The organism is Streptomyces sp. NPDC022552 (assembly GCF_055561875.1).
In genome coordinates this window covers 222,324-446,200 of sequence record NZ_JBVHGJ010000001.1, presented here as the reverse complement: position 1 = coordinate 446,200, position 223,877 = coordinate 222,324, and the positions used below count along the sequence as shown (strand labels likewise).

Annotated in this window: 205 protein-coding genes, 2 tRNA genes, 5 pseudogenes and 1 riboswitch (2 of these 213 cut by a window edge); of the genes and pseudogenes, 82 read left to right on the top strand and 130 right to left on the bottom strand. The window is 72.3% G+C overall.

All coding sequences use genetic code 11. The features are described 5' to 3' along the window. Window positions 1–169, top strand: partial view of a type 1 glutamine amidotransferase domain-containing protein gene (locus tag ACZ3OF_RS02130; protein WP_361666753.1) — the end only. The gene continues 527 nt to the left of window position 1, outside the view; only the last 169 of its 696 coding nucleotides appear in the window; its start codon lies off the left edge, out of view; it ends in the stop codon at window positions 167–169. Window positions 170–242: 73 nt separating this feature from the next. Further along, window positions 243–1,205, top strand: coding sequence for a LysR family transcriptional regulator (locus tag ACZ3OF_RS02125; protein ID WP_361666754.1), 963 nt, complete (start codon window positions 243–245; stop codon window positions 1,203–1,205). A 6-nt stretch (window positions 1,206–1,211) separates the two neighbouring features. Here ACZ3OF_RS02125 and ACZ3OF_RS02120 read toward each other — a convergent pair whose 3' ends face one another. Beyond that, the gene (locus ACZ3OF_RS02120; RefSeq protein WP_361666755.1) at window positions 1,212–1,604 is read right to left on the bottom strand and encodes a nuclear transport factor 2 family protein; all 393 of its coding nucleotides are present in this window, start codon (window positions 1,602–1,604) and stop codon (window positions 1,212–1,214) included. Between the two features lie 205 nt (window positions 1,605–1,809). After that, window positions 1,810–2,577 carry an SDR family NAD(P)-dependent oxidoreductase gene (locus ACZ3OF_RS02115; RefSeq protein WP_361666757.1) on the bottom strand — a complete coding sequence of 256 codons (768 nt, stop codon included), beginning with the start codon at window positions 2,575–2,577 and terminating at the stop codon, window positions 1,810–1,812. A gap of 335 nt (window positions 2,578–2,912) precedes the next feature. Here ACZ3OF_RS02115 and ACZ3OF_RS02110 point away from each other — a divergent pair, with 335 nt between their 5' ends. Further along, a complete protein-coding gene (locus ACZ3OF_RS02110) occupies window positions 2,913–5,039 on the top strand; it encodes a SpoIIE family protein phosphatase (protein WP_361666758.1) in 2,127 nt (708 codons plus the stop codon). Next, entirely contained in the window at window positions 5,036–7,717 is a 2,682-nt protein-coding gene (locus ACZ3OF_RS02105; protein WP_467302163.1) for a SpoIIE family protein phosphatase, read from the top strand. The genes ACZ3OF_RS02110 and ACZ3OF_RS02105 overlap by 4 nt, the downstream gene beginning before the upstream one ends. 60 nt (window positions 7,718–7,777) lie before the next feature. Here the strand turns inward: ACZ3OF_RS02105 and ACZ3OF_RS02100 are convergent, their stop codons facing one another. Beyond that, entirely contained in the window at window positions 7,778–8,575 is a 798-nt protein-coding gene (locus ACZ3OF_RS02100) for a VOC family protein (protein ID WP_467302161.1), read from the bottom strand. Here ACZ3OF_RS02100 and ACZ3OF_RS02095 point away from each other — a divergent pair. Both ACZ3OF_RS02095 and ACZ3OF_RS02090 read left to right on the top strand, forming a co-directional pair. Next, window positions 8,574–8,726, top strand: a complete 153-nt coding sequence (locus ACZ3OF_RS02095; RefSeq protein ID WP_467302159.1) for a hypothetical protein — start codon at window positions 8,574–8,576, stop codon at window positions 8,724–8,726. The genes ACZ3OF_RS02100 and ACZ3OF_RS02095 overlap by 2 nt on opposite strands. A 117-nt stretch (window positions 8,727–8,843) precedes the next feature. Beyond that, complete coding sequence (locus ACZ3OF_RS02090) at window positions 8,844–9,659, top strand: DUF899 domain-containing protein (protein WP_467302157.1); 816 nt, start codon at window positions 8,844–8,846, stop codon at window positions 9,657–9,659. 71 nt (window positions 9,660–9,730) lie between these two features. On the opposite strand, the gene ACZ3OF_RS02085 is transcribed toward ACZ3OF_RS02090, so the two are convergent. Beyond that, window positions 9,731–10,288 carry a DUF3291 domain-containing protein gene (locus ACZ3OF_RS02085; protein ID WP_467302155.1) on the bottom strand — a complete coding sequence of 186 codons (558 nt, stop codon included), beginning with the start codon at window positions 10,286–10,288 and terminating at the stop codon, window positions 9,731–9,733. Window positions 10,289–10,320: 32 nt separating this feature from the next. Then, the gene (locus ACZ3OF_RS02080; RefSeq protein WP_467302152.1) at window positions 10,321–11,049 is read right to left on the bottom strand and encodes a helix-turn-helix transcriptional regulator; all 729 of its coding nucleotides are present in this window, start codon (window positions 11,047–11,049) and stop codon (window positions 10,321–10,323) included. Window positions 11,050–11,272: 223 nt separating this feature from the next. On the opposite strand from ACZ3OF_RS02080, the gene ACZ3OF_RS02075 reads away from it, so the two are divergent. Both ACZ3OF_RS02075 and ACZ3OF_RS02070 read left to right on the top strand, forming a co-directional pair. Then, a complete protein-coding gene (locus ACZ3OF_RS02075) occupies window positions 11,273–15,289 on the top strand; it encodes a Pls/PosA family non-ribosomal peptide synthetase (protein ID WP_467302151.1) in 4,017 nt (1,338 codons plus the stop codon). A gap of 49 nt (window positions 15,290–15,338) precedes the next feature. Beyond that, window positions 15,339–16,745 (top strand): M1 family metallopeptidase, encoded by a 1,407-nt coding sequence (locus ACZ3OF_RS02070; protein WP_361666769.1) that lies wholly within the window; start codon window positions 15,339–15,341, stop codon window positions 16,743–16,745. 4 nt (window positions 16,746–16,749) lie between these two features. Here the strand turns inward: ACZ3OF_RS02070 and ACZ3OF_RS02065 are convergent. Continuing rightward, window positions 16,750–17,090, bottom strand: a pseudogene (locus ACZ3OF_RS02065) (LysR family transcriptional regulator); the annotation flags it as partial. On the opposite strand from ACZ3OF_RS02065, the gene ACZ3OF_RS02060 reads away from it, so the two are divergent. Both ACZ3OF_RS02060 and ACZ3OF_RS02055 read left to right on the top strand, forming a co-directional pair. Next, window positions 17,028–17,279 (top strand): TetR family transcriptional regulator C-terminal domain-containing protein, encoded by a 252-nt coding sequence (locus ACZ3OF_RS02060; RefSeq protein ID WP_467302805.1) that lies wholly within the window; start codon window positions 17,028–17,030, stop codon window positions 17,277–17,279. The pseudogene ACZ3OF_RS02065 and the gene ACZ3OF_RS02060 overlap by 63 nt on opposite strands. Before the next feature lie 48 nt (window positions 17,280–17,327). Further along, entirely contained in the window at window positions 17,328–17,762 is a 435-nt protein-coding gene (locus tag ACZ3OF_RS02055) for a VOC family protein (protein WP_467302149.1), read from the top strand. Window positions 17,763–17,866: 104 nt separating this feature from the next. On the opposite strand, the gene ACZ3OF_RS02050 is transcribed toward ACZ3OF_RS02055, so the two are convergent. Next, entirely contained in the window at window positions 17,867–18,325 is a 459-nt protein-coding gene (locus ACZ3OF_RS02050; RefSeq protein WP_361666773.1) for an RICIN domain-containing protein, read from the bottom strand. A gap of 420 nt (window positions 18,326–18,745) precedes the next feature. Here ACZ3OF_RS02050 and ACZ3OF_RS02045 point away from each other — a divergent pair, with 420 nt between their 5' ends. Further along, window positions 18,746–21,322: a SpoIIE family protein phosphatase gene (locus ACZ3OF_RS02045; RefSeq protein ID WP_467302146.1), complete on the top strand. Its 2,577-nt coding sequence runs from the start codon at window positions 18,746–18,748 to the stop codon at window positions 21,320–21,322. A 131-nt stretch (window positions 21,323–21,453) separates the two neighbouring features. On the opposite strand, the gene ACZ3OF_RS02040 is transcribed toward ACZ3OF_RS02045, so the two are convergent. Next, window positions 21,454–21,527: transfer RNA gene (locus tag ACZ3OF_RS02040), tRNA-Pro, on the bottom strand. Between the two features lie 127 nt (window positions 21,528–21,654). Between ACZ3OF_RS02040 and ACZ3OF_RS02035 the strand changes: the two genes are divergently transcribed. After that, window positions 21,655–22,353, top strand: a complete 699-nt coding sequence (locus ACZ3OF_RS02035) for a transketolase (protein ID WP_361666776.1) — start codon at window positions 21,655–21,657, stop codon at window positions 22,351–22,353. Window positions 22,354–22,375: 22 nt separating this feature from the next. Continuing rightward, complete coding sequence (locus ACZ3OF_RS02030) at window positions 22,376–23,269, top strand: transketolase family protein (RefSeq protein WP_361666778.1); 894 nt, start codon at window positions 22,376–22,378, stop codon at window positions 23,267–23,269. Between the two features lies 1 nt (window position 23,270). Here the strand turns inward: ACZ3OF_RS02030 and ACZ3OF_RS02025 are convergent, their stop codons facing one another. Beyond that, complete coding sequence (locus ACZ3OF_RS02025) at window positions 23,271–23,642, bottom strand: MmcQ/YjbR family DNA-binding protein (RefSeq protein WP_361666779.1); 372 nt, start codon at window positions 23,640–23,642, stop codon at window positions 23,271–23,273. Between the two features lie 509 nt (window positions 23,643–24,151). On the opposite strand from ACZ3OF_RS02025, the gene ACZ3OF_RS02020 reads away from it, so the two are divergent. Beyond that, window positions 24,152–25,351, top strand: coding sequence for an acyl-CoA dehydrogenase family protein (locus ACZ3OF_RS02020; RefSeq protein WP_467302143.1), 1,200 nt, complete (start codon window positions 24,152–24,154; stop codon window positions 25,349–25,351). Between the two features lie 130 nt (window positions 25,352–25,481). Here ACZ3OF_RS02020 and ACZ3OF_RS02015 read toward each other — a convergent pair whose 3' ends face one another. The 6 genes from ACZ3OF_RS02015 to ACZ3OF_RS01990 form a co-directional block, all read right to left on the bottom strand. Continuing rightward, entirely contained in the window at window positions 25,482–26,051 is a 570-nt protein-coding gene (locus ACZ3OF_RS02015) for a GAF domain-containing protein (protein ID WP_361594920.1), read from the bottom strand. Beyond that, window positions 26,048–26,671 carry a GTP-binding protein gene (locus tag ACZ3OF_RS02010; protein ID WP_361666781.1) on the bottom strand — a complete coding sequence of 208 codons (624 nt, stop codon included), beginning with the start codon at window positions 26,669–26,671 and terminating at the stop codon, window positions 26,048–26,050. Before ACZ3OF_RS02010 ends, ACZ3OF_RS02015 begins: the two co-directional genes overlap by 4 nt. Further along, the gene (locus ACZ3OF_RS02005; protein ID WP_361594916.1) at window positions 26,649–27,020 is read right to left on the bottom strand and encodes a DUF742 domain-containing protein; all 372 of its coding nucleotides are present in this window, start codon (window positions 27,018–27,020) and stop codon (window positions 26,649–26,651) included. Before ACZ3OF_RS02005 ends, ACZ3OF_RS02010 begins: the two co-directional genes overlap by 23 nt. Window positions 27,021–27,022: 2 nt before the next feature. Further along, the gene (locus tag ACZ3OF_RS02000; RefSeq protein WP_260226892.1) at window positions 27,023–27,457 is read right to left on the bottom strand and encodes a roadblock/LC7 domain-containing protein; all 435 of its coding nucleotides are present in this window, start codon (window positions 27,455–27,457) and stop codon (window positions 27,023–27,025) included. A gap of 7 nt (window positions 27,458–27,464) precedes the next feature. After that, window positions 27,465–29,345: a sensor histidine kinase gene (locus ACZ3OF_RS01995; protein ID WP_467302138.1), complete on the bottom strand. Its 1,881-nt coding sequence runs from the start codon at window positions 29,343–29,345 to the stop codon at window positions 27,465–27,467. 1,219 nt (window positions 29,346–30,564) lie between these two features. Continuing rightward, window positions 30,565–31,791, bottom strand: coding sequence for an MBL fold metallo-hydrolase (locus tag ACZ3OF_RS01990; RefSeq protein WP_467302137.1), 1,227 nt, complete (start codon window positions 31,789–31,791; stop codon window positions 30,565–30,567). A gap of 92 nt (window positions 31,792–31,883) precedes the next feature. On the opposite strand from ACZ3OF_RS01990, the gene ACZ3OF_RS01985 reads away from it, so the two are divergent. Together ACZ3OF_RS01985 and ACZ3OF_RS01980 are read left to right on the top strand one after the other, a co-directional pair. After that, complete coding sequence (locus ACZ3OF_RS01985; RefSeq protein ID WP_467302135.1) at window positions 31,884–33,080, top strand: glutamate dehydrogenase; 1,197 nt, start codon at window positions 31,884–31,886, stop codon at window positions 33,078–33,080. 104 nt (window positions 33,081–33,184) lie between these two features. Beyond that, window positions 33,185–33,823 carry a TetR/AcrR family transcriptional regulator gene (locus tag ACZ3OF_RS01980; protein WP_467302133.1) on the top strand — a complete coding sequence of 213 codons (639 nt, stop codon included), beginning with the start codon at window positions 33,185–33,187 and terminating at the stop codon, window positions 33,821–33,823. A 152-nt stretch (window positions 33,824–33,975) separates the two neighbouring features. Here ACZ3OF_RS01980 and ACZ3OF_RS01975 read toward each other — a convergent pair whose 3' ends face one another. From ACZ3OF_RS01975 to ACZ3OF_RS01965, 3 genes are all read right to left on the bottom strand, one after another. Further along, window positions 33,976–34,779: an SIMPL domain-containing protein gene (locus ACZ3OF_RS01975; RefSeq protein ID WP_361666786.1), complete on the bottom strand. Its 804-nt coding sequence runs from the start codon at window positions 34,777–34,779 to the stop codon at window positions 33,976–33,978. Window positions 34,780–34,898: 119 nt separating this feature from the next. Beyond that, window positions 34,899–35,993: a DUF6745 domain-containing protein gene (locus ACZ3OF_RS01970; RefSeq protein WP_467302131.1), complete on the bottom strand. Its 1,095-nt coding sequence runs from the start codon at window positions 35,991–35,993 to the stop codon at window positions 34,899–34,901. Between the two features lie 87 nt (window positions 35,994–36,080). Beyond that, entirely contained in the window at window positions 36,081–36,407 is a 327-nt protein-coding gene (locus ACZ3OF_RS01965) for a hypothetical protein (protein ID WP_361666789.1), read from the bottom strand. A gap of 166 nt (window positions 36,408–36,573) precedes the next feature. On the opposite strand from ACZ3OF_RS01965, the gene ACZ3OF_RS01960 reads away from it, so the two are divergent. Genes ACZ3OF_RS01960 through ACZ3OF_RS01940 form a run of 5 tightly spaced genes read left to right on the top strand, consistent with a single transcriptional unit; the run spans window position 36,574 to window position 41,853 of the window. Then, complete coding sequence (locus ACZ3OF_RS01960; protein ID WP_361666790.1) at window positions 36,574–37,536, top strand: STM4015 family protein; 963 nt, start codon at window positions 36,574–36,576, stop codon at window positions 37,534–37,536. Continuing rightward, window positions 37,533–38,804, top strand: coding sequence for an STM4014 family protein (locus ACZ3OF_RS01955; protein WP_467302129.1), 1,272 nt, complete (start codon window positions 37,533–37,535; stop codon window positions 38,802–38,804). The genes ACZ3OF_RS01960 and ACZ3OF_RS01955 overlap by 4 nt, the downstream gene beginning before the upstream one ends. A gap of 20 nt (window positions 38,805–38,824) precedes the next feature. Then, entirely contained in the window at window positions 38,825–39,646 is an 822-nt protein-coding gene (locus ACZ3OF_RS01950; protein WP_467302803.1) for an STM4013/SEN3800 family hydrolase, read from the top strand. Continuing rightward, the gene (locus ACZ3OF_RS01945; RefSeq protein ID WP_467302127.1) at window positions 39,643–40,983 is read left to right on the top strand and encodes an STM4012 family radical SAM protein; all 1,341 of its coding nucleotides are present in this window, start codon (window positions 39,643–39,645) and stop codon (window positions 40,981–40,983) included. Before ACZ3OF_RS01950 ends, ACZ3OF_RS01945 begins: the two co-directional genes overlap by 4 nt. Window positions 40,984–40,992: 9 nt before the next feature. Then, window positions 40,993–41,853 carry an STM4011 family radical SAM protein gene (locus ACZ3OF_RS01940; protein WP_361666796.1) on the top strand — a complete coding sequence of 287 codons (861 nt, stop codon included), beginning with the start codon at window positions 40,993–40,995 and terminating at the stop codon, window positions 41,851–41,853. Here ACZ3OF_RS01940 and ACZ3OF_RS01935 read toward each other — a convergent pair. Continuing rightward, a complete protein-coding gene (locus ACZ3OF_RS01935) occupies window positions 41,840–42,652 on the bottom strand; it encodes an SGNH/GDSL hydrolase family protein (protein WP_361666798.1) in 813 nt (270 codons plus the stop codon). The two genes, ACZ3OF_RS01940 and ACZ3OF_RS01935, sit on opposite strands and share 14 nt — an antisense overlap. Window positions 42,653–42,823: 171 nt before the next feature. Continuing rightward, the gene (locus ACZ3OF_RS01930; protein WP_361666799.1) at window positions 42,824–43,780 is read right to left on the bottom strand and encodes a M23 family metallopeptidase; all 957 of its coding nucleotides are present in this window, start codon (window positions 43,778–43,780) and stop codon (window positions 42,824–42,826) included. A gap of 2 nt (window positions 43,781–43,782) precedes the next feature. Continuing rightward, window positions 43,783–43,939: riboswitch (cyclic di-AMP (ydaO/yuaA leader) on the bottom strand. Window positions 43,940–44,333: 394 nt separating this feature from the next. Between ACZ3OF_RS01930 and ACZ3OF_RS01925 the strand changes: the two genes are divergently transcribed. Continuing rightward, on the top strand, window positions 44,334–45,146 hold the full coding sequence (locus ACZ3OF_RS01925) for a tyrosine-protein phosphatase (RefSeq protein WP_467302123.1): 813 nt from the start codon (window positions 44,334–44,336) through the stop codon (window positions 45,144–45,146). 15 nt (window positions 45,147–45,161) lie between these two features. On the opposite strand, the gene ACZ3OF_RS01920 is transcribed toward ACZ3OF_RS01925, so the two are convergent. The 19 genes from ACZ3OF_RS01920 to ACZ3OF_RS01830 all read right to left on the bottom strand — a co-directional run bounded on the left by ACZ3OF_RS01920 (window position 45,162) and on the right by ACZ3OF_RS01830 (window position 65,924). Then, entirely contained in the window at window positions 45,162–45,314 is a 153-nt protein-coding gene (locus ACZ3OF_RS01920; protein WP_361666802.1) for a DUF6126 family protein, read from the bottom strand. Between the two features lie 20 nt (window positions 45,315–45,334). After that, complete coding sequence (locus ACZ3OF_RS01915) at window positions 45,335–46,003, bottom strand: helix-turn-helix domain-containing protein (RefSeq protein WP_467302121.1); 669 nt, start codon at window positions 46,001–46,003, stop codon at window positions 45,335–45,337. Window positions 46,004–46,078: 75 nt separating this feature from the next. Then, the gene (locus ACZ3OF_RS01910) at window positions 46,079–47,464 is read right to left on the bottom strand and encodes an aspartate aminotransferase family protein (RefSeq protein ID WP_467302118.1); all 1,386 of its coding nucleotides are present in this window, start codon (window positions 47,462–47,464) and stop codon (window positions 46,079–46,081) included. Next, window positions 47,461–49,344 (bottom strand): 1-deoxy-D-xylulose-5-phosphate synthase, encoded by a 1,884-nt coding sequence (dxs, locus tag ACZ3OF_RS01905; protein ID WP_467302117.1) that lies wholly within the window; start codon window positions 49,342–49,344, stop codon window positions 47,461–47,463. Before dxs ends, ACZ3OF_RS01910 begins: the two co-directional genes overlap by 4 nt. 147 nt (window positions 49,345–49,491) lie before the next feature. Continuing rightward, window positions 49,492–50,514: an adenosyl-hopene transferase HpnH gene (gene hpnH, locus ACZ3OF_RS01900; protein WP_361440256.1), complete on the bottom strand. Its 1,023-nt coding sequence runs from the start codon at window positions 50,512–50,514 to the stop codon at window positions 49,492–49,494. Window positions 50,515–50,521: 7 nt separating this feature from the next. Then, window positions 50,522–51,229, bottom strand: coding sequence for a phosphorylase family protein (locus ACZ3OF_RS01895; RefSeq protein WP_467302113.1), 708 nt, complete (start codon window positions 51,227–51,229; stop codon window positions 50,522–50,524). Continuing rightward, entirely contained in the window at window positions 51,229–53,211 is a 1,983-nt protein-coding gene (gene shc, locus ACZ3OF_RS01890; protein ID WP_467302111.1) for a squalene--hopene cyclase, read from the bottom strand. The genes ACZ3OF_RS01895 and shc overlap by 1 nt, the downstream gene beginning before the upstream one ends. 107 nt (window positions 53,212–53,318) lie before the next feature. After that, window positions 53,319–54,419: a polyprenyl synthetase family protein gene (locus tag ACZ3OF_RS01885; protein WP_361666810.1), complete on the bottom strand. Its 1,101-nt coding sequence runs from the start codon at window positions 54,417–54,419 to the stop codon at window positions 53,319–53,321. After that, window positions 54,416–55,825, bottom strand: coding sequence for a hydroxysqualene dehydroxylase HpnE (gene hpnE, locus ACZ3OF_RS01880; RefSeq protein WP_467302108.1), 1,410 nt, complete (start codon window positions 55,823–55,825; stop codon window positions 54,416–54,418). The genes ACZ3OF_RS01885 and hpnE overlap by 4 nt, the downstream gene beginning before the upstream one ends. 82 nt (window positions 55,826–55,907) lie before the next feature. Next, window positions 55,908–56,858: a presqualene diphosphate synthase HpnD gene (gene hpnD / locus ACZ3OF_RS01875; protein ID WP_467302107.1), complete on the bottom strand. Its 951-nt coding sequence runs from the start codon at window positions 56,856–56,858 to the stop codon at window positions 55,908–55,910. After that, window positions 56,855–57,772 (bottom strand): squalene synthase HpnC, encoded by a 918-nt coding sequence (hpnC, locus tag ACZ3OF_RS01870; protein ID WP_361666815.1) that lies wholly within the window; start codon window positions 57,770–57,772, stop codon window positions 56,855–56,857. The genes hpnD and hpnC overlap by 4 nt, the downstream gene beginning before the upstream one ends. Window positions 57,773–58,087: 315 nt before the next feature. Further along, window positions 58,088–58,741: a TetR/AcrR family transcriptional regulator gene (locus tag ACZ3OF_RS01865; RefSeq protein ID WP_361666816.1), complete on the bottom strand. Its 654-nt coding sequence runs from the start codon at window positions 58,739–58,741 to the stop codon at window positions 58,088–58,090. A gap of 119 nt (window positions 58,742–58,860) precedes the next feature. Then, window positions 58,861–59,646 carry an ABC transporter ATP-binding protein gene (locus tag ACZ3OF_RS01860; protein WP_361666817.1) on the bottom strand — a complete coding sequence of 262 codons (786 nt, stop codon included), beginning with the start codon at window positions 59,644–59,646 and terminating at the stop codon, window positions 58,861–58,863. After that, entirely contained in the window at window positions 59,639–60,568 is a 930-nt protein-coding gene (locus ACZ3OF_RS01855; protein WP_361666818.1) for an ABC transporter permease, read from the bottom strand. Before ACZ3OF_RS01855 ends, ACZ3OF_RS01860 begins: the two co-directional genes overlap by 8 nt. Window positions 60,569–60,616: 48 nt before the next feature. After that, entirely contained in the window at window positions 60,617–61,495 is an 879-nt protein-coding gene (locus ACZ3OF_RS01850; RefSeq protein ID WP_361667323.1) for a glycosyltransferase family 2 protein, read from the bottom strand. Window positions 61,496–61,572: 77 nt separating this feature from the next. Next, on the bottom strand, window positions 61,573–62,352 hold the full coding sequence (locus ACZ3OF_RS01845; protein WP_467302104.1) for a CDP-alcohol phosphatidyltransferase family protein: 780 nt from the start codon (window positions 62,350–62,352) through the stop codon (window positions 61,573–61,575). Further along, window positions 62,330–63,391, bottom strand: coding sequence for an iron-containing alcohol dehydrogenase family protein (locus ACZ3OF_RS01840; protein WP_361666820.1), 1,062 nt, complete (start codon window positions 63,389–63,391; stop codon window positions 62,330–62,332). The genes ACZ3OF_RS01845 and ACZ3OF_RS01840 overlap by 23 nt, the downstream gene beginning before the upstream one ends. Beyond that, the gene (locus ACZ3OF_RS01835) at window positions 63,379–64,116 is read right to left on the bottom strand and encodes a phosphocholine cytidylyltransferase family protein (RefSeq protein ID WP_467302101.1); all 738 of its coding nucleotides are present in this window, start codon (window positions 64,114–64,116) and stop codon (window positions 63,379–63,381) included. Before ACZ3OF_RS01835 ends, ACZ3OF_RS01840 begins: the two co-directional genes overlap by 13 nt. Beyond that, entirely contained in the window at window positions 64,113–65,924 is a 1,812-nt protein-coding gene (locus tag ACZ3OF_RS01830; RefSeq protein ID WP_361667325.1) for a DUF5941 domain-containing protein, read from the bottom strand. The genes ACZ3OF_RS01835 and ACZ3OF_RS01830 overlap by 4 nt, the downstream gene beginning before the upstream one ends. A gap of 405 nt (window positions 65,925–66,329) precedes the next feature. On the opposite strand from ACZ3OF_RS01830, the gene ACZ3OF_RS01825 reads away from it, so the two are divergent. From ACZ3OF_RS01825 to idi, 3 genes are all read left to right on the top strand, one after another. Then, window positions 66,330–67,271, top strand: coding sequence for a cation diffusion facilitator family transporter (locus tag ACZ3OF_RS01825; RefSeq protein ID WP_361666822.1), 942 nt, complete (start codon window positions 66,330–66,332; stop codon window positions 67,269–67,271). Between the two features lie 183 nt (window positions 67,272–67,454). Continuing rightward, window positions 67,455–68,702, top strand: coding sequence for a GNAT family N-acetyltransferase (locus ACZ3OF_RS01820; protein ID WP_467302098.1), 1,248 nt, complete (start codon window positions 67,455–67,457; stop codon window positions 68,700–68,702). A 142-nt stretch (window positions 68,703–68,844) separates the two neighbouring features. Continuing rightward, a complete protein-coding gene (idi, locus tag ACZ3OF_RS01815) occupies window positions 68,845–69,453 on the top strand; it encodes an isopentenyl-diphosphate Delta-isomerase (RefSeq protein WP_361666825.1) in 609 nt (202 codons plus the stop codon). Here idi and ACZ3OF_RS01810 read toward each other — a convergent pair. Together ACZ3OF_RS01810 and ACZ3OF_RS01805 are read right to left on the bottom strand one after the other, a co-directional pair. After that, window positions 69,419–69,955 (bottom strand): ATP-binding protein, encoded by a 537-nt coding sequence (locus ACZ3OF_RS01810; protein WP_467302096.1) that lies wholly within the window; start codon window positions 69,953–69,955, stop codon window positions 69,419–69,421. The two genes, idi and ACZ3OF_RS01810, sit on opposite strands and share 35 nt — an antisense overlap. Window positions 69,956–70,085: 130 nt before the next feature. Beyond that, the gene (locus ACZ3OF_RS01805) at window positions 70,086–70,775 is read right to left on the bottom strand and encodes an HdeD family acid-resistance protein (RefSeq protein ID WP_361666827.1); all 690 of its coding nucleotides are present in this window, start codon (window positions 70,773–70,775) and stop codon (window positions 70,086–70,088) included. A 65-nt stretch (window positions 70,776–70,840) separates the two neighbouring features. Between ACZ3OF_RS01805 and ACZ3OF_RS01800 the strand changes: the two genes are divergently transcribed. Beyond that, a complete protein-coding gene (locus tag ACZ3OF_RS01800; protein ID WP_361666829.1) occupies window positions 70,841–71,593 on the top strand; it encodes an enoyl-CoA hydratase/isomerase family protein in 753 nt (250 codons plus the stop codon). A gap of 34 nt (window positions 71,594–71,627) precedes the next feature. Here ACZ3OF_RS01800 and ACZ3OF_RS01795 read toward each other — a convergent pair whose 3' ends face one another. Together ACZ3OF_RS01795 and ACZ3OF_RS01790 are read right to left on the bottom strand one after the other, a co-directional pair. Beyond that, complete coding sequence (locus ACZ3OF_RS01795; protein ID WP_361666830.1) at window positions 71,628–72,269, bottom strand: DJ-1/PfpI family protein; 642 nt, start codon at window positions 72,267–72,269, stop codon at window positions 71,628–71,630. 13 nt (window positions 72,270–72,282) lie between these two features. Next, window positions 72,283–73,296, bottom strand: a complete 1,014-nt coding sequence (locus ACZ3OF_RS01790; protein WP_467302092.1) for a GlxA family transcriptional regulator — start codon at window positions 73,294–73,296, stop codon at window positions 72,283–72,285. A gap of 125 nt (window positions 73,297–73,421) precedes the next feature. Here ACZ3OF_RS01790 and ACZ3OF_RS01785 point away from each other — a divergent pair, with 125 nt between their 5' ends. Beyond that, complete coding sequence (locus ACZ3OF_RS01785; protein ID WP_361666832.1) at window positions 73,422–74,285, top strand: SCO6745 family protein; 864 nt, start codon at window positions 73,422–73,424, stop codon at window positions 74,283–74,285. A 93-nt stretch (window positions 74,286–74,378) separates the two neighbouring features. Next, the gene (locus ACZ3OF_RS01780; protein WP_361666833.1) at window positions 74,379–76,772 is read left to right on the top strand and encodes a Tex family protein; all 2,394 of its coding nucleotides are present in this window, start codon (window positions 74,379–74,381) and stop codon (window positions 76,770–76,772) included. 169 nt (window positions 76,773–76,941) lie between these two features. Here ACZ3OF_RS01780 and ACZ3OF_RS01775 read toward each other — a convergent pair whose 3' ends face one another. Genes ACZ3OF_RS01775 through ACZ3OF_RS01765 form a run of 3 tightly spaced genes read right to left on the bottom strand, consistent with a single transcriptional unit; the run spans window position 76,942 to window position 79,711 of the window. Further along, complete coding sequence (locus ACZ3OF_RS01775; protein WP_361666834.1) at window positions 76,942–77,349, bottom strand: hypothetical protein; 408 nt, start codon at window positions 77,347–77,349, stop codon at window positions 76,942–76,944. Then, window positions 77,346–78,074, bottom strand: coding sequence for a 2-phosphosulfolactate phosphatase (locus ACZ3OF_RS01770; protein ID WP_361666835.1), 729 nt, complete (start codon window positions 78,072–78,074; stop codon window positions 77,346–77,348). Before ACZ3OF_RS01770 ends, ACZ3OF_RS01775 begins: the two co-directional genes overlap by 4 nt. Next, on the bottom strand, window positions 78,074–79,711 hold the full coding sequence (locus ACZ3OF_RS01765) for an ABC-F family ATP-binding cassette domain-containing protein (protein WP_361666836.1): 1,638 nt from the start codon (window positions 79,709–79,711) through the stop codon (window positions 78,074–78,076). Before ACZ3OF_RS01765 ends, ACZ3OF_RS01770 begins: the two co-directional genes overlap by 1 nt. Window positions 79,712–79,895: 184 nt before the next feature. Here ACZ3OF_RS01765 and ACZ3OF_RS01760 point away from each other — a divergent pair, with 184 nt between their 5' ends. After that, on the top strand, window positions 79,896–80,852 hold the full coding sequence (locus ACZ3OF_RS01760; protein ID WP_467302088.1) for an NAD(P)/FAD-dependent oxidoreductase: 957 nt from the start codon (window positions 79,896–79,898) through the stop codon (window positions 80,850–80,852). Window positions 80,853–80,891: 39 nt separating this feature from the next. Here ACZ3OF_RS01760 and ACZ3OF_RS01755 read toward each other — a convergent pair whose 3' ends face one another. From ACZ3OF_RS01755 to ACZ3OF_RS01745, 3 genes are all read right to left on the bottom strand, one after another. Then, entirely contained in the window at window positions 80,892–82,556 is a 1,665-nt protein-coding gene (locus ACZ3OF_RS01755; protein ID WP_361666840.1) for a BCCT family transporter, read from the bottom strand. 176 nt (window positions 82,557–82,732) lie between these two features. After that, a complete protein-coding gene (locus ACZ3OF_RS01750; protein ID WP_467302086.1) occupies window positions 82,733–84,052 on the bottom strand; it encodes a M14 family metallopeptidase in 1,320 nt (439 codons plus the stop codon). After that, window positions 84,049–86,049 (bottom strand): Xaa-Pro dipeptidyl-peptidase, encoded by a 2,001-nt coding sequence (locus tag ACZ3OF_RS01745; RefSeq protein WP_467302084.1) that lies wholly within the window; start codon window positions 86,047–86,049, stop codon window positions 84,049–84,051. Before ACZ3OF_RS01745 ends, ACZ3OF_RS01750 begins: the two co-directional genes overlap by 4 nt. Window positions 86,050–86,264: 215 nt before the next feature. On the opposite strand from ACZ3OF_RS01745, the gene ACZ3OF_RS01740 reads away from it, so the two are divergent. The 7 genes from ACZ3OF_RS01740 (at window position 86,265) to ACZ3OF_RS01710 (ending at window position 95,048) form a co-directional block, all read left to right on the top strand. Beyond that, entirely contained in the window at window positions 86,265–87,800 is a 1,536-nt protein-coding gene (locus ACZ3OF_RS01740; protein ID WP_467302082.1) for a M1 family metallopeptidase, read from the top strand. Window positions 87,801–87,905: 105 nt separating this feature from the next. Next, complete coding sequence (locus ACZ3OF_RS01735) at window positions 87,906–88,892, top strand: hypothetical protein (RefSeq protein WP_361666846.1); 987 nt, start codon at window positions 87,906–87,908, stop codon at window positions 88,890–88,892. Between the two features lie 151 nt (window positions 88,893–89,043). Then, a complete protein-coding gene (locus ACZ3OF_RS01730; RefSeq protein WP_361666848.1) occupies window positions 89,044–90,072 on the top strand; it encodes a LacI family DNA-binding transcriptional regulator in 1,029 nt (342 codons plus the stop codon). Between the two features lie 159 nt (window positions 90,073–90,231). Then, window positions 90,232–91,539 (top strand): ABC transporter substrate-binding protein, encoded by a 1,308-nt coding sequence (locus ACZ3OF_RS01725; RefSeq protein WP_361666849.1) that lies wholly within the window; start codon window positions 90,232–90,234, stop codon window positions 91,537–91,539. A gap of 233 nt (window positions 91,540–91,772) precedes the next feature. Beyond that, window positions 91,773–92,741, top strand: a complete 969-nt coding sequence (locus ACZ3OF_RS01720; RefSeq protein WP_467302079.1) for a carbohydrate ABC transporter permease — start codon at window positions 91,773–91,775, stop codon at window positions 92,739–92,741. Further along, the gene (locus ACZ3OF_RS01715) at window positions 92,738–93,577 is read left to right on the top strand and encodes a carbohydrate ABC transporter permease (protein ID WP_352186210.1); all 840 of its coding nucleotides are present in this window, start codon (window positions 92,738–92,740) and stop codon (window positions 93,575–93,577) included. Before ACZ3OF_RS01720 ends, ACZ3OF_RS01715 begins: the two co-directional genes overlap by 4 nt. A gap of 103 nt (window positions 93,578–93,680) precedes the next feature. Continuing rightward, on the top strand, window positions 93,681–95,048 hold the full coding sequence (locus tag ACZ3OF_RS01710; protein ID WP_467302075.1) for a GH1 family beta-glucosidase: 1,368 nt from the start codon (window positions 93,681–93,683) through the stop codon (window positions 95,046–95,048). On the opposite strand, the gene ACZ3OF_RS01705 is transcribed toward ACZ3OF_RS01710, so the two are convergent. Next, complete coding sequence (locus ACZ3OF_RS01705; protein WP_467302073.1) at window positions 95,023–96,087, bottom strand: oxygenase MpaB family protein; 1,065 nt, start codon at window positions 96,085–96,087, stop codon at window positions 95,023–95,025. The two genes, ACZ3OF_RS01710 and ACZ3OF_RS01705, sit on opposite strands and share 26 nt — an antisense overlap. A gap of 133 nt (window positions 96,088–96,220) precedes the next feature. Then, entirely contained in the window at window positions 96,221–96,709 is a 489-nt protein-coding gene (locus ACZ3OF_RS01700) for a F0F1 ATP synthase subunit B family protein (RefSeq protein ID WP_361666853.1), read from the bottom strand. A gap of 186 nt (window positions 96,710–96,895) precedes the next feature. Here ACZ3OF_RS01700 and sph point away from each other — a divergent pair, with 186 nt between their 5' ends. Further along, window positions 96,896–97,873 (top strand): sphingomyelin phosphodiesterase, encoded by a 978-nt coding sequence (gene sph / locus ACZ3OF_RS01695; protein ID WP_467302071.1) that lies wholly within the window; start codon window positions 96,896–96,898, stop codon window positions 97,871–97,873. A 66-nt stretch (window positions 97,874–97,939) separates the two neighbouring features. On the opposite strand, the gene ACZ3OF_RS01690 is transcribed toward sph, so the two are convergent. Together ACZ3OF_RS01690 and ACZ3OF_RS01685 are read right to left on the bottom strand one after the other, a co-directional pair. Then, window positions 97,940–98,410, bottom strand: coding sequence for a hypothetical protein (locus tag ACZ3OF_RS01690; protein WP_361666855.1), 471 nt, complete (start codon window positions 98,408–98,410; stop codon window positions 97,940–97,942). Window positions 98,411–98,515: 105 nt separating this feature from the next. Further along, window positions 98,516–98,998, bottom strand: a complete 483-nt coding sequence (locus ACZ3OF_RS01685) for a macro domain-containing protein (protein ID WP_467302068.1) — start codon at window positions 98,996–98,998, stop codon at window positions 98,516–98,518. A 123-nt stretch (window positions 98,999–99,121) separates the two neighbouring features. On the opposite strand from ACZ3OF_RS01685, the gene ACZ3OF_RS01680 reads away from it, so the two are divergent. After that, on the top strand, window positions 99,122–99,892 hold the full coding sequence (locus tag ACZ3OF_RS01680) for a MerR family transcriptional regulator (RefSeq protein WP_361666858.1): 771 nt from the start codon (window positions 99,122–99,124) through the stop codon (window positions 99,890–99,892). Here the strand turns inward: ACZ3OF_RS01680 and ACZ3OF_RS01675 are convergent. The 6 genes from ACZ3OF_RS01675 to ACZ3OF_RS01650 form a co-directional block, all read right to left on the bottom strand. Further along, window positions 99,889–100,767 (bottom strand): hypothetical protein, encoded by an 879-nt coding sequence (locus ACZ3OF_RS01675; protein ID WP_361666859.1) that lies wholly within the window; start codon window positions 100,765–100,767, stop codon window positions 99,889–99,891. The genes ACZ3OF_RS01680 and ACZ3OF_RS01675 overlap by 4 nt on opposite strands. After that, the gene (locus tag ACZ3OF_RS01670; RefSeq protein ID WP_467302067.1) at window positions 100,764–101,123 is read right to left on the bottom strand and encodes a hypothetical protein; all 360 of its coding nucleotides are present in this window, start codon (window positions 101,121–101,123) and stop codon (window positions 100,764–100,766) included. The genes ACZ3OF_RS01675 and ACZ3OF_RS01670 overlap by 4 nt, the downstream gene beginning before the upstream one ends. A gap of 136 nt (window positions 101,124–101,259) precedes the next feature. After that, entirely contained in the window at window positions 101,260–103,434 is a 2,175-nt protein-coding gene (locus ACZ3OF_RS01665) for a 3-hydroxyacyl-CoA dehydrogenase NAD-binding domain-containing protein (RefSeq protein WP_467302065.1), read from the bottom strand. A 48-nt stretch (window positions 103,435–103,482) separates the two neighbouring features. Continuing rightward, a complete protein-coding gene (locus ACZ3OF_RS01660; RefSeq protein ID WP_361594797.1) occupies window positions 103,483–104,700 on the bottom strand; it encodes an acetyl-CoA C-acetyltransferase in 1,218 nt (405 codons plus the stop codon). Window positions 104,701–104,745: 45 nt separating this feature from the next. Then, window positions 104,746–105,888: an acyl-CoA dehydrogenase family protein gene (locus ACZ3OF_RS01655; protein ID WP_361666865.1), complete on the bottom strand. Its 1,143-nt coding sequence runs from the start codon at window positions 105,886–105,888 to the stop codon at window positions 104,746–104,748. Then, window positions 105,885–107,042 (bottom strand): CaiB/BaiF CoA transferase family protein, encoded by a 1,158-nt coding sequence (locus tag ACZ3OF_RS01650; protein ID WP_467302062.1) that lies wholly within the window; start codon window positions 107,040–107,042, stop codon window positions 105,885–105,887. The genes ACZ3OF_RS01655 and ACZ3OF_RS01650 overlap by 4 nt, the downstream gene beginning before the upstream one ends. Window positions 107,043–107,252: 210 nt before the next feature. Here ACZ3OF_RS01650 and ACZ3OF_RS01645 point away from each other — a divergent pair, with 210 nt between their 5' ends. Next, window positions 107,253–108,458: a saccharopine dehydrogenase family protein gene (locus tag ACZ3OF_RS01645; RefSeq protein ID WP_361666867.1), complete on the top strand. Its 1,206-nt coding sequence runs from the start codon at window positions 107,253–107,255 to the stop codon at window positions 108,456–108,458. Window positions 108,459–108,534: 76 nt separating this feature from the next. On the opposite strand, the gene ACZ3OF_RS01640 is transcribed toward ACZ3OF_RS01645, so the two are convergent. From ACZ3OF_RS01640 to ACZ3OF_RS01630, 3 genes are read right to left on the bottom strand one after another with little or no spacing between them, the layout of a single operon-like run. Continuing rightward, entirely contained in the window at window positions 108,535–108,909 is a 375-nt protein-coding gene (locus ACZ3OF_RS01640) for a VOC family protein (protein WP_361667327.1), read from the bottom strand. Further along, entirely contained in the window at window positions 108,906–109,040 is a 135-nt protein-coding gene (gene mmpA, locus ACZ3OF_RS01635) for a morphogenic membrane protein MmpA (protein WP_361666869.1), read from the bottom strand. Before mmpA ends, ACZ3OF_RS01640 begins: the two co-directional genes overlap by 4 nt. 58 nt (window positions 109,041–109,098) lie before the next feature. Continuing rightward, on the bottom strand, window positions 109,099–109,794 hold the full coding sequence (locus ACZ3OF_RS01630) for an endonuclease V (protein ID WP_361666871.1): 696 nt from the start codon (window positions 109,792–109,794) through the stop codon (window positions 109,099–109,101). A gap of 103 nt (window positions 109,795–109,897) precedes the next feature. Between ACZ3OF_RS01630 and ACZ3OF_RS01625 the strand changes: the two genes are divergently transcribed. After that, the gene (locus ACZ3OF_RS01625; protein ID WP_361666872.1) at window positions 109,898–110,197 is read left to right on the top strand and encodes a YciI family protein; all 300 of its coding nucleotides are present in this window, start codon (window positions 109,898–109,900) and stop codon (window positions 110,195–110,197) included. A gap of 7 nt (window positions 110,198–110,204) precedes the next feature. Here ACZ3OF_RS01625 and ACZ3OF_RS01620 read toward each other — a convergent pair whose 3' ends face one another. Further along, a complete protein-coding gene (locus tag ACZ3OF_RS01620; protein WP_467302057.1) occupies window positions 110,205–111,314 on the bottom strand; it encodes a WD40/YVTN/BNR-like repeat-containing protein in 1,110 nt (369 codons plus the stop codon). A 167-nt stretch (window positions 111,315–111,481) separates the two neighbouring features. On the opposite strand from ACZ3OF_RS01620, the gene ssgD reads away from it, so the two are divergent. From ssgD to ACZ3OF_RS01605, 3 genes are all read left to right on the top strand, one after another. After that, window positions 111,482–111,892: a spore wall synthesis regulator SsgD gene (gene ssgD / locus ACZ3OF_RS01615; RefSeq protein ID WP_361666873.1), complete on the top strand. Its 411-nt coding sequence runs from the start codon at window positions 111,482–111,484 to the stop codon at window positions 111,890–111,892. A 279-nt stretch (window positions 111,893–112,171) separates the two neighbouring features. After that, window positions 112,172–113,806, top strand: coding sequence for an ABC-F family ATP-binding cassette domain-containing protein (locus ACZ3OF_RS01610; RefSeq protein WP_361666874.1), 1,635 nt, complete (start codon window positions 112,172–112,174; stop codon window positions 113,804–113,806). 300 nt (window positions 113,807–114,106) lie between these two features. After that, the gene (locus ACZ3OF_RS01605) at window positions 114,107–115,081 is read left to right on the top strand and encodes an acyl-ACP desaturase (RefSeq protein WP_361666875.1); all 975 of its coding nucleotides are present in this window, start codon (window positions 114,107–114,109) and stop codon (window positions 115,079–115,081) included. Between the two features lie 46 nt (window positions 115,082–115,127). Here the strand turns inward: ACZ3OF_RS01605 and ACZ3OF_RS01600 are convergent, their stop codons facing one another. From ACZ3OF_RS01600 to ligD, 4 genes are all read right to left on the bottom strand, one after another. Continuing rightward, window positions 115,128–115,409, bottom strand: a complete 282-nt coding sequence (locus tag ACZ3OF_RS01600) for a WhiB family transcriptional regulator (RefSeq protein WP_361440420.1) — start codon at window positions 115,407–115,409, stop codon at window positions 115,128–115,130. 81 nt (window positions 115,410–115,490) lie between these two features. Then, window positions 115,491–116,297: a VOC family protein gene (locus tag ACZ3OF_RS01595; protein WP_361666877.1), complete on the bottom strand. Its 807-nt coding sequence runs from the start codon at window positions 116,295–116,297 to the stop codon at window positions 115,491–115,493. 76 nt (window positions 116,298–116,373) lie between these two features. Next, entirely contained in the window at window positions 116,374–117,123 is a 750-nt protein-coding gene (locus tag ACZ3OF_RS01590) for a class I SAM-dependent methyltransferase (RefSeq protein WP_361666879.1), read from the bottom strand. 218 nt (window positions 117,124–117,341) lie between these two features. Continuing rightward, a complete protein-coding gene (gene ligD / locus ACZ3OF_RS01585; protein ID WP_467302052.1) occupies window positions 117,342–118,361 on the bottom strand; it encodes a non-homologous end-joining DNA ligase in 1,020 nt (339 codons plus the stop codon). Between the two features lie 52 nt (window positions 118,362–118,413). Here ligD and ACZ3OF_RS01580 point away from each other — a divergent pair, with 52 nt between their 5' ends. Next, window positions 118,414–119,472 carry an ATP-dependent DNA ligase gene (locus tag ACZ3OF_RS01580; RefSeq protein WP_361666881.1) on the top strand — a complete coding sequence of 353 codons (1,059 nt, stop codon included), beginning with the start codon at window positions 118,414–118,416 and terminating at the stop codon, window positions 119,470–119,472. Window positions 119,473–119,475: 3 nt separating this feature from the next. Here the strand turns inward: ACZ3OF_RS01580 and ACZ3OF_RS01575 are convergent, their stop codons facing one another. Continuing rightward, window positions 119,476–121,398: an AMP-dependent synthetase/ligase gene (locus ACZ3OF_RS01575; protein ID WP_467302049.1), complete on the bottom strand. Its 1,923-nt coding sequence runs from the start codon at window positions 121,396–121,398 to the stop codon at window positions 119,476–119,478. Between the two features lie 506 nt (window positions 121,399–121,904). Here ACZ3OF_RS01575 and ACZ3OF_RS01570 point away from each other — a divergent pair. Both ACZ3OF_RS01570 and ACZ3OF_RS01565 read left to right on the top strand, forming a co-directional pair. Beyond that, window positions 121,905–122,102, top strand: coding sequence for a hypothetical protein (locus tag ACZ3OF_RS01570; protein ID WP_389566149.1), 198 nt, complete (start codon window positions 121,905–121,907; stop codon window positions 122,100–122,102). 84 nt (window positions 122,103–122,186) lie between these two features. Further along, window positions 122,187–124,274, top strand: a complete 2,088-nt coding sequence (locus ACZ3OF_RS01565) for an MDR family MFS transporter (protein ID WP_467302048.1) — start codon at window positions 122,187–122,189, stop codon at window positions 124,272–124,274. Window positions 124,275–124,325: 51 nt separating this feature from the next. Here the strand turns inward: ACZ3OF_RS01565 and ACZ3OF_RS01560 are convergent, their stop codons facing one another. Continuing rightward, a complete protein-coding gene (locus ACZ3OF_RS01560) occupies window positions 124,326–124,787 on the bottom strand; it encodes a YchJ family protein (RefSeq protein ID WP_467302047.1) in 462 nt (153 codons plus the stop codon). A gap of 144 nt (window positions 124,788–124,931) precedes the next feature. Between ACZ3OF_RS01560 and ACZ3OF_RS01555 the strand changes: the two genes are divergently transcribed. Continuing rightward, entirely contained in the window at window positions 124,932–126,728 is a 1,797-nt protein-coding gene (locus ACZ3OF_RS01555; RefSeq protein WP_467302045.1) for a hydroxysqualene dehydroxylase, read from the top strand. Window positions 126,729–126,741: 13 nt separating this feature from the next. Here ACZ3OF_RS01555 and ACZ3OF_RS01550 read toward each other — a convergent pair whose 3' ends face one another. Then, window positions 126,742–127,128, bottom strand: a complete 387-nt coding sequence (locus ACZ3OF_RS01550) for a VOC family protein (protein WP_467302043.1) — start codon at window positions 127,126–127,128, stop codon at window positions 126,742–126,744. Between the two features lie 17 nt (window positions 127,129–127,145). Between ACZ3OF_RS01550 and ACZ3OF_RS01545 the strand changes: the two genes are divergently transcribed. Together ACZ3OF_RS01545 and ACZ3OF_RS01540 are read left to right on the top strand one after the other, a co-directional pair. Then, window positions 127,146–128,489 carry a 6-phospho-beta-glucosidase gene (locus ACZ3OF_RS01545; protein ID WP_361666888.1) on the top strand — a complete coding sequence of 448 codons (1,344 nt, stop codon included), beginning with the start codon at window positions 127,146–127,148 and terminating at the stop codon, window positions 128,487–128,489. A gap of 69 nt (window positions 128,490–128,558) precedes the next feature. Continuing rightward, the gene (locus tag ACZ3OF_RS01540; protein WP_467302041.1) at window positions 128,559–130,463 is read left to right on the top strand and encodes a M64 family metallopeptidase; all 1,905 of its coding nucleotides are present in this window, start codon (window positions 128,559–128,561) and stop codon (window positions 130,461–130,463) included. Window positions 130,464–130,537: 74 nt separating this feature from the next. Here ACZ3OF_RS01540 and ACZ3OF_RS01535 read toward each other — a convergent pair whose 3' ends face one another. The 3 genes from ACZ3OF_RS01535 to ACZ3OF_RS01525 form a co-directional block, all read right to left on the bottom strand. Continuing rightward, the gene (locus ACZ3OF_RS01535; protein ID WP_467302039.1) at window positions 130,538–131,344 is read right to left on the bottom strand and encodes an SAM-dependent methyltransferase; all 807 of its coding nucleotides are present in this window, start codon (window positions 131,342–131,344) and stop codon (window positions 130,538–130,540) included. A gap of 77 nt (window positions 131,345–131,421) precedes the next feature. Then, complete coding sequence (locus ACZ3OF_RS01530) at window positions 131,422–131,658, bottom strand: DUF397 domain-containing protein (RefSeq protein WP_137992288.1); 237 nt, start codon at window positions 131,656–131,658, stop codon at window positions 131,422–131,424. Continuing rightward, the gene (locus tag ACZ3OF_RS01525) at window positions 131,659–132,522 is read right to left on the bottom strand and encodes a helix-turn-helix domain-containing protein (protein ID WP_361440456.1); all 864 of its coding nucleotides are present in this window, start codon (window positions 132,520–132,522) and stop codon (window positions 131,659–131,661) included. Window positions 132,523–132,777: 255 nt separating this feature from the next. Between ACZ3OF_RS01525 and ACZ3OF_RS01520 the strand changes: the two genes are divergently transcribed. From ACZ3OF_RS01520 to ACZ3OF_RS01510, 3 genes are read left to right on the top strand one after another with little or no spacing between them, the layout of a single operon-like run. After that, window positions 132,778–133,215 (top strand): ATP-binding protein, encoded by a 438-nt coding sequence (locus ACZ3OF_RS01520; RefSeq protein WP_361666891.1) that lies wholly within the window; start codon window positions 132,778–132,780, stop codon window positions 133,213–133,215. Between the two features lie 5 nt (window positions 133,216–133,220). Next, entirely contained in the window at window positions 133,221–133,703 is a 483-nt protein-coding gene (locus ACZ3OF_RS01515; protein WP_467302034.1) for a hypothetical protein, read from the top strand. Beyond that, on the top strand, window positions 133,672–134,385 hold the full coding sequence (locus ACZ3OF_RS01510) for a class I SAM-dependent methyltransferase (protein ID WP_467302032.1): 714 nt from the start codon (window positions 133,672–133,674) through the stop codon (window positions 134,383–134,385). The genes ACZ3OF_RS01515 and ACZ3OF_RS01510 overlap by 32 nt, the downstream gene beginning before the upstream one ends. Before the next feature lie 193 nt (window positions 134,386–134,578). On the opposite strand, the gene ACZ3OF_RS01505 is transcribed toward ACZ3OF_RS01510, so the two are convergent. After that, a tRNA-Leu gene (locus tag ACZ3OF_RS01505) sits at window positions 134,579–134,663 on the bottom strand. Window positions 134,664–134,934: 271 nt separating this feature from the next. Between ACZ3OF_RS01505 and ACZ3OF_RS01500 the strand changes: the two genes are divergently transcribed. Both ACZ3OF_RS01500 and ACZ3OF_RS01495 read left to right on the top strand, forming a co-directional pair. Further along, window positions 134,935–136,203 (top strand): DUF2254 domain-containing protein, encoded by a 1,269-nt coding sequence (locus tag ACZ3OF_RS01500; RefSeq protein WP_361667330.1) that lies wholly within the window; start codon window positions 134,935–134,937, stop codon window positions 136,201–136,203. Between the two features lie 33 nt (window positions 136,204–136,236). Beyond that, window positions 136,237–136,464: pseudogene (locus tag ACZ3OF_RS01495) on the top strand (MFS transporter); the annotation flags it as partial. Window positions 136,465–136,482: 18 nt separating this feature from the next. Here ACZ3OF_RS01495 and ACZ3OF_RS01490 read toward each other — a convergent pair. From ACZ3OF_RS01490 to ACZ3OF_RS01400, 19 genes are all read right to left on the bottom strand, one after another. Then, window positions 136,483–137,556 (bottom strand): sugar phosphate isomerase/epimerase family protein, encoded by a 1,074-nt coding sequence (locus ACZ3OF_RS01490; RefSeq protein ID WP_467302030.1) that lies wholly within the window; start codon window positions 137,554–137,556, stop codon window positions 136,483–136,485. Between the two features lie 49 nt (window positions 137,557–137,605). Continuing rightward, window positions 137,606–139,003 carry an alkaline phosphatase family protein gene (locus ACZ3OF_RS01485; protein WP_361666898.1) on the bottom strand — a complete coding sequence of 466 codons (1,398 nt, stop codon included), beginning with the start codon at window positions 139,001–139,003 and terminating at the stop codon, window positions 137,606–137,608. Continuing rightward, window positions 139,000–140,169: a metabolite traffic protein EboE gene (eboE, locus tag ACZ3OF_RS01480; protein ID WP_467302027.1), complete on the bottom strand. Its 1,170-nt coding sequence runs from the start codon at window positions 140,167–140,169 to the stop codon at window positions 139,000–139,002. The genes ACZ3OF_RS01485 and eboE overlap by 4 nt, the downstream gene beginning before the upstream one ends. An 11-nt stretch (window positions 140,170–140,180) precedes the next feature. Continuing rightward, the gene (locus ACZ3OF_RS01475) at window positions 140,181–141,029 is read right to left on the bottom strand and encodes a TatD family hydrolase (protein WP_361666901.1); all 849 of its coding nucleotides are present in this window, start codon (window positions 141,027–141,029) and stop codon (window positions 140,181–140,183) included. After that, window positions 141,029–141,583 carry an EboA domain-containing protein gene (locus ACZ3OF_RS01470; protein WP_361666903.1) on the bottom strand — a complete coding sequence of 185 codons (555 nt, stop codon included), beginning with the start codon at window positions 141,581–141,583 and terminating at the stop codon, window positions 141,029–141,031. The genes ACZ3OF_RS01475 and ACZ3OF_RS01470 overlap by 1 nt, the downstream gene beginning before the upstream one ends. After that, window positions 141,577–142,467 carry a sugar phosphate isomerase/epimerase family protein gene (locus ACZ3OF_RS01465; protein WP_361666904.1) on the bottom strand — a complete coding sequence of 297 codons (891 nt, stop codon included), beginning with the start codon at window positions 142,465–142,467 and terminating at the stop codon, window positions 141,577–141,579. Before ACZ3OF_RS01465 ends, ACZ3OF_RS01470 begins: the two co-directional genes overlap by 7 nt. Continuing rightward, window positions 142,464–143,411, bottom strand: coding sequence for an SCO3242 family prenyltransferase (locus tag ACZ3OF_RS01460; protein WP_467302023.1), 948 nt, complete (start codon window positions 143,409–143,411; stop codon window positions 142,464–142,466). The genes ACZ3OF_RS01465 and ACZ3OF_RS01460 overlap by 4 nt, the downstream gene beginning before the upstream one ends. Beyond that, window positions 143,408–144,520, bottom strand: coding sequence for an inositol-3-phosphate synthase (locus tag ACZ3OF_RS01455; protein ID WP_467302022.1), 1,113 nt, complete (start codon window positions 144,518–144,520; stop codon window positions 143,408–143,410). The genes ACZ3OF_RS01460 and ACZ3OF_RS01455 overlap by 4 nt, the downstream gene beginning before the upstream one ends. An 82-nt stretch (window positions 144,521–144,602) precedes the next feature. Next, window positions 144,603–148,286, bottom strand: coding sequence for a ThuA domain-containing protein (locus ACZ3OF_RS01450; protein WP_467302020.1), 3,684 nt, complete (start codon window positions 148,284–148,286; stop codon window positions 144,603–144,605). A 276-nt stretch (window positions 148,287–148,562) separates the two neighbouring features. Continuing rightward, window positions 148,563–149,567 carry a sugar phosphate isomerase/epimerase family protein gene (locus ACZ3OF_RS01445; protein ID WP_467302019.1) on the bottom strand — a complete coding sequence of 335 codons (1,005 nt, stop codon included), beginning with the start codon at window positions 149,565–149,567 and terminating at the stop codon, window positions 148,563–148,565. Between the two features lie 13 nt (window positions 149,568–149,580). Continuing rightward, window positions 149,581–150,807, bottom strand: coding sequence for a Gfo/Idh/MocA family protein (locus ACZ3OF_RS01440; protein ID WP_467302017.1), 1,227 nt, complete (start codon window positions 150,805–150,807; stop codon window positions 149,581–149,583). 88 nt (window positions 150,808–150,895) lie between these two features. Beyond that, window positions 150,896–151,933 (bottom strand): substrate-binding domain-containing protein, encoded by a 1,038-nt coding sequence (locus ACZ3OF_RS01435; protein WP_361666913.1) that lies wholly within the window; start codon window positions 151,931–151,933, stop codon window positions 150,896–150,898. 74 nt (window positions 151,934–152,007) lie between these two features. Then, window positions 152,008–153,015, bottom strand: coding sequence for an ABC transporter permease (locus tag ACZ3OF_RS01430; RefSeq protein WP_361666915.1), 1,008 nt, complete (start codon window positions 153,013–153,015; stop codon window positions 152,008–152,010). After that, window positions 153,012–154,502, bottom strand: coding sequence for a sugar ABC transporter ATP-binding protein (locus ACZ3OF_RS01425; RefSeq protein WP_467302014.1), 1,491 nt, complete (start codon window positions 154,500–154,502; stop codon window positions 153,012–153,014). Before ACZ3OF_RS01425 ends, ACZ3OF_RS01430 begins: the two co-directional genes overlap by 4 nt. 177 nt (window positions 154,503–154,679) lie before the next feature. Then, window positions 154,680–155,861, bottom strand: a complete 1,182-nt coding sequence (locus tag ACZ3OF_RS01420) for an ROK family transcriptional regulator (protein ID WP_361666919.1) — start codon at window positions 155,859–155,861, stop codon at window positions 154,680–154,682. A gap of 165 nt (window positions 155,862–156,026) precedes the next feature. Beyond that, window positions 156,027–156,671, bottom strand: coding sequence for a class F sortase (locus ACZ3OF_RS01415; RefSeq protein WP_467302012.1), 645 nt, complete (start codon window positions 156,669–156,671; stop codon window positions 156,027–156,029). 74 nt (window positions 156,672–156,745) lie between these two features. Further along, on the bottom strand, window positions 156,746–157,555 hold the full coding sequence (locus ACZ3OF_RS01410; RefSeq protein WP_361666923.1) for a hypothetical protein: 810 nt from the start codon (window positions 157,553–157,555) through the stop codon (window positions 156,746–156,748). A gap of 142 nt (window positions 157,556–157,697) precedes the next feature. Further along, a complete protein-coding gene (locus tag ACZ3OF_RS01405) occupies window positions 157,698–158,375 on the bottom strand; it encodes a GntR family transcriptional regulator (RefSeq protein WP_361666925.1) in 678 nt (225 codons plus the stop codon). Between the two features lie 139 nt (window positions 158,376–158,514). Next, entirely contained in the window at window positions 158,515–159,462 is a 948-nt protein-coding gene (locus tag ACZ3OF_RS01400; protein WP_361666927.1) for a beta-ketoacyl-ACP synthase III, read from the bottom strand. A 269-nt stretch (window positions 159,463–159,731) separates the two neighbouring features. On the opposite strand from ACZ3OF_RS01400, the pseudogene ACZ3OF_RS01395 reads away from it, so the two are divergent. The 5 genes and pseudogenes from ACZ3OF_RS01395 to fdhD all read left to right on the top strand — a co-directional run. After that, window positions 159,732–160,694 (top strand): annotated as a pseudogene (locus tag ACZ3OF_RS01395) (2-dehydropantoate 2-reductase); the annotation flags it as partial. A 14-nt stretch (window positions 160,695–160,708) separates the two neighbouring features. After that, a pseudogene (locus ACZ3OF_RS01390) lies at window positions 160,709–160,963 on the top strand (molybdopterin-dependent oxidoreductase); the annotation flags it as partial. A gap of 157 nt (window positions 160,964–161,120) precedes the next feature. Next, a pseudogene (locus ACZ3OF_RS01385) lies at window positions 161,121–162,497 on the top strand (complex I 51 kDa subunit family protein); the annotation flags it as partial. Beyond that, window positions 162,494–163,351, top strand: coding sequence for a 2Fe-2S iron-sulfur cluster-binding protein (locus ACZ3OF_RS01380; protein WP_467302009.1), 858 nt, complete (start codon window positions 162,494–162,496; stop codon window positions 163,349–163,351). The pseudogene ACZ3OF_RS01385 and the gene ACZ3OF_RS01380, both read left to right, overlap by 4 nt. Window positions 163,352–163,355: 4 nt before the next feature. Beyond that, on the top strand, window positions 163,356–164,204 hold the full coding sequence (gene fdhD, locus ACZ3OF_RS01375; protein WP_361666931.1) for a formate dehydrogenase accessory sulfurtransferase FdhD: 849 nt from the start codon (window positions 163,356–163,358) through the stop codon (window positions 164,202–164,204). 189 nt (window positions 164,205–164,393) lie between these two features. On the opposite strand, the gene ACZ3OF_RS01370 is transcribed toward fdhD, so the two are convergent. The 3 genes from ACZ3OF_RS01370 to ACZ3OF_RS01360 all read right to left on the bottom strand — a co-directional run bounded on the left by ACZ3OF_RS01370 (window position 164,394) and on the right by ACZ3OF_RS01360 (window position 166,484). Further along, window positions 164,394–164,810, bottom strand: coding sequence for a thioredoxin domain-containing protein (locus tag ACZ3OF_RS01370; protein WP_467302007.1), 417 nt, complete (start codon window positions 164,808–164,810; stop codon window positions 164,394–164,396). Beyond that, a complete protein-coding gene (locus ACZ3OF_RS01365) occupies window positions 164,807–165,328 on the bottom strand; it encodes an isochorismatase family protein (protein WP_361666934.1) in 522 nt (173 codons plus the stop codon). The genes ACZ3OF_RS01370 and ACZ3OF_RS01365 overlap by 4 nt, the downstream gene beginning before the upstream one ends. A gap of 100 nt (window positions 165,329–165,428) precedes the next feature. After that, the gene (locus ACZ3OF_RS01360; RefSeq protein WP_467302005.1) at window positions 165,429–166,484 is read right to left on the bottom strand and encodes a bile acid:sodium symporter family protein; all 1,056 of its coding nucleotides are present in this window, start codon (window positions 166,482–166,484) and stop codon (window positions 165,429–165,431) included. Window positions 166,485–166,612: 128 nt separating this feature from the next. On the opposite strand from ACZ3OF_RS01360, the gene ACZ3OF_RS01355 reads away from it, so the two are divergent. The 6 genes from ACZ3OF_RS01355 (at window position 166,613) to ACZ3OF_RS01330 (ending at window position 175,542) form a co-directional block, all read left to right on the top strand. Next, window positions 166,613–167,503 (top strand): LysR substrate-binding domain-containing protein, encoded by an 891-nt coding sequence (locus ACZ3OF_RS01355; protein WP_361666938.1) that lies wholly within the window; start codon window positions 166,613–166,615, stop codon window positions 167,501–167,503. 270 nt (window positions 167,504–167,773) lie between these two features. Beyond that, complete coding sequence (locus ACZ3OF_RS01350; protein WP_361666939.1) at window positions 167,774–169,597, top strand: AMP-dependent synthetase/ligase; 1,824 nt, start codon at window positions 167,774–167,776, stop codon at window positions 169,595–169,597. Window positions 169,598–169,709: 112 nt separating this feature from the next. Further along, a complete protein-coding gene (locus tag ACZ3OF_RS01345) occupies window positions 169,710–170,978 on the top strand; it encodes an ABC transporter substrate-binding protein (protein ID WP_467302004.1) in 1,269 nt (422 codons plus the stop codon). A 12-nt stretch (window positions 170,979–170,990) separates the two neighbouring features. Beyond that, entirely contained in the window at window positions 170,991–173,849 is a 2,859-nt protein-coding gene (locus tag ACZ3OF_RS01340; protein WP_467302002.1) for an ABC transporter permease subunit, read from the top strand. Beyond that, window positions 173,846–174,598, top strand: a complete 753-nt coding sequence (locus tag ACZ3OF_RS01335) for an ABC transporter ATP-binding protein (protein ID WP_361666942.1) — start codon at window positions 173,846–173,848, stop codon at window positions 174,596–174,598. The genes ACZ3OF_RS01340 and ACZ3OF_RS01335 overlap by 4 nt, the downstream gene beginning before the upstream one ends. Before the next feature lie 149 nt (window positions 174,599–174,747). Further along, window positions 174,748–175,542, top strand: coding sequence for an aldo/keto reductase (locus ACZ3OF_RS01330; RefSeq protein ID WP_361667331.1), 795 nt, complete (start codon window positions 174,748–174,750; stop codon window positions 175,540–175,542). A 73-nt stretch (window positions 175,543–175,615) separates the two neighbouring features. Here ACZ3OF_RS01330 and ACZ3OF_RS01325 read toward each other — a convergent pair whose 3' ends face one another. After that, complete coding sequence (locus ACZ3OF_RS01325) at window positions 175,616–176,572, bottom strand: NADP-dependent oxidoreductase (protein WP_467301999.1); 957 nt, start codon at window positions 176,570–176,572, stop codon at window positions 175,616–175,618. A 105-nt stretch (window positions 176,573–176,677) separates the two neighbouring features. Between ACZ3OF_RS01325 and ACZ3OF_RS01320 the strand changes: the two genes are divergently transcribed. Both ACZ3OF_RS01320 and ACZ3OF_RS01315 read left to right on the top strand, forming a co-directional pair. Then, complete coding sequence (locus tag ACZ3OF_RS01320; RefSeq protein ID WP_467301997.1) at window positions 176,678–177,712, top strand: GlxA family transcriptional regulator; 1,035 nt, start codon at window positions 176,678–176,680, stop codon at window positions 177,710–177,712. Then, the gene (locus ACZ3OF_RS01315) at window positions 177,709–178,173 is read left to right on the top strand and encodes an RICIN domain-containing protein (RefSeq protein ID WP_361666947.1); all 465 of its coding nucleotides are present in this window, start codon (window positions 177,709–177,711) and stop codon (window positions 178,171–178,173) included. Before ACZ3OF_RS01320 ends, ACZ3OF_RS01315 begins: the two co-directional genes overlap by 4 nt. 15 nt (window positions 178,174–178,188) lie before the next feature. On the opposite strand, the gene ACZ3OF_RS01310 is transcribed toward ACZ3OF_RS01315, so the two are convergent. Beyond that, a complete protein-coding gene (locus ACZ3OF_RS01310; protein WP_361666949.1) occupies window positions 178,189–179,049 on the bottom strand; it encodes a class I SAM-dependent methyltransferase in 861 nt (286 codons plus the stop codon). 62 nt (window positions 179,050–179,111) lie between these two features. Next, entirely contained in the window at window positions 179,112–180,044 is a 933-nt protein-coding gene (locus ACZ3OF_RS01305) for an AraC family transcriptional regulator (RefSeq protein ID WP_361666951.1), read from the bottom strand. Window positions 180,045–180,126: 82 nt separating this feature from the next. Here ACZ3OF_RS01305 and ACZ3OF_RS01300 point away from each other — a divergent pair, with 82 nt between their 5' ends. Continuing rightward, window positions 180,127–180,969, top strand: a complete 843-nt coding sequence (locus ACZ3OF_RS01300; protein ID WP_467301993.1) for an NmrA family NAD(P)-binding protein — start codon at window positions 180,127–180,129, stop codon at window positions 180,967–180,969. Here ACZ3OF_RS01300 and ACZ3OF_RS01295 read toward each other — a convergent pair. Further along, the gene (locus ACZ3OF_RS01295) at window positions 180,917–181,918 is read right to left on the bottom strand and encodes a helix-turn-helix transcriptional regulator (RefSeq protein WP_467301991.1); all 1,002 of its coding nucleotides are present in this window, start codon (window positions 181,916–181,918) and stop codon (window positions 180,917–180,919) included. The genes ACZ3OF_RS01300 and ACZ3OF_RS01295 overlap by 53 nt on opposite strands. Before the next feature lie 39 nt (window positions 181,919–181,957). Here ACZ3OF_RS01295 and ACZ3OF_RS01290 point away from each other — a divergent pair, with 39 nt between their 5' ends. Together ACZ3OF_RS01290 and ACZ3OF_RS01285 are read left to right on the top strand one after the other, a co-directional pair. Beyond that, on the top strand, window positions 181,958–182,437 hold the full coding sequence (locus ACZ3OF_RS01290) for a hypothetical protein (RefSeq protein ID WP_361666957.1): 480 nt from the start codon (window positions 181,958–181,960) through the stop codon (window positions 182,435–182,437). Then, entirely contained in the window at window positions 182,434–182,901 is a 468-nt protein-coding gene (locus ACZ3OF_RS01285) for a hypothetical protein (RefSeq protein WP_467301989.1), read from the top strand. The genes ACZ3OF_RS01290 and ACZ3OF_RS01285 overlap by 4 nt, the downstream gene beginning before the upstream one ends. Here ACZ3OF_RS01285 and ACZ3OF_RS01280 read toward each other — a convergent pair. Next, window positions 182,888–183,631 carry a class I SAM-dependent methyltransferase gene (locus tag ACZ3OF_RS01280; protein ID WP_361667332.1) on the bottom strand — a complete coding sequence of 248 codons (744 nt, stop codon included), beginning with the start codon at window positions 183,629–183,631 and terminating at the stop codon, window positions 182,888–182,890. The genes ACZ3OF_RS01285 and ACZ3OF_RS01280 overlap by 14 nt on opposite strands. 37 nt (window positions 183,632–183,668) lie before the next feature. After that, window positions 183,669–183,974, bottom strand: a complete 306-nt coding sequence (locus ACZ3OF_RS01275) for a 4a-hydroxytetrahydrobiopterin dehydratase (RefSeq protein WP_467301987.1) — start codon at window positions 183,972–183,974, stop codon at window positions 183,669–183,671. Between the two features lie 91 nt (window positions 183,975–184,065). On the opposite strand from ACZ3OF_RS01275, the gene ACZ3OF_RS01270 reads away from it, so the two are divergent. Beyond that, window positions 184,066–184,875: a helix-turn-helix domain-containing protein gene (locus ACZ3OF_RS01270; RefSeq protein WP_361666962.1), complete on the top strand. Its 810-nt coding sequence runs from the start codon at window positions 184,066–184,068 to the stop codon at window positions 184,873–184,875. Here the strand turns inward: ACZ3OF_RS01270 and ACZ3OF_RS01265 are convergent. Next, window positions 184,865–185,281 (bottom strand): hypothetical protein, encoded by a 417-nt coding sequence (locus tag ACZ3OF_RS01265; protein ID WP_467301985.1) that lies wholly within the window; start codon window positions 185,279–185,281, stop codon window positions 184,865–184,867. The genes ACZ3OF_RS01270 and ACZ3OF_RS01265 overlap by 11 nt on opposite strands. Before the next feature lie 267 nt (window positions 185,282–185,548). On the opposite strand from ACZ3OF_RS01265, the gene ACZ3OF_RS01260 reads away from it, so the two are divergent. Then, window positions 185,549–186,223 (top strand): beta-glucanase, encoded by a 675-nt coding sequence (locus tag ACZ3OF_RS01260; RefSeq protein WP_467301983.1) that lies wholly within the window; start codon window positions 185,549–185,551, stop codon window positions 186,221–186,223. A 124-nt stretch (window positions 186,224–186,347) separates the two neighbouring features. Then, window positions 186,348–187,553: a low temperature requirement protein A gene (locus ACZ3OF_RS01255; protein WP_361666969.1), complete on the top strand. Its 1,206-nt coding sequence runs from the start codon at window positions 186,348–186,350 to the stop codon at window positions 187,551–187,553. Between the two features lie 13 nt (window positions 187,554–187,566). Here the strand turns inward: ACZ3OF_RS01255 and ACZ3OF_RS01250 are convergent, their stop codons facing one another. From ACZ3OF_RS01250 to ACZ3OF_RS01225, 6 genes are all read right to left on the bottom strand, one after another. Next, window positions 187,567–189,372, bottom strand: a complete 1,806-nt coding sequence (locus ACZ3OF_RS01250) for an alpha/beta hydrolase (RefSeq protein ID WP_467301981.1) — start codon at window positions 189,370–189,372, stop codon at window positions 187,567–187,569. A 55-nt stretch (window positions 189,373–189,427) separates the two neighbouring features. Further along, window positions 189,428–189,574: a hypothetical protein gene (locus ACZ3OF_RS01245; RefSeq protein ID WP_361666972.1), complete on the bottom strand. Its 147-nt coding sequence runs from the start codon at window positions 189,572–189,574 to the stop codon at window positions 189,428–189,430. A gap of 52 nt (window positions 189,575–189,626) precedes the next feature. Further along, on the bottom strand, window positions 189,627–189,989 hold the full coding sequence (locus ACZ3OF_RS01240) for a hypothetical protein (RefSeq protein ID WP_361666973.1): 363 nt from the start codon (window positions 189,987–189,989) through the stop codon (window positions 189,627–189,629). A gap of 107 nt (window positions 189,990–190,096) precedes the next feature. Continuing rightward, window positions 190,097–191,542: an APC family permease gene (locus ACZ3OF_RS01235; protein ID WP_467301978.1), complete on the bottom strand. Its 1,446-nt coding sequence runs from the start codon at window positions 191,540–191,542 to the stop codon at window positions 190,097–190,099. Between the two features lie 65 nt (window positions 191,543–191,607). Beyond that, window positions 191,608–193,779, bottom strand: a complete 2,172-nt coding sequence (locus ACZ3OF_RS01230; RefSeq protein ID WP_361666974.1) for a phage holin family protein — start codon at window positions 193,777–193,779, stop codon at window positions 191,608–191,610. A 117-nt stretch (window positions 193,780–193,896) separates the two neighbouring features. Then, window positions 193,897–194,301 (bottom strand): recombinase family protein, encoded by a 405-nt coding sequence (locus ACZ3OF_RS01225; protein WP_361440606.1) that lies wholly within the window; start codon window positions 194,299–194,301, stop codon window positions 193,897–193,899. A gap of 306 nt (window positions 194,302–194,607) precedes the next feature. On the opposite strand from ACZ3OF_RS01225, the gene ACZ3OF_RS01220 reads away from it, so the two are divergent. Then, a complete protein-coding gene (locus ACZ3OF_RS01220) occupies window positions 194,608–195,381 on the top strand; it encodes an MBL fold metallo-hydrolase (RefSeq protein ID WP_361667335.1) in 774 nt (257 codons plus the stop codon). After that, window positions 195,378–196,034 (top strand): DedA family protein, encoded by a 657-nt coding sequence (locus ACZ3OF_RS01215; RefSeq protein ID WP_361666975.1) that lies wholly within the window; start codon window positions 195,378–195,380, stop codon window positions 196,032–196,034. The genes ACZ3OF_RS01220 and ACZ3OF_RS01215 overlap by 4 nt, the downstream gene beginning before the upstream one ends. Here ACZ3OF_RS01215 and ACZ3OF_RS01210 read toward each other — a convergent pair. The 3 genes from ACZ3OF_RS01210 to ACZ3OF_RS01200 form a co-directional block, all read right to left on the bottom strand. Continuing rightward, complete coding sequence (locus tag ACZ3OF_RS01210; RefSeq protein WP_467301974.1) at window positions 196,014–197,180, bottom strand: MBL fold metallo-hydrolase; 1,167 nt, start codon at window positions 197,178–197,180, stop codon at window positions 196,014–196,016. The two genes, ACZ3OF_RS01215 and ACZ3OF_RS01210, sit on opposite strands and share 21 nt — an antisense overlap. Before the next feature lie 40 nt (window positions 197,181–197,220). Further along, the gene (locus ACZ3OF_RS01205; RefSeq protein WP_361666979.1) at window positions 197,221–198,453 is read right to left on the bottom strand and encodes an aminotransferase class I/II-fold pyridoxal phosphate-dependent enzyme; all 1,233 of its coding nucleotides are present in this window, start codon (window positions 198,451–198,453) and stop codon (window positions 197,221–197,223) included. 232 nt (window positions 198,454–198,685) lie between these two features. Next, entirely contained in the window at window positions 198,686–200,536 is a 1,851-nt protein-coding gene (locus tag ACZ3OF_RS01200; RefSeq protein WP_467301971.1) for a transketolase, read from the bottom strand. A 194-nt stretch (window positions 200,537–200,730) separates the two neighbouring features. Between ACZ3OF_RS01200 and ACZ3OF_RS01195 the strand changes: the two genes are divergently transcribed. The 3 genes from ACZ3OF_RS01195 (at window position 200,731) to ACZ3OF_RS01185 (ending at window position 202,560) form a co-directional block, all read left to right on the top strand. Next, on the top strand, window positions 200,731–201,249 hold the full coding sequence (locus ACZ3OF_RS01195; protein WP_467301969.1) for a GNAT family N-acetyltransferase: 519 nt from the start codon (window positions 200,731–200,733) through the stop codon (window positions 201,247–201,249). A 105-nt stretch (window positions 201,250–201,354) separates the two neighbouring features. Continuing rightward, a complete protein-coding gene (locus ACZ3OF_RS01190) occupies window positions 201,355–202,191 on the top strand; it encodes a methyltransferase domain-containing protein (protein WP_361666983.1) in 837 nt (278 codons plus the stop codon). Window positions 202,192–202,212: 21 nt separating this feature from the next. Next, entirely contained in the window at window positions 202,213–202,560 is a 348-nt protein-coding gene (locus ACZ3OF_RS01185; RefSeq protein ID WP_361666984.1) for a VOC family protein, read from the top strand. Window positions 202,561–202,587: 27 nt separating this feature from the next. On the opposite strand, the gene ACZ3OF_RS01180 is transcribed toward ACZ3OF_RS01185, so the two are convergent. Then, entirely contained in the window at window positions 202,588–203,145 is a 558-nt protein-coding gene (locus ACZ3OF_RS01180) for a Clp protease N-terminal domain-containing protein (protein ID WP_361666986.1), read from the bottom strand. Next, window positions 203,145–203,354: a helix-turn-helix domain-containing protein gene (locus tag ACZ3OF_RS01175; protein WP_315894318.1), complete on the bottom strand. Its 210-nt coding sequence runs from the start codon at window positions 203,352–203,354 to the stop codon at window positions 203,145–203,147. The genes ACZ3OF_RS01180 and ACZ3OF_RS01175 overlap by 1 nt, the downstream gene beginning before the upstream one ends. Before the next feature lie 180 nt (window positions 203,355–203,534). On the opposite strand from ACZ3OF_RS01175, the gene ACZ3OF_RS01170 reads away from it, so the two are divergent. After that, window positions 203,535–204,899 (top strand): FAD-binding protein, encoded by a 1,365-nt coding sequence (locus ACZ3OF_RS01170; protein ID WP_361666988.1) that lies wholly within the window; start codon window positions 203,535–203,537, stop codon window positions 204,897–204,899. 22 nt (window positions 204,900–204,921) lie between these two features. Here ACZ3OF_RS01170 and ACZ3OF_RS01165 read toward each other — a convergent pair whose 3' ends face one another. Continuing rightward, window positions 204,922–206,874, bottom strand: coding sequence for a DUF5107 domain-containing protein (locus ACZ3OF_RS01165; RefSeq protein WP_467301963.1), 1,953 nt, complete (start codon window positions 206,872–206,874; stop codon window positions 204,922–204,924). 41 nt (window positions 206,875–206,915) lie between these two features. Continuing rightward, window positions 206,916–207,821, bottom strand: a complete 906-nt coding sequence (locus tag ACZ3OF_RS01160) for an arginase family protein (RefSeq protein WP_467301961.1) — start codon at window positions 207,819–207,821, stop codon at window positions 206,916–206,918. 68 nt (window positions 207,822–207,889) lie between these two features. Here ACZ3OF_RS01160 and ACZ3OF_RS01155 point away from each other — a divergent pair, with 68 nt between their 5' ends. Continuing rightward, complete coding sequence (locus ACZ3OF_RS01155; RefSeq protein ID WP_361666993.1) at window positions 207,890–208,222, top strand: DUF6204 family protein; 333 nt, start codon at window positions 207,890–207,892, stop codon at window positions 208,220–208,222. Here the strand turns inward: ACZ3OF_RS01155 and ACZ3OF_RS01150 are convergent. The 3 genes from ACZ3OF_RS01150 to ACZ3OF_RS01140 all read right to left on the bottom strand — a co-directional run bounded on the left by ACZ3OF_RS01150 (window position 208,206) and on the right by ACZ3OF_RS01140 (window position 210,794). Beyond that, window positions 208,206–208,748, bottom strand: a complete 543-nt coding sequence (locus tag ACZ3OF_RS01150; protein WP_467301958.1) for a GNAT family N-acetyltransferase — start codon at window positions 208,746–208,748, stop codon at window positions 208,206–208,208. The two genes, ACZ3OF_RS01155 and ACZ3OF_RS01150, sit on opposite strands and share 17 nt — an antisense overlap. A 42-nt stretch (window positions 208,749–208,790) precedes the next feature. Beyond that, complete coding sequence (locus ACZ3OF_RS01145) at window positions 208,791–209,144, bottom strand: hypothetical protein (protein WP_361666997.1); 354 nt, start codon at window positions 209,142–209,144, stop codon at window positions 208,791–208,793. 213 nt (window positions 209,145–209,357) lie between these two features. Next, window positions 209,358–210,794 carry an MFS transporter gene (locus ACZ3OF_RS01140; protein WP_361666998.1) on the bottom strand — a complete coding sequence of 479 codons (1,437 nt, stop codon included), beginning with the start codon at window positions 210,792–210,794 and terminating at the stop codon, window positions 209,358–209,360. A 157-nt stretch (window positions 210,795–210,951) separates the two neighbouring features. On the opposite strand from ACZ3OF_RS01140, the gene ACZ3OF_RS01135 reads away from it, so the two are divergent. Next, the gene (locus ACZ3OF_RS01135; protein WP_361667000.1) at window positions 210,952–211,701 is read left to right on the top strand and encodes a GntR family transcriptional regulator; all 750 of its coding nucleotides are present in this window, start codon (window positions 210,952–210,954) and stop codon (window positions 211,699–211,701) included. A gap of 66 nt (window positions 211,702–211,767) precedes the next feature. After that, on the top strand, window positions 211,768–212,877 hold the full coding sequence (locus ACZ3OF_RS01130) for an adenosine deaminase (protein WP_361667002.1): 1,110 nt from the start codon (window positions 211,768–211,770) through the stop codon (window positions 212,875–212,877). 63 nt (window positions 212,878–212,940) lie between these two features. On the opposite strand, the gene ACZ3OF_RS01125 is transcribed toward ACZ3OF_RS01130, so the two are convergent. From ACZ3OF_RS01125 to ACZ3OF_RS01075, 11 genes are all read right to left on the bottom strand, one after another. Next, window positions 212,941–213,666, bottom strand: coding sequence for a GNAT family N-acetyltransferase (locus ACZ3OF_RS01125; RefSeq protein ID WP_361667003.1), 726 nt, complete (start codon window positions 213,664–213,666; stop codon window positions 212,941–212,943). A 153-nt stretch (window positions 213,667–213,819) separates the two neighbouring features. Continuing rightward, window positions 213,820–213,942: a hypothetical protein gene (locus ACZ3OF_RS01120; protein WP_467302861.1), complete on the bottom strand. Its 123-nt coding sequence runs from the start codon at window positions 213,940–213,942 to the stop codon at window positions 213,820–213,822. A gap of 35 nt (window positions 213,943–213,977) precedes the next feature. Further along, window positions 213,978–214,910, bottom strand: a complete 933-nt coding sequence (locus ACZ3OF_RS01115; protein WP_467301953.1) for a S66 peptidase family protein — start codon at window positions 214,908–214,910, stop codon at window positions 213,978–213,980. Then, entirely contained in the window at window positions 214,907–216,898 is a 1,992-nt protein-coding gene (locus ACZ3OF_RS01110; protein ID WP_467301950.1) for a S9 family peptidase, read from the bottom strand. Before ACZ3OF_RS01110 ends, ACZ3OF_RS01115 begins: the two co-directional genes overlap by 4 nt. A 51-nt stretch (window positions 216,899–216,949) precedes the next feature. Continuing rightward, entirely contained in the window at window positions 216,950–218,287 is a 1,338-nt protein-coding gene (locus ACZ3OF_RS01105; RefSeq protein WP_361667007.1) for a M20/M25/M40 family metallo-hydrolase, read from the bottom strand. Continuing rightward, window positions 218,280–219,113 carry a M55 family metallopeptidase gene (locus ACZ3OF_RS01100; protein ID WP_467301948.1) on the bottom strand — a complete coding sequence of 278 codons (834 nt, stop codon included), beginning with the start codon at window positions 219,111–219,113 and terminating at the stop codon, window positions 218,280–218,282. The genes ACZ3OF_RS01105 and ACZ3OF_RS01100 overlap by 8 nt, the downstream gene beginning before the upstream one ends. A gap of 87 nt (window positions 219,114–219,200) precedes the next feature. Further along, on the bottom strand, window positions 219,201–219,887 hold the full coding sequence (locus ACZ3OF_RS01095) for a GntR family transcriptional regulator (RefSeq protein WP_361667011.1): 687 nt from the start codon (window positions 219,885–219,887) through the stop codon (window positions 219,201–219,203). Window positions 219,888–219,959: 72 nt separating this feature from the next. Continuing rightward, complete coding sequence (locus ACZ3OF_RS01090; RefSeq protein ID WP_467301946.1) at window positions 219,960–221,381, bottom strand: aldehyde dehydrogenase family protein; 1,422 nt, start codon at window positions 221,379–221,381, stop codon at window positions 219,960–219,962. Further along, window positions 221,378–222,382: a proline racemase family protein gene (locus ACZ3OF_RS01085; protein WP_361667013.1), complete on the bottom strand. Its 1,005-nt coding sequence runs from the start codon at window positions 222,380–222,382 to the stop codon at window positions 221,378–221,380. The genes ACZ3OF_RS01090 and ACZ3OF_RS01085 overlap by 4 nt, the downstream gene beginning before the upstream one ends. A gap of 53 nt (window positions 222,383–222,435) precedes the next feature. Beyond that, on the bottom strand, window positions 222,436–223,344 hold the full coding sequence (locus ACZ3OF_RS01080) for a dihydrodipicolinate synthase family protein (protein WP_361667015.1): 909 nt from the start codon (window positions 223,342–223,344) through the stop codon (window positions 222,436–222,438). A 69-nt stretch (window positions 223,345–223,413) separates the two neighbouring features. After that, window positions 223,414–223,877, bottom strand: partial view of an FAD-dependent oxidoreductase gene (locus ACZ3OF_RS01075; RefSeq protein ID WP_467301942.1) — the end only. Its footprint extends 997 nt past the window's final position; the window shows 464 of its 1,461 coding nt (coding positions 998–1,461); its start codon lies beyond the right edge, outside the window — the gene reads right to left on this strand; its stop codon occupies window positions 223,414–223,416.

The window sequence follows — 223,877 nt, the reverse complement described above, 5'->3', positions numbered from 1 at the left end:
CGACAAGGCAAAGTGGCTCCTGGAGAGCCGTCTGGTCGAGGCGGGCGTCGAGTTCCGGTCCGGCGAGCCGTGGGCGCCGTTCGTCGTCGTCGACCGCAACCTGGTCACCGGCCAGAACCCTGCCTCCGCGGCCCCGCTCGCCGACGAGCTGCTGAAGAAGCTGGCCTGAGGCACAGCGGGCCGGCCACGGTTGCGACGGCCGCCACGCCCGACACTCATAGCGGAAGCTATGCTTCAAGCCCATGAGGCATAGGGATGTCCATGGCGGCCGGGGCGGCGGTCCGGGGCGCGTCGAGGGGCAGGGCGCGGCGGCCCTGGACCTGAACCTCGTACGCACCTTCCTCGCCGTGTACCGCTCCGGCTCCTTCACCTCCGCGGCCCAGCTGCTCGGCATCTCGCAGCCCACGGTGACCACTCAGGTGAAGGCGCTGGAACGGCAGTCGGGGCGGGAGCTGTTCGCCCGCCTGCCGCGCGGCGTCGCCCCCACGCCGTACGCCCAGGATCTGGCGGCGAGGATCGCGGGCCCTCTCGACGCCCTGCTGGCGGCGACCGGACACGACCCGGCGGCGGGGTCGGCTCCCGCGCCGGTCCACCTGGCGGGCCCGGCGGAGCTCCTCTGTGTACGGGTCCTGCCCGTGCTCGCCCCGCTCGTCCGGGACGGCGTACAGCTCCGTCTCACGACGGGCCTGACGGACCCTCTGCTCGACGAGCTGAGGGCCGGCCGTCATGACCTGGTCATCGCCACCGCCCGCCCCCGCGGCCGGACGCTGACCGCCGTACCGCTGTCCGACGAGGAGTTCGTCCTGGTCGCCGCCCCGGTCTGGGCCGGCCGCCTCGGCGGACGGGTCGCCGCCGAGGGACCGGGAGCCCTGCACGCCGTGCCCCTGGTGACGTACGCCGAGGATCTCCCGATCGTCCGCCGCTACTGGCGTCACGTCTTCGAGCAGCGTCTCAACCGGCGAGCCGCCGTCACCGTGCCGGACCTGCGCGGCGTCCTCGCGGCCGTCGTCGCGGGGGCCGGCTTCACGGTCCTCCCGCACTACCTCTGCCAGGACGAACTCGCTTCGGGGGCCCTCGTCGCCCTCCACGAGACCGACGACCCTCCCATCAACACGGGCTACCTGGTCCAGCGCCCCGGCACTCCCGCCAACCCCCACGTCACTCTGGTACGGGACCATCTGCTGGCTGCGGGCCCGGCCTGGTGAGGCGCTTCACTCCCCCGCCGCCTCCTGCGCGATGCGGTCGAACTGCGCGCCCATCGCCTCCGCGAGCGCCTGAGCGGCCGACAGCGGCCGGACCATGACCGTGAAGTCGTCGATCCGCCCTTCCTCGTCGACGTGGAGGAAGTCGCATCCTTGGATCCGCCGGCCGTTCACGGTCGCGGTGAAGACGAGGGCGTGATCGCGGCCGTCGGGGTTCGCGATCTCACGGACGTACTCGAAGTCCTCGAAGACACGCATCACCGCACGCAGGATCGCGGCGGTGATCGCCTTGCCCTCGTACGGCTTGAAGGCCACGGGGCTGGTGAAGACGACGTCGTCGGCGAGCAGCGCCACGATGGCGCTCTCGTCCCGGTTCTCGACCGCTGTGCGGAACGCGTGCATGAACCCTCGCAGTACTCAACTAATTGAATAGGTGGGGAGAGGCTATGGACGGGACGGGATGTTGTCCAGGCCGACCACCTCAGCCCGGGCTCCGGCCCTCGCCCTCGTCGCCGTGCTCGCCCTCGTACTCGCTCCACATCTCGGCCTCGGGCCGACCGGCCCGTCGCAGCGGGCGGTGAGCCGACGGAGGCCTGCTGACGGCAACTCAACTCCGCAGGTGGGAAGCGCCGTTGAGGTCCAGGATCGTGCCCGACGACCACTCGGCCTCGGGGGAGGCGAGCCACAGCACCGCCGCCGCGATCTCCTCGGGCGCGGCCACACGGCCGAAGGGGCTCTGGGCGCGGATCGCCGCGCCCTCCGGGCCCTCCAGGCGGGGCGAGACCCGCTCCGTGGCGAAGAAGCCGGGGGCGACCGAGGCGACTCCGATGCCGTGCGGGGCGAGGGAGACCGCCAGGGACTGGCCGAGCGCGTGGACGGCGGCCTTGGTCGCGCCGTAGGCAGGGTGGTCCGGCTCGCCCCGGAAGGCGCCCCGGGAACCGATGTTGACGATCCGGCCACCCTTGCCCTGGTCGATCATCCGCCGTGCCGCGAGATGGCTCAGATTCGCCGTGGCGAGCAGGTTCACGGACACATGCCGCTGCCAGACGGCGACCCATTCCTCGTACGAGGTCTCCGCCAGGGGATGCCGGATGTTCACCGCCGCGTTGTTCACCAGCACGTCGATCCCGCCGAGCGCCTCCACGGCCGTGTCCACCACGGCGGCGGCCCCCGCCGGATCCGTCAGGTCCCAGCCGATCAGGACATGTCCGGTGCCGGAGAGGGAGTCGAGCGTCTCGCGGGCGTCCTCGGCACGGGAACCGAAGTGGACGGCGACCCGGTCCCCGTTGGCGGCGAACGCCTGCGCCACGGCGCGGCCCAGGCCCCGCGATGCTCCGCTGACGAGGACGCGGCGGCCTGATGCGGGCAGGTTCATGGGAGTTCGCCTCTCTGACGACGACGTTCTGCGCTGCTGCGACGGTCTGTTCAGCCTTTCACGAAGATCATCGGGGCCGCAGGCGCGCCGCCCATCCGGACGAGGCCGGCGAGGCGGTCGGGGCTTCTGGAGACTCCGTCTCCGTTTCGACATGCCCGGATGCCGATGGCCGGTCCCTCACGGGACGGCCGTCGCTCCCACCGAACCGCACGGCGGACACGGCCGTGAAGCCGACGGCCGCCGTCTGACGGATGATGGAGGAGACCCGTGCGTCCGCGCCGTGAAGGGGCAGCGGTGGCGTGGTGGTCGCGGGGTGGAGGAGGGATGCGGTCTGGATGAGTGAGGCGGCGTTTCCCCCTGCCGGCCAGGACCCGGCGAACGGTGAGTTCGCCGTGGAGCCCGGCGGGCTTCTCGATGTGCTCGGGGTGGCCGCCGTCGTCGTGGACGCGAGCGGGCGGATCGTGCTGTGGAGCCCGCAGGCGGAAGCGATCTTCGGATATCCGGCGGCCGAGGCGCTGGGCCGGCCGGCCGCCCGGCTGCTGGTCGAGGAGCGCCACCGCGACCAGGCGCTGTCCCTGTTCGAGCGGGTGATGTCCGTCGGCGGGCCCTGGGCCGGGGCCCCCTGGTCCGGCATCTTCTCGGTACGCCACAAGGACGGCCGTACGATCCCGGTGGAGTTCCGCAACACCCGGCTCCAGGACGACCAGGGACATCACTACGCGCTCGGGCTGGCCACGGACGCCGGCACCTCGAGGCGCGTGGAACAGGACCTCGCCCTGTCCTCCCGGCTGGTCGCCCACTCCCCGATCGGGCTGGCCGTGCTGGACTCCGACCTCCGGTTCGTCCTGGTCAACCCGGCACTCGAACAGATCGACGGCCGGACCGCCGCCGGCCATCTGGGCCGTACGTTCCGCCAGGCCGTGACGTCGCCGGACGGCGACGCGCTGGAGGCGGCGCTCCGCGACGTGCTGGAGACGGGCGTTCCGGTCCTCTCCAGGAGCGTGCGGGGCCCCGACCGGTCCGGCGGCCGGGAGCAGATCTGGTCGTTGTCGCTGTACCGCCTGGAGACCTCGGCGCAGCGTGTCGTCGGGGTCGCCGTCTCGGTCGTGGACATCACCGACCAGCACCACGCCGCCCGGGCGGCCGCACGCGCCAGGCGGCGCCTCGCGGTGATCGCGGACGCGTCCGAGCGCGTGGGCACCACGCTCGACCTGGACCTCACCGCGCACGAGCTCGCCGATCTGGTGGTTCCGGAGTTCGCCGACATCGCGGCCGTCGACGTCCTGGAGGACATCCTGACCGGCCCGCACCCCGGTGGGACGCGGGCCTCGGGCCCTGCCGTCTTCCGCGCCCTGGCGGTCAAGGCCGCGTATCCCACCCCCGCGGAGGAGGCGGCGGACCCGGTCGGACAGCCGGCCCGCTACGGCATCGAGCGGCTGGTCACCCAGTGCGCCCGTACCGGCCGCCCGGTCCTCGTCGAGCATGTCACGGACAGTGACCTGACCCGTATCGCCCGCGCCGGCCCCGCCGCCGCGCTGCTCCGGCGGGCGGGGGTCCACTCGTACCTGGCCGTCCCCCTGCGCGCCCGTGGCGTCGTCCTCGGGGTGCTCGACCTCAAGCGGGCGCGCAACTCCGTGCCGTTCGACCAGGACGACGTCCTGCTGGCCGGGGAGCTGGCGGCCCGCGCGGCCGTGGCCATCGACAACGCCCGCTGGTACCGGCACCAGAGCCAGGCCGCCCTGGCGCTCCAGCGCCATCTGCTGCCGCACGGCCCGGCACGGCTGAACGGGCTCGACGTGTCCTACCGGTACCAGCCGGCCTCCGAGGCGGTCGAGGTCGGCGGCGACTGGTTCGACGCGATCCCGCTCCCGGACGGCAAGACGGCCCTGGTGGTGGGCGATGTGATGGGCAGCGGTATCAAGGCCGCGGCGACGATGGGGCAGGTACGGACGGCGGCGCGCACGCTCGCCGGGCTCGGCCTGTCGCCTTCCGTGGTCCTGACCCAGCTGGACCGGACGGTCATCGACCTGGATGAAATGGCCACCTGTCTGTACGCCGTGTACGACCCGGAACGGGGAACGTGCCGCCTCTCCAACGCCGGCCATCCACCGCCCGTGCACGTCCCCATGGGCCTGCCGCCCCGGCTGCTCGACCTTCCCACGGGTGCGCCCCTCGGCGTCGGCGGGGTTCCCTTCGAGACGGAGGAGATCGAGTTCGCGGCGGGCGACGAACTGGTGCTGTACACCGACGGCCTGGTCGAGACCCGTGACCAGGACATCGATGTCCGGCTCACGGCCCTCACCGACCTGCTCGGCCAGTCGTCCCTTCCTCTTGAGGAGACCTGTGACCTGCTCCTGGGCGCGCTGCGAGGCCCCGACGACCATGACGACGTCGCGCTGCTGATCGCCCGGGCCCACCCTCCGGACCACAGCGAGCACGGCCGAGAGGAGGAGGCACCGTGAACGACACGCCTTTCCCGGGTGACAGCCTCCTGCCCTTCCCCGAGGGGACGGCCGGCGCGCTGCTCGACGGCCTGGGGCGGATCACCGGCTGGTCACCGGAGGCCGGGGCGCTGCTCGGCCGGTCCCCCGCCGACGTCGTCGGCCGTCCGGCGTACGCCCTGCTCGCGGACCCCACGGCCTGGTCGGCACTGGTGGGGGCATACGCGCGGGGAGAGGCGGGCGGCGAGACGGTGCTGCGCACGGGCAGGGGCGAGGACCTGCCCGTCGTCTTCCAGGCCTTCGGCCTCGCCGACGACAGCGGCGGACACGGCGGTACGGCGGGGGTGGACGGGGCCGTGGCGACGGGCGAGGGCCCGGTGACGGGCGACGGCGAGGTGACCGGCGAGGGGTTTCTCGTCCTCGCCGCTCCCGCGGCACTGGCCACCCGCTGGCATCAGGACCGGGCGTTCGTCAGGGAACTGTTCCTCCAGGACCGCGTGGGGCTCGCCGTGTTCGACGCGGAGCTGCGGCTCCTGCGGACGAACACCCACCTCCTTCCGTACACCGGCGTGCCGACCGATCTGCGGGGCCGGCGGCTGAGCGAGTTCCTCTGGCCCGGAGACGCGGCGGCCGTCGAGAAGAAGCTGCGCGAGGTCCTGCGGACGGGCCGGCCGTCGATCGGGTCGGAGGAGGTCCTGCGGACCATCGAGGACCCCGCCGGAGGGGTGATCATCTCGATCTCGGCGTTCCGGCTGCAGGCGCCCGACGGGCAGGTCCTGGGCCTCACGGCCCTCTTCACCGACGTAACGGAGCTGCGCCGGTCGGGCGAGCGTTTGGCGCTGCTGCACCGCGCCACGGCCGGCGTCGGCGGTTCTCTGTCGGTCAGGGAGACGGGCAGAGAGTTGGCCGACGCGCTGGTCCCGGGTCTCGGCGATCACGCCGTCGTGGAGATCGCGGACGCGGTGATGCTGGGCGAAGAGCCGGTGCCCGACCCGGAGGGGCGGCTGCTGCTCCGCCGTACGGCGGTGGCGGGGCAGCCCGTGCCCGGAGCCGACGCCAAGCCCGTCGGCGCGGGGCTGGTCACCGTCGACGAGACCGTCCGTGGCGGCGGCGACCCGGGTACGGTCACGGGCTCGGGCTCGGGCTCGGCCTCGGGCTCGCGTACGGATACGGCACCTGGCGCCCGCACGGGGACGCGTGCCGACGGCATCGGCGGACACCCGATGAGCATGACGGTCCCGCTGCGCGCGCGGGGGATGGTGCTCGGCCGGGTGTCCTTGGGCCGGCACCAGGACCGCGGCGCGTACGAAGACGCCGACTGGGACCTGCTGCGCGAGATCGCCGACCGCGCGGCCCTCGCGCTCGACAACGCCCGCCGCTTCACCCGCGAGCGCCGCGCGGCGGTCGGTCTCCAGCGCAGCATGCTGCCGCCCACGCAGAGCGAGACGGCCGCGGCGTCCACGTCGGGCGTCTACCTCCCCGCCGACACCACGACCGGAGTCGGCGGAGACTGGTTCGACGTGATCCCGCTGTCGTCCGCGCGGGTCGCCCTGGTCGTGGGCGACGTCGTGGGACACGGCCTCGCGGCGACGGCCACCATGGGCAGGCTGCGTACCGCCGTCCGTACCCTCGCGGATCTCGACCTCGAACCCGACGAGTTGCTCGCACACCTCGACGACCTCGTCAGCCAACTGCTCGCCGAGCCCGAGGAGACGGACAGGGAACCCGGGGCGGACGACGGCGAGGACGGCTACGACGGCAGGGGCACGGACACCGACGACGACCGCGACGACGGCTGGCACGTCGGCCACCCCTCCTCGCCCACCGGCGCGACCTGTGTGTTCGCGATCTACGACCCGGTCTCACTGCGGTGCGCGGTGGCGTCCGCCGGCCATCCACCGCCCGCCGTGGCGGACCCGGAGGGCCATGTGTCGTACCTTCCCGTCGACCCCGGTCCCCCGCTGGGTGTCGGCGGGCTGCCCTTCGAGACGACGGAGGTCGACCTCGCCCCCGGGAGCGTCCTCGCGCTCTACAGCGACGGGCTGCTCGAGGGGCGGGACGGCGACCTGGACGCGGGCATGGCCGACCTCGCCGCCCGGCTGTCCCGACCCGGGGCCCTCGCCCGGCCGTTGCGCGAACTCGGCCGCGAGATCGTCACGGGCCGCAACGGCGGCGGGCAGGATCAGGACCGGGCCAAGGAGCAGGACCCGGCACCGGGCCACGGCCTGGCCCTCGGCATCGGCAACGGACTAGGAGACGACGTCACCCTGCTGCTCGCCCGCACCCGAGCCGTACCCGCCGAGGACGCGGTCTCCTGGCCGATCGAGGCCGATCCGGCGGCGGTCGGCACCGTACGGGAGGCCGCCACGGCGCAGTTGCAGGCATGGGGGCTCGAAGAGCTCGTCTTCACCACCGAGTTGGTGCTGAGCGAGCTGGTCACCAACGCCATCCGGTACGCCGGAGGGCCGATCGAGGTACGGCTCATCCGCGCGGGCCGGCTGATCTGCGAGGTCTCCGACCCCAGCGCCACCCACCCGCGGATGCGCCGCGCGCGCCTGACCGACGAAGGCGGACGCGGTCTCTACCTGGTGGCCCAGCTCGCCACCCGCTGGGGCAGCCGCTACAGCCGTAGCGGCAAGACCATCTGGGCGGAACAGGAGTTCCCGCCACCCGTCACGCCCGACGGAGTGAGTGGCTGACCTGACTGACCGACTGACCTGACTGACCGACTGGGCGACTGGCCGACTGGCCGACTGAGTTCAGCTCGACTCGGGGGCCAGGACCACGAAGTCGGCGTTCGACGGGTCGACACAGACGGCGAGCCGGCCGACGCCTTCCGCGTCGTCCGGTCCCATCTGCACGTTGCCGCCGTTCTCGACGATCTTGGCGACCGTGGCGTCGCAGTCGGTGACGGCGAAGACGGGGTGCCAGTACGGCCGTCCGTTCGTGAGTACGAGGTCCTTCGCGGGCATCCCCATGAGGCCGCCCTGCATGCGCTCCTCCGGGAGCCCGGCCGGGGTGATGAGGGTGTACGTGCCTCCGCCGCCGGGCATCTCCATGTCGCTGTACTGCCAGCCGAAGACCCCGCCGTAGAACTCCTTCGCGGCAGCGGCGTCGGTCGTGTACAGCTCGGTCCACGACAGTGATCCCGGCTCGTCCACCAGCTCGACGCCCTTGTTCGTGCCCGGCTGCCAGACGGCGAACTGTCCTCCGTACGGATCGCTGAACTGCGCCATCCGGCCCCACTCCTCCAGGTCCATCGGTGCGACCCGGACCGTTCCGCCCGCCCGCTCCACCGCTTGGCGCGTGTCGTCCGCGTCGACGACGGAGTAGTAGATCATCCAGGCCGAACGCGCGCCCTCCTCGGTGAGTCTGCCGAGCCCGCCGACGATCTTCCCGTCCTTACGGAACATCCCCCCTTCCATGTCCTCCCCCACGTCCATGGACTCGTACTCCCATCCGAACACAGCGCTGTAGAAGGCCGCGGCGGCCGGGACGTCGGGGGCGCCGAGGTCGAGCCAACAGGGGGAGCCGGGTACGAAATCGGTGGTGATCATGGCAGTGACCTTTCGCAGTTCCGTTTCGCCCCTCAGCCTTCCACCGGACACCGCCCATCGCCCGTCGAGCGCCCTGCCCGCCATCCGCGTCCACCTGCGCATGCCCACGCTGGAACGGCATCTGACGGTCGTCCACCTGGAGCCGCGATGAGTTTCGGCCGGGCCGCGCGTCTAATGGAGTCGAAGGACGTCGTAGGCCGCCGCCGGTCACGAGGCGCCGCCGAGCGTCGTACGAGACTGCCCGGCACGAGACACCGCGGAGGACGCCATGGCGCCCATGTCGGACGATCGGACCAGCGCGCTGCCCGGGCGCCCGCCCGTGGTCGACCTGGCCACGTGGAAGGCCGCCCGTGACGAGCTCCTGGTCCGCGAGAAGGCCCACACCCACGAGGGCGACGCCATCGCCGCGGCCCGCCGCCGACTGCCGATGGTGGAGTTCGACGGGACGGTCGAGGTCGTCGGGCCGGACGGCCCGGTCCCCTTCCTGGACCTGTTCCAGGGCCGCGACGAACTCGTGGTGTACAAGCACATGTGGTACGACGGCGCGCCGCACCAGGGCCAGTGCGAAGGCTGTACGACCACGGCCTGGCACATGAAGGACGCCGTCTACCTCAACGCGCGTGGCGTGTCGTTCGCGGTGCTGACGACCGGCCCGTGGGACGAGGTGGCCTCCTACGTCGCGTTCATGGGCTACACCCAGCCCTGGTACTCGGTGCGCGACGTGGACGAGCCGGTCGGCGGAGCCATGGGGTACGTCACCTGTTTCCTGCGCGACGGCGACCGCACGTTCCTCACGTACTCCACGACCGGCCGCGGCAACGAGCCGGTCAACGGGTCCCTGGGCCTGCTCGACATGACGCCCTACGGCCGGCGCGAGGCATGGGAGGACAACCCCGAGGGCCGGCCGGAGGCCCCTGACGCCGGTTCGCCGGTCGGTGGGCACGGAGCGCCGATCTGCTGGTACTGGCGCACGGACGCCGACGGCGTCGCCACCTGGGGCCCGACCGGCCGGCCCGTACCGCAATGGACCCGCCCGGGCGCGACCCCCGTGGAGACCCTCGGCCGGCACGGCGACCCCCACTGACGCTCAGCGCTCCACCGGCGCCGGTCGGAGCACTCCGCGGTCGTGAGCCAGGACGCTGAGCCGGCGCGCCCTCAGACCGCCGCCGCGTCCCCGGCCGGAGTCGGGCGCGTACTCCGGCCGGCCTGTTCGTGCCGCGCCGGAGGAACGGCCTGAAGGTCCTGGGCTGTCTCGGCAGCGCTGTAGGCGGAGGCGAAGGTGAAGGCTCGCGGGGACGGCCCGTGCGCCCGCAGGTCCGCCAGTCGCTCCAGCGCCTCCCCGACCGTGGGAAGGTGCCCGGCGGGGACCCACCAGAGCACCAGGTGCGCCTCGACGTGCCGTTCGAACCATTCGCGGCGCCGTCGCATCACCTCCAGGTGCCCACTGCGGTACGCGAAGTCCCACAGGGCCTCCTGGGTCTCCCACACCGACAGGTTGACGATGACGTCCTCACCCGCCGGGCGCAGGCCGGTGGCGTCGGCCGCGCCGTCCTCCACGAGCCGCCAGACGAAGCCGGGGGCGTCGTCGGCGGCGGCGTTGACCGGGTCGAGCAGCTCGACGAACGGCGCGATGCGCGGGTCGTCGAGGGGATGGCGGAGCGTGGCGACGTTGAGTTGGGCGAGGTGGGCGGCAGGAGGCGTGGATGCGGTCATGGCCTCATCCCAGCACGGTCCGCTTTTCTATGTCAATCATCGTTGTTTTTAGAACTCTCGACCACCACGCAGCACTCCCCCGGCCGGGCGTCCATGCGAGCGCGCACGGGACCGTCCGTACCGAGCAACCCCTCCAGGAGCGCGAGATTCATCCCGCAGACGAGCGGGGGGAAGCGTTCGGCGACGGCATGGAAGGGGCAGTTGCGCATGCGGACCACGGGCGCGGCCTCCCCGGCCTCCCCTTCGGCACCGGCACCGCTCTTCGCGCCACCGGTCCCCCCGACGGCACCCGCACCGCCTTCCATGTGCGGCTCGTAGCCGCGGGCGGCCAGCGTCTCCATCGCCTCCTCGAGACCTCCGCAGGGCGCCGCCGAGCCACGCAGAACCTCGCCCCGGCGGCGCGCGGCCGCGCAGAGACCGGCGTCGAGCCCGGCCTCCTCGGCCGCCTCGGCGAGCAGCTCCGCGGCGGTGCGGTAATCGCGGGCTGGCAGCGACACCGACCGCTCGGCCGCCGCCCGCGTGTACACCTTGGCGGGACGGCCCGCCCCCGGCCCCGAGCGGCCCGTCAGGCGGCGGCTCCCGCTCTCCAGGAGACCGGCCTCGGTCAACTTGTCCAGATGGTGCGCGGCGAGCGTGCGCGCCACTCCGGCCGCCTCGGCGGCCTCGTTGCGGCCCACCTCGCGCCCCTGTGCCGCCACGTACTCGTACAGTCGGCGCCGCACCGGATCCTGCAGCATCGCGATCGCGTTGATGTCCTCCACCTGGCCATTCTAGGAACAATCCAGGTTGGAGATAGAAAGGGCGGACCGCCCTTCGGATGCCGCTCCAATACCGCCCGGTACCGGCCACGCGCAAGGCGTCGGCCGGTAAATCCTTGCCGACGCACTAGACTGGCGGGCTGTTTGGCGTCGGAACGGAACAACCCGGGCAGACCCGGGCTCCGCCGACGACCCGGACGTTGCCGGGAACGAGACGCGAGGTCCGATGGCAGCCACACCCGAGCACGGTGAGATCACTCTGCTCCACGGCGGGGATGCGTGGGAGGAGGAGTCCGGCAAGTCCGCCAGGTTCTCCGCCGGCCCCGCGGCACCGGTGCGCACGCTCGTCGACATCTTCGAGGCATCCGTACGGACCCACCCCGACGAGCTCGCCCTCGACGACGGCACCACCCGGTTGACCTACCGGGCGCTGGCCACCGAGGTCGAGCGGCGGCGGCGCGCCCTGGCCGCCGCCGGAGTGGGGCTCGGCGACCGGGTCGGCGTCCGCGTGCCCTCCGGGACCAACGACCTGTACGTGGCCGTCCTCGCCGTCCTCGCCGCGGGCGCCGCCTACGTGCCGGTCGACGCCGAGGACCCGGACGAGCGGGCCGAGCTGGTCTTCGGTGAGGCCGGAGTACGCGCCGTCCTCGGCGCCGGCGGGCGCATCGACGTCACCGCCGGCGAAGCCACGGAGGGCGACGCCGCCCGCCTCGACGCCGCCCGCCTCGACGCCACCCGCCTCGAAGCCGCCCGCCTCGACGCCACCACCGCCCGCCACGTGACCGGCCGCGCGGGGACCCGCACCCCCGCCGCGCGCCCCGGCCCCGAGCACGACGCCTGGATCATCTTCACCTCCGGTTCCACGGGCAGGCCCAAGGGCGTCGCCGTCAGCCACCGCAGTGCCGCCGCGTTCGTGGACGCCGAGGCCGCGCTCTTCCTCGTCGAGGAGCCGATCGGTCCCGGCGACCGGGTCATGGCGGGACTCTCCGTGGCCTTCGACGCCTCCTGCGAGGAGATGTGGCTCGCCTGGCGCTACGGCGCCTGCCTCGTGCCCGTCCCCCGCTCCCAGGTCCGCAGCGGCGCCGACCTCGGCCCCTGGCTGGTGGAGCAGGAGATCACCGTCGTCTCGACCGTGCCGACCCTGGCCGCGCTCTGGGAGCCGGAGACCCTCGACGAGGTCCGGCTGCTGATCTTCGGCGGCGAGGCCTGCCCGCCCGAGCTGACCCAGCGTCTGGTCACCGAGGGCCGCGAGGTCTGGAACACGTACGGCCCCACCGAGGCCACCGTCGTCGCCTGCGCCTCCCTCATGACCGGCGAGGAGCCCATCCGGATCGGACTCCCGCTGAACGGCTGGGAACTCGCCGTGGTCGACGAGTCCGGCGAGCCGGTGCCGATGGGCGGCAGCGGTCAGCTGGTGATCGGCGGCGTGGGGCTCGCCCGCTACCTCGACCCCGAGAAGGACGCCGAGAAGTACGCGCCGCTGGAAGCCCTCGGCTGGGAGCGCGCCTACCGCAGCGGCGACCTCGTCCGCGCCGAGCCGGAGGGCCTGGTCTTCCTCGGCCGGGGCGACGAACAGATCAAGCTCGGCGGCCGCCGCATCGAACTGGGCGAGGTCGACTCCGCCCTCCAGGCCCTGCCCGGCGTCGCCGGTGCGGCCGCCGCCGTCCGCACCGCGCGCAGCGGCAACCAACTGCTCGTCGGGTACCTGGTCACCCAGGACGGCTGGGACCACGCGGCGGCGGTCGAGCGGCTGCGCGCCGAGCTGCCCGCCGCCCTCGTACCGCTGCTCGCGCCCGTCGCCGAGCTGCCCACCCGCACGTCGGGCAAGGTGGACCGGGACGCGCTGCCCTGGCCCCTGCCCGACCTTGAGACCACCGGCCCCACCGAGCAGCTGTACGGCACCGAGGCCTGGCTCGCCGAGCAGTGGAGCGAGACGCTCGGCGTGACCGTCACCAGCGCCGCCGACGACTTCTTCGCGATCGGCGGCAGCAGCCTCGCCGCCGCCCAGCTCACCACCCGGCTGCGCACCCGCTATCCGAGCGCGGCCGTCGTCGACATCTACCAGCAGCCCACCCTGCGCAAGCTGGCCCGGCGCCTGGAGAAGTCCGTCCAGGACGACGGCGCAGCCCGGACCGTCGCGCCGGTTCCGTTCCGGTCCCGGCTCGTCCAGACCGCCCTGCTGCTCCCGCTCTTCACCGTGGTCGGGCTCCGCTGGACGGTGGCGCTCCTTGCCCTGGGCAACGTCCTGCACCGGTTCGGGTCGTACCCGTGGGCACCGACCGCCTCGTGGTGGCTCGTCGCCGCCGGCGCGGCGCTGCTCTTCAGTCCTCCCGGACGGCTCGCGATCGCGGCGGGCGGCGCGCGCCTGCTGCTGCGCGGGGTGAAGGCGGGACGCCACCCGCGCGGCGGCAGCGTCCATCTGCGGCTGTGGACGGCCGAACGTCTCGCCGAGTGCGTCGGCGCGACCTCGCTCACGGGCTCCTGGCTCGAGCGTTACGCACGGGCTCTCGGCGCCAAGGTCGGCCCCGACGTGGACCTCCACTCGCTGCCGCCGGTCACGGGCATGCTCAAGCTCGGCCGCGGCTGCGCCGTCGAGTCCGAGGTGGACCTCTCCGGCTACTGGCTGGACGGTGACCGGCTGGAGATCGGCCCGGTCAAGGTCGGCGCGGGCGCGGTGGTCGGCACCCGCAGCCTGCTCTTCCCCGGGGCGCGGGTCGGCAAGCGGGCCGAGGTGGCCCCCGGTTCGGCCGTCGCCGGACAGATCCCGACCGGACAGCGCTGGGCCGGAGCGCCCGCGGGCAAGCTCGGCAAGGCCAAGCGGAACTGGCCCAAGGAGCGACCGGCCCGCGCGTTCCACTGGCGCGCCGTCTACGGGGCGACCGGCTTCCTCCTCACGGCTCTGCCCGTGCTCGCGGCCGTGCCCGCCCTGCTCGTGGTGAGCCGTTTCGTACCGGCCGGGGCCGGGCTCGCCGAGGCACTGCCGGGAGCGCTGCTCGCCGTGGTGCCCGGGGCGCTCGCCTACGGGTTCGCGTACGCGTCGCTGGTGCTGGTCTCGGTACGGCTGCTCAGCCTCGGGCTGCGCACCGGAAGCCATCCGACGCACAGCCGGGTCGCCTGGCAGGCGTGGACCGTCACGCAGCTGATGGACATGGCGCGGGAGACGCTCTTCCCGCTCTACGCCGGGCTGATCACCCCGGTCTGGCTGCGGCTGCTCGGGATGAAGATCGGCCGAGGCGCGGAGGTGTCCACGGTGCTCGCGCTGCCGAGCCTCACCACCGTCGGCGACGGCGCGTTCCTCGCCGACGACACCCTGACCGCGCCCTACGAGCTGGGGGGCGGCTGGGTGCGGATCGGCCACTCCGAGATCGGCCGCCGGGCGTTCCTCGGCAACTCCGGCATGACCGCGCCGGGCCGCACGGTGCCGGACGACGGTCTGGTCGGGGTGTTGTCGGCGACGCCGAAGAAGGCCAAGAAGGGCAGCTCGTACCTGGGTCTGCCCCCGGTCAGGCTGCCGCGGTCCGCCGCCGACTCGGACCGGAGCAGGACGTACGACCCTCCCGCGCACCTGCTGTGGGCGCGCGGTCTGGTGGAGCTGTGCCGGCTCCTGCCGGTGTTCTGCTCGGCCGCCCTCGCGGTCCTGACCGTGGCGGCGCTCTGCGCCCTGGCCACGGCGACGGGGACGGGGATCTGGGGCACCGCGCTGCTGTCCGGGGCGGTCCTCCTCGCCGCCGGGGCGGCCGCGTGCCTGGTCTCGGTGGCCGCCAAGTGGCTGCTGGTGGGCCGGCACCGGACGGGCGAGCACCCGCTCTGGTCCGGTTTCGTGTGGCGCAACGAACTGGCCGACACCTTCGTCGAGGTCCTGGCCGTTCCGTGGCTGATCGGATCGGTGCCGGGAACGCCGCTGACGGCCCTGTGGCTGCGCGCGCTCGGGGCACGGATCGGCCGGGGGGTGTGGTGCGAGAGCTACTGGCTCCCCGAGACGGACCTGGTCGTGCTGGGCGACGCGGTCAGCGTGAACCGCGGCTGTGTGTTGCAGACACACCTCTTCCACGACCGGATCTTGCGGACGGATACTGTGGTTCTCCGCGAGGGCGCCACCCTGGGCCCGGGTGGAATCGTCCTGCCCGGCAGTACGGTCGGGGCCCGCAGCACGCTGGGTCCCGCCTCTCTCGTGATGGCCGGGGAATCGGTCCCCGCCGACACCCGCTGGCTGGGCAATCCGATCGAGGCGTGGCGGGCCTGAACGGGCAGTACGAGCACGGCACAGCACAGGGCAGGGAGCGGGAGCGGCAGTGAGCGGCGAGCGGACATCGGCATCGGACCCGTACTTTCCCGAGCACGGCGACTCCCGCTACCGCGTACATCGGTACGAACTCGCCCTGGAGTACCGTCCCGGCCCCAACCGGCTCGCCGGGACGGCCCGGCTCAGCGCCATAGTGGGACGGGCCCCGCTCACCGAGTTCCTTCTGAACCTGTCCGAGTTCAAGGTCGGCCGGATCCTCGTGAACGGCCGGGCGCCGCACTACACCCACCGCGGCGGCAAGCTCCGGGTCCGGCCCGCCAAGCCGCTGCCCGCCGGTGCCGCCTTCACCGTGGAGGTGCACTACGCGGGCAATCCGAAGCCGGTCCGCAGCCCGTGGGGCGGGCTCGGCTGGGAGGAGCTGACCGACGGTGCGCTGGTGGCCAGCCAGCCCGTCGGCGCGCCCTCCTGGTACCCGTGCAACGACCGGCCCGCCGACAAGGCCTCGTACCAGATCTCGGTCAACACGCCCTCCGCGTACACCGTGGTGGCGGGCGGCCGGCTGCTCACCCGTACGACCAGGGCCAGCACGACCACGTGGGTGTACGAGCAGCCCGCGCCCACCTCCAGCTATCTGGTCGGTCTCTCCATCGGCATGTACCAGACGGTGCTGCTCGGGGACCCGGGGCTCGGCGGGGTGCCGCAGAGCGCCCATGTGCCGGCACACCTCCTGCCGCGCTTCTCGCGTGACTTCGCACGGCAGCCCGCCATGATGCAGCTGTTCGAGGAGCTGTTCGGTCCCTACCCGTTCGGCGAGTACGCGGTGGTCGTCGCCGACGAGGAACTGGACGTCCCCGTGGAGGCCCAGGGCCTCTCCCTCTTCGGGGCCAACCACGTCGACGGCGCGCGCGGTTCCGAGCGCCTCGTCGCCCACGAGCTGGCGCACCAGTGGTTCGGCAACAGCGTGACCATCGCCGACTGGCGGCACATCTGGCTGAACGAGGGTCTGGCGAAGTACGCCGAGTGGCTCTGGTCGGAGCGCTCCGGCGGCCGTACGGCCCACGACCTTGCGGGCGTCGCCCACCGGATGCTGACCGCGCTGCCGCAGGACCTGAAGCTCGCCGACCCCGGACGCAAGCTGATGTTCGACGACCGCCTGTACGAGCGCGGGGGTCTCACCGTGCACGCGATCCGCTGCGCCCTGGGCGACGGTGCCTTCTTCCGGATGCTGCGCGACTGGGCCACCGTGCACCGCAACGGCGTGGTGACGACCGCGTCCTTCACGGCGCACGTGGCCCGCTACGCGGACGAGCCGGTGGACGACCTGCTCACTGCCTGGCTGCACGAACCGGCCCTCCCGCCCCTGCCCTCCCCCCATGGCTCCCCGTCGATACCGGAGCGCCCCGCGTACCCGCCGACGAACGGCGGTTCGACGGGCCGGGGCAGAGCCTCCGCGTAGCGGCTCAGCGCGCGAGGGTTGTGGTCAGCCAGTCGCGGTAGTGCGTGGGGGCCAGGCGGGCACCCCGCACCGGCGGTGAGGACGTCGCCGTGGACGGCGGCGAACATGCCCGCCCGGTCGTCGGTGACGACGTGGCTGTCGTCACCGCGCGCGGCCAGGGTGATCCGGCCGATCTCGTCGAGCGGGAGCACCCTGGCCGCGCGCGGTGACGTCGAGCGTCCCGTTGAGCGGCGCCGTGGCGACGTCGTCGAGGGTGGCGGCCACGTCCGCCGACGCGATCGGCTGGAGCGGGGTGGCGGGGAGGCGGACGACGCCGTCGGCCGAGGTCCAGGAGGGCACGGCGTCCTGCGCACGTTCCTGGCGGACCGGATCCGGGCGGCCGGGGCCGGGGGCAGCTCCCCCGAACGGGCGGCGACCGCCCTGCTCGCACTCGTCGACGGCCTCGGCCTGCAACTGCTCTCGCGCCAGTTCAGCGAGGCGGAGGCCGTCGCCACCCTGGACGCCCAGCTCGAGCTGATCTTCGGCACGTCCTAGCACGCAGGGTTCGCGGGAGTCCGCTGGACCGCGTGCTAGCTTCCGATCATGGAGCAACGCGTCAGTCTGATCACCCTGGGCGTCGCCGATCTCGGACGTTCCCGGGCTTTCTACGAGAGCCTTGGCTGGCGGGGACAAGAGGTCGAGGAGACCGTATTCTTCCAGGCCGGTGGCTTCGGGCTCGTCCTGTGGAGCCGCGACAGGCTCGCACGCGACTGCGGCCTCGACAACGGTCGGGGGACGGGCTTCGGCGGCATCGTCCTGGCGCACAACACGCGCGCGCCGAAGGACGTGGACACGCTCCTGGCCGCGGCCCAGCAGGCCGGTGGCACCATCACGAAGCCGGCCGGGACGACGACGTACGGCGGCTACGCGGGGTGCTTCGCCGACCCCGACGGCCATCTGTGGGAGATCGCCCACAACCCGGGCTTCCCCCTGGCCGAAGACGGCTCACTGACCATCCCGGACTTCGGCTCCCCGTAAGGGCGTACGGGAGTCCCGGTGCCCGTTGGCGGCATCTGACGAGGCCGTTCCGGGCGCGCGAGGCGCCCCCGGGACGGCGCTGCCCGACCGGCCCTCGCCGCGGGTCAGCTGATCTCGCCGTACCACCACTGGTAGGAAGTGCCGTTGCAGGCCAGGATGCGGACACCCTGGGAGACGCTGCCATCGAGGCACCGGCCCGACTGGCGGTGCCTCAGCTCCCCGTCGATGTTCGTGTCCCACTTCTGGTAGGAGCCGCCGTCACAGACGATCAGGCGGACACCCTGGGACACGCTGGCGTCCAGGCACCTGCCGGACTGGGCGTGCACCAGAGAATCCCCGCTGTAGGTCCACCTCTGGTATGCGCCGCCGTCGCAGGTGACGAGGCGGACGCCCTGGCTGAGACTGCCGTCGAGGCACTTGCCGGACTGGCTGTGCACCACGTCACTGGACGCCGCGACCTTCGCCGCCGCCTGGGCCGGCGACGCCGTGGCGACGCCCAGAACGAGGGCCGAAGCCGCGACGGCCAGCCGTACGGCTGTTCGACCGGAGACCTGCTTGATCACGTATCTCTCGCCATCCTCGGGAAGGGGTTCGGACAGCAGGAGTCTCGATTCCCCGGTGACGAGGCGTCAATCTGCTTCGGTCTGGCCCGAATAGCCATGATCAGCATGCCGATGCGTGAGCGCCTACGGGCCGGGACGGCATATTTGAACCTGTGCCCCTCGACCCCCAGGGGAGCGAGCACCTCGACCTGGACGCCCTCGTCTCCCCGATCATGGTTCAACGCCCATCCCCCTGACCCGCAGCGGTGGAACGTTGTGTCGTGGCCCTGATGCGTACCGTGAACGCCGGGAGCCCTGGCCACGGGGAGGTGCTACAACTGGGGTTGTGAGCCCGTCTCGTCTCTCGTGCCCGGCGTACCGGTGTGGTCGAACCTAGGCAGAAGATTCGGAAGCGTCGCCGGACAGGTCTTCGTCCTCCAGGTGGCGATCGTGGTGCTGCTCGCCGCCGGGGCCCTGCTGGCCCTGGTGCTGCAGTCGCGGTACGACATCGACCGTGAAGCGCGCAACCGGTCGGTTTCCGTGGCTCAGACCTTCGCGAACTCCCTGGGCCTGCAGGAAGCGCTGAGGGCGCCGGACCCGTCCGCGATCCTGCAGCCCCTCGCCGAGGAGACACGCAAGGACGCAGGCGTGGACTTCATCGTGGTGATGGACACGAACGGCATCCGTTACAGCCACCCCCAGCCCGACCGCATCGGCGAGCGGTTCGTCGGCACGATCGAGCCCTCTCTCGCCGGCCAGGTGCACACCGAGAGCGTGGAGGGGCCGCTCGGCAAGGAGATCCAGGCGATCGTCCCGGTCACCTCGCCCCAGGGTGAGGTTGTCGCCCTGGTCTCGGCAGGTCTGACGGTGGAGAGCGTGACCGGCGTCGCCGACCGTCAGCTTCCGGTCATCCTCCTGGCCATCGCCATCGGTCTGGCTCTGGCCACCGTCGGCACGGCGCTGATCAGCCGAAGACTGCGCCGCCAGACCCACGGGCTCGGCACGCAGGAGATGACCCGCATGTACGAGCACCACGACGCGGTGCTCCACTCCGTCCGCGAAGGGGTGCTGATCACCGACGGCGAAGGACGGCTACTCCTGGCGAACGACGAGGCCGGACGGCTGCTCGGCCTGCCGGACGACGCCGAAGGACGCCCCGTCGACAAGGTCGGCATGGACCGCCGAATGGCGGAACTGCTGCTGTCCGGCCGGGTGGCCACCGACGAGGTGCTGGAGGCCGGGGACCGGCTGCTCGTGGTCAATCAGCGGCCCACGCGCCCGCAGGGCTCGGCGGTCACCATCCGCGACTCCACCGAGATGCAGCTCCTGAGCAGCCGGGTGGAGACGGCCCGCAAGCGGCTCAAGCTGCTGTACGACGCCGGGGGTGACATCGGCACCACCCTCGACGTGGTCCGCACCGCCAAGGAACTGGCCGACGTCGCCGTTCCCCAGTTCGCGGACTTCGTCACGGTCGATCTGGCCGACCCGGTACTGAAGGGCGACGAGCCCGGCCCAGGCGCCGACATGCGGCGCACGGCGGTCAGCGGCATCCGCTCCGATCACCCGCTGTATCCGCTCGGTAGCCTGATCGAATTCCTGCCGTCCACGCCGCAGGCCCGCGGATACGGCACGGGCACAGCCGAACTCGTGCCCGATCTCCATGACGCGCCGGGCTGGCACGCCCAGGACGCGCCGCGGGCATCGGCGATCGTCGACTACGGGATCCACTCGCTCATCGCGGCTCCGCTGAAGGCCAGGGGCGTCGTGCTCGGGGTGGTCAACTTCTGGCGGTCGCAGAAGCCGGAACCGTTCGACGAGGACGACCTGTCCCTGGCCGAGGAGCTTGTCGGCCGCGCCGCGGTCACCATGGACAACGCACGCCGCTACACCCGCGAACACAATCTCGCCGTGACGCTCCAGCGCAGCCTGCTGCCGCAGGATCTGCCCGAGCAGAGCGCGGTGGACGTCGCGCACTTCTACCAGCCCGCCCAGTCCGGAGTGGGCGGGGACTGGTTCGACGTGATCCCGCTGTCGGGCAGCCGCGTCGGGCTCGTCGTCGGAGACGTCGTCGGGCACGGCCTGCACGCCGCGGCCACCATGGGACGGCTGCGCACGGCCGTGCACAACTTCTCCTCCTTGGATCTGCCGCCCGACGAACTCCTCGCCCGTCTCGACAACCTCGTCCAGCGCATGGACCAGGAAGGCGACAGCGCGCCCTCGGACGGCGGTGTCCTGGGCGCGACCTGCCTGTACGCCGTCTACGACCCCGTCTCCCAGAACTGCACCATGGCGCGGGCAGGACACATGCCACCGCTTGTGGTCGCCCCGGACGGCACGACGACGATCTCGGAACTGCCGGCCGGCCCCCCGCTGGGGCTGGGAGGCATGCCGTTCGAGACCATGGAACTGCACCTGGCGGAAGGCAGTCAGCTCGTCCTGTACACCGACGGGCTGGTCGAGGAGCGGAGCCGGGACATTGCAGAGGGCTTGGAAATGCTGCGCACGGCACTGAGCCACCCCGACCGAGACCCGCAAGCCAGCCGCCGCGCCGTACTCGACGCCCTGCTCCCCGGCCGGCCGGCCGACGACATCGCGCTGCTCATCGCCCGGACACGGACTCTGGGCCCCGGCCGGGTCGCGGAGTGGGACGTACCGTTCGACCCGAGCGAGGTCGGCGCCATCCGCGGCCTCGCGGCCGAGCAACTCGAGGAGTGGGGCCTGCAGGAACTCGCCTTCACCACAGAACTGATCCTCAGCGAGCTCATCACCAACGCCATACGCTACGCCGCGGCGCCAGTTCGCGTTCGTCTGTTGCGCGATCGCGCTCTGACCTGCGAGGTGTGGGACGGCAGCAGTACCGCCCCGCATCTGCGCTACGCCGCCACCACGGACGAGGGAGGCCGCGGACTGTTCCTGGTGGCCCAGCTCAGCGAGCACTGGGGCACCCGGTACACACCGGAGGGCAAGGTCATCTGGGCCGAACAGGTCCTGCCCGCCGCAGGCAGTGCCCTCTCCTAGACCGCAGTCGTCCCGGGTCGAGGTGCGCTCAGACCGGTTGAGTGCACGGGTCCCCGAAGGGTCCCGGGGAATGTCCAAGGGGCCGTTTCAGATTGCTCTGAAACGGCCCCTTGAAATCCGACTTCGAAAAGTCGGGACGACAGGATTTGAACCTGCGACCCCTTGACCCCCAGTCAAGTGCGCTACCAAGCTGCGCCACGTCCCGATGCCCGTCTGACCTGGGGTTTCCCCCGGCCGAACGCGCATGAGAACAATACCGCACTTCGCCGGGTGGTCACGAACCGCTTTACGTGGTTGACCTCGACCCAGCTTGAGGTTGCACCGTGGGGGCCATGACGAACACGGACATCGAGCCGGACATCGACCGGCTCCACGGCCTCATGGGCCTCATGACCGGCGACGAGAAGCACTCGCCCGCCGCCACCTCCACCCTCGACGCCCTCTGGGTCCTCTACGACCGCGTGCTCCGCGTCTCGCCCGCGAGTGTCGACCGCGCCGACCGGGATCGGTTCCTGCTGTCGAAGGGGCACGGGCCGATGGCGTACTACGCCGTGCTCGCCGCCAAGGGGTTCTTCCCCGAAGCGTGGCTCACCGGCTTCGGCTCGTACGACTCACCCCTCGGGCATCACCCCGACCGGACCCTCGTGCCGGGCGCCGAGATCGGCAGCGGATCGCTGGGGCACGGGTTGCCGCTCGCCGTCGGGAGCGCGCTCGGGCTGCGGGCGCAGGGGCTCACGGACTCCCGCGTGTGGGTGCTCATCGGCGACGCCGAGCTGGACGAGGGCAGCAATCACGAGGCCATCGCCTTCGCGGGGCCCGCCGGCCTGGAGCAGCTGCACACGCTGGTGATCGACAACAGCTCCGCCACCTACGGCTGGCCCGGAGGGATCGCCTCGCGGTTCGAGGCCGCCGGGTGGTCCGCCGAGACCGTCGACGGGCGGGATCACGAGGCGCTGTACGCCGCCTTCACCGCACCCCACCCGGGACGGCCGCGCGCCGTCGTCGCCCGCGTCGAGCCCAAGAACGCCTGACCGCTTCCAGGAGAGCCACACCATGGACACGATGCGTGACCGCTTCATCTCGACCACCAGCCGGCTGCTCGACGAGGACCCGCGCCTCGCGCTCGTGCTCGCCGAGATCAGCATGGACGGGTTCCGGCCGGCGGAGCGCCGCCATCCGGACCGCGTGATCAACGTCGGCATCCGGGAGCAGCTGCTGATCGGCGCGGGCGGCGGGCTGGCGCTGACCGGGATGCGGCCGGTGCTGCACACCTTCGCGAGCTTCCTGGTCGAGCGGCCCTTCGAGCAGCTCAAGCTGGACTTCGGCCACCAGGGAGTGGGCGGCGTCCTGGTGAGCGCCGGCGCGTCGTACGACTGGCCGGCCGGCGGCCTCACCCATATGGCACCCGGCGACGTGGCCCTGCTCGACACCCTCGACGGCTGGACGGTCCACGTCCCCGGCCATCCGGACGAGGCGGAGACGCTGCTGCGCCAGGCCGTCGAGGGCGACGAGCTCGTCTACGTCCGGCTCTCGTTGCAGTCCAACGCCTCACCCCGCCCGGTCACGCCCGGCTTCAGCACCGTCCGCGAGGGGCGCGCCGGGGTCGTCGTCGCCGTCGGGCCCATGCTGGACAACGTCCTCGCGGCGACCGAGGGACTGGACGTGACCGTCCTCCACGCCACCACGGTCCGCCCCTTCGACTCCGAGACCCTGCGCCACGCGGTCGGCGCGGCCCGCCCGGACGTCGTCCTGGTCGAGCCGTACCTCGCAGGCACGTCGACCGCCGCCGCCAACGACGCCCTCGCCGCACTCCCCCACCGCGTCCTCGGGCTCGGTGTCGCCCGCCGGGAGCTGCGCAGGTACGGGACGATCGACGAGCATCTGGCGGGGCACGGTCTCGACCCGGCCGGACTGCGCGAGCGCGTCACAGGCTTCCTCGGCCGCTGACTCAGCCCTGCTCCGGGGGCGCGCCCACCTCCGGGTACTGGTCCCGGAGGCGGCGCGGAGCCACCTGACGCCAGGAATCGGCCAGGATGGCGCGGAGCTCCTCCTCGCCGTCAAGGGCACCGATCCGGACACGTACCCAGGCGTAGCCGTCGTCGTGACCCTCCCGGACGAAGAACTTGGCGGGCTCGGACGCGAGGAGCTCCGCCCGTTCCTCCTTGGGGCATTTCACCCCTATCGCCTGGTCGTCGTCGTCCAGCGAGGCGAAGATCTTGCCGCCCGGGCCCGCACGGAAGGTGGGCATGCCCCAGGCGAGCTTCTCGACCGCCCCGGGCAGCGAGAGCGCGATACGGCGAACATCGTCGGCAGTGGCCATACGTCGACCGTACGACCCACCACTGACTCCGACAGCCGGGCAGCGGTGACGCCACGGGGCGCCCCCTGGCACGCCATCCCGGCGTACACGCCGGTGCGCACGCCCCGCACGCCCCTTGACGCGCCCGGAACCTAGATTTCCACTTCGTCCGAAATCGGCTTTCCGTTCATGAGGGCGCTCCCATGGTGAACAGGTGGCACATGAGGTGATCCGACCCGCCTCACCGCCATATGACCGCCATATGACCACCCATTGTTTGCCTTTGGCATGTGGCAGAAAGATGCCCAAGCGGAATGCCCTGACGACCCTCCCGAACAGGCCAACTCCCCCCGAAACACGGTCAGATACAAACGTCAACCACCCGGGTTTCGGACAAACTCGGTGGCGATATTGATCCGCCCGAGAAAGATCAACACCATGGAGTGTCGGCCTGTTCGGGACGGGGCCACTGCCGATGCACCACCTGCTCGAACAACCGAACGAGCAGGCTTCGCAGAGGAGGGACTCGTATGGACAGCTACTTCGGCAGCCGACTCCATCATCAGCTCAGGGAAACCGTCCGGGACTTCGCCGAGCGAGAGGTCCGCCCGCGAATAGCCGAAATGGAATCCTCACGCTCGGTGCACCACGAATTGTCCCGGCTCATCTGCGATCAAGGATGGCTGGGCGCCACGATCAGTCAGGAATACGGCGGAATGGGCGCCGGCCACCTGGCCAAGACCATTATCATCGAGGAACTCTCACGGGTCAGCGGCGCGATGGGCGCCATGGTCCAGGCCTCCCAGCTAGGCACCGCCAAGATCGTCCACTTCGGCAGCGACGAGCAGCGCAAGACCTGGCTTCCCGCCATCGCCGCCGGCGAATGCCTCCCGACCATCGCGGTCACCGAAGCCGAGTCGGGCGGGCATGTCCTCGGCATGACGGCCGATGCCGTCCGTGACGGCGACGACTACCTCCTCAACGGCAGCAAGGTTTTCGTCGGCAACAGCCATGTCGGTGATCTCCACGGCGTCGTGGTCAGGACCGGCTCCGGGTCGAAGGGCCTGACGGCCTTCCTGGTCGAATCCGACCGCCCCGGCTTCCGGATCGGCCCCCAGCAGGAGGCCATGGGCCTGCACGGCTTCAGTTTCGGCGAGCTCATCTTCGAGAACTGCCGGGTGCCGGCGGCCAACCGGCTCGGTGACGAGGGCGACGGCCTGGCCGTCGCGTACTCCTCCAGCGTGCTCTACGGCAGGGCCAACCTCGCCGCCGTCTCGCTCGGCATCCACCAGGCGATCCTGGAGGAGACGACCCGCTTCTGCGCGGAGCGCCACCGCTACGGCAAGCCCCTGCACCACCTGCCCACGGTCAAACTGAAGCTCGGCCAGATGCAGTCCCGGCTGATGACGGCCCGCCTCGCCGCGTACCACGCCGTGCATCTCCTCGACCAAGGCCTCTCCTGCGACGCCGAGTTGATGAACGCCAAGCTGGTCAACGTGGAGGCCGCGATCGACTCCGGCCGCACCGCGATGGAGATCCACGCGGCCGCCGGCCTCTTCACCGACCGTCCGATCGAGCGCTACCTCCGCGACGCGCACCACATCTTCGCCCCGGCCGGCACCTCCGACATCCAGCTGCTCCGTCTGGCCGAGGTGGCACTCGGGCAGGACAAGGGCAGTTGGTCCGAGAAGCTGGCGGACCTCCTCAGGCTGGAGCCCGTGCATGCCTGAGGGTGTACACGCAGCAGCGCCCCGGCACGACCTCTGAGTCGTCCCGGGGCGCACCCGTTCAGCCTCGCCGGAGCGGGAGTTCCGTGGGAGCCGGGCATCACGTCGGAGCCCGGCGTCCCCTCGGAACGGGTCAGATCAGCCCTTCCTCGCGGCGGTGGATCTGCTCCACCAGCTCCGCCGCGAGCGACTTGATCGTCTCCAGACCGGCGCGGCCCCACGGCCGTACGTCCGTGTCGACCACGCAGATCGTGCCCAGCGCTATCCCCGTACGGTCGATCAGCGGCGCGCCCATGTACGAGCGGATGCCGATCTCGTCCACGACCGGGTTCCCGGCGAACCGCGGGTAGTCGCAGACGTCCTCCAGGACGAGTGCCTTGCGGCGCACCACCACGTGCGGGCAGTAGCCGTGGTCACGGGCCATGTACCGGCCGACGTCGCCACCGGCCGCGGCGGCGCCCAGGTCGCTGCCCGTGTGGGTGCCTGCCGGGGTGTGCAGCCCGGCGAAGAACTGCCGGTTCTCGTCGATGAAGTTGACCATCGAGTACGGGGCGCCGGTCACCTCCGCGAGCCGGTGGGCGAACTCGTCGAACGCCTGCTCCGGCCGTTCCCCGATGCCCAGCTCGCGCAGGCGGCGCACACGGGCGGGCGCTTCCTGGTCGACGGGGGTCAGCAGCAGATGACCGGTCGGGTCGTAGGTCATGACGGTGCTCCGTAGCTCGGCACGGGGGCCGGGATGGTGGTCAGCAGATGCTGGACGAGGGTGAGGAGGGTACGGATGCCGGCGCTGGAGATCCGGGCGTCGCAGAGCACGACCGGCACCTCGGGATCGAGGTCGAGCGCCGCCCGCACCTCGTCGGGCTCGTAGCGGAACGCGCCGTCGAACTCGTTGACCGCCACGACGAATCCGATGCCCCGCCGCTCGAAGAAGTCGACGGCGGAGAAGCAGTCCTGCAGGCGGCGGGTGTCGGCGAGGACGACCGCCCCCAGGGCGCCCTCGGAGAGCTCGTCCCACATGAACCAGAAGCGTTCCTGACCGGGGGTGCCGAACAGGTACAGCACGTTCCGGTCGTCGAGCGTGATGCGGCCGAAGTCCATCGCGACCGTGGTCGTGGTCTTGGACTCCACGCCCTCCAGGCTGTCGGTGGCGGCGCTGACCTGGGTCAGCAGCTCTTCGGTGCTCAGCGGTTCGATCTCGCTGACCGCGCCCACGAAGGTCGTCTTGCCGACGCCGAAGCCGCCCGCCACCAGGATCTTGAGGGCGGTGGGGAACGGGTCGGTCGCGAAACTCTCGTGGCGCTCAGAGCCGTTGTCGTAGGCCATCGAGCACTGCCTCCAGCAAGGAACGGTCGGTTGGATTGGCGTGGAAGCGGGGCGCGCGGGCGGTCAGCGCCCCGCAGTCCACGAGATCGGAGAGCAGGACCTTGGTGACGACGGCCGGCAGCCGTAGGTGCGCCGCGATCTCCGCCACCGAGGTGGGCCCGCCGCACAACCCGAGGGCCAGGCTGTGTTCGGGACCCATGTGGGGCTGAGGGGAGGAGCCCGTCGCCATCACCATGGAGAGGAGGTCCAGTGCGGTGGTGGGCTGGGTCCGGCCACCGATCACGGTGTACGGACGGATCAGCCGGCCCGCCGCGTCGTCGAGCCAGGGCCCCTCCTGGGAGGACACCACGCTCACTGTCCCGCGCGGCCCGCCGCACCCGCCGCTTGCCTGGCGGGAGTGACGAGATACGGCCGCACGCTCTTGACGAGCATCGCCATCTCGTATCCGAGGACGGCGGCGTCCGCCTCCCGCCCGGCGAGGACGGCCAGACACGTGCCCGAACCCGCGGTGGAGACGAACAGCAGCGTGGAGTCCAGCTCGACGACCACCTGCCGCACCTCGCCACCGTCGCCGAACCGCGCGCCGGCGCTGCGGCCGAGCGAGTACAGCCCGGACGCCAGCGCGGCCATGTGGTCGGCGGCGTCGGTGTCGAGGCCGTGGACCGACTTGACGAGGCCGTCGGAGGAGAGCAGTACCGCGTTCCGGGTGTACGGGACCCGCTGGACCAGACCGCTCAGCAGCCAGTCGAGATCCGAGGAATGGCCGTTCGGCACATTGCTCGCCATGGTGAATCTACTCCTTGTGCGCGTCACCGGGACGCAGCGGTTCTTGGTGGGGGGCGGGCTGGGATTCGGCGAGTCCGATACCGCGCTGGAAGGCGGCCATCAGACCCGGGTCGTGCAGGGTGTGCTCCTCGGGCTTGCGGACCGCGGGCTCGTCCCGCAGCTGCGGGACCAGGTGCTCCTGGGCGCGCCGCTTGGGGAGCAGGGGGCGGCCCGTCGACTGCGCGTGCTCGGCGGTCTCCGCCTGCTGGAACGGCATGGCGGACGCGGCGGGGGTGTACGTCGGGGGCAGGTACGGCGGTTCGGCGGCCGCGGGTTCCGGAGCGTGCGCCAGGGTGCGTACGGGCATGTGCGGGAGTGACTGTCCGGGCGTACGCACCGGAGGCTGTGCCGTGTGCACGGGAGGCGGTGCGGGGCTGTGCGCGGGAGGCTGTGCGGGGCTGTGCGCGGGTGCTTGTACGGGTGCGGTCGCCGGCGACGCCGGTACGTGGCCGGGCACGGGGGCAGGTGCGGGTGCCGCGTGGGCCGGCCGGGCCGGCACCTGGGGTGCCCGCTGGGGGACCTGCCGCACCGTGGGCGCCTGGGCGGGCGACGGGGCGGCCGCCACGGCGGCCGTCTGGCCCTCGCTGCGCGCGAGACCCTCGGGGTCGGCGCCGAGGAGGCCCTGCGGCAGTACGAGAACGGCCTGGACGCCACCGTAGATGTTGGACTGGAGGCGTACCGCGATGCCGTGGCGCCGGGCGAGCGCGGAGACGACGAAGAGCCCGATACGGCCGTCCTGGAGCAGGTGGGCCACGTTCACCTGATCGGGGTCGGCGAGGAGCGCGTTCATCTTGTTCTGCTCGGTGACCGGCATGCCCAGGCCGCGGTCCTCGACCTCGATGGCGAGGCCGGCGGTGACGTACTGGGCGCGCAGCAGCACCGTGGTGTGCGGTGCGGAGAACAGCGTGGCGTTCTCGACGAGTTCGGCCAGGAGGTGGATGACGTCGGCCACGGCATGGCCCCGCAGCGTGCCGTCGATCGGCGGCACCAGCTTCACGCGCGGGTACTGCTCGACCTCGGCGATCGAGGAGCGCAGCACCTCGGTCATGGTGACCGGGTTCGACCACTGGCGGCGGGAGATTGCGCCGCCGAGCACCGCGAGGTTCTCCGCGTGGCGGCGGATACGGGTGGCCAGGTGGTCGACGTGGAACAGGCCCTTGAGCAGCTCCGGGTCCTCGACCTCGTTCTCCAGCTCGTCCAGGAGCTGGATCTCGCGGTGCACGAGGGACTGCAGGCGCCGGGCGAGGTTGACGAAGACCTCGACCTTCTGTTCGTTGCCGGCGCTGGTGGAGAGCCGGGAGGCCTGCACCACGGCGGCCACGGCGGCCTCGTGGGAGCGGGAGAGCTCCTGGGCGAGCAGGTCGAACTCGTCGCCGGTCGCGGGGGCGGGCGGAGTGGCCGGGCGAGCGGGGGCGCCCTCGCCGCGACGTAACTGCTCGACGACCGTACGCAGCTCGCTCTGGCCGCGGGCGCTGGCCCGGCGCAGGGCGTTGCAGCGGTCGAGTACGGACTTGGCCGCCCGGTCGGCGCCGAGCGCGGCGGCGGTCACGGAGGCGACGGTGAGGGCCGCCGCGCCGGTCAGCGCGGCCCAGAGACCGGGGGTCGGGCCGGCTCCGGTGGAGCGGATGGTGAAGATGACGGCGGCCGCGCCGCCGAGTGCGACCGCGACGGCGGGAAGTACGGAGGTGCGCAGGAGTTGGGAGCGTATGCGGGCTTCCGTCGGGAGCGGCGCGGATTGCCGCGCGGGGTTGGGAGCCCCGGCGCCGGAAGCGGAACGAGCGCCTGACCGGCCGTGCCGTCCGCCTTCGCGGCGTTCGGACCGCGCGGCGGGTGCGCGAAGTTGCGACATGAGTGTCCTTGGTACGTGCCCAGAAGTCGGCGTACTACGGGGGTGCACTACGTGGGTCGAATGAGCCTACCGATGATCACCAACCACCCACTCTAGATGTCAACCGTTCATGTGCGGTGCGCAGTTGGCAAAGTTACCCGTAGAGGGGGCCCACTCTGCTATCGCTCTTCGCACGACAGGCCGAGAACATGGCCGGAACTCGACGAAGGGGCGCGGGGGCGGGGGAACGGAGCAGGCAGGGGGCGGGCGGAGGCGTGTTCGCGCCGCCACCCTCGGTGAATTCCGGCCGTGACCGGAATCTGCCCGCGCGGTCCGCCGAGCGGGCCGGAGCGCGCCCGCGCGCGGACCACGCCGGGCGACCCTCGCTCCGCGGCACGGGGCGATCCGCCACTTTCCGCATTCGCGTTCGCATCGCCGCCGTGCGTGCGAACGGCGTTCGCCTCTGTCGCCGCCCCTCCGGCGGGCGGCGATGCCGAGGCGCCCGCCGGACGGGCGCAGGAGGCGGGCTTGGTGAGACGTTCGACGCCGTCCGAGGGGAGGTGCGCGCACGGAGCGAGGGTGAGCCGGTGGCGGGCGTCGGCGGGATGGCGGCGGAAGGTGGGGCTCGTCAGCGTCTGAGAGGCGCGGGACCCCGCGGCAGCGTGGAAGCGGCAGGACGCGTACGCGTCGGCGGCTGGGCGGCGTCTTGTCTTGCGGGCCAGCGCGGAAGGGACGGAACGCCGGCAGCGTCTCCTCAGCAGCGCCACGCCGTGCGCGCCCGCGTGGAAGCGGCGAGGCGTCGAGCGACGCGTAGCCGCGCGCGACGGCGACCGAGCAGCGCGGAGCCGTGCGTTGCCAGCCTGGAGGCGGCGGGACGGCCCACCCAGCAGCGCCACAACCGCACGGTGTCAGCAGGTCAGCGCGGAAGTCGCAGAACCGCGCCCGCATCAGCGACTGGGCGGCGGGGGTGCCGCCGCGCGTCAGCGCGATGGCGGCGGGACGGCGCTTGGGCCAGCCGCTGAGCGGCGCCACTCGGCAGCGTCGAGTGGCGCCGCGCCGCTCAGCGGGGATCCCGCTCCGTGCCGCAGGCGCCGGCGGTGCGGTGCCCGCGCTCGGCTCGCGTCTGCGGCCCCGCGGCGGCGCACGTCAGCGCCCATGCGGCGGGGCCGCGTCGGCGGCGGTGCGGCGCGGTGCTCCGGGGGCAGCTGCACCGCGGCGCGGCGCGCTCCGGGGCCGCGCGTCAGCGGTCGCCGGCGAGGTCGAGGTCGGTTCCTCGCTTTTCGACCGGGGCCGGTTCGATTCGGTCCGGGCGGCGCCAGGGGTGGGCCAGGGGCTCGGAGATCGCGCGCCACCAGGGGTCCACGGGGACGGTTCCGGCCGGTTCGAAGGGCTGGCCCGGGCGCGGGGACGCGACCGTCTGCCCCAGCTCCTCGCCGGCGTCGCCCGTCCACTCCCCCGGCTCCGCCCACGCGTGCGGGGCCAGGTTGAAGGTGCCCCAGTGGATCGGCAGGAGCACGCCGTGCGGGCGGCCACCCTGGAGGTCGAGGTGGGCCTGGACGCCCTCGGCCGGGGTCATGTGGATGTCCGGCCAGTACTCGCTGTACGCGCCGATCTGGATCATGGTCGCGTCGAACGGACCGTGCGCGGCGCCGATCTCCGAGAAGCCGGGGAAGTACCCGGTGTCGCCGCTGTGGTAGATCCGGTGCTCGGGGCCCGTGACGACCCAGGACGCCCAGAGGGTGTGCTGCGTGTTGCGCAGGCCGCGGCCGCAGAAGTGACGGGCGGGCGTCGCGGTCAGCAGCAGGTCGCCGACCTCGGTGGACTCGTTCCAGTCCAGCTCACGCAGGCGCGAGGCCGGCACACCCCAGCGCTCCAGGTGGGCGCCGACGCCGAGCGGTACCGCGAAGACGGTGTCCGTGGAGGCCAGCGCCTTGATCGTGGGCAGGTCGAGGTGGTCGTAGTGGTCGTGGGAGATCACGACGACGTCGACCGGGCCGAGCGTGGCGAGCGGCACGGGCACGGGATGCAGGCGCTTGGGTCCGACGAAGGCGAAGGGCGAGCAGCGGTCGCCCCAGACGGGGTCGAAGAGGACCCGGCGGCCGTCGATCTCCGCGAGGACGCTGGAGTGCCCCATCCAGGTGATGCGGAGGCCCGAGACCGGGGGCTTGGCGAGGTCGGCCAGCGTGGTCGCGTGGACGGGGATCGTGCCGGAGGGGGCACGGCGCGTCCGCGCCTCCTTGTCGAAGTAGACCTTGGCGAATTCGACCGTCGACCCGGTGGGCCTGGTCCGCGCGGCCACGGGGTTCTGGAAGACACCGTCCGCGAAGTTCGGCGAGCGGCGGATGCGCGCGAGGCGATCCCCTGCCGGGTCGGCGCCGAAGGCCTCGGGGCGCAGGGCGCGCAGCCTGGCCCGCAGCGAATGGTCGGAGCCGGTCACGAGTCCTCCTGGTGGTCGGGGTCGTTCCATTATGGGCGGCCCGCGCGGTTCCCGGCCCGGCCGAGTACGTCATACTGAACCGCCATTCAGTAGTGCACCCCCTCTCACCTCGGAGAACGCCCATGAGCGCCGCCCCGCTGTTGTCCGTCACCTGGTCGGACCACGTCACCGGACGACGGGGGTATCTGGTCGTCGACCGGCTCGTGCGCGGTGTGGCCAGCGGGGGCCTGCGGATGCGTGAGGGCTGCACCCTGGACGAGGTGGCCGGTCTGGCGCGGGGCATGAGCATGAAGGAGGCCCTGCACTACGACCCGAGCGGCCGGTACGTTCCGCTGGGCGGCGCCAAGGGCGGCATCGACTGCGATCCGCGCTCGCCCGAGGCGTACGGCGTCCTGGTCCGGTACCTGCGGGCGATGCGCCCCCACATCGAACGCTGCTGGACCACCGGCGAGGACCTCGGCCTGACCCAGGACCTCGTCGACCGGGCCGCGGCCGAGGCCGGGCTGCTCTCCTCGATCCAGGCCGTCTATCCGCTCCTGGACGACGAGACGCAGGCCCGGCGGAGGCTCGCGGACGCGTTCGAGGCCGAGGTCGAGGGCATCGGCCTGGACGAGCTGGCGGGCGGCTGCGGGGTCGCCGAATCGGTCCTCGTGGCGCTCGACCGGGCCGGACGGCCGCACGCGGGCACCCGGGTCTCCGTGCAGGGTCTCGGGACCATGGGCGGGGCCACCGCACGCTTCCTGTCCCGAGCCGGGCTCACCGTCGTGGCGGTGGCCGACGTGAAGGGGACGATCGCCAACCCCGACGGCCTGGACGTCGAGGCGCTGCTCGCGGCACGAGACCCGTACGGCACCGTGGACCGGAGCGCGCTGCGGCCGGGCGACGCCGAGCGGCCCGGGGACACCGAGCTGCCCCGCGACGCCTGGCTCGCGGTCGACGCCGAGGTCTTGGTCCCTGCCGCCGTCTCGTACGCGATCGACAGCGAGGCGGTGGAGCGGATCCGGGCTCGCTGGATCGTGGAGGCGGCGAACATGCCGGTACTCCCGGAGGCGGAGGAGCTGCTCGCCGCGCGGGGAGTCACCGTCCTGCCCGATGTGGTCGTCAATTCCGCCACCAACGCCTGGTGGTGGTGGACCCTCTTCGGCGACATCGACGCCGACCCGGACGGAGCGTTCACACACATCCGTGCGGCCATGCGCGCCCTGGTCGGCCGGATGCTCGACCGCGCGGAGGCGGACGGCACCACCCCGCGCGCGGCGGCGCACGCGCTGGTCGAGGAGCGGCTGCCGGAGATCGCGGAACGGTACGGCTGGTACTGACCCGCCGACCCGTCCCCCGGCCGGCCGCGGCCCCTTCGTCGGGCCGCTTCGCCCACCGAGAAGATGATCATGATGGGGGGCCTGGCCTGTGTAGGCTGACCGGCGTGGCGAGAGTGCGGTTGAGCGTGGCGGAGCGGCGGGACGAGCTGCTCCGCGCTGCCGTCGAGCAGATCGAGGCGCGGGGGGTGGCCGCCGTCCGGATCGCCGATGTCGCCTCGGCCCTGGGGGTCAGCAACGCGCTCGTGCTCTACCACTTCTCCACGAAGGAAAAGCTGGTCGCGGAGGCGTTCGCGTACGCCGCGGAGGCCGACCTCGCCCATCTGCGCCGGCTCCTGGAGCGGCGCACCAGCGCCCTGCGCCGGCTCCGGGCCGCCGTGCGGTGGTACGCCCCGACGGGGCAGGCCAAGGGGTGGCGGCTCTGGATCGAGGGCTGGGCGGCGTGCCTGCGCGAACCGGCGCTGCGTGAGGTCGCCGGGGCGCTCGACCAGCAGTGGAAGGCGGCCCTGACCCGGGTGATCGGCGAGGGCGCGGCGGCCGGCGAGTTCCCCTGCCCTGACCCCGCCGCCGCGGCCTGGCGGCTGACCGCCTTCCTGGACGGGCTCGCCGTACAGATGACGTCGTACGCCGGATCGCTCTCCCGCGCCGCGATGCTGGAATGGGCGGACGCCGCACTGGCCAGGGAACTCGGCCTGCCCTCGCTCGACGCCGTGCTCGACGGCACGGAGGACCGCGCGCCCGCGTAGAGAGACCTGCCCGTCGCTCGGCTCGATGGGCCGGGCGACCGCTCGCCGGCGCAGCGCGGCGACGGCCGTCGCCGGCCCGTCGTCGCTCGGCGGGTTCGCCCCCGGGCGCGCCCGTCCTACGACTCGTCGTCCCCGGCCGCCCCGGTCCACGCTCAGAGCAGCTCGTACACGGCTGTGACCGTCACCTGTTCCTCGATCTCGCCGGGGGCCAGCGGAACCCCCGAGGCGTCGGCCGACGCCTCCGGGACGGCCCCGGCCCCCGGGCGGCCGCTGTCCGTCTCGGTGATCGACACGAGGCGGCCGAGGCGGTGACCGCTCAGCCTGGCGTGCTGGGCGGCCTTCTCGTGCGCGTCCTTGTGGGCGAGCTCGCGGGCCCTGGACCGCAGCGCGCCCGGATCCGCGACGCCGAAGGTCACTCCGTCCACCCGGCCCGCGTCCCCGGTCGCCTTGGTGACGGCCCCGACGACCACGCCCGTCCTGTCGACGTCCCGGACCGTCGCGGAGACACTCTGCGAGGCCTGGTAACCCGACACCTTGCTCTCTCCGTCGGTGGCCTGGGTGTAGACCGGGAAGAGGGAGAGGCTCTCGGTGCGGATGTCCCGGTCCGCGACGGACTGCTTCCGCAGCGCGGCGAACAGCGCCTCCGCCGCACGGCTCTGGGCCGCCATCGCCTCCTGGCCGGTCTTGGCCCGCGCCTCCACCGCGACCGAGATCACCGCGATGTCGGGCGCGGCGCCGGCACGCCCGGTACCGGTCACGGTGAGGGTCGCCGGAGCCGGGGCCCGGACAGCCGCCGCGGCGGGTCCGGTCACGGGCGCCGCGGCGAGCGCGGGCGCGACACCGGCGAGCGCGAGCGCGCCGAGCACGACACCGGCGACCGTCGTACGGCGGAGGACACGGGTGCGGGTACGGGTACGAGTACGAGTGCGGAAGCGGTGGTGTTGACCGGTCGTCACGGGCGGTCCCTTCGGCGGTGGTTGCCGGACAGCCCCGGCGCCGCCCATCCCAGCACCCTCCGCCTCCCCCGCCCGGGCGCCACTCCTGTCCGGTCACCCGCTCAGGTCTGTCAGGTCCGTCAGGTCTGCACCACCGGTTCGTACACCGCCGCGTCGAGCCCGAAGGTCCACGCGACCCCCTCGCGCGCGGTCGTCGTCCCGGGCGGCACACGCAGCCAGTAGGTACGGAACGTTCCGTCCGGCTCCGGGGTCGCGTTGACCACCTCGACCATCACCACGTCCTCGTCGTCCGTGAGCTCGATCCGCCAGAGCACTCCCGTCTCGTCCCGGCCCACAGGGCGGGCGCCCGACTCGGCGAGGTAGCGCTCGTAGCCGTAGTACTCGAGCATCACGCGCCGCAGTTCGGCGTTCTCCTCGGCCCGTATCCGCTCGGGAGTGAGCCCGCCCAGTCCGGCGAGGAACTCCGCGGGCACCGACATCCCCCGCCAGGCGTACAGCGCGAAGCCGTCGCGGAAGGCGAGCGCCGGACCGTCGCCCCGGTCCAGGCGGCCGGCCTCGTCCCGGTGCAGCTCGACCGGGCGTTCGCACACCACGGCGACCTTCTCGTACGGCCACCACCAGCCCGCGTGCGCGGCGACCGCGGCGAGCCCGGCGAGCCGTTCGCCACGGCCTTCGAAGGCGGCGAGCCAGGCCGCGTCCTGCTGGCCGAGGACCGCGTCGAGCAGCACCAGCCGCACGGCGGCCGCGTCCCAGGGCGCCCCGGAACTCCCGAGCGTCCCGGGTGTCACATGCGTCCCGGCGTCCCCGGCGTGCTTGGCCTCCCCCGGCATCTCGGCTGCGTCGAGGAGGTCCTCCACGACCGCGGACCGTAGGCGATCGGCGAGCGTCCGCGTGGTGTCCCAGAGTCGGGCGCCGGTGCTCGTCCACAGCGCGGTCCAGCCACGGGGGCCGAGCTCGTCATGAACCCTGCGGCGCTCCTCAGCCCAGGGCCGCGTTCGGACCTCGTCGCGCACCGAGCGCCCCACGTCGGCCAGTTCGCGTACGAGCGCGACGGCCGCCCGGGGCGAGTCCGCCCAGACGATCCGCTCCGGTTCCGCGAGGCCGGCCGAGCGGTACGCGAGCCGTACCCCGTCCTCCGCCGCCGCGCGGTCGGCCGCCCCGGTGGCCGCCGCGACGGCCCTCCACCTGTCCACCACCGTCGATGTCCCGTTCATCTCTCCCCCTTGTCCGTGCGCGACGACTCCTCGGTCCGCGCCGCTCTGTCCGTCCCGCGCGGCGCTTCCGTCCGCGACGCCGCTGTGTCAGTCCGCGACGATCCGGTACGCGCCCGGTGTGTACTCCCGCTGCCGCACCACCCGGTACCAGCCCTTGGGCAGCGGGATCGGGGCGTGCTCCTCGTGCACCACCCGTCCGCCCGAGGGCAGTTCGAGCACCAGGGGACCGAACGGTCCCGGCTCGGCCACCAGTCGGCCGGGGCCCGGGACCGCGTGGGCGTGCCCGGTGACCTCACCGAGGGCCAGGACCAGCCGGCCCCTGGCGTCTCTCGGCTCTCCCGCCGCGCTCTTCACATGCTCGGGCACCGCGCTCTCCGCGACGGGCACGATCAGCACGTCTCCCTGCCGGTACATGGCTCTCCCCTCCGTGGTGGACACGCCTCGTGTCGACCACGCATTCGACGCTAGAGGAAGCCACTGACAACGGCCTTCCGCAGCCCCCGGCGCGCGGAGTTGTCGGTGCGGCTTGGTACAACTGCTCGCGTCAGCCGATCAACGCCGTCCGGTGTCTGGAGCACTCATGACCATTTCGGGATACATTCAGGAGTTTCACGGCCTGCCCGTGTTCCACTTCCCGGATCGTGACACCGCCGTCGAGCTGCCGGACGCGGCCTCCGTGGCCTGGCGCGTGTCCGGACCGACGTACTGCGACTCGGACGACGAGCAGTGGGAGCGGGTCTTCGCCCGTTTCCTCGCCGCCGTCGACACGACCCGGGTCCGCGCGCTGATCGTCGGCGGCTGGGACGAGGCGTACGACACGTCGTCCGCGGCGATCGTCGCCCGGCTCGTGGAGGTGGCCGACGACCGGCTCACCGGTCTGGAGGCGCTGTTCCTGGGGGACATGAGCTTCGAGGACTGCGAGATCTCGTGGATCCAGCAGTCCGACGTCTCGCCTCTGCTCGCCGCCTACCCCCGCCTGCGCGAGTTCGGTGTGCGCGGGGGCACGGAGCTCGGGTTCCCGGCGATCCGGCACACCGCGCTGACCACGCTCGTGGTGGAGTCGGGCGGTCTGGGCGCCGAGGTCGTGCGCGGCATCGCGGGAAGTGAGCTCCCCGCGCTGGAGAAGCTGGAGCTCTGGCTCGGCACGGACGAGTACGGCGGCGACTCCTCGGTCTCGGACCTGGAGCCGCTGCTCGCCGGCACCGGGTTCCCCGCTCTGCGCCATCTCGGGCTGCGCAACAGCGTGATCCAGGACGAGATCGCCGCCGCGGTGGCCGGCGCCCCCGTCGTCGCGCGGCTCGACAGCCTCGACCTGTCGATGGGCACGCTCACCGACGAGGGCGCCCAGGCGCTGCTCGTGGGCCAGCCGCTGACGCACCTCTCCCATCTCGACCTCTCGCGCCACTACCTGTCCGAGAAGATGAGCGAGCGGGTCGTCGACGCCCTCACCCCGTACGGGGTGACGGTCGACGTGGACGACGCGCAGGAGGCGGAGGACGACGGCGACGGCGAGATCTACCGGTACGTCGCGGTCGCCGAATGACGTACTCCCCGCCCCTCGGGCACCCGCACCCTGGGCAACCGGCCCTCGCGCACCCGCGCCTCGTCGTCGTCGGCAATCCGGCCAACCGCCGGGTCGCGTTCTTCCGCGACGCGGTGCGGGCGGCCGGTCTGCCCGAAGTGCGGGTCGAGCCCTGGCTCGACGTGCTGCGGGGCGGGGCGCGGTTCCATCCGGGTGAAACGGTGCGGCTGGAGTCGCCCGGCGAGGACGCGGACGTCGACCGGCTGCTGCGCGGCACGGACGACCCGACCCGGGTCGAGGGCACGGGCCGCTGGTACGAGGCGTTCACGGCGGCGACGGCAGGGCTGGCCCGGAGCGTGGGCGACGCCGGGGCGGTCCTCGTCGACGATCCCGCCGAGCCGGCGGTGCTGTTCGACAAGCGGCTCGCCCATGCCCGGCTGGTCGAGGCCGGGGTCCCGGTGCCCGATTCGCCGACCTCCGGGGCGGCCGCTCCTCCCGTACGGGACTGGGCGGACGTCCGCTCCCTGATGGCGGCGTCCGGGCTGCGCCGGGTGTTCGTGAAACTCGCCCATGGCTCGTCCGCCTCGGGGGTCCTGGCCGTGGAGACGAACACGGCCGGGCGCGTACAGGCCACGACCTCCGTGGAACGCTCCCCCGACGGACGCCTCTTCAACTCCCTCCGGGTGCGCCGCTACACGACGGAGCGCGAGGTCGCCGCGATCGTCGACGCGCTCGCACCCGACGGGCTGCACATCGAGCGCTGGCTGCCGAAGGCGGTGCAGGGTGGGCGCGCGGCCGATCTGCGGGTGGTGGTGATCGACGGGCGCGCGACCCACGCCGTCGTACGGACCAGCCGCTCGCCCATGACCAACCTCCATCTCGGCGGTACCCGGGGCGATCTGGGTGCCGTGCGGGCGGCGGTCTCGGCCGCGGGCGGCACGTGGTCGGACGCGCTCGGGGTGTGCGAGCGGGCCGCCGACGCCTTCCCCGGGATGCGGTGCGTCGGGGTCGATCTGCTGCCGGCCGTCGGCTGGCGGCGCTTCGCCGTCGGCGAGGTCAACGCCTTCGGTGATCTCCTCCCCGGACTGACCGGTCTGCCGGGCAGCGGCGCGGAGGGCCTGGATACGTACGCCGCCCAGGTCGCCGCGCTCCTCCGCGGAAGGCCCGCCCGCACCCCCGCCCCGGCCACCGACGGGCCCCGCACCCCCGCCGCCACAAGAACCACCGAAACCACCCGCACCACCCGCACCACCCGCACCACCCGCACCACAGGATCGAGCGCCACGTGAACCAGCAGCACCCACCCGACATGAACGAGATCGTGGGCAGCCACGATCTCCTCCTGGTCACGCTCGACACCCTCCGGTACGACGTGGCCGCCGAGCTGGCCGCCGCCGGCCGCATCCCGAACCTGGCCCGGCACCTCCCCGGCGGGCGCTGGGAGCGCCGGCACGCCCCCGGCAGCTTCACGTACGCCTCCCACCAGGCGATCTTCGCGGGCTTCCTGCCGACCCCCGCCGCCCAGGGCCCGCACCCCCGTCTCTTCGCGGCGCGGTTCGCGGGCAGCGAGAGCACCGCCGGGGGCACGTTCGTCCACGACACCCCCGATCTCGTCTCCGGCCTGGCCGAGGAGGGCTACCGCACCGTGTGCGTCGGCGGCGTCGGCTTCTTCAACGGGCAGGGCCCGCTCGGCTCCGTGCTCCCGGGCCTCTTCCAGGAGAGCCACTGGGAGCCCGGCTTCGGTGTCACCTCCCCGACCTCCTTCGCCTCCCAGGTGACCAGGGCAGAGGAGATCGTCGCCGGGCTCCCGCCCGAGCAGCGCCTCTTCCTGTTCCTCAACGTCTCCGCGCTGCACCAGCCGAACTGGTTCCATCTCCCCGGCGCGACCCGGGAGTCCGGCGACACCCGCGCCTCGCACGCGGCGGCACTGGAGTACGTCGACCGGCACATCGGCCGGCTCTTCGCCGCCATGAGCAGCCGCCGCCCCTGTTTCGCGATCCTCTGCTCCGACCACGGCACCGCGTACGGGGAGGACGGCTTCACCGGTCACCGACTCGGCCACGAGGTCGTCTGGACCGTCCCGTACGCCCACTTCTTCCTGGACGGCCCGGATCGGGGGACAGCCGCGTGAACGAAGCGACCGAGACCCCGCGCCCGTACGAGAGCTACGTCTACGCCTATCCGCACAAGACGGCCTATCGGCCGCTCCCCGACCCGGCGCCCTCCCTCGCGGCGCTCTGGCGGGACGAGCCGAAGGACGCGCTCTCGCTCTACGCCCACATACCGTTCTGCGAGGTCCGATGCGGCTTCTGCAATCTCTTCACCCGGATCGGCGCGCCCGACGAGCTGACGACGCGCTATCTCGACGCGCTCGACCGCCAGGCGACCGCCGTCCGTGAGGCGCTCGGCGACAGCGCGCCGGTCCGGTTCGCCACGGCCGCCTTCGGCGGCGGCACGCCGACCTTCCTCACCGCCGACGAGCTGGAGCGGCTCTGCGACATCGCCGAGAAGCGGATGGGGGCCGATCTGCGCGCCGTCCCCCTGTCCGTCGAGACCTCTCCCTCGACGGCGACCGCCGACCGGCTCGCGGTCCTGACCGACAGGGGCGCGACCCGGCTCAGCATCGGCGTGCAGAGCTTCGTGGAGGCCGAGGCGCGCGCCGCCGTACGGCCCCAGCGCCGCGCCGATGTCGAGGCCGCGCTCGCCCGGATCCGGGACACCGGCGTCCCCGTCCTCAACATCGATCTGATCTACGGCATCGACGGCCAGACCGAGGAGTCCTGGACCCGCTCCCTCGACGCGGCACTCGCCTGGGCACCCGAGGAGCTCTACCTCTATCCCCTCTACGTCCGTCCGCTCACCGGCCTCGGCCGGCTCTCCCCGAACGCCGACCGGGAGTGGGACGCGCAGCGGCTGCGCCTGTACCGCCACGGCCGGGACCATCTGCTCGCCCGGGGCTATGCCCAGGTGTCCATGCGGATGTTCCGGCGCACCGACGCCCCGCCGCAGGGCGCCGACGACTACGCCTGCCAGACGGACGGGATGATCGGCCTGGGCTGCGGGGCCCGCTCGTACACCTCCTCCCTGCACCACTCCTTCGACTACGCGGTCGACATGAGGGAGATCCGCTCGATCGTCGACGCCTACACCGAGACGGAGGACTTCACGCGGGCGCGGGTGGGCCGGTGGGTCGACGCGGACGAGGCGCGCCGCCGCCATCTGCTCCAGTCGCTCCTCCAGGCCCGGGGCATGGCCACGGCCGACTACGAGGAGCGGTTCGGCACCTCGCCGTTCGCCGACTTCCCGGCCGAGCTGCGTCGGTTCGAGGCGCTCGGCTGGCTGGATCAGACGGCCCCCGCCGGTCTGCTGCGGCTCTCCCCGGAGGGCCTGGCCCACTCGGACGCGCTCGGACCCGCCCTCTTCTCGCCGGCCGTGCGGGCGGCGATGGCCGCCTACGAGCCGAAGTAGGGGGACGGCATGGACCTGACGATCCTCTACCGCGGCCCGCTCTCCTCCTGCGACTACGACTGTCCCTACTGCCCCTTCGCCAAGCGCCGTGACAGCCGCGATCAGCTGCGCGCCGACCGGGCGGCGCTGGAGCGGTTCTCCTCATGGGCGGCGGCGCAGACCGGTGACCGGCTGAGGATCCTCTTCACCCCGTGGGGGGAGGGACTGGTCCGGTCCTGGTACCGGCGTACGCTCGTCGAGCTGTCCCGCCTTCCGCACATCGAGCGGGTGGCGATCCAGACCAATCTGAGCTGCCGTACGGAATGGCTGGCCGAGGCCGACCCGGGGACCCTCGCGCTCTGGTGCACGTACCACCCCGGGCAGACGCCGTACGACCGCTTCCTCGCCAAGTGCCGCGAGTTGACCGCCCGGGGCACGCGGTTCAGCGTCGGGATCGTCGGCCTGCCCGAGCACCGGGAGCACGCCGGGCGGCTGCGGGACGATCTCCCGCCCGAGGTCTATCTCTGGGTGAACGCGGCCGAGGGGCACACGTACACCGACGACGAGGCCGAGGGCTGGACGGCCCTCGACCCCCTCTTCCCGTACAGCCGCCGCCCGCACCCCTCAGCCGGTCTCCCCTGCCGGACCGGTGAGTCGGTGATCTCGGTGGACGGTGACGGGACCGTGCGCCGCTGTCACTTCGTGAAGGCCGAGCTGGGCAATCTGTACGACGGTTCGTACCGCGCCGCCCTGCGCCCGCGCGCCTGCCCGCTCTCTGTCTGCGACTGTCACATCGGCTACGTCCATCTGGAGACGCTGCCGCTGTACGACGTGTTCGCGGGCGGTGTCCTGGAGCGGATCCCGGCCCCGGCCGTGCTCAGAGGGGCATGAGGTCTCCGAGCGGCATGAGGTCGGGGCGCTTGGCCGCCACGTGGTCGCCGGAGCTCTCGCCCCGCAGCCGCCGGCCGATCCACGGCACGAGGTACTCCCTTGCCCAGTTGATGTCGTCGCGGCGCACCTCGAGCGTGCCGCGCGGCGGGAGCGGGGGCCAGGGCTGGTCCGGGTCGGCCGGTACGTCCATGCCGAGGACCTGGGCGGCGCGCAGCGCGACCCTGGTGTGGCCCTCGGGCGAGAGGTGCAGCCGGTCGCCGTCCCAGGCCCGCCTGTCCTGCACCGACTTGAGCGACCACAGGTCGAGGACGGGGCAGTCGTAGCGGTCGGCGATCGACCGGACATGGGCCGTGTACGTGGCGATCTTTCCGCGCAGATGCCGGAGGACGGGAACGTCGCGGGTGTCGAATCCGGTCGTCACCATCACCGTGCCGACGGCGGATGTCAGGTCGGCGACGGCGCGCTCGAAGCGCTCGGCGACGTCGTCGGGGTCGGTGCCGGGGCGGATGATGTCGTTTCCGCCCGCGCAGAAGGTCACCAGGTCGGGGGCGAGTTCCTTCGCCCTGGGGACCTGCTCCTCCACGATCTGGTCCAGGAGGCGGCCGCGTACGGCCAGGTTGGCGTAACGGAACGCGTCGTGCTCCGGCATTCGGTCGGCGAGCAGTACCGCGAAGCGGTCCGCCCAGCCCACGTACTTCCCGTCGGGCCCGGGATCTCCCACGCCTTCGGTGAAGCTGTCCCCGATCGCCGCGTACGACCCGAATACGTGCGTGTCTCTTGATCTCGAATCGTCTGCCACGGGAGCACATCTTTCCCTTATGGATGTGACCTACGCGACCGTAAGGAGGGGTTGACGCCGGGTGAGATACGCCACCGGTCAAGATTGCACCAAGCCGGAATACGCGCGGGGGCCCGGCACTTCCCAGTGCCGGGCCTCCGCGGGTGCTGCCGGTGCGTCAGATCACGTGCGTCAGATGCTGACGCCGTGCGAGCGCAGGTAGGCCAGCGGATCGATGTCCGAGCCGTAGCTCGGGCCGGTGCGGATCTCGAAGTGCAGGTGCGGACCGGTGGAGTTGCCGGTCGAACCGGAGAGGCCGATCTCCTGGCCGCCGGTGACGGTCTGGCCGGCGGAGACGCCCAGGGAGGAGAGGTGGGCGTACTGCGAGAACGTGCCGTCGGCGTGCTGGATGACGACCTCGTTGCCGTACGAACCGCTGTTGCCCGCGGAGTAGACGGTGCCCGCGCCGACGGCCTTGACCGAGGTGCCGGAGGAGGCGATGAAGTCGACACCGGTGTGGTAGCCGGAGGACCACATGGCGCCGGAGGCCCGGTACGGGGTGGAGATGCCGCCGCTGACCGGGGAGACCCAGCCGGAGGAGGCCTGCGCGGGAGCGGACGCCGCGGCGGCGGTGCCGGTGGTGTCACGCTCGGCCGAGCGCGAGGCGCGCTCGTCGGAGGACGACTTCTCGGCCTTCGGAGCCGCCTTCTTGGGCGCGGCCTTCGGAGCGGTCTTCGGAGCGGCCTTGGGCGCCGCCTTGGCGGTCGACTTGGCGCCGAGGGTGAGCTTCATGCCGGGCAGGATCAGCGACGGGTCCTCGCCGACGACCTGGCGGTTGTCCGCGTAGAGCTTCTTCCAGCCGCCCGCGAGGTGGTGATCGGCGGCGATCTTCGACAGGTAGTCGCCACGGACGACGGAGTACGTCTTCGTCTTGGCGGTCTTCTCCGCGGCCGGGGCCTTGGCGGGGGTCGCGGCGACGGCGGTGACGGCCTGCTGGGACGTGACGGACGGGGCGGCCTTGTCGGCGGCGTGGGCTCCGGTCGCGCCGAGCAGGGGCAGGGCGACGACGGCGCCACCCGTACCGGCGGCGACGAATCCACGCGTGAGCGGGTTGGCCTTGGGACGGCGGTGCTTACCCTTTGCGGGCATGGCGAATTCCTCTCCGTCGCCTGCGAGGTGAGCTGTCGGGTTCGAACTGGAGATGTCCGGCCGCATGTCACGCGGCTTCACCCCGAGCCGTCCGGAAACGACCGGATCGGCGTACTACCTGGGTCCCCCGCTCCTGCCGTACGTGGGTGGGTGCGGATACCGGACGGTGGCAGGATTCGGCGGGTCCGACCGGATTGAGCGTGACGCTAGACCAGCGGATCGGGGCGAACAAGCCGCCTCTTTTCATTCGCAATCGGGGGCGGGATATTCACGCCGGATTCCGGTCACCCTCCGTGGATGACGGAACCTCGATTCCCTTTTCCGGCCGGGGGATTGCGTAAGACGATCAGGCACGGTCCGTCACTTCTATGACGCTGCTCACGCGCCGAATCTCATCTCCCCTGCAACCAGGGCGCGTTATACCTAATGGTCCAATTCGGACAGAACACCCATTCCCATGCCCCGGGGGTGTGCGGCGGCTCCCCGACCCGGGATGATTGGCCCAGGAATCGATCAGCAGTCGATCCCGATCCGCCAACCTTCAGGAGCACTCGTGACGCAGCAGCTGCCGCAGGTCCCGTCGACCGAACCCGAGCTCACCGGGGTACGCAACTTCCGGGACGTGGGCGGACTGCCGACCGTGGACGGCGGTTCGGTGCGATTCGGCCGTCTCTTCCGCAGCGGCCACCTGGCGCACGCCACCGAGGAGGACGCGGCATTCCTCTCCACCCTCGGGCTCCATACGATCTTCGACTTCCGCAACGCGGCCGATGTCAAGATCGAGGGACCGGACGTCGAACTCCCCGGTGTACGGAATGTGAACATACCGCTCAACGATCCGGCCGACGGCAAGGAGTTCTGGAAGCTGGTCAGGAGCGGCGGGGTGGAGCAGCTCCGCGGCATCCTGGGTGACGGCAAGGCGGCGGCCCGAATGTCCGATTCATACCGGGAGATCATCGTCGAGCGGACGGCGGAGCACAGCCGCGTCCTGCACGCGCTGGCCGAGGACAGCGTCCCCGCGCTCATGCACTGCGCGGCCGGCAAGGACCGCGCGGGTCTGTCCATCGCCGTCTCGCTGCTCGCGGTGGGCGTGGAGCGGGAGGCGATCGAGGCCGACTACGTGAAGTCGAACGAGCCGCACCGCCGCTACAAGGTGCAGCGCAGCGCCACCACCGCGGAGGCCATGGCACCCGAGGTGATGGAGCTGCTCAGCCCGCTCTTCGACGCGCGGATCGCGTACCTGCGTGCCGCGTTCGAGACGATGGAGCAGACCTGGGGGACGGTCGAGCGCTACCTCACGGACGGCCTGAAGCTCGCTCCGGAGACGCGGGCGCGGCTGCGCGAGCGCCTCGTCGTCGAGGCGTGACCCCTCTCCTGTCCGCTACCGCTGCCCGCCGAGCATGAAGAGCAGGTAGAGGAAGCCGGCGAAGAGGTGCCCGGCCACCAGATAGGCGAAGAGCCGGAGCACCAGACCCTTGGGGAACTTCCCGGCCTCGCGCTCCTCGCCGGTGACCGGCGCGGACTTCTCGGACATATCGACCCCTTTCCAAGGGCTCAGCGCAGATGCGGGGCTCCGTCACCGAGGCACAGCTCGGCGGCGGGGCTCTGCATGAGCGTGTGGACGAAGAGCAGCTCGGCCCCGCCGCGGCCGACGGCGCCGATGCGGTGCGGGGTGAGCGAGTCGAAGTGCGCGCTGTCCCCGGGATCCAGGACGTGCACGGCGTCGCCGAGCGCGAGGCGCACCTGCCCGTCGAGGACGTGCAGCCACTCCTCCCCGGGATGGACGCGCACGATGTCGGCACGGGTGGCGTACGGGACGTGGACGCGGAGCGCCTGCAGAGCGCGACCGGGTCCGCCGGCCTGGCGGTAGGTCCAGCCGTCGGCCTCGACGGGCTCGGACCGGCCCGCCCGGACGATGGGATCGCGCTCGGGCGGAACCTCGCCCAGGAGCTCGGAGACCGTCGTACCGTAGATACGGGCGAGCGCCAGCAGCATCGGGAGCGAGGGCTGCCGGTGACCCGTCTCGAGCCGGGAGAGATGGGCCGGGGAGAGCCCGGCCCGCTGGGCGGCGACCTCCAGGGTCAGCCCGCGGCGCCTGCGCAGGGCGCGCAGCTGCGGGGCGACGTGCTGCGCGTCCGGAGGGGCGGCGGACGCCTCGGGCAGGGCGTCGGACGCGTCCGGTGCGGCGGGGTCCGCGGACTGCTTCCCGGAGAGGTGTGCCATGCCTCCATTCCGCCAGGAACTTTCCTCTGAGGCAACTTTCTTGCCCCAGAGGCAAAGGCCCGTGTCGCGCAATGGTCAGCGCTGGGCCACCGCCTGCTTGACCAGCGTCTTTCCGAAGTCCCACATCAGCCCGCCGCCCGCGTGGGCGTCGTCCATCACGGCCGTGAACGCGGTCACGAAGCGGTCCACGTCCGCCTCGTCGATGATCAGCGGCGGAATCAGCTTGATCACCTCCATGTGGTCCCCCGACACCTGGGTCAGGATCCGGTGGCGCTGGAGCAGCGGCACGACGACCATCTGCGCGAAGAGGCCCTTGCGGGCGGTCTGCAGCATCGTCCACCGGCTGCGCAGTCCGAGCGAGGAGGGCCGCCCGAACTCGATCCCGATCATCAGGCCGCGCCCGCGGATCTCGTGCAGCAGCTCATAGCGCGGCACCAGCTCCCTGAGTCGCGAGGAGAGCAGCTCGCCGATCCGGCGTGCGTGCGCCACCGTCCCCTCGTTCTCCATGACCGACAGCACGGCGAGCCCGGCGGCCATGGCCTGAGCGTTCGACCCGAAGCTGGCGGAGTGGACGAGGACGCGGTCCATGGACGAGTAGACCTTCTTGAAGATCCAGTCCTTGCCGAGCGTCGCGCCGACCGGCACGTAGCCGCCGGAGAGCGCCTTGGCGACGCAGAGCAGATCCGGTTCGACGCCGTCCTCGTGCTGGTACGCGTAGAAGTCCCCGGTCCTGCCGAGCCCGGTCTGCACCTCGTCGGCGATCAGCAGCGCCCCGTGCCGGTGCAGCAGCTCCTGGGCGGCGCGCAGGAAGCCGGGCGGGGCCTCGTGCACCCCCTTGCCCTGGATGGGTTCGACGACGAACCCGGCGACGTCACCCTTGCGCAGCTCGCGCTCCAGGGCGTCGAGGTCGCCGAGCCCGATCGCGGTGTCGGGCAGCAGCGGGGCGAAGCCGTCCCGGAAGCCCTTCTCGCCGTTGACCGAGAGGGAGCCGGTGGTCAGACCGTGGAAGGCGTGGGAGCAGTAGAGGATCCTGGGCTTCCCGGTGGCGTACCGGGCGAACTTCAGCGCGGTCTCCACCGCCTCCGTACCGCTGTTGCCGAAGAAGACGCGGTCGAGGTGCGGGCTGTGGGCGAGCAGCTTCTCGGCGAGCAGCCCGGGCAGCGGCTGGCAGTCGAAGCGGGTGAGGTCGGCGAGCGAGGCGTCCAGGACGTCGTGGAGGGCCTTGCGGACGACAGGGTGGTGCCGCCCGAGGCCCATGACGCCGAAGCCGGCCAGCATGTCGAGATGGTCGCCGCCGTCGGCGTCCCAGAAGTGGGCGCCCTCGGCCCGTACGTAGACCTTGTCGAAGCCGATGGTGTGCAGCATGCGCGGGAGCTGGTGGTTGAGGTACCGGGTGTGCAGCTCGTAGCGCTCCGCGCCGCGTTCGGCGAGCAGTGCCGAGAGGTCGAACTCCTTGCTCATCGCCCCTTCTTCCGGGTCAGTGCGGCGCTGATCCGCCCGGCGATCTCCACCGGGGTCAGGCCGAGGTCGGCGAGTAGCTCACCGCGCTTGGCGTGGCCGAGGAACTGCTCGGGGATCCCGAAGGTCCGCAGCGGGACGTCGACGCCGGCGTCGCGCAGGGCCTGGCCGACGGCCGCGCCGACGCCGCCGGTGCGGATGCCGTCCTCGACGACGGCGACCAGGCGGTGGCGCTCGGCGAGCGGGGCCAGGGCGTCGTCGACGGGTTTGACCCAGCGCGGATCGACGACGGTGCAGTGGATGCCGCGTCCGGCGAGCAGATCGGCGGCCTGGAGGCAGACGTCGGCCATGACACCGACGGCGACGAGGAGCACCTCCGCGCCCGGCCCCGAGGGCTCCAGCAGGACGTCCATCCCGCCGATCCGCCCGACCGCCGGGACCGGCTCCCCCACCGTCTCCTTGGGGAAGCGCAGCAGGGTCGGGGCGTCGTCGACGTCGACGGCCTCGCGCAGCTGGGCGCGGAGCTGCTCGGCGTCGCGTGGGACGGCGATCCGGAGGCCCGGCACGACCTGGAGGACGGAGAGGTCCCACATGCCGTTGTGCGAGGCGCCGTCGGTGCCGGTGACGCCGGCCCGGTCCAGGACGAAGGTGACCCCGCACCTGTGCAGGGCGACGTCCATGAGCAGCTGGTCGAAGGCCCGGTTGAGGAAGGTCGCGTACACCGCCACGACGGGGTGGAGACCGCCGGTGGCCAGGCCCGCGGCGGAGACGACGGCGTGCTGCTCCGCGATCCCCACGTCCCAGACCCGGTCGGGGAACCGCTCGGCGAACTTCGTCAGGCCGACGGGGTGGAGCATGGCGGCGGTGATCGCCACGACGTCCGGGCGCTCGGCCCCGAGCTCGGCGACGGCCTCCCCGAAGACGGAGGTCCAGGAGGGTCCGGCCGACGGGGCGAGGGGTGCGCAGGTGAGCGGGTCCATGGCGCCGACGGCGTGGAAGCGGTCCGCCTCGTCCTCCAGGGCGGGACGGTAGCCGCGGCCCTTCTCCGTCAGGCAGTGGACCAGGACGGGACCGTGGAAGCGCTGGGCGCGGCGCAGCGCGGACTCGACAGCGCCGATGTCGTGGCCGTCGACGGGACCGACGTACTTCAGGCCCAGGTCCTCGAAGAGCCCCTGGGGCGCGAACGTGTCCTTGAACCCCTTCTTCGCGCCGTGCAGCGACCCGTAGAGCGGCTGCCCGATCACGGGTGTGTGCTGGAGGACGTCCTTGCCCCAGGCGAGGACGCGCTCGTAGCCGTCGGTGGTCCGCAGGGCGGCGAGGTGCTGGGCGAGGCCGCCGATCGTCGGGGCGTACGAACGCTCGTTGTCGTTGACGACGATGATCAGGGGCCGGTCGCGGGCGGCGGCGATGTTGTTGAGCGCCTCCCAGGCCATACCGCCGGTCAGGGCGCCGTCACCGATGACGGCGACGACGTGGTCGAGGCGGCCGGACACCTCGTTCGCCTTGGCCAGTCCGTCGGCCCAGCCGAGGACGGTCGAGGCGTGCGAGTTCTCGATGACGTCGTGCTCGGACTCCTCGCGGGAGGGATAGCCGGAGAGTCCGCCCTTGCTGCGCAGCTTGGAGAAGTCCTGGCGGCCGGTGAGGAGTTTGTGCACATAGCTCTGGTGCCCGGTGTCCCAGAGGATGCGGTCGTCGGGCGAGTCGAAGACCCGGTGCAGCGCGATGGTCAGCTCCACCACGCCGAGGTTGGGTCCCAGATGGCCACCCGTCCTGGCGACGGCGTGGATCAGGAACTGCCGGATCTCCGCGGCCAGTGCGTCGAGCTCCGCGCCGCTCAGCGGCCGGAGGTCGCGCGGCCCCCGGATGTTCTCCAGAATCGTCATGCTCGGCCCCCTTTCGTCGTTCGGCCGTACGTCCTCGGCCGTGCACCCGGGGCCGTACGCCCGGGCCGGAGACCCGGGGTCGTACGTCCTCGGCCGTGCGGGAGGCCCGCGCCCCGTGGCGTCGCGGGACCTCCCGTGCCCGTCACGTCATCCGCGGTTGCCGGAGACGGTCTCGCGGGCCGCTCTCAGGGACTCCTTCAGCGAGCCCATGGTGGCGAGGACGGCGGTCGGCTCGTAGCCGCAGTGCGCCATGCAGTTGGCGCAGCGCGGGTCCTTGCCCCGGCCGTACTTCTCCCAGTCGGTCTCCTCGATCAGCTCCTGGTACGTGGGGACGTAGCCGTCGCTCATCAGGTAGCAGGGGCGCTGCCAGCCGAAGAGCGAGTAGTTCGGGATCGCCCACGCCGTGCAGGGGAAGTCGGCCTTGCCCTCGAGGAAGTCCAGGAAGAGCGGGGAGTGGTTGAGCCGCCACCGGCCCCGGTTACCGCCGGCGAAGGCCTTCTTGAAGAGCTCCCGGGTCTGCTCGACACCGAGGAAGTGCTCCTGGTCCGGGGCCTTCTCGTAGGCGTAGGCGGGCGAGATCATCATCTCGTCGACCTGGAGGTCGTCGTTGAGGTAGTTGAGCACCTCGATGATGGTCTGCGGGGTGTCGGTGTTGAAGAAGGTCGAGTTGGTGGTGACCCGGAAGCCGCGCCGCTTGGCCTCCTTGATCGCCGCCACCGCCTCGTCGAACACGCCCTCCTTGGCGACGGATTCGTCGTGGCGCTCGCGCAGACCGTCGATGTGCACGGCGAAGGCGAAGTAGCGGGAGGGAGTGAAGTTCTCGAGCTTCTTACGCAGCAGCATCGCGTTGGTGCAGAGGAAGACGTACTTCTTCTTCGCCACCAACTGGCGCACGATCTCGTCGATCTGAGGGTGCATCAAGGGCTCGCCGCCCGCGATGGAGACCATCGGCGCCCCGGACTCCAGGACGGCGCCGACGGCCTGGGCGACCGGCATCCGCTGCTTGAGCACACCGGCCGGGTGCTGGATCTTTCCGCAGCCCTCGCACTTGAGGTTGCAGGCGAACAGGGGCTCCAGTTCGACGATGAGCGGGAACTTGTCCCGCTTGCGGAGCTTCTGTTCGATGAGATAGGTCCCGACCCGGATGGACTGACGGAGCGGCATGGCCATAACTCGCTCACCTCCTGGGGAGCAGCAAAGAACGGTGCCATTCGAAGAATGCGGGAAGGACGGCACGAAGAACACGGAAAGCAGATATTCCACCGCGTACCGTGCCGATCCGGACCAGTTCATGTTCTGGAGCGTCCACGACCACCCGTACGGCCGCAACCGGACGGGGCCCGGCGTCCAGCGCCGTGTGGAGGGTGGCAGCGGACTCCATGTCCACCGCGATGGCGCCGGTGGCCCGCAGCTCGGACCGCTCGTGGCCGCGCACGATGTGGTCGGAGCCTGCCAGCGGGCCGGTGTGGACGGTCCGCCCGGGCAGCGCCCGGGTCAGGGCCTTCACCAGGAGCTCTGTCCCGGTACAGGGCGTGGTGCCCCCGCCCGCGGCGCTCCCGGCGCTACCTGGCCTGGCGCCGTCGGGTCCTCCCGGCGCGCCCCGCGTCTCGTCGGCGACGATCAGGTCCCCGGGGTGCATTCCGGGAGCCAGCCCGGCGCAGAAGCCCGCCGCGATGACGACGGCGTCCCGCCAGGGCTCCTGGCCCAGCACACGGGCCACGGTCCTGCGGGCGTGGCCCGGGCCCATGCCCGTACGGACGACGGTGAACGCGCCGGGCGCGCCTGCGCGCTCGCCGCTGCGCAGGGCGAGCTGCTCGATGCCGAGCGCGCAGGCGATCAGCAGCGGCGCGGAGGAGCCGGCCGAGGGCCCCGGCTCTTCGCCCATCAGCCCTCCTTGGAGACAGCCGGTTCGCCGTTCACGTAGCGGCCGAGCGCCGTGAGCGGGAACACCTGCCGGTAGAGGTGGTAGTTGATGGAGAAGTCCCAGGGGAAGCCGGTCCCGGTGAAGTACGGCTCGTCCCAGGAGCCGTCCGGGCGCTGCGTCCCGGCGAGCCAGGCGACCCCCCGCTCCACGGCCTTGGAGTCACGTACGCCGGCGGCGAGCAGGGCGAGCAGCGCCCAGGCGGTCTGCGACGCGGTCGATGCGCCGTGCCCGATCCAGGCCTGCTCCTTGTACGAGCGCAGGTCCTCGCCCCAGCCGCCGTCCTCGTTCTGTACGGACTCCAGCCAGGCGACGGCCCGGCGGATCGCGGGGTGGGAGCGGGGCAGCCCGGCGGCGGTGAGCGCCGGGACCACCGAGCCCGTGCCGTACACGTAGTTGACCCCCCAGCGTCCGAACCAGGCTCCGTTCGGCTCCTGTTCGGCGAGCAGCCACTCGACTCCCCTTCGGGTACGAGGGTGCTGGGCCTTGCCCTCGTGCGCGAGCATCTCCACCACATGGGCGGTGACGTCGGCCGAGGGCGGGTCGATGACCTCGCCGAAGTCGCAGAACGGCAGCCGGTTGGGGAAGGCGCTGGTGTTGTCGGCGTCGAAGGCGGCCCACGCGCCGTTCCTCGACTGCATGCCGAGGGTCCAGCGCGCGCCCCGGGCGATGGCCGACTCGACCCGGCTGGGGTCGGGGTGCCGGACGCGGCGGAGGGCGAGGATGACCTCGGCGGTGTCGTCGATGTCCGGGTAGTTGTCGTTGTGGAACTCGAACGCCCAGCCGCCCGGGGGCAGTCCGGGCCGGCGGACGGCCCAGTCGCCGGGCCGGACGATCTCCTCGCCGAGCATCCAGTCGGCGGCCCGCACGAGGGCCGGGTGGTCGGCCGGGAGGCCCGCGTCGGCGAGGGCGATGGTGGCCAGACAGGTGTCCCAGACGGGCGACTGGCAGGCCTCGATCATGCGCGCGCCGTCCTCGCGCCACACGGCGAAGCGGTCGAGGGACTCCAGGCCGGCCCGCATGACCGGGTGGCCCAGGTCGTAGCCCAGGAGGTGCAGGGCGATCACCGAATAGACCGCGGGAGGCTGGATCCCGCCCCAGCAGCCGTCGTTCTCCTGCCGCTCGACGATCCAGCGGGCGGCCACGTTCATGGCGGCCTTGCGCAGCTTGCGCGGCGCGACCTTGTGGTACAGGTGCAGCGCCTTGTCGAGCCGCTGGAAGACACCGTCCCAACTCGCCACCGGCGCGGAGGGCTTGGCCGGGTTCGGGTGGGCCGGGTCGGTGTGCAGTTCGTCCAGCGGGAAGGGCGCGGGCCGTACCGGCCGCTTGGCGGAGACGACGGTGAGCGGCACGATGGTCTGCCGGGCCCAGCAGCCGAAGTCGTAGATGTTGAGCGGGAACCACTTCGGCAGGAAGATCAGCTCGGGTGGCAGCTCGGGCAGGTCGTCCCACTTCCACCAGCCGAAGAGGGCGAGCCAGATCCGGGTGAAGACCCGGGAGGCTGCGATCCCGCCCCGCTCGCGGACCCACGCGGCGGCGCGGGCCATGTGGGGGGCCTCGGGCAGGTCCCCGGCGAGGCGCAGCGCCACGTACGCCTCGATGGTGGCGGAGAGCTCGCCGGGTCCGCCGTAGAAGGTGGCCCAGGCGCCGTCCTCGCGCTGCTCGCCGCGGATGAACAGGGCGGCGGCCCGGGTGGTCTCCGCGTCCAGGATGCCGAGGAACTGGCGCAGAAGGAGGTCCTCGGCGTCCATGGTGACGTTGGTCTCCAGGTCGCCCTTCCACCATCCTTCGGCGTCCTGGAGGCCGAGGAGATGGTCGATGGAGCGTTCCGCGGCCCGTTTCGCGGCCTCGTCGAGGCCGGTCGCCGGCGCGGTGGTGGTGGTGTCGCAGGCCGCGGCTGCCCGGGGGCCCACGGCCCCGGCGCTTCCGTCGGTCGTCGCTGTCATGGCTTCCCCTTCGTGCAGTCGAATACTTCTGCTTCTTCGGGTCTGCCGTCGGCCGATGCCCGGTGGCACCGGCCGGCGACTGCGCACTCATATCAGGGTGATGGTGATCATCTCTTCCGTACGACGACGAAGTCGGCGAGCGCGGTGAGCTGGGCCCGGACGCGCTCGGGCATGTCCACCTCGTGCAGGGCCCGGATGGCGATGGTGTGCTGGCGGCGGGCCTCCTCGGAGGTCCACTCGCGCCCGCCGGCCTCCTCGATCAGGGCCGCGCGGGTGGCGAACTCCTCCTCGGAGAAGGAGTCGAAGTCGCTGCTCTTGGCGTCGGCGGCGAGCAGTTCACCGAGCCGCTCGGAGGCCGGGCCACCGGCCGCGAGGGCGGCGACGACGGGCAGGGACTTCTTGCGCTGGCGCAGGTCGCTCCAGGTCTGCTTGCCGGTGGCCTCCGGGTCGCCCCAGATGCCGAGCAGGTCGTCGACGGCCTGGAAGGCGAGGCCGAGGTGGTAGCCGTACTCCTCCAGCTTGTCGGCCGTGCGGTCGTCGGCGCCGCCGAGGACCGCCCCGATGGAGACGGCGCAGGCGAGCAGGGCGCCGGTCTTGTTGCCCTCCATCTCCAGGCACTCCTCGACGGTGACCCGCTCGCGGTGCTCGTAGGAGATGTCCTGGGCCTGTCCGTCGATGAGCTTGCGGGAGGCGGTGGTCAGCCGGCGGGTGGCGCGGCCGGCCTCGACGGTGCCGAGTTCGAGCAGCAGCTCGTTGGCGAGCGCGAAGAGCGCGTCGCCGACGAGGATCGCCTGCGCGGGGCCGTGCACCTTCCAGACGGTGTCGCGGTGGCGCCGCTGCTCGTCGCCGTCCATCAGGTCGTCGTGCAGCAGCGAGAAGTTGTGGACCAGCTCCACGGCGACGGCGCCGGGGACGCCGACCTCGGGGGCGACGCCCGCGGCCTCGGCCGAGAGCAGCGCGAGGGCGGGCCTGACGGCCTTGCCGCTGTCCCCCTCGGTGGGGTTGCCCTGCGCGTCGATCCAGCCGAAGTGGTAGGCGGCCACGGTGTCCATGGGCGGGGCGAGCCGGTCGACGGCCGCCCGCAGGACGGGGGTGGACAGGGTCCGCCCGCGCTCCAGCAGAGCGGTGACGTCGGCGGTGTCGACGGCCGGGTTCACCGGGGGCACAGTCGGCACGGTCTCTCCTCTTGTTCCAGTACTCACACTCATGCCGCCTCCTGCAGCGGATGTTCATGGCGGCGGCCGAGGGCGGAGAGCACGGCGCCTGCGGCGCTGAAACCGCTGCGGACGGCACCCTCCATGGTCGCGGGCCAGCCGGTGGCGGTCCAAGCGCCGGCCAGGTACAGGCCGGGGGCGTGGGTGCGGGCGGCGGGGCGGAGCCGGCCGACGCCCGGAGTGGGGGCGAACGTCGCTGTCCGCTCCCGGGTGACGAAGAAGTCCCGGATCCCGGCGCCGCGTGCGGCGGGCAGCAGGCGCTCGAGCTCGGGGAGGTAGCGCTCGCGCAGCTCGGCGACGGGCGTGTCGATCTCGTCCTGGGCGGCGGACTGGGAGACGGCCAGGTACTGTCCGGCGCCCTTGAGACCGGAGGAGTCGGTGCGGTCGAAGACCCACTGCACCGGGGAGCCGAGCGCGGTGAAGAAGGGCTGCTTGAGCACCTTGCGGTCGTAGACGACGTGCACGTTGAGGATGGGCGCGGTGCCGATGTCGAGAAGCCGGTCGGGGTCGTCGATGGCGCCCTCGGGGATCAGCTCGTGGGTCTCGCGCTGCGGCACGGCGAGGACGACGGCGTCGGCCTCGAGCGTCTCCCCCGGCACCTCGACGCTCCATCGGCCGTCCACGGTACGGGTGATCCGCTCGGCCTTGGTCCGCAGCACGGTCCGTACGCCGAGGGAGTCGAGGGCCTTGCGCGCGAGGGTGTCGTGGAGCTCGCCGAGGGGGACGTGCGCCCAGCCGATGTCGGCGGCGCCCGGGTCGGAGAGCAGGCCGGTCTTGAAGACCATGGCGGCCAGACCCATGGAGGCGTACGGCGCGGTGGCGTTGAGGGTGGCGACGCCGACCAGGTCCCACAGGGCCTCGACCGCGCGGGGGGACTGGCCGTGGCGGCCGAGCCAGGTGGCGAAGTCGATGCCGTCGAGGGCGGGGTCGGCGGGGTCCAGCCTCTTGAGCGCGAGTGCGGCGCGGCCGACGCTCGCCCGCTCGGCGAGCGAGAGGTGGGGATAGGTCGCCAGGCTCTGCGCGAGGTGCAGAGGTACGGGCAGGTTGGCGCGCCGCAGCCGTCCGAGGCGGGGGCCGCGGGGGTGGGCGACGTCGAGGACGGGCACGTCGAGCCGGTCCTGGAGGGGCGCGAGGTGGGCGCCTTCGACGCGGTCGAGGAACCACCGGTAGGCGGTGCAGCAGCGCAGGTAGACGTGCTGCCCGTTGTCGACGGTGAGTTCGCCGCGCCGGAAGGAGAAGGCGAGTCCGCCGAGCCGTGGCCGGCCTTCGAGGAGTGTGACGCGCAGTCCGGCGTCGGCCAGTTGGAGCGCGGCGGTGATCCCGGCGAGTCCGCCGCCGATGACGACGGCGGTCGCGCCGGCACCGGCCGCGCGGTGCGGGGTGATGCCGTCGGTGGTCACGAGGCCTCCCCTCGGATGGTCGCAGTCAGGGACGCCGCGAGGCGCCGCCGGGTTGCCCGGTGCCCGGGATCGTACGCGCGCATCAGGCGCGCCTCCTGACGACCCGTCGGGAGATGTGCCGGGTGTCGAGTCCGGAGAGGCCGCGCACGGCGACGTACGCCTTCTCGCGGCCGGGCAGCGACACGCGACCGCGCAGCACCGCCTCCGGGTCGCGCTCGATCCGGTCGAGGAGGCGGCGGTAGATCCCGGCCATCGCGGCGACGCAGGCGCCGCTGCGCCGGTCGAGCATGGGCAGGAGCCGGTACCCCTCGGCGAACAGGGCGCGGGCGCGGCGGACTTCGAAGTGGACGAGGCCGGTGAAGTCGGCGCCGGCGGGCGAGGTCCGGCTCGCGAACCCCTCGCCGCAGCCGAACTTGGCGAGGTCGTCGGCGGGCAGGTAGGTGCGTCCGTTGCCGGCGTCCTCGCGTACGTCCCGGAGGATGTTGGTGAGCTGGAGGGCGAGCCCGAGCGTGTCGGCGTACTCGGGGGCGCGTTCGACGCCCTGCGCGCCCGGCTGGGTGCCGAAGACGCCGAGCGAGAGCCGCCCGATGGCGCCCGCGACGCAGCGGCAGTAGACCTTGAGGTCGTCCCAGGTCTCGTAGGTCTCGCCGCGTACGTCCATCAGCACGCCGTCGATGAGCTCGTCGAGCCCGCCGAGCGGGATCGGGAAGCGCCGGGAGGCGTCGGCGAGGGCCACGGCGACGGGATCGGTGTCGTCCTCGTCGACCCCGCCCTGCCGGATCCGGTCGAGGAGCCCACGGGTCGCTTCGAGCCGGTCCCGCTTGGCCTCGGGGGCGAGCGTGCCGTCGCCGATGTCGTCGACGCGCCGTGAGAACGCGTACAGCGCGGACATGGCCTGTCGCTTCTCGGTCGGCAGGAGCCGGATCCCGTAGGCGAAGTTGCGGGCCTGCTGTCCGGTGACGGCCTCGCAGTAGCTGTACGCGGCCTGTACCGGCGCGGACGTCTCCGTCTGTTCCTCCACGGTCCGGCTCACCCCTCTCTCCGCGCTCTGAGCAAAATCGATCCCGCTTCACGCAACAGACTCGGCTTGGTGGGCCTGGGCGACCCCGCCAGGACGTCGAACCCGCCTCCGGCGGCGGCGACGGCGTCGAGCGCCGCGAGTCCACCGGCCGTGAAGCCGGCCAGCAGCAGCCGCAGCCTGCCGTGCACGCTGCCCACCAGCGGGACGCCGTCGTCGAGCAGGGCGCGGGCGCGCGCCGCCTCGAAGGCGATCAGGGCGCGTACGGACGCGTTCGCGCTCGGCCGGGCGAGGTCGTCCTCGGTGACGTGGAAGCGCTTCATGTCCTCGGCGGGCAGGTAGATCCGGTCGCGGCCGAGGTCCTCGGCGACGTCCTGGAGGTGTTCGACGATCTGCAGGGCGGTGCAGACGGCGTCGGAGCGGCGGATGCGCTCGGGGGTGGCGGTTCCGGTGATCCCGAGGACGAGCCGTCCGACGGGGTTCGCGGAGAGTTCGCAGTACGCCACGAGGTCGTCGTAGGTCTCGTAGCGGCGCACGACCTGGTCCTGGCGGTTGGCCTCGATCAGGCCGAGGAACGGCTCGGCGGTGAGGGCGCGGTCCCGCACGGTGGGCTGGAGGGCGCGGAGCAGGGGGTGGCGCGGGGTGCCGTCGAAGACCCGCAGGAGGTCGGCCTCGAAGGCGTCGAGCAGGACGAGCCGGTCCTCGGCCCGTTCGGGGGCGACGCCGAGGTGGCGGGCGTCGGCTCCGCCGGGGGCGAGGTCGCCGTCGCCGATGTCGTCGACGAGCCGGGCGTAGCCGTAGACGGCCATGAGGTCATCGCGCCAGGCGCGCGGCAGGAAGAAGGGCGCCACGGGGAAGTTCTCGTCCGCGGCCTTGTCGAGCGTGGCGCGGGAGGAGGCGTCGGGGCGTACCTGTCGGGTCGGCGTCACTGGCCGCTGCCCGACGCGGGGACGGCGACACCCTCGTGGAGCTGGAGATTTCGCGTCATGGCCGTCATATCTCCTGTTCTACACTGCCGATCCAATCCATCCTATTTCGGACACGCCACCGGTCCTCCCCGGGGGGCTCACCGCATGACGGCCGGGATGCCTAGGGGTTATCGCCCCACTTGCCACGAATCAGCACCGGTACAGCTTACGTTGTACAACGCCGAGCGCCTCGTCGGGGTGCCGGGCCCCGGGCGAAAACATCACCGGCCATGTCAACCCCCTTGCAGGGAGCGGTGGTTCACATCCTGTCGGCCGTCAGTCGGCGCGGGCGCCGGAGACCATCAGGGCGAGGGTGGACTCGACGACGTCGGCGCGGCGCTGCTCCGGGAGGCGGCCGAGCGGGCCGTCGAGCAGCAGGAGTGACAGTCCGTGCACGGCCGACCACGCGGCGGCCTCGGCGGCCGGACGGGCGCGGCGCGGGCTGCGGCCCGCCCCGGCCAGGGCGTTCAGGGCCTCCGTGAGCAGGGCGAACGCGCGGATCTCGGGTTCGGGTTCGGCCGGGCGGCCGGGGGGCGCCCAGGCGTCGCCACAGGCCGCGCGCGGGGTGCAGAAGGCCGCCCGGTAGAGGCCGGGCTGGTCCACGGCGAAGCCGACGTAGCCGCGGCCGAGGGCGGCGAGGCGGAGCTCCGCGGCAACAGTGGGGTCGTCGGCGCCCGGGACTCGGGCGGCGGCACGCTCCATGGACTCGGCGAGCGCCCGCTGGGCATGGATCTTGACGGCTCCGAGCAGCTCGCCCCGGCCCTCGAAGTGCCGATAGGCGGCGGTGGGCGAGACGCCGACCCTGCGGGCCGCCTCGCGCAGCACGACGCGCTCGGGACCGCCCTCGGTGGCGAGGTCGACGGCGGCGCAGATCAGCGCGTTGCGCAGATCGCCGTGGTGGTAGGACTTTCCCCCCGAGATCGCTGCCATGCGCTCATCCTGCCCGATGTTGACCGCATGAACATTCCAGGTGGGGGGCCGGGGCCCGGCCCGGGGCATACGAGGGCCCCCACCGGGACCGGCGGGGGCCTTCGTATGCGGTTCGGGTGCTACCTCGCGGTCTCGCGCTCGTACGCCCGCAGGACTTCCTCGGTGGGGCCGTCCATGAGGAGCTCGCCCTTCTCCAGCCACAGGACCCGGTCGCAGGTGTCCCTGATCGACTTGTTGCTGTGGCTGACCAGGAAGACCGTGCCGGCCTCCTTGCGGAGCTCCCGGATGCGCTGCTCGGAGCGGATCTGGAACTTGCGGTCACCGGTCGCGAGCGCCTCGTCGATCATGAGGACGTCGTGGTTCTTGGCGGCCGCGATGGCGAAGCGGAGCCGGGCACCCATGCCGGAGGAGTACGTCCGCATGGGCAGGCTGATGAAGTCGCCCTTCTCGTTGATGCCCGAGAAGTCGACGATCCCCTGGTAGCGCTCGCGGATCTCTTCCCTGCTCATTCCCATGGCAAGGCCGCCGAGTATCACGTTGCGCTCGCCGGTCAGGTCGTTCATGAGCGCCGCGTTGACGCCGAGGAGCGAGGGCTGACCGTCGGTGAACACCTTGCCGCTCTCGGTGGGGAGCAGGCCGGCGATGGCGCGCAGCAGGGTCGACTTGCCGGATCCGTTGCTGCCGATGAGACCGATGGCCTCGCCGCGGTACGCGGTGAAGGTGACGCCGCGCACCGCGTGCACCTTGCGGACGCCGCGGGTGACCTCGGCCTTGCCGCGGCCGAGCATCCGGCTGAGGGCCGCGGTGGCGCTGCCCTTGCCGCCGCCACCGGTGTTGACCCGGTAGACGATGTGGACGTCGTCGGCGATGACGGTGGGAACGCGTCCCAGGGTGGGGTCAGCCACGGCCGTACCTCTCCTCGGCCTTCCAGAAGTAGACGAAGCCGCCGATGCCGATCGCCAGGGCCCAGCCGAGGGCGGTCGCCCAGACGTGCGAGGGCAGGTTCTCGGAGCCGTAACCGTCGATCAGCGCGAAGCGGATCAGGTCCATGTAGACGGCGGCGGGGTTGTACATGAGCACGTCGGCGATCCAGGCCGGCTTGTCCGCGAGCATCACCGGGATCGAGAACATCACGCCGGACGCGTACATCCACGTGCGCATGACGAACGGCATGAGCTGGGCGAGGTCGGGGGTCTTGGAGCCCATCCTCGCCATGATCATGGCCAGACCGATGTTGAACACGAACTGCAGGAACAGCGCGGGGATCAGCAGCAGCCAGCTCAGCGAGGGGTAGCTGCCGAAGGCGATCGCGACCGCGGCCAGCACGATCATCGAGAAGAGCAGCTGCTGGAGCTGCTGGAGCGCGAACGAGATGGGCAGCGAGGCGCGCGGGAAGTGCAGGGCCCGGACGAGTCCGAGGTTGCCCGCGATCGCCCGTACGCCCGCCATGACCGAGCTCTGCGTGAAGGTGAACACGAAGATGCCGGTCACCAGGAAGGGGATGTAGACCTTGGTCTCCATGCCCCGGCCGGCATCCAGGATCAGGCCGAAGATCAGGAAGTAGACCAGCGCGTTGAGCAGCGGGGTCGCGACCTGCCAGAGCTGGCCGAGCTTCGCCTGGCTGTACTGCGCCGTCAGCTTCGCCGAGGAGAAGGCGAGGATGAAGTGGCGCCGTCCCCAGAGCTGGCGGATGTACTCGAAGAACCCGGGCCGGGCGCCGCTGACCGACAGACCGTATTTCGCGGCCAGCTCGGCCGGGGACAGGCCGTCGTCGGCGGATGGCGGGGCGCTGGTCGCGACCGCACCGTCGTGGGTTGTGTCACTCACAGGTCGAAACTTTCGTATTCGGATGCGCGGCAGATCGGGCACCACGTGTCAGACGACGGGCGGGCGTCCCAGTCGGGTCAGCCGCCACACCGTACGCCATTTCATGGGCCGACGCGGTCCGCAGGGGGCGGCCCAGCCTTCCCGGAAACCGCCGATCCACGCCTTGAGGGCGGGGCCGGAGGGGCGCCGCGCGAGGGTCAGCAGCAGCCAGACACCGAGGTAGACCGGAACGAGCAGAGCGGGGAGGTTGCGCCGGGCCAGCCATACCCGGTTGCGGGCCACGTTGTAGTGGTACGTCGCGTGCCGGGACGGTGGCGTGGTGGGGTGGAGCAGCACCATGTCGGAACGGTAGTCGATCATCCAGTTGGCGTCGAGCGCCCGCCAGGCGAGATCGGTTTCCTCGTGCGCGTAGAAGAACTCGTCCGGCAGTCCGCCGACTTCGGTGAGGACCTGTGTGCGCACGGCGTTCGCACCGCCGAGGAAGGTGGTCACGCGCGAGGACCGCATCGGGTCGGAGGCGCGCAGCCGCGGGACGTGCCGGCGCTGGGTGAGACCGGTCTCGGGGTCCGCGATCCGGAAGCTGATGATGCCCAGCCTCGGATCGGCGGTGAACGCCTCGCGGATCAGCTCGGCGGTGTCCGTACGGTCCAGCAGTCCGTCGTCGTCCAGGAAGAGGAGGGCGTCGACGGGCCCGCAGGGGCCGCCGGGGCCGAACGCCTCGATGCCGACGTTACGGCCGCCGGGGATGCCGAGGTTCTCGGGCAGGTCGATGGTGTGGACGCCCTCGGGCACCCCCGTGACAGGGGCGCCGTTGCCGACGACGACGACCTCGACCGGGTCACCCTCCTGCTTGGCCACTGACTCCAGCAGCGCGCGCAGGTCGTCGGGCCGGTTGCCCATCGTGATGATGACGGCACCCAGCTTCATCGCCGTGGTCACGTTCGTCCTCCCCGCGCTCGTCGTCGTCTCGTCTGTCGTCCGCACCCTCGCCATGTCCCCCGGCCTCACTTCAGCCGGCTCGACGCCAGGATCGACACCAGGTGCAGGACCGTCTGGAGGAGCGCGATGCCCGCGAGCACCGCGACACCGAGCCGGGTGTAGAACAGACCGCCCTGGACCGCGTCGATGATCGCCAGGACCAGGATCAGCAGGGACGCCTCGATACCGAGGACCAGGCGGTGGAACTGCAGCGCCGAGGCCGCCCGGCGGGCGAGGGCCATGCCGGAGGAGCGGGGCTCGCTCGCCGCCTCCTTGACGGGCGGCAGCCCGCCCTGGTGGCGCGCGACACCGACGAGGTCGGTCTCCGCCTTGATCAGGACGGCGCCGAGCGCCGCGAGCGTGCCGAGGAAGGCCCACAGCCAGTCGATACGGCCGGTGCCCCACAGGTCGGCGGCGCGCAGGCCGAAGCCGACCAGCACGGCGGCGTCGCACAGGTAGGCGCCGACGCGGTCGAGGTAGACGCCGGAGAGCGAGAACTGCTGCTTCCAGCGGGCGACCTCGCCGTCGACACAGTCGAGCAGCAGGTACATCTGGACCGCGACGACACCGAGGACGGCGCCCCAGATCCCCGGCACGAGCAGCGCCGGGGCGGCGAGCACGCCGAAGAGGGTCATGACGTACGTCAGCTGGTTCGGCGTGATCTTCGTGGTCACCAGGCGGCGGGTGATGCGCAGCGAGATCTCGCGCATGTACAGGCGGCCGCCCCAGTGCTCTCCGCTACGCCGGTCCTTCACACCCGCCGGGTGCACGACCGGGCGGAGTTCAGCTACGGATGGTCTTGGCATAGTCGGCGTACGCGTCCCTGATCTGGTCGTCGGAGAGGTCGAGGTGTTCGAGGATGGTGAAGCGGCCGGGACGCGTCTGCGGGGCGAAGGACACGGCACGGACGAACTCGTCCACGCTGAAGCCCATCTCCTCGGGCGTCACGGGCAGCCCGTGGCGGCGCAGCGTCTCGACGATGCCCAGCGAGCCCTCGGCGGCACCGCGCAGGTGCATCGCGAAGGCGGCGCCGAGGCCGCACTGCTCGCCGTGGCTGGCGGCGCGCTGGGGGAAGAGCAGGTCGAAGGCGTGGCTGATCTCGTGGCAGGCGCCCGAGGAGGGCCGGGTGTCGCCGCTGATCGACATGGCGATGCCGGACATCACGAGGCCCTCGGAGAGCGTGACGAGGAAGTCGTCGTCGCCGACGCCGCCGGGGTGGCGGAGCACCGCCTCGCCGGCGCTGCGGGCCATGGCCGCGGCGAGGCCGTCGACCGGCTCGCCGGTCTCGCGGTGGGAGAGCTCCCAGTCCGCGATGGCGGAGAGATTGGAGATCGCGTCGCCGATCCCGGAGCGGACGTAGCGCACGGGGGCGTCCCGGATCACGTCGAGGTCGATGACCAGCGCGATCGGGGTGGGCACCCCGTACGAGCCGCGCCCGTTGTCGTTGTCCAGGGTGGAGACCGGGGAGCAGATCCCGTCGTGCGACAGGTTCGTGGCGATGGCGACCAGCGGCAGGCCGACCCGGGCCGCCGCGTACTTGGTGACATCGATGATCTTGCCGCCGCCCAGGGCGACCACCGCGTCGTAGCGCTGGCCCCTTATGGCGTCGGCGAGCTTCACGGCCGCGTCGATGGTGCCGCCGTCGACGGGGTACCAGTCGGCTCCGGGCAGCTCGGGGGCGAAGTGCTCACGCAGCTTCAGGCCCGAGCCGCCGCTGATCGCGACGGCGATCCGGCCGTTGCTGGAGATCCGCTGGTCGGCCAGGAGCGTGGAGAGGTCCTCCATCGCTCCGCGGCGGATGTCGACGACGACCGGCGAGGGGATCAGCCGGGTCAGTACTGGCACGCGATCTCACGGCCCTTCGCGAGGTCGTCGTGGTTGTCGATCTCGACCCACTTGACGTCGCCGATGGGCTCCACGTCGATCATGAAGCCGTCGTCGGCGAGCTTCTGGTAGCCGTCCTCGTAGTAGAGGTCGGGGTCGCGCTCGAAGGTGGCCTTCAGCGCGTCGGCGAGCGCCTCGGCGGCCTCGGGCTCGATGAGGGTGACACCGATGTACTCGCCGGTGGCGGTGGCCGGGTCCATCAGCTTGGTGATCTTCTCGACGCCCTTGCCCTCGGCGACGACGACCTTCATCTCCTCGTCGGCGAGACGCTTGACGGTGTCGAGGGCGAGGATGATCCGCCGGCCTTCGCCGCGCGCCGCGAGCAGCGTCTTCTCGACGGAGACGGGGTGGACGGTGTCGCCGTTGGCGAGGATCACACCGCGCTTGAGGACCTCACGCGCGCACCACAGGGAGTAGGCGTTGTTCCACTCCTCGGCCTTGTCGTTGTCGATCAGGGTGATCGAGACGCCGTAGGCGGCCTCCAGGGCCTCCTTGCGCGCGTACACGGCCTCCTTGCGGTAGCCGACGACGATGGCGACCTCGGTGAGGCCGACCTCCGCGAAGTTCTTCAGCGTGAGGTCGAGGACGGTGGTGTCACCGTCGACAGGCACGAGGGCCTTCGGAAGCGTGTCGGTGTAGGGGCGCAGACGCCGTCCGGCACCGGCTGCCAGTACGAGGCCGATCATGCGGTTTCTCCTTCGTCATGTACGGCGGGTGCTCCCGAGGACACCCAGAAGCGGATGGACTCCACGAGCACCACGAGCGCGACGACGACCGCCAGAGCGGTGAGCGCCAGGGTGAAATCGGTGCCGCTGCTCGCCAGGGCGGCGAGCACGGTCACCAGGAGCGTGCGGCCCTCGTGACCGCCGACGGTGCGCACGAGCCACGCGGGCGGAGCGCCGGTGCCGCCGCGAATGCGGTACACCGTGTCGTAGTGATGGTAGGCGACGGCGGCCACGAGGCCGTAAGCCGCGGGCAGGGCGCCGTTCACCTCGGAGCGGGCGGCCAGGATCAGGATCGTGCCGTACTCGGCGGCCCGGAAGAGCGGCGGGAGCAGCCAGTCGAGCGCGCCCTTCAGCGGCTGCGCGACCACGCTGCCGCTGATCACGACGTACAGGACGGCCGCGAAGACGACGATCTTGCTGCCGAAGGGTTCGATCAGTGCCGCGGCGAGGAGGAACCCGACGCCGATCACGGCGAGGGCCAGCCGGAAGGGCTGCCGCTTCGTCGACCGGGCGACCAGCTCGCCGAGGGGCCCCGTGTCCGCCAGGTCGGCGAGCGCCTGGGCGGCCCGGTCGGTCCGCTTCGCCTTGCGGGTCAGGGAGCGGAGCACGCGCCCGGCGGTGGTGTAGCAGGCGCCGAAGGCGCAGCCGACGATCAGGGCCCAGAAGACGATCCGGGGGGTGGTGACGGCGGTGAGGACCGCGATCATGGCCCAGCGCTCGCCGATCGGCAGGATGATCATCCGGCGGGCCCAGACGGTCCAGCCGACGCTGTCGAGCCGGCTGGAGAGGGCCGCGGTGGGGCTGGTGTTCGCCGCGGCGTCGTGGTTCGCCTCGTTGAAGGAGAAGTCCACGACATGGCGGCAGGTCATCAGGACCATCGCGCCGAGCGCGAGCGCCCAGACGTCGTCGCCGTTCCGCGCGGCGCCGAGCGCGAGGCCCGCGTAGAACGCGTACTCCTTCGCGCGGTCGAAGGTGGCGTCGAGCCAGGCGCCCATCGTCGAGTACTGCAGGGAGTAACGGGCGAGCTGTCCGTCGGTGCAGTCCAGGACGAAGGAGACCAGCAGCAGCACGCCTGCGGCGATGTAGCCGCCGCGCTCGCCGGTGGCGGCGCAGCCGGCCGCGATCAGTGCGGTGAGCAGCGAGGCCGTGGTGACCTGGTTGGGGGTGAGACCGCGCCGGGCGCACCAGCGGGCGATGTAGCGCGAGTACGGGCTGACGCAGAAGGTGGTGAAGAAGCCGTCGTGGGCCTTCACCGCGGAGCGCAGTCGTACGGCCTCGTCGTCGACGGCGGCGACGGCGGAGCGGGCCTCGTGGCGGGCCTCGGCGTCGGTCGGCACGGCGGCGACGAGGGTGCCGAGCGCGGGCCGGTGCACGGCGACGCCGTCGGCGTCGAGGGCGTCGGCGAGCGCGTCGGGCAGGTTCTCGTCGGTGGCGGCGGAGGCGGGTGCCGCCGGCGCGCCGGGCACCGAGGCGTAGGCGTCGGTCAGCGCACGGGCGAGCGCCGGGCGGGCCTCGGGCTGCGCGGTGAGCGCGCCGGGCGCCGCGGCGGCGGGGAAGCGGGGGTCGGTGAGGGCCAGCCGCAGAGCGTGCAGGTGTCCGACGAAGCGAGGATCGACGACGGCGACCCGCTCACCAGCGGGTACGGCGGCGAGCAGCGCGCCGGTGTCCTGCGGGCCGGAGGCGACCCGTACGTCGAAGCCCAGCGACCGCAGATCGCCGTCGAGCGACGATCCGGGTACCGGCGGACCGGTGAGGATGGCGGTCGACAGACGAACTCACTCCTTGGAGCTGACGGGCGGGCCCGCGGGGCCCATGGCACGCCCCGGGCACGGCGGCTCCGCCCGGCATCGGGCGGCTCGCACGTCGGCTGAGGCTATCGGATGAACGAGGGCGGGAGTTCACCGAGGCTTTGCGGTGCGGACTCCCCCGGGCCCACTCGAATCCGCCCGAGTGAGCCATGCCCTACGGAGATCATCATGGGTGATCGACAGGCCGCCCCACAAACCGCGCTTCCCCGCGGCCCGTACCCACCCTCGCACGCCCTCCCACCAGGTCCGCATCACCGCAGGTCAGATGATATGACAACGGTCTTCAGTACCGTGTTGCACATACCCCCCTCCCGTAGTTGACTTGCGGCTCGGGCACCGGAAACGAGACGACGGGGAGGCCATGTCATGGGGGCTGGACACGACCACGGGCACAGTCACGGAGGACCGCCGCCCACGGGGACCGCGGCCGCGGCCTACCGGGGCCGGCTGCGGATCGCGCTCGCGATCACACTGTCCGTGATGGTGGTCGAGATCGTCGGCGGCATCGTCGCGGACTCGCTGGCCCTGATCGCCGACGCGGCCCACATGGCGACCGACGCCGTCGGCCTGGCGATGGCGCTGCTCGCGATCCACTTCGCCAACCGCCCGCCCACGCAGACCCGTACCTACGGCTTCGCCCGGGCCGAGATCCTGGCCGCGCTGGCCAACTGTCTGCTGCTGCTCGGTGTCGGCACGTACGTGCTGTACGAGGCGATCCAGCGGTTCATCGAGCCGGCCGAGACCAAGGGCGGACTGACCATCGCGTTCGCGCTGGTCGGCCTGGTCGCCAACATGGTCTCGCTCTCGCTCCTGGTCCGCGGCCAGAAGGAGAGCCTCAATGTGCGGGGCGCCTATCTGGAGGTGCTGGCGGACGCGCTCGGCTCGGTGACGGTCCTCGTCTCCGCGGGCATCATCCTCGCCACCGGCTGGCAGTACGCCGACCCGATCGCCTCGATCCTGATCGGCCTGATGATCGTGCCGCGCACGGTCAAGCTGCTCCGCGAGACCCTGGACGTCCTGCTGGAGTCCGCCCCGAAGGGCGTCGACATGGCCGAGGTACGGGCGCACATACTGGCGCTGCCGGGCGTCGAGGACGTCCACGATCTGCACGCCTGGACGATCACGTCCGGAATGCCGGTGCTCTCCGCCCATGTGGTCGTGACCCAGGCGGCACTCGACGCCGTCGGCCACGAGAAGATGCTGCACGAGCTGCAGGGCTGCCTGGGCGACCACTTCGACGTGGAGCACTGCACCTTCCAGCTGGAGCCCGCCGGGCACGCCGCCCACGAGGCGAAACTCTGCCTGTGACCCCAGTCCGTGACTGCTAGCCTTCTCGGACAGACATGCGGTGTGGAGAGGAGCTGAGGTTGATGACCGTCGCGATGGAGGCTGCCCAGTGCGGCAGCGCCCGGTCCTTCCTCAGCTTCCGGGTTTCCGGCTGACCTGACGCTCCACGTCGGCCGGGGCCCTCTCACACAAGGGTTTCCCACGTTGTCCGACAACGCTCTGTACACCGCTTTCTTCACCCTGCACCACGGACTTCCGCGACAGGGTCCAGGCTCCGACGCCACCACCCGCCGACTGCTGGCGCTCGCGGGTCCGCTCCCCGAGCGGCCGCGCGTGCTCGATCTGGGCTGCGGGCCCGGCCGTTCCGCACTGCTCCTGGCCGCCGAGGCCGGGGCCGAGGTGACGGCCGTCGATCTGCACGAGCCGTTCCTGGAGGAGCTGCGGCAGGCCGCCGAAGCCCGTGGGCTCGGCGACCGTGTCCGTACGCTCGACGCCGACATGGGCGAGCTGCCGTTCTCTGACGGATCCTTCGATCTCGTCTGGGCCGAGAGCTCGGCCTACGTCCTCGGCTTCGACACCGCCCTGCGCTCCTGGCGCCGGCTGCTCTCTCCCGGCGGCACGCTCGTGCTCACCGACTGCGAGTGGACGGTGGAGGAGCCGAGCCAGGAGGCCCGCGCCTTCTGGGACGAGCACTACACGCTCCGCACCGGGAGCGAGAACACCGCCGCGGCCGTCGAGGGCGGTTACCACGTCCTCGGCGTCGTCCCTCAGCCCGAGAGCGACTGGGACGAGTACTACGGACCGCTCTCCGAGCGGGCCGACGCCGCGGACCCGACCGCTCCCGGGATGACCGAGGCACTCGCGGCGACCCGGACGGAACTTGCCATGCGCCGTGACCACGGCGGCGAGTACGGCTACACCGGCTATGTCCTGCGGCCGGCCGACGACCGGTGGCGGACGCGGCCGGAGACCGCGGCCGACCTGCGCGCCGTGCGGGAGGTCAACGCGACGGCCTTCGAGACGAGGGCGGAGGCCGATCTGGTCGACGCCCTCCGTGCGGACGCCGGGGCGTGGCTGCCCGGTCTGTCGTTCGTGGCCGAGGCCCCGGACGGCTCGGTGGCGGCGCACGCGCTGATCACCCGGTGCCATGTCGACGGTGTTCCCGCGGCGGCCCTCGCCCCGGTCGCCGTCGCACCGGCGTACCAGCGGCAGGGGGCCGGGGAGGCCGTCGTCCGGGCCGTGCTCGACGCGGCACGGCTGCGCGGGGAGTCGCTCGTGCTCGTCCTCGGGCACCCGGAGTACTACCCCAGGTTCGGCTTCGAACGGGCGTCCGCGTATGGAATCAAGCCGTCCTTCGGCGTCCCGGACGAGGCCATGATGGCGCTCGTCCTGGCCGATTCCGGACCGGTCCCGCCGGGCACCCTGCGCTATCCGGCGGCCTTCGGCGTCTGACACGCCGCCCGCTCCCGCCGCGCCGGATGTACTCCGGTGTGGTGGGAGCGGGCCATGTCCGGCCGCCCAAGTACGGACAAGTGGCTCTTGTGCGGCAGACTGAGGGAGCCCCACCGGGCCGAGACCGAAGCGAAGGACGGTTATGCCGACCACATCAGCCAGCGTGGCTCACAGCTCGTCGAACGGCGTCCAGCCGACCGCAGCCCAGGCGTCGATCATGCTCGAACTGGTCGACGAGAACGGCATCACCATCGGTACGGCGGAGAAGCTCGCCGCCCACCAGGCGCCGGGCCAGCTGCACCGGGCGTTCTCCGTCTTCCTCTTCGACGAGTCGGGCCGACTGCTGCTACAGCGGCGCGCGCTCGGCAAGTACCACTCCCCCGGTGTCTGGTCGAACACCTGCTGCGGCCACCCGTACCCGGGCGAGGCGCCGTTCGCGGCCGCGGCCCGGCGCACGTACGAGGAGCTGGGGATCTCGCCCTCGCTGCTCGCCCAGGCGGGCACCGTCCGCTACAACCACCCGGACCCGGCGTCGGGCCTGGTGGAGCAGGAGTACAACCACCTCTTCGTCGGCATGGTCCAGGCCGAGCTGCGGCCCGACCCGGAGGAGATCGAGGACACCGCCTTCGTGACGGCGGAGGAGCTGGCGGAGCGGCACGCGGCCGCACCGTTCTCCGCCTGGTTCATGACCGTCCTGGACGCGGCGCGTCCGGCGATCAAGGAGTTGACGGGTCCGGCCGGGGGCTGGTGATCCCGGGCGCGGTCGCGGGCAGCGATTCCGGCGCCGACCCCGGCGCCGGAAGCCGCGGGACCAGGGGCAGGGCCGCCCAGATGATCTTTCCGCCGCTCGCCGTGTGCTCCACGTCGCAGGCACCGCCGGCCTCCAGGGCGGTCTCCCGCACCAGGAGCAGCCCGCGGCCGCCGGTCTGCCGGTCGTCCGCCTCCAGCGCCTTCGGGCGGTACGGATGGTTGTCCTCGACGGACACCCGGATCCACTCCGCGCCGATCGCCACCTCCACCGCCACTTCCGGGGAGAGCAGCGCCGCGTGCTTGACGGCGTTGGTGACCAGCTCCGAGACGATCAGGAGCAGGCCCTGGACCGTGTCCTCGTGTGCCGGTACACCCTGACGGATCAGCAGGTCGCGTACGGCGTGCCGGGCCTGCGGAACGGAGACGTCGACCGCGGGAGCGGTGAAGCGCCAGACCCCTTCGTAGGACGGTGGCCGTGCGGGGACGCTCCCGCGGCTCTCCATAGTCCGGCTCCCACCCTCGTGCTCGATTGTCGCCACGAGTCGAGTCTTGGTAATGCGCAGGTCCGGACCGGGCTACTGACCAGAAGTCGACACTTATCGACCGCATTCCGATCGGGTGAGTATGCCAACGTCAGTTGTTCGACTGCTCCTGACCTTCTTCTGACCTCTTCGGAGGGTTGCCCTGCGGACCGCCCGGCGCTGTGGCCTGCGGAGCGTCCGTCGCGGTGCCGGTGTCCGGTGGTGCGACCATACCGACGATCCGCCGGCCCCCGAGACCGATGGCGATCAGACCGAGGCCGTCGAAGAGCAGGGCAAGCGAGAAGAAGACACCGAGGACGTAGCGGCTGCTCTCCGGCCAGTCGAAGAGGACCAGCAGACCGAGGAGGAGCCCGAAGGCCCCCTGGATGAGGGTCCAGCCGAACTGCGGCCCGCGCACCACCACGCTCCCCACCAGCCGGAAGACCCCGCCGGTCAGGAAGAGCAGGGCGGCGAACATGGTCAGCGCCTCGGCGGTCCCCTCCGGGTGCCGGATGACGACGACACCGGCCGCGATGTTCAGCGCGGCCACCACCACCGCCAGCCAGAAGTAGCTGGTGCCGCGGGACTCGATGGCGTGCAGCAGGCCCACGGCACCGCCGATGAGCAGCAGCCAGCCGAAGAGCAGCATCGAGGTGAGGGTGGCGAGACCGGTGTAGATCAGACCGACGACTCCGGCGGCGACGAGCAGGACCCCGAGGAAGACGAGCCAGCCGAGACTGCGGCTCAGCTTCCTGCCCTCGCGCGCCGCGTCGTAGGAACCGTCCTGGGAATCCCGGGCCATGGGCGTCTCCTCCTCGCACCCCCTTCTTGATCGTACGGTCGGGATGCCCGGATAGCATCCGGCGCATGGAGCCCACCGAACCGCGGCTGAAGGTCGTCGTCGACGACGAGGTCGCCACCGTCGTCATCTCGAACCCGGCCAAGCGCAACGCGATGACGGCCGCGATGTGGCGGTCCCTGCCCGAGCTGCTCGCGCCGCTCGCCACCGACCCCGCGGTCCGTGCGCTGGTCCTCACGGGTGACGGCGAGACCTTCTGCGCCGGCGCGGACATCTCCACGCTGCGGCAGCCGGGCGACGAGCAGCAGTCGCTCGCGGTGCGTGCCGAGGAGGCGCTCGCCGCCTTCCCCAAGCCGACGCTCGCCGCCGTCCGCGGCTTCTGCATCGGCGGCGGCAGCCAGCTGGCCGCGGCCTGCGATCTGAGGTTCGCGGAGGAGGGCGCGCGGTTCGGGGTCACCCCGTCGAAGCTCGGGATCGTCTACCCCTCCCCCTCGACCCGGCGGCTGACCGCGCTGGTGGGACCCTCGACCGCCAAGTACCTCCTCTTCTCCGGCGAGTTGATCGGCACGGAGCGGGCGCTGCGCACCGGCCTGGTGGACGAGGTGCTCCCGGTCGGCGAACTGGACAAGCGGGTGGGCGAGTTCACCCGGGTCCTGGTCGGGCGCTCCCTGCTGACGCAGGCGGCGGCCAAGGAGTTCGCGGACGGACGCACGGACCGGGACGCCCACTGGGCGGAGCAGGCACGCGGCAGCGGCGACACCGCGGAGGGGGTCGCCGCCTTCCTGGAGCGCCGTGCTCCCCGCTTCACGTACGAGGTCTGAGGCTTCGCCGTACGGGCGCGCGGCATCCGACGGCTCAGCCCTGGGGGAGGTCCTCCGTGGCCGTGCCGCGCCAGCGGGCGACGATCTCGGCCGGGGCCTTCTCCGGCGAGCCCGCGTCGTAGGGCGGCTGCGGGTCGTACTCGGTCAGCAACTGGATGGTCTGCGCCGTCGCGTCGCCCGCGATCCGGCCGATGAGGTGCAGCGCCATGTCGATGCCGGACGAGACCCCGGCGGCGGTGACGTACTTGCCGTCGAAGACGACCCGCTCGCCGGTGGGCTCGACGCCGACCGCCCGCAGCTCGTCGAAGGCGAGCCAGTGGGTGGTGGCCCGGCGGCCGTCGAGCAGGCCCGCGGCGCCCAGGATCAGCGAACCGGTGCAGACCGAGGTGGTCCAGGTGCTGGTGGCATCGGCGGTACGGAGCCAGGCGAGGATCTCCGGGTCGTTCATCGCCTGCCGGGAGTCGGGGCCGCCGGGGACCAGGACGATGTCCGGGTTCGGCACGTCCGCGAGGGTCTTGTCGGCGACGAGGGCGAGGCTGCCCTGGTCGTTGCGGACCGGTCCCGCCTCCTTGGCGACGAAGACGGTCTCGGCTCCGGGGATACGGGCCAGGAGCTCGTAGGGGCCGACGGCGTCGAGGGTCGTGAAGCGGTCGTAGAGCAGCACGGCGATCTGCATGGAGGGTTCCCTTTCAGCGGGTGGTCTGCGGCTCGTTCGGGGCGGGTGCGTTCGGGACGGATGCGTTCGGTACGGGTGCGTGGAAGCGACGGCGGTAGTCCGCCGGGGCGGTGCCCATGGCTTTGACGAAGGCCCGGCGCATGGCCTCGGGGGTGCCGTAGCCGACGGCCCGGGAGACCTCGAGGACACCGTCGGCCGTCTCCTCCAGGAGCCTGCGCGCGTGTTCGAGCCGGACCTGGTCGACGTACCGGCCCGGCGTCGTGCCGGTCTCCGCCTGGAACGCGCGGGCGAAGTGGCGCGGCGACAGCCGGGCGCGGGCGGCGAGGGCCTCGACCGAGAGGTCCCCTTCGGGATGCTCGGTGATCCACTGCTGGAGGTCCCGCAGGGGTGCGCGCTGGGCGGTCTGGGCGGCGAGCTGGGCGCTGAACTGCGCCTGGTTGCCCGGGCGGCGCAGAAAGACGACCAGATGTCGGGCGACGGTCAGCGCGGTGTCGCGGCCCAGGTCCTCCTCGACGAGCGCGAGCGCCAGGTCGATGCCCGCGGTCACGCCCGCGGAGGTGGAGAGCCTGCCGTCGCGGACGAAGATGGGGTCCGCCTCCACCTCGACCTCCGGATAGCAGCGGGCGAGGTGGTCGCAGACGGCCCAGTGGGTGGTGGCCCTGCGGCCGTCGAGGAGCCCGGCCTCGGCGAGCAGCAGCGCGCCGGTGCAGACGGAGACCAGGCGCTCGGCGCCGGGAGCGTTGGCGCGCAGCCAGTCGATCAGCCGGGGGTCCGGGTGCCGGGTGCCCTCCCCTCCGGGGACGAGCAGGGTGTGCGGGCGCTCCGCGGCGGCGAGCGTCGTGTCCGGGAGCAGCCGAAGGCCGCTCTGTGTGCGGACCGGTCCGCCGTCGAGGGAGGCGGTCACGATCGGGTAGGCGCTGTCACCGCCGGCGGCGCGGGCGGCTCCGGCGAACACCTCCACCGGTCCGGTGACATCCAGGCTCTGCACGTCGTCGAAGAGGACGACGAGCACGGGTCGCTTCGTCATGTGGACCATCCTTGGCGGAGCGCCGGATGTCCGCAATGACGAGGACCCCACCTTTCCTGCCATGGCCCTCGCGTGACGGAGCCCGGCCTTCCGGTCGTACCGACCAGTCGGTAACGTTCGGTTCCATGACCTCTCTGCCGCCCCGCGCGGGCCGCCGCTGCCACCACATGCTCAACCCGATGCACTCCACGGTGTACTTCTCACCCGACCTGGACACCGAGTTCCGGGCGCTCGGGTTCGAGGACGTGACGGCCATGCGACTCGCCTCGCGCAGCGCCGCGATGGGGGCCGTGGGCGCCGGAACCGTCGCCGCGGCCTTCTCCAACTACAACGTCGAGATGCTGGCCCAGCACCTCCCTGCCGTCTGGGACATCGCCTCGCCCGCGGAGGTGGTGGCCGCGCGGCTGCGCGCCGTGGACGCCACGATGCGCCGCCTCCTCGGTGAGGACGCCCTCACGTCGGCCGAGATGGCGGAGGCCGCCGAGCTGGCCCTGCGCGCCACCGAAGCCTGTACCCGGCACTCCCGGCCGCTCTACTCGGCCCACGCCGACCTTCCCGTCCCGGACCAGCCGCACCTGCGCTACTGGCACGCCGCGACGCTCCTGCGCGAGCACCGGGGCGACGGCCACCTGGCGGCCCTCCTGAGTGCAGGCCTGGACCCGCTGGAGGCGATGGTCAGCCACACCGCCACCGGCACCGGCATGAACCCGCGCTGGGCCCTGGGCGCCCGAGGCTGGCGGCGCACCGACTGGGACGCGGCGGCGGCGCGGCTGCGGGAGCGCGGGCTGCTGGACGCGGACGGGGAGCTCACCCTGGAGGGCACGGCCCTGCGCGACGCGGTCGAGGAGCACACGGACCGCCTGGACGCGGCCCCGTACGAGCACCTGGGCGCGGCGGGGGTGGAGCGGCTGACGGAGCTGGGCAAGGCCTTCCGCAACGCGGCGCTCCTCGCCGGGGCCTTCCCGGCGGACCTCGCCGACAAGGGCTGACACGGCCGGTTCGGGGCGCGTGCGGGGTTCCGGGAAGGGACGCGGCAGAATGCACTCGCAAGCTTGAGGCACGAGAAGGCGAGTCGGGACACCGTGACGACGTCCATCGAAGGCAGGATCGCCGAGGAACTCGGCGTACGTGAGCGACAGGTGAGGGCGGCCGTCGAGCTGCTCGACGGCGGCTCGACCGTGCCGTTCATCGCGCGCTACCGCAAGGAAGCGACCGAGATGCTCGACGACGCCCAGCTGCGCACGCTCGAGGAGCGGCTGCGTTATCTGCGGGAGCTGGAGGACCGGCGGACCGCCATCCTCGACTCCGTACGCGAGCAGGGCAAGCTGACGGCCGAGGTGGAGGCCCAGCTCCGGGCCGCCGACACCAAGGCCCGGCTGGAGGACATCTACCTGCCCTTCAAGCCCAAGCGCCGCACCAAGGCGCAGATCGCCCGGGAGGCCGGGCTCGAACCGCTGGCGGACGGGCTCCTCGCGGACCCGTCCGTGGACCCCGCCGCCGCGGCGGCGGCCTTCGTGGACGCCGACAGGGGTGTCGCCGACCCCGCCGCGGCGCTGGAGGGCGCCCGCGCCATCCTCACGGAGAAGTTCTCGGAGGACGCCGACCTGATCGGCGAGCTGCGTGAGCGGATGTGGGGCCGGGGCCGGCTCGCCGCCAAGGTCCGGGAGGGCAAGGAGGAGGCGGGGGCGAAGTTCGCCGACTACTTCGACTTCGCCGAGCCGTTCACCGCGCTGCCCTCGCACCGGATCCTCGCGATGCTTCGCGGCGAGAAGGAGGACGTCCTCAGCCTGGAGCTGGAGCCGGAGGAGCCCACCGAGACCCCCGGCCCGTCCTCGTACGAGTCCATGGTCGCCTCGCGCTTCGGTGTGGCCGAGCGGGGGCGTCCGGGCGACAAGTGGCTTCTCGACACGGTCCGTTGGGCCTGGCGGACCCGGATCCTGGTCCACCTCGGGATCGACCTGCGCCTGCGCCTGCGGACGGCGGCGGAGGACGAGGCGGTACGGGTCTTCGCGACGAACCTGCGCGACCTGCTGCTCGCCGCGCCGGCCGGGACGCGGGCGACGCTGGGTCTGGACCCCGGTTTCCGTACGGGCGTGAAGGTGGCCGTCGTCGACGCGACGGGCAAGGTCGTGGCCACCGACACGATCTATCCGCACGTCCCGGCGAACAAGTGGGACGAGTCGCTGGCGAAGCTGGCGCGGCTCGCGAAGGAGCACGCGGTCGAGCTGGTCGCCATCGGCAACGGCACGGCCTCCCGCGAGACGGACAAGCTGGCCGGTGAACTCATCGCCAAGCACCCGGAGTTGACGCTCACGAAGGTGATGGTCTCCGAGGCGGGCGCCTCGGTGTACTCCGCGTCGGCCTTCGCCTCGCAGGAACTGCCGGAGCTGGACGTCTCGTTGCGCGGTGCGGTCTCGATCGCGCGGCGGCTCCAGGACCCGCTGGCCGAGCTGGTGAAGATCGACCCGAAGTCGATCGGCGTCGGACAGTACCAGCACGACCTGTCCGAGGTGAAGCTCTCGCGCTCGCTGGACGCGGTGGTCGAGGACTGTGTGAACGGCGTCGGTGTCGACGTCAACACCGCTTCCGCGCCGCTGCTTTCGCGAGTGTCGGGCATCGGCGCCGGACTCGCCGAGAACATCGTGGCGCACCGCGACGCCAACGGGCCCTTCCGGTCGCGGAGGGCGCTGAAGGACGTGGCGCGGCTCGGGCCGAAGGCGTACGAGCAGTGTGCGGGCTTCCTGCGCATCAGGGACGGGGACGACCCGCTGGACGCGTCCTCGGTCCACCCGGAGGCGTACCCGGTGGTGCGGCGGATGGTGAAGACGACGGGCGGCGAGGTCGCGTCGCTGATCGGCAACACGGGCGTGCTGCGGTCGCTGCGGGCGGACGACTTCGTCGACGAGACCTTCGGTCTGCCGACGGTCTCCGACATCCTGCGCGAGCTGGAGAAGCCGGGGCGGGACCCGCGGCCGGCGTTCAGGACGGCGACCTTCAAGGACGGCGTCGAGAAGATCGGCGACCTGGCGTCGGGGATGGTCCTGGAGGGCGTGGTCACGAACGTGGCGGCGTTCGGGGCGTTCGTGGACATCGGCGTGCATCAGGACGGGCTCGTGCATGTGTCGGCGATGTCGAAGACGTTCGTCAAGGACCCGCGGGACGTGGTGAAGCCGGGTGACGTGGTCCGGGTGAAGGTCCTGGACGTGGACATCCCGCGCAAGCGGATCTCGCTGACGCTGCGGCTGGACGACGAGGCGACGGCGGAGCCGGGCGGCGGCGGTGCGCCGAAGCGGGAGCGGGGTGAGCGGGGCGGACGCGGTGAGCGTGGTGGCCGCCCGCCGCAGCAGCGCCGCGGCCAGCCCCAGGCCCAGAGCTCGGCCCCGGCGCCCGCGAACAGCGCGATGGCGGACGCCCTGCGCAAGGCGGGCCTGCTGAACGAGGGCGGAAGCGGCGGCGGGAAGCGGCGCGGCCGCTGACGCACCCGAGGGGCCCGGCCTTGAAGGCCGGGCCCCTCGGGTCTCGTGCCGGGTGCCGTGCTCGACCGGTCCCGTGCCGGTCGAGGCGGATGATCCTCGGGGAGCGGGGCGGACTCGTCGACGTGTCGACGCCGGTCGCGCGGGCCGGCATCGCGGCCGCGATGATCCTCTAGGCGTTCGGGAGGAAGCGGAGCGCCCATTCGGCGCGGTTGGCCACCGTGAGGTCGTCGTCCTCCGTCAGGGGCTGGAGCAGGGCGCGGGAGCGGGTCGGGTCGGCCTGGACCAGGTCGACGATCTCGCCCGCCAGGGCGTCCTGGTCGTCGCCCAGGTCGACGGAGGAGGCCCGCAGGAGCGCCGGCAGCGCGTCGGGGCCGCCGATCGCGGCGAGGACGCCGCCGAGGAGCTCCCGGGCGTACGCGTTGCGCTCGACGAGGGCACGGTCCAGCTCGGCCTGGAGGCGCGGAAGCAGCGCCGCGTCGCCCGAGGCCGCGATCTCGTCCGCGAGGTCGATCGTCTCGTCGACGTCGGAGTCGAGGTCGTCCAGCATCTCGGTGAGCCGGGTCAGCAGGTCGGTCATGGTGTCTCCTGGAATGCGCCGTCCCTCAGGACGGGGACCGTCTCCGAGGTGTCGGCCTCGGCGGCCACCGCGACGTCCTGCGGATAGCCGTACTCGTACAGTTCACGCCCCGAATCGCAGCGGTGCAGCTCCGCCACGGGATCGTCCGTCGCCTCCCACAGCGTCGCCGCCGCACGCGCCTCGGGCGTGAGGGCGTACGAGCCGAGCGCGCACAGGGCCGACAGGACTCCGCCCGCGCCGAGGAGGTCCTCCAGGGCCGGGCGCAGGGAGCCGTCGGGCCACCGTTCGCCCGAGGCGACGACGGCGAGCGGCCGGGACTCGGAGCCGTAGCCGTGGCGGGCGAGCCAGCGGGCGACGGCGGTGCGGTTGCGGAACGAGGCGGCGACCACGGTCGCGTCGCCGGCCCCGGCGGAGATCGTGGAGCCGTTCGGGGACGGCAGGACCAGGCGCGGGGTCCGCGGGGCGACCCGCAGGGCTGCCGGGGAGAGGGTCCACGGCGTCTCCGGCGACGCCTCCTTCCGGCCGACGGCCAGCGCCGCGTCGAGCCCGGCCGCGTACGTCACGGCCGTCTCGTCCCTCCAGCGGTACGGAAGGACGGCGGTACCCGCCTCCACCGCCACGCCCACCGACGTCGTGAACGAGAGGACGTCGACGACGACCAGGCACGCGGCGTCCCGGGCGAGGACGGCGGCCTCCGTCGGGCCCCAGCCGAAGGTCACACCCATCAGAGTTCCGTGACCTTGCCGGCCGCGACCTCGATACGCCGGGTCGTGCGGACCGCGTCCAGCATGCGCCGGTCGTGGGTCACCAGCAGGAGCGTTCCGGTGTAGGAGTCGAGCGCGGACTCCAGCTGCTCGATGGCCGGCAGGTCCAGGTGGTTCGTCGGCTCGTCGAGGACGAGCAGGTTGACGCCCCGGCCCTGGAGGAGGGCGAGCGCGGCCCGGGTCCGCTCCCCCGGAGAGAGCGTGGTGGCGGGCCGCAGGACGTGCTCGGCCTTGAGGCCGAACTTCGCCAGCAGGGTCCGCACCTCCGCGGGCTCGGTCTCGGGGACGGCCGCGCAGAACGCGTCGAGGAGCGACTCGGAACCGTGGAAGAGCTTGCGGGCCTGGTCGACCTCGCCGACCACGACGCCCGAGCCGAGCACCGCGTCGCCCGCGTCGAGCGGAAGCCGGCCGAGGAGAGCGGCGAGCAGCGTCGACTTGCCGGCCCCGTTCGCGCCGGTGATCGCGACCCGGTCGGCCCAGTCGATCTGGAGGGTGGCGGGCCCGAAGCGGAAGTCGCCGCGCCGGACCTCGGCCTCGCGCAGGGTCGCCACGACCGAGCCGGAACGCGGCGCGGCGGCGATCTCCATCCGCAGCTCCCACTCCTTGCGGGGCTCGTCGACGACGTCGAGCCGCTCGATCATCCGCTGCGTCTGGCGGGCCTTCGCGGCCTGCTTCTCGCTCGCCTCGCCCCGGAGCTTCCGGCCGATCTTGTCGTTGTCGGTCGCCTTGCGGCGCGCGTTGCGTACGCCCTTGTCCATCCAGTTGCGCTGCATCAGGGCGCGGCCTTCGAGCGCGGACTTCTTGTCGGCGTACTCCTCGAAGTCCTCGCGGGCGTGCCGCCTGGCGGTGTCCCGCTCCTCCAGATAGGCCTCGTAGCCACCGCCGTAGAGCGTGATCTGCTGCTGGGCGAGGTCGAGTTCCAGGACCTTGGTGACGGTACGGGTGAGGAACTCGCGGTCGTGACTGATGACGACCGTGCCGGCGCGCAGCCCCTGGACGAAGGCTTCGAGCCGCTCCAGACCGTCGAGGTCGAGGTCGTTGGTGGGCTCGTCGAGCAGGAAGACGTCGTACCGGGAGAGGAGGAGGGAGGCGAGACCTGCGCGGGCGGCCTGGCCGCCGGAGAGCGAGGTCATCGGCTGGTCGAGGCCGACGGTCAGACCGAGGGAGTCGGCGACCTCCTCGGCCCGCTCGTCGAGGTCCGCGCCGCCGAGGCCGAGCCAGCGCTCCAGGCTGACGGCGTACGCGTCGTCGGCGCCGGGTACTCCGTCGACCAGGCCCTGGGTGGCCTCGTCCATGGCTGTCTGCGCGGCTGTCACTCCCGTACGGCGGGACAGGAAGTCCCGGACCGTCTCGCCCTCGCGCCGCTCGGGCTCCTGCGGGAGGTGGCCGACGGTGGCGGTGGGCGGCGAGAGCTTCAGCTCGCCGTCCTCGGGGGTGTCGAGCCCGGCGAGCAGCCGCAGCAGGGTCGACTTGCCGGCGCCGTTGACACCGACGAGGCCGATGACGTCGCCGGGGGCGACGACGAGGTCGAGGCCGGCGAAGAGGGAGCGTTCGCCGTGGCCGGCGGCGAGGTCCTTGGCGACGAGAGTGGCAGTCATCAGGAGATGAATCGTATGCCACCCCTCAGGGGAGGACCGGGACGGCCAGCGCGTCCCCCGAGGGGCGCGGGCCACCCGGGGCGTCTCCCCTTTCCCGGCTCGGTGTCGAGCGGGATCCGGCGCGTGCCAGTCGCACGGCGAACCCGCATGGTGCGCGGGACCTGGGGCTGGGTACGGTCCGCTCATGAGCGACGACGTGATCGTGGTCGGTGGCGGGGTCATCGGTCTGACGACGGCCCTGACGCTGGCGGAGCGGGGACATCGCGTACGGGTGTGGTCGCGGGACCCGGTGACGGGGACGACCTCCGCGGTGGCGGGGGCGCTGTGGTGGCCGTACCGGATCGAGCCGGCGGCCGAGGTCGCCCGCTGGTCCCTGGAGTCGCTGCGGGTGTACGAGAAGCTCGCGGGCGACGCGGGGGCGACGGGCGTACGGATCGTGGCCGGCGTCCACGCGGACACGGTCCTCGGCGACCTGGGCGACTGGACGCGGGAGGTCTCGGGACTGCGGCAGTTGGCGGCGGAGGAGGTGCCGGGGCCGTACGGAACGGGTCTCGCGGCGCGGCTGCCGCTGATCGACATGCCGGTGCACCTGGCGTGGCTGCGGGACCGGGCGGAGGCGGCGGGCGTGGTGGTGGAGCGGCGCTCGGTGACCGGTTTCGCCGAGGCGGCCCGGGCGGCGCGGGTGGTGGTGGACTGCACGGGTCTGGGTGCCAGGGAACTCGTGCCGGATGCCCGCATGCGGCCCGTGCGGGGGCAGTTGGTGCTGGTGGAGAATCCGGGGATCGAGGAGTGGTTCACGGCGGCCGACTCGGCGTCGAGCGAGACGACGTACTTCTTCCCGCAGCCGGGGCGGCTGATCCTGGGCGGGACGGCGCAGGAGGGCGACGAGCGGCCGGACCCCGATCCGGCGACGGCGGCCGCGATCGTGGCGCGGTGCGCGCGGGTGCGGCCCGAGATCGCGGGCGCCCGGGTGCTCGGGCACCGGGTGGGGCTCCGTCCGGCGCGGTCGGGTGGGGTACGGATCGCGGTGGAGCCGCTGCCGGACGGCGGCCGTCTGATCCACAACTACGGCCACGGCGGCGCGGGGGTGACCGTCGCCTGGGGCTGCGCCCGACAGGCGGCGGACCTGGCCGCCGGCTGACGCCGGGCGGCCGGGCTCCGGCGCTGCCCACCGGGCCGGTCAGGACCCGTCACCCGGCGTCCCCGTGCCCGGCCCGATGCGCAGCTCGAAGTCTCCGTCGTACTTCTCGTGGCCCGCGATGACGGCGAGTTCGATGGCCTCCTCGCCCACCTCGCCGCGGACGATGAGCGGGTCGTGCCGCAGATCCCGCATGAGCGCCACGCACATGCCGATCATCACGAGGACGAACGGCGCCGCCACGAGGATCGTGAGGTTCTGGAGGCCCGCGAGCGCGTCACCCTGACCGTCGCCGATGAGGAGCATGATGGCGGCGACGGCGCCGGTCACCACGCCCCAGAACACGACCACGGGGCGGGTCGGGTCGAAGGAGCCGCGCTGCGAGAGCGTGCCCATGACGATCGACGCGGCGTCCGCGCCCGAGACGAAGAAGATGCCCACGAGGATCATCACGAGCAGACTCATGGTCCCGGTGAGCGGGAACTCCTGGAGGAGACCGAAGAGTTGCCCCTCCGGGGTCGTCTCGTCCGACAGCTCGCCGCGTTCACTCAGCTTCATCGCGGTGCCGCCGAAGACGGCGAACCAGACGAGGCTCACCGTGCTCGGTACGAGGATGACTCCGCCGACGAACTGGCGGATCGTCCGGCCCTTGCTGATGCGGGCGATGAACATGCCGACGAAGGGCGTCCAGGAGATCCACCAGGCCCAGTAGAAGACGGTCCAGCTTCCCAGCCAGTCGTGGACGTTCTCCCCCGCGGTCACCTCGGTGCGGCCGATCAGCTGCGGCAGGTCACCGATGTAGGCGGCGATGGAGGTCGGCAGCAGGTCGAGCACGACGATGGTCGGGCCGGCCACGAAGACGAACACGGCAAGGATCAGGGCGAGCACCATGTTGGTGTTGGAGAGCCACTGGATGCCCTTCTCGACACCCGAGACGGCGGACAGCACGAACGCCACGGTCAGGACGGCGATGATGCCGACGAGCAGCCCGGTGCCGGTCGTCTCCAGCCATCCCAACTCCTCGACCCCGCTGCCGATCTGGAGCGCGCCGAGACCCAGCGAGGCGGCCGACCCGAAGAGGGTGGCGAAGATGGCCAGGATGTCAATGACCCGGCCCGGACCGCCGTTGGCCGCCTTCGTCCCGATCAGCGGCACGAAGACGGCGCTGATGGTCTGACGCCGGCGGCGCCGGAACGTGGAGTACGCGATCGCGAGCCCCACGACGGCGTAGATCGCCCAGGGGTGGAGCGTCCAGTGGAAGAGGGTGGTCGCCATCGCGACCTGCATCCGCTCCGCCGAGTCGGCGGGGCTCGTACCGGGCGGTGGGGTGCCGTAGTGGGCGAGCGGCTCGCTCACGCCGTAGAACATCAGGCCGATGCCCATGCCCGCGCTGAACATCATCGCGATCCACGACACGGTCCGGAACTCCGGTCCCTCGGTCTCGTGGCCGAGGGTGATCCGCCCGTACCGGCTGATGGCGAGCCACAGGGCGAAGACGACGAAGCCGGAGGCGGCGAGCATGAACGCCCATCCCCCGTTGCGGATCAGACCGTCGAGGAGCTTGCTGGAGACGCTCTCCAGGCTGTCCGTGGCCGTGGCGCCCCAGACCACGAAGGCGACGGTGAGGACGGCGGTGACGCCGAACACGATCCAGTCGGTCCGGGCCTTGCGGTCGTGACCGGGGCGGCCCGGGAGGGCCGCCGTCACCGGCAGCCGGCCTCCGCGTCTGCTCCCACCCCGGCCTCCGCCGCCCTGGGGCTCGCCCGCTCTCTGATCTTCCTGCGACACAGGTGGCACCTTTCACGGCATTTCGGGACAAACTCAACTCGCTCCGTAAGGCAGTACCACACGTGACGCGTCACTTCCGGGACCAACTCAGCCGATCAACAGACCTCCACCGGCACTCCGGTGGTGAGCCGGTAGGTCGCCCGGCCGTCCAGCAGCAGCGGGACGAGCGCGCGCTGCGACTGGCGCAGAGGTACGAACGCCCCGCCGTCCTCCTGCCGGACGGTGACTCCGTGCAGAGCCAGCTCGTCGCCGAACTCGGCGTACTGCGCGGCGTCCAGGCGGTAGCCGCAGGGCGGGTCCTGGATGATCTCGGCGGGCTCGGCCGGGTCGTTGTCGGCTCCGCCGAGCAGCACGGGACCCCGGTCGGCGAACCCGGTGTGACGGGCCGCGGCCGTGGCCGCGGCGAGCCGGCCGCGCCGCTCCTCGACATAGGCGAAGGCGCCCTTCAGCGCGGTGAGTTGGGTGCCCACACGGCGGCGCTGGTTGCGGGCGTTGTCGGCCTTCTCGGCCTCGGTCAGGGCCTCGATCCGGGTCTCGACGAGCAGGCCGACGGAGTGCTTGACGCCGGCCGTGTTGCGCAGGATGCGCTCCTGTCCGTCGCCCGCCACCTGTCTGACCGGCTGCCCGGTCAGGGGGTCGGTCCAGATGCCGTAGATCCCGCTGCTGTGACCGGCGAACCCGGCCGCCGGCCGGACGTAGGACTCCGACAGGGTCCGGGACTCGTCGTGCACATGGGCGTCGGCGTTGAGGTTGCGCGGCCAGAGGGCGAGCAGGTCCTTGTCGTAGTACGGCGAGGTGCCGTCGTACTCGTGCAGGTCGTAGATCAGCCCGGGGCGCCGGTCCCGGACGAGGGCGGCGAGGGCGCGTCCCTCGGCGGTCTCCAGGGCGATGTGGTCGCGGTTGACGTCGACCCCGTCGGCGTTGCCCCGGGTGTCCGCCTCGCGCCCGTCCGGGTTGGCGGTCGGGACGACGAGGACGGTCGTACGGGAGAGGAAGCGGCGGGTCTCGCCGTCCCGCGCGTACGCCAGGTCGCGCAGGATGGTCAGGCAGGCCTCCCGGCCCGACGGTTCGTCACCGTGCTGCGAGCAGACGAGCAGCACGGTGGTGCGGGCCGCGCCCGGGGCGCGCGTGCCGACCGTGGCGAGCCGGATCGGACGTCCCTGTTTCGTCGTGCCGATGGTCCGCACGGCGACTCGGTCGCTGCCCCGGTCGACGGCGGCGAGGAAGTCGGTCTCCTGGCGCTCCGTGGTCCACAGTGCCCCACTGCTCAGCTCGAAGCCGGTCCGCGGGGGCGGGGCGGGGGCGGCGCCGCCGGCCGCCTCGGCGGGCACCGCGACGAGCGGGAGGCCGAGGGCGGCGGCGGCCGCCACGAGGACGAGCGTGCGGCGGGAGCGGCGGCTCGGTGCGCGGGTCATCGGGCCTCACCCGGGACAGGGATGTCCGACCGCGCGGGCCCGACACCGGTGAGCGGCTGCCAGGCCTGCGCCGGGCGTGCGTCGACCGTACCGGCCGTGGCCCGCGCGAAGGCCGAGGCACCGCCGACGAAGGGCAGTTTCGCCCACGTACGGGTGAGGTCGACGGTGAGGGTCGGTGGGGCGGACGGAGGGTCGAGGAGGTCCCGGTCCGTACCGCCGACGATCAGGGCGAGCCGGTGCCCGGCCAAGACGACGTGGTCGGTGGCCGCCAGCTTCAGCGTGATCGGGTACGACGTGCCGGGGGTCAGCGGCCGGCCCTTCCTCGGATCGGCCCAGGTGCCCAGGTCGGCCCAGCCGCGGCTGACGACGGTGAAGTCCACGTCCGCGGTACGGGCCTCGGTCTCCTTGAAGCAGGCGCTGTCGCCGCTCGTGCTCGCACCCCAGCAGGTCCGCCGGGTGAGGGTGGTGATGCCCTCGCCCGGCGCCGCGTAGTCCCTGATGGTGTCGGGGCCGAGGTCGACGAGCACGGCGGTCAGATGCGCGGTACCGGTCGTCGGTGTGGCTGTGACTGTCACCGTGGAGGAGCCGGAGAGCCTCAGGTCGCGGGTGAGCGGCCGGGTGGTGAACCCGGCCTTGGAGGGGGTGGAGTCGTCGATCCGCGCGGCCCAGTCGGTCTCGCCCAGGGCCGGGTCGTCGGTGAAGGTCTCCGTGGAGCCGGGGGCGGCGGGCGTACGTCCGAGGGTGCCGACGCCGGGCGCCGCTCCGGTGCCGGGGCGCAGGGTGGTGGGCTCGGTGGCGCGCGGCGGCCAGACGCGATCGGTGGTCCAGCGGTCCGGCGCCCGCTCGATGTCGGCCATCGGCTCGCGGTCGATGCCGTTGTCGTGGCCGAGGAGGTAGTGGTCGAACCAGCGGTGCAGGGTGCGGACCCATTCGGCGCGCCGGAAGTCGAAGGGGTCGACATGGCCGGTCTGGGAGAGCCAGATCTTGCGCTCGACACCGCGGGCGGCGAGGGCGTCCCACCACTGACCGAACTGGTTGGCGCGGACGTTGAGGTCCTGCTGGCCGTGCACGACGAAGACGCTCGCCCGCACCTTCCCGGCGTCCGGGACGTGGTCGCGCTCGCTCCAGGCACGGGTCCAGTCGCCGCTGTACGGGGTGGTGGCGGTGATGCGGTCCTGGACCGCGCCGCAGCGGGCGTTCGCCTCGGGGCTGTTGACGTACTCGGAGAGCCAGCTGGGGTTGGCGTTGTAGAGCGGGGCGCCCTGGGAGTGGAAGTAGTCGTACCAGGAGGAGATCGCGCCGATCGGCACGATCGTCTCCAGGCCCTCCACGCCGGTGGCGGCGACGCCGTTGGCGATGGTGCCGTCCCAGCTCTTGCCGATCATGCCGACCTTGCCGGTGGACCAGGTCGTGGCGCGGGCCCGTTCGGAGCCGGTACGGGTCGTGTAGCCGCGGGCGCGGCCGTTCAGCCAGTCGACGACCGCCTTCGCGGACCGGACGTCGGAGCGGCCGCCGACGTCGTCGCAGCCGTCGGAGCGGTTGGTACCGGCGAGGTCGACGGCGACGAAGGCATAGCCGCGCGGCACGAAGTAGTTGTCGTAGAAGAGCGGGAACTGGACGGGGTTCCCGGCGGAGTCGTAGGTCTTCTTCTGGCTCTCGTTGCCCCGGCCGCAGCAGGCGTAGTACGGGCTCGCGTCCATGATGACCGGGATCTTCCGGCCGTTCGCCGCGGCCTCGCGGGGACGGACGATGTCGGCGGCGACCCGGTCGGTGCGGCCGTCGCCGTCACCGTCGAGTCCCGTGTCGACCCAGACGGACTCCCGGACGGCGTCGCCATAGGAGTACACCGGCCGGGACTCCCGTACCCCCGAGGCGGTCGCCCGGTCGGTGGCGCCGGCCGGGGAGACGAGGGCGGACATCAGGGCGGCCGTGGCGGCCACGGCCAGGGTTCTGCACGACAGACGGGCTCCGCGGGTTCTCCGCACACGTATCGCCATGGGGCGGAACGTACCCCTGTCAACTCCGGTGCAAAAGAGGGCCGTCGGGGGCCGGGAGGGGCGGGCGGCGGCGCGAGGGTTCATTTCGGCCGAATGGCGATCGCGTGAAAGGAGGTCCTCTGGACGTGACGGGGCATCGGGGACTGAATAGCGTCGCTAAGGACCGAACACCCTTCGGACGCCTTACTCATTCTCCTTACCGACTTGGAGCTCTCGTGCACCGCAGACTTGTCGTTCCGAGCGCGCTCGCGGCCTCTCTCCTGCTGGCGATCCCGGCATCGGCCGCCGACTACGTTCCCGGCGCATCGGGCATCGGCGACCCCTACTACCCGGCCAGTGGCAACGGCGGCTACGACGTCTCCCACTACGACCTACGGCTGACGTACCAGCCCGCGACCGACCTCCTGGAGGGTACGGCGACGATCGTCGCCACGACGAAGCAGAACCTCTCGCGCTTCAACCTGGACCTCGGGCTGAAGGTCAGCGAGGTGCGGGTGAACGGCAAGAAGGCGCGGTTCACCAGGAGCGGCGAGCAGGAACTGGTGGTGACTCCGGCGACGCCGCTGGAGAAGAACCGCACGGTCTCGGTCGTCGTGCGGTACGCGGGCAAGCCCTCCGAGGTGAAGATCGGCGGCTGGACCGCCTGGCACCGGACGCCCGACGGCGGGGTGGCCGCGCAGGAGCCGGATTCGGCCGCCTGGTGGTTCCCGTCCAACGACCACCCCCTGGACAAGGCGACCTTCGACGTCTCGGTCTCGGTTCCGGACGGCACACAGGCGATCAGCAACGGTGTGCTGCAGTCGCAGTCCTCGCGCCTGGGCCGGACGCGCTACAACTGGCGCTCCAACAAGCCGCAGGCGACCTATCTGGCCACGCTGGCGGTGGGGAAGTTCGACGTCACCACGGACACCACGGACAACGGGCTCCCGGTCCTCAACGCGTACAGCAAGGACCTCGGCGACAACGCGGGCGCGGCGCGCGCGTCGATCGAGCGCACGGCCGAGGTCACGGAGTGGCTCGAGGAGATCTTCGGGCCGTATCCCTTCAACGCGATCGGCGGCTATGTCCCCAACGTGACCAGCGGATACGCCCTGGAGACGCAGACCCGGCCGTTCTACAGCCCCCGGCAGTTCGCCAACGGGGCGAACGTGTCGGTGGTCGTCCACGAGCAGGCGCACCAGTGGTACGGCGACAGCGTGTCGGTCGACCACTGGAAGGACATCTGGGTCAACGAGGGCTTCGCCCGCTACAGCCAGTGGCTGTGGTCGGAGAAGGAGGGCGAGGGCACGGCCCAGGAGCTCGCCGACTACGTCTACGGGACGCGCACGGCCGAGGACCCCTTCTGGACCGTCAAGCCGGGCGACCCGGGGCCGGACAACCAGTTCCACATCGCCGTGTACGACAGGGGCGCGCTGGCGATCCAGGCGCTGCGGAACGAGATCGGCGACGAGGACTTCTTCACCGTCCTGAAGGGCTGGCCGACGGAGTTCCGGTACGGCAACGCCAAGGTCGCGGACTTCGTGTCGTACGCGGAGCGGATCTCGGGCAAGCCGCTGGCCGCGCTCTTCGACACCTGGCTGTACCAGCCGGTGAAGCCGGCGACGTCGACGGCGGGCGAGCCGGGGGCGTCCGCGCGGGTGGCGCGATCGGCCGGGGCGACGGCTTCGCATGCACCCGTGGCTTCGGCGAAGCCGGTGCAGCCGAAGTCCTGGAAGAAGATCGCGGAGACGAACACGATCCACGACCACTGAGTGCGCGGAGGCGCCCCGCCCTGCCCCGAGGGGGCCGGGGTGGGGCGCGTCCGTCCGCCGTGGATAGGCTCGCCGGCTGTACGGAGCGACAGGCGGGAGCGGACGGTGGCGGTGGAGACGGGGCGGTACGGCGATCCGGCGGTGCGGGAGGCCGTCGCGCGGCGGGTCGAGGCGGAGTGGGGGCTCGAACTGCCCGACTCCTTCTTCCGGTTCGCGGACTTCCTCGCCGCACTCGGTCCTGTCGAGCGGCGGGCGCTCGAGGACCTGGAGTTCTCGCCGTACGGAGTGACGGACCTGTTCGCCGACCCGGAGGCGCGCCCCCGGGAGGGTCTCGACATCCGGGTGCACGGGCGGTACTACCGCGATCCGCCGGAGTTCCTCACCTTCCTGCACGGCGGTTCCGGCGGTCTGCACTTCGGGCTCTGGTCCGACGACGGGCGCACCTGCGACGGCGTCGCCTCGTACTACAACGACGACGGCGAGGGGATCCAGCGGCGCCACCGCACCCCGCTGGAGGCCGTGCGGGCGAGGATCGAGGCGGTGCAGCGTGATCTCGCCGACTACGCGGCCGACGGGGACGAGGACGAGCTCGCGCGCCTGGACGATCTGGGGCACCTGCGGACGGCCCTGACCGGCTTCGAGACCGGGGAGCGCACGGAGACGGGGCAGGCGTACGCCGACGCCCACGGGTACCGGCGGAGGACGGTCGACACCGCCCGGATCACGACCATGGACGGCGCGGGAGCCCTGGTCTCCGGTGCGACGGCGCTGGACCGTCCGCCGCTGGGCGCGGCCGACGAGTACCGCTTCGGCACGTCCATGGAGGAGCTCTTCGACGACGCCGAGGCCGTACGGGCAGCCGTCGACGAGGCCCTTCGGCGGGCGGCGGCCGGCGATCCGGCGGAGGCGCTGGTGCTCGGGCGCGACCTGCACCGGGCGTCGTACGGCAGGGCGGAGCACGAGGCGTACGCGGGCGAGCTGCTGGCCGTGGCCTACCGCGAGCTGGGCCGGCCCGCGCTCGCGGGCGTCGCGGCGGCCCATCACCGCCACCGGGGGCTGCCGACCGTGGACGTCCTGCGACCCGCGCGCTGACCGGCCGCCGAGGCGTTTCCCTCTCCGCCTCCGAGCGGCTGAGGAGAGCGCTTCACAGGAGGCCTCGCGGGACACCGAACAGGACGCCGACCAGGAGTTACCCTCGACGCTGTCAGCAGTGTCGCACCACCGTGCCCGTGGGGAGCCAGCCTTGAGCGAAACGACGTCCGGGACGCGCCCGACCCTGGAAGCCGTCGCCGCGCGCGCCGGGGTGTCCCGGGCGACGGTGTCCCGAGTCGTCAACGGCGGGGCCGGGGTGCGGGACGCGCTCGCGGAGAAGGTGCGCGCGGCCGTCGAGGAGCTCGGGTACGTCCCCAACCACGCGGCGCGGACCCTGGTGACCCGGCGCAACGGCGCCGTCGCTGTGATCATCGCCGAGCCCGAGTTCCGGATCTTCTCCGACCCGTTCTTCGAGCAGCAGGTGCGCGGCATCAGCCGCGAGCTCACCGCGCACGACGCCCAGTTGGTCCTGCTCTGGGTGGAGGGGCCGGGCGACCACGAGCGGATCGCGCGCTACCTCGGCGGCGGCCATGTCGACGGGGCGCTCGCCTTCTCGCTCCACAACGACGACCAGCTCCCGGAGATCGTCCGGCGGGCGCAGGTGCCCACGGTCTTCGGCGGGCGGCCCGGCTGGACGGGGCCCGTGGGTGAGCCGCCCGTCCCGTACGTCGACTGTGACAACCGCGGGGGTGCCCGTACCGCCGTGCGTCATCTGCGGTCGCTCGGCCGCCGGAACATCGCGCACATCACCGGGCCACGGGACCAGACCTCGGCGCTCGACCGGCTCGACGGATACCGGGACGAACTGCCGGACGCCGGACCCGATCTGGTGGCCGAGGGTGCGTTCACGGAGGAGAGCGGGGCGCGTGCGATGGCCGAACTGCTGGGTCGGCGCCCGGACCTGGACGCCGTCTTCGCCGCCAACGACCTGATGGCGTCGGGTGCGCTGCGCGTGCTGCGCGAGCACGGCCTGCGGGTCCCGGAGGACGTGGCACTCGTCGGCTTCGACGACGTCCTCCCGGTGGTCGAGGCGACCGATCCTCCGCTCACGACGGTACGTCAGGACATCGAGGGAATGGGCCGGTTGATGGTGCGGCTGCTGATGCGCACCCTCGACGGCACGGGCGTCGCGGAGCCCGTGATCACCGAGACCGAGCTGGTCCGCCGGGCCTCCGCATGACCGTCCTCCGCCAGGATTCCGCCGCCTACGGCTCCTGAAGAGGACGGACAAGTTCCGGCGTACGCCGAGCTGTTACGCGTTCGACTCTTGACGGGAGCCCGGGCCGGGAGGCACGCTCCAGACGCATTCCTGAGAGCGCTCTCAAGACGGAGGCTTCCCATGCCCACTGCCCGAGCCGCCAGAACGACCGCCGCCGTACGGATCGGCGCGGTCGTCCTCACCGGGGCCCTGCTCGCCGCCTGCGGATCCGGGGGATCCGACGGCTCCTCCGACAGCGCGGGCGGAAAGGTCACGATCACCGTCGACCTCTTCGGCTCGTTCGGCTACAAGGAGGCCGGGCTCTACGCCGCGTACGAGAAGCTGCACCCGAACGTGACCATCAAGCAGACCGACACCGAGGACGAGCAGGACTACTGGAAGTCGCTCCAGACCCGGCTGGCCGGCGGGGGCGGGCTCGCGGACGTCCAGGGCATCGAGGTCGGCCGGATCGCCTCCGTCACGCAGCAGCAGTCGGACAAGTTCGAGGACCTGACCACGTACGGTGCGGACTCGCTCAAGGGCGAGTTCGCCGACGCCAAGTGGTCCGCCGCGACCACCAAGGACGGCAAGGTCCTGGGGCTCGGCACGGACGTCGGCCCCGAGGCCATGTGCTACCGCTCCGACCTGTTCAAGCAGGCCGGACTCCCCACGGACCGGGCCGAGCTGGCGCAGAAGTGGTCCACCTGGGACGGCTATCTGGAGCTCGGCCGGCAGTACAAGTCCAAGGCCCCGGCCAAGAGCGCCTGGGTGGACAGCGTCGGCAGTCTGTACGCGGTCATGATCGGCCAGGAGAAGGAGCGGTACTACGACGCGTCCGGGAAGCTGGTCTACGCCGACAGCCCGGCCGTGAAGTCCGCGTGGGACGCCTCGACGAAGGCCGCCCAGGAGGGCTTGAGCGCCAAGCTCGACCAGTGGTCGCCGCAGTGGAACCAGGCGTTCTCGACCGGCTCCTTCGCGACGCTCCCCTGCCCCGCGTGGATGCTGGGCTACATCAAGGGCCAGGCCGGTGACGCCGGCAAGGGCAAGTGGGACATCGCCAAGCTGCCCGGCGGCGCCGGGAACTGGGGCGGCTCGTACCTCTCCGTACCGCGCGCGGCCAAGCACAAGAAGGAGGCGTACGAGCTGATCAAGTGGCTCACCGCCCCGGAGCAGCAGGCCACGCTCTTCACCAAGCAGGGGAACTTCCCCTCGTCGACCGGCGCCATCGCCAAGGTCGCCACGGCGACGGACCCGTACTTCTCGGGCGCGCCGATCGGCCAGATCTTCGGTGACGCGGCCAAGGCCGCCCCGGTGCAGGTGCTCGGGATCCACGACAAGAACGTCGCCGACCAGATCACCAACGCGCTGAGCGAGGTGGAGCGCAAGGGCACCTCGCCGGAGAAGGCGTGGTCGAACGCGCAGAAGGGCGTCGAGAACGCGGTCGGCTGATGCGGGCGGGTGTGGGGTCCGGGCCGGTCCCGGGCCCCACACCCGCTGCCCCCGGTCGTCTCGCGCACGCCTCAGGACGGCGGGCGCTCCCGCCGCGCTCCCGCCCGCACTCCCTGCCGCACACCTTCCGCCGGAAGGCGTGCTCCCCCGCCCGCACACCTTCCGCTCGCCTGAGAAGCCGCCCCAGCCGCGGCAGCAACAGCACCCGTTCATCCGACTCGAAGGGCCGCACCGTGACCCTGACCGCCTCCGGGCCGACGAGGGCGCCCGTCCCGCCGTCGTCGGCCCGGTCCTCCGGACCGGCCCGCCGCCGCAGACGGTCCGCGCTGGTTCCGTACGCCTATCTCGCCCCGTTCTTCACCCTGTTCGCGGCGTTCGGCCTCTTCCCGCTGCTCTACACCGCCTTCGTCTCGCTCTACCGCGTGGAGCTGCAGACACCCGGCGACATGGAGTGGCGCGGATTCGGCAACTACGCGGCGCTGCTGACCGACGAGTTCTTCTGGACCGCGCTGCGCAACACCTTCACGATCGGCGTGCTGTCCACCGTGCCGCAGCTCGCGATGGCGCTCGGCCTGGCCCATCTGCTCAACTACAAGCTGCGTGGGCGGACGTTCTTCCGTACGGCGATGCTGCTGCCGTACGCGACCTCCGTGGCCGCCGCCACCCTGGTCTTCGCCCAGCTCTTCGGGCACGACTACGGGCTCGTCAACTACGGCCTCTCGCTGATCGGTTTCGGCCCGGTCGACTGGCAGAACGGCACGCTCGCCTCGCAGATCGCCGTCTCCTCGATCGTCGTCTGGCGCTGGACGGGCTACAACGCGCTGATCTACCTGGCGGGCATGCAGTCCATCCCCACCGAGCTGTACGAGGCGGCGGAGGTGGACGGCGCCTCCCGCTGGCGGCAGTTCTTCCACGTCACCCTGCCCGGGCTGCGCCCCACGATCGTGTTCACCACGGTCGTCTCCACGATCGGCGCGACCCAGCTCTTCGGCGAGCCGCTGCTCTTCGAAGGGTCCATCTCGGGCGGCATCTCCCACCAGTACCAGACGCTCGGTCTCTATCTGTACGAACAGGGCTGGGGCTTCTTCCACCTGGGCCGCGCCGCCGCCATCGCCTGGCTGATGTTCCTGCTGATCCTCGTCCTGGTCGGGGTCAACGCCCTGATCGTGCGCCGCCGTTCACGGAAGGAGGGCCGGGCATGACCACGCGTGTCGCCGGCCGTACGGGCCGCGGGGGCCGGATCACGTACGCGATCCTGATCCTCGCCGTCCTCGTCTCCGCCTTCCCGTTCTACTGGACGATCGTCGCCGCCAGCCGCTCGAACGCCGATCTCGCACAGGTGCCGCCCACGCTGCTGCCCGGCCCGAACCTGTTCCGCAACTTCGAGGCGGTGATGGAGGAGGCGGACATCGGCAAGGCCCTCTTCAACTCCCTTGTCGTCTCCGGCTCCATCACCGTCGGCACGGTGCTCTGCTGCACACTGGCCGGGTTCGCCTTCGCCAAGCTGCGCTTCCGCGGCCGGGGCGCGCTGCTCGCGATCACCGTCGGCACGATGATGATCCCGCCGCAGCTCGGGGTGATCCCGCTCTTCATGCTGATCGCCGAGCTGGGGTGGGTGAACCAGCTGCAGTCGGTCATCCTGCCGGGTCTCGTCTCGGCCTTCGGGGTGTTCTTCATGCGCCAGTTCCTGGTGCAGGCCCTGCCGGACGAGCTGATCGAGGCCGCCCGGGTCGACGGAGCCTCCTCGGCCCGGATCTTCTGGTCGATCGTGGTGCCCGTGGCCCGGCCCGGCATGGCGGTGCTCGGACTGCTCACCTTCATGGCCGCGTGGAACGACTTCTTCTGGCCGATCATCGCGCTCTCCTCGCAGGAGCCGACCGTGCAGGTCGCGCTCCGCCAACTCGGCGGCGGATACGTCCACGACCAGTCCGTGATCATGGCGGGCACCCTGCTCGGCACGCTGCCGGTGCTGCTCGTCTTCGGCCTGCTGGGCCGGCAGATCGTGGGCGGCATCATGCAGGGCGCCGTCAAGGGCTGAAGCGCTCTTCTGCTCGGGCTCGCCCGATCGGCCCCCGCTCACCGGGGGCTCCGCCGAATAGGGCCGCCCCTACTCCTCTCCCTCTCACAGGAGGTCTCCGTCCATGAACGCTCTCTTCCCCGACGGCTTCCGCTGGGGCGCGGCGACCGCCGCCTACCAGATCGAGGGCGCCGCCGCCGAGGACGGCCGCACCCCGTCCATCTGGGACACCTTCAGCCGTACGCCGGGCAAGGTGCGCAACGGCGACACCGGTGACATCGCCGCCGACCACTACCACCGGATGCGCGAGGACGTGGCCCTGATGAAGGAGCTGGGCCTCACGGACTACCGTTTCTCCCTCTCCTGGTCCCGGGTCCAGCCGACCGGACGCGGCCCGGCCGTGCAGAAGGGCCTCGACTTCTACCGCGGTCTTGCCGACGAGCTCCTCGACGCGGGAATCCGGCCGGTCGCCACGCTCTACCACTGGGACCTGCCTCAGGAGCTCGAGGACGCCGGTGGCTGGCCGGAGCGGGCGACGGCGGAGCGGTTCACCGAGTACGCGGGGCTCGCCGCCGAGGCTCTGGGCGACCGGGTCACCACCTGGACCACGCTCAACGAACCCTGGTGCTCGGCCTTCCTCGGCTATGGCTCCGGTGTCCACGCGCCGGGCCGGACCGACGACGCGGCCGCCCTGCGCGCCGCCCACCATCTCAACCTGGCTCACGGCCTGGCCGCCCGCGTCCTGCGCGAGGCCGTCCCCGCCTCGGCGGAGGTCTCGCTGACCCTCAACCTCCACGCGATCAGGGCGCTGTCCGACGCGCCCGAGGACCGGGACGCGGCACGGCGCATCGACGCCGTCGGCAACCGGATCTTCCTCGACCCGGTCTTCCACGGCCGTCTCCCCGCCGATCTGGTCGAGGACACCGCGCACATCACGGACTGGTCCTTCGTCCGGGACGGCGATCTGGAGGTGATCTCCACACCGATCGACTCGCTCGGGATCAACTACTACTCCCCGTCCGTCGTCGGCGCCGGCGTCTCGGAGTCCCCCTCGCCCTGGCCGGGCGCGCCGGAGCGGGTGCGTTTCGTTCCCGCGCCCGGACCGCGTACGGCGATGGACTGGCCGGTGGACGCGGGCGGCCTGTACGAGCTGCTCGTCCGCCTCCGTGACGAGCTGCCGGAGGTGCCGCTCCTGATCACCGAGAACGGCGCCGCGTACGACGACTACGCCGACCCCGAGGGCGAGGTCCACGATCCGGAGCGGGTGGCGTACCTCGACGCCCATCTCGCGGCCGCGCACCGCGCGATCGCCGACGGCGCGGACGTGCGCGGGTACTTCCTCTGGTCGCTGCTCGACAACTTCGAGTGGGCGTACGGCTACGGCAAGCGGTTCGGGATGGTCCATGTGGACTTCGCGAGCCAGCGCCGTACGCCCAAGGACAGCGCGCGCTGGTACGCGGAGGTGATCAGGCGCGGGGGGCTGGCACGCTGAGCCCCGCCGCCGCGGCGCCGAGCCTCGCGGCGCGGCGCGCCTCGCGGGCCGGCGGCAGATAGCGCAGCCGTTCGGGGAGTACGGGCACGACGGCCCGTACGACCCGGGCGAAGCGGCGGAGCCGGCGCTCCTGCGCGTCGGTCCACTCCAGTCCCACGGCCTCGCGGGCGTCCGGTGGCATCAGGCCGACGGTGATGAAGGCGCGGAAGCGGGCGAGCCGGGGCAGGATCACCGGCCACAGCGCTCGGAGCAGCAGCCGCAGCGGCAGGGGGCCGCGGTCCGGGGGCGGTACCGGCTGGTCGGTGGCGACCAGCTCGCGCAGGACGACGGTGGCCTCGATCTCGCCGAGCATCGTGCGGTAGTAGGGCCAGAACGCCTCGACGGTCTGGGGCATGTCCCGGTCGTGGATGCCGAGGATGCGGCCGACCTGGAGCCACTCCGCGTAGAGCCGGCGCTCCTGGGCGTCGGTGAGCGGGCGGTGGAGCAGACGCAGGGCGTGCTGGTAGACGGGGAAGCCGGTGGCGTGCACCCAGGCGTAGTTCGCCGGGGTGAGCGCGTGGTACCGGCGGCCGTGGGCGTCGGTGCCCTGGATGGTCCGGTGCAGCGCGCGGAGCCGGCGCCCTTCCTCGGCCGCGGCCTCGCCTCCGTACACCCAGAGCAGGGCGGAGCGCAGGGAGCGTTCGCCGCGGCCCCAGGGGTCGGTGCGGAAGACGGAGTACTGGTCGACGCCGGCGCCGACGGCGGGGTGGGCGACCTGGAGGGCGAGGGCGGAGGGCAGCATGAGGAGCCCCCGGATGTCCCCGGCGACGCTCCACAGCACACCGCCGACGGGCGGCGGCTGGGGCGCGTCCCGTGTCGCCCCGTCCTCCGTGGCGGTCCGGGCGGGCGGGGTGGTCCCGGTGGGCCGCGTGGGCGGGGTGGTCCCGGTGGGCCGCGTGGGCGGGGTGGTCCCGGTGGGCGGGGTGGTCCCGGTGGGCCGCGTGGGCCGCGCTTCCGCCTTCCGCGCCGAGCGGTCCGTGCGCCTCGTCGGTCCGGTCATGCGGGCACTCTCCTCACGTTCTCAGCCTGCCTCGGCCAGGCCTTTCCGGCAAAGGCCGCACAAAGATCGGGGCCGTGCGCCGGGCCGGAGCCCGGGGCACGGCCCCGATCTGGTGGTGCGTGGTGCTGGTGCGTCAGCCGCGGTCGGCGCCGACCGGCTCGCCGACGATGCGGCCGGCCAGGGCGCGGGCCCAGGCGTCGACGTCGGCGGAGAGCTCGCGCTCGGCGGCGGCGCGCTCGGTGGCGATGCGCTCGGCACCGGCGGCGAGGATCGCCTCGCGCTCACGGATGCCCTCGGCACGGGCGGCGGCGATGGCGGCCGCGCCCTCCTCGGTCGCCTGGGAGCGGATGCGGGCCGCCTCGTGGCGGGCCTCGGCCAGCTCGGCCTCGTACTGCTCGCGGATCTGCGTGGCCTCGGCGCGCAGGTCGTCGGCGCGCTCGGTGCCGCCGGCGATGGCGTCCTCGCGCTCGGCGAGGGTGCGGTTGATCTTCGGCAGGATGCCCTTCGCCAGGATCAGGAAGGTGAGGGCGAACAGGACCACGCCGAGGATGAGCTCAGCCGTGACCGGGTTGAGCGGACCAAGGTCCATGTCGAAGATCGTCGAATTCTGCGCGAGGGTCATGCGCGCATGTTACCTGCTCGGAAATGGGGCCCGTTCCCCGGGCGGCGGCAAGACAGCCCCTTCGACGGCGGTCCGTGCTGACATGACCGCGCAAGATTCCCGGCACCCAATGGCTACCGCAAGGTAACTACGGCTGATTTGATGTGCGGCGCCGCTCCAACCCCCCACCTACACACGGGAGTTTCTGTGCCGCTCGCCGCACACCGCCGTCGTGCCTCCGGCGCCGCCCTGTCCCTGGCGCTCGCCGCCGCGACCCTGGCCACGGCAGCGCCCTCGGCCTCCGCCGCCGAGGCCCCGCGCCTGAAGGTGCTCAGCTACAACACCTTCCTGTTCAGCAAGACGCTCTACCCCAACTGGGGCCAGGACCACCGGGCCAAGGCGATACCCGCCGCCTCCTTCTACCAGGGCCACGACGTGGTCGTGATCCAGGAGGCCTTCGACAACTCCTCCTCGGACGCGCTCAAGGCGAATTCCGCCGCCCAGTACCCGTACCAGACCCCGGTCATGGGCCGCAGCAAGACCGGCTGGGACGCCACGAGCGGCGCCTACTCGGCCACGACGCCGGAGGACGGCGGCGTGACGATCCTCAGCAAGTGGCCGATCGTCCGCAAGGAGCAGTACGTCTACAAGGACGCCTGCGGCGCGGACTGGTACTCGAACAAGGGCTTCGTCTACACGGTCCTCGATGTGAACGGCACCAAGGTCCACGTCGTCGGCACCCATGCCCAGTCCACCGACCCGGGCTGCTCGGCGGGCGAGGCGGCGCAGATGCGCAGCCGCCAGTTCAAGGCGATGGACGCCTTCCTCGACGGCAAGAACATCCCGGCGAACGAGCAGGTCATCGTGGCCGGCGACATGAACGTCGACTCCCGGACGCCCGAGTACGGCACGATGCTCAGCGACGCGGGCCTGGCCGGGGCGGACGCCCGCACGGGCCACCCGTACTCCTTCGACACCGAGCTGAACTCGATCGCCTCCGAGCGCTACCCGGACGACCCGCGCGAGGACCTCGACTACGTCCTGTACCGCTCGGGCAACGCGCGCCCGGCGAACTGGACGAACAACGTGGTCCTGGAGCAGACCGCGCCCTGGACGGTCTCCAGCTGGGGCACGCGCTACACGTACACGAACCTGAGCGACCACTACCCTGTCACCGCGTTCTGAACGGGAACGCTCCGACCTGATCGCCCCCGGCCCGCCGCGCCTCGCGCCCGGCGGGCCGGGGTCGTCCTAGTACCCGTACACGCCGAACTGGGTGTAGGCCCAGAGCCCCACGATCCCGGCCACGCAGAGCACCACCACCCAGGAGCCGACGCTCGTGTGGAGTCTTTTGGCGGGGCGGGCGGGCTTGGGCGCGCGCTTGGTCCGGGCCGGGCGTTCGGTGCGGGCCCGGGAGGGGGCCGCCGCGTCCGCGGCGGCGACGTCGGCGAGCAGGCGGCGGCAGACCGCGGCCAGTTCGGCCGTCCCGACCGAGAGGTCGACCACGATCTCCGAACGGGCCGGCGCCGTGGTGCCGCCGTCCAGGAGTCGGCCGGCGCGCAGCCGGGCCTGGTTCCTGCCCCCGGTCGGGGCCAGGCTGATCCAGCGCCCCACGTGCTCGCCCCGGATCACGACTCCACCGCCCCGCTCCCGGTACACGGTGTGTTCCCGCCACAGGACGCCGGCCAACTCCGCAGCCGTCTCCCTGAGTTCCGTGTACATGACCCTCCCCAGTCACCGTTCCCCGAATTCGAACAAGCACGTGACTCTAGCGGCAGGTACACGCCAGATCTCGCACGGGTCGGGCGGGTGTACCCGTACGCCCGCTTACGCCTCGAAGTCGTACACGGTGACCGGTATCCCCCGCGCGGCGAGCCGCTCGGCTATCAGCGGCTCGACCCGCGACCACTTCCCACCGGCCAGCCCGCAGCCGATCCGGGGCATGTGCACGGAGGCCCCCAGCTCCTCCGCCCTGTCGCCGAGCAGCCCGAGCGCCGCGTCGATCGCCTCGTACCGCACGGGCACCCCCGTGCTCCGGCCGGTGCGCGTCCCGCGCTGGCCGACCAGATTGGCCACCCAGACGTACGGCCCGACCTGCACGAACTGGGCGGCGCCCAGTGCGAAGTCGTTCCGCGCACGCTCCCGGTGCCAGCGGCGATAGGCCGCCTCCGGCTCCGGCCAGCGGCGCGACAGCGCCAGGACGAATCCCTTGCCCCAGCCGCCCAGGTCGTTGCAGACATGCGCGATGATCTTGACGCCCTTGCCCTGCGGCGCGCTGGCGTCCCCCCGTACATACGTGATCCCCGACATGCGTTCACCGTAGGGCGCGCCACTGACATCGGCCGCACGCTTTTACATCGCTGGTGAGACAGCAATACTGTTGCACCGAGGGAACGGCACGGCAGTCACGGCACCGGAAGCGAGGCACCTCAGATGGCCACCGAGACCGAGGCGCAGCCCGAGCAGCCCGAGCAGGCGCCGACGTTCACCGTCGACGAGCTGGCCGCCCGGGCGGGGGTCACCGTGCGGACCGTCCGCTTCTACAGCACCAAGGGACTGCTGCCGCCGCCCGCGATCGGCCCGCGCCGCGTCGGACACTACGGGCCGGGACACCTCTCCCGCCTGGCTCTGATCGAGGAGCTCCAGCGCCAGGGGATGACGCTCGCCGCCATCGAACGCTATCTGCACCAGCTGCCGCCCGACCTCAGCGAGCGGGACCTCGCCGTCCACCGGGCCCTGATCGCCGCCTGGGCGCCCGAGTCCGCCGAGGAGATCACCCGGCGCGAGCTGGAGCGGCGCGCCGGGCGGGCCCTTACGGACGAGGACGTGGACCGTCTCGCGGCGATGGGTGTCCTGGACAAGGGCGCCGACCCGGACGTCTTCCGCCTCGACGCCTCGCTGCTGCGGCTCGGCGTCGAGCTGCTCGACGTGCCCATCGCCCACGAGACGATCCTCGCCTCCCGCACCGTCCTGCTGGAGCACGCGCGCGTGGCGGCCCAGGAGCTGTCCCGGATCTTCCGGGAGGAGGTCTGGAACCCGTACCGCGAGAGGGCCGAGGACCCGGATCACCTCGCCGCGATGAAGTCGCTCTCCGCGCACATGCAGCCGATGGTGATCCAGGCCCTCGTCACCGCCTTCCAGCGCTCCCTGCGGGAGGAGCTGCGGGCGGCGTTCGGTACGGAGACGGCGGCGGGGGCCGACTAGCCGAGCAAGCGCGGCTGGGTGCCCGGCGTGAGGGCGATCCACACGGCGTCGCTCTCCTGGATGATGTACATCGCGTCGCGCTCCACGTCCCAGCCGAGGGGTACGACGTAATACCGCCCGTCGTGTTCCAGGAGCAGGCGCAGCCCGGTGTAGCGGTAGCGATGACGCAGCCCGCTCGACAGGACCTCCCGTTTGACCTTGCCGGTGGGGAGGGCGAGCGGATGACTGCTGAGGATCATCACCCCGGTCCAATCGGTGACACGGCCGGCGCGGGCCCTGGCGTCCCGCTGGGCCGTCTGGACGGTGACCTGGGTGAGCGTCCAGAAGAGAAAGGCCCCGGCGGCGAAGACCGGGAGCGCCTTGCGTCGCAGCCCCTTCGGCCGCCGGCCCTGGGAGTCACGGCACTGGCCCATGAGCAACCCGACGGCGATGAGGAGGGGGGCGGTCCAGCCGTAAGGCTGGATCTCGCTCCACAGGGCGAGCAACACCACACCGATGACCACCACGGGCACGGACAGGCGGGCGGCGACGGCTTCGGCCTTGACGGCGGTACGGCGCGCCCCGCCCCGGTACGTCCGGGCCCGAGCCCGGGCCCAGGGCGCCGCCACGACCAGCACGATCAACCCGGCGGCCACCAGGACCTCGAGCTTCAGCAGCCGCAGGCTCTGGGTCACCAGCTCGCCGAAGCCCAGGTCGAGCGTGCTGAGGGAGATGTGGAAGTACGCGTAGAACGTGCTCATGTACATCGCGCCCAGGTAGAACAGGAGCGCGGCGATGAAAGTCCCTTGCGCGACGACCGTCCGGAGGAGCGCGGTGGGGCGGTACGGATCGGCCTCCGGCTCCTCGGACGGGTCGTCCAGGGGCGGCTCGCTCACGTGCTGTCGGGACCGGGCGGTTCGATCGGTTCCGAAGGCCCGTCGGGCGTCGGGGGCGTTGGCGGTTGCGTCTCGTCGAAGCTCGGGGCGGAGGTCGGGTCGCCGTCATCGTCTCCGGTCGCCCTCGGTGGCTGCGGTTCGGGCGGAACGTACGGCTCCCCGGTGTCGGTCGGCTGTGGTTGTTGTTGTTGCTGCTGCTGCGGAGAGGTGGGCGGACTGGACACCGCGTCGGGCGGCGACGGGGAGTCCGCGGGGGCGGGCTTGTCGGGGTCGCACGCGACGAGCGCGCCGGCACCCAACACGCCGACCACGGCGAGCATGACGACACGGATCCAGCGAATGGTCTTGTCCCGCATCCGACCTCCTTGATCGTCCGCGAGCGTAGAGGGACGCGGGCCCCCGCCCCCGGCCCCACGCGACGCGGCCCCGCCGCACCGCTCGATCGGATGATCGAAGAGTGGTGCGACGGGGCCGTTCAGCGGATCGGAGGCGTCACGCGTCCGTGAAGACCTCGCCCCGCTCCGCCTTCTCCACCAGCAGCGCCGGCGGCGTGAACCGCTCGCCGTACTTCTCGGCCAGCTCACGCGCGCGTGCCACGAAACCGGGCAGCCCACCCTCGTAACCGTTGATGTACTGGAGCACACCACCGGTCCAGGCCGGGAAGCCGATGCCCATGATGGAGCCGATGTTCGCGTCGGCGACCGAGGTCAGGACGTTCTCCTCCAGGCAGCGCACCGAGTCGAGCGCCTCGGAGAAGAGCATCCGCTCCTTCATGTCCTCGAAGGGGATGTGCACGTCGGTCCGGGTGAAGTGCTCACGGAGTCCCGGCCAGAGGCCGACCCGCTTGCCGGTCTCGTCGTACGCGTAGAAGCCCGCGCCGCCGCTGCGACCCGGACGCCCGAACTCGTCGACCATCCGGTCGATCACCGCGTCCGCCGGGTGCCCGGCCCAGGTGCCGCCGGCCTCCTCGATCGCGCGCCGCGTCTCGTTCCGGATCTTCCGGGGCAGGGTCAGGGTCAGCTCGTCCATCAGGGAGAGCACCTTGGCCGGGTAGCCGGCCTGCGCGGCCGCCTGCTCGACCGAGGAGGGGTCGACGCCCTCGCCGATCATCGCCACGCCCTCGTTGATGAACTGGCCGATCACGCGGGAGGTGAAGAAGCCGCGCGAGTCGTTGACGACGATCGGGGTCTTCTTGATCTGCCGTACCAGGTCGAAGGCGCGGGCCAGCGCCTCGTCGCCGGTGCGCTCGCCCTTGATGATCTCCACCAGCGGCATCTTGTCGACCGGCGAGAAGAAGTGCAGTCCGATGAAGTCGACCGGGCGGGAGACGCCCTCGGCGAGCACGGTGATGGGCAGCGTCGAGGTGTTGGAGCAGAGCAGCGCGTCCGGCTCGACGATGTCCTGGATCTCCTCGAAGACCTTGTGCTTGAGCGCGGTGTCCTCGAAGACGGCCTCGATCACGGCGTCGCAGCCGGCCAGGTCGGCCGGGTCGGCGGTGGGAGTGATCAGGGCCAGCAGCTCGTCCGCCTTCTGCTGGGTGGTGCGACCGCGGGAGACGGCCTTGGCGCAGAGCTTCTCGGAGTAGCCCTTGCCCTTCGCAGCGGACTCCGCCGTGACGTCCTTGAGGACGACCTCGATACCCGCACGGGCGCAGGAGTACGCGATGCCGGCGCCCATCATGCCCGCGCCGAGGACGGCGACCTTGCGGACGGGGCGCGGCTCGATGCCCTGGGGGCGGTTGGCGCCGGAGTTGATGGCCTGGAGGTCGAAGAAGAAGGCCTGGATCATGTTCTTCGCCGTCTGGCCGGTGACCAGCTCGGTGAAGTAGCGGGCCTCGATGGTCAGCGCGGTCTCGAAGTCGACCTGCGAGCCTTCGACGGCGCAGGCGAGGATGTTGCGGGGGGCCGGGTAGGGCGCGCCGTTCAGCTGCTTCTTCAGGTTGGCCGGGAAGGCCGGCAGGTTGGCGGCGAACCGCGGGTTCGACGGCGTTCCGCCGGGGATCTTGTACCCCTTGACGTCCCAGGGCTGCTGCGACTCGGGGTGCGTGTCGATGAAGGCGCGCGCCTTGGCGAGCATCTCCTCGGGCGTGGCGGCCACCTCGTGGATCAGGCCGTTCTCCAGGGCCCGCTGCGGGGAGTATTGGGTGCCCTGGAGCAGGACCTTGAGCAGGGCGTCGGCGATGCCCATGAGGCGTACGGTACGGGTGACGCCGCCGCCCGCCGGGAGGAGACCGAGCGTGACCTCGGGCAGGCCGATCTTGGAGCCGGGGGCGTCGAGCGCGACACGGTGGTGCGAGGCGAGGGCGATCTCGTAACCGCCGCCCAGCGCCGCCCCGTTGACGGCGGCGACGACCGGCTTGCCGAGCGTCTCGATCCGGCGCAGCGAGCGCTTGATCTCGGTGCCGGTGTCGAAGGCGATCTGGGCGTCCTCCGGGCGCAGCCGGATCATGTCCTTCAGGTCACCGCCCGCGAAGAAGGTCTTCTTCGCGGAGGTGTAGATGATGCCGCGGATGGAGTCCTTCTCGGCCTCGGCGCGGTCGGCGATCGCCGCGATGGAGTCCTTGAACGCCTGGTTCATGGTGTTCGCGGACTGGTTGGGGTCGTCGAGGACGAGGGTGACGACGCCGGTCTCGTCCTGCTCCCAGCGGATGGTGGTGCTCTGGCTCATTGCTGCTTCTCCGTAAGGCGGGTGAAGGCTGGTGGGAGGGAGGGACGGTCAGACGCGCTCGACGATCGTGGCGATGCCCATGCCGCCGCCGACGCACAGCGTGGCCAGGCCGTAGCGCTTGTCCTGGCGCTCCAGCTCGTCGATCAGGGTGCCGAGGATCATCGCGCCGGTCGCGCCGAGGGGGTGGCCGAGCGCGATGGCGCCACCGTTGACGTTGACCTTGTCGAGGCTGATGCCCATGTCCTTGACGAAGCGGAGCACGACGCCCGCGAAGGCCTCGTTGATCTCGACCAGGTCGATGTCGTCCATGGTCAGGCCGGCCTTGGCGAGCGCCTTGCGGGTGGCGGGCGCGGGTCCGGTGAGCATGATGGTCGGCTCGGAGCCGGAGACGGCCGCGGCGACGATCCGGGCGCGCGGGGTCATTCCGTACCGCTCGCCGACCTCCTTGGAGCCGATGGCGACGAGCGAGGCGCCGTCGACGATGCCGGAGGAGTTGCCCGCGTGGTGGACGTGGTCGATCTTCTCCACCCAGTGGTACTTCTGCAGCGCGACCGCGTCGAAGCCGCCCATGTCGCCGATGCCGGCGAAGGAGGGCTTGAGGGCGGCGAGCGAGTCGGCGGTGGTGCCGGGGCGCATGTGCTCGTCGTGGTCGAGGACGAGCAGTCCGCTGTGGCGGTCCTTGACGGGGACGACGGAGCGGTCGAAGCGGCCGTCCTTCCAGGCGGCGGCGGCGCGCTCCTGGGAGAGGGCGGCGTACTCGTCGACGTCGCGGCGGGAGAAGCCCTCGATGGTGGCGATGAGGTCGGCGCCGATGCCCTGGGGCACGAAGCCGGTCTCGTGGTTGGTCATCGGGTCGGCGAACCAGGCGCCGCCGTCGGAGGCCATGGGGACGCGCGACATGGACTCGACGCCGCCGGCGAGGACGAGGTCCTCCCAGCCCGACCGGACCTTCATCGCGGCCATGTTGACGGCTTCGAGGCCGGAGGCACAGAAGCGGTTCTCCTGGACGCCGGCGACGGTGTCGGGCAGGCCGGCGGCGATGGCGGCGATACGGGCGATGTCGGAGCCCTGGTCGCCGACCGGGCCGACGACGCCGAGGACGATGTCGTCGACGGCGGCCGGGTCGAGTCCGGGGAAGCGGGCGCGGATCTCGTGGATGAGTCCGACGACCAGGTCGATGGGCTTGGTGCCGTGCAGGGCGCCGTTGGCCTTGCCGCGGCCGCGCGGGGTGCGGATCGCGTCGTACACGTACGCTTCGGTGCTCACGAGAAGCCTTTCAACGATTCAGCGATGAGGGTGAGGGGAGAGGGGTCAGCCCAGCAGGGAACGTCCGATGATCTCCTTCATGATCTCGGTCGTCCCGCCGTAGATGGTCTGGATGCGGCCGTCGGTGAACGCACGGGCGACCGGGAATTCGGCCATGTAGCCGTATCCCCCGTGCAGTTGCAGACAGCGGTCCGCGACCCGCTTCTGCAGCTCGGTGGCCCACCACTTGGCCATGGAGGCGTGGACGGCGTCGAGCTCCCCGTTCGAGTGATCCACGATGCACCGGTCGAGGAACGTACGGGTGACGGCGCACTCGGTCGCCATCTCCGCGATCTCGAAGCGGATGTGCTGGAGCTTGGCCAGCGGGCGCCCGAAGGCCTCGCGCTCCTTCACGTAGCGCGTGGTGATCTCCAGGAGGTGTTCGGCGGCGGCGATGCCGGCCACGGCGATGGCCATCCGCTCCTGGGCGAGATTGGTCATGAGGTGGACGAAGGCGCCGTTGAGCTCGCCGAGGAGGTTCTCCTTGGGAACGCGGACGTCGTGGAAGAACAGTTCGGCGGTGTCCTGCGACTTCTGGCCGATCTTGTCGAGGTTCCTGCCTCGCTCGAACCCTTCCGTGCCCCGCTCGACGACCAGCAGCGAGAGCCCGTGCGCGCCCCCTTCGGGGGTCGTCTTCGCGACGACGATCACGAGGTCGGCGAGGATGCCGTTGGAGATGAAGGTCTTGGACCCGTTGAGCACCCAGTGGTCGCCGCGGTCCTCGGCGCTGGTCCTGATCCCCTGGAGGTCGGAGCCCGCGCCCGGCTCGGTCATCGCGATGGCGGTGATCAGCTCGCCCGTACAGAAGCCGGGCAGCCAGCGGCGCTTCTGCTCCTCGGTGGCGAGCGAGGTGAGGTACGGGCCGATGATGTCGTTGTGCAGGCCCAGGGCCATGCCGGGCGCGCCGGCCCGGGTGAACTCCTCGGCGAGGACGGCGCTGTAGCGGAAGTCCGGGTTGCCGCCGCCTCCGTACTCCTCGTCGACGGCGAGACCGAGCAGCCCCTGCCGTCCCGCGGCGCGCCAGGCCTCGCGCGCGACGATGCCGTCCTTCTCCCACTGCTCGTAGTGGGGCAGCACCTCCTTGGCGAGGAAGGTGCGGACGGTCTCGCGGAACGTCTCGTGGTCGGCGGTGTAGAGCTGGCGCTTCATGCCTGCGGCTCCTTGGAGGTGAGGGAGGACACGGCCCAGTCGCGGGCGACCTCGTCGGTGTCGGCGCCGGGCAGGGCGGGGCCGGTGCGCACGGTGCCGGGGGTGGCGGAGAAGCGGGGCGCGGGCGCGGGCTGGGTGAGGCCGGCGTGCTCGACGAAGGTGGCGCGGGCGGCCAGGTGCGGGTGGGCGGGGGCCTCGCGGAGCGAGAGGACCGGCGCCACGCAGGCGTCGGTCCCGTCGAAGACGGCTGTCCACTCGTCTCTCGTACGGGTGCGGAAGCGTTCCGCGACGGCGGTGCGCAGGTCGGCCCAGCGCCCGAAGTCCTTGCGGGCGGGGGCGAGGTCCTCGATGCCCAGGAGGCGTACGAACTCGTCGTAGAACTGCTGCTCCAGGGCTCCGACGGCCATGTACTGCCCGTCGGAGGTCTCGTAGGTGCCGTAGAAGGGGCAGCCGCCGTCCAGCAGGTTGATCCCGCGCCGGTCCTGCCAGCCGCCGGAGGCCAGCATGCCGTGGATCATGGTCGCGAGGTGGGCGGTGCCGTCGACGATGGCCGCGTCGACGACCTGTCCCTCGCCGTGTGCTCGGGCGTGCTGGAGCGCGGCGAGGACGCCGACGACGAGGTAGAGCGAGCCGCCGGCGTAGTCGCCGACGAGGTTCGCCGGGATGGCGGGCGGGCCGTCCGGGTCGGGACCGATCATGCCGAGGGTGCCGGTGATCGCGATGTACGCGATGTCGTGTCCGGCGGTCGTGGCGAGCGGCCCGTCCTGGCCCCAGCCGGTCATCCGGCCGTAGACGAGCTTCGGGTTGCGGGCGAGGCAGGCCTCGGGGCCGACACCGAGCCGCTCGGCGACGCCGGGCCGGTAGCCCTCGATCAGGATGTCGGCCCGTTCGACCAGGTCGAGGACGGTCGCGGGGCCGCCGTCGGCCTTGAGGTCGACGAGGACGGAGCGCTTGTTGCGGTTGGTGAGGTCGTACGCGGGGTCGATCCCCAGCCCGGAGCCGCCGGGCCGGTCGATCCGAACGACGTCGGCGCCGAGATCGGCGAGGAGCATGGCCGCGAAGGGCCCGGGCCCGATCCCCGCCAGCTCCACCACACGCACCCCGGAGAGCGGCCCGTTCCGGGCGGTCCGGGTCGGTTCCTTCGTCGCCGCCATCAAGCCCCCAGCTATGTGACACCAATGATGTAACACCAGTGATGCTAGGAACACGTTCCACTCCGCACAAGCCCCCCGGCCGAGCAAGCGCTTGGAAATTCGGTCCGTGGGAAAGCGCCCCCCGACGACCACCCCCGGCGTACCACGCGGGAGCTACCGCTAGGCTCCGCCGTCACAGGGGAAGCCGTAGGTGAAGGCGAGGGGCGCTGGATGGAGACCGGGAACGGCACGGGGCGGGACGCGAGGGAGCGGACGTACGACGTCGTCCTCTTCGGGGCGACGGGGTTCGTGGGCGAGCTCACCGCGGAGTATCTGGCCGAGCACGCGCCGGCCGGGTGCCGGTGGGCGCTCGCCGGGCGCAGTCGCGCCAAGCTGACCGCGTTGCGTGAGCGGCTGGCGGCTCGGTGGCCCCGCTGCGCCGAGCTGCCGCTGGTGGTCGCGGACTCCGCCGACGCGGACGCGGTGCGTGAACTCGCCGCGTCCACGCGGGTGGTGGCCACCACGGTTGGTCCGTACATCTGGTACGGCGAGGGCCTGGTGGCGGCGTGCGCGGAGGCCGGCACGGACTATGTCGACCTCACCGGCGAGACCGAGTTCGTCGACGAGATGTACGTACGCCACGACGCGCGCGCCCGGGAGACGGGGGCGCGGATCGTGCACGCGTGCGGCTTCGACTCCGTACCGCACGACCTGGGCGTGTACTACACCGTCCAGCAGCTGCCCAAGGACGTGCCCCTGCGCATCGACGGATTCGTACGCGCAGGTGCGATCTTCTCGGGCGGTACGCTCGCGTCGGCCCTGACGGCGATGGGGCGCGGCCGGGAGATCCTGCGCGCCGCGCGCGAACGGCGCCTGCACGAGCCGCGGTTGGTGGGACGTCGGGCCCGGGCGCCGCTCGGCGGGCCGCGCTTCAGCCGGGAGACCGGCACCTGGGCGCTTCCGCTGCCGACCATCGACGCCCAGGTGGTGGAACGTTCGGCGCGTGCGCTCGAGGCGTACGGCCCCGACTTCCGCTACCGCCACTACGCCTCGGTCAAGACCCTCCCGATGGCGCTCGGCGGCACCGCCGTGGTCGGCGCGGGTGTGGCGGCGGCCCAACTGGCGCCCGTGCGACGGTGGCTGATGGGCCGTTACGAGCCGGGGCAGGGTCCGAGCGCGGAGCGGCGCGCCCGTAGCTGGTTCTCCGTGCGCTTCGTCGGCGAGGGCGGCGGGCGGCGGGTCTTCACGGAGGTCTCGGGCGGCGACCCGGGATACGGCGAGACGGCGAAGATCCTCGCCGAGTCGGCGCTCTGTCTCGCCCTGGACGACCTGCCGAAGACCTCGGGGCAGGTCACGACGGCCGTGGCGATGGGCGACGCCCTGCTCGGCCGGCTCCGCGAGGCCGGCATCCGCTTCCGGGTGGCGCACCAGGGCTGACACCCGGGGCTCCCGGGCTCCGGAACGTCCCGGGGCTCCGGGAGTCCCAGGCCTCCGGGCCTCCCGGGCGTCGGCCTCAGTGGCGTACGAGACAGAAGGGGTGGCCGGCCGGGTCCCCGTAGATCCGCCAGGCCCGGTCGCCGCCCCCGTCGTCGAGCAGCCAAGCCCCGGACTCGATGACCACCTCATGGGCGGCCTCCAGATCGGCCACCCGGATGTCCAGGTGGAACTGCTGCTCGGCCGCGCCCCAGACGGGCGGCCGGTGGTCCGCCACGGCCTGGAAGGCGAGCACCGGAGCGCCGGCGGCGTCGTGCAGGGTGGCCCAGGCGTCGTCGACGGCCCACTGGGGGTCCGGCCGGTTGATCTCACCGCCGAGCAACTGCTGGTAGAACCGGGCCAGTTCCATGACATCGGTGCAGTCCAGGACGACACACTGGAGCGTGCCGATCACGCCGTCACCCACGCGGTGACGACGTAGACCATGGCGCAGAGCCACGCCAGGGCGACGAGCCCGGCGGCGGCGAGCATCGCGGTCATCCCGCGGTCTGCGGAGTGCGGTGTGGCGGGTACGGGGGTTGTCATGGACCCCAGCCTGCCGTCCATGATCGCGCCCCGCCAATCCGTACGCGTACTCAGCCGCCTACTCAGACCCCAGGGCGTCCCGCAGGGCGCGGCGGCAGAGGGAGTCGGCGTGGCGCGTGCTCTCCGGGATGCGGTAGCGCGGGGCGAGCAGCAGGGTGTGGGCGCAGGCGTTGTCGAGGGAGACCCGGTGGCCGACGGAGACGAAGACGGGCTTGACCCCGAACTGGGTGCGCAGGGCGCGTCCGACCTCCTCCTCGCCGGCCATGAGCGGGCTGAAGTCGCCTCGGTCCGGGCCGGGTTGGTCGTAGGCGAAGGTGAAGGGGTTCTTCGCGACGCCGATCGACGGTCGTCCGGTCAGCACACCGAGGTGGCTCGCGAGGCCGAAGCGGCGCGGGTGGGCGAGACCGTATCCGTCGCAGACGAGCAGCCCCGGGTCGGCGCTCAGCGAGGCGAGTGCGGCGAGCACCGTCGGGATCTCCCGGAAGGCGAGCAGACCGGGGACGTAGGGGAACGACACCCGGCCGACCGCCGTCGCCTCCTCCACGACGTCGAGCGTCCGGGCGTCGAGCACGACGGCCGCGGCCGCGACGAGGTCGCGCTCGTCGTCGTACGCGACGTCGAGCCCGGTGACGTGCCCCGTGCCGGGCGCCGGTCCCGGCTCGTCGAGTACGAGCCGCGCCCGCAGCTCTCCCTGCACGGCGCGGGCAGCCGTCTCGTCGGTGGGCCAGCCCTCGGGAAGGTCGGTGATCATCATGATGACGGCCACCCTACGGCCCCGGCACCGGGCGGCCGGCGGTCGCCGTCCGACAGGCGAGCGGGCTCCCGCGCCCCACCGGCCCCCGGGTAGCCTGGCGATCATGTTCGTACTGGAATTGACCTATACCGCCCCTGTCGAGCGGGCGGACGCACTGCTCGACGCGCACATCGAGTGGCTCGACGCGCAGTACGCCGCCGGTGTGTTCATCGCCTCCGGGCGGAAGAACCCGCGCGACGGCGGCATAATCCTCGCCTCCGGGGCCGACCGCGCGACGATCGAGAAGATCGTGGCGGCCGACCCGTTCACCGTCGAGGGTGTGTGCGCCTACCGGATCACGGAGTTCTACGCGACCAAGACGGCCGACGCGCTCGCCCCGTACCGGGAGCAGCTGCCCTCCTGACCACCCGCTAGCGCCTGCCGAGACGGGCGATCCGGCCCTTCTCGCCGGAGGCCCAGCACGCGCCGTCCCGCGTGCAGTCGACCGTGTCGTACGAGCCGGTGTCGACGGTCCGCCAGGTGCGGCCGCCGTCGGTCGTCAGGTCCGTGCCGGTCGGTCCGACCGCGAGAGCGGCCGAGGAGGAGTGCGGGAGCCAGGCCACGCCCGAGCGGTACGCGGGCGGCGGGGCGGAGGCGGCGCTCCACCGGCGTCCGCCGTCTCCGGTGACCGCGGCCGCCTGCGGCGAGGACTGGTCCTTGCGGTAGTCGCCGCCGACCGCGATCCCGTGCGTACGGTCACGGAAGGCGAGCCCGAAGACGCCCCGCGCCGGGTCGCCCGCCGGGATCGTCGAATCGGCGACGGTCCAGTTCAGCCCCCGGTCGCGGGAGTGCAACACGCGCGCGGTGGCACCACCGCCGGTCGCGAGCCAGACGTCCCTCGGTCCGGAGGAGACCAGGCACTGCCCGCTCGCCGCGAACCCCGCCTCACCGGGCAGCGCCGCCGGCATCCCCGCGTCCGGCAGCACCGCCCAGGACCGGCCGCCGTCCCGAGTGGAGAGGATCCGGTACTTGCCGTCCACCGGGTCGCTCATGGCGAGCCCGTGCCGCTGGTCGAAGAAGGTGATGCAGTCGTAGAAGGCCCGCGGGTCGGTGTTGCGGAAGGACTCCGTCCAGGTCGCCCCGCCGTCGTCCGTACGCAGGACCCGGGACGCCTCGCCCTCCCCGATCGCGAGGACCACGGCACGCCGGGCGTCGAAGGCCTCCACGTCGCGGAGTTCCAGCTCCCCCGCGCCCGGTGGCGAGACGTTCCGCCAGCTCCGGCCGCCGTCCGTGGTCCGCAGCACCGTGCCCTTCGAACCCGCGGCCCAGGCGGTCCCGCGGTCGACGGCCGCGAGCCCCCGGAAGCGGGCGTCGGTGCCCGTCTCCGTCAGCTGCCAGCCGGCGCCGTGCGACGCGAACGGCGCCGCCGCGTCCGGTGCGGGCTGCGGCGCGCCGTGCGCGGGGGCCGTCAGGACCAGCGCGAGGGCCGCCCCGCTCAGCCCCGCCGACATCATTCGTCTCGTCTTCCCCTTGGACGTCATGGCGCCGGAAGCTAGCCCACCCCGTGGACCCCGTCCAGAGCGCCTCGTGCCGTCCGCGGCGGTGACACAGGTCACGTGGCCCTCCAGTGCACGTTCCGGCCCCGTCGTTCGTCTTCCCTTGTGTCAGGGAGACGTCAGGAACCGAAGCCGCGCGACAGGAGCTGGCCTTGTCCACCGTCATCGAGCAGGCCGTTCAGGCCCGTCTGGTCGCATCCGCTCCCCGGATGGAAACCGTCCCCGCCACGCTGCGGTACGACCGCGAGGATCCCTTCGCGGTGAGCATGGCGTTCCCGCCGCCCGCGACGCTGGAGGGCGTCGAGGTGTCGTGGGCCTTCGCGCGCGAGCTGCTCGCCGAGGGCGTGGACGGGCCGGCCGGGCTCGGGGACGTACGGGTGCGTCCGTACGGCTACGACCGCACCGTCGTCGAGTTCCACGCGCCCGAGGGCGTGGCCGTGGTGCATGTCCGCACGTCCGAGCTGCGGCACTTCCTGAAGCGTTCGCAGCACCTGGTCCCGGCCGGGCGCGAGCACCAGTACCTGGACTGGGACCAGGATCTGGCGCAGCTCCTCGACGACTGACCGCCCGCCTCGCGGGTCGCCGCCCGCCCCCGTCCGTTAAATCGATTGTCTCCGCTCGGCCCCAGGCGTACCGTCCTGACCTGGCCCTGTTGTCGCCCGATCGGAGAAGGCCGTTGCTCGTCTGAGGATGCGAGACACCGTGCCGCGCGTGCCCCTGAGCTGCTTCACGCAGCGCCGCGTGTGCCGTCTTCGCCCTCGGCGTACGAGCATTTCCGCCTGCCCGCGCCCCGGTGTCTCACCCGTTGCCCCAGCCCACGCTCTTGCAACAGGGAGGCCCCCATGGCGACCCATCCCACCTTCATCACCTGCTCCTCCGTCTCCTTCTCCTGGCCGGACGGCACCGAAGTCCTGGACGACTTCCGGCTCGCCGTCGGCCCCGGCCGGACCGGCCTGATCGGTCTCAACGGCTCCGGGAAGTCGACGCTCCTCAAGCTCTTCGCGGGTGAGCTGACACCCGCCGAGGGCACGATCCTTACGGTCGGCGAGGTCGGCTACCTCCCCCAGAACCTCGTGCTCGACACCGCGCTGCGGGTCGACGAGGCGCTCGGGATCGCGGCGACCCGCGCCGCGCTGCACGCCATCGAGGCCGGCGATCCCTCGGAGGCGAACTTCGCGGCGGTCGGCGACGACTGGGACGTGGAGGAGCGGGCCCGCGCCACGCTCGACCAACTGGGGCTCGGACACATCGGTCTCGACCGGACCATCGGCGAGGTGTCCGGCGGCGAGTCGGTCCTGCTGCGGCTCGCCGCGCTGCTGCTCGCCCGGCCGGACATCCTGCTGCTCGACGAGCCGACCAACAATCTCGATCTGAAGGCCCGCGCCCGACTCTACGAGGCGGTGGACGCCTGGTCGGGCGTCCTGGTCGTGGTGAGTCACGACCGTCAACTCCTGGAGCGGGTAGACCAGATCGCCGATCTGCGCGACGGCGAGGTCACCTGGTACGGCGGCACCTACTCCGCCTACGAGGAGGCGCTCGCCGCCGAACAGGAGGCCGCGGAACGGATGGTGCGTGTCGCCGAGGCCGACGTTCAGCGGCAGAAGCGCGAACTCTCCGACGCACAGATGAAGTTGGCGCGCCGCAAGCGGTACGGCCAGAAGAGCTTCGAGAACAAGGTCGTACCGAAGATCGTCGCCAACAACCGCAGGGCCGCGGCCCAGGTGTCGGCGGGCAAGCACCGCGCCCTGCACTCCGAGCGGCTGGCCGAGGCACGGGAGCGCCTCGACCTGGCGGAGGAGGCCGTACGGGACGACGACGAGATCAGGATCGAACTCCCGCGGACCACGGTCCATCCCGGCCGTGAGGTGCTGCGCCTGCGCGAGCTGGAACTGCGGTACGGCGCCCGGGTCGACGGCGAGTTCGAGCTGCGCGGCCCGGAGCGGGTGGCGCTCGTCGGCCGGAACGGGGCCGGCAAGACGACCCTGCTGCGGACGATCGCCGGAGAGCTGGAGCCGGTCTCCGGCACGGTGGAGACCCACCTGCCACTCCGGTTCCTGCCGCAGCGGCTCGACGTCCTCGACGACGAGCTGAGCGTGGTGGCGAACGTGGCGCGGTTCGCGCCCGAGGCGACGGCGAACACCATCAGGGCGCGGCTGGCGCGGTTCCTGTTCAAGGGCGCGCGGGCGGATCAGCCGACCGGGACGCTGTCGGGCGGCGAGCGGTTCCGGGCGACGCTGGCGGCGCTGCTGCTCGCCGAACCGGCACCGCAGTTGCTGCTGCTGGACGAGCCGACCAACAACCTGGACATGGCGTCCGTGCGGAAACTGACGGCCGCGCTGGAGGCGTACGAGGGGGCGCTGATCGTGGCCAGCCACGACGTGCCGTTCCTGGAGTCGCTGGGCATCACCCGCTGGCTGCTGCTCGACGGCGAGCTGCGGCCGACGAGCCCGGAGGAGGTCGGTTCGGCGGTGCGGTGACGGTCGACGGCCGCGGCCGCCGCAGCCGCAGGATCCGGCTGCGGCGGTCGCGGCGTTTCCGGGACCGCGACCGGGGCCGGCCCTCCGCTCTGCGTAGTCATGATCACGCCACTCCCGGCGCACCCAGGGCCGTGACCTGCCTCTCCATGCACCGCCATCAGCAGCGCACATAACGGAACGTAATCGGACATCGTCCGTGCGGGCTTGGCCGAGGCCTTACGGAGCCTTAACCTACGGTCTCGTAACCTACGAATCCGTAGGTAATCCCGTATGCCCTCTCTCCGTCCCCAGGAGTTCCCCGTGACGCTCACCTCTCCCCACCTCGGCAGCTCGACAGGGTGGACCGATGCGCGGCTGCTCTACGCGCTGGAAGAGGTGGTGGAGAAGGAGCTCGACCGGCACCTCAAGGTCACCAAGGACTGGATGCCGCACGAGTACGTCCCGTGGTCCGACGGCCGGAACTTCCCGGGCTTCTTCGAGGACGGCGAGGCCTGGGACCCGTCCCAGTCGAAGGTCACCGAGGTCGGCAAGATCGCCCTCGTGGTGAACCTGCTCACCGAGGACAACCTGCCCAGCTACCACCACGAGATCGCCAGCCTCTTCGGCCGCGACGGCGCCTGGGGCACCTGGGTGCACCGCTGGACCGCCGAGGAGGGCCGTCACGGCATCGTGATGCGCGACTACCTGCTGGCCTCGCGCGCCGTGGACCCGGACAAGCTGGAGCAGTTCCGGATGGCGCACATGAGCGAGGGCTTCGAGTCCGACAACCGGCACTCGATGCTCCACTCCGTCGCGTACGTCGCCTTCCAGGAGCTCGCCACCCGCATCTCGCACCGGAACACCGGCCACCAGTCGGGCGACCCGGTGTGCGACCGGATGCTGGCGCGCATCGCCACCGACGAGAACCTGCACATGGTCTTCTACCGCAACCTGCTGGGCGCGGCCTTCGAGCTCGCCCCGGACCTGACGATGCAGGCCGTGCGGGACGTCGTCGTGAACTTCCGGATGCCGGGGCACGGCATGCCGGGGTTCGAGCGGGCGGCGGCGCAGATGGCGATCGGCGAGATCTACAACATGCGTATCCACCACGACGACGTGCTGCAGCCGGTCCTGCGCTTCCTGAAGGTCCTCCAGATCGACGGTCTCGGCCCGGAGGGTCTGAAGGCCCAGGAGGAGCTGGGGCTCTACATGAACGGTCTGGACAGCGAGGCCTCGAAGTTCGACGAGAAGCTGGCGGCCCGCAAGGCCCGCATGGCGGCCCGCGCGGCGGGCTGACCACCCGCCCCTGCGCCCGAGGCGCTCGCCGGTGCCCGCGTTCCGTTCACGGACGCAGGTGGCGGCGGGCGCCTTCCGTGCGCTTCAGCTGCCCCCGCTCCTTCTCCGAGAGACCGCCCCACACGCCGAACCGTTCGTCGTGCTCCAGCGCGTACTGGAGGCAGGCCACCCGGCCCTCGCACGCCCCGCACAGCTGCTTCGCCTCACGGGTCGAGGAGCCGGGCGCGGGGAAGAAGAACTCGGGCCCGGCCTGGGCGCACAGCGCGTTCTCCTGCCAGGACATGTCGGGGGCGGCCGGGGCGGTCATCACGATGGTGTCGGTCTGCATGGCCGATACGCTGCCGTCCGGCCGTAAACGGTCCATCAACGTTCGATCAATGCGGCGCGCCGGGCATCGTCGCGCGCCGTGTCACGCCGCCTCTTCGAGGGGGGCGCTCGTGATCACCGCGAAGCGCGCGCCGAACGGATCGGCGAGCTTCGCCACGCGGCCGACGCCCTCCGTCTCCATCGGGGCGAGCCGCACCGTACCGCCGAGGCGCTCGGCTGCCGCCACCGCCGCGTCGGTGTCCGGGACCTCGAAGTAGGCCAGCCAGGAGGGACCGCCCTCCGCCTCGACGGGGTCGAGGCCGAGCGGGACCACGCCGCCGAACATAGCCTCCTCGTCCTGCCCCGCCGGGTACAGCGTGATGTACGCGCCGACGTCGTCCGGCATCGGCATGGCGGCGCTGTCCATGCCGAAGACGGAGCGGTAGAACGCGACGGCCGCGGGCACGTCCGGGGTGTGGAGCTCGGCCCAGGTCAGGGAGTTCGGCCCGTCGACGAGGTCGAGGCCCTTGTACGTGCCGGGCTGCCAGGTGGCGAATCCGGCGCCGGCGGGGTCGGTGAAGACGGCCATGCGGCCGAGTTCGAAGACGTCCATCGGCTCGAAGAGGACCGTGCCGCCGCCCGCCTGGACCGCCTTGGCGGTGGCATCCGCGTCCGACGACTGGAAGTACACGGTCCAGGAGGGCGGGCCGCCCTGCCCGGGCTCGACCTGCATGGCGGCGGCGACCGTGCTGCCGTCGGAGCGGAACATCCCGTACCCGCCCGCCTCGGGGCCCGCGGAGACGAAGTCCCAGCCGAAGACGCCCTGGTAGAAGGCGGCCGCCCGGTCGATGTCCGGCGTGCCGAGGTCGATCCAGTTCGGTGATCCGGTGACGTAGCGCGAGGTGAGCATGGCGCTGCTCCTTAGGAGCTCCCAGGGAGTGGGGTGACGTCTCCGAGTCTGCCCCGGACAGGAGGCCGGCGCGCGGTCAGGTGAGCGGGCTCGGCGCGTCCCCCCGGCGGAACAGGGCTGTCCACAGGAAGTCCTCGCCGAAGTACGGGGACTCCGCGGGCTCGTCCCGCATGCGGCGCAGTTCGACCTCCGTCAGGTCGGAGAAGATCCAGCGCAGGGACTCCGGTGTGTAGGCGAGCCCGCCGTGCAGACCGGACTCGCGGTAGAAGTCGGCGTCCGGCAGCTCCGAGCCCATCGCTCCGGACGCGAAGCATGTCAGGGCGAGCTGCCCGCCAGGCGCGAGCAGCCGCTCGACGAGGGCGAGATAGCTGACGCGGCGGTGCGGCGGCAGATGGTGGAAGCACCCCGAGTCGCAGATCAGGTCGTACGGGCCGGTGAGCGCGCTCCCGGCGAGTGCGAAGGCGTCCCCGCGGTGGAACCGCACGTCCGCACCGGCCTCCTGGGCGCGCTGTTCGGCCCAGGTGACCGCCTCGTCGGAGAGGTCCACGGCGTCCACCTCGAAGCCCAGGGAGGCCAGATACAGGGCATTGCGCCCCGGGCCGCAGCCCAGATCGAGGGCCCGGCCGGGTGCGACCCAGCCACGGTCGACGTACGAGACGAGGCTCTCGTCCGGCTTCGCGACGAAGAACGGCACCGCCTTCGTGCGGTCGCCGTAGAAGCCGTTCCACCAGCCGGCCGCCTCGGCGGTCCAGCGGTCGGCCTCCGGTGCGAAGAGCCCGTCGAGAAGCCTCAGCACATCGTCGACGTCACGTATGTTCCGGTCCATCCGGCACCCCTTTCCCGATGCCTGAACGCTAGTGGGATTCGCCCGGAAATCCCAGGTCAGAGGCTGTTCCACGGGCGGCCTCCGCGGCTGTGTACGGCCGTCGGCGGGGAGGGGACGCGGGGGTCGGGCCACCCACTCGTGATCACCCATACACGCGTGCCCGCACCCCCGCCAGGGGCCGCCCGGCGGCCTTTCCCGGCCGCCCCCGGCCCGGTTTCTCAGTCGGCCTTCTTCGCCCGGCTCGGCTGCACCCGCTTCGGTTCGCCCGGCATCTTCGGGTACTCCGGCGGGTACGGCAGATCACCGAGCCCGTGCTCCGCCTCGTCCCGGCGGGCCAGTTCGAGGAGGCTCTCCAGGCTGAACCGGTGGTCGTCCATGTCGGCGTGGACGTCGCCCACCTCCGCGTACCGGACCGGCATCGTCTTGATGTCGAAGTCCAGCGGAGACGCGTCGTCGATCTCCTCCCAGCTCAGCGGCGCGGAGACCGGGGCGTGCGGGCGGGGGCGCACGGAGTAGGCGGAGGCGATCGTGCGATCGCGGGCGGTCTGGTTGTAGTCGACGAAGATCCTCTCGCCCCGCTCCTCCTTCCACCATTTGATGGTCACGCGCTCCGGCATCCGGCGCTCCAGCTCACGGCCGCAGGCGATGGCAGCGCGGCGGACCTGGGTGAAGGTCCAGCGGGGCTCGATCGGTACGAAGACGTGCAGGCCGCGCCCGCCCGAGGTCTTGGGCCAGCCGCGCAGCCCGTGCTCGTCCAGGACGGCGCGCAGCTCGTGGGCGGCGCGTACGGCGTCGGTGTAGTCGGTCCCGGGCTGGGGGTCGAGGTCGAGGCGGAGCTCGTCGGGGTGGTCGGTGTCCTCACGCCGTACCGGCCACGGGTGGAAGGTCACGGCGCCGAGGTTGGCGGCCCAGAGCACGGCCGCGGGCTCGGTCGGGCACATCTCGTCGGCGGACCGGCCGCTGGGGAAGGTGATGTGCGCGGTGGGGATCCACTCGGGGAGGTACTTGGGGGCGCGCTTCTGGAAGAAGGACTCGCCGTTCACCCCGTCGGGGTAGCGCTCCAGGGTCGTGGGCCGGTCCCGCAGCGCGCGGGTGATGCCGTCGCCGACGGCCAGGTAGTAGCTGACCATGTCGAGCTTGGTGTAGCCGTGTTCCGGGAAGTACACCTTGTCCGGGTTGGAGACGCGTACCGTCCGCTCTCCGACTTCCAGCTCCACCGCTGCCGCCTTGGTCGCCATGCGAGTCAGCGTAGAGCTCGCCGACATTACCCGCATACCGGACAATCGGTCCATGGATCTGCCGGTGATGCCGCCCGTGAAGCCGATGCTCGCCAAGGCCGTGAAGAAGATTCCGCCGGGCATGCAGTACGAGGCCAAGTGGGACGGCTTCCGCGCCATCGTGCACCGCGACGGCCCGGAGCTGGTCATCGGCAGCCGCACGGGCAAACCGCTGACCCGGTACTTCCCCGAGCTCGTCGACGCCCTCCTCCCCCGGCTCCCGCAGCGGTGCGTGGTCGACGGCGAGATCGTCATCGAGCACGACGGGCGGCTCGACTTCGACCGACTGACCGAGCGCATCCACCCCGCCGACTCCCGTGTCCGGATGCTGGCCGAGAGGACCCCGGCGCGGTTCATCGCCTTCGATCTCCTCGCCCTCGGCGACGACTCCCTGCTCGACACACCCCTCACCGACCGGCGAGCGGCCCTGGAAGAGGCGCTGCGCGCGGTCGACGCGCCGGTCCATCTGGCGCCCGCGACAAGGGACCCGGAGCTCGCGGCACACTGGTTCGAGCAGTACGAGGGGGCGGGCCTCGACGGGGTGATCGCCAAGCCGCTGGATCTGCCGTACCGGCCGGACGCCCGGCTGATGTACAAGGTCAAGCACGAACGTACGGCCGACGTGGTCGTGGCCGGCTACCGCTTCCACAAGAACGGGCCGGTGGTCGGCTCGCTGCTGCTCGGCCTGTACGACGACGACGGCACCCTCCAGCACGTCGGGGTCTGCGCGGCCTTCACCGCCAAGCGCCGCGAGGAGCTGATCACCGAGCTGGAGCCACTGCGGATGGACCCGCCGGACGGACACCCGTGGGCGGCCTGGGCGGAGGAGGCCGCGCACGCCGGGGCGCGGCTGCCGGGCGCGCCGAGCCGCTGGTCGGGAAAGAAGGACCTGTCCTGGGTGGCCCTGCGCCCGGAGCGGGTCTGCGAGGTGGGGTACGACCACATGGAGGGCGACCGGTTCCGGCACACGGCCCAGTTCAAGCGGTGGCGGCCGGACCGCGCGCCGGAGTCCTGCGGGTACGCGCAGCTGGAGGAGCCGGTCTCCTACGACCTCTCCGAGGTACTGGCGTAGCCGTCAGCGGTACAGCGCCTCGATCTCCGCCGCGTACGCGGCCGTGACCGCGTGCCGCTTCACCTTGAGGGACGGGGTGAGCATCCCGTTCTCCTCGCTGAACTCCCCCTCCACGACCCGGAACCGGCGGATCGACTCGGCCCGGGAGACGGCCCGGTTGGCGTGGTCGACGGCCTTCTGGATGTCGGCGAGCAGCTCGGGATCCTCGCGGAGTACGGCCGTGGGGGTGTCCGCCGGGCGTTTGCGCACGGCCAGCCAGTGCCGCATCGCCTCGGGGTCGAGGGTGACGAGGGCTGCGACGTACGGACGGTTGTCGCCGACGACGAGACACTGGCCGACCGGCGGGCGGCTGCGCAGCCGGTCCTCCAGGACGGCCGGGGAGACGTTCTTGCCGCCGGAGGTGACCAGGATGTCCTTCTTGCGGCCGGTGATGACGAGGTAGCCGTCGTCGTCGAGTGCGCCGAGGTCGCCGGTGGCCAGCCAGCCGTCCCGCAGCACCTCCTCGGTGGCCTCGGGGTTGTTCCAGTACGCGGTGAAGACGATGGGGCCCTTGACGAGCACCTCGCCGTCGTCGGCGATCCGCACGGCGATGCCGGGCACGGGACGGCCGACGGTGCCGGGACGCGGACGCAGCGGTGGGGTGACGGTGGCGGCCGCGCTCGTCTCGGTGAGCCCGTACCCCTCGTAGATGAGCACGCCGGCGGCGTAGAAGAACTGGCTGAGGCGCGCGTCGAGCGGGGAGCCGCCGCTGATGGCGTACCGCAGGTTCCCGCCCAGCTCCTTGCGGATGCGCCGGTAGACGAGCAGGTCGTAGAGCGCCCAGGCGGCGGTCAGTCCGGGGCCCGGGCGGGGGCCCTCGCCGAGGACATGGCGCAGGGCCGTCCCGCCGTAGCGGACGGCGATGGAGTCGGCGCGGTCGAAGGAGGCGCCGCGGCCGAGCTTCTCGGCGGTGGCGCGGCCGGTGTCGTGGATCTTCTCGAAGAGATAGGGCACGCCGACGACGAAGGTCGGCCGGAACCGGCGGAGTTCGGGACGGAGTTCGTCGGGCCTGATGCTGGGGAAGTGGCCGAGTTCGATGCGCGCCATGAGACAGGCGAGCTGGATGACACGTCCGAGGATGTGGGCGAGCGGCAGGAAGAGGAGGGTGGAGGCCGCCTCGCCGGTGACCGCCTCGAAGACCGGGTGCAGCAGCTCGACGGTGGCGCGGGCCTCGGCGTGGAGGTTGCCGTGGGTGAGGGCGCAGCCCTTGGGGCGGCCGGTCGTGCCGGAGGTGTAGCAGAGGGTCGCGACGGTGTCCGCCGTGAGCGCGGCGCGGCGCTTGGCCGGCTCCTCGTCCGCGATCCCGGCGCCGAGGGCGGCGAGTTCGGCGAGTCCGCCGGAGTCGGTCTGCCAGGTGCGGACCGGCTCGTGCGGTGCGGGCAGCGCGGCGGCGGCCGCGCGGACGGTGGCGGTGTGCTCGGCGCTCTCGGTGACGACGTGGCGGGCGCCGGAGTCCTCCAGGATCCAGGTGATCTGGTCGGCGGAGGAGGTGGGGTAGACGGGGACGGTCTGCGCGCCGGCCGACCAGACGGCGAAGTCGAGCACGGCCCAGGCGTAGCTCGTGCGCGCCATCAGCCCGACGCGCCCGCCCGGCTCGACTCCGGCGGCGATCAGTCCCTTCGCCACGGCCAGGACGTCTCCGGCGAACTCGGCCGCGGTGACGGCCCGCCAGTTCCCGTGTTCCTGACGGCGCATGACGACCGCTCCGGGGTCCAGGGCCGCGTGGGCGAAGGGGATGTCCGCGGGGGTTCCGGAGGGCGGCGGCCCCGCGGGGAGAGCCGTTCGCGCCTCGCGTACGACACCGCCCTCCCGGACGAGCTCGACGGGGAACCGGTCGCGCAGAGCGGGGCGCTTCCTCGCCTGCCTCAAGTCCTTGCGTACGCCCATGACGGTGGCTCCTGTTCGCGGCGAGCGGGCGGGAAGTGTGCGGGACCTCCGGACTTACCGACAAGTCAACTTACTTGACCGTAACCAGATTTCAACCGTCCGCACACGATCGCCCCACACGAGACGCACACCGAACGGGCGACACCGCCGGGAGTGAGATGCTTCACACTCGCACGCGGGGCCACGAGCCCGCGTTCGACGGACGACCGAGCGATATGGAAGGTCGTTTCAGAAGGAAGATCGGCCCCCGTGGCGCGCACCTGCGGGAACGCCGCGAGACGAGGTTCGCCGGGGATCGAGGGTGGGCCAGGACCGTCCGTACACCCCGCCGAACGGAGGGCGGGCCGTTGCCTCGTGGAGACATCCCCGTCGACGAACCCGGAAGCCCATCCTGTACGTATGGAGAGGGAGACCCCACCTCCGACATCCGTACCCACAAGGACTGGCCCGTGATCACCTCGCCCTCGCCCCTCGTACCCGTCCCGATCCCCGACCGTGTGGCCGCCATGATCGGGTCGTGTCTGCCGCTGCACGTCCTGCAGGCGGAGATCGACGCCGACTGTGCGGCGCGCGAGGTGCTGCGATTCCGGGGGCCGCTCTGCGCGGAGGACAGGGCGGACCGGGAGCACGCGCTGTCCGTGCTGGCACGGGCGAACAAGATCCTGGCCAAGCACCACCCGCTGCTTCCGGTGCGCCCGCGCTAGGCCGTTCGGGGCGCGGTCCCGGTGCCGCACCGGTTCGGACGTTCCCCGCATGCGGGGCGCGCCACCCGGTGTGAGGCTGCGAAGGTGACGATCACCAGCGAAGCCGCACCCGCGCCCCCGGCCGCCGAGCCACCCGTGCTCGACAGCCGCCGCCGCAACATCGTCTTCGGCACGATCATGCTCGGCGTCCTGCTGGCCGCGCTGGACCAGACGATCGTCGGCACCGCCCTGCCGACCATCGTCTCGGACCTCGGGGGCGCCGCCCACATGTCCTGGGTGGTCACGTCGTATCTGCTGGCCGAGACGGTCGCCACCGTCCTGGTCGGCAAGTTCGGCGACCTGTTCGGCCGCAAGGTGATCTTCCAGATCTCGGCGATCGTCTTCATCACCGGTTCGTTCCTCTGCGGCCTCGCCACCAACATGACGCTGCTGATCGTCTGGCGGGGACTGCAGGGCATCGGCGCCGGCGGCCTGATGGTCACCTCCATGGCGCTCATCGCCGATGTGATCCCGCTGCGCGACCGGGGGAAGTACCAGGGTGCGATCGGCGCCGTCTTCGGCGTCTCCACCGTCATCGGCCCGCTGCTCGGCGGGCTCTTCACCGACCATCTGACCTGGCGCTGGGCGTTCTACGTCAACGTCCCGATCGCGATCCTGGTCGTGATCGCCGCGGCCCGCACGATCCCCTCCGTACGCTCGGCGAGCAAGCCGGTCATCGACTACGCGGGTATCGCGCTGGTCGCGGCCGGCTCCAGCGCACTGATCCTGGCGACCAGTTGGGGCGGGAACGAGTACGCCTGGGGCTCCGGCGTCATCATCGGACTCTTCGCCGGCGGTCTGATCGCGCTCGCCCTGTTCTGCTGGGTGGAGACCCGGGCCGCCGAACCGATGCTGCCCATGCGGCTCTTCGCCAACCCGGTGTTCACCGTCTGCTCGGTGCTGAGCTTCGTCGTCGGCTTCGCCATGCTCGGTTCGATGACCTTCCTGCCGTCCTATCTGCAGTACGTCGACGGGGACTCGGCCACCGTCTCCGGCATCCGGACGCTGCCGATGGTCGTCGGTCTGCTGATCGCCTCGATCTACAGCGGCAACGTGGTGAGCAAGACCGGCACGTACCGGATCTTCCCCATCGTGGGCTGTCTGGTGATGGGCGTCGGCCTCTTCCTCCTGTCCCTGATGGACACGGGGACGAGCGCCTGGCTGGAGTCGCTGTACATGTTCGTGCTCGGCGTCGGCATCGGTCTGTGCATGCAGGTGCTGACCATCGCGGTGCAGAACACGGTGGAGTACGCCGACCTCGGCACCGCGACCTCGGGCGTCACCTTCTTCCGTACGCTCGGCAGCTCCTTCGGCACGGCGGTCTTCGGCACGATCTACGCCAACTCCCTGAAGCCCAACCTGGCCCAGGGGGTGGAGGAGGCGGCGGCGGTCGCCGGGCCGGCGATGGACCCGTCCGCGATCGCGGCGGCCTCGCAGAGCCCGGACGGGGTGCACGGGCTGCCGGACGAGGTGGCGGCGCCGATCGTCCAGGCGTACGCGGACACCCTTCACACGGTCTTCCTCTGGACCGTGCCGGTCGCGGCGATCGGCTTCGTCGTGGCGCTCTTCCTCAAGCAGGTCACGCTCCGGGACACGGCCCGGGCGTCGGCGCCCGACATGGGCGAGGGGTTCGGGTCGCCGACCACGGCGGGAGACTCGGCGAAGCTGCTCGAACTCACCGTCGGAAGGATCCTGCGGAAGACGGACCTGGAGACCGCGCGCCGGATCGTCTCCGAGTCGGACACCCGGCTCGACACGGCGGGCGCGTGGGCGGTGATGCAGGTGGAGCTCTTCACCCGGACCGTCGGCCACGCCAGTCTCGGGCTCATCTCCGCCGGACGCCGAGTCCCCCCGGAGGTCCTGCTGCCGGTCTTCGACCGCATGGTCGACGAGGGGTTCCTCACCCGGGACGGCAGTCTGCTCTCCCACACTCCCGCGGGGCGACGGGAGGCCGAGGTCATCACCCACGCCTGGGGGGACTGGCTCAGCGGCCGGGTCGAGCGGGAGACCGGCCGGCCGAGCGGCCCGGAGCTCAGGGCCGCGACGGACGCGATCACGAAGAAGCTGATCGCCGAGGACCTGGCACAGGGCATGCCGCGGCGCAGCCGGGAGCCGGTCGGCGTCACGTCCTGAGCGGCGGCCGGAACCACCGCAGTCCGGGACTCCGGCAGTCCGGCAGTCCGGTCAGGGCTCGTCGATGAAGTCGCCGTCCACGTACACCCAGTCGCCCTCGTGGCGCCGGAAGCGGCTGCGCTCGTGGAGGGAGCCCGCCGCGCCGCCGTGGGTGTAGCGGGCGACGAAGGTGACCGTCCCGGACTGGTGGAAGGCCGTGCCGTCGGTGGTGTCGCGGATCTCCAGACCCGCCCACCGCATCGACGGATCGAAGTCGACCTCGCCGGGGCGGGTCTCCGGGGCCCAGGTCCGCAGCAGATACCCGGCGTCGCGCGCGACGAAGGCGCTGTAGCGGGAGCGCATGAGCAGTTCGGCGGTGGGCGCGGTGGTGGGCCCGGAGTGGAAGCGCCCGCAGCACGCGCCGTACGTCTCGGGCAGGCCGCAGGGGCACGGCGAGCCCGCGGTGACGGCGGGCGCGGAAGGCGCGGTGGGCGTGGCGGGGCGCCGCTTGGGGCGGGTGGTGCGTCGGGACATGACGTCATTGTCCCGTGTACGGAGGGGCGGGATCGCGCCATGTGCGCGGTGTGGCCCGCACGACGCTTCCGGGAGCTGAGGGAGGCCCTTATGCTCCTGCGCCGGACGTGACCGTTACCGCCGGTAAGCCAAAGGGGCTGGGGCATGAACCGTACGGGTACCTCGCGACGCACCTTCGTGACCACGGCCGCCGCCGTCACCGCGGCCACCGCCACGGCCACCGTCGGTGCCACGCCGGCGGCCCGGGCGGCGGACGGGCCCACGTCCACGCCGGCCGCGCCGCCGTCCGTCGCGGTCCTCGGCGGCGGCGTCGCCGGCCTGACCGCCGCCCACGAACTGGCCGAACGCGGCTTCCGCGTCACCGTCTACGAGCGCCGGGCGCTCGGCGGCAAGGCCCGCTCGATGGACGTGCCCGAGAGCGCGCGCGGCGGCCGGCGGCCGCTCCCCGCCGAGCACGGCTTCCGCTTCATCCCCGGGATCTACCACAACCTCCCCGACACGATGCGGCGCATCCCCTTCCCCGGCAACGCCAACGGCGTCTGGGACAACCTCGTCGCCCCGGCCGAGATGTCCTTCGCGCGCACCGGCCGCGAGGACCTGCGCATCCCGCTCCCCTGGCCCGGCCACCGGCCCGCGGAACTCACCCTCGACGAGATCCGCCGCGCCCTCACCGCACTCCTCGAGACCGCCCGCTCCATCCCGCTCCACGAGGCCGCGTACTTCGTCAACCGCTTCCTGGTCTTCCTGACCAGCTGCGACGAGCGACGGGACAGAACCTGGGAGGCGACGCCCTGGTGGGAGTTCCTGCGGGCCGAGCGGATGAGCTACGACTATCAGCGCGTCCTCGCGGTCGGCCTCACTCGCAACATCGTGGCCACGAAGGCGGAGGAGGCCAGCACCCGTACGGTCGCCACGCTGCTGGAGGCCTTCGCCTTCAACGCGCTCGGGCGGGGGGCCGACGGACCGCTCGACCGCATCCTGGACCAGCCCACCAACGAGGCCTGGATCGACCCGTGGGTGGCTCATCTGACCGGCCTCGGCGTGGAGTTCCGCGTCGGCTGGACCGTACGGGAGATGGCGTACGACTCCGTGGGCGGCAGGATCTCCGCCGCCCTGATCGAGGACCCGGACGGCGCGCGCCGCTCGGTGACCGCCGACCACTACATCTCCGCCATGCCGGTGGAGCACGCGCGGCGGACCTGGGGTGCGGCGCTGCGGGCCGCCGACCCGCAGCTGGCCCGGTGCGACAAACTGGAGACCGACTGGATGACGGGCATCCAGTTCTATCTGACCGAGCGGGCGCCGCTGCTCGCTGGACATGCCAATCTGATCGACTCCCCGTGGTCCCTGACCTGCATCCAGCAGGCGCACCACTGGCCGACCCGTGACTTCCCCGCCGACTACGGCGACGGCACGGTCGTGGACTGTCTGTCGGTGGACGTCTCGGAGTGGGACCGGCCCGGCATCCTCTACGGCAGGACCGCCAAGCAGTGCACCCGTACGGAAGTCGCGCGCGAGGTGTGGGCGCAGCTGAAGGCGGCGTTCAACGACACGGGCCGTACGGTGCTGAAGGACGGCTCACTGCACTCGTGGTTCCTGGACCCGGGCGTGGACGGCCTGGGCACGCCGAACCCGACCAACGACGACCAGCTGCTCATCCACCCGGTCGGCACCTTCCACAACCGCCCGCAGGCCGCCACGAACGTGCCGAACTTCTATCTGGCCGGCGACTACGTGGCCGTCGACATCGACCTGGCCACCATGGAGGGCGCCAACGCCTCGGCCCGGCAGGCCGTCAACGCGCTGCTCGACCGTACGGGTTCGACGGCGGCGCGCTGCACGGTCCGGCCGCTGTTCCGCGCGCCCGAGCTGGAGGCGCTCAAGCGGCACGACCGGCTGCGGTACCGGCTCGGTCTGCGCAACGCCCTCGACGTGGGGTGACCGGGAGCACCGCTCAGGGGCGGTAGCGCAGGGGATGGTCCTCGGGGACCTCGACGACGACGATCTCGACGCCGTCGGGGTCCGCGATCCACATCTCGACCAGTCCCCAGGGCTCGGTCACCGGCTCCCGCACGATGTCGACGCCCTGGTCGTGGAGTTCGCGGTGCGCCGCCCGCACATCCGCCACCTGGAGCCAGATCCGCAGCCGTTGCGGGGGCTCGGCCGGGGCGGCGCGGCCGGAGACCTCCAGGAATCCGCTGCCCAGGAAGTAGACGGTCCCCCGGTCGGGTCCGGTGCCGAACTCTCGGTACACCGTGAGCCCGAGCAGCTCTCCGTAGAAGCGCCGGGAGGCTTCGGGGTCGGAAGGCCGGAGCAGAATCCGGCTGCTCAGTACGTGCATCGCAGTAGCGTACGACCATGAAACTGACGATTCTCGGAGGCGGCGGGTTCCGGGTCCCGCTGGTGTACGGCGCGCTGCTCGGCGACCACGCCGAAGGGCGGGTCACCCATGTGACGCTCCACGACCTCGACGGCGGACGGCTCTCGGCGATCGCCCGGGTCCTCGCCGAGCAGGGCGCGGGGGTGCCGGACGCACCGCGGGTGACGGCGACGACGGATCTGGACGAGGCGCTGCGCGGAGCGGACTTCGTCTTCTCGGCGATCCGGGTCGGCGGTCTGGAGGGCCGGGCGGCCGACGAGCGGATCGCCCTCGCCGAGGGGGTCCTCGGCCAGGAGACGGTCGGCGCGGGAGGCATCGCGTACGGGCTGCGGACCGTGCCGGTCGCGGAGCACATCGCCCGGCGGATCTCCGTGCTCGCCCCGGACGCCTGGGTCATCAACTTCACCAACCCGGCGGGTCTGGTGACGGAGGCGATGTCGCGGATCCTCGGCGACCGGGTCGTCGGCATCTGCGACTCCCCCGTCGGGCTCGGCCGCCAGGTCGCCCGGATCCTGGGCGCGGACCCGGACGAGGCGTGGATCGACTACGTGGGCCTCAACCACCTCGGCTGGCTGCGGGGCCTGCGGGTCGGCGGACGGGACGAGCTGCCGCGGCTGCTCGCGGACGATGAGGCGCTCGGCTCGTTCGAGGCGGGCCGGCTCTTCGGCCCGGAGTGGCTGCGTACGCTGGGCGCGATCCCCAACGAGTATCTGCACTACTACTACTTCAACCGCGAGGCCGTGCGCGCCTACCAGCAGGCCGAGCGGACCCGGGGTGCCTATCTCCGCGACCAACAGGCCGGCTTCTACGACGAGATGGGCAAGCCGGACACGTCTCCGCTGGCCACCTGGCGCCGTACGCTCGCCGACCGAGAGGCGACGTACATGGCCGCCAACCGGGAGGCGGCGGGGATGGGCGAGCGGGACGAGCTGGATCTGGAGTCGGGCGGGTACGAGAACGTGGCCCTGGCGCTGATGCGGGCGATCGCGCGCAACGAACGGGCCACGCTCATCCTGAACGTCCGTAACGGCACGACCCTTTCGGTGCTGGACGCGGACGCGGTGATCGAGGTGCCGTGCTTCGTGGACGCGGCCGGCGCCCACCCGGTCTCCGTGGCGCCCCTGCCGTACCACGCGGTGGGTCTGGTGACGGCGGTCAAGGCGGTCGAGCGCGAGGTGCTCGCGGCGGCGGCGAGCGGATCGCGGGCGACGGCGGTGAAGGCGTTCGCGCTGCATCCCCTGGTCGACTCGGTCTCGGTGGCGCGCCGACTCGTCGACGGCTACACGGCCGAACACCCGGAACTGGCCTACCTGCGACGCTGATCCGACGGCCGTACGACTGTCCGACGAACATCTTTACGCCGCAGGGGGCGCGGCATACGCTCGCGCCCCATGACCTCACCTGGCACACGCCTTCGAAGGGCGATGGCCCGTCTCGCCACGGGCTGTCTGCTGACCGCCGGACTGATGGGCGCCGGACCGGCGGTCGCCGAGTCCCCCACGCCCGCCGACTCCGCCCTCGCCCCGGCGAACGTCGTCCCCGTCCAGCTCACCGGCCCCGCCGACAAGCGGTTCAACCTGGTGATCATGGGCGACGGCTACACCGCCGAGGAGACGGCCGAGTTCCGGGCGGACGTCGAGACCCATCTGGGCGTGCTGTGGAGCATCGAGCCGTTCGCCTCGTACCGTTCGTACGTCAACGTCTGGGCGGTGGAGGTCCCTTCGCCCGAGTCGGGCGTGGACTGCGACCCGGGACTCGACGCGCCCCGGCGCGACACCCCGCTCGGCATGGCCTTCTGGGGCGGCTGCAACCCGAACAGCGTGCAACGGCTGCTGACCGTCGACAGCGCGAAGGCCGCCGCCCTGGCCGATCTCGTCCCGGGCACGAGCGCCGCGAACCGGCAGATCGTGGCCCTGGCGAACAGCGACACCTACGGGGGTGCGGGCGGCAGCTACGCCACGGCGTCGGGCGGGAACGCGCTCTCCTCGCTGATCACCCCGCACGAGATCGGCCACTCCCTGGGCGGGCTCCAGGACGAGTACGACTACTACGCGCGCGGTGTGGCGGGCGGCACGTACGAGGGGACGGAGCCGACGTCGGCGCACCACACCCTGCTGACCGAGGAGCGGATGCGGGAGCAGCGCGCCAAGTGGTGGCGCTGGCTGGGCGAGCCGAGTGAGGCGGGCGGTGTCATAGGCCGGCACGAAGGCGGGCTGTACAGCACGAAGGGTGTGTGGCGGCCCAGCAAGCACTCGATCATGAAGACGCTCGGTTACGCCTTCGACCAGGTCGAGCGCGAGGTCATGGTGAAGGCGATCTCGGCGAAGGTGAACCTCGTGCAGGGGCACACGCCCGACTCGGCGCCGATCGGTGCCGACCGGACGGTGTGGGTCGACACCCTGCATCCGCTGGGCGGGGAACTCGACGTGGTGTGGCGGCTGGACGGCCGGACGCTCTCCACGCGCAACGCCCGGACCGTCGACCTGCGTTCGCTCTCCCTCTCCCCCGGTGCCCACACGCTGACGGCGACGGTGAGCGACCCGACGCCCTTCGTACGGGACCCGGCGATACGCGGTTCGGCCGCGCTGACCCGCACGGTGAGCTGGACCGTCGACCGTGCCCTGCCCACCCCGGGGGACGATCCCGCGCCCGCCTTCACGGGCCACACGCCGACGACGTCGCCGGTCGGCGCGCGCTCGGTGGTCCACGCCGACACCACCCACCCGACGCGCCGGACGCTTCCCGTCCGGTGGCGCCTCGACGGCCGGCAGGTCGCCAATCCGGGCAACGACCGTGATCTGGACCTGCGTTCCCTGCGCCTCACCCCCGGCACCCACACCCTCACGGCCAGGATCCCGGGCGCTGACGCCGAGTTGAGGTGGACGGTGGACGCCCGTCCGGCGACGGGAGCCTACGAACTGTCCGAGCCGCTACGGACCGTGAACCGGCCCGGACGCCCTGTCGAGTACGTCTACGACGGCGAGTTCACGATGAAGCTGACGGCGCGCGACGACCAACCGGGTGCGGTGGTGCGCCAGTTCCGGGTGGACGGCGACGGCTGGTACACGTACTACGGCTGGCCGACCGACGCCGAGGCGCCCTTCCGCTTCTCGCCCGGCGGTACGGTCATCGACGATCTCGTCTACGGAAAGCTGGGCCGGAGCCGGGCGGTGCCGTGGGACGACGCGACACCGGACTACGGCACGCACACGGTCGAGTACCGGACGATCGACGCGGCGGGCAATGTGGGCGCCGCGACGTCGTTCCTGGTGACGCTGGAGAAGCCGCGGGGCTGACGCCGCACGGGATGACACACGAAGGCCCGCGGACCGGAAAGGTCCGCGGGCCCTCACTCCTACAGGGGGTCCCGTCAGGCCTTGCGGCCGACGGCGGCCCAGCCCGGGATCGGGTCGTCGCCCTGGACCGGGACGACCTCGCCCAGCTCCGGATGCCACTCGGCGGTGAGCGTGACCCCGGGCTCGACGAGCTCCAGGCCGTCGAAGAACGCGGCCAGCTCGTCGCGCGAGCGCGGCCGCAGCGTCAGTCCGCGAGCCTTGTACATGTCGACGGCCTTCGCGGCGCCCTCCGGGTCGAAGTCCCCGGTGACGTGCGAGAGGACGAGGTAGCTGCCCGGCGCCAGCTGGTCGACGAGCTTGCGGACCAGGTCGGACGCCCCGTCCTCGTCCCCCACGAAGTGCAGCAGGGCGAGCATCGACAGAGCTATGGGCTGGTCGAAATCAAGGACCTTTCCGGCCCTTTCGAGGATGACCTCGGGGTCGCGGGCGTCCGCCTGGATGTACTCGGTGGCCCCTTCGGGGGTCGAGCGCAGCAGCGCGGCCGCGTGCGCGAGCACGATCGGGTCGTTGTCGCAGTAGACGATCCGCGACTCCGGCGCGGACTCCTGGGCTATCTGGTGCAGGTTCGGCTCGGTCGGGATGCCGGTGCCGATGTCCAGGTACTGGCGTACGCCGTTGGCGCTCAGCCAGCGGATCGCGCGGTGCATGAAGGCCCGGTTGACCCGCGCCATGTCCCGGCCGCGGGCGTCCAGGGTGAGGAGCTGCTTGGCCATCTCCTCGTCGACGGGGTAGTTGTCCTTGCCGCCCAGGAACCAGTCGTACATCCGCGCGGGGTGCGGCTTGCTGGTGTCGATCCGTACGGCTGCGGGTTCCTGGGTCATCGGGGCTCCTGGTCCGGGAGTGGAACTACTGGCACTGCAGCAAGAGTTACGCGACGGTAGGGGTGTGACGGAAGGGGTCAGGTGAGCAGAAAGTCGGCCTGACCGGATTTCGCTCCCTGGATGAACGCGGCGATCTCGCCGTGGGTGTAGATGAGCGCGGGTCCTTCAGGGTCTGCGGACTGTCGCACGGCGACTCTGCCGTCGGCCAGCTTCATGGCCTCCACGCAGTTGCCCCCGTTCCCGCCGCTCCACGGCTTGTGCCATCCCTCGGCACCGAGATCCGCGGCGGGCATGCCGTTGTATATGCGATCCATTCACAGCTCCTTGCGGAGACCCCGGAGGATCTCCTTCGTGCGTTGTGCAGTCGCGGCCTGGGCCGCCATTCGGTCCATGACCTCGAGATGGGAGGCCACCTCTGGGCGCGCGTCGAGGTAGACGGCGCCGGTGAGGTACTCGCTGTAGACCATGTCCGGGAGTTCGGGCACGGCGAAGCGGAAGAGGACGAACGGTCCGTAGGTGCCGGGATGATGGCCGGACGAGAACTCCGCGATCTGCAGGGTGACGTTCGGCAGCTCGGACGCTTCGAGCAGCCGGTCGAGCTGGTCGCGCATCACTTCGGGCCCGTCGCCGACCGGTCGGCGGAAGACCGTCTCGTCCATGATCACCCAGAACTTCGGGGCGTCCTCCCTGGTCAGCAGGGACTGCCGCTCCATCCGCAGGGCCACATGACGTTCGATCTCCTCGGCAGTGCTGCCGCCGACCGCCCCGCTGCGCAGAATGGCGCGGGCGTACCCCTCGGTCTGCAGCAGACCGGGGACGAACTGGGGTTCGTACTCCCGGATGAGGCCGGCGGCCCCCTCCAGGCTCACGTACATGGAGAACCAGCCGGGCAGCACGTCGTGGAACCGCTGCCACCAGCCGGGAAGGTTGGCCTCCTCGGTGAGGGCGACGAACGCCTCCGCCTCGGAGTCCGTGATGCCGTACGCCTTCAGCAGGAGCTGTACGTACGGGATCTTCAGCGCGACTTCCGCGGTCTCCATGCGGCGGATGGTGGCCGGGGCGACACGGAGGATCCTCGCGGCCTCCTCCCGCTTCAGGCCGGCCCGCTCGCGCAGATCCTGCAGACGCTTGCCGAGAACGACCTGTCCCACCGTGGGGGCGGACCGCGGCTCGCTCACTCTCAGACCTCCCCGACGCGCTGTTTCGCCTGAGTGTGCCACGAACACGGCCAGAGAGAACACCGCACTCTGCAATTTTCAGAGTGCCACTTGCCAAGTGTCCGCGTCAGGAGCAAAGTATTCCGGTGAACCAGTACGCGCTGCTGCCGCGCGCCGCCACGGGGGCGACTCACGGCACTGCTTACCCACTGTTGTGAGGAACCGGTCGTGGCTTCTGGTAACGCGCTTCCCTCAGACCTTATGAGCCCCCGCGTCATGCAGCAGCGCCCACGCACCGATGCTCTCCGTCACGACGTCCGCCGGTTCGCCTTCGAACTCCCCGCCCGCACGGAATCGGTCTCACGCGCCCGCAGACTGGCGGAGGAGCGGCTCATCCTCTGGGGCTGTGCCCCCGACATACGTGACACGGTGACGCTGATCGTCTCCGAGCTGGTCACCAACGCCGTCGTGCACACAGCGAGCAACCATGTCGTCTGTGAACTGCGCGAAGGAGAAGAGCAGTTGCGCATAGCCGTACGGGACGAGGGCGGCCTGGGCGACCCCCGGATCCGCGACTGCGGCGAGGAGGAGCGCGGCCGGGGGCTGGTTCTCGTGGAGGCGCTGTCCCACGCGTGGGGAGCGGACAGTACCGGGCACGGCACGGCACGGGTCGTCTGGGCCGAGCTGGCCCACGGCATGGGGTACACGTGCTGAGGTCGATGGCGACCCTCCTGACACCGAGGTCGCGCAGGGCCTCGGACGCACCGGGCTCGTCGCTCGGCTCCTCGCCCGGCACGGCGACGTCGACGCGCCTGGTCGTCCCGGAGGACTTCCGTACGGCGCTGGGCTGCGACGCGGTCGGCGTGCCGGCGCGCTACGGCTTCCGGATCCTGTCCCGGCTGCCCGCCAAGGGCTGTGTCTACGCGGACACGGACTGGTGGTGGTGGCTGGTCCCGACCGGCTCCGACCTGGACGTGATCTGGCCCCTGCCGTCCTGTTACGCCCCCGGCGCGGAGGTCCCCGACCGCGGCCCCCGCCTGATCCACCACCCCGACGGCACCTCGCCGTACACCCCGCCGATCCCCCTCTATCTGCTGACCTGCCAGCTGACCGGAATCGCGCCGTCCTGGACCGCCCTCCACACGCCGAGTGACGGCGTAGTGTCGGGGCATGTTCACCCCTCAGGGCCCGACCGTCCGTGAGCTGACCGTCCAGGCGCTCTCCTCGGTGGAGCACGGCTACGACCTGCTGGCGGCGAAGTTCGACGCGACGCCGTTCCGCACGCCGGACCCGGTGCTGTCGGCGGTGACGGACGCGCTGCGCCCCCTCGGCCCCTTCGACGCGGGCCTCGACCTGTGCTGCGGCACGGGCGCGGGCCTCTCCGTCCTGCGGTCCCTGTGCGTGGGCGGCAGGGTCACGGGCGTCGACTTCAGCGCGGGCATGCTGGCGGAGGCCCGCCGGGCGCATCCGAAGGCCACCCTGGTCCGCGCGGACGTGCTCGCGCTCCCCTTCGCACCCGCGTTCGACCTGGCGGTCAGCTTCGGCGCCTTCGGCCACTTCCTCCCGAAGGATCAGCTGACCCTCTTCCGCCAGACCCACGCGTCCCTCCGCCCGGGCGGCCTCCTCGCCTTCCCCCTCCCGGCCCCGCCCCGCGTCGGCTCGCTCCCGTACTGGACGCTGCTGGGCTTCGACGCGGTCATGCGCGTACGGAACGCACTGTGGCGGCCACCCTTCGTCATGTACTACCGCACGTTCCGCCTCACGGACGTCCGCGCCCGCCTGACCCGTGCGGGCTTCACGGTGGAGACCCGCGCACTCGACTCCCTGGGCCGCCAGGACGACGGCAGCCCGAGGTGCCGGCTGGTGGTGGCGCGGAAGGCGTGAGCCCGCGCGTCAGTCCCTGCGCCGCGATCTCCCCCAGGCGTCCGCGCGGCCGGTCCGCCTCGCCGCCGGGGCCCGTCGACGGCGACGGCGACAGCGACAGCGACGACGGCGGTAGCCCCTCCGGGTGGGGCGCCCTCGAAAGGTGATGGAAAACGCGGAACGGCCCCAGATGATCTGGGGCCGTTCCGATCTGTGTCCGAGGGGGGACTTGAACCCCCACGCCCGATAAAGGGCACTAGCACCTCAAGCTAGCGCGTCTGCCATTCCGCCACCCGGACTAGGTGTTGTGTCGTCCCGGGGTGTTCCCCGCGGCGACATGGATAACTCTACCAGGGGTTTGAGGTGCCTTTCACCCACGTTTCCCGTGGTCAGTGAGGTGCGGCGACAGCCGAGTCCTTGATCAGGTCCGGGCGTGTCGCGTCGACGCACCGTGTGTCGTCGAACGCATACGAGGAGTCGCGGCCACCGCCGCCTAGCCTGCGCTGAGTGAGCAACCTCTTCGAAGACCGCGGATCACCCGGCCGCGGGTCCACGTACCGCAGGCCCCGGATGCTCTCGCCCATGCGGGAGCATCTGCGGGACACCTTCTGGTTCGCCCCGGTCGCCGCGCTGATCGGCGTCTTCGTGCTGTGGCTGATCGCCTCCGCCATCGACTCCGCCATCGTCGAGTACCTACAGGACGAGCAGGCGTACGACGAGGTCACCGAGCTGATCGGGATCGTCGAGGACGCCAAGACGATCGTGACGACGATCAGCTCGGCGATGATGACCTTCATCGGTGTCGTCTTCTCCATCTCGCTGGTCGCCGTCCAGATGGCCAGCGGACAGTTCAGCCCCCGCATCGTCCGTATCTTCATCCGGAGCCGCATCACCAAGGCGGCCTTCTCCGTCTTCCTCGCGACGTTCGCGCTCTCGCTGCTCGTCCTCACCTCCTACGACAGCGAGACCGATCCGCGGTACGTGTCGACCGTGCCGCTCGTGTCGTCGGTGCTGACCCTGGCCATGGTCGCGCTGAGCCTTCTGCTCTTCGTGGCGTACGTGAACTCGACGCTGCGGCTGATGCGGGTGGGGCATGTGGTGGACCTGATCACCCGGGAGGCGTTCGGCGTCCTCACGAAGCAGCCCTTGTACGTGGGTGAGCTCGCCCATGTCGGGGAGGCGACCGACCACGTCCTGCACCGGGGGCGCGCCGGGGTGCTGCGGGATGTGAACGTCGCGCTGCTCGTGCGGCTGGCCCAGCGTCACGGCGTGGTGCTGCGGATGCTGCCGAGGATCGGGGACTTCGTGGTGCCGGGGACGCCCATCCTGGCCGTGTACGGCGGAACCGTGCCGCGCCGGATCGAGGCGGCGGTCTCGGTCGGGGTCGAACGGACCTTCCACCAGGACCTCGGCTTCGGGCTCCGGCAGCTCGCCGACATCGGACTGCGGGCCCTCTCCCCCGCCGTCAACGACCCGACGACGGCGGTGCAGTGTCTGGACCGGATCACCCAGTTCCTGGCGGCGGTGGCGAACCGCCCGTTGGGGGCGGTCCACCACCGCGACCGCAAGGGCACGGTCCGGCTGGTGCAGGACGTACCGGACTGGACGGATCTGGTGGATCTCGGCCTCACCGAGATCCGGGGCTGCGCGCCGGGCAGCCCTCAGGTGTCCCGGCGCATGCTGGCGGGGATCGACGATCTGCTCTCGCTGGTGCCGGCCGAGCGCCGGGAGCCCCTGGTCCGGCACCGCACGCTGTTGACGCAGCTGGTGGAGCGTACGGCGCCGGAGGCGGCCGACCGCGCCTTCGCGCTGGAGGGCGACCGCCAGGGGATCGGGTGAGCCGGCGACGGTCTAGGGCATGAGGTGGTGGTCAACGCCTCCAACTACGGCCTGGTCTACAGCTCCAAGCTGGTGTCGGGTCTGCTCGGCTCCGGTATGGGCGCGGTCGTGGTCGCGGCCTGGGACTACTCCGGCGCCTTCGTGCTGGCCGGGTCGATCTCGCTGTTCGCCGGATGCGTGGCGGTGTTCCTGCACCCGCCGGGGCGGCCGCGGGCCCGCCGGACGACGGCGAACCCGCGGCCGATCAGCCGGGACGTGTGAGCGTCATGGGCCGCCGGTTCAGCGGTACTTCTCGCGCAGGGAATGCAGGTGCGCGCTCGACTTGCGGGCGAACGCGAAGGACTCGACCGGGTTGTCGTGTTCGGCCTGCCAGTGGTGGGACCGGTACCCGTGGTGGGTGCGGTTCACCGCGGAGATGAAGCGCCGATAGTCGATGTCTCCGTCCCCGACGTCCGCCATCCGGTAGCCGTCGCGGACGGATTCGTCGCGTTCGCCGTCCTTGACGTGGAAGAGCGGATAGCGGTGGGGCTGGTCGAGGACGTAACGCAGCGGGTCGAAGGGCGCGGGGGTGCCGTCGACACGGCGGGAGAAGCGGTGCTGTGCCACGTACGCCCAGTAGACGTCCATTTCGAGGTGGACGAGTTCGGGGTCGGTCTCGGCGAGCAGCACGTCGTAGAGCCGGACGTCGGGGCGGTCGGTGGCGAAGGAGAACTCCTCGGCGTGGTTGTGCTGGTAGAACTTCATGCCGCGCTTCTTCGCCTCGGCCCCGTACCGGTTGAACTCCTCGGCACACCGCTTCCAGCCGTCGACGGTGGCGCCGTAGCGCCAGGGGCCGGAGGCGGTGCCGATGTGCGGGAGGCCGAGGGCCTGGGCGTCGTCGAGGACCTTGTCGAGGTTCTGCGCGAACGTGTAGGCGTTCGGGTCGGAGGAGTAGTAGCCGACGTGGCTGCCGATGCCGCGCAGGCCGTGGTCGCGGGTGAGCCGCCGGAGTTCGGCGAGGGTGATCGGGCCCGCGGAGCCCTGGCTGTACCCGGCGAACTCCACCTCGTCGTAGCCGTACTTGCTCAGCTCGGCGAAGACGGTGGCGAAGCCGAGCGTGGCGACCTTGTCGCGCAGGGAGTAGAGCTGGATGCCGAGGCGGCCGGGAGGCAGGACGGGGCGGCCCTTGCCGTGGTCGGGGCCGTGACCACGGTCCGCGGTGCCGGCTTCCGCGGCCGCGGCGGTGGGGGCGGTCGCGCCGAGGAGGGCCGCGGCGGTGGCGCCGGCGGCGACGCCGAGCATGTTCCGTCTGCTGAGCTTGTGGGTGAGCTCGGGGTCGGGGGTCGTGTGCGAGAGGCGGCGGGCGCGGGTCATCTGTGGATAACTCCTTGTTGTCGGTGAGGTCTGCTTCACTGGAGTCCGGTCAGTGAAGCCCGGCCAGTCGGAGCAAGAGGGACTTCACATCGGTGGCCGCTACGCGGCCGCTCACAGCGCGGGGGGTGGAGCACAGAATGAGCGGACTTTCGTCGTCGCTCGTGGGGAGGCGGCCATGGCTGCCGCGAATAGGCGAGGGGTCCAGGGGGACCACCGCCAGCCGGTAGCGCATGCCGAGCTTCTTGCGGGCGATCGCCTTCGCCGCCTTGATCCGTACGTAGGGATCGAGCGGGTCCATGAAGAGTTCGACGGGGTCGTATCCGGGCTTGCGGTGGATCTCGACGAGCTGGGCGAAGTCGGGGGCGTGCGCGTCGTCGAGCCAGTAGTAGTACGTGAACCACGCGTCGGGTTCGGCGAGGGCGACGAGCTCCCCGGAACGGGGGTGGTCGAGGCCGTTCTCCTTCTTGCCCTCGTCGTCGAGGAGTCGCTCGATGCCGGGCAGTCCGGCCAGCGTCTCGCGGACGAGTTCGAGGTCTTCGGGGCGTCGGACGTAGACGTGGGCGAGCTGGTGGTCGGCGACCGCGAAGGCCCGGGAGGTCATCGGGTCCAGGTACTCCATGCCGTCCTGGGTGTGGACCTCCAGGAGGCCGGCGCGGCGCAGGGCGCGGTTGATGTCGACGGGGCGGCTCACCCGGGTGATGCCGTACTCGGAGAGCGCGACGACGGTCCGACCTTCGGCGCGGGCGTCGTCGAGGAGGGGGGCGAGAGCGGCGTCGATGTCGGCCGCGGCACGGAAGGCGCGCGGATCGTCCGGGCCGTACCGCTGGAGGTCGTAGTCGAGGTGGGGGATGTAGGCGAGGGCCAGGTCGGGGCGGCGGGTGCGGAGGATGTGCCGGGTCGCGTCGATGATCCACTGGCTGGAGACCAGATCCGCGCCGGGGCCCCAGAAGTGGAAGAGGGGGAAGGTGCCGAGTTTCTCGGTGAGTTCGTCGTGGAGGGCCGGGGGCCGGGTGTAGCAGTCGGGTTCCTTGCGGCCGTCGGCGTAGTAGACGGGACGGGGGGTGACGGTGATGTCGGTGTCGGCGCCCATGGCGTACCACCAGCAGATGTTGGCGACGGTGTAGCCGGGGTGGGAGCGGCGGGCGGCGTCCCAGAGGCGGTCGCCGGAGACGAGGCCGTTGTGCTGGCGCCAGAGCAGGACGTCGCCGAGTTCGCGGAAGTACCAGCCGTTGGCGACGATGCCGTGCTCGGCGGGGAGGGTGCCGGTGAGGAAGGTGGTCTGGGCGGTGCAGGTGACGGCCGGCAGGACGGTGGACAGGGCCGCTTGCGAGCCGGTGCGGCCGAGGGCTCGCAGATGGGGCATGTGCTCCAGGAGGCGGGGAGTGAGACCGACGACGTCGAGGACGAGAAGGGGGGTGGGCCGCGTGTCGGCCGGGGGGCTGGTCATGGCAGTTCCTTGAGGCCGAGGTCGGTCAGCAGGTCGCGGGCCAGGGTGAGTTCGGCGGCGATTCCGTCGGCGAGGCGGGCACGGTTGCGGGGGCGCCGGTCGGCCGGCAGGGCCTGCCAGGTGTAGGTCTCGACCTCCAGGTGGTGGGTGCGGGGACGGGGACCGCCGACGAGCTGGGCCAGCGTGGTCCTGAGCACGGGAAGAGTGGAGGTGAGCGGGGGCTCGGGCGGGGCGTGCAGGGGGACGTGGAAGTGCGCGCGCCAGGGGGCGCCGTCGGGAAGGGCACGGCCGGAGAGGGCTTCGGGAAGGTCGTCGGTGCCCCGCAGCCCGGCGGCGGTCCGTGTGCGGGTCTGATGGAGGAAGCGGGGTTCGGCGAAGGCGGCGAGCGCGGCGCGGACCTCCGGGAGATGGGGGTGTTCGGCGTGCAGAGCGGCGGAGAGCTGAGCCTTGACCACGTGGATGCCGGCGGCGCCGAGGGCGTCAAGGGCGGTGTGCGGGTCTTCGAAGGAAGTGGCGAGATGGCAGGTGTCGACGCAGACGCCGATGCGGGGGCTTGACACGGCGGTGAGCGGGGCGATCGCGTCGGCGGTGGTCTCGACGGTGCAGCCGGGTTCGGGTTCGAGTCCGATCCGGATGCTGTTTCCGGTGAGTTCCTCGAGGGCGTCGAGGCGTTCGGCGAGGGTGGTCAGGGCGGCACGGGCGGTGTCCGCGGCGCGGGAGTCGAAGGGGGTGCGCCAGGCGAGCGGCAGGGTGGAGACGGAGCCTTCGGTGACGTCGTCGGGGAGGAGTGCGGAGAGGAGACGGGCGAGGTCGGTGGTGTGGGCGAGACGTTCGGGGCGGGTCCAGTCCGGCTGGTAGACGCGGTACTTGACCTCCGCGGCGCCGAATCCCTCGTACGGGAAGCCGTTGAGGGTGACGACTTCGAGGCCGCGGCGGTCGATCTCGGCCCGGAGCGCTCGCAGGGAGCCCGGGTCGGTGATCAGGGCCTGGGCGGCGTCCCGGGCGAGCCAGAGGCCGAGGCCGAGCCGGTCCCGGCCGAGACGCCGGCGGACCGGTTCGCAGTGGTCGCGCAGTTGGGCGAGGACGCCGTCGAGGGTCTCGGCCGGGTGGACGTTGGTGCAGTAGGCGAGGTGGACGGTGGAGCCGTCGGGGTGGCGGAAGCGCATGGGCGGCCGCCTCATTCCCCGCCGCGGAGGATGGAGTTGCCCTCGTGGGATGTGTCCGGTGAAGGGGGGTCGAGCCGCAGGCGGCCGCTGAGGCCGTAGAAGGCGACGGGGTTGCGCCACAGCACCTGGTCGACGTCGTCCGGGGAGAATCCGGCGGCGAGCATGGCGTCTCCGACCTTGCGGGTCTTGAGCGGGTCGCTCTTGCCCCAGTCCGCGGCGGAGTTCACGAGGACGCGCTCCAGGCCGTGGTCTTTGAGCACGGCGACCATGCGGTCCTCGTCCATCTTGGTGTCGGGGTAGACGGAGAAGCCGAGCCAGGCGCCGCTGTCGGCGGCCTCCTTGACGGTGGTCTCGTTGAGGTGGTCGAGCAGGACCCGTTCGGGGTCGAGGTCGGACTCGCGGACGACGTCGATGGTCCGGCGCAGGCCGGCGAGCTTGTCGCGGTGCGGGGTGTGGACGAGGGCGGGCAGGCCGTGGTCGGCGGCGAGCTGGAGCTGAGCCGCCAGGGCGGTGTCCTCGGCGGGGGTCATGGAGTCGTAGCCGATCTCGCCGACGGCGACGACGTTGTCCTTGACGAGGTAGCGGGGCAGGGCGTCGAGAACGGGGGTGCAGCGGGGGTCGTTGGCCTCCTTGGGGTTGAGGGCGAGGGTGCAGTGGTGGGCGATGCCGTACTGGGCGGCCCGGAAGGGCTCCCAGCCGAGGAGCGAGTCGAAGTAGTCGAGGAAGGAGGCGGGTGAGGTGCGGGGCTGGCCGAGCCAGAAGGACGGCTCGACCAGGGCGCGGACTCCCGCCTCGTACATGGCCTGGTAGTCGTCCGTGGTGCGCGAGGACATGTGGATGTGGGGGTCGAAGATGCGCATCAGGACTCCTCGGTGGGGGCGGTGAGGGCGAGGACGCGGTGGAGGTCGGCGGGGACGCTGCGGCCGGCGGCGGTGCGTTCGGCGGCGTAGTCGGTGAGCATCCGGGCGAGCTCGGTGTCGCCACGGGCGCGTTCGCGCAGTCCGGCGAGGGCGTCGACGGGGACGCCGGTGAAGAGGCACTTGAGGACGGCGTGGCGCCAGGCGTGGGGGGCGAGGTGGGTGGCCGCGTAGGTGCCGAGGGCGGCCGCGACCAGGTCGGTGTCGTGGGCGCGCAGCGCGTCCTCGACAAGGGGCAGGGCCTCGGGTCCTGCGACGAGTGAGGGGAGGGAGAGGAGCACGGCCCGGCGTTCGGCGGCGGAGCCGTGGTGGTAGAGGCGGGTGAGGACGGCCGTGTCGGCGCGTGCCGCCTTGAGGAGGAGGACGCGGACGGAGTCGGCGTGCTCGGCGCCGCAGTGCCGGCCGGCGGAGGCGAAGCGCAGCTCCCAGAGGGTGGTGCGGGCGGTGGCGGCGGCGAGGGCCTCGTCCAGCCAGGCCTGGGCGGTGGCGGTCAGCATGCCGGGGCCTCCCGCGGGGTGGAGTGACGGCGCAGGAACGCGAGGGAGGAGCGGGCGAGTTCGGGGCCGGCGTGGGAGTGGCGGGGCAGTTCGACGACCGTCAGGCCCGGGTAGCCGGTGGCGGTGACATCGGCCAGGGCGGCGAGGACGGGCGGGAAGTCGATCTCGCCGTCGCCGAACGGCAGGTGTTCGTGGACACCGCGACGCATGTCCTCGATCTGGACGTGGTGCAGCCAGGGCGCGGCGGCGCGGACGCAGTCTGCGGGGGACGCGGGTTCCAGGCACTGGCAGTGGCCGATGTCGAGGGTGAGGCCGAGGTGGCGGGGGTCCGGGTCGCCGAGGAGGCCGCGCAGTGTGTGGAAGTCGTCCAGGGTGGCGAGGAGGTGGCCGGGTTCGGGTTCGATGGCGAGGGGGACGCGGGCGGCGGCCGCGGCCTCGAGAACGGGGGTGAGAGAGGTGGCGAGTCGCTTCCAGGCGGTCTCGTCGGAGGTGTCCGCGGGGGTGATTCCGCTGAAGCAGTGCACGGCGTGGGCGCCGAGGTCGGCGGCGACGCGGACGGCACGCAGGAGGAGACGGGCGCGGGCGGCGCGGGCATCGGGGTCCGGGTCGAGGAGGGAAGGGCCGTGCTTGCGGCGCGGGTCGAGGACGTAGCGGGCGCCGGTCTCGACGGTCACCCCGAGGCCGAGCGCGTCCAGGCGCCGGGCCACGGCGGCGGTGCGGGCGGGGAGGTCGGGGGCGAGGGGGTCGAGGTGCATGTGGTCGAGGGTGAGGCCGACGCCGTCGTGGCCGAGGTCGGCGAGGAGGGCGAGGGCGTCGTCGAGCCGGAGGTCGGTGAGGCCGTTGGTGCCGTAGCCGAAGCGGACGGCGGGTGGTCTGGGGCTCATGTCGGGCTCACCTTCCGGGCGAGGGCACGGGCGAGCGGGGCGAGGCCGAGCACCAGGAGCGCGGTGCCGGGCGCACCGGCGCGGGCGGCGAGGGCCGCCTGGAGGGGGATCAGGGCACGGATACCGGCGCCGACGGAGCGCTGGGTGAGGGGAGGTGACGGGTTGAGGGCCGCGTGGAGGAGAGGGGCGGCCGGGGTCCGGGCGTAGGCGAAGGCCAGGGCGGCCGTGACCGCGACTGTCGGAGCGCGGCGCCCGGGGACGGCAGCCCCCGGGGCCCGCGTCCCTGCTCCGGTGGGCGGCCTGGATGCGACGGCGGCCAGGGCCACGGTCGCGGCGAGGGCCAGGAGCGGGGTGCGTGTCGAGCCGCCCTGGGCCTCATGGCGGGAGACCGCGGTCACCGCGTAGGTGTGGGCGCCCAGCAGGGCGGCCGAAGGGAGGGCGGCGAGGGGCGGGCGGCCATCACGTCGTGCGCCGGGGCGCCCCGTCGTCGTCGCGATCGTGCCGAGGAGGAGGTTCACGGCGCGGGCCGTCGCCATGGTCGCGGGGGCGGCCGGGGTGTGTTTGAGGTGGAGGTCGTAGGACCAGACCGTCGCGGCGAGGACGGTGGCGGTCGCGAGGGCGGGGCGGCCGGCGCGGGCGGCGAGGGTGAGGCCGGCGGCCGTGAGGGCGGCGGAGGCGCCGAGGGCGGCGCGAGGGGTGATGCGGCCGGAGGGGAGGGGGCGGTGGGGGCGGTCGACGGCGTCCTCAGCGAGGTCGGCCCAGTCGTTGAGCGCCATGCCGGCCTCGTACAGACAGAGGGAGGAGCCGATGGCCAGCAGGGTCGAGCGGTTGGGGCGCAGGCCCGCGGCCGCCGCGCCCGCCAGGGCGTCGCCCGGCACCGTGGCCAGGGCGGAGACGCGCAGCAGCTCCGCCCAGGCGGCCGCGCGTCCGCTCGCCTGGCTCACCGGACCTCCCCCAGGCGCGCGGCGAACGCCACGAGGCGCGCGTACTGGTCCGCGAGGCAGGCGGACGACGTGCCCTCCGGGTCCTTGAAGTAGAAGGCGAGGTCCTCCAGCGGGCCGGCGAGGCCCTGTTCGTGGGCGCGGGCCGTGAGCCGGGCCAGGTCGAGGACGAGAGGTGCGGCGAGGGCCGAGTCGCAGCCCTGCCAGGTGGTCTGGAGGATCATCCGGGAGCCGAGGAAGCCGTCGAAGGCGATGTGGTCCCAGGCCGTCTTCCACTCCCCCAGCGCCGGGACCTCGTCGATGTGGACCTCGCCCTCGGGGACATGGCCGAAGACGTCCGCGAGGACCCGTTCCTTGCCGGCGTTCTTCGCCGCGGCGGCGGCCGGGTCGGCGAGGGCCGCGCCGTCGCCGCCGCCCAGCAGGTTGGTGCCCGACCAGGCCCGTACGGTCAGGGCGCGTTGGTGGAACATCGGGGCGAGGACGGAGCGCAGGAGGGTCTGGCCGGTCTTGCCGTCGCGGCCCGCGTGGGGAAGGCCGCTCGCGGCGAGGGCGTCGGCGAGCGCGGGGTGGCGCAGCCCGGTGGAGGGGGTGAAGTTGACGTAGGGGCAGCCGGCGCGCAGGGCGGCGGCCGCGTAGAGGGAGCTGGGTGGGAGCGCGGCGCCCCCCGGCGCCGGCTCCGTGGACGCCACGTTGACGACGACGACCCGGTCCAGGTCCAGCCGGTCCCGGAAGTCGGTCATGTCGGCGGCGAAGGAGGTGATCAGTTCCACCGCATCGTGGCTGTCGCCGGGCAGCGGTCCGCCGGGGCGGATCTCCGTGTCGGCGGCCGCGAGTTCGGCCGCGACGGCGGCGGCGAGGCCGTGCGGGAGGACACCCGCGGCCGTGAGTTCCTCGGCCCGCTTGGGCAGCGGACACGTCGCCGTGTCGTGTCCGCCGAAGACGAGGGAGGCCAGGGGCGGGAGGCCGGCCGAGGCGAAGGCGTCGGTCTCGGTCACCATGCCGGTCGGTGGGTGCAGGCCCGCCGTGGTCGCGGCGCAGCCGGCGATCGCCGTGGTGGCCACGGAGCCTCTCGCCCCGATGAGCCAGACTCCCGTACGTGTTCCTGTGGTCACGACTCTGCCTCCCTGGACTGTGGTGGAGACGGCGGGCGGGGGGTACGGCGCCTCCCCGCCCGCCGCCGGCTGATCGGGGGCTCTACGAGGGGAGCTCCCTGAGCTTGATGTCGCGGAACGACACCTGGTCGTCGGCCCCGTGGTTCTGGAGACCGATGTGACCGTCCTTGAGGCTGCGGGCCGGGTCGGTGTTGGTGAAGTCGTTGATCTTCACCCCGTTGAGGAACACCTGGAGCCGCTCGCCGCGCACGCGGATCTCGTAGCTGTTCCACTGCCCCGGTGGGCGCAGCACGCGGTCCCGGGCCGTCAGGTCGGCGGACTTGAAGCCGTAGACGGCCCCGGTGGTCCGGTCGGCGGCGTCGGTCGCGTCGATCTGGATCTCGTACCCCTTGTTCACGGCGGACCAGGGGTCGTCGGAGGCGGGGAAGCCGACGAAGATGCCGGAGTTGTCGTCGCCCGCCGCCTTCCAGTCGAGCGTGAGGGAGTAGGAGGAGAACTCCTTGGCCTGGTACCAGAGCATGCCCATGCCGCCCACCGAGCGCAGTTCACCGTCGACGATGTCGAAGCCGCCGGGTCCGGCCTGCTTCCAGCCTTCGGGGGTCTGGCCGTTGAAGAGCTCGCGGTAACCGGTCTGTGGCCGGCAGTCGGCCGTGGCCTGCCCGGTGGCGTAGGTGAGCCCGCCGAGGAGGTGCTGCCGGAAGGCCGGCTCGGCGTACGACTCCTTGGTGTGGCCGCCGCCGGTGTAGAAGGAGCGGCCGCCGCCGTAGGACTTGCACCAGGCGATCGGATGGTCGCCCTTCATGGTGCCGCCCTGGTAGGTGGTCTCGTCGAGGGTGGCGAGGATCCGGGCCTGACCGCGTGGGTTGGTGCGGTAGTTGTACCACTCGTCGGTCCGCTGCCAGGGGCCGTCGAGGTGTGCGGTGGCCGGGTGGTCGTGGTCCTCGACGCGTACGGTCGCGGGCTGGATCTGCGGGTGGGAGGCGAAGTGGGCTCCGACGAGACCGCCGTAGAACTCCCAGTCGTACTCGGTGTCGGCGGCGGCGTGGATGCCCATGTAGCCGCCGCCGGTGGAGACGTAGTTCTCGAAGGCGGCCTGCTGCTCGGCGTTGAGGACGTCACCGGTCGTCGAGAGGAAGACGACGGCGTCGTAGCGGGCGAGGTTGTTGGTGGTGAACTGGCGGGGTTCCTCGGTGGCGTCGACGGTGATGTCGCTGCCGGCGCCCAGCTCCTTGAGGGCGGCGATGCCGGTGCCGATGGAGTCGTGGCGGAACCCGGCGGTCCTGGAGAAGACCAGGACCCGCTTGGCGTTGCGGTTCACCGGGGCGTTGGAGAACGTGAAGTCGTCGACGTCGTAGAGCGCGCCGGAGCCGCCCTTGAAGACGAGGAAGAGTTCGGTGGTGGTGCGGGGCACGTTGCGCAGTGGTACGTCGATGTCCTGGAAGGTCTCCCAGCCACCGGTGACGGGGACGGGCGCCGAGCCGTGGAGGGTGCCGGTGGGCGAGCCGGTGCGGACTTCGAGGAAGCCGCCGACACCGCCGGAGGAGACGCGGGCGGTGAGCTTGGTGGCTCCGCTCAGGTTGTAGGGCTTGAAGGAGATCCAATCGCCGTCGTGGACGTCGCCGACGGTCCGGCCGCCGTTCGCCTCCGCCTTGTCGAAGACGTTGACGCCGTTCTGGGCGTCGAAGTGCTCGGCCTGACGGTGACGGGGCTGGAGCTTGGCCTGGTCGTGGGTGGTGAGGGCGGCCTGGCCGCCGCCTCCGCCGTCGGTGTACTCGGCGTCGAAGACGGCGAAGATGTTGGCGTCGTCGTCGTGGCCTCCGTCGGAGGAGGTCTTGATGGTGCCGGTGCAGCCGTTGGCCGAGGTGACGGGGTGGCCGTGGCTGTCATGGCCGAGGACGTAGGTGACCTTGACCTTGGCGCAGTCGATCGTGCCGTCCTCCGGGTCGGTGACCTTCACCTTGAAGGGCACCTCGTCGCCGAAGGAGAAGAGGGCTCCCCCCGCGGGGAGTTCGAGGGTGACCTTGGGAGCGGTGTTGCCGACGACGACGTGGACGGAGGCGGAGCCGGTGCGCCCGCTCGGGTCCTTCGCCGTCATGGTCGCGGTGTAGGTGCCGTTCTTGCGGTACGTGTAGGTGGGGTTGGCGGCGCTCGACGTACCGCCGTCGCCGAAGTCCCAGCTGTACGTGAGGGCGTCGCCGTCGCCGTCGGACGTGCCCGCGGAGGAGAAGGCGACCTTCAGCGGGGACGTGCCGGAGGTCTTGTTCGCGCTCGCCTCGGCGACCGGGGAGCGTCCGCCGGTGGCGTTCTCGATGCGGTAGAGCCCGGAGTTGTGGTCGCCGCCGAACCAGGCGGTGCCGTAGTCGAGTACGTACAGCGCTCCGTCGGGTCCGAAGGCCATGTCCATCACCTGGGTGCCGGTCCAGGGGACGGAGTTGATGGACTGGACGGCGCCGTCGGTGCCCTGCTCGATGCGCTTGATCCAGCGCCGGCCGAACTCTCCGGCGAAGAAGTCTCCGTCGTACGCCTCCGGGAACTTGACCGGGGAGGTGGAGGCGGCGTCGTACCGGTAGACGGGGCCGCCCATCGGGGACTCGGATCCGGTGCCGAACTCCGGTACGGAGCCGCCGTTGTACGGGATCCAGGCGGGCTCGGCCGGCGGCAGGTCGACGAGTCCGGTGTTGTACGGCGAGTCGTTCTTCGGAGCGCCGCAGTCGAAGGCCGCTCCGGACACCTTGGTCGCGAAGTCGTAGTCGAGGTAGGCGTCGTTCTTGCCGGTGCAGAAGGGCCAGCCGAAGTTGCCGGGCTTGGTGATGCGGGCGAACTCGACCTGGCCGGCGGGTCCGCGCTTGGGGTCGGCGGCGCCGGCGTCGGGGCCGTAGTCACCGACGTACAGCACGCCCGTGGCCTTGTCGACGCTGAAGCGGAAGGGGTTGCGGAAGCCCATCGCGTAGATCTCGGGGCGGGTCTTCGCGGTGCCGGGGGCGAAGAGGTTCCCGTCGGGGACGGTGTACGAGCCGTCCTCGGCGACCTTGATGCGCAGGATCTTGCCGCGGAGGTCGTTGGTGTTGCCGGACGTGCGCCGGGCGTCGAACGCGGGGTTGCGGCCCGGGCGTTCGTCGATGGGGGTGAAGCCGTCGGAGGCGAAGGGGTTGGAGTCGTCACCGGTCGACAGGTACAGGTTGCCCTGGGCGTCGAAGTCGATGTCGCCGCCGACGTGGCAGCAGATGCCGCGGGTGGCGGGGATGTCGATGACCTTCTTCTCGCTCGCGTTGTCGAGCGTGCCGTCGGCCTTCAGCGTGAAGCGCGAGAGGCGGTTGACGCCGTCGAACGCGGCGAAGTCGGCGGCCGTGCCGTTCTCGGGGGCGTCGCCGGAGGGGGTGTCGAGCAGCGGGGCGTAGTAGAGGTAGATGGCCTTGTTCCGGGCGAAGTCCGGGTCGAGCCCGATGCCCTGGAGACCTTCCTCGTCGTGGGAGTAGACGGGGACGGTGCCGATGACCTTGGTGTTGCCCGCCGCGTCGGTGCGGCGGAGTTCGCCGTTCCGTGAGGTGTGCAGGACGCTGCGGTCGGGGAGCACGGCCAGCGACATCGGTTCGCCGACCTCCTCACCGCCCTTGGCGAGGGTGACCTGCTGGAACTCCTCGGCGGCCGCGGCGGTGCCGGCGCCGCCGTCCGTCTCGGCCGCGAGGGCCTGTTGGCCCCCGAGGGCGAGGAGTCCGACGGCGAGGAGGGCGAGTGTCTTTCTGGCTCGGAGTCGTTTGCTGTGCACGGATGTCCTCCGGAGTAGGGCCGGGTGTGCGGGTGTCCGGGGACCGGCGCGCGCCGTCACGCTGGTCTCAAAGCACGGTTGAGCACGGTTGAGCACGGATCCTGCATGGTTACGTCATGTACACATCAGGGACCGTAGCGGGGTTCATCCCCAGCGGAAAGCCCTTGCGCACGGACCTCGTCGAACTTTCCACCGCGACAGGACAAAGCCCGCCGAGGGCACGGCGGAGCAACCCGGTGGCGTCGCCGCCGCCGGGCGCTCACCTGCCGTGCCAGGTCAGTCGCGGCCGCCGAAGGCCGCGTCGAAGGAGGCCGCGGGCGGGTCGAAGTCGTACCGCTTGAGATGAGCAAGCGCTTCCGGCGCACCGGTCAGCCGGTCCATCCCGGCGTCCTCCCACTCCACGGAGACGGGCCCCGCGTAGCCGATCGAGCGCAGCATCCGGAAGACGTCCTCCCACGGCACGTCACCGTGCCCGGCCGAGACGAAGTCCCAGCCGCGCCGCGGATCGCCCCACGGCAGGTGCGAGCCGAGCCGCCCGTTGCGCCCGTCGAGGCGCTTGCGGGCCTCCTTGCAGTCCACGTGGTAGATCCGGTCGCGGAAGTCCCAGAGGAAGCCGACCGGGTCCAGGTCCTGCCAGACGAAGTGGCTCGGGTCGAAGTTCAGCCCGAAGGCCGGTCGCCGGTCCACCGCTTCGAGGGCTCGCTGCGTGGTCCAGTAGTCGTACGCGATCTCACTCGGATGGACCTCGTGCGCGAAACGGACGCCCTCGGCGTCGAAGACGTCCAGGATCGGGTTCCAGCGCTCCGCGAAGTCCTCGAAGCCACGCTCGATCATGCGCTCCGGCACCGGCGGGAACATCGCCACCAGATGCCAGATCGACGAGCCGGTGAAGCCGATGACGGTGTCGACGCCGAGGGCGGCGGCGGCCCGCGCGGTGTCGGCGAGCTCGCGCGCCGCCCGCCGCCGTACGCCTTCCGGCTCGCCGTCGCCCCAGATCCGGGCCGGCACGATCGCCTCGTGCCGCTCGTCGATCGGGTGGTCGCAGACGGCCTGGCCCACCAGGTGGTTGGAGATCGCCCAGCACTTCAGGCCGTACTTCTCCAGAAGGGCACGGCGGCCGTCGACGTACGAGGGATCGGCGAGCGCCTTGTCCACCTCGAAGTGGTCGCCCCAGCAGGCGAGTTCGAGGCCGTCGTAGCCGAAGTCACGGGCGAGCCGGCAGACCTCCTCCAGCGGCAGGTCGGCCCACTGGCCGGTGAAGAGGGTGAAGGGACGGGTCACGGTCGACGGCCTCCTAGACCTGTACGGGGGTGTAGACGGCGTTCTTCTCGGCGCTCTCCTCCACCGCGGCGAGCACCCGCTGGACCTGGAGTCCGTCGGCGAAGGTCGGCGCGGGGGCGGTGCCGGACGCGATGGCGAGGACCAGGTCGCGGGCCTGGTGGACGAAGGTGTGCTCGTACCCGAGCGCGTGGCCCGGCGGCCACCAGCCCTCCAGATACGGATGGTCCGGCTCGGTCACCAGGATCCGGCGGAAGCCCGCGGAGGCGGCCGGCTCCGTGTGGTCGTGGAACGAGAGCTCGTTGAGCCGCTCCAGGTCGAAGGCGAGCGAGCCCCTCTCGCCGTTGATCTCCAGCCGCAGGGCGTTCTTCCGCCCCGCCGCCATCCGGGTCGCCTCGAAGGAGGCCAGCGCCCCGGAGGCGAGCCGCCCGGTGAACAGCGCGGCGTCGTCCACCGTCACCGCCCCGTACGCCCCGCCCGTGGCGGCGCCGGAGAGACCGGCCGAGACCCCCGCGAGCAGCGGCCGCTCCCGTACGAAGGTCTCGGTGAGCGCCGAGACCCCGACCAGCAGCTCCCCCGCCAGGTACTGGGCGAGGTCGACCGCGTGCGCGCCGAGGTCCCCGAGGGCCCCGGATCCCGCGTGCTCGCGCTCCAGGCGCCAGGTCAGCGGGAAGCCGGGGTCGACGAGCCAGTCCTGCAGATACGTGACCCGTACGTGCCGCAGGTCGCCGAGCCTGCCCTCGGCGATGAGTCCGCGGGCGTACGCGATGGCCGGCACCCGACGGTAGTTGAAGCCGACCATGGCGACCTGGCCACGGGCGGCCGCCGCCGCCGCGGCGGCGACCATGGCCTCGGCCTCGGCGACCGAGTTGGCGAGCGGCTTCTCGCACAGGACGTGCTTGCCCGCCTCCAGAGCGGCGATCGCGATCTCCGCGTGGCTGTCGCCCGGGGTGCAGACGTCGACGAGCTGGACGTCGTCGCGAGCGACGAGGGCGCGCCAGTCGGTCTCTGCCGCCGCCCAGCCGTGCTTGGCCGCCGCCGCCCGGACCGCGGCCCGGTCACGGCCGGCGACGGCGGCGAGCACGGGCCGCAGCGGCAGGTCGAAGACACGCCCCGCGGTCCGCCACCCCTGGGAGTGGGCGGCGCCCATGAACGCGTAGCCGACCATGCCGATGCCGAGTGACGGCGCCGTGGCCTCGCCGGCCTGACCGGTCGGGCCGGCCTCGCTCTCCCGCTGTTCCATACGGTTCCTCCTCATCGGTTGCACGGTGGGGGGTGCCGGGCTCGGGGGATCCGCCGGCCACCCCCGAGGGCCGGCGGCCGGACCCCGGTCAGCTGAAGCCGGTGGGCAGGTACTCGTCGACGTTCTCCTTGGTCACGACGGCCGAGTAGAGGGTGAGGGAGGCCGGGATCTCCAGCTCGGCAAGTCCACCGACGCCCTTCTTCTGGCCGAGGGCGCGGGCCAGGTCGATGGCGGAGGCGGCCATGGTCGGCGGGTAGAGGACGGTGGCCTTGAGGACCCCGTCGTCGGCCTTGATGGCGTCCATCGCCGACTTGGCGCCGGCGCCGCCGACCATGAGGAAGTCCTTGCGGCCGGCCTGGGCGATGGCCCGCAGCGCGCCCACACCCTGGTCGTCGTCGTGGTTCCACAGGGCGTCGAACTTCGACTGGGCCTGGAGGAGTTGGGCCATCTTGGCCTGGCCCGACTCGACGGTGAAGTCGGCGGCCTGACGGGCCACCTTGCGGATGTTGGGGTAGTTCTTGAGGGCGTCGTCGAAGCCCTGGGTGCGCTGCTTGGTCAGCTCGAGGCTGTCCATGCCGGCGAGTTCGATGACGGTGGCGCCCGGCTTGTCCTTGAGCTTCTCGCCGATGTAGCGGCCGGCGTTGAGGCCCATGCCGTAGTTGTCGCCGCCGATCCAGCAGCGATAGGCCTGCGGGGAGGCGAAGATGCGGTCCAGGTTGATGACCGGGATGCCGGCCTTCATGGCCTGGAGGCCGACCTGGGTGAGCGCCTTGCCGTCGGCGGGCAGGATGACCAGGACGTCGACCTTCTTGTTGATCAGGGTCTGGATCTGGCCGATCTGGGTCGCCGTGTCGTTGGAGCCCTCGGTGATCTCCAGGGTGACCTCGGAGTACTTCTTCGCGCGCTCCTTGGCGTTCTGGTTGATGGCGTTGAGCCAGCCGTGGTCGGCCTGAGGGCCGGCGAAGCCGATGGTGACGGGGGTGCCGGGCTTGTCGTCGGCGGCGGGGGCGTTGCTCGCGGCCGGGGCCGCGTTCTTGGGCTCGTTGCTGGTGCAGGCGGTGAGGAGAGCACCGGCGGAGACGGCGGCGGAGCCGAAAAGCAGGCCTCTGCGGCTGGTTTCTGGCATGGCGATGGATCCCTTCGGGGGTGAGGGAGGCTCTCGGGGAGGGGCGGATGGGGGTTGTCCGGGGACGGGGGAGGTCAGGTGTCGCCGTGGCGCGCGGTGCGGTGCTGGACCAGGACGGCGGCGACGATGATCGCGCCCTTGGCGATCTGCTGGACGTCGCTCTGCAGGTTGTTGAGCGCGAAGATGTTGGTGATGGTCGTGAAGACCAGGACACCGAGGACGGAGCCGACGATCGTGCCGCGGCCGCCGGTGAGGAGGGTGCCACCGATGATCGCGGCGGCGATGGCGTCGAGTTCGTACAGGTTGCCGTTGGTGTTCTGTCCGGAGCCGGAGAGGATGATCAGCAGGAAGGCCGCGATGCCGCAGCACAGCCCTGAGAGCAGATAGAGGTAGAGGCGCTGACGTCGTACGTCGATGCCGGCGAGGCGGGCGGCCTCCGCGTTGCCGCCGACGGCGACCGTGCGGCGGCCGAAGGTGGTCCGGTTGAGGATCAGCCAGCCCGCGACGGTGACGGCGGCGAAGACGAGGACGAGCGGCGGGATGCCCAGGATGTAGGCGTCGGGGATGCCGAGGTCGAGGACGGAGTCGACGCTGACGATCTGGGTGCGTCCGTCGGTGATCTGGAGGGCGAGACCGCGGGCCGAGGCGAACATGGCGAGGGTCGCGATGAAGGGGACCATCCCGCCGTACGCGATGAGCAGCCCGTTCACCAGGCCGCACCCCACGCCGACGACGACGGCGGTGAAGAGGATGCCGGCGAATCCGTACTCCTGTGTCGCCAGCGTGGTCGCCCAGACGGAGGCGAGGGCGACGATCGCGCCGACGGAGAGGTCGATGCCGCCGCTGGTGATGACGAAGGTCATGCCGACGGTGACGACACCGATCACGGACGCCTGGGTGAGCACGAGTTGGAGGTTGGAGACGGCGAGGAACTCGTCGGGCCGGGTGAAGCCGCCGACCGCGATCAGCACGGCGAGCACCCCGAGCAGGGAGAGGTTGCGGACGTCGGCCCGCAGACCGAGCGGGCGCCGGCCGCCCTGCTGCGCGGGCGCCGTGGTGTCCTTGGCGGTGGACAGCGTCATGACGTGGGACTCCCTTCCATCACGAGGTCGAGTACGCGGTGTTCGTCGAGCTCGCGGGCGGGTGCCGTGTGGACGACACTGCCCTCCCTGAGCACCAGGACACGGTCGGCCAGGCCCAGCACCTCGGGCACTTCGCTCGACACGAGGAGGACGGCGAGGCCGTCGTCGGCGAGGCGGCGGATGACGGCGTACAGCTCGGCGCGGGCGCCGACGTCGACGCCGCGGGTCGGCTCGTCGAGCAGGAGGACGCGGCAGCCGCGCAGCAGCCAGCGGGCGAGGACTGCCTTCTGCTGGTTTCCGCCGGAGAGGGTACGGATCGGGGCGTCGGGGTTGTCGGGCCGCAGCGACAGCTCCCGGGTGGCGGCCCGGGCCGCTTCGCGTTCGCCGGTACGGTCGATCCAGCCGGCGCGCGAGAAGCGGGCCAGCGTGGAGACCGAGACGTTGCGGGTGACGGACTCCAGCATGAGGAGCCCCTGGGCCTTGCGTTCCTCGGGGGCGAGTCCGAGCCCGGCGCGGACGGCGTCGCGGACGCTGCCGGGGCGCAGGGCGCGGCCGTCGACGAGGACGCGTCCCGCGGTGGCCTTCCGGGCCCCGTAGACCGTCTCCAGGATCTCGGAGCGGCCCGAGCCGACGAGCCCGGCGAGACCCACGATCTCGCCCGGCCGCACTTCGAGGTCGACGGGGGCGAACTCACCCTCCCTGGCGAGGCCTTGGAGCTGGAGCACGGGTGCGGCGGGCGGGGGTTCGGCGGGGCGCGGCGGGAAGACGTACTCGACGTTGCGGCCGGTCATCAGGGCGACGATGTCCCGGGTGGGGGTCGAGGCGGCGGGCAGGCCGCCGGCCACGGCGCGGCCGTCCTTCAGGACGGTGACCCGGTCGCCGATGCGGCGGATCTCCTCCAGACGGTGGGAGATGTAGACGACGGCGACCCCGTCCGCGGTGAGGTCGGCGACGATACGGAACAGGTTGTCGACCTCGTCGGGGTCGAGGGCGGCCGACGGCTCGTCCATGACGATGAGCCGGACGTCGTGGGAGAGGGCGCGGGCCATCGAGACGATCTGCTGCTGTGCGGCCGAGAGTTCGCCTACGCGGCGGGCGGGGTCGATCTCGGGATGGCCGAGCCGCTTCAGCAGCGCTGCCGTCGACGCGCGGGCGGCGCGGGCCCGGACGACGAATCCCGCGGTGGTGGGTTCGTGGCCGAGGTGGACGTTCTCGGCGACGGAGAGCCCTTCGACGAGGTCGAGTTCCTGGTAGATGGTGGCGATGCCGAGGCGCATGGCGGCGATCGGGGAGCGGAGCTGGACGGGTTCTCCGCGCCAGGTGATGCTCCCGCCGTCGGGCTGGTGGGCGCCTGCGAGCACCTTGATCAGGGTGGACTTGCCGGCGCCGTTCTGGCCGAGGAGGCAGTGGACCTCGCCGGGGGCGACGTCGAGATCGACGCCGTCGAGGGCGCGGACGCCGGGGAAGGACTTGGTGATGGCGGACATGGCGAGCAGGGACGTTTCAGGGCGTGCCGGAGGTGGCGATGGCATGGGTGATCCCCTCGGCGGGTGCGGGTGGCGCCTGAGCGAGTGGGTGTCGAGGTGGTCCGGCGGGTGATGGCCGGTGGGGGGTGTGTGCCTCCGTCCTGCGGAACGAAGGCCCACGAACCACCGGAAGGGGGGTTACGCCGGGGAGAAGAGGTGGTCGCTGATGAGGCGGGCCGCGCCGATCACTCCGGCGGTCGGTCCCAGCTCGCCCAGCACGATGGGGAGGTTGCCGGTGGCCAGCGGGAGGGACTGGCGGTAGACCTGGGTGCGGACACTGGCGAGGAGGTTGTGACCGAGGCCGGTGACACCGCCGCCGATCACCACCAGACCGGGATTGAAGAAGCTGACGAGTCCGGCGATGACCTGCCCGACCCGGTTGCCGCCCTCACGGATGAGGGCGAGCGAGGTGGCGTCCCCCGCGGCGGCCGCCGCGGCGACGTCGACCGCCGTGAGCCGGCCGGCCGCCGCGAGGCGTCCGGCGAGCTCGTCCGACCGGCCCGCGCGCGCCGCGTCCTCGGCGTCGCGGGCCAGGGCGGCGCCGCTGAAGTGGGCTTCCAGGCAGCCCTTGTTGCCGCAGGCGCAGGAGCGGCCGTCCGGTTCCACCTGGATGTGCCCGATGTCTCCGGCGCTGCCCGTCGTACCGCGGTAGACCTGCCCGCCGACGACGATGCCGCAGCCGATGCCCGTACCGATCTTGACGCAGAGGAAGTCGCCGACCGAGCGTGCGACGCCCGCGTGCTGCTCCCCCATGGCCATCAGGTTCACGTCGTTGTCGACCATGACCGGGCAGCCCAGTTCCTGGCTGAGCGCCTCCCGTACGGGGAAGCCGTCCCAGCCGGGCATGATCGGGGGCGCGACCGGGATGCCCTCGGGGAAGCGGACCGGACCGGGGACCCCGATGCCGGCGCCGTCGAAGCTTTCGGCGAGGCCGGAGGCGCGGAGCTTGGCCGCCATGGCGAGCGCCTGCTCGAAGACGGCGACCGGGCCCTCGCGGACGTCCATCGGGTGATTGAGATGCCCGAGCACCTCCAACTCGGCGTTGGTGACGGCCACATCGATGGAGGTGGCGCCGATGTCGACACCGAGGAAGCGGAGTTCGGGCGCGAGCCGGATGTTGTGTGACCGGCGGCCACCGCGGGAGGCGGCGAGTCCGTCGGCGACGACGAGGCCGGTCTCCAGGAGCCTGTCGACCTCGACGGCGAGCTTGGAGCGGGACAGGTCGATCTGATCGCCCAGCTGCGCACGGGAGTTGGGACCTCCGTCGCGCAGCAGTCGCAGCAGTCGCGCCTGGTGCGCGTTGGCGGGTCGTGCCGTCATGCGTCTCACGCGCCCCTCCCCTGACGAGTCGGCGAGGCCCTTCGGTCGGCTCGCCGTCGGGCTTTCGAGGGGAACGTAGCAGTGGCGTCCGGGACTGGGAAGAAGTTGCGCAGCAATCCGGTCCGACTTTTTCCCGGGTGAGGACAAAGACTTCCGGTCCGTGGGTCAGCGCACGTCGACGAGGCGGGCGGAGACGACGACGTTGCCGTCGTACCCCTTCTGCCGGGAGAAGCCGCCGCCGCAGGTGAGGAGGCGCAGCTCGGGGTGGGGGGAGGTCCGGTAGATCCGCTCGGCCGGGAAGTCGTCCTTCGGGACGACTTCGACGCCGTACACGGAGAAGACGGCCGTCCGGCCGTCCTGGCGGGCGATCTCGACGCGCTGACCCTTGCCCAGCGCGCCGAGTTCGTAGAAGACGCCCGGACCGTCCGGGGTGTCCACGTGGCCGACGACGACCGCCGTGCCCTTCTCGCCGGGGGTGACGGCGCCGGTGAACCAGCCGGCGAGGCCGGTCTCGTCCGCGGGCGGCGTGTCGATCCATCCCTCGGCGTCGAGCCCGACGGGTGTGACGGGCGTGTCGATACGGACGGCGGGCACGCGGACGCGCGTGGGGCGGGAGGCGGGCAGTGCACCGGGGCCCGCCGCGGGAGCGAGGACTGCGGCGTGCTCCGGGGCCGCGGCGGCGAGTGGCTGAGGCGGGCCTCCGGCGCGCCATTCCTCCGTACCGCCCCGCACCAGATGGACGCCGACGAGCAGGACGACGGCGACGACGCCCCAGGCGCCGCGCCTGGACGCTCCGTTCGACCCGTGCACGATCCGCACTCCCGGTGTGAGGCGATGACGCTCCCCCGCCCCGGACCTCGTCATCCCGGGGCGAAGGAGCCGTATCAGGCGCTGTCGCCGGATCCGCGGCGGCGCATCAGCAGCATCCCGCCGCCGCCCAGCGCGCCCGCGATCAGCGCGCTGCCCATGACGACCTCCGTGGTGCCGAGTTCACCGGCGCCGCCGCCGAAGCCGGCCTTGACGCCCTTGTCCGCGCCGGTGACATGGCCGCCCGCGGAGTGGCCGGTGGAGCCGGCGGCGATGGTGAGGGGGGCGGTGCCCTTCTCACCCTTGCAGTCGAAGGTCACCTCGTACTCCGCGGCGATCTTGGCCTCGACGTCGATGGTGGCGGTGCCCGCGCGGCCCTCGGTGAGCGTGACGGTGTCGAAGACCCCCGAGGTGACGGTGACGGATGAGGCCTCGCAGCCGTCGGAGGTCAGCGTGACGGTGTCGCCGGGGGCGACGGTCGCGGGCGTGACGGAGAAGCCGAACGGCGTGACGTCGCTCGCGGTGCCGTCGGTCGACGGGGCGGCCTCGGCGGACGGGGCGACGACAGCGGACGGGGCGGCGTCGCCCGCCGCGCCGACGTTCGCCGCACCGGCCGCGTCCGTGCCGGCCCCATCCGTACTTGTCCCGGGCGCGCCGACGCCCACGCCCGGTGTGCCCTCGCCACCGGCCTCCTCGGCGACGTCGCCGGGGTCGACCTGCGTGGCGGCGGCGTCCGTCGGTGCGCTCGACAGGCCGCCGGCCCGCGCGCCCGCCTTCGGCGTCGTGTCGCTCCCGGTTCCCTCGTCGGCCAGTGCGGCCGTCGGCGCCGCGAGCGAGAGGGCGGCCGCGGCGAGCAGGGCCGCGGAAGCAACACGTATCGCGCGCATGGCGCTCCTCCAGATCACACGAGGAACGCCCGGCGGCCCGTTGCCGCGTACGGCGGGTGATGTCCCTCGCCCCGTCCGAAGCTAGGGCGGCCCAGGGCCCCCCGCCACCGGGCTCCGCCGAACGGGGCAGCGGGGACTCCACTCAGCCCTGGCTGTGCTCGTGGTAGGTCGCGCGGGTGTGCTCCGTGTGGGCGCGCATGACCGTCGTGGCGCGGGCCTCGTCGCGGGCCGCGATCGCGTCGATCAGCTCGCGGTGCTCCTTCCACGACTGCTTGCCACGCTGCCGCGCGACGGGCGTGTAGTACCAGCGGACGCGGCGGTCGACCTGGCCCGCCAGCTCGGACAGGACGAGGTTTCCGGCCAGTTCCATGACCTTGGCGTGGAAGGCCGCGTTCGTCGCCACGGCCAGGTCGACGTCGTCGTCCGCCACCGCCTGCTCGCCCCGCGCGCAGAGCTCCTCCAGTGCGGCGATCCCGGCCGAGCCGGAGTTCGCGGCGGCGAGCCGGGCGGCCTCCGCCTCCAGAAGCGTACGGACGGAGAGCAGTTGGTCGGCCTCCTCGTCGGTCGGCTCGTGGACGAAGGCGCCCTGGGCCGGCCGGAGGTCGACCCAGCCCTCGGTGTTCAGCCGCTGGAGCGCCTCACGGACGGGCTGACGGGAGACCCCGAGGTGTCCGGCAAGTTCGCTCTCGACCAGATGTTGACCGGGTCGCAGGGCACGCGTGGTGATCAGTTCGAGCAGCGCCTCGTAGACCCGGTCGCGCAGCGGCCCCGGCCGCTCCAGCCTGGGCACGGCCCCTTGCGGCAGTCCTGCGGACAACATCGCGGCCCCCTCGTACGCCGTAGGCGATCAGCACGGATTGGCTATCGTCTACAGTCTACCGGCGTACAGGTCCAGGCATGCGGCGCTGCGTGATCTCGTCCGAAACGGCCCCGCCCGGTGCGAGCGGCGCGTGGTGCGGCTACGGGACGCGGACGACCTGTCCCGCGTACGAGAGGTTGCCGCCGAAGCCGAAGAGCAGGGCCGGCGCACCGGACGGGAGCTCCCCGCGTTCGACCAGCTTGGAGAGCGCCAGCGGGATCGAGGCGGCCGAGGTGTTGCCGGAATCGACCACGTCACGGGCGACGACCGCGTTGACAGCGCCGATCTTCGCGGCGAGCGGCTCGATGATCCGCAGGTTGGCCTGGTGCAGCACGACGCCTGCCAGCTCCTCCGGGGAGACCCCCGACCGCTCGCACACCTGGCGGGCGAGGGCGGGCAGCCGCTGGGTGGCCCAGCGGTAGACGGTCTGGCCCTCCTGCGCGAAGCGCGGCGGGGTGCCCTCGATACGGACCGCGTGGCCCATCTCCGGTACGGAACCCCAGAGCACCGGGCCGATGCCGGGCTCGGCGCCCTCCGCCACGGCCTCGACGACCGCCGCACCCGCGCCGTCGCCGACGAGCACACAGGTCGTGCGGTCGGTCCAGTCGGTGATCTCGGTCATCTTGTCGGCACCGATGACCAGGGCGCGCCGGGCGGAGCCCGCCCGGATCGCGTGGTCGGCGGTGGCGAGGGCGTGGGTGAAGCCCGCGCAGACCACGTTGAGGTCCATCGTGGCGGGCGAACCCATGCCGAGCCGGGCGGCGACGCGGGCCGCGGTGTTGGGCGAGCGGTCGATCGCCGTGGAGGTGGCGACGAGGACCAGGTCGATGTCGGCGGGGCCGAGACCGGCCGTGGCGAGCGCCTTGCCGGCGGCGTGCGCGGCGAGTTCGTCGACCGGTTCGTCGGGTCCTGCCATGTGACGGGTCCTGATGCCGACGCGGCTGCTGATCCATTCGTCGCTGGTGTCGACGAGCTCGGCCAGGTCCTCATTGGTCAGGACCTTGGCGGGCTGGTAGTGCCCGAGCGCGGCGATACGAGTGCCCGTCATGCCCGGGACCCCCTTGGGTTCATGTGGCGCGTGATGCGCTTGCACAGTGCAAGCAAGCAGGACCACCCAGTCTCGCCAGCGACTCATCGGTAACCGGGCGCGTAAACCACCAAGATTCACCCGCACCTGTTGGGAGACCGTGACAACAGCCGGGGAACGGGCGCGCTCCCGACCCCTTGTCGACCCTCACTCCATACTGTAGACAATATTTCGTCGACACACGCTTCCATCTTCCCTCGCGGTTCCCTCGACCGAACGGAGATCCGCACGTGAAGGTCGCAGTCCTCGGCGCCGGTGCGATCGGCGCCTACGTCGGAGCCGCGCTCGACCGCGCCGGCGCCAATGTCCATCTGATCGCCCGTGGACCGCATCTCGCGGCCATGAGGCAGCACGGTGTACGGGTCGAGAGCCCGCGCGGCGATTTCACCGCCCGGGTGCACGCCACCGACGACCCGGCCGACGTCGGCCCTGTCGACTACGTCTTCCTCGGCCTGAAGGCCAACGCGTACGCGGCGTGCGGGCCGCTCATCGCGCCGCTCCTGCACGACACCACGGCGGTCGTCGCCGCCCAGAACGGCATCCCCTGGTGGTACTTCCACCGCCACGGCGGCCCGCACGACGGCCATCGCGTCGAGAGCGTCGACCCGGGCGGCGCGGTCTCGGCCGTCCTCGCCCCCGAACGGGCCATCGGCTGCGTCGTCTACGCCGCGACCGAGCTCAGCGGCCCCGGGGTCGTCCGCCACCTGGAGGGCACCCGGTTCTCCGTCGGGGAGCCGGACCGCTCGGCCTCCGAACGCTGCGAGGTCTTCGCCGAGGCGATGCGCGCCGGGGGCCTGAAGTGCCCGGTCGAGGCGGAGTTGCGGCACGACATCTGGATCAGGCTGCTCGGCAACATCTCCTTCAACCCCATCAGCGCGCTCGCCCGGGCGACGATGCGTCAGATGTGCCTGCACGGCGGTACGCGGCAGGTGATCGAGCAGATGATGCACGAGACCCTGACCGTCGCCGCGGCCCTCGGCTGCCGCCCCGGCATCTCCGTCGAGCGCCGCCTCGCGGGCGCCGAGCGGGTCGGCGACCACCGCACCTCCACCCTTCAGGACCTGGAGCGGGGCAAGCCGCTGGAGCTGGACGTGCTCCTAGCCGCCGTGGTGGAGCTGGCGGGCATCACCGACGTGCCCGTGCCGACGCTCCGTACCGTCCACGCCCTGTCGGACCTGCTCGCGACCCAGTCCAGGAGCACGGCAGGAAGAAGCGGAACCGCGACCCCAAGACGTACACCCGGCTCACCCACCCGCTCGTACGGGACGAGAAGGGCGGGCCGCTGCGGCCGGCGAGCTGGGACGAGGCCCTGGAGCGGGCGGCGGCCGGGTTCCGGGCGGTCCGGGGCGCGTTCGGGATGTTCTCCTGCGCCCGCGCGACCAACGAGATGAACTACGTGGCGCAGAAGTTCGCGCGGAACATCAGGGCCGGCATTCGGTCCGGCAGGGCCTGCACTCGGTCCGTCGGGGTCGGCCCCCGATCCGTCCGCGACACCCGTCGGCCCCGGCACCTCGCTGCTCGGGGCGCTCAGCGGGCAGGAGCCGTCAGCCCCGGACGCCACAGCCGCCGTCGGCACCCACAACCCCGTCGCCCCGGGAGGCACGACCCGGGGCGACCAACCCACCGCCGCCGCACCCCCGGCCCCCCGCACCCGCCTCGCCGTCGTCGTCGCCCCTGCGACGGCGGGCGAACTCGCCCGGGCCGCCCGGCACCCCGAGGCCACCGTGCCCGAAGCACCCGCCGTCATGGCCGTGCCACAGACCAGGCACGCCGAGTGGGCGGAACACGCGGTGCGGCCCGACGAGAGGCGTGCCCACCTCACGCTCCTCGGGCGCGTCGGGGTCGTCGATCCGACCAGCGTGGACGACTACCGGGCCCACGGCGGATACGCCGCGCTGCGGCGGGCGTTCGCGCTCGGCCCCGCCGGGGTCGTCCGGGAGGTCACGGAGTCCGGGCTCGTCGGGCGCGGCGGGGCCGCGTTCCCCACCGGGCGGAAGTGGCAGGCGACCGCCTCCCAGTCCGACTCCCCCCACTACGCCGTGTGCAACGCCGATGAGTCCGAGCCGGGCACCTTCAAGGACCGCGTGGTCATGGAGGGCGACCCGTACGCGCTGGTCGAGGCGATGACGGTCGCCGGGCACGCCGTCGGCGCCCACCGGGGCTACCTCTACGTCCGGGGTGAGTACCCCCGTGCGTACGAGCGACTCACCCACGCCCTCGACGAGGCCCGTACCCGCGGGCTCCTCGGCAGCGGCTTCGCCTTCGACATCGAGATACGGCGCGGCGCCGGCGCGTACATCTGCGGCGAGGAGACCGCCCTGTTCAACTCCATCGAGGGATACCGGGGCGAGCCGCGTTCCAAGCCGCCCTTCCCTGTCGAGAAGGGCCTGTTCGGCAAGCCGACGGCCGCCAACAACGTCGAGACGCTCGTCAACGTCCTGCCGATCCTCACCCGGGGCGCCGAGGCGTTCCGCGCGACCGAGACCAAGCTCTTCTGCGTCTCGGGCAACGTCGACCGGCCCTGCGTGTACGAGCTCCCGTTCGGGGCGACCCTCGGCGAGCTCCTCGACCTCGCCGGGCGGCCGGACACCCTGCGCGCGGTGCTGCTCGGCGGGGCGGCGGGCGGGTTCGTCCGCCCGGACGAGCTCGACATCCCGCTCACCTTCGAGGGCACCCGGGCCGCCGGCACCACCCTCGGCTCCGGTGTGGTCCTCGTCCTCGACGAGTCCGTGGACCTGCCGCGGATCCTGCTGCGCATCGCCGAGTTCTTCCGCGACGAGTCCTGCGGACAGTGCGTGCCCTGCCGGGTGGGCACGGTCCGGCAGGAGGAGGCGCTCCACCGCATCAAGGACCGTACGGGCGAGGCGGCGGCCGGTGACATCGCCCTGCTGCGCGAGGTCGGGCAGGCCCTGCGCGACGCCTCGATCCGCGGTCTCGGCCAGACCGCGTGGAACGCCGTCGAGTCCGCCATCGACCGTCTGGGGGTCTACAAGTGACCACGGTTCCCCTCGCCCCGCCCCGCCGCCTCCTGGAGTTCACCCTCGGCGACACCCCCGTGCGGGTCCCGGAGGGTGCCACGATCCTCGACGCCTGCCGCGCGGCCGGTACGGACGTGCCGACGCTCTGCCACGGCGACACGCTCACCCCGAAGAACGCCTGCCGGGTGTGCGTGGTCGAGGTCGAGGGGGCCAGGACTCTCGCCCCGGCCTGCTCGCGCCGCGCCGAACCCGGGATGGTCGTCCGTACCGACACCGAGCGGACCCGGCACAGCAGGAAGGTCGTCCTGGAGCTGCTCGCCTCGTCGGTGGATCTGTCGACCACCCCGCGCGCCGAGTGGATCAAGGAGTACGGGGCGGAGCCCGACCGCTTCGGGCCGGACGCGCGCCGCCTCGGCGAGGAGCCGCGCATCGACAACGACCTCTACGTCCGCGACTACGACAAGTGCATCCTCTGCTACAAGTGCGTCGACGCCTGCGGCGACCAGTGGCAGAACTCCTTCGCCATCTCCGTCACCGGCCGCGGCTTCGACGCCCGGATCGCCGTGGAGCACGACGGACCGCTCACCGAGTCCGCGTGCGTGTACTGCGGCAACTGCATCGAGGTCTGTCCGACGGGCGCGCTGAGCTTCAGGCGGGAGTTCGACATGCGCGCGGACGGCACCTGGGACGAGGCGGCGCAGACGGAGACGACGACGGTCTGCGCGTACTGCGGCGTGGGCTGCAATCTCACCCTGCACGTCCAGGACAACGAGATCGTCAAGGTCACCTCCCCGCACGACAACCCGGTGACCCATGGCAACCTCTGTATCAAGGGCCGTTTCGGCTTCCAGCACGTACAGAATCGGGTGTAACCACATGGGACGGGTCACCGAGCGACGGCGCGTCATCCGGATCCGGGGCGACGCCGTCAACGTACGCCCGGACACGCTGGTGGCCGAGGAGCCGCTGGAGATCCGGCTGAACGGCAAGCCGCTCGCGATCACGATGCGCACGCCCGGCGACGACTTCGCGCTCGCCGCCGGGTTCCTGGTCAGCGAGGGGGTGCTCGGCGCGGCGTCCGACGTGCGGAACATCGTGTACTGCGCGGGCGCCAAGGACGACGGCACGAACACGTACAACGTGGTGGACGTCCAGCTGGCGCCCGGTGTCCCCGTCCCGGACATCACCCTGGAGCGGAACGTCTACACGACGTCGTCGTGCGGGCTGTGCGGCAAGGCAAGCCTGGACGCCGTACGGACCACGGCACGCTTCCCGATCGCCGACACTCCCCCGGTCCGGCTCACGCCCGAGCTGCTCGCCCGCCTCCCCGACCGGCTGAGGGCGGCGCAGCGGGTCTTCGACCGTACCGGGGGCCTGCACGCGGCGGCGCTGTTCTCGGAGGACGGCGAGCTGCTCGACGTTCGGGAGGACGTGGGCCGCCACAACGCGGTGGACAAACTGGTGGGCCGCGCCCTGAGCGACGGGCGGCTGCCGCTGGACCGGGCGGTCCTGCTGGTGTCCGGGCGGGCGTCCTTCGAGCTGGCGCAGAAGGCCGTGATGGCGGGCATCCCGGTGCTCGCGGCGGTCTCGGCGCCGTCCTCGCTGGCCGTGGACCTGGCCGCGGAGACGGGCCTCACCCTGGTCGGCTTCCTGCGCGGCCAGGACATGAACGTGTACGCGGGCGAGCACCGGATCGCCCTCGGGGCCGCGGCCACCCGGGGCTGACGGGCTCCGCGCGCTGCACGGGTCGGGCCATCGGCCGGCGGGGAGCGCCCCCTGCGCCGGCCGGTCCCACACCCTTCCTCGAACGGCCGCGGTGACGCGCCGCCATGATGTGCCGCGGTGACGCGCCGCGGTGACGCAACCGCCGTGATGTGCCCGTACGGATGTGCACGGGCGCCCGGACGCTTGGCGCTACCGCGTGCGGCGAGCCGCGCGGGCGCGGGGTGTCTCGGCCGGGGGGTCGATCATCTGGAGCGTGAGGGTCGCCGGGGGTTCGGCGATGCCGGGTCCGCCCGCGGCCGTCCAGGCGAGGATGTCGTCGAGGCAGTCGTCGTCCACCGTGAACCCGATCCAGGCGGCGCGTCCGCCCCGCCGGCGGCCCTCGGTGGAGGGCTGGACCACGACGACGTTGGCCTGGGCGCAGGGGCCGAGGCAGTCGCTCGTACGGACGGAGAGCCGGCCGTCGGATCGCGCCGCGGCCTCGCGGAGCCGGGCGAGCTGGCCCTCGTGGTCGACGCCCGGGTTCTTGCCCGCGTCGCCGCAGCAGCAGCCGCGGCAGATGACCAGGGAGCAGGGACGGGCGCCGTACCGTATCGGGACCCGCGTCACTCGGGTCCGTCCAGGGTGATCGCGTCGACGGGGGCGACGGTGCCGAGGCGCGGGAAGTCGAGGGTCACCGAGGCGTGGTGCTCGTCGGCGGTGAGGGCGGTCATGGCGTCCTCGGCGAAGACCGGTTCGTAGCCGAGGTCGCAGGCGGCGCGGGCGGTGGACTCGACGCCGAGGTTGGTGGCGATGCCGGCGAACACGACCGTGGTGACCGCGTGCGCGGCGAGGAGCTCGTGGAGGCCGGTGTCCTGGAATCCGCCGACGGTCCGCTTGACGACGACGTGGTCGCCGTCGGAGACGAGGGAGGGGACGAGGTCGCTGCCGGGCGGCTGGGTCTCGACGTTCGGCCGCTCGACCCTGATGTGGACGACGGGCGCGCCGACGGCCCGGAAGGTGTCGGCGAGTCGGTCCGCGGCGGCGACGACGTCGGTTCCGGGGCGGGGGGCGAGCGGCAGCGCGACGATGCGTTCCATAAGGTCGACGAGGACGAGCGCGGTGCGGCCGGGATCGAGTGCGGGCATGGGAGCACGGTAGCGGGCCCGATGATCATCGTGGTGGGGGTGGGGACGTGATCCCGCCAACGCGGGCCGGGCGCCCTGAGGCCGCGCTGCCGGGTGGCCCTCAGCGTCGGGCCGCCGTCGCGGCCTCCGCCGTCCGCTCGGGCCGCGGCGTCCCGCCCCGCGGGGCGGCCTCCGGAGCCCGCTCCGGGTCCCTGGCACGGCGCTTCGCGATGACCGCGCAGACCATCAGCTGCATCTGGTGGAAGAGCATCAGCGGCAGAACCGCCAGGGAGGCCTGCGGGCCGAACAGCACGCTCGCCATCGGGAGCCCCGCCGCCAGGCTCTTCTTCGAGCCCGCGAACTGGATCGCGATCCGGTCCGCCCGGTCGAAGCCGAGCCGCCGCGCGCCGTACCAGGTCAGCGACAGCATCACGGCGAGCAGGACGGCCTCGACCGCGAGCAGGAGCCCGAGCCGGACCGGGGTGACCTGGTGCCAGATGCCGGCGACCATGCCGTGGCTGAAGGCGGTGTACACGACGAGCAGGATCGAGCCCCGGTCGACGTACCCCAGCACCTTCTTCTTCCGTACGACGAACCCCCCGACCCAGCGCCGCAGCAGCTGGCCCCCCAGGAACGGCGCGAGGAGCTGGAGCACGATCTTCAGCAGCGAGTCGGCGGAGAAGCCGCCCGCGCCGCCGCCGAGCAGGACAGCGGCGAGCAGCGGGGTGAGCACGATGCCGGCCAGGGAGGAGAAGGAGCCCGCGCAGATCGCGGCCGGGACGTTGCCCCGGGCGATCGAGGTGAACGCGATCGAGGACTGGACGGTGGACGGCACCAGGCAGAGGAAGAGCAGGCCGCTGTGGAGCGAGGGCGTGAGAACGGCCGGTACCAGCCCCTTCGCCGCGAGCCCGAGCAGCGGGAAGACGACGAAGGTGGCGGCGAGGACGGTCACATGGAGCCGCCAGTGCTTGAGTCCGTCCAGCGCCTCACGCGTGGAGAGCCGTGCGCCGTAGAGGAAGAAGAGCAGGGCGATGGCCGCCGTCGAGGCCCCGTCCGCGACGGTCGCGGCGGCGCCGGAGGCGGGCAGCAGCGCCGCGAGGCCCACCGTGCCCAGGAGTGCCGCGATGTACGGGTCGATCGGCAGCCAGGACGGCAGGAGGGTGGTACGGCGGCTCATGTGCTCCACTGCTCTCGGGCGAAAGATCGTGCCTCCCCATCCTGCTCCCGGCCCCGGCGATCGGGAATCCCGTACAGTGCTCTGACTGTCATCACGCATCGCGATGAGCGCGCGCTAGCCTGGACGGCGTGTACGAACCCGGGCAGCTCCGTACCTTTCTCGCCGTCGCCCAGACGCTGAGCTTCACCCAGGCCGCCCGGCGGCTCGGGGTGCGGCAGTCGACCGTGAGCCAGCATGTGCGGCGGCTCGAGGACGCCACCGGGCGCCCGCTGTTCACCCGGGACACCCACAGCGTCGAGCTGACGGAGGACGGCGAGGCGATGCTCGGCTTCGCCCGGACGATCCTCCAGGCCCATGAGCGGGCGGCCGCCTACTTCACCGGGACCCGGCTGCGCGGGCGGTTGCGCTTCGGGGCCTCGGAGGACTTCGTGGTGACCCGGCTGCCCGAGATCCTGGAGTCGTTCCGGCGCGAGCACCCCGAGGTGGATCTGGAGCTGACGGTCGAGCTGTCCGGGACACTCGACGCCCGGCTCGAGGCGGGGCGGCTCGACCTGATCCTCGCCAAGCGGCGCACGGAGGAGAGCGCGGGTGAGCTGGTCTGGCAGGACTCGCTGATCTGGATCGGCTCGCCGCGGCTGCGTCTCGACCCGGACCGTCCGGTGCCGCTGATCGTCTTCCCGCCGCCCGGCATCACCCGCGCCCGTGCCCTCGAAGCCCTGGAGGCGCAGGGGCGGGCCTGGCGGATCGCGTGCACGAGCAGCAGCCTGAGTGCGAACATCGCGGCGGCCCGGGCCGGTCTCGGGGTGATGGCGCACACCCGTGGGCTGGTTCCGCCCGGTCTGTCGCACGTGCCCGCCCGTGCGGGGCTGCCGGACCTGGGCGACGTCGACTTCGTCCTGCGCAAGGGCCGGCAGCGCGGGAAGGCGCAGGAGGCGGCCGACGCCCTGGCCGCGGCGATCCTCGCGGGGGGCGACCGGCTGCACCGGCCCCGCCGCGCCGCCGGACCTCTCAGCCCCTGAGCCCGGCCCCGGACTTCCTGGGTGAGCGAGGTGAGCGAGGCGAGCGAGGTGAGCGGCCGGTACAGATTCCGTGGAGATTCGATCCCGACCTACTTACTGCCGGGTCAGTAACGGCCCCCGACCGCCCGCCACTTGTCCCCTCACCCTGCCCTGACCTGTGACAACACCCAATGTCCCGGCTTGGTGAAGGCCCTCCCGCCCGCCAGTCGGGTGGGGTACCGTCACCCGCGCCGTACGGAGCGCGACAACGAGCGGTCGAGGAGCAGGTCATTGCGCGAGTTCACCGTGCCGCCCATCGAGGCGGCGCCTCAGGTCGGCGGTCTGGCGGACGCCGTGTTCGACCACGCCGAGCAGACGCCCGACCGGGTCGCCTTCGGCCGCAAGGACGCCGCCGGCGCGTGGCGGGACGTGACCTCGGCGCAGTTCCGGGACGAGGTGCTCGCGCTCGCCAAGGGGCTGATCGCGCACGGCGTACGGTTCGGTGACCGGGTCGCCATCATGGCCAGGACCCGCTACGAATGGACCCTGTTCGACTTCGCGCTGTGGACGCTGGGCGCCCAGTCGGTACCGATCTACCCCACCTCGTCGGCCGATCAGGTCTACTGGATGCTGCACGACGCCGAGGTCACCGCCTGCGTGGTGGAGCACGAGGACCACGCGATGACGATCGGTTCGGTGGTCGACCGGCTGCCGCGGCTCCAGCGGTTGTGGCAGCTGGACGCGGGCGCGGTCGACGAACTGATGGCGGCGGGTGCGGAGATCGACGAGGAGATCGTCCAGCGGCACCGCCGCGCGGTGACGCCGGACTCCGTGGCCACGATCATCTACACCTCGGGCACCACGGGCCGCCCCAAGGGCTGCGTGATCACCCACTCCAACTTCATGTTCGAGACGGACATGCTGGTCGGCCGCTGGGAGCCGGTCTTCCACTCCAAGCCGGGCGACGAGGCCTCGACCCTGCTCTTCCTCCCCCTCGCCCATGTCTTCGGGCGGATGGTGGAGGTCGCGGCGGTGCTGAGCGGAGTGAAGATGGGGCATCAGCCGGTGCTTGCGGCGTCCGCGCTCCTGCCGGACCTGGCGTCCTTCCGGCCGACGTTCATCCTGGCCGTGCCCTACATCTTCGAGAAGGTCTTCCACGCCGCCCGCCGCAAGGCGGAGAGCGACGGGAAGGTGGGCCCCTTCGACAAGGCCGTCGACGTGGCGGTCAAGTACGCGGAAGCCATGGAACACAAGGCGTTCGGCATCGGCCCCGGCCCGTCGGCCGGGCTCCGGATGCAGCACCAGTTCTTCGAGAAGGTCGTGTACGGGAAGGTCCGCGACGCCATGGGCGGACGGGTCCGGCACGCGATGTCGGGCGGCTCCGGCATGGACCGGCGCCTCGGCCTCTTCTTCGAGGGCGCCGGGGTGACCGTCTTCGAGGGGTACGGCCTGACGGAGTCCTCGGCGGCGGCGACGGCGAATCCGCCGGAGCGCGTCAAGTACGGGACGGTCGGCCAGCCGGTGCCGGGGACGACGGTGCACATCGCCGAGGACGGGGAGGTGTGGCTGCACGGCGGTCAGATCTTCTCCGGTTACCTCAACAACCCGAAGGCGACCGCAGCCGTCCTCAACGACGGCTGGCTGGCCACCGGGGACCTGGGGATGCTCGACGAGGACGGCTTTCTGACGATCACCGGGCGCAAGAAGGAGATCCTGGTGACCTCGGGCGGCAAGAGCGTCTCGCCCGCCGGTCTGGAGGAGCGCGTACGAGCGCATCCGCTGATCGCCCAGTGCATCGTGGTGGGCAACGACCGGCCGTACATCGCCGCACTGGTGACGATGGATCAGGAGGCGGTGGAACACTGGCTCGCGATGCAGGGGCGGGCGCCGCTGCCGCCGGCCGAGCTGGTGCGCGACCCGAGTCTGGAGACGGAGATCCGACGGGCCGTGGTGGCGGCCAACACCCTGGTCTCGCAGGCGGAGTCCATCCGGACGTTCCGGATCCTGGCCCATCCGTTCAGCGAGGAGCACGGGCTGCTCACGCCCTCCCTCAAACTCAAGCGCAAGGCGATCGAGAACGCGTACGCGGCGGAGGTCGAGGCGCTGTACGGCTGACCGGGGCAGAGGTAAAGGGTTTCTGACGCATCATCAATTGACGTTGTATCAGTTATTGACGGTTCATCAGCCCGGTCACAGAATGCGGTCACCCGACGGAGGGACGACCGACGTGCCGCGACCGATCCGCACCCTCGCCGCCGCTGCGGCAGCGCTGCTCCTGGCCACAGCCTGCAACTCCGCCTCCACCGGAGGGACTTCCGAGAAGCCCGGCTCCTCCGGCTCCTCCGTACGCGGAGTCACCGCCGACGCGATCAAGGTCGGCGGCATCGTGTCCATGACCACCGCGAGCGGCTACTCGAAGAAGGACACCGACCTCGGCGCCAGGGCGCGCTACGACCGGGCCAACGCCGAAGGCGGGATCAACGGACGCAGGATCGACTACCTGGGCGCCGAGGACGACGGCCAGGACCCGGCCAGGAACCTGGCCGCGGCCCGCAAGCTCGTCCAGCAGGACAAGGTCTTCGCCGTCTCCCCCATGAGCTCGGTCACCTTCGCCGGAGCCGACTTCCTCGACGGCCAGAAGGTCCCGACCGTGGGCTGGGGCACGCTCCCCTCGTTCTGCGGTCCGCGGTACATCTACGGCTTCAACGGCTGCCTCGTCCCCACCCCCGGCGGCACGCTCAACCAGACCTGGCCCGAGGGCCTCGCCGCGGTGCTCGGCGGTGCGCGCGGCAAGTCGGTCGCGCTCATCGCGGGCGACAACGACGCCGGCAAGTTCGGCATCCGTACGTTCACCCAGGGGTTCAAGGCGGCCGGCTTCCAGGTCCCCTACGCCAAGGCCGTGGTTCCCGCGACCTCGATGCCCAGCGACTGGTCGGCGTACACGAAGGAGATCCTGCGCTCCGGACCGGGCGGCGGGGCGCCGGACGCCGTCGTCTCCGTGATGCAGACGCCGTACAACATCGGCCTCTTCACCGCCCTCAAGCGGTCCGGGTACAAGGGCCTGCTCACCGATCCGACCGACTACGACCCCGGGCTGCTCGAGAAGGACGCGACGAAGCAGGCGCTCGACGGGGTGCATGTACTGCTGCAGTTCCAGCCGTTCGAGGCCGACAGCCCCGCCATGCGGCAGTTCAAGGCGGACATCAGGAAGGCGGCGGGCGGCAGGGAAGTCCCCCTGAACATGCACATGATGACCGGCTACATGAGCGCCGACCTCTTCCTCTCGATCGCCCGGAAGGCGGGCAAGGACCTCACCGTCGAGTCCTTCCAGAAGGCGGCGAACGGCTTCTCCGACACCGGGACGCTCGTGGGCGACCGGGCCGAGCCCAAGGGGCAGAAGGAGAGCTTCGGATGCGGGGCGCTGGTCCGGCTGACGAACGGGCGCTACGAGGTGGCCGTGCCGTTCACGTGCTATCCGCCGATCCCCTTCGGCTGAGAGGCGCGTCGCGTGGGTGACCTGCTGGGCTTCGTCCTGAGCGGGCTGGTCTCGGGCGCGCTGTACGCGCTGCTCGCGACCGGGCTCGTCCTGTCGTACTCCGCCTCCGGACTCTTCAACTTCGCGCACGGCGCCACCGCCTATCTCTGCGCGCTGGCCTTCTACGAGCTGCACTCCGGCTTCGGCTGGCCGGCCGTGCCCACCGCGCTCCTGCTGGTGTTCGTGGTCGCGCCCGCGCTCGGCTGGGGACTGGACCGGCTGATGTTCCGCAAGCTCGCCGGGGTCGGTGAGACGGCGCAGATCGTGGCGACGATCGGTCTGCTGGTCGCGCTTCCTGCGGCCGGACTGTGGGTGGTCGAGCTCCTGGAGCGGGCCGGCGCCCCGGTCCTGCCGGCGGAGAACCAGTTCGGGCTGCCCGGTGTCGGGCCGAGCCCCGCGGTCTCCTGGCAGCCCCTCGACGGCGTCGGCATCGACTCCGACCAGCTGATCACCTGGGTCGCGACGGCGCTCGCGGCGGCCGGACTGTGGGTGCTGATGCGGCACACCCGGCTCGGGCTGCTGCTGCGGGCGGCCGTCGACAACCGCTCGCTGACCGAACTGCGGGGCATCAGCGCGGACCGGCTGTCCTCGATCGCGTGGATGCTGTCCTCCGGTCTCGCGGGCCTGGCCGGTGTCCTCGCGACCCCGCTCCTCGGGCTCTCCGCCCACGACTACACCCTGTTCCTCTTCGTCTCGGCGACGGCGGCGGTGCTCGGACGCTTCGCGTCGGTGCCCCTCGCGTTCGCGGGCGGGCTCGGACTCGGGGTGCTCCAGAACCTGGTCGCGGGGTACTCCTCCTTCGCCGAGGACATCACCGGCTTCCGTACCGCCGTACCGTTCCTCATCCTCTTCGCCGGACTCGTCGTCCTCGCACAGCGCCGGCGCGCGGCGGGCACGGCGGCCGCGGACCCGCCGCCGGTCGACTATCTGGCCGGGAAGGGCTGGGGCCGCCGATGGGCGGCCTGGATCGTGGCGGCCGTCCTGCTCGGTACGGCCTTCTACACCGTCACCACGCCCTTCTGGAGCGGGATCCTGGCCCAAGGGCTCGCGATCGGGCTGGTGTTCATGTCCTTCACGGTGGTGACCGGCCTCGGCGCGATGGTGTCGCTCGCCCAGGCGACGTTCGTGACCGGCGCCGCCCTCGTCGCGGGGCTGCTGATGAGCCACGGCTGGCCGTTCGTGGCCGCCGCGGCGGCCGGCACGTCCGCGGCCGCTCTGCTCGGCGCGGTGGTCGCGCTCCCCGCGCTGCGGCTCGGCGGCAGGTCGCTCGCGCTTGCCACACTGGCCCTCGCCTTCCTCGCCGACCAGGTGCTCTTCCAACTGGGCATGCTGCGCAACGGGGACACCGGCTGGGAGATCCCCCGGCCGGTCTTCGGCCCGGTGGACCTGGGCGACGACCGCGCGCTGGGGCTCGCGCTCGTCGTGCTCTGCGGGGCGGTGGTGGCGCTGCTGACCTGGCTGCGCGGCTCCCGCCACGGCCGGGCGATCCTCGCGGTGCGTTCCGCGCCGGAGGCCGCCGCGGCGTCGGGCGTGTCGGTGGTACGGACGAAGCTGCTGCTCTTCACGGTGTCGGCGGGGCTCGCGGGCTTCGGGGGCGTGCTGTACGCCTCGTACAGCACCCGGATCACGGCCACGGACTTCACGGCGATGACGGGGCTGGTGTGGCTGGCCGTCGTCGTCGCGGCGGGCGTGCGCCGGCCGCAGTTCGCGGTGGTGGCGGGGCTCGTCTTCGCGGTGGCCCCGCACCTCCTGTCGACGTACGTCACGGAGTCCGCGCATCTGCCGGTGATCCTCTTCGGCCTGGCGGGCCTCGCGCTCGCCAACGACCCGGACGGGTACTGCGCGGCACTGCCGTCCCGGCGGGCGGCGCGGGCGAGCGCCGGGGTGCGTGCCGGAAAGGGTGCCGGAGCGGCCGCGACCGCTCCGGTCCCGGCCGGTGCACCCGGGGCCGGCGGGACGGGCGCCTCCGGGCCCGACGCCTCCGGGCCCGACGCCTGCGGGCCCGACCGGCGGGCGTCGACCGGTGCCGCCGCTCGGGCGCGGACCGGTCCGCCGGCGCCGCGCCCGGCCGATCCGCACGCCGCTGGTGCCCCGTCCGCGCCCCGAAGCGCCCGTGGCGGTCCCGGCATGCCGCCGTACGCCCTCCAGCTGCGCGGCATCCACGCCGGCTACGGCGGCGCGTCCGTCCTGCACGGCGTCGATCTCGCGGTGCGCGGCGGGGAGGCGCTCGTCCTGCTCGGGCCGAACGGGGCCGGAAAGTCCACCCTGTGCCGGGTGGCCGCGGGCCTGCTGCGACCCGCCGGCGGTCTGGTACGGGTACGGGGCGAGGACGCCGCACGGGACACGCCGGTCGCCCGGGCGCGGCGCGGGGTGCGGCTCGCGCCCGAGGGGCGCGGGATCTTCGCCGGGCTCTCGATCGAGGAGAACCTGGCCCTGCAGCTGCCGGCGCCCGAGGACCGGGAGGCGGTGTACGCCCGCTTCCCCGTGCTCGCCGCCCGCCGCACGGTCCACGCCGGATCGCTGTCGGGCGGGGAGCAGCAGCTCCTGGCGCTCGCCCCGCTGCTCCAGCATCCGCCGGAGGTCCTCGTCGCCGACGAGCCCTCCCTCGGCCTCGCGCCCCGTGTCGTGGACGAGGTCTTCCGTCTCCTCACCGAGCTCCGCGCGCACGGCACCGCGCTGGTCCTCGTCGAGGAGAAGGCGGCCGAGGTGCTCGGGATCGCCGACACCGTGGCGTATCTCGCCCAGGGCGGGATCGCCTGGTCGGGGCCGCGCTCCGAGGTGGATCAGGACCGGCTCGCCGAGGCCTATCTGGGAACGGGGTTCCGCCGATGACATCTGCCCTGCTCCGCGCCGACGGGATCGACGTCCGCTTCGGCGGCGTCCACGCCCTGCGCGATGTGACGATCTCCGTGCGCCCCGGTGAGATCTGCGGTCTCATCGGGCCCAACGGGGCGGGCAAGACGACGCTCTTCGACGTCCTGTCCGGGATCAGGCGGCCGGACACGGGCGGAATCGAGTACGCCGGTACGGACATCACCCGCCGCTCCCCCGTCTGGCGGGCCCGTCACGGCATCCGTCGCACCTTCCAGCGCCAGCAGCTCTTCGGGCAGCTGACAGTGGCCGACAACCTGGTCGTGGCCCAGGACTGGCGGGGCGGGCCGCGCCGGGGAGCGCGCGGCCACCGGGAACGCGCCGCGGCCGTGCTCCACGAGTGCGGGCTCGACGCGCTCGCGGGCTCGTACGCGGGCGCGCTGCCCGTGGGGCAGGCCCGCATGGTCGAACTCGCCCGGGCGCTGGCCGACCCGCCCCGGGTCCTTCTGCTCGACGAGCCCGCGTCCGGGACGACCGCCGAGGAGCGCCGCCAGATCGCCGCCGTGGTGCGCCGCGCGGCGGGCGAGGAGAACTGCGCGGTGCTGCTCGTCGAGCACAACGTGGCCTTCGTGATGGAGCTGTGCTCGCGCGTCGTCGTCCTGGACCTCGGCCGGGTCCTCGCCGAGGGGACGGCGGCGGAGGTCCGGGCGGACGCGGCGGTCCGGGAGGCGTACCTCGGCTCCGATCCGGGCAGGGTCGTGGACACGTGATCGAAAAACCGACACGGCCCCCGGCTCGGCGGAATGCGATCACGCCCCCGACCGTTGTCGTGGGGAGTACCACCCGACGACGTAAGGATCGACCGCACGTGAGCACGGACAGCAGGGTCCCCTCCCTCACCCTGAACAACGGCGTGGAGATGCCGCAGCTCGGCTTCGGCGTCTGGCAGGTGCCGGACGACGAGGCGACCCGGGCGGTGGCGACCGCCCTGGAGGCCGGCTACCGCTCCATCGACACGGCCGCGATCTACGAGAACGAGACGGGCACCGGCCGGGCGATCGCCGCGTCCGGCCTCCCCCGTGAGGAGCTGTTCGTCACCACCAAGCTGTGGAACAGCGAGCAGGGTCACGACTCGACGCTCCGCGCCTTCGACGCCTCGCTCGACAAGCTGGGCCTGGACTACGTCGACCTGTACCTCATCCACTGGCCCGTGCCGGCGAAGGACGCCTACGTCGACACGTTCCGGGCGTTCGAGAAGATCTACGCCGACGGCCGGGCGAAGGCGATCGGTGTCTCCAACTTCCTTCCGGAGCACCTGGAGCGGCTGATCGGCGAGACCTCCGTCGTTCCGGCCGTCAACCAGATCGAGCTCCACCCGCACCTCCAGCAGCGGAGCTCGCGCGAGGCGCACGCCCGGTACGGCATCGCGACCGAGGCCTGGTCGCCGCTGGGTCAGGGCAAGGGTCTGCTCGAAGTCCCGGCGATCGTCGCCGTCGCGCAGAAGCACGGCCGCACGCCTGCCCAGGTCGTGCTGCGCTGGCACCTGCAGACGGGGAACGTGGTCATTCCGAAGTCGGTGACCCCGTCCCGCATCCAGGAGAACATCGACGTCTTCGGCTTCGAGCTGGACGACGAGGACATGGCGGCGATCGCCGTCCTCGACGAGGACCGCCGCCTGGGTCCGAACCCGGCCGAGTTCAACGCCGGCGCCTGATCATGAGCCGGCTCGCGGGGGCGCCGTACGTCGGCGCCCCCGCGAGCCGTTGCGCGCCGCGAAGGCGGGACGGTCAGACGGTCAGGACGATCTTGCCGCGCGTCCGGCCCGACTCGCCCAGCTCGTGCGCCTTGGCCGCCTCGGCCAGCGGCAGGACGGTGTCGACCTCCGGCCGCAGCCGTCCCGTCGCCACCAGCTCGGCGAGGGCGAGCAGCCCCGCGTAGTCCGGCTCGACGAGGGTGAACCCGGTGCGGATGCCGCGCTCGGGTGCCGCCGGTACGGCGTCGGGCGACGGCAGGGTCACCAGCGTGCCCCCGTCGCGCAGCACGGGCAGCGAGCGCGTGCCGTAGTCGCCTCCGATGGCGTCGAGGACGACGTCCACGTCCCGTACGGCCTCGGCGAAGTCGGTCGTCGTGTAGTCGATGGGCTCGTCGACGCCGATGCCGCGCAGGAAGTCGTGCTTGGCGGCGCTCGCCGTGCCGATGACGTACGCGCCGCGGGCCTTGGCGATCTGTACGGCGAGGTGGCCGACGCCACCGGCCGCCGCGTGGACCAGGACCCGCTGTCCGGCGCGCAGAGCGGCGGTCTCGACGAGCGCCTGCCAGGCGGTGAGCCCGGCGAGGGGCAGCGCGGCGGCCTCGACGTGGGTGAGGGCGGCGGGCTTGCGGGCGAAGTGGCGGGCGGGAGCGGTGACGTACTCGGCGTAGCCGCCGGCCTGCTCCGGGAAGCGGGGCATGCCGAAGACCTCGTCACCGGGTTCGTAGAGCGTGACGCCGAGTCCGACGGCCTCGACGACGCCGGAGACGTCGTAGCCGAGGACCGGGGTCTCGCCCCACATGCCGAAGCCTCCGGTGGCGCGGGACTTCCAGTCGACGGGGTTGAGACCCGCCGCGTGGACCCGGACGAGGATCTCGGTCGGACCCGGCTCGGGCCGGGCGATCCGGCTCTCGGTGAGGACCTCGGGTCCGCCCCACACGGTGGCGGTGATCGCGCGCATGGTGCCGGGGGCTGCGGTGGCGGTGTCGTTCATGGGGAGGGTGCTCCTCGTGCCGGTGTTTCCTGGTCGCTTCCAGCTTCGGCGAGGCCCCGGGCCACCGGTACTGGCCAGAAAGCCATGATGTGACAGAATCTGGCCATGACCACGTTCGCGTCACCACCCGAGGCGTCCCCCCGTGGGTCCTTGCCGCCCCACCGGGTCGTCGTGCTCGCCCTGGACGGGGTGATCCCGTTCGAGCTGGGCATCCCCTCCCGGATTCTGGGCGGCGCGCTCGACGAGGACGGCACCCCCCTCTACGACGTCCGCGTGTGCACGCTGGACGGCGCCCCGGTCCGTACGTCCGACGGCTTCTCGATCGTCGCCGAGCACGGGCCCGACGAGCTGGCGGCGGCCGACACCGTCGTCGTACCGCCCACGCACGAGCTGCGGACGCTCGCCGACGAGGGCCGCCTGGCCGACGAGGTGGGGGGCGCGCTGGGGCTGATCAGACCCGGCACGCGGGTGGTGTCGATCTGCACGGGCGCGTACGCGCTGGCGGCGGCCGGGCTGCTCGACGGCCGCCCGGCCACCACGCACTGGTGGGAGGCCGCCCACTTCCGCTCGCTCTTTCCCGGTGTCCGGCTCGACGAGGACGTGCTCTTCGTGGACGACGGGGACATCCTGACGTCGGCGGGGGCGGCGGCGGGGGTGGATCTCTGTCTGCACCTGGTGCGCAAGGACCACGGGAGCGCCACCGCCAACGCGGTCGCGCGGCGCTGCGTCGTACCGCCCTGGCGCGACGGCGGCCAGGCGCAGTACATCGAGCGCCCGGTCCCCGAGCCGACCACCGCCACCACGGCCCCGACGCGTGCGTGGGCACTCGAACGGCTGGACCGGCCGCTGACGCTGACCGAGCTGGCGGGGCACGCCCGGATGAGCGTACGGACGTTCACGCGCCGCTTCCGGGACGAGGCGGGGACGACACCCGGACAGTGGCTCACCGCCCAACGGGTCGAGCTGGCGAAGCAGTTGCTGGAGACCAGCGATCTGACGATCGATCACATCGCGGACCGGACCGGGTTCGGCAGTGGAAACTCGCTGCGGCAGCACATGCGCGCCCTGGTCGGGATCTCCCCGGCCGCCTACCGGCGCGCCTTCCATCTCACCACCAGGGAAAAGGAGTTCGCGCAGTGAGCGGTTCGCCCATGCCGGTCGAGGAGGGGCTCTACCGGGTACGGAACGTGGCCAGCGGGCTGCTCCTTGAGGTGTTCGAGGGATCGAGCCGCAGCGGCGCCAACGTGCAGCAGGGCAAGGAGAACGGCACGCCCGGCCAGCACTGGCACATCGTTCCCGTACCGAACGGCGGCGGCCTCCACCACCTCGTGAACGCGGCCAGCGGCAAGCGGCTGGACGTGGCGAACGCCTCGGTGGAGAACGGCGCCAACATCCAGCAGTGGAAGGCGAACAACTTCGGCGCCCAGGAGTGGATCATCGAGCAGGACCTCCAGTCGCCGGGCACGGTCGCGCTGGTGAGCTTCATCAGCGGGCTGCTGCTGGAGGTCGAGGACGGCTCGATGGACGACGGGGGCAACGTACGGCAGTGGGAGGACACCGACTCCCCTTCCCAGTGGTGGCAGTTGGAGCCGGTGTCCTGATCCTCGTGGGGCGTGTCAGCCCTTGCGGGCGGTGTGGACGGTCGAGGCGGAGAGATGGAACAGGTCCGTTCGCCGGTGCAGGGAGAGCGGGTCCGCCGGGTCGAGCAGCCGGTCGAACGTCGCGCGGTCCTCGGCGTCGATCCGCTCCTCGAGCGGGTGCCGCAGACGCGTGAAGTGGGCGACGACCTGTTCCCGTACGAAGGGGGGCACGGGCGCGGGGACGTCGGTGAGGAACGTGCGGGTGCCGGTGGGCGTGAGGGCGGCCGAGGCGAGGAGCGCCCGCCAGTCGTCCGGCTCGTCCTTGCTGCCCGGCAGTTCGGCCCGCATCTCGCCGAACCAGTCGGCGTGCGCGGCCTCGATCCGGGTTTCCAGGCCGGGCCGGCCGAAGCCGATGTTCGCGGGCAGATGGCGGGCGTAGAGCCCGCCCTCGACGAGGGCGATCAGACCGCCGGGCCGCAGCAGACCGGCGAAGGAGGCGAGGGCGGCCCGCTGGTCGCCGATGTGGTGCGTGGAGTTACCGGCCCAGATCAGGTCCGCCTCACCCAAGGAGGCGAAGTCTTCGGGCAGTTCGGCGTGGAGCGTGGTGACCCGGCCGGCCAGGCCACGGGCCTCGGCCCGGTCGCGGGCCCGCTCCAGGAGCTCCGGGGTCGCGTCCACGGCGACCACCTCGGCGGCCGGGAACGCCTCGGCGAGCAGGGTGGACACGACGCCGGGGCCACTGCCGACGTCGAGGACCCGGCGGACGCCAACGGCCGGGACGAGGTCGCCGATCCATGCGGCGGCGCGGGTGTAGAGGGGGCTGTGGAGCTCGGCCTGGCGCTCCAGGAGCGGTGCCATCGCGGCCCAGTCGAGGTGGGTGCTGTGGTCGTGAGTCATGGTGTCAGCGTGCGGCGGATGGCTGGAGAACGCGAGAATTCTTGCCGTTCCGGCAACAAGGTTCACTCCCGCCGCCGGTACTCCTGCGGGCTGACCCCTCGTACCCTCTTGAACGCGGCGCTCAGGGCGAACGCGCTGCTGTAGCCGACCTGACGGGCGACGGACTCGACGGTCGCGTCCGTCTGCCGCAGCAGGTCGGCGGCGCGCGCGAGCCGCCAGCCGGTGAGGTACGCCATGGGCGGCTCACCGACGAGTTCGGCGAAGCGGCGGGCGAGTCCGGCGCGCGACACTCCGGCCTTGGCCGCGAGGGAGGCGACGGTCCAGGGGTGGGCCGGGTCGTCCTGGAGCAGGCGCAGGGCGCGGCCGACGACGGGATCGGCCAGGGCGCGGTACCAGGCCGGGGCCCGCGCGCCCGGCCGGGAGAACCAGGTCCGGACGACGGCGATCAGGAGCAGGTCGAGGACACGGTCGAGGACCACGCTCTGCCCGGGCTCGTCGCGGGAGATCTCCTCGTCGAGGAACGGCATCAGGGGGCAGTTCCAGGCGTCCGCGGGGAGATGGAGCAGCGGTGGCAGTGCGTCGAGGAGGCGACGGCTGACCTCGCCGTCCATCTGGTAGGTGCCGACGAGCACGGTGGTGGCGCCGTCGATGGCATTGCCCCAGGTCCGTACGCCCAGGTGCATCGACTCGGAGAGCGGCTCGCCGCTCAGGGTGGTGCAGACGCCGCCGGGGCCGATCGTCGCGCGGGGCGGGGCGTCGGGCGCGTCGGCGACGGTGTACGGCTCCGGGCCGCGGGCGACGGCGACGTCGCCGGGTCGCAGCAGGACGGGCTCACCACGGTCCGGGACGATCCAGGCCTCGCCGTCGGTGACGCACATCAGGCAGAGCGGCGCGCGGTCCTCGATCCGTACGGACCACGGCGGCTCCATGATCATCCGGAGCAGGAAGGCCCCTTTGGCCCGCGGTCCGTCGAGGAGTCCGGCGAGAGCGTCCATGGAGGGCAAGCGTAGACGGACGCGTATGGGAGTGAGTCGGTGGAGCATGGGAAGCGGGCCCGGATCCCGCGAGTCTTGAGCCATGACGACGAACACGAACGACACGCGGACGATTCTGGTGACGAGCGCGACGGGCAAGACGGGCCGGCGGGTGGCGGAGCTGCTCGCGGCCCGCGGCGCGACCGTGCGGGCGGGTTCACGCTCCGGTACGACCCGCTTCGACTGGGAGGACGTGTCCAGCTGGGCCCCGGCGCTGAAGGGCGCGGACTCCGCGTACGTGAACTACTACCCGGACCTCGCCGCGCCGGGCGCGGTCGAGGCCATGCGGACCTTCGGCGAGCTGGCCGTGGCGAACGGCGTGCCGCGGCTGACGCTGCTCTCCGGGCGCGGCGAGCCGGACGCGGTCCGGGCCGAGGAGGCGCTGCGCGCTTCGGGCGCCGAACTGACCGTCGTACGGGCCGCGTTCTTCGCGCAGAACTTCACCGAGGGGCCGATGGCCGAGGGCGTCGCGGCGGGCACGATCGCGTTCCCGGCGGGCGGCACCGCGGAGCCGTTCATCGACGCCACCGACCTGGCGGAGGTGATCGCCGAGACGCTGACGCGGGACGGTCACGCGGGTCTGGTGCACGAGGTGACCGGACCCCGGCTGGTGACGTTCGCTGAGGTGGCGGCGGAGGTCTCGCGGGTGTCGGGCCGTCAGGTCGCCTACGTCCCGATGAGCGAGGGCGAATACGCGTCGCTGCTCCAGGAGTTCGGGATGCCCGCGCCGGACGCGCAGTGGCTGTCGGCACTCTTCACGATGCTGCTCGACGGCCACAACGCGTCGGTGACGGACGGCGTGAAGCGGGTCCTCGGCCGGGAGCCCCGCGACTTCACGGCCTTCGCGGCGGAGGCGTGGGGGCGGCCCGCGGTGGCGGAGGCGTAGTTCCGTACTGGGCGGCGAGGCGGGAGACGGTCCCGGCGATGCGGGCGCGGAGTTCGGCGGGCTCCAGGACCTCGATGTCCGCGCCGAGGCCCAGGAAGGTGTCGTGGGCATGGGCGAGGGACTCGATGGGGAGCGTGGCACGCGTCCAGCCGTCCGGCTCCGGGGAGCCGTTCGCCGCGAGGGCCCGGGCGGCCTCCCCCGTGAGACGCTTCGCCCCGTCCGGGGAGAGGCGGACGACCGCGTCGCCGCCGTGCAGCCGGGCATGGAATCCGGCCTGGGACTCGCGCCAGTGGGCGGCCAGGTCGAAGCCCTCAGGGAGCTCGAACTCCTCCTCCGTGACGTCCAGTTCGAGGATCTGGTCCACCCGGTAGGTGCGCGGCCCGGGGCCCGCGACCAGGTACCAGCGGCCGGCCTTGAGGACGAGTCCGTACGGTTCGAGGCGCCGGTCGACGTCGGTGGGCTCCCTCCAGCGTCGGTAGCGGACGGCGAGGACCCGGCCGGCCCGCACGGCCTCGGCGACCTGAGGAAGGAACGGCGCGTCGGTGTCCTCCGCGTACCACCCGGGGGCGTCGATGTGGAACCGGGCCCGCAGCCGGTCGACGTGCTCGCGCAGCGGCGCGGGCAGGGAGGCGCGCAGCTTGAGCTGGGCGTCGACGAAGTGCCCGCCGAGGCCGAGTTCGGCGGCGGCCCCGGGGATCCCGGCGAGGAAGAGCGCCTCGGCCTCACCGGTGTACAGGTCGGTCAGCCGGGAGCGGTGGCCGGCGAGCAGCTGATAGCCGCCGGAGTGGCCCGCGTCGCCGTAGAGCGGGACGCCTGCCGCGTGCAGCGACTCGACGTCGCGGTACACGGTCCGTACGGACACCTCCAGCTCCTCGGCGAGCTGGGCGGCGGTCATCCGGCCCCGGGTCTGGAGCAGCAGAAGGACGGAGATCAGACGGCTGGACTTCACTGACACAAGGTGTCAGTGAACCGCTCCTACAGTCCAGCCATGGCTTTCGCAGAGAAGTTGCTCTTCGTGCCGCCCCCCGTCGAGGTGGGCGGCCGTCGTGTCAAGCGCTATCACGTCACCCAGGACCCGGCCGGCATCGAGCCGGAGGTCGAGAAGGCGGCCTACGCGCTGCTGCCCGACCTCCTTCCCGAGGCCGACGGGACGCCGCCCGCGACCTTCGTCGTCCTGCACCGGGGCGGTGACAGCGGCGCCTATCTGAACGCGTACAGCTGGGTGTGGGACAACGTGCTCCACTTCGGCGGCGCTGCCGCCGGGCAGCCGGTCCTCGGCTGCCCGGACACCGACCCCACGCACTTCGTGAGGACGGCGAAGCCCTGGATCGGCTGTGTCTGGGAGCTCCCGCCGATCCTGCACGAGCGGGACGCCTGGGTACGGCACATGCTGGCGCCGGAGGCGCCCGACCTCGATGCCTACGTCCTCGACTCCCTCCCCGCCGGAACCACGGGAGACCGCGCATGAGCAGCGCCGGCGTCATCGACGGCTTCGACTTCCTCGACGGACGCTGGAGCGTCCACAACCGCCGCCTGGCCGACTTCCTCGATCCCGGGAGCGGCTGGGAGGAGTTCGACGGGCACACCACAGGGCGTCTCCACTGGGGTGGCCGGGCCCATGTCGACGAGATCGTCTTCCCGTCGAAGGGGTTCAGCGGGCTGACGCTGCGGCTGTACGAGCCGGAGACGGGCGAATGGACCCTGAGCTGGTCCGACAGCCGTACGGGCCGCCTCGATCCATCGGTCAGGGGGCGGTGGGCCGGCGACGGCACGGGCGAGTTCCACGGGGTGGACAGCTACGCGGGCGAGGGCGTACGGGTGCGCTTCCGCTGGTCGGGCATCTCGGCCACCACCGCGCGCTGGGAGCAGGCGTTCGCCCTCGACGGCGGCGAGTGGGTGACGAACTGGGTGATGGAGTTCAGCCGCGCCTGACGGGCCGGCGATAGGACACGAGCCGGTAATCGGGGTCGTCACGGGGGCGGTCCTGGTCCGGCAGTGCGCCGAGTTCGGCGGCGAGCGCCGCGGCCGTCTCGGGGGAGCCGTCGAACCACGAGGCGAAGTAGCCGCGGCGCAGCTTCTCGATGGTGCCGCGCGGAGTGTTCCCCTGGCCGTGGCCGGTGAATCGGGTGGCGCCGGCCGGTTCGAGTCCGTGGGCGGCCGCGTGGGCCGCTGTCCGATCGGCCCGGTCGGTGCTCGTCTCGTACGACCGGTGGGACGCGAGGACGGCGTCGATGTCGCTGCCGACGTCGTGGGCCGCGTCCTTGTCGACCGTGACGATCAGGACGCCTCCGGGGCGCAGCACCCGGGCCGCCTCGGCGACGATCGCGGCCGGGAAGGGGACCAGGTGCAGCAGCCAGACGGCGCTGACCGCGTCCACCGAGGCGTCCGGGAGCGGCAGCCGCCGGGCGTCGGCGAGGACGATCCCGCCCGGGACGCGCCGAACGGCCCTGCGGGCCATGCCGGGTGCGGCGTCGGCGCCGTACACCCGCAGGCCCGGGCGGGTGAGCCGCTCGGTGACGAGCCCGGTGCCGCAGGCGAGGTCGAGGAGCGTGCGGGCGCCGGGCGGCACCAGACGCAGTACGGCCTCGGCCGCGGCCCGCGCGCGCGGAACACCGCCGCGCGTCTCGTCGTAACGGTCCGCCTCGGCGTCGTAGTCCAGCAAGGTCTCCCCCATGGCGGGAGAGCCTAGTTCGTGGAGGTCAGCTCGCTCCATGGCCGGGGGCGACGGCCTCGACCCGGGTGGCCAGTTCGAAGTCCTTGTCCGTGACCGCGGGTCCGGCGGAGTGCGTGTTCACGGACAGCGCGACCGTGTTGTATCCGAGCGTCAGATCGGAGTGGTGGTCGAGTTCCTGCTGGATCTGCGCCACATGGACGACCATCGCGGTGGCCGCGAAGTGGTCGCCGAGACGGTAGGTGCGGGTGATCCGGTCGTCCGTCAGGGACCAGCCGGGGAGCTCTCGCAGGCGGTCCTCGATCTCCTTCTGCGACAGCGGCTCTGTGGGCATGTCCGTACTCCCTCCGGTCGGGGTTGCTCACGGTGACGATACGGTCCCGGGGGTTCGATACCCCGGCCGACACCTGGGATAGCGTCGGGCCATGACAACAGTCCCGACCGACACGGGAGTAGGGCCGCTGCTGCGCGGCTGGCGCGAGCAGCGGCGGTTGAGCCAGTTGGCGCTGGCGCTGCGGGCGGACTCCTCGGCCCGGCACATCTCCTTCATCGAGACGGGCAGGGCCCGGCCGAGCGAGGAGATGATCCTGCGGCTCGCCGAGCACCTGGAGGTGCCCGTACGGGAGCGCAACGCGCTGCTGCTCGCGGCGGGGTACGCCCCGCGGTACACGGAGTCGACGCTCGACGATCCGCGGCTGGAGACGCTGCGGGCGGGCATCGAGCAGTTGCTGCGCGGGTACGACCCGTATCCGGCGCTCGTGGTGGACGGTTCGTACACGGTGGTGGCGGCGAACGAGTCCATCGGTGTGCTGCTCTCCGGCGTGGCGGAGCACCTTCTGACGCCGCCGCTGAACGCGATGCGGATCACGCTCCACCCGGAGGGGCTCGCGCCGCGGATCCGGAACCTGCGGGAGTGGCGCGGGCATCTGCTGGCCCAGATGGAGCGTCAGATCGCCCTGTCCCGCTCGCCCGCGCTGCGGAACCTGTACGAGGAGGTGGTGGCGTACCCGCTCCCTCAGGGCACGTCGGACCCCGAGGACCGGGAGGACCCGGAGCCGTATCCGTACTTCGCGCTCCCCCTGCGGATCGAGCACGACGGGCGGGTGCTGTCGTTCGTGTCCTCGATCTCGACGTTCAACACCCCGACGGACGTGACGGTCGCCGAGCTGGCCATCGAGACGCTGCTCCCGGCCGACCCGGCGACGGTCGCCCATCTGCGGTCGCTCACGGGGTAGCGGCGCGCAGGGCCGACCACTGGAGGACGGCGAAGCCGGCGACGGTGAGGGCCTGCGCCAGGGTCCAGACCACCCCGGCGGTGGTGGGCTCCAGCCAGGCCGCGAGGGAGACGGCGCTCAGCACGGTCCAGAGGATGTTGACGTCGACGACGAGCTTGACGCCGAGGGCGGGCGGCTGGGGCCGGCCGGCGACCCAGGCCACGGCGACGGCGTACGCGGTGAGCAGCACGCCGAGTTCGACGAGCAGCCCGGAGTCGACGCCGAACAGCTCGCCGAGCGGCCCGGACGCGCCGAGATAGGCGAGCCCGTTGGCGCCGGTGACGAGGGCGTCGAGAGCGAGGAACCGGCGCAGCATGGACAGGGGCCGAGTGGTGCGGGAGAGGCCGGCGAGCAGGGCCTGAGACATGGCGGATCACCCTCCTTGGGGGACGTAACCGCTGGTGGTGGAAGCGGAGCTCGGCCGGAGTGCGCCGGCCGAGTTCCGATGGACACCACGATGCCGCCGCGTCCGGCACGGGTCGATGACGCGTGAGGTAATGGCGGCCGCTCCCCCACATGACGGCCGCGTACACATCGTGACGACTTGTCGACACGGAGTGCGGCACTCCGCATGGCGGCGGCCCCTGAGGGCAGAACGTCGGTGGCACGACACGTCCTACCCGGGGAGCCTCCCATGTCATCCTCGCCTCCGGCCTCCGAGCCGGTCTTCACCGCGGACTTCAGCTCATCGGAGCAGTGGATCGCCGGCCGCTCGTGGGCCTATCCCGACGGCGGGCCGGTCAACCCGGGGGACAACAAACTGGACCACCTGGTGGAGGACCCCGCGTACAGCCGCTCCGGGGTCTTCCGGGCGACCCGCCGCAGCGACGGGTTGTGGGACGCCGGACTGCTGACGACGGAGGGCAGTCCCCAGGGGTTCGAGGTGCGCGCGGGGGACGTCCTGGAGGCGCGGGTGCGGCTTCCCGAGGAGACCGGGGCCTGGCCCGCGATCTGGACCTGGCGCGACGGAGGGCAGGAGATCGACGTCTTCGAGTACCACCCCGACAACCCCGACCTGCTCGAACTGTCGAACCGCGTGCGCGGCGCCCACCGCTACCACCGCTCCCCCTCGGTGCGCCCCGGCGGCTGGGTGACGCTGCGGACCGAGTTCGGGGCGCGCTCGGTCGTGTGGTGGATCGACGACGTGAAGGTCTTCTCCGACGGGCGCGGGGTCGGCCACTCCTGGCACGCCTATCTGATCGTCAACCTGTCGGTCTGCGCGGGCCGTTACCACCCGGCTCCGGACGCGGCGACCCGTGAGATGTCGTACGAGGTCCGCGACCTGCGGGTGTTCCGACCGGGCGGGTGAGCGGGGACGGCCGGCGGATCTCCCGCCCGAACCCGGTGGTGTCCGACCGCAACCCCCGTGCGGCGCATGGGTATTGTTCGCGCCGTGGTGGCGGGGGCCACTGCCGGGACGGTGGGAGACGCACATGGCGTGGCGCAGGGACCGGGCGCGGATGGTGGCGGCCGGGGACGAACACCGGGTGACGCCGGCCGAGCTCTTCTTCGACCTGGTGTTCGTGTACGCGATCACTCAGGTCACCGCCCTGATGGCGGCCGATCCGTCGGCGATGCGCGTGGTCGGCGCGATGATCGTGCTCGCGCTGCTGTGGTGGTGCTGGTGCTGCTTCGCCTGGCTGGGCAACGTGGTCAGGGCCGACTCCGGGGCGCTGTTCGCGGTGCTCGTGGTCGTGATGGCCGTCGTCTTCATCGTGTCGCTCGTGGTGCCCGAGGTGTTCGCGGACGCGCCCGGCGGCCTCTCGGCTCCGCTGCTCTTCGTGCTCTGCTACGGGGCCGTGCGCACGCTCCACCTCGTCTCGTACTGGATGTCCAGCCCCGACGACGCCGCCCTGCGGGCCACCCTGCGCCGCACCGCGCTGCTGTCCGTGGCGCCGCCGCTGGTGCTGCTGCTGATCGGCTCCGCGTACACCGGAAAGGTCCAACTCCTGCTGTGGCTGGGCGCGGTGGTCATCGACTACGGCGGGATCTATGTCACGGGAGCCTCCGGCTGGCGGGTCAACTCCCCCGAGCACTTCTCCGAGCGGCACGGGCTGATCGTCATCATCGCGCTCGGCGAGTCGATCGTGGCGATGGGCGTGGGGGTGTCCGGCCTGCCGATCACCGTCGCGGTCCTGGGCGCCGCCGCGGCCGGTCTGCTGCTCTCGGCCGCGATCTGGGCGCTGTACTTCCGGCGGCTCGCGGAGGGGGCGGAGCACCGCCTCGCCGCTCTGGAGGGTGACGAGCGGACCCGGTTCGCCCGGGACGTGTACACCTTCCTGCACCTTCCGCTGGTCGCGGGGGTGGTGCTGTGCGCGCTCGGGATGAAGAAGGTCCTGCAACAGGTCGCCGACACCGGCCACTACGACCTCTCCGAGCCGCTGCACGGCGTCGTGGCCTGGTCACTGACGGGCGGTGTCGGCGTCTTCCTGCTCGGCGGCGCCGCGATCGTGCTGCGCACCTCGGGGCGCCGGCCGACGGTCCTCGCCGTGGGCGGGGTGTGCGCGCTGGCCTCCGGCGCGCTCGTCGGTCTGGTCCCGGCCCTGGTGGCGCTGGTGCTCCTCGCCGCCGGCCTGACGGCGCTCGTCGCCCTGCACGGCAGGGGCGCGGCCGCGCGGAGCGCCCACGGAGCCGGCTGAGGGGCCGGCCGCCTCAGTACGCGGCGTCGCGGTGCTGGATGTAGCCGCGCAGCCTGGTCGTGTCGGCGGCCGTCCAGCCCTCCGGCGGGGCGACGGCCGCCCAGCCGTCCACGGCGCCTGCCCCGTAGCGGTGGCCGTGCGGTGCCTGCACGCCGTACGAGACGGCCATGTCGACCGAGGTCTGCCAGAAGGCGACGAAGGGGAACCAGTCGATCTCGGGCGTGATGTCCGGGCCGAGCGGGTCCGCGAGCCACGGGGGCCGGTCCAGGAGGAGGTCCGGCGACCACCAGACGACCGGGTCGGAGGCGTTCTGCAGATAGACCGCGCGGGGCCACTGCCAGCGGGCCGGGGGCCGGGCGAGGTCGGCCGCCGGGAACTGCGCGAAGCGGACCCGCGCGCCGTTCTCGTACTGCGGGCGCCAGACGGGGCTGCCGGGGTCGCGGTCGCGGCGGATCTCCCGCGAGATCGGGGAGAAGTTCGGGGTGCCGAGCAGCAGGGCCCCGTCGGTGCGGGCGAGCAGGTCGTCCGGGCCGTCGAAGGAGGCCTCGATCGCGTAGGCGCCGAGGCTCTCACCGGTGACCACGAGCTTGGGCCGCCGTTCTGCGGGGAGCGCGTCGATCCGGGCGCGGACGGCCCCGACGAGGGCGCGGGTGGCCTGGCCGGCCTTCTCCTTGTCGACGAGGAAGGAGACCCAGCTGGGCAGGTACGAGTACTGGACGGCGACGATCGCGGTGTCTCCGCCGTACATGAACTCCAGGGGCTCGGCCACGTTGGGGTTGACCCAGCCGGTGCCGGTGGTGCCGGCGACGGCGAGCACCCGGCGGCCGAAGGCGCCGGTGCGTTCCAGTTCGCGGACGGCGAGCCGGGCCTGGGCGGCGAAGGGGCGTTCGTCCTCGAAGGCGGCGGGCAGCGCGGAGGGTATGTAGACCCGGACGGGCTCTGCGGCGGCGCGCCGCCCGCTGACGGCGGTGATGTTGGCGCGGGTGGGAACGGAGCCGGTGAAGTTGCGGCCCTGGTAGCCGAGGTCCTGCCAGGCTATGAGGGAGCCCGGGCCGCCGGAGACGTACCGCGAGACGGGGCGGTGGATGCCCTCCTTCGTACCGCCGTTGGTCGCCTCCGCGATCCGGTCGGCGATGTCGACGACCCCCCGGTCGAAGACCACGTCCCGGACGCCGACGAGGACCGCGAGGGTGGAGAGCAGCGCCCCGACGGCGAAGGCGATGGGCTTGGGCAGCAGCCGGCCGAGGAGGCGGATCAGCTTGGCGGACCCGAGCCGGACGGCACGGGCGACGAGGAGGAGCGCGAGCAGCAGCGCGATCGCCATGAGCGCGATCATCGGGGTGTGCCAGGTGAGGGCGGGCGGCAGGCCTTGCAGGACCCGGAGCTGACGCTGCATCCGGGCGCTCTCGGAGATGAGCCACACCGAGAGGACCACGGCGATCATCCAGTACGCCTGCCAGCACCTGGCCCGGGCCCGCTCGCCGGGCCGGCGGCGCACGAGTGCCCGGAACAGCCAGGCGGCGCAGGATCCGAGGGCGTAGCCGATGGCGGCGGTGATGCCGCCGACGACGCCCTGGAGGTACCAGGGGCGCGGGACCAGCGAGGGGGTGAGGGAGGCCCAGAAGAAGAGCGTGGCGGCACAGAGCGCGGTGAGGTCGGGCCAGCGGCGGATCAGGTACGAGGGGTCGGGGCGGTCCCAGTACGGGTGTTGGGCGACGGACACGAGCCGTGAGCCGAGGGCGTTCCGTCGGAGCGACTCGAGGCGGCCGGCGGGGCCGGCGGACCGATCGGGAGACGTGTGCCGGTCGGTCGAGGTCATCGGCTCAGCCTCGTCCACCGGGCAGCGTTCCGCAAATCAGTCCGCCGGCGCTCTCCTAGCGGGCCGGACGCTCGTCCCGGGCGGGCGCGGGTTCGGGTTCGCGGACCGGGGCGCGTTCCGACTCCCCGGGCGCGACACGTGCGTTGCGAGCGGCTTCGGCGCGCAGCAGGGCGCGCAGAACGACGAAGGGGTCGACGGGCATGGTGAAGCTCCTTGCGGTGGGGAGGTGAGGGGCTGTGAGAGGTACGGGCCTCTCAGCAGCGCATCACCACGCACCGCCGGGCCTCGCCTCGCGGGCGGGGTACGGGTACGGGGGTGACGGCCCGGATCCCGGCGGGGGCCGGGCGGGCGGCGCGGGCGCGGGCGCGGACGTCGCCGTACCGCGAGCGGAGCCGTCCGGTCGCCGTGGCCTCGGCCTCGGCGACCTCGTGCGTCTCCCCGCCGAGGTCGGGCGCCTGACTCGCGGACGCCGGCCTGGCCTCCATGCCGGCCGGGCAGACGGCGCCGGCGCCCACACCGAACAGGGCGGCGAGCACCAGCGCCAGGACGAGCACGGCACGTCGCACCACAGCCGCCGGAGCGGCGGGGCCGGTGCGGGGCACGGGGGCGGGGCTCATGGACTTGCGTACTGCCCCGGGGCGGTCCCGACGTGCCGGTGAGGGCGGTGGATCCGCCCGGGCGGCCTACGCGGACACGCCCGAATTCACGCGCTCGGACGCGCCGCCTACGCGACGGTGGACGTGCCCGCGGGCGTGCCGTCGAAGGCACCCTCGGACGTCTCCCGCCGCACCTTGCGGGCCGACATCCACGCGTACACGAGGACTCCGGCGAAGAGGAACAGCACGCCCTGGTAGACCGCCGCGTACCCGGAGCCCGCCACCAGCCACATGGAGAAGCCGAAGGCGGCCGCGGCCAGGACGCCGTCGCGGACCAGACGGCCGCGGTCGACGCGCTCGGAGCGGCCCGAGAGCAGGAAGTAGATCTGGGCGGCGGTGGAGAGGAGGTACGGGACGGTGGCGGTGAAGGTGGTGACGAGGACGAGGATCTCGAAGACGCCCTCGGTGCCGGCCGTGTAGTTGTAGACGGTCAGGAGCGACGCGAGGACGACGGTCACGATCACGCCGACCGTGGGCACGCCGCGCCGCTTGTGGGCGAAGACCTTCGGGAAGAGCCCGTCGCGCGCGGCCGCGTAGGGGGTCTGGGCGCTGAGCAGCGTCCAGCCGTTGAGCGCGCCGACCATGGAGACGAGGGCCATGCAGGCGATGGCGGTGCCGCCCCACGAGCCGCCGAACATGGCGTTCACGGCGTCCGAGAACGGAGCGGAGGAGTCGACGAGCCGGTCGTGGGCGACCGTGCCGAAGACGGCGATCGTGCCGAGGAGGTAGATCGCGGCGGCGCCCAGGGTGCCGAGGACGGTGGCCCGGCCGACGTTGCGCCTCGGGTCGCGGACCTCGCCGGCGCTGACGGCCGCCGACTCCACGCCGAGGTAGCTGAAGAGCAGGATCGCCGCGGAGGCGGAGACCGCGCCGAGCGCGCCGCCGTCACCCGCCTGGAACGGCCCGAGGTTGGCGCTGTCGAAGAAGAACAGCCCGCCGACGGCGACCAGGAGGAGCGGGACGAACTTGAGGACGGTCGCGATCAGCTGGACGGCGCCGACGTAGCGGGTGCCGGCGAGGTTGGCGAGCGCCGGGAGCCACTGGAGCGTGAGCGCCGCGGCGATGGTGGCTGCCTTCGACTCATGGACGGGGATCAGCACGTCGAGATAGCCGACGGCGGCCACGGCGAGGGCCGCGTTGGAGACCCAGGCGGTGATCCAGTACGACCAGGCCGCGAGGAAGCCGGCGAAGTCGCCGAAGGCCGCGCGGGCGTAGACGTACGGCCCGCCGGTCTGCGGGTGGCGCCGGGCGAGCCGGCCGAAGACGAGCGCGAGGGCGATCGCGCCGAGCGTGAGGATGCCGAAGGCGACCAGGCTGATCGTGCCGTACGGGGCGACGGAGGCGGGCAGCAGGAAGATTCCGCCGCCGATGATGTTGCCCATGACCAGGGCGGTGGCGACGGGGAGTCCGAACCGCCGGGCGTGCTTGTTCTGTTCCGCGGAGGTCTCGGAGGTGACGACCGTGGACCGGTCGGAGGGATCGACCGCGGACCGGTCGGACATGGCCGTGCTCATGGGGGTGGTGCGCCTCTCGTCGTGCAAACCCGGACATGGTCCGGCACGTGAGACGCCCCACCAAATCAGCTCTTTTTCTCCCGTACGACCGGGCCGTCAACCGGAAGAAACGCTTCCGCATCGCTGATGCGCGGGGAAATCTCCAGCGGCACCTGCGGACCCGCGCACTCCCGCAGCCAGCGGCGCAGCACCCGGTGCACCTGCTCCGCTCCCACCAGTTCGCCCCCGTCCGGCACCGGCGCGGAGAACTCCACGGGCGAGAGCAGGAACGGGCGCCCCTGCTCGCCGCCGAGGCCGCCGTGCGAGCCGATCTGCTCCTCGAAGGCGTGCACGGTCCCCGTGGCGGGGTCGTACATCGAGTTGACCATGATGTCGGCGACGTGCGGGAAGCGGTCGGTGCGTCGGACCGCGTCCGCCGCCCCCGGCCCGAAGACCGCGAGCGGCCCGTCGTCGGCGAGTTCGGCGAGCGGCACCTCCGCCCCGTCCCGCCCCAGGACGACCGAGCCGTGCTCGGCGCTCGCGACGAGCAGGAAGCCGACGCCCGGATGGTTGGCGAGGGTGCGCAGCAGCGCGGGGTGGCGGCGGTCGATCTCCTCGCGGGTCATCCGGTGCGGCACGCCCGGGAAGGAGACCAGCCCCAGGTTTCCCGAGGCGAGCACGATCGGCTCGGCCTCGTCCCGCACCTGCTCCCCCACCCGCTCACCGTCCTCGTCCACCGGCCGGTGCAGGGCGCTGCGCAGCGCGTCACGGGCCGCGTCCCGGGCCTCCGATCCGCTGCGGGTGCGCCGGACCCGGCGCGGTACGGGCAGCCCGCAGCCGGCGCGTACGAGATCCCGCAGGGTCAGCCCGTACACGCCCTCGAAGGTCGCGCCGGGGCTCTGGCCGTGGTCGGAGAGGAGCACGATCCGGTACGGACGGGGGGCGTGCTCCGCGACCTCGGCGATCAGTGCGATCGACCGGTCGAGCCGGGCGAGGACCCGGTCGGTGTCGTGGCCGTGCGGGCCGGAGTGGTGCGCCACCTCGTCGTAGGCGACGAGGTCGGCGTAGACGGCGGTCCGCCCGGCCAGCAGGTCCCCGATCACCGCGGCCACGACCACGTCCCGTTCCACGACGGTGGCGAAGGCCCGGATGAGCGGATAGGCACCGCCGCGCGAGACCCTCGGGGTCTCCTTGCGCAGCCGCGCCCGCGTCGACTGGGCCGTCTCGCGGGCGGCCTCGGCGACGAAGGAGCCCGCGGTGCGGACGGCGTTGGCGGGGTCGGCGAAGTACGCGAAGTACCCGGCGCGGGAGCGGTTGCGGCGGCCACGGCGGGCGGCCATGGACAGGACGAGCGCGAGCTGGTCGGCGCCGCCGCTGAACAGGTTGCCGCGCGAGGCGCCGTCGACGGTGAGCAGGCCGCCGTCCCCGGTGCGGGCTATGGCCCGCCGCTGGAGCTCTACGGCGCTCGCGGGCCGGTTGGAGACCATCAGCCGGCCGGTGTCCTTCTCGTACCAGCGGAAGGCGGGCACGTCCTCGTTGGAGCCGTGCAGGATGCCGAGCTGGCTCGCGCCGGTCTGGCTCGACCAGTCGGTGCGCCAGGCGGTGAGCCGGTGGCTGGTGTCGAGCCAGCCGGCGACGGTCGGCATCAGGCCGTCGGCGACGGCGTCGCGGAGCACCCGGTGGCCGACGCCGTCGAGTTGCAGGAAGAGCGTGCCTGGGACGGGTTCGGGGCCTCCTTCGACGTCGGGCCGCGCGGGGGGACCCCCGGTCACGGCCCGGTGGCGCGTGCGGTCGGCGAGCCGGTAGAGGCGGCGGCGGTAGGCGTCGTCGTCGCGAACGGCGAGCGCGGTCGAAGTCGCCGAGGCGACGGCCGACATGACCGCGGCGACCACGACGGCGGTCTCGGGGTCGGCGGCGCCGCGACCGTCGGGGATCAGCCAGAGCGCTATCAGCAGAAGCGAGCCGTTGAGGAAGAAGACCAACAGGCCGAGGACCAGGGCCGGTACGAGCAGCAGGGCCCGCACGACGACCGGCCACACCAGCGCACCGAGGAGACCGAAGGCGCCGGCGCCCCACACGGCGGTGAGGGCGGTGCGGGTGATGCTGTCGCCGTCGGCCGACTGGAGCTCGAAGTCGGGCAGCAGCCCGGCGAGGGCCAGCATGGTCAGGGTGGACACCGCCCAGACCACGATCACCCGCACCAGGGCGCTTCCCGCGGTCCGCCAGCGGCCGGCGGTACGCCATCGCCCGTCACCCACGCGTGGTTCACCTTTCACCCGCTACGTGTCTCAAGCGTGACACATCACCCAGGGGGCGCAGGCAGGGCGGGGTGGGGGCGCCAGGGGACACGTCCCCGGGAGCCCCGGGGAGGACCCCTAGCAGCCGTCGTAGCCGGCGGTGGGCATGGAGAGCCGGCGGTGCACGTCGGCCTTGGCCGCGGCGTCGTAGGACGGCTCGTCGAGACCCGCGGTCTCCAGTCGTACGCCACGGCGCTCGCACTCCGCGACGAACCCCGGAAGATCGGTCAACGCACGGGACAGGACGCGTTCGTTGGGGGCGACGAAGAGGTCGACATGGCCGTCGTCCACGTCCGCCCAGAGCGCGGCGTGGTCGGGCCGGATCCCGTAGAAGAGCAGCTGTCTCGCCACGACGTACCCCTTGTCCAGGGCCCAGCGGGCGCACATGGCGTGCTGGCTGCGCGTGTCGACCAGGAAGGGGTCGCTGTCGAGTTCCTCGAGCGGGGTGAGACTGGCGATCGCCGCCACCCGAACGTCGTCCATGGCCCGACCCTACTCCGATCCCGGATACCCGAGGAGGCACCTCCGGGGCTCCCGCGGGACCTCAGGGCGGCGAGGAGTAGCCACAGGTGTGGCAGATCCTCCAGCCGTCCTGGGTGACGGCAAGGACGCCCCCGCAACGCGGACACTGCGCCGAATTGCAGGTCGTCCCCATCGTGCTCACCGCGACTCCCATCCCCTTGCTGACGGATGGCTACCCCCGCGAACCACCGTGGACGCCCCGCGTCGCACGCTTCGGACATCTACCCTCGTGACAAGTGGAGTGCCGAGCGGAAGGGCGGCGAGCCGGTGGAGGTCACCTGGTGGGGTCATGCCACCTGCACGGTCGAGGACTCGGGGGTCCGGTTCCTCACCGATCCGCTCTTCGCCCGCCGGCTGGCGCATCTGCGGCGCAGGCGCGGCGCGCTGCCGCCGCCCGAGGCCGAGCGTGCCGAGGCGGTTCTCGTCTCCCATCTGCACGCCGACCATCTGCATCTGCCCTCGCTCGCCCGCCTGACGCCCGGGACGCGGCTGATCGTGCCGCGCGGCGCGCCGGCGGCCGTTCCGGGGCTGCGCCGGCTCGACGGGCGGGGGCTGCGGCTCACCGAAGTCGGTCCGGGCGACTCGGTGACGGTGGAGGGCCTGACGGTACGGGCCGTGCCGGCTCTGCACGACGGGCGGCGCCTTCCGGTCGGGCCGCACCGCTCCCCCGCGCTCGGGTACGTCGTCGAGGGGGAGGCGCGGACGTACTTCGCCGGTGACACCGGGCTCTTCGACGGGATGGCAGAGGCGGTCGGGCCGGTGGACGTGGCACTGCTGCCGGTCGGCGGCTGGGGGCCGTATCTGGGGCACGGTCATCTGGACGCGGGGCGCGCGGCGCGGGCGCTCGCGGAGCTGTCCCCGGCCGCGGCGGTTCCGGTGCACTACGGCACGTACTGGCCGATCGGGATGGACGCGGTGCGGCCGCACGAATTCCACGCGCCGGGCGACGAGTTCGTCCGGCACGCGGCGCGGCTGGCGCCGAAGGTGGCGGTGCATCTGCTCGGGCACGGCGAGCGCGTGCGCCCCGAGGTCGCCCGGTGATCGACGCTCTGCTGCGCGCGGCGGGGGAACTGCCGCCCGAGTCGACGCAGCAGGCGGTCGGCTACCCCTCGCTCTTCCTGCTGGTGGCGCTGGGCGCGCTGGTGCCGGTGGTGCCGACCGGGGCGATCGTCAGCTCGGCGGCCGTGGTCGCCTTCCACCAGACGGCTCCGCTCGCGCTGCTCTTCGTCTTTCTGGTGTCGGCCTCCGCGGCGCTCCTGGGGGATGTGGCGCTGTACTGGCTGGGGCAGCGCGGGGTCCGCTCCAGGAACGGCTCGCGGTGGCTCGCGGTGCTGCGGGGGCGGGCGGCCCCCGACCGGCTCGCGCAGGCGCAGGAGAAGCTCGCCACGCATCAGGTGTCGGTGCTCGTGCTGTCGCGTCTGATTCCGGCGGGGCGGATCCCGGTCATGCTGGCGTGTCTCCTCGCGGAGATGCCGCTCCGCAGGTTCGTGCGCGGGGACGTGCCGGCCTGTCTGGCCTGGGCGGCGACGTACGGGCTGATCGGGATCCTCGGCGGCTCGCTGTTCCCGGAGCCGTGGCAGGGCGTGCTGGCGGCGGTGGCGCTGACCGTGCTGATCAGCCTGGTTCCGGCGCTGTGGCGCCGGGTACGGGGAGCGGGGCGGCGCGGCGACAGGTCAGGGAGCAAGCACGCGTGAGGCGCCGACCGGGAGGTCCCAGAGGTCCTCGCGGGGCAGCCCGGCCCGCTCCCAGGCGGCCCTGACGCGGGTGAGCGGTTCGAGGACGGGCTCGGAGGAGAGCACGAACGTCGCCCAGTGCATGGGGGCCATCCGGCGGGCTCCGAGGTCCTGGAAGGCGCGGACCGCCTCCTCGGGGTCGGTGTGGACGTCGCTGAGCCACCAGCGCGGGTCGTAGGCGCCGATCGGGAGCAGGGCCAGGTCGATCCCCGGGTGACGTGCGCCGATCTCGCCGAACCAGTGGCCGTAGCCGGTGTCGCCGGCGAAGTACACCGTGCGGCCGGAGCGGTCGGTGAGCACCCAGCCGCCCCAGAGCGAGCGACAGGTGTCGAGGAGGGTCCGCTTGGACCAGTGGTGGGCGGGGACGAACTCGAAGCGTACGCCGCCGAGTTCCGCCGCCTCCCACCAGTCGAGCTCGGTGACGCGGCTGAACCGGCGGCGCAGGAACCAGCGGCCGAGACCGGCGGGGACGAAGACCGGGGTGTCTCTGGGGAGCCGCTGGAGGGTGGGGGCGTCGAGGTGGTCGAAGTGGTTGTGGCTGATGACGACGGCGTCCACGGGCGGCAGGTCCTCCCAGCGGACCCCGACGGGGGTGATCCGGGCGGGGGTGCCGAGGATGCGGCGGGACCAGACGGGGTCGGTGAGGACGGTGAGGCCGCCGGCGCGCAGGATCCAGCTGGCGTGGCCTGCCCAGGTGACGGCGAGGGTGTCGGGTCCGGCGTCGGGGAGCGGGCCGGGGGCGAAGGGCAGCAGCGGGATGTCGCGGAGCCCTTCGGCGTCGGGGCGCACGGCGCCCTCGCGGGCGAGGCGGGCCATGGCGCGGACGCCGGGGAGCGGGGCGGTGAGGCGCTCCACGAAGGAGCGGGGCCAGTCGGTCCGGATCCGGCCGAGGGGCTGGAGGACCGGGGAGGGGACGGGCGAGGGGGCCGGCGCGGAGGTGGGGGCGGGTGCCGAGGTGGGGGCGGGAGCGAGGGTCGGGGCGGGCGCCGAGGTGGCGGCGGGAGTGGGATCGGGTGCGAGCCCGGAGCCGGGGGTGGGAGCGGGGGTGGTCCGGCCGTCGCGTACGGAATGCGGAGCCTGCGTCGGCCGTGCCGTCTGTTCCGTCATCTGCGGGCTCCGTTCTACGCGGTTCGTCGGGACGGTCGAGTCACCGGAGTTCCTCCAGGGCGGCTCCGAAGGAGCTCAACGCGCGGGCCACGTGCGGCAATTCCACCGGGTCCGCGGAGCCGAGGGACTCCATCAGCTCCTCTTCCGTCGACCCCAGGAAGGCGCCGGTGTCGAAACGCACCCGTAGGGCGCCGAGTTCGTCGCCGAAGCGGTGGCCGCCGGGGACGGGCGTGCCCAGCCGTCGGCCGAGGTGGTTCTCCAGCTCCATGGAGTCGGTGACGCCCCGGGCGGCGAGTCCGGCCCGCAGCGGTCCGAGGTCGGCGTAGAGGTGGCGTCCGGCCTGGGGCGGCCTGGCGAGGGCGCCGGCGGTGAGGACGGCGCGGTGGGCGGCGGCGGCCACGCGCGCGTGGAGGGCCGAGGCGAGGGCGACCCGTGCGGTGACCTCCTCCGGCTCGTCGAGGGCGTGCGCGGCGGCGGGGGCGACCGGACCGTCGACGAAGGCGCCGAGCGCGGTGAGGATGTCGAGGGTGCGGGCGCGCGGGTCGGTGTAGCGGTCGGCCCGGCCGGGGCCGGTGGGCGGGAAGCGGGCCACGGCGCAGGGCCAGGCGGCCGGGGCGAGGGCACCGGACAGGTCGTACAGGACGGTCACGTCGTCGGGGCACATCTCGGCGGGGCTGAGGAGCACGGTGTCGTGGCGCCGGTGCAGGGTGTCGCGCCAGGTCTCGTCGCTGATGATGTGCAGCCCCTCGGCGACGGCGGCCTCGCACGCCTCGCGGACCAGCTCGGGCGGGGCGACGGTGGCGGTGGGGTCGTCGGCGACGGAGAGCAGCAGCAGCCGGGGCCGGCCGCCCTCGGCGCGGACCCGCCGGACGGTTTCGAGCAGGGCGTACGGGTCGGGGACGCCGCCGCACTCGGCGGGGGTGGGCACGTGGTAGGCGGGGCGGCCGAGGAGCCGGGCCTGCGGGGTCCACCAGGCGGGGCAGGGCCGGGGCATCAGGATGTCGCCGCCGTGGGCGGCGATCAGGGCGAGCATCAGGGGCTGGGCGCCGGGCGCCGCTACGACGTCCTCGGCGTGCGTCCGCAGGCCCCGCCGCCACCAGTAGCCGCTCGCGGCCTCGCGGAGCACGGGCCCACCGCCGGGGGGTTCGACGGCGGTGCGCCCCGCGGCGGCGGCCAGGATCGCGGCGAGCCCGGGCAGCACGGGCAGACCGGGCTCCGGGGCGGGTGGTCCGTAGCGCACCGGGCCGCGCCCTTCCGGGGCCGTCTGCCGCATCTCCCGCACCTCCCGAACACCGGCCGCCGCCCCGTACGGCGCCTCGTGCCCTTTATACGAATGTTGAGGACGGTTCGCCGCTTCAGCGGGCGTGAACCGCGCCGCGTGTGCGGGGGTACGCACCGGCGGCCGCGGCCCACCACTCGACCGGGACGCGTAGGGCTGTACGGGTGAGTCGCCGGGGCGGGTCCGCCCGTGGCCGGCACCCGCTCCCGGCGGATCGCGCGCCCGCTCAGCGGACCAGGACGCGTTCCAGCATCAGCTCGATCGCCGAGACGATGGCGTCCGCGTCGATGCCCGCGTCGTGGAGCTGCTCCTCCGGGGTCGCCGAGGTGGGCATGGAGCGGACGGCGAGCCGGGCCAGGCGCGGCACCCCGCCGTGGCCGTTGGCGTACGCCTCCGCGACCGCGTCGCCGATGCCGCCCTCGGGCCGGTGGTCCTCCACGGTCAGGACACAGCCGGTCGTCCCGGCCGCCTCGTCGAGGGTCGCGGTGTCGACCGGCTTGACCGAGTAGAGGTCGATCACGCGGACCGGCAGCCCCTCGCTCTCCAGCCGGTCGGCCGCCTTCAGGGCCTCCGGCACGGTCACCCCGGCCGCGACGACGGTCGCCCGGTCGTCCTCCCCGTGGCTGCGGAGCACCTTGCTCCCGCCGACCGGGAACTCCTCGTCCGGCCCGTAGACGACGGGCGTGGCGCCGCGCGTGGTGCGCAGATAGCGGACGCCCTCCAGGTCGGCCATGGTCGCGACGAGCCGCGCCGTCTGGTGGGCGTCGCACGGGTAGAGGACGGTGCTGCCGTGGACCGAGCGCATCATCGCCAGGTCCTCCAGGCCCATCTGGCTCGGCCCGTCCTGGCCGATCGAGACGCCGGCGTGCGAGCCGACCAGATTGATCCCGGCCCGGCTCACGGCCGCCATGCGGATGAAGTCGTGGGCGCGGGTGAGGAAGGCGGCGAAGGTCGAGGCGTACGGGACGTAGCCGCGCGCCTGGAGGCCGACGGCGGCCCCGACGAGCTGCTGCTCGGCGATCCAGCACTCGAAGTAGCGCTCGGGGTGCGCCTTCGCGAACTTCTCGGTGCGGGTCGAGTCACCGACCTCGCCGTCGAGCGCGACGATGTCGCCGCGCGTCTGCCCGAGGGCGGCGAGAGCCTGTCCGTAGGCGTCCCGGGTGGCGAACTTCTCGCCCCGCTCGTACGTGGGGAGGGACGGCGTGCCGTGTCCGTCCGACCGCGGCACCAGGGCGGCGGGCGGGTCGGTGACCTGCACGCTCAGGTCGCTGTGGCCGCCGAGTTCGGCGATGGCGGCCTCGGCGTCCGGGAGGGGTTTGCCGTGCTTGCCCTCGCGGTTCTCGACGGCGGCCACGCCCCGGCCCTTGCGGGTGGCGGCGAGGACGGCCGTGGGCCGGCCGACGGTCGCACGGGCCTCGCGCAGGGCCGCGTCCACGGCCTCCACGTCATGCCCGTCGATCCGTACGGTGTGCCAGCCGAAGGCCTCCAGGCGGCCGGCGTAGGCGCCGAGGTCGTGCTGATGGCGGGTGGGGCCGCGCTGTCCGAGCCGGTTGACGTCGACGATCAGGGTGAGGTTGTCGAGACCGCAGTACGCGGCGTGCTCGACGGCCTCCCAGACGGAGCCCTCGGCCATCTCGCTGTCCCCGCTGACCACCCACACCTGGTACGGGACGCGGTCGAGGAACTTCCCCGCGAGCGCCATGCCCACCCCGATGGGCAGACCCTGGCCGAGCGAACCGGTGGCGACGTCGACCCAGGGCAGCCGGGGTGTGGGATGGCCTTCGAGGAGGCTGCCCGCACGCCGGAAGGTCAGCAGCTCCTGTACGCCGACGACGCCGGCGGCCCGGTACATGGCGTAGAGCAGGGGTGAGGCGTGCCCCTTGGAGAGGACGAGCCGGTCGTTGCCCGGGTGGTCGGGGCGGTCGAAGTCGTAGCGCAGGTGTCTGGTGAGCAGGACCGCGCCGATCTCGGCGGCCGACATGGCGGACGTCGGGTGGCCGGAGCCGGCCGCGTCGGTGGCGCGCACGGCGTCGACCCGGAGCTGTCGGGCGAGCGAGGACATCGTTTCGTACCGCATCGAAAGCCTTCCTCCACGTGTCCGCGGCGGCGTCCTGTCGCTGGCGGGTTCTACACCGCCCGGGTACCCAGGCCTCCGCGCCGTATGCCCGCCGATGCCGCTCACGGACCGGACTGCTCCGGGCACCCGGACGAATGCCCGCTCGCCCGATATCCACTCGCCGAGGGCGGCGGCGGGCGCCGAGAATGCGGTGCATGTCGATCCGAGCAGCACTCCCCGCGGACGCGGCGGCGATCGCCACCGTCCATGTCCGGTCCTGGCAGGCGGCCTATCGAGACCTGCTTCCCCACCCGTATCTGGAAGGTCTGGACGTCGAGGAGCGCACCGCCGTCTGGTCGGCCCGGCTGGAGGCGCCGGAGGCCGCCTCGGTACTGGTGGCGACCGAGGGCGGTGGGCGGGTGGTCGGGTTCTGCTCCTTCCGCGCGTGGCCGGACGACGATCTCGACGCCGCCACCACCGGGGAGATCGCCGCGCTCTACGCGGCCCCGGAGGTGTGGGGCTCGGGGGTGGGCCGGGGTCTCCTCGCCGCGTCCGAGGAGGCGCTGGCGGCGGACGGGTTCCGCGAGGCGGCGCTGTGGGTCCTCGCGGACAACGCCCGGGGGCGGCGCTTCTACGAGGCGGCGGGCTGGCGGCCGGACGGCACCGTCGTCCAGGACACCACGGCGGGCCGGACGCTGGACGAACTGCGTTACCGGCGGCCCCTGTTCGCCTGACCGGATCCCACCCGAACGACGATGTCCGCATGGCGAGATCCGCATCTCACCATGCGACTGATGGGCGTACCGTTGCCGTACCCACTCACACGAGGGAGTCCGGTCATGACGCATGCCGCCGAAGAGTCCAGGCCTCACGAGACCGCCGTCTACACCCATGGGCACCACGAGTCGGTGCTGCGCTCACACAGTTGGCGCACCGCCGCGAACTCCGCGGCGTATCTGCTGCCCGAACTGCGGCCCGGCCTGGACATCCTGGACGTGGGCTGCGGCCCCGGTACGATCACCGCCGATCTGGCGGCGCTGGTCGCGCCGGGACGGGTGACCGCGGTCGACGCCGCGGAGGACGTCTTGGACAGGGCGCGGGCCGTGGCAGCCGAACGGGGCGCCGTGAACGTGGAGTTCGCGGTCGCCGACGTCCACGCCCTGGACTTCCCGGACGACTCCTTCGACGTCGTCCACGCCCACCAGGTGCTGCAGCACGTCGGCGACCCGGTGCGGGCGCTGCGCGAGATGCGGCGGGTGTGCCGTCCGGGCGGCGTGGTCGCCGCCCGGGACAGCGACTACGGCTCCTTCGCCTGGTACCCGGAGCCGCCCGCCCTGGAGGTGTGGCAGGAGCTGTACCACCGGGTCGCGCGGGCCAACGGCGGCGAACCGGACGCCGGGCGGCGGCTGTTCTCCTGGGCGCGGCGGGCGGGGTTCACGGACGTCACGACGACGGCCGGGACCTGGTGCTACGCGACCCCGGAGGAGCGGGCGTGGTGGAGCGGGCTGTGGGCGGACCGGACGACGGAGTCCGTCTACGCGAAGCTGGTGGTGGAGGGCGGCCACGCGACACCGGACACGCTGCACGCGATCTCCGAGGCGTGGCGGGAGTGGGGCCGGCAGGAGGACGCCTGGTTCATGGTCCCGCACGGCGAGGTCCTCTGCCGGGTCCCGTGATCCTCAACTAGGCTCGTCCACATGGAGATTCTGGGGACCACCATTCGTATCTGCGTCGACGAGCTCGAACCCGCCGTGGACTTCTACGAACGGCTCACCGGTTCCCCCGCCCTGCGCTTCGAGCGGGGCGGGGTCTCGGTGGCGGCCGTCGGCTGCTTCCTCCTGATGAGCGGGCCGGAGGCGGAGCTGGAGGTCCTGCGCAAGGTCGGCGCGACCATCTCCGTCCAGGACGTGGACGCAGCGTTCACCGCACTGGCGGAGGCGGGCGCCAAGATCCTGGCCGGCCCGGTCCCGACCCCGGTGGGCCGCAATCTGATCGCGGTCCACCCGGACGGTTCGGTCTTCGAGTACGTCGACCGCCGGTCCTGAGCCCCGCCCTGCGGGAAGGCCGCCGGATCAGGCGGCGGACGCGCCCTGTCCGAGGGCGCGTTCCACCGACTCGTAGGTGACACCATGGTCCGCGAGGGCCTCGGCCACGACGCCCGGGCGGGCGGTCAGGGCGAGCAGCAGATGCTCGTCGCCGATCGCCTTCTCGCGCCGGCCGAGGCAGATCCGCAGCGACCGCTCCAGGACGCTCGCGGCCTCGCGGCTGAACGTGGGCCTCCCGAAACGCCGGGAACCCCCGTCGCGGTCGTCGGCGAGGGCGCCGGGCCCGTGGGCCTCCTCGACGCGGGCGACGATCTCCGGCACATCGATGCCGAGACCCGCGAGCGCCTCCATGTCGGCCTTCGACAGGCCGCCCCTCCGATGGGCGTCGGAGAGCTCCGCCTCCAGCGAGGCCCGCCGGTCGTTCGCACCGAGGGCCCGCAGCACGAAGGACGCCTTGGTCCCCTCCGCGTCGAGCAGCGCGAGCAGCAGGTGCTCTTCGGTGACCACGGCGGCGCGGTCGCGCCGGGCCCGCTCCACGGCCTCGATCACCGCGGCCCGCGCCCCTGCCGAGAATCGCTCGAACATCAATGCCTCCCGTACTTCTTGTGCACGGCCTGACGGCTCACGCCCAGCTCTGCCGCGATCTCCTGCCACGACCAGCCCTGGGCACGGGCGCTGCGCACCTGGACGGCTTCCAGCTGTTCGAGGAGCCGCCTCAGGGCGGATACGGCACGCAGGCCGACCCGGGGGTCCCGGTCCCCTGCCCGCGCTGCGAGATCGGTTGCATCGGTCATGACGTCAACCTACGTTGACACACCCCTCGCGTCAACCGTGGTTGACACGAGGGCGGCGCGCCATGATCACGATCAGCCGGATCGAGATATTGCCGAACACTTCGGTCGGAAAATGATCACAATGTGCGAGAACTGTGCACGCGTGCGGAGTTCCTTTCACCACGTCGATCTGGAGTCACCATGACGCCTCCTCACCTCCCTGTGTCACACCCCCGCCCTGCCGCCTTCGACGCGGTTCCCGCGCTGGACGGCGAGCTGCGCTTCGATTCCGCCGCACTCGACGCGGCGTCCACCGACTTCGGCCGCCTGGTCCACCAGCCGCCCGCCGCGGTCCTCAGGGCCGGCTCGGCGCAGGACGTCGCCACGATGGTGCGCCACTGCCGGGAGCGCGGGCTCAAGGTCGCCCCCCGCGGCCAGGGGCACTCGACCAACGGTCAGGCGCAGGTGCCCTCCGGGCTGGTCATCGACCTCGGCTCGCTGGATTCCATCGAGTTTCGCGACGACACCGCCATAGTCCAGGCCGGGGCACTCTGGAGCTCCGTGGTCCGGGCCTCCCTGCCCCGTGGCCTCACCCCGCCGGCCTTCACCGACTACCTGGAGCTGTCCGTCGGCGGCACCCTGTCGGCCGGGGGCCTGGGCGGGCAGATCGGCCACCACGGCACGCAGGCCGACAACGTGCTCGAACTCCAGGTCGTGACCGGGGAAGGCGAGATCGCGACCTGCTCGCCCACCGTGCGCCCCGACCTGTTCCGCGCCGCCCTCGGCGGCCTCGGGCAGTGCGCGATCATCACCCGTGCCACGCTCTCCCTGATCCCCGCGCCCCGCTCGGTCCGGTTCTACACCCTGACGTTCCGGAGCGTCGCCGAGCTCACGGCCCGGCAGGCCGAACTGATCGGCGAAGGACGGTTCGACTACCTCATCGGTCAGGCCCGGCCCACCCCGGACGGCTGGACGTACGGGGTGGAGGCCGCCTCCTACGACGGATCCGCCGACGACGACGCCCGGCTCACGGACGACCTGGGGGCCGCCTCCGTCGAGGCCCATGACGTCCCGTACTTCGACTTCGTCAACCGGCTCTCCGCGATGGTGGACGCCTTCACGGCCATGGGCGAGTGGAAGCTCCCCCACCCCTGGTACGACGGTCTGCTCCCCGCCTCCACGGTGAACACCGTCGTCACCGACACACTCGCCGGCCTCAAGCCGGAGGCCATTGGAGCGAGCGCGGTCATCCTGCTGTACCCCGTGCTCACCACCAAGTGCCGCACCCCGCTCCCGGTCATGCCGGACGAGGAGATCGCCTACCTCTTCTCGCTCCTCAAGACCGCTTCCCCGGGCGCGGATTCCGCAGACGAGATGGTCGCCGCGAACCGCCGCCAGTACGACACCACGGTCGAGGCGGGCGGCTGCTGGTACCCCATCGGGTCGGTACCACTCGCCAAGGACGACTGGGTGCGCCACTTCGGCCGCTTCTGGGACGAGTTCGAGGCTGCGCGGCACCGCTACGACCCCGACGGTGTCCTCACCCCCGGCCAGCGCATCTTCTGACCGGGGGCCGTCGGCGGAGTCCTCAGGGACTCATACGGAACTCGTAGAAGTCCGGCAGCGGATCGTCCGTCAGGGCCGACCACACCTCGCCCAGGATCTCGGCGCCCTCCCGCAGGTCCGCCACCTCGAAGCCCTGGTCGAAGACGGCTCGCGCCTCGGCGCTCCGGCCCTCGGCGAGGAGGAGGCGGGCCTCCAGGAGGCGGAACGCGCCCCGGGCGCGCACCGCTTCCGGCAGGCCGTCATGGAGCGCGCGGGCCCGGGGCGCGTTCCCGGCCTCCAGGAGCGCGGTGAGGGCTTCACTGCCCAGGGCCGCGGTCACCACCTCGTCGGCGTCGGCGGGCAGCGCCTCGAAGGCCTCGGCGTACCGCTCGGCGGCGCGCACCGGGTGCCCGCCGTCCCGGTCGGCGACGGCCAGGCAGTACAGCAACGGCCAGCGCATGCCGTCCTGTCGGAGCCCGCGCTCCCAGCTCCGTACGGCCTGGGCGAGGTCGCCGGCGTGCCACTGCGCGAGCCCGAGGTGGTACTCGGTGAGGGGCTCGGCCGGTGCGGTCTCCAGCATGTCCCTCCAGTGGCCCGCGACCAGGGAGGGGCCGGGCGCGGCACCGTCGGCCAAGGGCGGCAGGACGCCTGTGCGCAGCAGCTCCAGCCAGGGCTTCTGCTCCTCCCCCAGGGTCGACACGGGGAACGGCGTACCGGGCAACTCATGGCCCGAGCAGAGGACTTCGAGAGCGCCCCAGCCCGATCCGGCGGCGAGGACCGTGACCGGATCGGCGTCCGCCGAGCCCTCGCGCCATGCCTCGTACGCGGCCTCGACCGCGGCGCGCGGCAGCGCCGCCTCCAGGGACCGCTCCACCTCGGCGCGGGCCGCCGACCAGTCCTCGCCGTGCACGGCCCCGGGCGCGGCGTCCAGCGGTCCGTACGCTTCCAGCCAGCTGAACTCCGCGCCGGCCTCCAGCTTCAGATGCTCCAGCTGGGTTCGGGCGAGACCCGCCTGTATCTCGGCGTAGCCGGGTGCGCCGGGCTCCGTGAGCCATTCCTGCCAGCGTCGTCCGCCCCGGGAGGAACCCCAGAGGAACAGCTTGCGCCCGCGCAGCACGTCCGTCGACGTCTGGACGAGCCCCGCGCCGGTCTTGTCGACGGCGGCGATCCAGCGCCGCTGCGGGTCGGCGAGGTCGTAGAAGTAGTCGGCGGGCAGGGTGCCGCGGTTCGGATACGTGTGGTCCGCGCCGTCCTCACCGACCGGGACGGCGACGCGGCGCAGGCCCCGCTCGTATCCGTGGAACCAGGCCTCGTCGGCGGGGGCGAGGATCCGGCGGTCCTCCGCAACGGCGGTGTTGGACCACCAGTAGACCGGGGCGGACCGCTCGTGCGGGTTACGGATCCGCACGCCCACGTGGAGGAAGTCCGAGCCCTCGGGCAGCCACAGGTCGATCTGGAAGGGCAGGTCGCGCAGCCGCTCCCACTCCCACAGGCGGAGCATCTCGCCGCCGTCCGGGGACGGGACGATCGCGGCGTGAAGGGGCGCGCAGGAGAGGGTGGTGTGGCCGGTGGCACCGATGTTCCACTCGATGCCACCGGCGAACCAGGCGCCGTTGAGGGCGAAGGCGGCCGGCTGGAACACCGGGTTGCGGTGGACGAGTTCACGGCCGCTCGGCTTGTGGTGCAGGGAGTGGACGCGGCCCCCGAGTCCCGGCAGCACGGTCACCCGCAGCCGTTCGTTCTCGATGACGATCGCGTCGAGTTCGGTGGGCACGCGCTCACGCCCGTAGCCGTCGCGGACCGGGACGGGCAGCAGGGTGCGCAGTGGTGCGTACCCGAGCTGCCGGGCCATGTCGCGCGGCAGCCCTTCCGTGGCACGGGCGTCGACCGTCGGGGTCCCGTCGAGGGTCCGCAGGGCGGGCAGCGGGTTGTCCGGCCCCAACGGGGCGGCGGGCAGGGTCAGTACGGCACGTCGTACGGTCGTCATGTCGGCCATGGAACACGGCGGACGGGCGGCTGACCAGGGGGTCCCGCTGCTCAGTCTTCGGTCAGGGCGGCGACCACGACGTCCGTGAGCAGCGCTCCGGCCGTGCCGTGGGGGTCGAGATCGGGGTCGTAGATCGTGATGTTGAGCCCGACGCAGCGCTCGGACCTGACCAAGGTCCGCAGCAGGGGCGTGAGTTCGTCCGGGAAGAGGCCGTCGGGGTCGGGGCTGTCCACGGCCGGCATCACGGCGGGGTCCAGGACGTCGGCGTCCAGGTGCACCCAGAAGCCGTCGAGCACGGGGGCCTCGAACGCCGTGACCGTGGCGGCGGCGAGGTCGGCGGGGCCCCAGGCGCGCAGGTCGGCGACGGTGACGACGGGGACCTTCAGGGCGCGCAGTTCGACGAGTTCGGGATCGTCCTGGTAGGCGTCACGGATGCCGAAGAGCCGGACGTCCTCCTCACGGAGGTAGGGCCCGAGGCCCTCCAGGTCCGTGAGGTCCCCCTGGCCCCGGCCGGTCGCGAGGGCAAGCTCCTCGCCTCCCGCGGCGCCGACCCCGTCGGAGTTGCCGGGGTGACGGAAGTCCGGGGAGGCGTCGATCGCGGCGAGCCCGTAGCGGCCGATGCGGCGCAGGGCGAGCGAGGCACCGAGCTGGATCGAGCAGTCGCCGCCGAGGACGAGCGAGAAGTCCCCGGCCCGGACGTGGTGCTCGATCCGGTCCGCGAGGGTGCGGGTGTACGTGGCGAGCGCGGCCGCGTTGAAGACGCCGTCGCCCTCCTGCCAGTCGCCGCGGTCGTAGCGCGGCGGGACGACGACTCCGCCCTCCAGCGCGCCGGTCCGCTGGACGATCCGGTTCTCCCGCAGAGCTCCGGCGAGCTTGTGGCAGCCCGGGACGGTGCCGGGGAGCGGCGGGCGAAGACCGAGGTTGGACGGGGCGTCGATGGCCACGATATTCCGCATGCGCCTCATCCTCGCCGCCGTACTCTGGATCTTCAACGCCTTTGCCGAACGATGTGAGGACCAGGGGAATGAGCACCCAGCACACCTACCGGGTGATCGTGCGCGGCACGTTCGAGGGGCTCTCGGAGGAGAGCCGGGCCCGGTTGCTCGCCGAGGTCGACGCGCACGGGATGGCGGCGATGCGGTTCACCCCGGAGGGCTCGCTCGCCTACGACAGGACGCTGAAGCACTTCTCGTACCGCCTGGTCGTCGTCTCGGACGCGGCGGACGGCGAGGAGATGGCCGGAGCGATCGCCGAGGACCGGGCGGAGACGGCGCTGAAGGAGCTCGGACACGGCTACGGCGAGCTCAGGTCCTCCGTCACGGACATGGACACCATGAAGATCAACTACAAGCGGTGATCGCCCACCGCTCGTGGTCCCGCCAGGCGCCGTCGATGTGGAGCATGGCGGGCGAGAACCCCTCGAGCCGGAACCCGGCCCGGAGCACGAGCGCGCGGGAGGCCGCGTTGCCGGGCTGGATGTTGGCTTCGAGCCGGTGCAGCCCCAGGGGGCCGAAGGCGTACGGGAGGAGCAGGCCGAGCCCTTCGCCCATGAGGCCCCGCCCGGCCGCGTGCGCGAAGGCCCCGTAGCCGAGGGCGCCGCTGAGGAACGCGCCGCGGACGATGTTGTTGATGTTGAGGAACCCGGCGATCCGGCCTCGCGCCTCGCGGTCGCACACGAGGAATCCGGCTCTGGCGGGGTCGTCGGTCATCGCCCGCGCGTAGGCGGCGAAGGTCTCGGGACGGTCGGGCGGGAAGAGCCAGGGATGGTGCAGCTCCCGGCTCTCGCGCACCCGTGCCGTGAACTCCTCGGCGTCGTCGAGCGAGTAGGGCCGCAGGCCCACCCAGGAACCGGCGGTGACGTACTGACCAAGATCGTCGGACATGCCCTCAGGCTACGGGGGACGGATCGGCGGCGGTGCCCGGGATCAGCGGCGGGCCGAGGTGACCCGGGGCGGGCAGCTCTCACCCTTCTTCACCACGCCGATCACGACCGTCGTCCGGCCGTCGAGCGCCGCGCCCTCGGTGGGGTACTGCGTGCACACCGTCCAGTTCGGCGGCCAGAGCACCCGGCGGTCGCGACCGCCGACGTCATGGACGTCGAGGCGGGTGCGCGGGGCGAGTGCCGTGAAGACCCACCAGAGGCCTTTGCCGAGGAGGTCGGGCATCGGCCGGGCGTCCGCCTCCGGCGTCTTCTCCCCCGGCACCGCCTCCGCCGACGCGACCGCCACGGCCGCGAGCGCGACGACGGCACCCGCGCCCAGGAGCGCCGCCCGCCTCATGAACACCGCCCGGTCGCCGCGTGCCGGCGGGGCGTGAGGGGTCCGGAGCGCCGGGGGCGATCGGCGCTCGTCGTCTCCGTGGGACTCATGCCCGGACCTCTTCTCCGTCGTACGCGGCCGCCCCCGTGGGACCAGGATGGAGGGATCCGGTCCGCACAGGGGCGGTGGAAGGGGCCGTACGGGTGAGGGTGCGGCCTCTCCCGCCGTGCCCGGTCAGTGGTGGGCGAGGACCAGCTGCGGCTCGTCGGCGTCCGCGTCCGCCGTGTCGGCCGGGTCGGGGCGCTGGATGAGCAGGGCCGTCACGACGCCGATGCCGAGCAGGGCGAGAGCCGTGTACATCGCGTGCTGGTAGCCCGCCTCGGTCGGACCGCCCGCGTCGCTGCCCGCCGTGATCATCGCGGAGGCCAGGGCGATGCCGAGGGAGGCCCCGATGCCGAAGCAGGCGCCGTTGAGTCCGGAGAGCGAGCCGGGCTTGTCCTTGGGGGCCGTGGTGACGGCGAGGCCGTTGAGTCCGGTCAGCATGAAGCCGCCGTAGGTGACACCGAGGGCCGCGAGCGAGGCGACGAGGATCCACTCGCTGTGCAGGAAGAAGGTGGCGACGAGGAAGATCGCGAAGTTGGCGATCGCACCGGTGACGACGATCTTGCGCCAGCCGATCTTCGGGCCGAGACGGCCGGTCAGCGGGGCGGAGACCACGCCGATGAGCTGGATCGGGGTGAGGAAGAGGACGGCGGCGGTCACGGCGGAGAGACCGAGGCCGACCCGGCCGTCCTGCGAGAAGAGCGGGATCGTCAGCGCGATGGCGCCGAAGGCGCCGCCCAGGGTGCAGACGGTGGTGAGCAGCAGCGGCCAGGCGCGGCGCGAGGCCAGGACCTCGATGTCGATGACCGGGTTGGCGGCGCTCTTCTGCGAGACGACGAAGAAGACGAGCGAGGCGAGGCCGCCGAGCAGGAAGCCGAGGGTGAGGACGGAGGTCCAGCCCCAGGCGGCGCCCTGGGCGAGGCCGACGAGGACGCCGGTGAGGCCGAGCGCGAGGGCGACGATGCCACGGGAGTCGAAGCGGCCGTCGGCCGCCGTGGGCGGGACGTCGGGGACGTACTTCCGGACGCCGATCAGGCCCGCGACGGCGATCAGGGTGGAGCAGACGAAGATGCCGCGGAAGCCGATGGTGTCGGCGATCTGGCCGCCGGCGATGGCGTCGACCCCGGCGAGGCCGCCGTTGACGGCGGTGACGATGCCCGCGGCCTTGCCGAAGCCGGCCGGGGTGAGCAGCTGGTTCAGGGTGAGGAAGGCGAGGGTGAACATCGCGGCCGAGATGCCCTGGAGGATGCGGCCGGCGATGAAGATCTCGATGTTCGGCGCGAAGACGCAGAGCAGGTTGCCGGCGATCAGGACGAAGGCGCAGACGATCATCATCGGCTTGCGGCCGCGCTGGTCGCTGAGACGGGCGAGGGTGACCTGGCCGATGGCCGCCATCAGGAAGAAGAGGGTCTGGGAGAGACCGGCGGCGGCCGTGGTCGTGCCCAGGCGCTCGATGACATCCGGCAGGGCGGGGCTGAGCATCGTGGCGTTGATCTGGTAGCCGAGGACGGCGAGCACCATCGCCAGGAGCATGGGACCTCGGCCCTTGAGGTCGGATGTGGCTGACATTGGGGCCCCTTTGCCGTGGATGTCATATCGATGAACCGAGCTTGTCAGACAAGCAACGCCCAGACAGAGTGAGTTCTACGCGCGTCACACGTCAAGTCCCTTTGACCTGTGATTCCGAATACCGTTCACTTGCCGACAACCGGGCGGAGGAGGGGCAGTGGCAGTCGGCGGACAGCAGCGGCGACCGGTCGTGGTGCTCTACGAGCGGATCGCGGACGCCATCCACGACGGCACCTACCCCCCGGGCTCGACTCTCCCCTCAGAGCCGAAGCTCGCCGGCGAGCTCGGCGTCAGCCGGCCCGCCCTGCGGGAGGCCCTGCTGCTGCTCCAGGAGGACGGCCTGCTCTCCGTCCGGCGCGGGGTCGGCCGGACGGTCAACGACCACCCGCCGCGCCGCGGCTTCGAGCACATCCAGCCCCTGGAGGAGCTGATCGGCGCGGGCACCCCGCTGCGCGTCCGGGCCCTGCTCCGGGCCGTGGAGGAGCCCACCGACTTCACCACCCAGCACCTCCTCGCCCCCGCCAGGGCCGAGCTGCGGTTCTGGGAGTCGCTGCTGGCCGGGGAGGGTGCGGCGGCCGCGCTCAGCCAGGAGTGGGCGGCGGCCGACGACGTCCTGGAGGCGACGCACCGGGACTTCGCCGAGGCGCTGCGCACCGAGCCGGCACGCGAGCGGACGTCGATGCTGGCGGTGCTCGCGGGAGCCTCGCGCGGGGTGCCGCTCGCGGCGCACAGCAGCGTGACCGCGACCCTGCTCGGACAGCGCCGCGGCGAGCAGCTCGGCCGGCCCGCCGACACCCCGGCGGTGCTCGTCACCCAGGTGGTGCGGGTCGGGGACACCCCGATCCTGGCGGCCAAGCACATGCTCCCCACGGGCGCCCCCGCACTGCCGGTCCTCCAGTCGAACTGACGGCCCGACCTCGGGGCGACCGCGGTCACAGCGGCCCACCCCCGGCGTGGCGTACACTTCCGCGCCATGCACTTGTCTGACAACCCTGCCGCCCCGCTCAGCAGCCCGGTCTCCATACCCGTCGCCGAGTGGATCCGCCGCGCGCCGAAGGCCGTCCTCCACGACCACCTGGACGGCGGCCTGCGCCCGGCCACCATCGTCGAACTGGCCCGGGAGTGCGGCTACACCGCGCTGCCGACCGAGGACCCCGCCGCGCTCGCGGTCTGGTTCCGGGACGCCGCCGACTCCGGCTCGCTGGAGCGGTATCTGGAGACCTTCGCCCACACCTGCGCGGTGATGCAGACCCGCGAGGCGCTGCACCGGATCGCGGCCGAGTGCGCCGAGGACCTGGCGGCGGACGGGGTCGTCTACGCCGAGATCCGCTACGCCCCCGAGCAGCACCTGGCGGCCGGGCTGACCCTCGACGAGGTCGTCGAGGCCGTGAACGACGGCTTCCGTGAGGGCGAGCGCCGCTCCGGCGGCCGGATCACCGTCCGTACGCTCCTCACCGGCATGCGCCACACCGACCGGTCGCTCGAGATCGCGGAGCTCACGGTCGCCCACCGCGAGAACGGCGTGGCCGGCTTCGACATCGCCGGCGGCGAGATCGGCAACCCGCCGGCCCGCCACCTTCCGGCCTTCCAGCACCTGAAGCGGCACAACTGCCACTTCACGATCCACGCCGGCGAGGCCGTGGGCGCGGAGTCGATCCACGAGGCCGTCCAGGTCTGCGGCACCGAGCGGATCGGGCACGGCGTGCGGATCACGGACGACATCGCCGAGGACGGCACGCTCGGCCACCTCGCCGCGTACGTCCGCGACAACCGGATCGCCCTGGAGGTCTGCCCGACCTCCAACCTCCAGACGGGTGCGGCCAAGGACTACGCCTCGCACCCGATCGACGAGCTGCGCCGCCTCGGCTTCCGGATCACGCTCAACACGGACAACCGGCTCGTCTCCGGCACCACCATGAGCGAGGAGTTCCAGCACATGGCCGACGCCTTCGGCTACGGCCCGGAGGTCTTCGAGGAGTTCACGGTCGCGGCGCTCGACGCGGCCTTCCTGCCGCTGCCGGAGCGGCGACGTCTGATCGACGAGGTCGTCCGCCCGGGTTACGCGGCGCTCGCGGCGCGCTAGCCCCCCGGTGACCGTGCGAAGAGCCCCCGCCCCGGTGGACGGGGGCTCTTCGCACGGTCGCGGCTAGGCCGGGACCAGGGGCCCTCGGGGCGCCGCGTCGAGGCCCGGCATCGGGTCGAAGCGGGCGGGGTGGTCGAGCCGGGACGCCCGGTCGAGCCGCGCCTCGATGTGGGCCCGTACCGCCGGCCACTCCTCGTCCAGGACCGAGTAGAAGGCGGTGCTCCGCACGGCCCCGTCGAGGCCGCGCGAATGCGCCCGGCGCACGCCCTCACAGGTGGCGCCGAGCCGCTCGATGGCGGCCCGGGAGCGCAGGTTCCTGGCGTCCGCGCGCATCGAGATCCGCCGCACCCCCCACGCCTCGAAGGCGTGCCGGAGCATCAGCAGCTTGGCCTCGGTGTTGACGCCGGTGCCCTGGGCCCGGGGCGAGAGCCAGGTGTTGCCGATCTCGGCAGCGTCGGGCACCGAGGTGAGCGGATCACCGTGCGGAACGCCGGGCACCGAGGGCCAGACCAGGGGTCCCTGCCAGTAGTCCAGCTCCAGGAACCGTGTCGAGCCCACGATCCGCCCGTCGGCGGTACTGACGACGGCGAAGGGCAGCGCCCGGCCCATGGCCTGTTCGGCCAGGGCACGTTCGATATAGATCTGCGCCGCGTCCAGACTGTGGGGGACGGGCGTGAACGCGTACGTCGTACGGTCCTCGGTGCCGGCCGCGGCGATCGCGGCGGCGTGCTGTGGTGCGAGGGGTTCCAGCCGTACGGTGCGGCCGGACAGCACAACGGGAAGTGGCACGGGGCCTTCGGTCCTTCTGCGAGGAGGGAGCTGCGCCCCGCACCGACGTCACGGCACGAAGGCGGAGGCACAGTCTCCGTCCCACTGCCCACGGAGTGGGAAAAGAACAGGTAAAGAACGCCCGAAGGTCGCGTGAATCCACCCTTCTGGCTGCTACCCCACCTGGCCCTTGACAACGGGCAGCTCCAGGACGCCGGTGTCGTCGGGTGCGGCGGTGACGGTCACGGGCTTGACGCCCCGGTTCCCGGAGTACGCGTCGTCACTGGCCGCGATCACGAACTCCAGCCGGTGACCGGCCTCGGCGGGGAGGATCAGCTCAGCGCCGGTACGTCCAGCGTGAGCGTCGCCGTCTCCGCGTCCAGCACCCCCGGCACACCCAGCGGGAAGGTGAGCGCCGTCTCGCTGTGGCCGAAGCCCAGCTCCTCCACCACCGGCACGCCGAGACCGCCGAGCCGGTCGGCGAGGACCGCGCGGACGTCGTCGTAGGGACCGCACTCCTCCCACGAGCCGAGACCGATGCCGGCGACCCCGTCCAGCCAACCGGAGCGCAGCAGTTGGGTGAGAATCCGGTCCAGTCGGTACGGCTCCTCCCCCACGTCCTCCAGGAGCAGCAGGCCGCCGCGGGCGGAGGGCCGGGCGTGCGGCGTGCCGAGCTCGGAGGCGAGGAGGCTCACGCAGCCGCCGAGGGAGACGCCGTGGGCCCGGCCGCGGGCCAGCGGGCGTGCGGTGTCGAGGCCCAGGGTCCGCACGGACTCGGGCTCGAAGAGGGTGGCCCGCAGGGACTCCTGAGTGCGCGGATCCTTGAGGAAGGTGGCCGCGGCGACCATCGGCCCGTGCAGGGTGGCGAGTCCGGTGCGGACGGCGAACGCCTCGTGCAGGGCGGTGACGTCGCTGTAGCCGACGAAGACCTTGGGGCCCGCGGCCCGTATCGCCGCCCAGTCGATCAGGTCCACCATCCGCTGGACGCCGTAGCCGCCCCGGGCGCAGATCACCGCCGCGACCGCGGGATCGCACCAGGCCTCCTGGAGGTCACGGGCGCGGCTCTCGTCCGCACCGGCGAGGTAGCCCAACCCCGGGTGGACGTCCAGGACATGGGGTGCGACGACCGGTTCGAGGTCCCAGCCGCGCAGGATCTCGAGGCCCGCCGCGAGCCGCTCCTGCGGGATCGGCCCGCTCGGCGCGACGACGGCGACGCGGGCGCCGGGGCGAAGTCGCGGGGGACGGTTCAGCGGAGTCACGGTCACTTCTTCAGCTCCAGGAGCGGGACATCGGGCCGGGCGATGCCGAAGGTCTGTGCGTACAGGGAGAGTTCGGCCTCCAGGGCCCGGATCATCGTCTCGGCCCTCCGGAAGCCGTGGCCCTCGCCCTCGAAGGTGATGCCGGCGTGCGGGATCCCCCGCCCGGCCATGCGCGCGAGGAACCGCTCGGCCTGCGCCGGCGGGCAGATCACGTCGTCCAGACCCTGGAGCAGCAGGAACGGGGCGGAGATCCGCTCGACGTGATCGAGCGGCGAGCGCTCCTGGTAGCGGGCCGGCACCTCGATGAGCGGGCCGACGAGCGACTCCAGGTACTGGGATTCGAAGTCGTGGGTCTCGTCGGTGGCCCAGCCCAGGAGGTCGAGGATGGGGTAGATGATCGTGCCGCAGGCGTAGACGTCGGAGGCGACGAGGGAGGCGGCGGTGGTCCAGCCGCCCGCGCTGCCGCCGCGGACGGCGAGCCGGGCGGGGTCGGCGGTGCCCTCGGCGGCGAGCGCCTCGGCGACGGCGGCGCAGTCCTCCACGTCGACGACGCCCCACTGCTCGCGGAGCCGGTCGCGGTACTCCCGTCCGTAGCCCGTGGAGCCGCCGTAGTTGACCTCGGCGACGCCGATGCCGCGCGAGGTGAAGTAGGCGATCTCCAGGTCCAGGACGAGCGGCGCGTGGCCGGTCGGTCCGCCGTGGGCCCACACCACGTACGGCGGCAGTTCCTGGCCGGGCGGGGTGCGGTCGGGGCTGTGCGGCGGGTAGATGTGGGCGTGGATCTCGCGGTTGTCGGGCCCGGTGAAGGTACGGATCTGGGGCTCGGGGTAGTACGACGGGTCGACGGGGTCGTCGTGGGCCGAGCCGACGACCCGGGTCCGGCCAGTACAGGTGTCGAGTTCCACGACCTCGTAGGCGCTGCGCGGGCTGGCGGCGACGCCGACGACCCGGCTGCCGTGCACGGCCAGGGTGGCGGCCCACTCGGTCCAGGGGCCCGCGGCGTCGACGAGTTCGCCGCTCTCGGGGTCGAGTATGCCGAGCGCGGTGGCGCCCTTGCCGTGGATGACGGCGACGAGGCCGTTCTCCAGGGGCTGGAACCAGCTGAGCCCGATCTTCCACAGGGGCCCGCCGAACTCCTCCGCGCGGGGGCACAGCGCGACCGGCTCGCCGCCGGAGTCCGCGCGGTAGAGGTTCCACCAGCCGCTGCGGTCGCTCACGTACAGCAGCTGTCCGCCGGAGGTCCAGCCGACCTGGGGCACGGACTCCTCCGGGCCGCCGGCGACGGTGCGGGCGCCCAGCAGGGTGCCGTCGTCGGTGACGTCGGCGAGGATCACCTCCGTGCCGTCCCACGGCATGCGGGGATGGTCCCAGCCGAGCCAGGCCGCCTGCCGTCCGTCCGGCGAGAGACGGGGTCCGGTGACGAACCGGTGCCGTCCGTCGGAGATTTCCCGCACGGCGGTCCGGTCCTCCGCGGCCGATCCGTCGAGGGGTACGGCGGCGAGGACGCGGCGCACATCCGTGGGTCCGGGGCCGGTGAACTCCTCCAGGACGCACCAGACTTCGCCGCGTTCGGGACGGATCACGGGGTCGACCCAGCGCAGTCCGCCGCCCACCGCGGAGACGGGCGTGAGCGGTCGGGGGCCCGTGCCGGTGTTCGTGCCGGCGTCGGGTTCGTACGCGTAGAGCCGCTGGTCGGCGAAGTGGCTGAAGACGACGAGCGGGCCGTTGTCCTCGCGCGCCAGGCCCGCCCAGGGCTGTCCGCCGTACTCGATCACCCGGCTCCGGACGTTCCAGGGGGCGGGGAGCACCGACTCCTCGGTGCCGTCGGCCCGTCGGCGGACGAGCGCGCGCCGGCCGCCCTCGGTGGGGCGGGGCGCGGTCCACCACACCTCGTCGCCGACGACGCCGACGTACTCGGGCCGCCCGTCGTGGCGGGCGGCCAGCGCGGCGTCGATCGGGGAGGGCCAGGTGCCGTAGGCGCCCGTGGGGACCATCGCGACTTCCTTTACGCGGACTTGACGGGACTCACTCGAACCCGACTGAAACTACGCGGACCTCAGATAGCGGTCGAGGACCCGGACGCCGAAGTGCAGGGCGTCGACCGGAACCCGCTCGTCGACGCCGTGGAACAGCGCGCCGTAGTCGAGCTCCGGGGGCAGCTTCAGCGGGGAGAAGCCGTAGCCGGTGATGCCGAGCCGGGAGAACTGCTTGGCGTCCGTGCCCCCGGACATGGAGAACGGGACGACGTGTCCCGTCGGGTCGAAGTGCTCGACGGCGGCCCGCAGTCGAGCGAAGGTGGGCGAGTCGACCGGGGCCTCCAGGGGGACCTCCCGGTGGTGGAACTCCCACTCCACGTCCGGACCGGTGAGCCGGTCCATCGCCTCGGCGAACTCCTCCTCGCCGCCCAGCAGCATCCGGCCGTCGACGTAGGCCACGGCGCGCCCGGGAATGACGTTGACCTTGTAACCGGCCTCCAGCATCGTCGGGTTGGCGCTGTTGCGCACGGTCGGTTCGACGAGGGCGGCGGCCGGTCCGAGCTTCTCCAGGAGCTGGTCGACGTCGAATCCGTCCGCGCTCACGTCGGTCTCGATGCCGTAGAGGGCGGCGAGTTCGGTGAGCGCGGCCCGTACCGTCGGGGTGAGGCGTACCGGCCAGGTGTGGGCGCCGATGCGGGCGACTGCCTCGGCGAGACGGGTGACCGCGTTGGCGGTGTTGACCTTGGAGCCGTGGCCCGCGCGGCCGTGTGCGGTGAGCTTGACCCACGCGGTGCCGCGCTCGCCGGCGGCGATCGGGTAGAGCGTCATGCCGGGGGTCGGGTGGAAGCTGAACGCCCCGGATTCACTGATGCCTTCGGTGCAGCCCTCGAAGAGCCCGGGGTGCTCGTCGGCGAGGAAGCCCGAGCCGTCCTCGGCGCTCGCCTCCTCGTCGGCGGTGTAGGCGAGGACGATGTCCCGGCGCGGCCGGACGCCCTGGCGTGCCCAGGAGCGGACGACGGCGAGGACCATCGCGTCCATGTTCTTCATGTCGACGGCTCCGCGTCCCCAGACCACGCCGTCGCGGACCTCCCCGGAGAAGGGGTGGACGGCCCAGTCGGCGGGCTCGGCAGGGACGACGTCCAGATGGCCGTGGACGAGCAGGGCGTCGGCGGACGGGTCGGTGCCCTCGACGCGGGCCACCACGTTGGTGCGGCCCGTGGTCCGCTCCAGGAGGGTGGGTTCCAGGCCGGTGGCGGCGAGGCGCTCGGCGACGTACTCGGCGGCGGGCCGCTCGCGGCAGTCGCCGCCGCCCCGGTTGGTGGTGTCGATCCGGATCAGCTCGGAGGTGAAGGTCACCACCTCGTCGAGCGCCGTGGTGTCCGGACCGCCGTGGGCAGGCTCAGCCATACTGCTCCTCCACCGCTGCGGAGACGATCGTGGTGACCGCCTTGAACGTGCGAATGCCCTCGTACATCGTCTCGCTGGTGTAGGCGACCCTGCGCTCGCCGCTCCTGGCCACACCCGGGACGACGGTGGCGGCGGCCGCCAGATGATCGGCGTCGAACTCCAGCTCGACCGTGTACGGCCCACCGGGCACCGGCTCGTACCGTACGGCGAGGGCGGCGGCGGCCTTCGCGGCGGCCCGGATGTCGCTCGCCGTGCGCTGCGGGGTCCGGCACACCGCCGCGTACCGCGAGACATGGTCCTTGACGGCGACCTTGTGCGCCTCGGGCGCGTATCCGAGGGCGTCCTCGCAGGTCAGGTCGTCGCCGGTGACCAGGACGACGGGCACGCCGTACTCGGCCACCACATGGGCGTTGAGCAGTCCCTCGCTCGCCCGCTCGCCGTTCAGCCAGACGCCCGTGATGGAGTTGGCGAGGTAGGTGTGGGCGAGGACGCCTTCGGTGCCGGCGCCGGTGTGGTAGCCGACGAAGGCGATCCCGTCGACGTCGCCGTGCTGCACCCCCTCCACCATGGAGAGGGACTTGTGCCGCCCGGTGAGCATCTCGGCCCGCTCGTCGAGCTGTTCGAGCAGCAGGTTCCGCATGCTCCAGTGGGCCTCGTTGATGAGCACCTCGTCGGCACCCCCGTCGAGGAAGCCCAGCACCGCGGCGTTCACATCGGAGGTGAACATGGTCCGGCACCGCTCCCACTGGGGCGTCCCCGGCAGTACGTCCGCCGGCCAGGTGACACCCGTGGCGCCTTCCATGTCGGCGCTGATCAGGATCTTCATCGTGCTCCCGGTCTCCTCGACGCAACCCCACCTTAGGTGCGAAAACCTTCGGTGCGAAGGAGGACCGGGCAAAGAGCGGCAGGGTGCTCAGCTGGTGCTGTGTGCCGCCCGGTCGCTCGTGGCCCAGAGGGAGCGGACGTGGCCCAGGTGCCGCTTCATGCACCGCTCCGCCCCCTTGGCGTCACCCGCGAGCATCAGGTCGAGGAGCTCCAGGTGCTCCTCGGCCGACGGGATCAGCTCACCGCGCTCGTCCAGCGCGGTGAGCCCGTACAGCCGGGACCGCTTGCGCAGGTCGCCGACGGTCTCGACGAGGCGTTCGTTGCCCGCGAGCCCGAGGAGGGTGAGGTGGAACCGCCGGTCGGCCTCCAGATACCCGATGAGATCGTGCTCCCTGGCGGCGCGCACGATCTCCTCGGCGACCGGCCGCAGCGCCTCCAGGTCCTCCCGGGCCGCGGTGCGGGTGACCCGGCCGACGACGGGGATCTCGATGAGCGCGCGGATCTCGGTGTACTGGTCGAGGTCGCGCTCGTCGACCTCGGTGACCCGGAACCCCTTGTTGCGGACCGGCTCGACCAGACCTTCGCGCGCCAGGTCGAGCATCGCCTCGCGGACGGGGGTGGCGGAGATCCCGAAGTCCTCCGCCAGGGTCGGCGCCGAGTAGACGACACCGGGCCGCAGTTCGCCCGAGATGAGGGCCGCGCGCAGGGCATGCGCGACCTGGTCGCGCAGCCGCTCCACGGAGGCGTTCAGGTCACGGTGGGTCAGGTGCCCCATGGTGGCGGTGGTCCCTTCGTTCGGGTCTGGACCAGCTCCGTCGGTTCGGTTCTGGACCACCACCGTACAATGTCACGTTGTTTCCGCAGGTGACAGGGTGTAGGTGCGACTCGACGCATAGAAGTCGAGCGCGGCCCGTCCCTGCTCGCGCGGCCCGAGGCTCGATCCCTTGGACCCTCCGAACGGCAGATGGAAGTCCACGCCGGTGGAAGGGGCGTTGATCCGGACCATCCCGGTGTCGAGCGCGTCGAGGCCGTGCAGGGCGGTGTTCAGATCGGCCGTGTGGACCGAGGTGACCAGGCCGTACGGCACGGAGTTGGTGATCCGGACGGCCTGGGCCAGGTCGTCGGCGGGCAGCAGGGCGGCGATCGGGCCGAAGACCTCCTCGTGCAGCAGCGGATGTCCGGGGGGCACCTTCTCGACCAGCGTCGGCGCCGTGTACCAGCCGGGTCCACCGGAAGCGAGCGTGCCGACGGCGAGCGTGGGCAGCCCCTCCCGGGCCGCGGCGACCCGGTCACGGGCCCGCTCGTGGATGAGCGGACCGCAGACGGTGGCCGGGTCGGCCGGGTCGCCGACCGGGACGGTGCGCAGCGTCTCGGTGAGAGCCTCGCGCAGCGGGTCGAGGGCGGCGCCGACGGCGACGACCCGGCTGGTGGCGGTGCACTTCTGCCCCGCGTAGCCGGCGATCGCGGCTGCGATGTGCGCGGCGGCCTGTCCGATGTCGGCGTCCGGCAGCACGATCGCCGCGTTCAGCCCGCCCATCTCGGCCTGGACCGGGACCCCCCGGGCCAGGGCGTACGCGGCGACGGCCCGGCCGACGGCCGTCGAGCCGGTGAAGGAGACGGCGTCGGCGGCGGAGACGAGCGCGTTCCCCTCGGTCGCCGCTCCGGGCAGAACCGTGAACACCCCCTCGGGCAGCTCCTTCTGGACGATCTCGGCCAGGCGCAGCGCGCACGCGGTGGCCTCGGGGGCGGGCTTGAGCACGACGGCGTTGCCGACGGCGAGGGCCGGAGCCGCCTTCCAGCTCGGGATCGCGAAGGGGAAGTTCCACGGGGTGATGAGCCCCGCCACGCCGTGCGGCCGGCGCCGGGTCAGGAGGAGTCCGGCCCCCGCCGCGGGTTCGTGGACGGCTCCGGTCGGCTCGAAGGGGGCCTGGGCGTAGTAGCGCCAGATCGCGACGGTACGGGCGACCTCCGCCCTGGCCTCGGTGAGCGGCTTGCCGACCTCGCGTACGGCGAGTGCGGCGAGTTCGGGCCCCGCGGCCTCGACGGCCGCTGCGACGGCGCCGAGGGCGGCGGAGCGGGCCGCCGCCCCGCCGCGCAGCCAGCCGGTCTGGACGGCGCGGGCCCGTTCGACCGCGTCGGCCACCGCGAAGGCGCCGGGGGTCGGGATCCGCAGGAGGACGTCGGCCGGATCGGCCGGGTTGTGGGAGGTGAGGACCGGGCCGCCGGTGAGATCCACGGGATCAGGGCGGTCGGTGCGGTGGGCGATCACAGGAGGAAGCCTCCGGGGAACGGGTCGTCAGGGTCGAGGAAGTACTGCGCGGTACCGGTGATCCAGGCCCGGCCCGTCACGGTCGGAACGACGGCGGGCACCCCGCCGACCTCGGTCTCGGCGACGAGCCTGCCGGTGAAGCTCGTACCGATGAAGGAGTCGTTGACGAAGTCGCGGTCGAGCGGCAGCTCGCCCCGGGCGTGGAGTTGAGCCATCCGCGCCGAGGTGCCGGTTCCGCACGGGGAGCGGTCGAACCAGCCGGGGTGGATCGCCATGGCATGCCGGGAGTGGCGGGCGTCGGAGCCGGGGGCCGCGAGATAGACGTGCTTGACCCCTTCGATCTCCGGCCGTTCCGGGTGGACGGGTCGGTCCGGCGAGGCGTTGATCGCCTCCATGACGGCGAGTCCGGCCGCGAGGATGTCGTCCTTGCGGGCGCGGTCGAAGGGCAGCCCCAGGTCGTCCAGGGGGACGAAGGCGTAGAAGTTGCCGCCGAAGGCGAGGTCGTAGGTGACCGTTCCGTGTCCGGGCACGGTCACCTTGCGGTCCAGGCCGGCACAGAACGCGGGCACGTTGGTGAGGGTGACCGACTTCGCGGCTCCGTCCTCGACGCGTACGTCGACGGTGACCAGCCCCGCCGGGGTGTCGAGCCGCACGGTGGTGACCGGCTCGCTCACCGGCACCATGCCGGTCTCGACGAGGACGGTGGCGACGCCGATCGTGCCGTGTCCGCACATCGGCAGCAGGCCGGAGACCTCGATGTAGAGCACGCCGTAGTCGGCGTCGGGCCGGGTGGGCGGCTGGAGGATGGCACCGCTCATGGCGGCGTGCCCGCGCGGCTCGTACATCAGGAGCGTGCGGAGATGGTCCAGATGCTCGATGAAGTGCAGCCTGCGCTCGGCCATGGTGGCGCCGGGGATCACCCCGACGCCGCCGGTGATCACACGGGTGGGCATGCCCTCGGTGTGCGAGTCGACGGCGTGGAAGACATGACGGGTCCGCACGGGCTTCCTTTCGCTGGGCGGGTGTGGTGGGCCGTGGTCGTCGTGGGTCCTGGTCAGTGGTGGCCGTCGGCCACGGCCTTCTCGGTGGCGGTCCGCACCCGGGCCTCCGTCTCGCCCGTGAGCGGAAGGCGCGGCGGACGGGTGGGGCCGCCCGGGAGGCCCACGATGTCCATGGACAGCTTGATCGCCTGGACGAACTCCGTCCTGGAGTCCCAGCGCAGCAGCGAGTGCAGGGACTTGTAGAGCGGCAGCGCGGTGGCCAGGTCACCGGCGACCGCCGCGCGGTACAGCTCCGCGCAGGTGGCGGGGAAGGCGTTGGGGTAGCCGGCGATCCAGCCGACGGCACCGGCCACGGCCAGTTCGAGCAGGACGTCGTCGGCGCCGATCAGCAGATCGAGTTCCGGGGCGAGTTCGGCGATCTCGTACGCCCTGCGGACATCGCCGCTGAACTCCTTCACGGCGACGACGGAGCCGTCCTCGTACAGCCGGGCCAGCAGGTCGGGGGTGAGGTCGACCTTGGTGTCGACCGGGTTGTTGTACGCGACCACCGGCACGCCCGCCGCCGCCACGTCGGCGTAGTGGGCGCGTACGGCCGCCTCGTCGGCGCGGTAGGCGTTCGGGGGCAGCAGGAGCACCGAGCCGCAGCCCGCCTCGGCCGCCTGCTCCGCCCAGCGCCGGGACTCGGCGCTGCCGTAGGCGGCGACGCCGGGCATGACGCGCGCCCCGTCGCCCGCCGCCTCGACGGCGGTGCGGACCACGCGGGCGCGCTCCTCGTCGGTGAGGGTCTGGTATTCACCCAGCGAACCGTTGGGGACGACTCCGTCGCAGCCGTTGTCGATCAGCCGGCGGACGTGCGCTGCGTAGGCGTCGTGGTCGACGGAGAGGTCGTCCCGCAGGGGCAGGGTGGTGGCGACCATGATGCCGCGCCAGGGGGTGGCGCCGGTCCAGGAAGTGCCGGTCATCTCGACGAACCTTTCTGTATGGTGTGACATTTTATTGAGCATTCCGCCGCGCCCACAAGGGGCGGTCCTCTAGGGCTCCTCGTCGAGCGCGGCCAGCGCCGACAGCGGGACCGGCACGGCCAACGGGCGGCGCCCTGCGGGGGGTTCGGCCCGGGCTTCGGTGGTGTCGGCTCCGGATGCGGCGAGGCACGCCACGGCCGTCCCGCACATCCGGCCCTGGCACCAGCCCATACCGGCCCGGGTGAACAGCTTCACGGTCCGCGCGTCGCGCGCGCCGAGTCCGGCGACCGCCTCCCGGACCCGTCCGGCGGTGACCTCCTCGCAGCGGCACACCTCCGTCTCGTCCGTCATCCACCGCGGCCACCCCGGTCCGGGCGCATGGGCGGCGGCCATGACGTCCGCGAAGGCGCGCATCCGGTCCCGGCGGCGCCGCAGTTCTCGGATCCGGCTTCCGGGAGCGTGACTCCCCCGCAGCCGGACCGCCACCGCGATACCCGCCAACTCGCCTTCCGTGCGCGCCAGTTCCGCGCCGC

Excerpts from the sequence above, each read along its gene's own strand:
- ACZ3OF_RS02125 (WP_361666754.1), top strand. The coding sequence starts at position 243 with ATGAGGCATAGGGATGTCCATGGCGGCCGGGGCGGCGGTCCGGGGCGC.
- ACZ3OF_RS02120 (WP_361666755.1), bottom strand. The coding sequence starts at position 1,604 with ATGCACGCGTTCCGCACAGCGGTCGAGAACCGGGACGAGAGCGCCATC.
- ACZ3OF_RS02115 (WP_361666757.1), bottom strand. The coding sequence starts at position 2,577 with ATGAACCTGCCCGCATCAGGCCGCCGCGTCCTCGTCAGCGGAGCATCG.
- ACZ3OF_RS02110 (WP_361666758.1), top strand. The coding sequence starts at position 2,913 with ATGAGTGAGGCGGCGTTTCCCCCTGCCGGCCAGGACCCGGCGAACGGT.
- ACZ3OF_RS02095 (WP_467302159.1), top strand. The coding sequence starts at position 8,574 with ATGGCAGTGACCTTTCGCAGTTCCGTTTCGCCCCTCAGCCTTCCACCG.
- ACZ3OF_RS02100 (WP_467302161.1), bottom strand. The coding sequence starts at position 8,575 with ATGATCACCACCGATTTCGTACCCGGCTCCCCCTGTTGGCTCGACCTC.
- ACZ3OF_RS02090 (WP_467302157.1), top strand. The coding sequence starts at position 8,844 with ATGGCGCCCATGTCGGACGATCGGACCAGCGCGCTGCCCGGGCGCCCG.
- ACZ3OF_RS02085 (WP_467302155.1), bottom strand. The coding sequence starts at position 10,288 with ATGACCGCATCCACGCCTCCTGCCGCCCACCTCGCCCAACTCAACGTC.
- ACZ3OF_RS02075 (WP_467302151.1), top strand. The coding sequence starts at position 11,273 with ATGGCAGCCACACCCGAGCACGGTGAGATCACTCTGCTCCACGGCGGG.
- ACZ3OF_RS02055 (WP_467302149.1), top strand. The coding sequence starts at position 17,328 with ATGGAGCAACGCGTCAGTCTGATCACCCTGGGCGTCGCCGATCTCGGA.
- ACZ3OF_RS02035 (WP_361666776.1), top strand. The coding sequence starts at position 21,655 with ATGACGAACACGGACATCGAGCCGGACATCGACCGGCTCCACGGCCTC.
- ACZ3OF_RS02030 (WP_361666778.1), top strand. The coding sequence starts at position 22,376 with ATGGACACGATGCGTGACCGCTTCATCTCGACCACCAGCCGGCTGCTC.
- ACZ3OF_RS02025 (WP_361666779.1), bottom strand. The coding sequence starts at position 23,642 with ATGGCCACTGCCGACGATGTTCGCCGTATCGCGCTCTCGCTGCCCGGG.
- ACZ3OF_RS02020 (WP_467302143.1), top strand. The coding sequence starts at position 24,152 with ATGGACAGCTACTTCGGCAGCCGACTCCATCATCAGCTCAGGGAAACC.
- ACZ3OF_RS02015 (WP_361594920.1), bottom strand. The coding sequence starts at position 26,051 with ATGACCTACGACCCGACCGGTCATCTGCTGCTGACCCCCGTCGACCAG.
- ACZ3OF_RS02010 (WP_361666781.1), bottom strand. The coding sequence starts at position 26,671 with ATGGCCTACGACAACGGCTCTGAGCGCCACGAGAGTTTCGCGACCGAC.
- ACZ3OF_RS02000 (WP_260226892.1), bottom strand. The coding sequence starts at position 27,457 with ATGGCGAGCAATGTGCCGAACGGCCATTCCTCGGATCTCGACTGGCTG.
- ACZ3OF_RS01995 (WP_467302138.1), bottom strand. The coding sequence starts at position 29,345 with ATGTCGCAACTTCGCGCACCCGCCGCGCGGTCCGAACGCCGCGAAGGC.
- ACZ3OF_RS01990 (WP_467302137.1), bottom strand. The coding sequence starts at position 31,791 with ATGGAACGACCCCGACCACCAGGAGGACTCGTGACCGGCTCCGACCAT.
- ACZ3OF_RS01985 (WP_467302135.1), top strand. The coding sequence starts at position 31,884 with ATGAGCGCCGCCCCGCTGTTGTCCGTCACCTGGTCGGACCACGTCACC.
- ACZ3OF_RS01970 (WP_467302131.1), bottom strand. The coding sequence starts at position 35,993 with ATGAACGGGACATCGACGGTGGTGGACAGGTGGAGGGCCGTCGCGGCG.
- ACZ3OF_RS01965 (WP_361666789.1), bottom strand. The coding sequence starts at position 36,407 with ATGTACCGGCAGGGAGACGTGCTGATCGTGCCCGTCGCGGAGAGCGCG.
- ACZ3OF_RS01960 (WP_361666790.1), top strand. The coding sequence starts at position 36,574 with ATGACCATTTCGGGATACATTCAGGAGTTTCACGGCCTGCCCGTGTTC.
- ACZ3OF_RS01955 (WP_467302129.1), top strand. The coding sequence starts at position 37,533 with ATGACGTACTCCCCGCCCCTCGGGCACCCGCACCCTGGGCAACCGGCC.
- ACZ3OF_RS01950 (WP_467302803.1), top strand. The coding sequence starts at position 38,825 with ATGAACGAGATCGTGGGCAGCCACGATCTCCTCCTGGTCACGCTCGAC.
- ACZ3OF_RS01940 (WP_361666796.1), top strand. The coding sequence starts at position 40,993 with ATGGACCTGACGATCCTCTACCGCGGCCCGCTCTCCTCCTGCGACTAC.
- ACZ3OF_RS01930 (WP_361666799.1), bottom strand. The coding sequence starts at position 43,780 with ATGCCCGCAAAGGGTAAGCACCGCCGTCCCAAGGCCAACCCGCTCACG.
- ACZ3OF_RS01920 (WP_361666802.1), bottom strand. The coding sequence starts at position 45,314 with ATGTCCGAGAAGTCCGCGCCGGTCACCGGCGAGGAGCGCGAGGCCGGG.
- ACZ3OF_RS01915 (WP_467302121.1), bottom strand. The coding sequence starts at position 46,003 with ATGGCACACCTCTCCGGGAAGCAGTCCGCGGACCCCGCCGCACCGGAC.
- ACZ3OF_RS01910 (WP_467302118.1), bottom strand. The coding sequence starts at position 47,464 with ATGAGCAAGGAGTTCGACCTCTCGGCACTGCTCGCCGAACGCGGCGCG.
- dxs (WP_467302117.1), bottom strand. The coding sequence starts at position 49,344 with ATGACGATTCTGGAGAACATCCGGGGGCCGCGCGACCTCCGGCCGCTG.
- hpnH (WP_361440256.1), bottom strand. The coding sequence starts at position 50,514 with ATGGCCATGCCGCTCCGTCAGTCCATCCGGGTCGGGACCTATCTCATC.
- ACZ3OF_RS01895 (WP_467302113.1), bottom strand. The coding sequence starts at position 51,229 with ATGGGCGAAGAGCCGGGGCCCTCGGCCGGCTCCTCCGCGCCGCTGCTG.
- shc (WP_467302111.1), bottom strand. The coding sequence starts at position 53,211 with ATGACAGCGACGACCGACGGAAGCGCCGGGGCCGTGGGCCCCCGGGCA.
- ACZ3OF_RS01885 (WP_361666810.1), bottom strand. The coding sequence starts at position 54,419 with ATGAGTGTGAGTACTGGAACAAGAGGAGAGACCGTGCCGACTGTGCCC.
- ACZ3OF_RS01865 (WP_361666816.1), bottom strand. The coding sequence starts at position 58,741 with ATGGCAGCGATCTCGGGGGGAAAGTCCTACCACCACGGCGATCTGCGC.
- ACZ3OF_RS01850 (WP_361667323.1), bottom strand. The coding sequence starts at position 61,495 with ATGAAGCTGGGTGCCGTCATCATCACGATGGGCAACCGGCCCGACGAC.
- ACZ3OF_RS01845 (WP_467302104.1), bottom strand. The coding sequence starts at position 62,352 with ATGCCAAGACCATCCGTAGCTGAACTCCGCCCGGTCGTGCACCCGGCG.
- ACZ3OF_RS01835 (WP_467302101.1), bottom strand. The coding sequence starts at position 64,116 with ATGATCGGCCTCGTACTGGCAGCCGGTGCCGGACGGCGTCTGCGCCCC.
- ACZ3OF_RS01825 (WP_361666822.1), top strand. The coding sequence starts at position 66,330 with ATGGGGGCTGGACACGACCACGGGCACAGTCACGGAGGACCGCCGCCC.
- idi (WP_361666825.1), top strand. The coding sequence starts at position 68,845 with ATGCCGACCACATCAGCCAGCGTGGCTCACAGCTCGTCGAACGGCGTC.
- ACZ3OF_RS01810 (WP_467302096.1), bottom strand. The coding sequence starts at position 69,955 with ATGGAGAGCCGCGGGAGCGTCCCCGCACGGCCACCGTCCTACGAAGGG.
- ACZ3OF_RS01805 (WP_361666827.1), bottom strand. The coding sequence starts at position 70,775 with ATGGCCCGGGATTCCCAGGACGGTTCCTACGACGCGGCGCGCGAGGGC.
- ACZ3OF_RS01800 (WP_361666829.1), top strand. The coding sequence starts at position 70,841 with ATGGAGCCCACCGAACCGCGGCTGAAGGTCGTCGTCGACGACGAGGTC.
- ACZ3OF_RS01795 (WP_361666830.1), bottom strand. The coding sequence starts at position 72,269 with ATGCAGATCGCCGTGCTGCTCTACGACCGCTTCACGACCCTCGACGCC.
- ACZ3OF_RS01790 (WP_467302092.1), bottom strand. The coding sequence starts at position 73,296 with ATGACGAAGCGACCCGTGCTCGTCGTCCTCTTCGACGACGTGCAGAGC.
- ACZ3OF_RS01785 (WP_361666832.1), top strand. The coding sequence starts at position 73,422 with ATGACCTCTCTGCCGCCCCGCGCGGGCCGCCGCTGCCACCACATGCTC.
- ACZ3OF_RS01775 (WP_361666834.1), bottom strand. The coding sequence starts at position 77,349 with ATGACCGACCTGCTGACCCGGCTCACCGAGATGCTGGACGACCTCGAC.
- ACZ3OF_RS01770 (WP_361666835.1), bottom strand. The coding sequence starts at position 78,074 with ATGGGTGTGACCTTCGGCTGGGGCCCGACGGAGGCCGCCGTCCTCGCC.
- ACZ3OF_RS01765 (WP_361666836.1), bottom strand. The coding sequence starts at position 79,711 with ATGACTGCCACTCTCGTCGCCAAGGACCTCGCCGCCGGCCACGGCGAA.
- ACZ3OF_RS01760 (WP_467302088.1), top strand. The coding sequence starts at position 79,896 with ATGAGCGACGACGTGATCGTGGTCGGTGGCGGGGTCATCGGTCTGACG.
- ACZ3OF_RS01750 (WP_467302086.1), bottom strand. The coding sequence starts at position 84,052 with ATGACCCGCGCACCGAGCCGCCGCTCCCGCCGCACGCTCGTCCTCGTG.
- ACZ3OF_RS01745 (WP_467302084.1), bottom strand. The coding sequence starts at position 86,049 with ATGGCGATACGTGTGCGGAGAACCCGCGGAGCCCGTCTGTCGTGCAGA.
- ACZ3OF_RS01725 (WP_361666849.1), top strand. The coding sequence starts at position 90,232 with ATGCCCACTGCCCGAGCCGCCAGAACGACCGCCGCCGTACGGATCGGC.
- ACZ3OF_RS01715 (WP_352186210.1), top strand. The coding sequence starts at position 92,738 with ATGACCACGCGTGTCGCCGGCCGTACGGGCCGCGGGGGCCGGATCACG.
- ACZ3OF_RS01710 (WP_467302075.1), top strand. The coding sequence starts at position 93,681 with ATGAACGCTCTCTTCCCCGACGGCTTCCGCTGGGGCGCGGCGACCGCC.
- ACZ3OF_RS01705 (WP_467302073.1), bottom strand. The coding sequence starts at position 96,087 with ATGACCGGACCGACGAGGCGCACGGACCGCTCGGCGCGGAAGGCGGAA.
- ACZ3OF_RS01700 (WP_361666853.1), bottom strand. The coding sequence starts at position 96,709 with ATGACCCTCGCGCAGAATTCGACGATCTTCGACATGGACCTTGGTCCG.
- ACZ3OF_RS01690 (WP_361666855.1), bottom strand. The coding sequence starts at position 98,410 with ATGTACACGGAACTCAGGGAGACGGCTGCGGAGTTGGCCGGCGTCCTG.
- ACZ3OF_RS01685 (WP_467302068.1), bottom strand. The coding sequence starts at position 98,998 with ATGTCGGGGATCACGTATGTACGGGGGGACGCCAGCGCGCCGCAGGGC.
- ACZ3OF_RS01680 (WP_361666858.1), top strand. The coding sequence starts at position 99,122 with ATGGCCACCGAGACCGAGGCGCAGCCCGAGCAGCCCGAGCAGGCGCCG.
- ACZ3OF_RS01670 (WP_467302067.1), bottom strand. The coding sequence starts at position 101,123 with ATGCGGGACAAGACCATTCGCTGGATCCGTGTCGTCATGCTCGCCGTG.
- ACZ3OF_RS01665 (WP_467302065.1), bottom strand. The coding sequence starts at position 103,434 with ATGAGCCAGAGCACCACCATCCGCTGGGAGCAGGACGAGACCGGCGTC.
- ACZ3OF_RS01655 (WP_361666865.1), bottom strand. The coding sequence starts at position 105,888 with ATGAAGCGCCAGCTCTACACCGCCGACCACGAGACGTTCCGCGAGACC.
- ACZ3OF_RS01650 (WP_467302062.1), bottom strand. The coding sequence starts at position 107,042 with ATGGCGGCGACGAAGGAACCGACCCGGACCGCCCGGAACGGGCCGCTC.
- ACZ3OF_RS01645 (WP_361666867.1), top strand. The coding sequence starts at position 107,253 with ATGGAGACCGGGAACGGCACGGGGCGGGACGCGAGGGAGCGGACGTAC.
- mmpA (WP_361666869.1), bottom strand. The coding sequence starts at position 109,040 with ATGACAACCCCCGTACCCGCCACACCGCACTCCGCAGACCGCGGGATG.
- ACZ3OF_RS01630 (WP_361666871.1), bottom strand. The coding sequence starts at position 109,794 with ATGATGATCACCGACCTTCCCGAGGGCTGGCCCACCGACGAGACGGCT.
- ACZ3OF_RS01625 (WP_361666872.1), top strand. The coding sequence starts at position 109,898 with ATGTTCGTACTGGAATTGACCTATACCGCCCCTGTCGAGCGGGCGGAC.
- ACZ3OF_RS01620 (WP_467302057.1), bottom strand. The coding sequence starts at position 111,314 with ATGACGTCCAAGGGGAAGACGAGACGAATGATGTCGGCGGGGCTGAGC.
- ACZ3OF_RS01610 (WP_361666874.1), top strand. The coding sequence starts at position 112,172 with ATGGCGACCCATCCCACCTTCATCACCTGCTCCTCCGTCTCCTTCTCC.
- ACZ3OF_RS01600 (WP_361440420.1), bottom strand. The coding sequence starts at position 115,409 with ATGCAGACCGACACCATCGTGATGACCGCCCCGGCCGCCCCCGACATG.
- ACZ3OF_RS01595 (WP_361666877.1), bottom strand. The coding sequence starts at position 116,297 with ATGCTCACCTCGCGCTACGTCACCGGATCACCGAACTGGATCGACCTC.
- ACZ3OF_RS01590 (WP_361666879.1), bottom strand. The coding sequence starts at position 117,123 with ATGGACCGGAACATACGTGACGTCGACGATGTGCTGAGGCTTCTCGAC.
- ligD (WP_467302052.1), bottom strand. The coding sequence starts at position 118,361 with ATGGCGACCAAGGCGGCAGCGGTGGAGCTGGAAGTCGGAGAGCGGACG.
- ACZ3OF_RS01580 (WP_361666881.1), top strand. The coding sequence starts at position 118,414 with ATGGATCTGCCGGTGATGCCGCCCGTGAAGCCGATGCTCGCCAAGGCC.
- ACZ3OF_RS01575 (WP_467302049.1), bottom strand. The coding sequence starts at position 121,398 with ATGGGCGTACGCAAGGACTTGAGGCAGGCGAGGAAGCGCCCCGCTCTG.
- ACZ3OF_RS01570 (WP_389566149.1), top strand. The coding sequence starts at position 121,905 with ATGATCGGGTCGTGTCTGCCGCTGCACGTCCTGCAGGCGGAGATCGAC.
- ACZ3OF_RS01560 (WP_467302047.1), bottom strand. The coding sequence starts at position 124,787 with ATGTCCCGACGCACCACCCGCCCCAAGCGGCGCCCCGCCACGCCCACC.
- ACZ3OF_RS01555 (WP_467302045.1), top strand. The coding sequence starts at position 124,932 with ATGAACCGTACGGGTACCTCGCGACGCACCTTCGTGACCACGGCCGCC.
- ACZ3OF_RS01550 (WP_467302043.1), bottom strand. The coding sequence starts at position 127,128 with ATGCACGTACTGAGCAGCCGGATTCTGCTCCGGCCTTCCGACCCCGAA.
- ACZ3OF_RS01545 (WP_361666888.1), top strand. The coding sequence starts at position 127,146 with ATGAAACTGACGATTCTCGGAGGCGGCGGGTTCCGGGTCCCGCTGGTG.
- ACZ3OF_RS01540 (WP_467302041.1), top strand. The coding sequence starts at position 128,559 with ATGACCTCACCTGGCACACGCCTTCGAAGGGCGATGGCCCGTCTCGCC.
- ACZ3OF_RS01535 (WP_467302039.1), bottom strand. The coding sequence starts at position 131,344 with ATGACCCAGGAACCCGCAGCCGTACGGATCGACACCAGCAAGCCGCAC.
- ACZ3OF_RS01530 (WP_137992288.1), bottom strand. The coding sequence starts at position 131,658 with ATGGATCGCATATACAACGGCATGCCCGCCGCGGATCTCGGTGCCGAG.
- ACZ3OF_RS01520 (WP_361666891.1), top strand. The coding sequence starts at position 132,778 with ATGCAGCAGCGCCCACGCACCGATGCTCTCCGTCACGACGTCCGCCGG.
- ACZ3OF_RS01515 (WP_467302034.1), top strand. The coding sequence starts at position 133,221 with ATGGCGACCCTCCTGACACCGAGGTCGCGCAGGGCCTCGGACGCACCG.
- ACZ3OF_RS01510 (WP_467302032.1), top strand. The coding sequence starts at position 133,672 with ATGTTCACCCCTCAGGGCCCGACCGTCCGTGAGCTGACCGTCCAGGCG.
- ACZ3OF_RS01500 (WP_361667330.1), top strand. The coding sequence starts at position 134,935 with ATGCTCTCGCCCATGCGGGAGCATCTGCGGGACACCTTCTGGTTCGCC.
- ACZ3OF_RS01490 (WP_467302030.1), bottom strand. The coding sequence starts at position 137,556 with ATGACCCGCGCCCGCCGCCTCTCGCACACGACCCCCGACCCCGAGCTC.
- ACZ3OF_RS01485 (WP_361666898.1), bottom strand. The coding sequence starts at position 139,003 with ATGACCAGCCCCCCGGCCGACACGCGGCCCACCCCCCTTCTCGTCCTC.
- eboE (WP_467302027.1), bottom strand. The coding sequence starts at position 140,169 with ATGCGCTTCCGCCACCCCGACGGCTCCACCGTCCACCTCGCCTACTGC.
- ACZ3OF_RS01475 (WP_361666901.1), bottom strand. The coding sequence starts at position 141,029 with ATGCGCATCTTCGACCCCCACATCCACATGTCCTCGCGCACCACGGAC.
- ACZ3OF_RS01470 (WP_361666903.1), bottom strand. The coding sequence starts at position 141,583 with ATGCTGACCGCCACCGCCCAGGCCTGGCTGGACGAGGCCCTCGCCGCC.
- ACZ3OF_RS01465 (WP_361666904.1), bottom strand. The coding sequence starts at position 142,467 with ATGAGCCCCAGACCACCCGCCGTCCGCTTCGGCTACGGCACCAACGGC.
- ACZ3OF_RS01440 (WP_467302017.1), bottom strand. The coding sequence starts at position 150,807 with ATGGAACAGCGGGAGAGCGAGGCCGGCCCGACCGGTCAGGCCGGCGAG.
- ACZ3OF_RS01435 (WP_361666913.1), bottom strand. The coding sequence starts at position 151,933 with ATGCCAGAAACCAGCCGCAGAGGCCTGCTTTTCGGCTCCGCCGCCGTC.
- ACZ3OF_RS01430 (WP_361666915.1), bottom strand. The coding sequence starts at position 153,015 with ATGACGCTGTCCACCGCCAAGGACACCACGGCGCCCGCGCAGCAGGGC.
- ACZ3OF_RS01425 (WP_467302014.1), bottom strand. The coding sequence starts at position 154,502 with ATGTCCGCCATCACCAAGTCCTTCCCCGGCGTCCGCGCCCTCGACGGC.
- ACZ3OF_RS01420 (WP_361666919.1), bottom strand. The coding sequence starts at position 155,861 with ATGACGGCACGACCCGCCAACGCGCACCAGGCGCGACTGCTGCGACTG.
- ACZ3OF_RS01410 (WP_361666923.1), bottom strand. The coding sequence starts at position 157,555 with ATGCGCGCGATACGTGTTGCTTCCGCGGCCCTGCTCGCCGCGGCCGCC.
- ACZ3OF_RS01405 (WP_361666925.1), bottom strand. The coding sequence starts at position 158,375 with ATGTTGTCCGCAGGACTGCCGCAAGGGGCCGTGCCCAGGCTGGAGCGG.
- ACZ3OF_RS01400 (WP_361666927.1), bottom strand. The coding sequence starts at position 159,462 with ATGACGGGCACTCGTATCGCCGCGCTCGGGCACTACCAGCCCGCCAAG.
- fdhD (WP_361666931.1), top strand. The coding sequence starts at position 163,356 with ATGGGACGGGTCACCGAGCGACGGCGCGTCATCCGGATCCGGGGCGAC.
- ACZ3OF_RS01365 (WP_361666934.1), bottom strand. The coding sequence starts at position 165,328 with ATGCCCGCACTCGATCCCGGCCGCACCGCGCTCGTCCTCGTCGACCTT.
- ACZ3OF_RS01360 (WP_467302005.1), bottom strand. The coding sequence starts at position 166,484 with ATGAGCCGCCGTACCACCCTCCTGCCGTCCTGGCTGCCGATCGACCCG.
- ACZ3OF_RS01335 (WP_361666942.1), top strand. The coding sequence starts at position 173,846 with ATGACATCTGCCCTGCTCCGCGCCGACGGGATCGACGTCCGCTTCGGC.
- ACZ3OF_RS01330 (WP_361667331.1), top strand. The coding sequence starts at position 174,748 with ATGCCGCAGCTCGGCTTCGGCGTCTGGCAGGTGCCGGACGACGAGGCG.
- ACZ3OF_RS01325 (WP_467301999.1), bottom strand. The coding sequence starts at position 176,572 with ATGAACGACACCGCCACCGCAGCCCCCGGCACCATGCGCGCGATCACC.
- ACZ3OF_RS01320 (WP_467301997.1), top strand. The coding sequence starts at position 176,678 with ATGACCACGTTCGCGTCACCACCCGAGGCGTCCCCCCGTGGGTCCTTG.
- ACZ3OF_RS01310 (WP_361666949.1), bottom strand. The coding sequence starts at position 179,049 with ATGACTCACGACCACAGCACCCACCTCGACTGGGCCGCGATGGCACCG.
- ACZ3OF_RS01305 (WP_361666951.1), bottom strand. The coding sequence starts at position 180,044 with ATGGACGCTCTCGCCGGACTCCTCGACGGACCGCGGGCCAAAGGGGCC.
- ACZ3OF_RS01300 (WP_467301993.1), top strand. The coding sequence starts at position 180,127 with ATGACGACGAACACGAACGACACGCGGACGATTCTGGTGACGAGCGCG.
- ACZ3OF_RS01290 (WP_361666957.1), top strand. The coding sequence starts at position 181,958 with ATGGCTTTCGCAGAGAAGTTGCTCTTCGTGCCGCCCCCCGTCGAGGTG.
- ACZ3OF_RS01285 (WP_467301989.1), top strand. The coding sequence starts at position 182,434 with ATGAGCAGCGCCGGCGTCATCGACGGCTTCGACTTCCTCGACGGACGC.
- ACZ3OF_RS01275 (WP_467301987.1), bottom strand. The coding sequence starts at position 183,974 with ATGCCCACAGAGCCGCTGTCGCAGAAGGAGATCGAGGACCGCCTGCGA.
- ACZ3OF_RS01270 (WP_361666962.1), top strand. The coding sequence starts at position 184,066 with ATGACAACAGTCCCGACCGACACGGGAGTAGGGCCGCTGCTGCGCGGC.
- ACZ3OF_RS01265 (WP_467301985.1), bottom strand. The coding sequence starts at position 185,281 with ATGTCTCAGGCCCTGCTCGCCGGCCTCTCCCGCACCACTCGGCCCCTG.
- ACZ3OF_RS01260 (WP_467301983.1), top strand. The coding sequence starts at position 185,549 with ATGTCATCCTCGCCTCCGGCCTCCGAGCCGGTCTTCACCGCGGACTTC.
- ACZ3OF_RS01255 (WP_361666969.1), top strand. The coding sequence starts at position 186,348 with ATGGCGTGGCGCAGGGACCGGGCGCGGATGGTGGCGGCCGGGGACGAA.
- ACZ3OF_RS01250 (WP_467301981.1), bottom strand. The coding sequence starts at position 189,372 with ATGACCTCGACCGACCGGCACACGTCTCCCGATCGGTCCGCCGGCCCC.
- ACZ3OF_RS01245 (WP_361666972.1), bottom strand. The coding sequence starts at position 189,574 with ATGCCCGTCGACCCCTTCGTCGTTCTGCGCGCCCTGCTGCGCGCCGAA.
- ACZ3OF_RS01240 (WP_361666973.1), bottom strand. The coding sequence starts at position 189,989 with ATGAGCCCCGCCCCCGTGCCCCGCACCGGCCCCGCCGCTCCGGCGGCT.
- ACZ3OF_RS01235 (WP_467301978.1), bottom strand. The coding sequence starts at position 191,542 with ATGAGCACGGCCATGTCCGACCGGTCCGCGGTCGATCCCTCCGACCGG.
- ACZ3OF_RS01225 (WP_361440606.1), bottom strand. The coding sequence starts at position 194,301 with ATGGACGACGTTCGGGTGGCGGCGATCGCCAGTCTCACCCCGCTCGAG.
- ACZ3OF_RS01210 (WP_467301974.1), bottom strand. The coding sequence starts at position 197,180 with ATGACGGAACAGACGGCACGGCCGACGCAGGCTCCGCATTCCGTACGC.
- ACZ3OF_RS01205 (WP_361666979.1), bottom strand. The coding sequence starts at position 198,453 with ATGCGGCAGACGGCCCCGGAAGGGCGCGGCCCGGTGCGCTACGGACCA.
- ACZ3OF_RS01200 (WP_467301971.1), bottom strand. The coding sequence starts at position 200,536 with ATGCGGTACGAAACGATGTCCTCGCTCGCCCGACAGCTCCGGGTCGAC.
- ACZ3OF_RS01195 (WP_467301969.1), top strand. The coding sequence starts at position 200,731 with ATGTCGATCCGAGCAGCACTCCCCGCGGACGCGGCGGCGATCGCCACC.
- ACZ3OF_RS01190 (WP_361666983.1), top strand. The coding sequence starts at position 201,355 with ATGACGCATGCCGCCGAAGAGTCCAGGCCTCACGAGACCGCCGTCTAC.
- ACZ3OF_RS01185 (WP_361666984.1), top strand. The coding sequence starts at position 202,213 with ATGGAGATTCTGGGGACCACCATTCGTATCTGCGTCGACGAGCTCGAA.
- ACZ3OF_RS01180 (WP_361666986.1), bottom strand. The coding sequence starts at position 203,145 with ATGTTCGAGCGATTCTCGGCAGGGGCGCGGGCCGCGGTGATCGAGGCC.
- ACZ3OF_RS01175 (WP_315894318.1), bottom strand. The coding sequence starts at position 203,354 with ATGACCGATGCAACCGATCTCGCAGCGCGGGCAGGGGACCGGGACCCC.
- ACZ3OF_RS01170 (WP_361666988.1), top strand. The coding sequence starts at position 203,535 with ATGACGCCTCCTCACCTCCCTGTGTCACACCCCCGCCCTGCCGCCTTC.
- ACZ3OF_RS01165 (WP_467301963.1), bottom strand. The coding sequence starts at position 206,874 with ATGGCCGACATGACGACCGTACGACGTGCCGTACTGACCCTGCCCGCC.
- ACZ3OF_RS01160 (WP_467301961.1), bottom strand. The coding sequence starts at position 207,821 with ATGCGGAATATCGTGGCCATCGACGCCCCGTCCAACCTCGGTCTTCGC.
- ACZ3OF_RS01155 (WP_361666993.1), top strand. The coding sequence starts at position 207,890 with ATGAGCACCCAGCACACCTACCGGGTGATCGTGCGCGGCACGTTCGAG.
- ACZ3OF_RS01150 (WP_467301958.1), bottom strand. The coding sequence starts at position 208,748 with ATGTCCGACGATCTTGGTCAGTACGTCACCGCCGGTTCCTGGGTGGGC.
- ACZ3OF_RS01145 (WP_361666997.1), bottom strand. The coding sequence starts at position 209,144 with ATGAGGCGGGCGGCGCTCCTGGGCGCGGGTGCCGTCGTCGCGCTCGCG.
- ACZ3OF_RS01140 (WP_361666998.1), bottom strand. The coding sequence starts at position 210,794 with ATGTCAGCCACATCCGACCTCAAGGGCCGAGGTCCCATGCTCCTGGCG.
- ACZ3OF_RS01130 (WP_361667002.1), top strand. The coding sequence starts at position 211,768 with ATGCACTTGTCTGACAACCCTGCCGCCCCGCTCAGCAGCCCGGTCTCC.
- ACZ3OF_RS01110 (WP_467301950.1), bottom strand. The coding sequence starts at position 216,898 with ATGGTCCCCACGGGCGCCTACGGCACCTGGCCCTCCCCGATCGACGCC.
- ACZ3OF_RS01105 (WP_361667007.1), bottom strand. The coding sequence starts at position 218,287 with ATGGCTGAGCCTGCCCACGGCGGTCCGGACACCACGGCGCTCGACGAG.
- ACZ3OF_RS01100 (WP_467301948.1), bottom strand. The coding sequence starts at position 219,113 with ATGAAGATCCTGATCAGCGCCGACATGGAAGGCGCCACGGGTGTCACC.
- ACZ3OF_RS01095 (WP_361667011.1), bottom strand. The coding sequence starts at position 219,887 with ATGGGGCACCTGACCCACCGTGACCTGAACGCCTCCGTGGAGCGGCTG.
- ACZ3OF_RS01080 (WP_361667015.1), bottom strand. The coding sequence starts at position 223,344 with ATGACCGGCACTTCCTGGACCGGCGCCACCCCCTGGCGCGGCATCATG.